Source organism: Thermococcus sp. LS1, from assembly GCF_012027395.1.
Classification (GTDB): domain Archaea; phylum Methanobacteriota_B; class Thermococci; order Thermococcales; family Thermococcaceae; genus Thermococcus.
This window is the reverse complement of sequence record NZ_SNUJ01000003.1, coordinates 51723-246154: the sequence shown is the minus strand read 5'-3', so window position 1 is coordinate 246154 and position 194432 is coordinate 51723. Positions and strand designations below refer to the sequence as shown.

The window sequence follows — 194432 nt, the reverse complement described above, 5'->3', positions numbered from 1 at the left end:
AAACCGGCCAAGGACTACTCATCCTCGAGGCAATGAAAATGGAAAACGAAATCCCAGCACCAAAAGACGGAGTAGTAAAGAAAATCCTCATCAAAGAAGGCCAAACCGTCGACACCGGACAACCACTCATAGAACTCGGGTGATGGATAATGGCCGGACTGGAGCAGGCAATAATCGAATTCATCGAGAGCATGGGTCTCTTCCATCTCAGCCTCGGGAACGTGATAATGATACTCGTCGGTCTGACGCTCGTCTATCTCGCCATCAGATATGAGATGGAGCCTCTGCTCCTCCTTCCGATAGGCATAAGCGCCGTCATCGTCAACCTGCCGCTCACGGGCATAGCCGACGAGCCGCACGGACTGTTCTACCTTATCCACCACTACCTCATAAGCACGGAGATAGTGCCGTTGCTGATATTCTTCGGACTGGGAGCGATGACCGACTTCGGACCGATGATAGCAGACCCCAAGACGGCCCTGCTCGGCGCTGCCGCTCAGATAGGTGTCTTCGTTGCTATGCTGAGCGCAGTGCTGCTCGGCTTCACCCTGCCGGAGGCGGCTTCGATAGGCATCATCGGCGGTGCCGATGGGCCGACGACTATATACCTCACCACTAAGCTGGCTCCACACATTCTCGGAGCGACCGCTGTGGCAGCTTACTCTTACATGAGCCTCGTCCCGCTCATCCAGCCGCCTATCATCAAAGCCATGACCAGCAAGAACGAAAGGAGGATCAGAATGGAACAGCTCAGGCCCGTCTCCAAGAGGGAGAAGATAATGTTCCCCATCATCACCGCCATCGTCATCAGCCTCCTCGTTCCGAGCGCCGGGCCGCTCATTGGAATGCTCATGATAGGAAATCTCTTCAGGGAGAGCGGCGTCGTTGAGAGGCTGAGCAAAGCTGCTCAGGAGGAGCTAATGAACATCGTTACCATCTTCCTTGGACTCGGCGTCGGTTCGACTATGCGCGCTGAGAGCTTCCTCACCGTCCAGACACTCATGATACTTGGCCTTGGTGTCGTCGCCTTCGCCTCTGCAACCGCTGGAGGAGTGCTCCTCGGAAAGCTCATGATGAAGCTCAGCGGCGGCAAGATAAACCCGATGATTGGAGCGGCCGGAGTTTCGGCAGTTCCGATGAGCGCCAGGGTTGTCCAGCGCTTAGCGAGCGAGGAAGACCCGGGGAACTTCATACTTATGCATGCAATGGGTCCTAACGTCGCCGGAGTTATAGGAACTGCCGTCGTCGCTGGAGTTCTTCTCTCCGTCCTCGGCTGACCTTTTCTTCAAATTTTTGACGAGCCTAATGAAAACCTTAAATAGGAGAAGGACGCTTTAACCTAAAGCGGTGGTGAAGAAAATGCGCGTAAAAACTTTGATGACCCCCGACCCAGTGGTTATAGAGCTTCCGGCGACGAGGGAATACGCCCTCGACCTGTTTAGGAAGCACAAGGTAAGGTCATTCCCCGTCATCAACAAGAATACGAAGGCCCTCGTTGGAATAATAAGCATAAAGAGGGTTCTGCTCCATCCTGATGAGGAACAGCTGGCGATGCTAGTAAAGAGGGACGTGCCGACGGTCAAACCTAACGACGATCTAAAGAAGGCCGTCAGATTAATGCTCGAGATGGACTACAGGCGTGTTATAGTTGTGGACAACGAGAATCGCGTGCTTGGAATACTCACTGTCGGCGACATCGTGAGGCGCTACCTGTCAAAGAACGAGAAGCTGAAAAACGTTACGATAGAGAAATACTACCAGAAGAACGTCGGCGTTGTCTGGCGTGGAACGCCGCTCAAGGCCGCTTTGAAGGCCCTTCTCCTCTGCAACGCGATGGCCATCCCTGTCATAGACGACAACGGCAACCTCGTCGGAATGGTCGACGAGACCGACCTCCTCAAGGACAGTGAAGTGATAAGGGTCATGAAGAGCACCGCTCTGGCTGCCTCCAGCGAGGAGGACTGGATACTTGAAAGCAACCCAATTCTGCTCTTCGAGAAAGCCGAGCTCCAACTGCCCAAGAAACCCGTTGAGGACATAATGAACCGCGAGCTCGTAGTCGCGACGCCGCACATGAGTGTCTACGACGTGGCCCAGAAGATGGTCCAGTACCACATCGAGCAGCTGCCCGTCATAAGGGGCGAGGGCGAGCTCGTCGGCATCGTCAGGGACATGGACATCATAAAGGTCATCCTCAACAAGTGAGCTCTTCTCTTTTCCCAACATTTTAGCGGGTGTTTCTATGGAGGTAAAGCTCTCCCTCTTCGGCTTCGGAAACGTTGGTAGGGCCGTGGCGAGGGTTCTTCTCGAAAAAGAGGCCTTCTTCAAAGAGCGGTACGGCCTGAGCTTTAAGGCGGTGAGCATAGCCGACACGAGCGGAGTTGTATGGCTTCCAGAGGGAATAGACCTGAGGGAAGCACTCACCGTGAAGGAGACCTTCGGAAAGCTCTCGGCATGGACCAACGACTACGAGGTTTACAACTTCACACCGGGTGAAGCCGTTCAGGAGATAGACGCAGACATCGTGGTAGACGTCACCAATGATAAGAACGCCCACGAGTGGCATCTAACTGCCCTCAAAGATGGAAAGGCCGTCGTAACCAGCAACAAGCCTCCCCTGGCTTTCCACTACGCAGAACTGATGAGAGAGGCCGAGAAAAGAAGCCTTCCCTACCTCTTCGAGGCCACCGTCATGGCAGGAACGCCGATAATAACGCTCCTCCGCGAGGGTCTGAGGGGGGACACCGTAGAGAGAATCGAAGCAGTCCTCAACGCGACAACCACCTTCATCCTGAGCGAGATGGAAAGGGGCCTGGACTTCGAGGAGGCTCTGAAGAAGGCGCAGAGGCTCGGCATAGCGGAGCGCGACCCGAGCGGCGACATACTCGGCACAGATGCAGGATATAAGGCGACCATTCTCCACTGCCTCGTCTTTGAGCCGATAACGTTCGATAAGGCGAGCATTAGGGGCATCGTCGAGGTAACGCCCGGAGAGATTGAGAGGGCAAAAGCAAAGGGCAAAACGATAAGGCTAATCGCGACGGTGGAGAGAGGAAAAGTCGTCGTAGAGCCTAAAGAAATCCCGAAGAACAGTCCGCTCGCAGTTGAAAGCCACGAGAACGCGGCAGTGATAAAAACCGACCTCCTCGGCGAGCTTGTGATTAAGGGTGCTGGCGCGGGGCTGAAGGAAACCGCCAGCGGAGTGGTGAGTGATATCGTTATGGCGGCGCTGATGATGCGCTGAACTACCCAAACCTTTTTTAGTCCTACCGGAAGCCTAACTCCGGTGAGCCCATGGAGCACGTGATAGCGCTCCACCAGGTCTACGGCGAGCTGATATTCAGAGGCCTAAAGACGGTAGAGCTGAGGAAGAGCAGGGCTTTTGGCGAGGGGGACATCGTTTTCCTCTACATAGCGCGCGGAAACCCCTACGAGCTGAGGGACACGCTAAGGAGGCTCGGCCTTCACGAGGAGCAGACGCTGACCAAGAGGGGAACCATCGCCGGTGGCTTCGAGGTTGGAGAAGTCATTAAGGCTGATCTTGAGACGCTCTGGGAGATGACGAAGGATACGAGCGGTTTAACCCTCGTTCACGGTGAGAACGGGAAGAAATGGCTTGGACAATACATCAAGGACTACGGCTACGCCTTCACCATAGAAAGACCCTTCCTTTTCAAGGAGCCGATGAGCAGGGAGGAGATGAAGGAGCGCTACGGAATCCACGTGGAGGGCATAATTCATCTGTCGAGAAAAACAAGGAAGCCCTGGGTAAGGGCTTTGATAGAAGACCTCCTCGCGAGGGAGGCAGTCTATCTTTAATCGGAGTCCTTCTTTTCTTCCATCTCCTTCTCTGGGTCAACGATGACGTACGGCCCAAGGCTGAGGCTCTCGATTTCCTCCTGCGTTAAGAGCCTGCTCCTGACCTTCTCGCCTATCAGTGCGCTGTTGCCGAGGGGATCCATGATTTTAACTGTGAGCGGCTTTTTGCCTTCTCTGACGTCCTCGATGTACTGGAGTATCTCATCAACCCTCTTGACAGCTTCCTCGTCACCCTCCTGCTTCCTGAAGTCCCTAGCCATGAGGAGGGTCTCTCTGACCCTTTCAAGCACTCCCTCGACGTTGCTGACAAAGCCTTCCGCGGCCGGACCGGGCTCTATCTTGACTCCTATCTCGTCGAGCTCTATGGTTCCGCTCTTGCTCCTGACGACGCGCGTGAAGAGATCCTTCTCCTCCTCCACCTTCACAGTGTAGAGCTTTGGCGGTCTATCCTCGAGTATCATGACGTCGGCATTTCTATAGCCGCAGCGCTCGCAGATTATCGTGGACTCCATGACCTTGCCGAAGTAGGGTATCTCGTGAACGTACTGCAGAGCCTTGAGCGTGCCCTTGCCGCCGCAGATAGGACAGTCACCGAGGCGAATCTCCTGAATCTCTCCCTCTCTCTCACTCATCTCGCACCACCGAAGAATAGAACCCCTAAGCCCTTTATAAAATCATGGTATGGGAAAAAGAAAACCCCGTCACTTGGCTATCTTTATGTCCGCAGGGGTTAAAATCAGCTTTATTTCGTGCTTGCAGATTTTAGCGGCCTGACCGCCGAGGGCACTCACCATGCCCTTTATCTGCTCTGCGACCTTCTCAAGAACCTCCGGCTTGACCTCGAGCGGAGTGAGGTCGACTAAAACGATGTTGCCGTTCTGGAGCTCCTCTGAAATCCTCTCAAGGTCGGCGTAGCTGGTGACGACGATCTTCTTGAGGTACCTGACCTGGGGCTTGACTAGCTCCTTAGCAAGGACATCTTCCTCAAGGGGTACGACATCAATGTCACGCCTTGGAGCAGCAACCTCCTTCTTAATAGCAGAGAGTGGCTTCTTCTTGACCTTTTCGTCCTTCTTTTTGAGGCTATCAAACAATCCCATAACCTGTTCCCCCCAGTTAATCGTAAGGCTGGATTAATTTGGGCATTGGTGTTTATATCTCTTTCTGAAACTCGCCTGACCCCCTCTTGCCGCAGGCGATAGAGGCCAAAGCTACAAGGGAAAACTTTCACAAGGAAAAAGTAATCTAAACTAAGAGAAAATCTTTTCAGGAGATATTAGACAACAAGTTTTTTATTATAGCACTAGGTTTGATTTACTATTTATTACAGAAAAATTTATAAAATAATCAATGTTATTGTACCCCGGTGGTGATATAGTTCATTAACAAGACAGGTGATTATTATGACATTTAAAGACCCCCCTTTGCAAAAAATCCTAAAGAGCACTGAATTCATGAAGCAGGCTGCATTTTTCACCTCCCTCTGCGTTGGCAGGTTCTTTTTCCCGCACTCGGAAATAGATGGGGCATTTTCCAGCCAGTTTTACCAGTTGCTTACAGCCTATTTCATCATAACACTCGGGATAGTTTTCAGTTATGAGCTCCTCCATGACTTATTCCCAGCCAGGAGAGACGAATTTTCGAGGGCAACTCAAAAGGAGAAATGGGAACTGAGGCTGTTAATATCAGGCTACTTTGCATTTCTCTTGGCAACCCCTCGGGATGAAAAACTGACGCTCATAATTGCGTGGATATTCGGGATAATGTCCGCATACATATTCACAAAGATTAGGATGAGGGAATTCCAGTAGGCAAAAGTAAGCACCAACGGGCACCAAAGGACAAAAGAAAAAGGCTCACTCGGCCCCAACGGCCTCGAGAACCTTCTCCCTTATCTCTGCAGCCTTCTTGAGGGCGAGGTCTATGGCGTACATGACCTCTTCGAGCTTAAAGCTTCCGCCCTCGCTCTTCTGGACGGAGGATATCATGCCGTTCTCGTCGGTGGTGATGGTTATCCTGCCATCCATGACGCGCTCCTCGTCGAAGTTCGGGTCAACGAGGATGTTCTGCCCTATCTTGGCGAGGGTTACTGGAATCGGTATCTTGCTGACGGGCAGGGGCTCGTACTCGTCGAGTATCTGCACCTCGCCGCTCTCCTCGTCGTAGACCACCTTCGGCATCTTGGCGCTCATGAGCGCGGCGATAGCGCCTATTCCACTGGCGTCGAGCAGGTTACCGTCATGGTCAAGGACGTGCACATCAATGAAGACGACGCGGACGAGCTTGCCGGGAACTATGACGAGCTTCTCCAGCTCAACCGCTTCGCTCTCCCTTATGCCCCTGTCAACAACACGCGCAAGCTCGATGGCCCTCTCGTCCGGTGGTCCAGGCTCAAAGCTCGGTGAAGCAAGTGGGACGAGCTCGACGTTGGTGGTTATTACTCCCTTCTCTGGAAGGTCGGGGAAGGGCTCGCCCATGTCAATCTTGATTCCGACGAGAACCTGGGTGTTTCCGAGCTTTACCCACGCCGAGCCCTCGGCCTTTTCGATGACGTTGACCTTGATCTCCAGATCGCGGTAGTCCTCCAGCGAGCGACCGTCAACGCGCTTGCCCTCCTTGAGGAGAGCGAGGATGTGGTCGCGCATTATGCTGGCCATAACTTCCATCTCACTCACCTCCACCGACCTCCTCTGCTATTTTTAGATACTTCTCCTTCAGCGCCTCACGCTGCTTCTGGTAGACGGCCTTTGCACCCTTTATGGCGAGCCTCACAGCCTCGATGAACTCGTCTCTGGTGAGGTATCCATCCATCTGGAGGAGTGTAATGTCGTTCTTGAGAGGCATTATGGCAACTGGAACGTCCGCCTCGCCGTAGTTGTCCTCCTCCTTGTTGAGGTCGAGAACGATTTCGCCCTCTATCTTTCCGGCGGCGCATGCAGCCACAAGGTCCCTCATGGGTATTCCTGCATCCGCCAGAGCTAGCGAAGCGGCGGTAATTCCTGCAACCCTCGTTCCAGCGTCAGCCTGGAGAACCTCGATAAATATGTCTATAGCGGTCCTCGGGAACATCTCGAGTATCAGTGCCGGCTCAAGCGCACCCCTGATGACCTTACTTATCTCAACGCTCCTCCTGTCCGGACCGGGCTTCTTCCTCTCCTCCACGCTGAAGGGCGCCATGTTGTAGCGGACGCGGAGGATTGCCCTGTCAGGCCTCTGGAGGTGCTTGGGATGAATCTCCCTCGGACCGTAGACGGCAGCCAAAACCTTGTTCTTACCCCACTCAACGTAGGCAGAACCATCGGCGTTCTTCAGCACGCCGACCTCCATCTTAATCGGCCTGAGTTCGTACTTCTTTCTACCGTCTATTCTCCTTCCGTTCTCATCTATGAGCTTTAAATCCTCTGGCTTGCCCATCATTCTCCTTCACCCTCTCCAGCGGTTGGCTCTTCAATCTGGGGTATCTCCTCAATAACTCCCTGCTCCTTGAGTTCCTGAAGCCTGCTCATGAGGAGCTCCTTCACCCTGTCGGTGAGTCCCTGTGTGTGGCTCTCCCTGTCAACCTTGAGAATCGCTTCGATGGCGAGTTTCTCGAGCTCCTCCTTCTTTCCGCTGACCCAGACCCAGCCGTTCTGGCCAACAATTATCCTCGTGCCGGTCAGCTTCTTGATGAGGTTTATCATCGAACCGCCCTTTCCTATGAGCCTAGGCACCTTGGAGGGCGTTATCTTTACTATCTGACCTCCCCTAAGCGGCCCACCCTTGAAGGGCATTCCCTTGGTGGTCAGGTCTATCTGGTTGATCTCGTTGTAGGCTTTTATCTTGGCGTAGATTATGTCGCCTATGTCAAATATCTTTCTCAAGTCGGTCTTTAGGATGTCAATGCGCTCCTCAACGGCGTCCTGAACGCGCAGATTCGCCTGATAAGGCGCGCCGATGTCAACCGTCCAGTTGGAGAACTTGACGTCCACTATCTTCCCTATGACGTTGTCGCCGACCTCTGGTATGTAGGGGCCCTCGAGGGGGATAACCCTTATAGCGTCTCCCCTGATCTCCACGAGTCCTACAACCGTCGAGTAAATCCTGTTCCCTTCCCTGAAGGTTCCTCTTCCACTCTTAAACGGCCCCTGGGCAAGCAGAGTCCCAGGGACAACCAGTTCCCTATTTTTTACAAAAATCCGCCTCATAGTCCCTTCCTCTCTATCAGTTTAGTTATCGCGTTGCCCTTCGTAAGGGCGTTAAGCTTCTCATAAAACTCCTCCTCGACACCGCCGGGTATCTCGATGAGGAACATCCAAGAGCCGTCGCTGGCCCACTCCTCGCGCTTTATGTTGCCGAACTTCCTGACCTCACCGTAGGCCCTGCCCACGTAGTCACCGGGTATCTTAACCGCAATGACCTTCATCTCCATCTTTAGCGGCAGGATGGGCCTTATCGCCTTGATGATGCTGGGAACCTGAGCCTCTGCATCCTTGAAGAGGTCAACGTGGACACCTGCCTCCTCCATCGCCCTGAGGATTCTGTCAACCGGATGAGGGTAGCCGGTTCTCGGGTCAACCGCGTGCCTGTGAATGATAGTGGCAATATAGCGCCTCTTCTCTTCGAGCATTTGCCTCCTCTGCTCAGCGGTAAGCTGGACATCTCCCTTGCGAAGGATTATCTTAGCGACCTCGTAGGGGTCGCTCGTGCCGAATATTTTCTCCATCTCGTGCTCGCTGGCTTTATCGCCCTTGTGGGCGTCCTTAAAAACGTAAGGGGTAGCAAGAATCTCCTCTATCGGGACGTCCTTGCCCTCCTTGAAGTCCCTGGCTAGATAGGGGTCAACGAGTATCTCAAAGGTCTCGCCGTGGGTCTTAAGACGGGCGATGACTGCCTTATCGACGCTTATCGGCATCGCCCGTCACCTCAGTAGTTGCTGTCGAGCTCTGAATAATCCTCTTCCTTCTCCTCGACTTCTTCCTCCTTGACCTCCTCGAGGATCTCGTCGAGGTACTTAGCGACCTCTTCCTTGTCCATTTTCTTCCAGCGCTTGTCCTTCATGGTTATGTAAGCCACCTCTATGCTCTCCGGGCTCGGCTCTTCGAGGGTCTTTGCCAGGGCGAGGATGGCCAGCTTTATCGCGCCTTCCATGTCAAGGTCGTCGCTGTAGTGCTCCTCGAATATGGCCATGGCAATGTTCCTGCCGCTGCCTATCGCCACTGCTTTCCACTCAAAGTACGCCCCACTCGGGTCGGTCTCGTAGAGCTCGGGCTCCTCGTTAACGCCCGCCATGAGCAGGGCTGCACCGAAGGGCCTCACACCGCCGTACTGGGTGTGGGCCTGCTTGAGGTCACAGATCTTCTTCACCAGAACGGTGAGTGGAACGGGTTCTCCGTAAGTTAGACGATACACTTGGGCCTCCAGGCGGGCCCTGTCAACGAGAACACGGGCGTCGGCAATTATACCGCTTGGAGCGGCAGCTATATGGTCATCTATCTGGAATATCTTCTCGTAGCTGCTCGGCTCTATGAGCTTGCTGGTTATCCTCTTCTCGACGGCGAGAACAACACCTTCCTTCCACTTAACTCCTACAGCGGTAGCACCGCGCTTCACTGCCTCCCTCGCGTAGTTCACCTGGAAAAGCCTTCCATCAGGGCTGAAAACCGTAATAGCCCTGTCGTAACCTGCCTGCGGTGGCACAAACGCCATTTTACATCACCCCTATGGATTATCGCGATATCTCCTACTCTCTTTGGGATAATTCTCGGACGGCCTAATTAAGCTTTTCTATTTTTCCTCCAAACGCCAGCAGGGCCATCTTTCTGGCGGTTCTCTTTGCCATCTCCAGCGGCAGGAAAGCGAAGAGGAATATCACAACCGCCAGGACAAGGGAGGCGTTCCTGCCAAGGGGCTGGAATATCATGAGCGCGAAAGCGACTAGCATCATGACTAGGCCTAGGGCCAAAAACCTCTGGTACGTTCTCTTTAGGATTTCCATAGTTTCCTCCATCTCACCACCGAGGGGTTTTTATTACAAAGCGGTTTTAAGCCTTTGGTGTTGGGCATGAACTGTCCGTTCTGCAATCCAAGTGCTGAAGTCATCCTCTATGAAGACGGGCTGATCAGGATACTTATCGACTCATATCCAGCGAGCAGAGGCCATCTCCTTGTCGTTCCAAGAAGGCACGTGAAGCGCTGGGAAGACCTGAGGGAAGAAGAGAAGGCCGCGCTGGTCAGAGGCATAGACCTCGCGATGGAGAAGCTGAAGAAGGCGCTCAAGCCCGATGCGTTCAACATTGGCATTAACCTTGGGAGGGCGGCGGGGCAGACGGTTCCTCACCTTCACATGCACGTGATTCCAAGATGGGAGGGAGACTGCAGGCACCCACGTGGCGGCGTCAGAAAGGCGCTCCTCGATCTGGAAGACGAGAACTTGAACTTGAGAGAGCGATGGGAGAAGAACAGACTGAGTAGAGAGGAGATGGAGAAGCTCAGGGAAGCGTTTAACCGACCTCTCCATGCCCTGGAGGGTGAGACTTGAAGAAAAGTCAACTTTCCAGCTACTGTATTCCAAAAAGCAGGCTTTCATAGAAGTAATCACTTTGAGTGACAAAATTTTAAATCATTCGAAAAGCTTTTTTACTTTTTATACAAACTTAATTGCTTAAGCCCATCGTTGGGTGATGGCAATGAACAGAAGGGTATGTGCGTTACTATTGGACATATTGCTAATTCTTGGAGGACTTCCAACGGGAGCCTCAGTGAAAGAAACGCATCGCTACAGGGGGCGTTATCAACCCGTTCTTTGAAGGCTACCTGAAAGCATTGCCCAATGCAACGGAAGAAGAAAAGGAAGCACTGCTGACCCGTTGCTTCATCCGAACTGACACTGCTCTCAACAATCAAAAGGAGGGTTGAGTAAATGAAAAAAATCCCCATCCTGTTTTTACTCCTTCTTTTCCTCCCCTTAGCTTCAGCTGGAAAGGTTAACCTATTCAACTACCTGCCAAGCAATGAAACTGTAAAGTTAGTAACCTTCGAGTGTCACTCGAACTGTATGCCGGAAAAATGGTTTATGGTCGACAAACTAACCATCATAAAACCCTACAACGGAACTTCTGACGTCAAAATCACGATAACCGGAAACGAGAGCAGGCTGGAATTCATTCCGGCAAAAAACTTAACACCATTCTCAATCAGTGACATTAACTGGAGCAATTTGGAGAACGTCACAAAAACACGACAGCACACGACCCTTATGGAGCGGAATGGAAGGGAAGCTTCAACAGAATGAACGGGAAAATCTGGAGTAAAGGGATTAAACTTCAGTTCCACTGTAGCGACTGCGAGGTACACGGTTGTTTGCTGATTTTGGATATTAATTGCAGTACCAACGCAACAAACTGTAAAGTAATGTCACAGGTGCCACCAGACTGCGGAATGGACATGAGATACACCAAAACAACCACCACAACCACTCAAAAACCAGAAGACAAAGAAATCTGCGGACCAGCGTTGCTGATTGAACTCACACTCAATCCTCTGATCTTGAGAAGGAAAAAGCGTGATAGCTGAAAAAGCCGAACCCTTCATTTTTCCTACTCGACCGGATACTTCTCTTCGTTCTTCCTCAGCTTTCTTTTGACTGCCTCGTCGAGGTCTATTCCAAGCTCGTGGGCGAGGAGTGTAAGGTAGATTACGACATCCGCAATCTCGTCGGCTATCGCTTCCCTTTTGGCTGGGTTCTTAGCGAGTTCAAGAACCTCCTCGTCGGTCTCCCACTGGAAGTGCTCCAAAAGTTCGCCGAGCTCAACCGCTGCCGAGATGGCGAGGTTTTTGGGCGTGTGATACTTCGCCCAGCCTCGTGCATCACGGAAGGCCACAACCTTTCTCTCCAGCTCTCTGAAGTCCATGAAACCACCTCAGTAAACATGGGCATCGGTGTTTCTCAGCAACTCGAGCATCTTCAGGAACTCCATAAGTTCTTCCTTGGAGAAGTGCTCCTCTGCCTCATCTTCCGGGTCGAATTTGCTTAAGTATTCTCTGGCCTTCATTAGGTCATCAAGATCCTCCTGAAGCTCCAAAGCGCGCTGGGTGAACTCATAGCTCGTGTGCGGGCTCTCAAAGGCCCTGTTCTGGTTAGCTATTATGGCAATCTTAACGTTGGCTATCGTTTCGTCGAGCAGTTGGATGAGTTCTCCAATCTTCATTTCCATTCACGTTGAGACTTTCTCAGCCAGAATATTTAAACTTCTCCCGAAAGGTTTTTACGCAATAGCTGAGGAAATGTTTATGGTGAGACCTATGGACTTCGACCTCTTTATGGAGAGGTACGGGTACAAAATCCTGTTCGGCATCTTTGGAGTTGTGCTTCTTGTAATAATAGGTACCCTTCTGGCATCGTTCTACCTGCTCTTCAGGTACCTGGGATACTTTGCGGCAAGCCTAGTCATCGTGTTTCTGTTCGCTTACGCCTTCACGGTAAAGAGACGCGTCATAGACGCCCAAGCACAGGCTCACGCCAAGTACTTCTACGACGACAGGAGGAAGCGTTAGGGGGAGAAAGATGGATCTCGACCTGTTCATGGAGAAGTATGGATATAAGCTCCTGATGGTCTTCATGGCCTCCGTGGTCATCGGGATAATCGGAGCACCCGTGGTCTTGATGGCTATCGGTCTTAAGGCGGACATCACCTCAGTGGCCACTGTAATACTCCTCCTATTCCTGCTGGGTGCCGCTATCTTTGCCTTCTCAAGCGGCCGTCAGAGCATCAGCGATACATTCACTAGGACACCCAACAGGGCATTCTACGAAAAGGAGGAAAAAGGAGAAAAGTGACTTTCGAAAATTTTTCGATTTTTACCGGTACTTTTCTGAGCATAGAGTTTTAACCCTCGGCACAGATAGCCTATGGTGGTCATCGTGGAGACGGTTAAGGCTTATCCTTCTGATTTAGTCAAGTCCAAAGTCAAGAAACGTGAGAAAAAGCTCCTCATGGGCAATGAGGCGATAGCCTACGGTGCCCTTGAATCGGGCGTCGTCTTCGCAACTGGTTACCCAGGAACCCCCTCAACCGAGGTCATCGAGACAATTGCCCATCTCAAGCCAGAAGTCTTCGCCGAGTGGGCGCCCAACGAAAAGGTTGCCCTTGAAGAGGCGGCGGGTGTTGCCTACACCGGCCTGAGGGCACTCGTCACGATGAAATGTGTTGGTCTCAACGTTGCAGCCGATCCCCTTATGAGCCTCGCCTATTCCGGTGTTGAAGGTGGTCTTGTAATCCTCGTTGCGGATGATCCCGGCCCGCACACCAGCCAGACCGAGCAGGATGACAGATATTATGGAAAGCTCTCGCTTCTCCCAGTTCTTGAGCCCACTGACCCGCAGGAGGCCCACGATTTAATCATCTACGCCTACGAGCTGAGTGAGCGCTATAAGGTTCCTGTCATCTTCAGAACGACCACGAGGGTGAATCACACAACGGCTGACGTTGAAGTCGGTGAGTTCGTTGAGCTCAACCGCGAGCCGAAGTTCAAGAAGGACATAGAGCGCTATGTAAGGGCAAGCATGGATGGCAACAGGAAGAGGCATAAGTGGCTTAACGAAACGCTGAGAAAGATCGAGGAGGAGTTCAACTCGATGCCCTTCAACTGGGTCGAGGGAGAGGGAAGGATTGGAATAATCGTCGAAGGAGCACCCTACAACTACGTGAGGGAGGTTCTGCCCAAGCTCGACGGTGACTTCAAGGTTCTCAAGATCTCAACCCCTCACCCGCTCCCCAGGAAGCTGGTCGTTGACTTCCTCAAAACGGTTGACTTCGCAATAGTCATTGAGGACGGCGCTCCCTTCCTCGAGGAGGAGGTTAAAATAGCGGCCTATGAGGCCGGCCTGAACGTGCCAATCTACGGCAAGAGAACTGGTCATCTGCCCCTTGAGGGTGAATTGAACCCGAGCCTGGTCAGGAACGCCCTGCTGAATCTCCTCGGCAGGGGAGCTGAAGAGTACACCAAGCCCGAGGAGGTCGCTTACGCCGAGAGCCTTGCCCCGAAGAGGCCTCCAGTTATGTGCCCCGGCTGTCCTCACAGGGGCTCCTACAGGGCTGCCCTTGATGCCCTGAGAGACCTTAAGCTCGGCCGCTATTCGGTTCCCATACACGGTGACATAGGCTGCTACGCTCTATCGCTTCTCCCGCCGCTTGAGGCTATCTGGACCGAGTTCGTCATGGGCGCGAGCATAAGCCTCGCCAACGGCCAGAGCGTGGCAATGAAGAAGAAAATCATAGCGACGATCGGAGACTCTACCTTCTTCCACAATGGAATCCAGCCTTTGGTCGATGCAGTCTACAAGAACCTCGACGTTCTTGTGATGATACTCGACAACAGGACAACGGCAATGACCGGCCACCAGCCGCATCCAGGAACGGGGGGAAGCGAAACCGGCAGGAAGTTCAACGAGATTGACATCGAGGCGCTCGTCAAGGCTCTGGGCGTCAAGTACGTCAAGACTGTTGATCCCTACGACCTCAAGGCAACGAGAGAAGCGATAAAGGAAGCGATGCAGGTTGAAGGGCCGGCCGTGATAATAGCCAGACGGGAGTGTGTTATTCCGGTCATAAGGCGCGGGGAGATCGGCGAGATACCGCTCGTCGTCGAGGAGAGGTGCACCGGCTGCAAGGCGTGCATACTCCTGACGGGCTGTCCAGCTCTAGTCTACGACCCAGATACCAACAAGGTGAAAATCGACGAGCTCCTCTGTACCGGCTGTGGAGTCTGCAACCAGCTCTGTCCGTTCGACGCGATAAAGTTCCCGAGCGAGCTGGAAAAGAGCTAATACCACCCGTACTTCCAGCCACTTTTACTTTCTCTTCTCGCTTCTTCTACTTCATCCGAAACAATCGCGTTGAAAAGCCAGAGGTATATTAGCGTTAGGAAAAAGCCGATGAACGCTCCGGGCTGCTCGTCAATCTTGGCAAGAACCCATATTATCGCAAGCAGGGGGAGAGCCAGCTTAAATGCAGCTTTCCTTATGTGTCCCCAGTTCTCCGGTCCAAGGTAGTCAGGGCTTCCTGGTCTCGAGAACGGGTCGTGGATGAACCAGTAGAGCCCACTGGACATAATAGATGACCAAACCAGTGGGGAGAGTATCAAGGCTGTGTACATAGCGGGAGCAATCCAATAGACCAAGCTCTCACCCGTTGGGGATTGGTCATGAATCTATTAAGCTTTTCGGTCGTAAAAAAATTGCCTAAAAATTATAGTGAGTAAGGCTTTACTCCTTCCAGACCTCCAGAACCATAAACCTCCTCACGAGAGGATTCGGGTAGAGTTCCCAGCCGATACCGTCTGTATCCGCTTCAATCTCTCCGTAGAGACCACCTTCTCTCGGGTCGAGGCTTTCACCGCGTATCTTCCCGGAGAGTAGTTCAACTTTCATATACCTCGGCAGGCCGACCATAGCCCTGCCGTTCTCTCTCGCGTAGTCAATGGCCCACTTGGCGGTGTATATTCCTGAGAAAATCTCCGCTATCCTGACCGGGACACTCGACTTTCCGACGGCGAGAATTTCTATGCCCGTGTCTTCCCAGAATTTCTTCGCGAGGGGCTGAAGGTCCTTCCTCAGCTCGTGCCATACTGCCTTTCCTCTCTCGGTTATCGTCAGTGCATCGATGGTGACATCGTCGAGCTTTCTTACCTCTATCCCACCGAGTGTAGAGTCGAGGTGAATAACGTCGGGCTTGACTTTCTTTGCCAGCTTTACAGCAAGAAATGCCTCATCCTTCACGGCCTGTCTGCCGCTCATGTCGTAATTGAAGGGGTCAGCGTACTTGACTATGCTGAGCGTTGCTGTCCTGTATGGCTTCTCAACGAGAACCGCGACCGTCGCTATCAGGCCCAGGGGATTGTACTCCTCGTCCAGCAAAGCTCCTCCTGTGTCAGCAGCGACTATCCTCATGGCAACCACCGTTAAGCACCAATTACCAATATGCCACAGACGCCAAATAAGCTCTAGGTGGCGTGTTGAATGAGTCAACTGATGTGGTTTATGAAACTTTGGGTTCTTACTCCCTTAAAGCCTCCCCTTTAGGGCAGGGAGGGGGTCAGCCGTTAACCCTCACTGAGGAACCTCTCCCGTTCCTGAACATCTTCTATTCCCGACATTCCATTCTATGGGGGATGTTATAATGGTCACGCTCTACGCGAACGCCGGGCTGGCAAAAACTCTCGAAGGTGCGATAAGAGACTGCAGAATTCACAAAGGAAAGAGGGAAAAGGCTCTCTCGTCGAGGGTCAGCCGCTGAGCCTCATCACTTCTCAGAACTCGGCAAAGTCATCATCCCTCTGAGCCTTTCCACGTCCTCCCTTAAAGCGCTTACCGTTTCTTCATCAAAGCTCGTGATTCCAGAGTAGCGCTTTATGACCTCATGAACCTCGGGATACCTGCTCTCCAGCATTCCCATTAGTTCTCCAGCGGGCAGGAGCATGCCCGTGTCGCGGTAAACAAAATAGGCGCCTATCGCGTAGAGGGCATCCATATAGGAGTTGTAGGCCATATCAAAGCGTCTCTCGGACAGGTAATACTCAGCACGGCCCACGTAAGCTGAAATCTTCTCAATAAACTCCTTTTCCATTTCTCCCACCACGCAGAGTTTATAAGGACGGACTTAATAAATCTGTCGAGGGCTTATGAGGGCGGAGATAATCGCGTGGGCCGCAACGGTCTTGGTCATAATCTACATCGCCTGGGAAGTCGTCAGTCCGCTCATCACGCCAATATTCTTCGGCCTCGTTCTGGCTTACGCAGTCTATCCTATCCACAAGAGACTAATCCCAGAGCTCGGCGAGGCAAGGTCGGCCTTCCTGCTGACGGTCGGAATGGTGGGTCTTGGGGGCACCATAACGGCGGAACTTATAATGATCTCTGCCCAGGTTGCTGCATCGTTCTACTACAACGTCGTCGACTTCTTCAACTGGGTGCTGACCCAACCGCTTCCCTCAGAAGTTCTTGACTTCATCAGGAACTTCTCAGGAGAATTCATACCCAAACTTTCCGAGTATCTGTCCAAACAGGCCTTTTCACTCCCCATGTACATCCTACAGCTGCTCATCTTCCTCTTCACCTTCTACTACGCCCTGGCAAACTCAACGGGCATAATCGAGCAGATACAGCTTTCCCTCCCCGAGAAAAACCGGCACCTCGGCGAGGAGATACTCCAGAGCGTAAGCAAAACGCTGGGTGCCCTGGTTAGGGCGTGGCTCCTCCTCAACGTCGCCAAGGGAGTGCTCATGACCCTCGGCTTCATGATCTTCGGCGTTTCAGATATTTACACTGCCATAGTGGCAGGCTTTCTTACATTCCTCTTCAGCTTCGTGCCCCTCTTCGAAGGCTGGATGATATGGCTCATTGCCGCCGCTTACTTCGCTAAAGAGGGAATGTACCTCCATGCTGCCGGCATCTCGCTCTATGGGTTCTTCCTCGTCTCCCCGATGCCTGACTACACTATAAGGCCGCTGATAGTGGCCAAGGACACGGACCTCGATGAGACGCTCGTCTTCATCGGAATGGTTGGCGGCACGTGGGCAATGGGAATAAAAGGGCTGATAATAGGACCTATAGTCCTCAACCTTCTTCTGACGCTCCTAAAAGAATGGAAGAGAGTCATAGCGAGGAAAGGACCTTCACACCAGCTTGCTCCAGCTCCCTCAAAGCATTCTCCTCATCCTCAGGATTGATGCCCCTGACAGCATCGCGTAGGAGATAGGTCTCAAAGCCGTGCCTGATTGCGTCGAGGGCCGTGGCTTTAACGCAGTACTCCGTTGCCACACCGCAGACGTAAACGCGCTTTACACCCTTCTCCTTCAGGATTTCCGCCAGGTTGGTTCCTTCGAAGCCAGAATAGGCCTCCTTATCCGGCTCGGCCGCCTTCGAGATTACCACTGCATCCTCAGGAAGTTCAACAACGAACTCCGCACCGGGCGTGTTCTGAACGCAGTGCTTCGGCCACGGCCCACCCTGTTCCTTAAAGCTGATGTGGTCCTCAGGGTGCCAGTCCCTTGTGGCAACTATCAGAGCCCCGCGCTCCTTGAACTTTCTGATGTACTCATTCACTCTCGGGATGATTTTGTCACCATCCGGAACGGGCAGGGCCCCTCCAGGCATGAAATCCCTCTGCATGTCCACAACTATCAAGGCCTCCTCGGGCATCTCGCATCACCAATGAAAAGTTCGAAGAAAGGGTTAAAACGATTTATTGGACGCTTCCGTCCATTCAGAGCTCGAGCCTGTCCTTAAACTTCGACATGTCGACGCCCTTGTCGAGGCCGAAGAGATACGCCAGAACCTTTTCGTCAAGATCACCGTAGCGCTCGCGCATAGCTTTGATGCCCTCGAGAACCTCCTCCCGTTCCCAGCCGAGGGACTTCGCCACGTATCCAACCATCTCGTTGAAGAGGTCTTCACTGGCCTCTTCCTCTTCTAACAAGGCCTCGTTTACAACCAGCTTTCCTTCCCTCTCCTCAAGGAGGCCACTTTCGATGGATTTCTCTATGAGCTCCTTCGTGGCCTTAATGTCCATGAGCCTGAGGCTGAAGGCTATGATTCCAACGAGTTCACTCCTCGTGAACTCAACCGAGCCTTTATACTCAACAGCGCGCTTCAGCGGGTGCACACAATCACCTAACGTTTTTAGGGCGTTGGAATAGATAAACCTTTGCCCGTTAGAGGTTTAAACGGTAAAGGAAATTTAGAGTGGTGATGGCCGTGGAGCAGAGAACGCATATTCTAACCTCTAAGACCCTTGTGGGGAAGCCCGTTAAGATTGAAGAAGGCTATGCAGAGGTCGTTCTTCAGACGACGGACGAGATGAAGGTCGACGAGTACGGACTGGTTCATGGAGGCTTCACCTTCGGGCTTGCCGATTACGCGGCCATGCTCGCTGTAAACGAGCCGACCGTTGTTCTCGGAAAGGCCGAGGTGCGCTTTTTAAAACCGGTCAAAGCCGGCGAGAGACTCCTCGCTAAGGCCTCCCCGGTGGAGGATCTAGGCAAAAAGAAGCTCGTGAAAGCCGAAGTGTTCAACGAGAAGAACGAGAAGGTCTTTGAGGGAACCTTCCACTGCTACGTCCTTGAGAAGCACGTCCTCGAGTGACCAAAATTTTTTAAATCTAAATATCGAATTTCGATATCGGTGTTCGATATGAAATACCGCGACTTCCTGACTCTGCACGTCCTCCACCACGCAGAAAGGGAGCCAATAACCGGTTCTTTCATGATGGAAGAGCTCAAAAGACATGGCTATCACATCAGTCCGGGCACGATATACCCCCTTCTGCACGGCATGGAGGAAAGCGGGCTCCTAAAGAGCCGCTGGGAAGTAAGGGACGGAAGGCGCGTCAGGGTCTACGAGATAACTCCAGAGGGAAAGAAAACCCTCGAAGAGGGCAGGGAACGAGTTAGGGAGCTGTGCAGAGAACTACTGGAGGAGTGAAATATGGAGGAGAAGGAAAAGAAAATCTTCGGCGTTAGCTGGAACGTCTTCCTGCTTGGGATTGTCAGTTTCCTCAACGACATGAGCAGCGAGATGATAGCACCGGTAGTACCAACTTATCTGACTGAAATCCTGGGAATTAGCAAGGCCGTGAGCGGCTCGATAATGGGCCTCATCGAAAGCCTGAGCTCGCTGTTTAAAGTGTTCTTCGGCTACTTCAGCGACCGCTTTAGAAAAAGGAAGCTCTTCGTGGCCTTTGGCTACCTGTTCTCCACCATCGCCAAGGGGGCCCTTGCATTCGTCCACTCGTGGTGGGACTTTGTAACCCTAAGGGTTCTCGACAGGGTGGGCAAAGGAATAAGAACCGCACCAAGGGACGCGCTCATTGCCGAATCCAGTGAGAAGGGAAAGACGGGCAAGTCCTTTGGCTTTCACAGAATGATGGATACGCTTGGAGCTGTTGCCGGACCGCTGGCGGCGATAGCGATTCTGGAGCTGCTCAAAAGCCTGCCTCTGGAAACCGCCTACCGCTATCTCTTCCTGCTCTCAGCTATTCCAGGCTTAATCGGAGTCGTCATCGTCATACTGCTGGTCAAAGACAAAGGTGGCGAGGTAAAGAAGAAGGTAAAGGGCATCTCGGCGCTCAAATCCAGAAACCTGCGCCTCTTCCTCGTCGTGGTTGCCATCGGCGCCCTCGGCAGGTACAGCTACGCCTTCACACTCTGGAAGGCCGAGGAGCTCGGCTTCTCAGTCGTTCAGGGACTGGGCTTTTACGCGCTCTTCAACCTAATCTACGCCCTCTCAGCCTATCCCCTCGGAACCTACTCGGACACCTTCGGAAAGAAGAGGATGATAACCCTCGGCTTCGGAATAGCGGCTCTGGCATCGCTGGCCTTCGCATACGCGAGGGACTTCTACACACTCATAGCAGCCTTCGTGCTCTATGGCCTCTACATAGCCATCGAAGACACCATACCGAGGGCCTACATGGCTGACTTAGCGAAGGAATTCGAGAAGGGGACAATCATAGGTGCCTACCACACTGTCTTTGGTGTCTTTGTCTTTCCAGCTTCGGTGATAGCGGGCTGGCTGTGGCAGAACTATTCACTAACTTACTCGTTCACCTTCGCGGCGCTGATGAACGCGATAGCTATGGTTCTGATGGCGTTTGTGAGGGAGTAACCTCGTTTCATTTTTACTTTGCAGAAAAGCCGGGAGAAGAGAAAAACGGCAAAATCAAGCCCCAAGCTTCTCAAGCTCTTCCTTGCCGATGATGAGAGGCCTCTCAGCCTCTATAACGTAGCCCAGCTCCCAGAGGACTTCGCCTTTATTCATGGCCTTGGCGTAGCGCTCGGCCATCTCCTCGGCCTCTTCAAGTGAGTTAGCCTCGATTATCCTCCTGACGTACCACTTCCTGTCTCCAAAGCGAAGCTTGAACTCAGCCATGTACATGGGCATCACCGCAGGTATGTGGGAGACAAACTTTAAAACGTTCACCCCAATTATAGTCAGTGGTATAAAGCAACTTGGAGGAAAGAGTAATGAAGGGTCATGCCCTTTTTCTTGCCCTCCTGGCGATGCTGCTTATAACTCCACCAATCCTCACCACTTCAGAGAACCAAACGGCGTACCTTATGGTAGTTAGTACCCCAAAGGCCCACGTCTTCATCAACGGGAAGAACGTTGGCGAGACACCCCTCAACCTCACCATCACGCCGGGCAACTACACTATCCAGCTCTACAACCCCGACTACCTCGTCTATTCCCTGAACGTCTCCCTACGGGATGGAGAAAGAAAACTGATTAACGCCACGCTGAAGCACCCAACCTTCAAGCTCAGGATACTCACAAAGGAGAGGGGGCTGGAAGTCTATCTCGACGGAGAGCTTATCGGAGAGACGCCCCTCAACGAGACAGACGTTCCAGTAGGCATCTACAGCCTAACGATAAAGCGTGATGGGAAGACAATTTACAACACCACGATACGCGGGGAGAGAGGAGGATTCGTTACGATAAGCCTAGACCCAATAGAGCTGCCAGGGGAGACATCACTAGCAAAGAAGGAAACGAGAAATAACGAAGAAAACATCTGCGGTCCTAGCCTGTTGATACTGACAGCACTGACACCTGCACTCGCGAGAAAGCGCTAAGGCTCTATCGCCCTGTAAACGCCGCCTTCCTTGAGGGCCCCGAAGATCTTGCCCCCTTCCTTCGTGCGGAGCTCTACGAGGACCTTAGCGGGCTCGCGCTCAACTTCCCCCTCCACAACCCTTTTGCTTAGAACCTGGATAAAGGCATCCCCCAGCCTCTCGAACTCGAAGACGAGAACGTCATCCTCCCATCTGTGGCCGCGGTAAGAAACGCCGCCCATTCTAAAAGTAACCTCAACCTTAACCTTCATTCGGACTCCTCCAAAAACTTGTACCATAAAAACCTTCAGCTTTCACCTTTAAAAAGGTTGAGAAAGGGTCAAGAGCTCTTCTTCAGCTTGAGCACCTGCTTGGCGAACTCCTCAAGCACTTCCTTGCGCATACCCTCGAAGAACTTTATTGAGCCAGCGTAGCTGTGGCCACCGCCCTCGATGCCAGCGCTCGGGAGTGCCTCCTGGAGCTTGGGTATTATCTCGTTGAGGTCGAAGTTGTAGGCCGCCATGCCGTCTGAAGCCCTCACTACCGCGAAGTCCGGGCCGTAGGCCAAAGTGAGTATCGGGCTGTCCTCACCGTATTTCTCCTTGAAGTGGTCGTGGATCAGGCCGCTCAGCTTGCCGGGGCTCGGGTAGCTGAACTTCGGTGCGTAGAGCTCTATGTCTATGGTGTTGAACCTTATGCCGTTCGGCAGGACGACGCTCTTGACGTGCGGCAGTGAAGCCCTGAGGGCCTTCTCCTGCTTCTCCTTTACCTCGGGATAAATTGCGTCGATAAGCATTCTGTGCCTCTGCAGATTGCCCGTCAGGAGGAGTATCTCGTCGATTATGCCGTGTCCGTCCATAAACTTCCAGAAATAAGCTTCGTGGTCTATAACCTCGGCTATCTTCTTGAGATCCTCTTCGGTTAGACCCTTCGCCTTCTTGGCTATCTCGAGATACTGGTAAAACTCCGGTGCTTTACTCCTGTCGCCGGTTCCGGCTATGGCTGGCAGGTGCTTGATCTTGTCTTCTACGGCCGGATTAATGTAGCGTGCTATTTCAGTTGCGAGCATTCCGGCGGTCAGTTCGTAGTAGCCACGCTTGATGTGATGGGGGTTGACGTGAACGTCAACGTACTCATCGACGGTAGCTTTGTCCTCGCTTATCCACTCCCTCGGGTCATGATGGTCTATAACCACTATCGGAACGCCGTAGGCCTTGATGCGCTTGTAGGCTGGAATGTCCTCACTCGTTCCGCCGTTGTCCACTATGACGACGAGCGGTAATGGATCGCCGAACTTCTCGTGATCCTCGACCATGAAGATTATGTCCTTGAGGACATCCTCAAGCTCGTAGAACGGTGCCCTGCTCGGTCTGCGCTTGAAGAGCTTCCACCTTGCCCCCGGATCGGGCGAGACCTCCTCTATGAGTGGAACTATAGCGTATTCGAGTGCCAGACCAGAGGTGTAGCCGTCCGCATCCGCGTGGTGTCTCAGCAATATCGGTCTTCCCTCGTAGATGGCACGCCTTATCATGAAGGCGGCCTTCATTATCTTCGGCTTGAGCTTCTCCAGAACCTCGCTCTCCACGAGGAAGCCAACGTCCTCGGGCTGGGCCTTCCTGTCGAGTTGCTCTTCAATCTTCTTCTTTACCTCAGCCGCCTCCGGACCCCATAGGCGGGCCATGTCGCTGACTTCTATCTGTATCTCGCCGGAGTGGAAGGCTATCTTTCCGATTATCTCAACGATGTCGCCGACGTTTATGTTAGGATAGGCCCTAACGCCCGGTGCCTCAAAGGCGGCCGCCCAAGTTATGCCCGTTCCGTCGGTTATCGTGAAGACCGTTGGGCCGCCGGTGACCTGTATCTGAGTGACCCTACCGCGTATCCTCACGGTTTTTCCGGCCATGTCCTTCCTGAGTTCACCGATTGGAGTAACTGGAAGCTCTTTTCTAACGACGACCTCCTTGTAGTGCTTGAGAGCCGACTCTATGAGGTCAACCTCGCGCTTGTCGGGTCTAACATCGAGAACCTGGACGAGTATCTCCTGACCCGGAACGTAATCCCTGCCGCCAAGGAGGTCCTTCCTCTTGATAAGCCCTGTAACGTGCGGGTTAAGCTTCACAAAAACACCAAAGCGCTCCACCCTGTCTATGGTTCCCTTATATACATTGCCTATCTCAACGTCCTCATAGTCGCAGGTCTTGTCGAGGATATAGACCACCTTGTATTTCCTCATGCAGTCCGGACAGACCCAGGTAGTTTCCATACCGGGCTCCCAGGGCTCCTTCACCTTACCACAGATGTCGCAGGCGAGAACACGGCCAGTTCCGCCGCAGGTGGGGCAGGTGTCGTAAACCGGCACAACGCCCTTGCCGTGACACTCGGGACAGGGTATCTCGTCAACTTCATCCTCAACGCCGAAGTAGTCCAAGTTTCTGTAACCTTTAAGCTGCTTGTCGAGCTTGAAATCAGCCGGAACATAGCCCCAGCCGTTACAAACTGGACACTCCTTCTCGCCAACCTTGACTTTACCCGTTCCGTGACACTCAGGACAGTCTTTGACCACCATGGCTCACACTCTCCAGAAGTTCTCTCACTGAAGTCACCTTAGGCCGATGGGGACTTATAACCTTTTGTCTCCGCGTCCCGGAAGAAACCCCAGAAGACAAGCATAGAGATTGCGTAAAGGAATGCCGTTATAAGGAACGGCCAGGTGAGAGAGAAGTCGAAAAGCCTGCCACCTATGTACTGACCTATTCCGAAGGTGGCCGTCCAGGAGAGGTTGTTCAAGGCCATTACAGTCGAACGCTCCTCCTTGGAGAAGGAACTCATCATGAAGGAGTTCCATATGGGGTTGACTATGTTCATGAGAATAGTTCTAACGGTGTAGATGAAGGCCGCTACCATGAAAGTCGGCGAGAATGGCATCGCCGCTATCAGGAAACTGGCACTCCCGTTGAAAGAGACTATGGTCTTGACGCTGCCGAGCCTGTCCGCTATCATCGGGAGGATGAACATGCCAAGACCCATTATAAACTGCTGAAGGGCGAAGAGCCAGCCTATACTTTCCAGACTCGTGCCGAAGCGCTGGTTGAAGTAGAGGCCCATGTAGGGTATCGTAACGCCAGCACCGAGGCCGATGAGAGCGCTCGGAAGAGCAAAGCGGCCGATTCTCAGGAGCAGTTTCTTATTGATGTTGAGCCTCTTCTCCGTGTTTGCCAGAACGGACTTCACGAAGAGCACGAGGACGAATCTAATCGGGATTATAATGAGAACCAGCGCAAAGACCTCGCGGTAGCTTAAGTATCTTGGCAGGAAGCCAGCTAAAAGGAGGCCCACTGCGGAACCTATCGTCCCCATCGCGGAGGAGAGACTGAAGAGGTAGTGCCTCTTTTCGTCGCTAACTTCACCGCTCAGCAGGGCCATGTAGGAGGGGCCCTCAAAGGCGAGGCCTATCCCGATGAGCACACCACCCAGGGTGAGCATGACTATGGTCGGATATAGAACCTGAATGAGCCTGCCCAAGAACATCAGTGAGACTCCAAGAAGAACGGCCCTCTTGTAGCCTATTCTCGTGCCGAGAGGGCCCGAGAAGAGAAGAATGCTTGCCTGAGCCAGGGTAGAAAGGGAAAATACTATACCAATGCCCGTGTAGTCAAAGCCGAGGGATTTTAGATAGAACGGAAAGATGAACCAGGCCATATTGCCACCTAACCAGGATATGAAGGAGTAAACTACGAGCAACCATGCATCCCTGCTGAAGTCCCTATAATTCTGCAGCGACATGAACGTTTAGACGAGGGTTTGAGTATATAAACCTACCTCTCCTCCACCGAAAAATTTATTAACAAAAAAGGGCATTACTCACCGTTTAAATAAAAAACGCAGTCATCTTATGACTCAAATAAGAGGAGTAAAATTGGAAAACGGGATAAAATAAGCTTTCACATTTCTTCCATAAACTTCTCTACAGCGAGCCTCGTCTCTTCGTAGGTCTTTCCTGCAAGTATTATTACCTTGTACTGCGGGTTGTTCGGGTTGTCCAGCTCTTTTATCACGTATCCTTTCTGCTCTATCTCGGCCTTGATGGCATCCACGGTGTTCGTTCCATAGACCTGCTCGAGGAGTTCCCAGGCTTTGTTGCTGACCCAGCCACCTATGATTATAACGTTCTTGTCCGATGGAAGGCTCGTCAGGTCGGTATCCTCGATGATGAAGTCGTAAACATCGTCCGTAGCCTCGACTTTCGGGGCGATAACTGAGACGGTTCTCGTAACCGTGGCAACGCGGACGAAGCGGTAGCCCTCAACTCCAACTATCCCTCCGTTCTCGTCCCTCTGGAAGACCGCCGTAATCTCAAGACCCCAATCAGTTGGGAGCTTTAGGGCATCTCCAGGCCCTATGAACACCCTCGGAAAGCTCGCGAGGCTCTCGTTCACGTGGAGGTAGAGGGTGTAGAGCCCATTATCGGGGTCTATGTCCCAGATCCACTGGCCCTTATAGACATCGCCGTCCGAGTACTGCTTCACTTTCTCGTAGTACCAGTAGTCGTAGGTGACCATCTGAGCGTTGTTTATGCCAACGAAGAAGTCCGTGGGGGTGAAAAGGAAGACGTTCTTTGCTCCAGCTTCGAGAAGTTCGTTTATTCTTGCCGAGGGATACGTATCGTACTCCTCAAAGTCCTCGGCACCGTTGGTGTCGACATACATGATGTAGTACTTGTCCTCGCTCATTGTCTTGGTCTTGATGAGGCCGCTGGGGTAGGTCAGCTCGATGAGCATCTTGGAGACGTCGAGGTTTATGTCGAGCAGCTTTATCTTCCAGCCACCGACGACTATGGAATCGCCAAGCGAGCTGGATTCAGAGTCGACCTCCGCATACGCGTAGAAGTACATGGTGTCCCTCCCATCAACGGTCGCCGAGACAACCTTATAATCGCCGCCTATATCGAGGGGCGTTGTGTTCTCGTTGAAGATTATCTCCACGCTCCTGTCGAGGAACTCAGCCATCCCGTTAGTGGAGTTAAACCCAACGCGGGAGAAGTTAACCTGGACAACTACAGCGTGCCCCACGGGCACGTCGCTGACGTTCACTCCGACGTCAGGCATATCGATTTGATTAAGTTTGTATATCTGGTTTTCATCGGGAATAACCACACTGTGGTACTCAACGGGTACAGAAACGGTGGTAGTGTAAGTTCCCTGAGAAATCCCCTTGAGAACCAGAAAAGCTCCGAGTCTTGAGCCTGTTATTGCGTCTTCCCCTATGTGAAGGGGCACACCGTTAACTATCTTGGTGGTTGGTAGAACTATCACGGTATTGGCAGAATTAATGCCAGTAATCGCTGCATTAATCGGCGTAAGAAGCAAGCCCAGAATTGTCAGGCTCACAAACAGGGCCAAAGCCTTTTTCATCGTTTATCACCGAATTAAGGTGAATCTCAACCTTTATAACTTTTCCTGGGGAAAACCTTTCCGCGATGATGAGTGAATCCAATGCTGACGGGATGATGAACCCCGAACCTGAGCACTCACCAGCGGACGAAAGGGGAAAGGAAATGGAAGATAAGCTCGACGAGATATATACCAGCCTTGAGGAGCTTCGCAGGGAGGTTGAGGAAAAGAAGGCACCCGACAGGCTCGGGTGGGACGACATAGCCCAGGAGATCATCGGAGCGGTAACCTTCGCCCTTCCATTCCTCTTCACTGGCGAACTTTGGGAAATCGCCAAGGACATAACCGTGGAGCGCTCCCTGGTAATCCTCATCATGACCCTGGCCGTTGCGTATCTCTTCATTGCGAAGTCCCGGATAGGTAACCTCAAAAAGGAAGAGCTCTTCCACGTCCCAAAAAGACTTATCACGGTGACCCTGATAGCGTATCTGATTTCCGCCGGGCTGATATACCTCTACGGCATCAACGGGATAGCCGACTTTACAACGGAGCAGTACCTCAACGCGACCATACTTATAAGCACCTTTGCAGTCATCGGAGCGATAACTGTTGACATGGTGAAGTGAATGAAAATCATCACTGGAAAGAAGTTTGAAGCCTTTGCGGATGAGAACGCACTGATTTTCCCGGAGTATGGGAAGAATAGGAGAGAACTCATTGAGATTGCTGGATCGCTCACAGGCGAGGAGACCGTGGTAACAGCGAGCCTCGAGCTCATAGACCTGATACTCAGTAGGTTCAAGGGCGAGGGACATTTCCTTATCTACTCCGACACTGGAAAGACCCTAACAGTCAAGGAGGCCTATGAGCTGAGAAAATACCTTGACTTCGATCTCCGGGGTGGCTTTACCGGTGAACCCTCCCGGGCGAGTGTCCTTTTCGTCGAGGGCAAAACCGACGCGAAGTTCTTCAAGGCGGTCTTTAAGAAGCTGTACGAGTTCAAAGAGAGCAGGGAAGTCCCAGCGAATCTTAAGTTCATCGAGAGGGTCTTCGAGCGCGAAAACTTCGAGCTCCTGAGAAATGAGAACGGCTTCTTAGCGATAATCCCCAGTGAGGGAAACTCCGGAGTCATCCGAAACCTAGGCAACTTTATCAGAGCGATGGAAGTCTTTGAATTCAGTGTTGACAAAATAGGAGTTGCCATAGATGTTGATGACGACAGGAAGAGCGCGATGGCCTCGATAACCGGGAAGCTCTCCAGGTTCCATCCAGAAAAAACGGCCGCAGGTTTTAGGGTGGGGAAAACAGAGGTGATTCCCCTAATCATAGGCCTTCCCTTCGAGGACGAGCTAATCGAGTGGAAGAAGCCCACCGTTGAAGATTTAATGCTCCACCTCATCGCGCGGGAGGGACTTCTGGAGAGAATCAGACCGGCATTAAGGATCCTAAACGAGAGCCTGGGAAGGACTCTAAAGCCCAAAGAGGTCATGTATCTGGCCCTTTCGGCCTATGGACACTGGGGCAACCTGGAAGGCTTTTACGAGCTTTTTGTCATGCGCTCCCGCTTCAGAAACCTCAAGGCAGTCCTGAGAGAGGCGGGGCTTATGGAAGGGCTTTTTACTCTCTCGGGCAAGGACCGTTGAATTTTTATTCCCCCTCTCCCAACTCACCCCGGTGATACGCATGAAGCTCGCCTCATTCGATGTCTGGAACACCCTCCTAGACCTCAACGTCATGCTCGATGCTATGGCCGTTGAGCTGTCCAAGCTCATGGGGGTATGCATACTCGACGTAGTGGAGGGCATGATGTTCACAAGGGAGAGGATAAAGCGCATGAGGGCAGAAACGGCAGGTGACCCTCAGAGGGCCTTAGAGGAGAGCCAGGAACTTTTGGCAGAGCTCCTCGGAACGGATGTCGAGGTTGTAAGGAGGGCTGCCGCGAGGGCGGTTCTTAAGGTCGGTGATGAAATCGTTCTGCCGGGGGCAAAGGAAGCGCTTGAGAGCGTCAAGAGAAAGGGCCTGAAGGTCACCGTTACTGGCAACGTAATGTTCTGGCCGGGCTCTTACACAAGGCTTCTGCTTGAGCGCTTCGGACTGATGGAGTTCGTGGACAGGACCTTCTTTGCAGACGAGATCTTCGCTTACAAGCCAATGCCTGAGATGTTCGAGAAGCCGCTTAAAGCGTTCGGCGTTAAGCCAGGTGAGGCCATCCACATTGGCGACACCTATGCAGAAGACTTTGAGGGAGCGCTTAAAATGGGGATGTGGGCGGTCTGGATTAATCCCGAGGCCGAGGAAGTGAGGAGAATCCACGAGAGGGGCTTTGAGGTGCCGAGCGTTGAGGGGATTTTAGATGTGCTGGAGGAGTTGGGAGGTTAAATTGGCTTTTTTGACAGTCTTATCCACCAAATCAACGCATTTGGGTTGATACCGTGAAACATCACAGAAGTCAAAGAGCTGAAAGGACGGGGTGAAATGAAGAAAAGGCCATTCGGTTGAAATAATAGACAGGAAAACGAATCCCAGAACTCATTTCTTCGGCTTCAACCACGCCCCAAGGCCGACCTGCTTTGTCTTCTGGTATCTTAAATCCTCTTTCTTATATCCAAACGCCTCTAAAATCCTCATCACAGCCGGGAGAACCTGGTTCTCGATGTAGTAGTCAGCATCGTACTTGTGCTTCGTTGGGTCGAACTCGTCGAAGGGTATCGCCCTGTCGCCTATCCTTCCCGAGCCTTTAAGCACGATGTAGCTTATTATCGTGCCGGGACGGACTTTTATTCCCCTCGCCGCCAAACGCTTGGCTATCGCCACGTGCGGGCCCGTTGCTTTGTAGTCCTTCAGCTCGCGGGTTATCTGCTCGTGGATGACGAGCTTCTCGGGTGGGATTTCGTACTTGCTCAGCTTCTCGGTTATCTCCTTGACTATCTTAACGGCCTTCTCGACATTACCGTCCTTCAGGAGAGCCTCAAGAACCCTAGCCTGTGTTTCTTTAGCTATATCACTCCAATCACGCCTGACTATCTCTAGCCCGCGAGTTACGATCTTGCCCTCCTCGTCGATAACGGCGTACTTCTTTTTGGTGACGAAGAAGCCGCGCTTGTAGAATCCCTCGTACTCAAGCTCAAGTAATCCAGGCAGCTTGGCGTTTATGTATTTAAGGAACTCTTTAGCCTTCTTTTTGACAGTTTCAGCGTCCGCTCCCGGTATTGTCGCATAAAAGCCGTCCGTGTTGTGGACGAGTATTCCATTGGCAAAGAACCTGTGGGTGTCCTCGACCTCTATGTCGTAGACGTAGCCATTGTGGGGTATCTCCTCAACTTTCTTAATCTGCACGAGGTCAAAGTCGTACTTGAATGCCCTCTTTTTCATCATAGATTCCTTGAGATTTTCGACGAGCTTCCTCTGCTTCCTTTCGAGGATGAAGCCTATCCTCTCGGCGAAGGCCCTCTTGTCCTTGATGCGGATATGCTTTGAGTATGTGCCGCTGACCTTTCCGTTGTACTTGTTTGGATTGCTTTCCCTGAACATCGAGTTCGAAACCCCTACGAGCCAGAGGAGCTTTCTAACGTCCTCTAAGAGGACCCCGTTGACGGAGGTCAACCTTATCTCTGGAACGCCGCGCCTCAGGCTGACCGTTCCGTCGGCCGTAAACAGGCCCCTAAGAAAAGCCTCAATGTAATCGCGCGGGAGGTTGAACATAAAGCCAGGAATCCTCTTCTCCCCGTTCTCATCCTTAAAGTACCTAACCATGAACCCCGCCAGTCCTTTTGAGAGTATCGAGAGGTCGCCTTTCCTGCTCTTGTCATAGTAATTCGAGATTACTCCCATCTCTTTCAGCGGTTCGAGGACTTTCCGGGCTATTTCGTCCTGGTCGTTGCCGCAGGCGAGGCCAACGTAGTATCTGGCCCAGTTTGAAGAACCACCCCAGTTGCCGTCGCCGACGAGAAGCCCCACCAGCTCCCAGAACTTAACCGCAACCGGGTTTGGCTTTACGCTCTTGGCTAAGGCCTTCCTCGGCGTTATGAGAGACTTCACTGACTTTCCGAGTTCTTCCGGTTTCACCTCAACGAACCGCTCCTTTAACGGTCTGTTCGGCTTTACCTTGGAGGTGTTGAGGTAGCCGATAAGGGAGTGGTCTTCGGTAACTTCCAAGTGCCAGCTATTGGTAAGCCAAACGCGATAAACCTTCTTATCAGTTTTGTGCCTCATGATGTGGGGAACCTTCTTCCAGACTAGCCTCCCCCTGTTGTCAAGGGTCAGGGCTTCAACTCCATCAAGGGTACAGTACTCCTTCTCACCTATTCTGTAATCGACCCTTTCAAATAGATCCTCGATTCTGACGAACTCAACACGCCCCTTCCGCCGTATGATTATCTCGGTGTCCCCGGTGACGCTGTCAGCATACAGCACTTTAAAGCCATATTTCTCCTCAATTTCCCTTATCGTCATCTCAATGTATTCCCTGCCCCAGGCGGTAACGCTCTCAGCGCACTCCTTGCAGTACCACCTTGCCCTGGGATAGCCGTAGTACCCGTAATAGCTGTTGTGAGCGTATATCATTCCAAATCCTGCCAGGAAGTTTTCATTCTCCTCAACGCTTAGATCGTAGACGTAGCCGTTGTAGTCCTCAACTTCGACTTCTTCAACTCTGTCAAGCACGATGTCTCCCTCGAGAAGCCAGGAAATTCTCTTGGCCTTCTCCTGGTTAAGTTCGCCCCTCTTAATCTTCTCTCTAAGCTTTTTGGGGCTCACGTTTTTCTGAAACCTCTTTTCGAAGACGTCTTCGAGTATCTCCTTTGGAATTACGTGAGAGTAATAGGCGTTCTTCTTCTTGCTGTTGCCAAGGAACGATAGTTCTTCGTTAACTAGAACTCTGTACACCCCGCTCTCAAACCTTATCTTAACGGCCGAGATGCCAAGGGAGTTGAGGAGGATTATCAAACCGTTGACTAAGGTCTCGCTTTTTGTGGAAAGCCTAACCCTCTTGCTCGGATGGAGGTCGCCGTCCCCTATGAAGTACCCTTCTAAAAAGGCCCAGCGCACGTTTTCGGGGGATGTGAATATAACCTCAGGAACTCGTTTGTTCTCCGCCAGCGTACCACATAGGCTCTTCAAGAGCACGTAGGCCATTTTCTTGGGCATCTCCACGTAGTTCTTTCCGCGTCTCACCTTTCCGAAGAATTTCGATGCAAGCCTTTCCATGTCATCGAGAACCTTCTGGTCATTGTTGTAAAGCTTGACCGAATAGCTCCACCCGTTCTTCTGGTTCCTCTGCTTTCCTGCATAACCCTCGCTGACGTAATAACCGAGAAGCTTTGCAAGGTCTTCGTTGACTTCAATGAAAGGCTCCATCCTAAAGCCGTTGAGGGTTCCAATCTTCCACTCCCTAAGCTCTTCCTCCGGCATAAACTCTATCTTATCCCTGAGGTCGTTAAAGGCAACCAGGTATTCCCTCTTGTTGCCGTTGTACCTAACCTTTTCAGCAAGAACCTCGTAGAGCGCCCTGTATTTCCTTAAAGCTTTCTCATCAAGAACTTCGTAGCCGATTTTTTTGAGTCTGACATAGCCCAGCTTTTGGAGGTGTTCAAGGTATCTTCGGGCCGTTCTGGGTCTTTTCTCTCCCTCAAAAATCCAGCGGAGGGTTCTCAGCATGCCCCTAAAGAAGTTCTTGCGCCCCTTGGTGGGTATAGTTAAGACGACGTCGGCGGTTTCCTCCTCAGGAAGGTTGAGGAGAACCTCGGCAAGGTTTATCCTCTCATGCCTTTCCGGGAGGTTAATCCTCCTTGGAACTGCTATGAAGTCCCCAGGTTTTACTTTCCCGCCGGTAACTTCCACAAGTTCCCCATTTTTGACTGTGAAAAGACTGTGCCCCTCCGTGACCTTGATTTTCCTGCCGGAGGAGAGTTTTATGCTGTACACTTTTCCGCGATAGCGGTGCCGTATAAGGGCTCTGACGGGCCTTACCTCGGATATCTTTGTCTTTCTGTTGAAGGAAATGGCATTTATCCCCAAAACTTCGAGAACCTCGGTTTCATTGCTCTTTAGGGGGTTCCCCTCATCCATCGCATTATCAACAAAATCGCCGATTCTCGTCAGTTTGAGCCTTCCATCAATGAGCAAAGGAACCCATTCATCGGGTAGAATGCTATTCGCTAAGATTTTTATTGCCCGCTGCCTGTAGTCGAGGAGCTTCTTCTCCAGGGGATCTATCGTAGCCTTCATCTTCCTCTTTATCTTCTGCCTCTCTTCGAGCAGGTTCCCGAGAAGGCTCGGAATGAAGCCGGGGAAGTCCTTGCAGAACTTGTGACCGACCTGAGGGGCGACGTCATATTCCTTGCAGCCCTCTCTGTTGAGAGTATCCGGCGAGACGTTGTGGGTGATTATGATCGAGGGGTAAAGAGAGCGAAAATCTAAATACACAATATTGTCCCATAATCCCCGTTCTGGTTCCTTAACGTAGCCGCCGGCGTAACTGTTCCTTCTCCTCGCTAACTCCCCCTCGTCTGGCTTGTTGGGGGCAAGTTCGTTCCTCTCGTAGGCCTTCCGCAGGAGAAACCACTCCACGAGGTTGCCGGTGCTGGAACGCGACACGTCCCAGAGGCTCTGGCCTATCAGCCTCGAAAGCTGGGCCTCCATCGGGAAGAACTCTCTTCCGAGCTCATAGGTTGCCTTTGCATCTTCCATAGAGTAGCGCGCAACGCGCTCAAGCCCCTCGCCGCTCTCCCAGGCAAGGGTTATTTCCTCCGCGTATACCTTCTCCTTGGGTTTGCCAAAGACCGCCTCATAAACAACCTCAAGGGTGTAGGTCGGCAGGTTGATGGTACGCCTTATGACCGGATAGAGATCAAAATGAATCCTCCCCTTAACCTCCACGGCGAAGCGGTCGCCCATGCGGTGTATTTTCGGCTCGCTTCCGTCCCGCCCGAGGGTGAAGCTTATCCCAAGCTTCTCGCAGCGTTTTTTCAGGTAAGCAAAGTCGAAGTTGTCGCCGTTGTAGGTAATGAGAACATCAGGATCTTTCTCCTTAACAACCCTCAAAAAGCGCTTTATCATCTCTTTCTCGGTTGAGACGACGTCAACGTAGGGCAGGTCGATCTTTTTCCAGGTTATAACCCTCGCCTCGTTCTCATCCGCGTAGCTTATCATGAGTATGGGTCCGGTTCCGAACTCCTCACCCTCGTGGTAGAGCGTCTCGATGTCAAAGGCGAGCATCTTCAGTTCTTCATCGCCCTCCATGGGGACGAGGCCCTTGTCTATGAGATAGCGCTTGGCGAAGGGGATGTCATACTCATAGATGTCTACCACTGCGGGATGCTTCCTTATCTCATCCCTTATGGCCGGGACATCCTGCGGGTGCTCGAAGTAGAGCTTCCATACCTCAACCGGTCGGCCGAGGAACTTCTTCTTCACTTTCTCGGCACGCTTGACCTTGACGACGGTGTTATGTCTCTTCGCCGTTATCTTCTTCACTTCCTCGATGGCAGAATCGTCCTTGAGGAGTGCATAGATGTAAGGCTCGAAGTCTCTGTCGTATTCAATCTTGAACTCACCCTTCTCCTTCTTGAAGATCCTGATGACAGGCTTTCCGTCCTCTGTGATGTAGTCGACGTCAAGGATCATAACCAACACCTGTTGGATTATTGAATCCAGAACTAATAAACTTCGCCATCGAGGTTCATCAGAAAGAAAGGAGAAAAAGACCAACAATCAAGGATTCACAACCTTTGGAACAAGGGCACTGCACTTCTGCTGAAGCTCGGCATTGGCTTTCAAAAGCTCTTCGCTGGGATAGTTGCCGTTCTCTCGCCACTCTGTGGCAAAATTGTAAATCAGGTTTAACCCCTCGCGGACGGCAGAGATGTTGGCGGTTCCGTTTAGGAATGCATTTCGGGAAAGTTCTATGAATGTGATGCACCGGTCGTTTTTTGTCATATTAACTAACGTTTCATTGTCAGGAAAGTCCTCCGGAAAAATATACATCGCCGAACTTACAAGATTCGACTCCAATCTCGAAAGATCTGAGGCCAGCTCTATCATTGAAAGGTTAAAAGTCTCTGTGGAGTTCCGCTCTAGCGAATTGAACGCCTCCTGTGAATGAAATCGAACGTCGCTGAGGGTTAGCGAGGTCATCTGACGAATGCAGAGTCTCTCGTAGTCCCTCTGCCCCTCTATGAACCTTTGAGAACCATATTCACCTATTAAATAATACAAAGCTCCTCCAACAACAATTAACGCAAGGATTGTGATGATGAGTCTATTTACCTTGGGTTTCATATGTGCAGACCTCCTATTTGTGAATCTCAACAACAAAAAATGAAATCAAAGAGTTTCAGTTTCCTGTACACTAACTATGCCAAGCCCTAATTTCTAATTTAGTATTTATAAGACCAACGACTCTAAGAGCTTGGGTTCCTGTTACTTGGTAGTATACTGGAACCTTGAAAAATGCGCCGATTGTCCCGTAGCCGTTTCCTGAAACATGATCAATGTGTACGTACGCTTTTGTCCAATGTCCAGGCCTAGCCAAGGCGATATTACGGTAGGCAACACGTATTGAGTTCACTGGATCTGGAAAGTCATCAAAATCCGCACCGGGGTCAATATCCACGAAAAAGCGCAAGATGTTAATGGGGTTAACCATGTTGATTAGCAAATCCCAACCCAAGCTTATTTTGTTGAGAGGGGCTGTTTCTCCCGAATATGTGAATTTAGTGTCTATAATGTAATCCTCGGGAGAGCGTGGTACCCACAGACCCACCTCAATAGGATTGGTTCTGGGATCACCCCTATCCCCTAAAAACAGGGGAGTATTTTTGCTAATTCTTTTCCCATTTGAAATTTCTCCCTCGTCCAAAACAATAACTCTAATAAGATAATCTCCATAGTTCTTAATGGAAGTTGACCCATACAATTTTAACGCAACTTTAATGTAATAAGTAGTCTTCCACCTCCACCATCCTACAGAATATTGTTTTTCAACGATCTTTACAACGTCCCTTGAATACGTGGCCATTGGCAATATTCTGTCTGCATCCACTTTGGGCACTACGATTTGCCCAACCTGAATGGCAGGCAAAGTGATAGTCTTGACTTCTGGTTCTAGTGTCATCCAAAGCCACTCTTTGTTAGAAATCCCAGAGGAGGGGATATTCATATTGGACAGAGTCTCCACTAAAGTCTTACTGAATCCCATGAGAGCTATTATGCCCCCATGCCGCTCTCTTGCAAAAATCCAAACAGTACCGTTTTGATATACCACAGCTTCAAGACCAAGTACATCTTCGGAGCGACTCACGTTAAACAAAAACGCGTATCCCTCAAACTCGGTTGATTTAAATATTGAGAAATCCCAATCAACTGATACTTTTTTGTTGTCATATTCAATAGTTCCTCTAACCTTGTGTTCTGAAATATCAAAAACAAAACTTCCAATAGCATTGGAGAAATCCATTCCCGACTTTTGTTGGGGATTCGGATCATAAATGCCTTCGGTACTTACAACTTCCACAGAGTTTCCATAGAAAGCCTCTGCATTCACATTGCCGGTAGCACCAAGAATAAACAATCCCAGCAAAATTGCTAATAGGGATTTGTATTTCATATTGTTCACCTCCAATTCAATATTACAGTACAAATAGTACCATTTTCTTTTATAAGCATTTCTATTCATTTATTATTAGTAATTTTTTCAAGGATAAATTTTTTCCGAGTTTGGTTTCACAATGATAGCTTGCCAAAAGAAGCGAGAGTAAAAGAGTTGCATACTCATGCACTCACCACCACCTTTTTAAACTCCCAGTCAAAGCCCCGTCCATGGAGCTGTTTTACAGGGTGAGCTTTCAGGAAGTGGTGGCGGATGCTTTGATGCTCGTTGAGGAGCGCGAGCTGTCTTCGAAGCACGCCCTTGAGAGGGTCTTTAAGAAGGTCGCCGGTAACGACCGCGAGAAGGCGAGGGGACTGGCCCACGCCTACGTTTTCGAAATTGAGAAGTGGCGCGCTAAAATAGACTTCATAATCAATTCCGTGCTTAAAGGCTCAAAGGTCGAAGACCTCGACCCCTATCTGGCTAATCTTCTCCGCATAGGCACTTTTGAGATCCACTTCAGAAAGGTTCCGCCGGCGATAGCGACCGACTCTATAATCCGCATCGTCAAGGAGCACTTTGATTTTTCCCGCGCCAAGTTTGTTAACGCGCTGATGCACGAGATAGAGAAGTTCGACATCGAGAGGGCCCTAAAGAGGCTCAAAGAGAGGGACAGAATCGAGTGGCTCTCCGTCCGCTTCTCGCACCCTAGGTGGTATGTGGAGTACGCAGTCGAGCTCTTCGGCTACGATGAGGCCGTTCGCCTGCTCCTCAGCAACAACAAGGCGCAGCGCTACTATGTGAGGGCCAACACCCTCAAGACGGACGTTGATTCTCTGAGGGATTATCTCGAAGAGAACGGCGTGAGAACTGCCTTAACTCCCCTTCCCGACGTCCTCAAGATTCTTGAGTATAAAACGCCCGTAACAAGGCTCAACTGGTACAGACAAGGCAAGTTCGTAATTCAGGATTTGGCAAGTGCCTACGTCGCCCACGTTTTAGCTCCAGAGCCTGGGGAGAGGGTTCTCGACCTAGCGGCGGCACCGGGGAGCAAGACCTTCCACGCAGCGGCGCTGATGGAGAACAAAGGGGAGATTGTAGCGGTTGACTACTCCTACGACAGGCTCATGCGCATGAAGGAAAAGATGAAATTGCTCGGAATCAAAAACGTCAAGCTCGTCCACGCGGACGGCCAGAGCTTCAGGGATAAAGAGAAATTTGATAAAATAATCCTCGACGCCCCATGTTCAAGCTCAGGAACCTACAGGCAGTTTCCGGAAGTCAAGTGGCGCTTCGACGAGAAGAAGATAAAGCGCATCATAAACGTCCAGAGGAACATGTTGAGGAACGCCCATGAGAACCTGAGAGACGGCGGCGAGATGACGTATTCGACGTGCTCTATAAGGATTGACGAGGACGAGGAAAACGTTCTCTTCGCAATAAACCGGGTCGGGCTTGAGGTCACCAACTATCCCTTCAGCTGGGGCGATAGGGGCTTCCTTGAAATAGGGGAGAAAGTCTTCAGAGCATGGACGCACAGGCACGACTGCAACAGCTTCTTCATAGCAAAATTGAGAAAAGAACAGGGCTAAGAGTCCTAGATGGACTTTATAGCCTCTTGGAGCATGTGAACGGCGTCTCTCTCCGTTAGGTAGGCCCTTCTGACTAGGTGCATCTTCGGGAACGTGGGTATCCATTCCCAGGCGCGGAGCTTGATGTCGTTGAGATTGTCAGTGTGCCAAGCGTCCAGCATCATCTGGGTCGCATTCTGGTGCATCTCCATAGCTAATGCGAGCGTTTCATTGTCAACGCCTAGGGCAGATGCGTTGGTGTATACCTCATCGAACTCGTCATGGAAGTTGAGGAAGTACATCGTCCAGATACGCATTATGGCCATCATTCTGGTGTATATGAAAATGACAGGAACATCGAATTTGAGGTCGTCTACGAGCACTGCGGTGTCTACTACATCATCAGCCGCATCGCCCACTTCGAGGATGAGAGTTATCTGCTCCCCCTGATACTGGGAGACGTCCACACTGGCGGTATAGATTGGACTCATGTCCTCTAAGACAACACCGTCCTCACCGTTTATAGGAGTGAGATAGGGATTAATGGCAGTGATGTAGGGTATCGTGCCATTGGGAAGGGTAGCGACAATTTTCTTTGTCCCATCGGGAAAGACAACGTAAGCGTAGAAGAAGTCGTTGTAATCTGGGTAATCGTCAGTGACCATCCTCCACTTGAACGAGAGAACCTTTGCACCATACGGAACCTTCAGGGTTATCGCCAGTTTTGCAACGTCATAGATATCCTGACCTGTAGCAGGATGTCCCCCCGCTATGGAAACTCCCCCAACGCTCCCAACATCGTAGGTTCCATTCCCTGTTACCACGTACCTTGCATCTCCCGAGCTGAGAATCACATACGAGTCACCCTCAATCGGAAAGCCAAGGATTGGCTTTTTGGCGAGGAGAATCTGTTCCTCAACACCTGTAAACTGGGCACTAACGAACGAACCATGGAATTCAGAATTCAGGATAGCGATGGCTTCATCCGTAGCATCCCTAGCGACAACACTCCCATAAATGGCCGCAACAAAGTCCAGGGGGATAACACTCCCAACAATCAAAAGGATTGTAAAAAATATCATCATCTTTCTTGAACTAGACATAAACTCACCCATATCGATATTTGAAACACAATTATTTAAATGTTGTTAATAACCAAGAGAATCTTAAAATGAAAATTTAACTTATAGTGGCTTCCTTCTTACCGGCCCTCTCGGATACTCCTCCTCAAAAATCTCAGCAGTAAAATGGTAGACCTTCGTGTCCTCGTCGAGCCAGCAGTCGGGAGGTAATCCAGCCTTCCAGCAGGTCTGAGCTAAAAACTCCTCCTCATCCCAGCCCCACTCTATAGGCACCTGCGGAAGGAGTAGGCCTGAATGTATCCCCTTCTCGATTATCAGGCCATCCCGGCCCACCTTTATCTTCTTTGGCCTCTCCTCCGGCGGCCCTTCTATAAGCTCGGGCGGCGTCAGGACGCTGACCTCAATGACAATATCGTCCAGTTCGCTCTCCTTCACAGGCGGAAAGCGCGGGTCATCGACGGCAGCGTAGATGGCAGCCTTTATCGTGGCCTCAACTAGAGGGTAGATCGGCAGTGGAAAGCCTATGCAGCCCCTAAGAGACATCTGAGGCGGAACGTTATGACGGTTAAGGGTTACGAAAACCCCCATCTTTTCCCAGAGCTCGGGCGGCGTGTCCTCAGGCGGCTTTATCGTTCTGCCATTGCGGACGTACTCCTCTATGGCCCTCCTCGCGAGTCTGACGAGGAACTCTCCCCACTCATCCTTGATCCTGTACATTTCATCACCCCCAACCTATCTATGGGTGAATGGTTATTTATCTTTCCCGCAAAGTTTAAAAAATTGCCGAACTAAACTTAGCCAGGTGTCGAAGATGGTCATAGTGGAGTTTGTCATAGTCCCCCTCGGCGAGAGGAGCCTGAGCCGGTACGTAGCAGAGGTAGTAAAGCTTTTAGAGAAAAAGGGTGTTAAGTACCAACTGACACCGATGGCGACGATCATAGAGGTTCCGACCGTGAGTGAAGCTTTCACAATAATCGAGGAGGCCCACGAGCTCATGTTCAAGTTCGGCGCCGAGAGGGTTTCAACGACGGTAAGAATCGACGACAGGCGCGATAAGGCTGTCCACATGGAGGACAAGGTTAAATCAGTCCTCGAAAAGGTGAGGGGTGGTTGAGATTAAGGCCCTGATTTTAGCGATAGATAGGGATGACGATTTCGGCCAGAAGGCCGGCGTTGAAGGTCCCGTTATAGGGAGAGATGCCTGTATAGATGCCGCTTTAAAGCTCAGTCTGGCCGACCCCGAGGACAGCGATGCCAACGTTGTTTATGCGGCCGTCAAGCTCTACGATGAGCTGAAAGGGAGCGGGGAGTTCGATGAGGTGGAGGTTGCACTCATAACAGGCCACCCAAAGGTTGGCGTCAAGAGCGACCTCGAGCTGAGCAGGCAGCTCGACGAGGTTCTCCAGAGGTTCCCTGCCAATGGGGTTATCACAGTAACGGACGGCGCTGAGGACGAGCAGATATTCCCAATCATCACATCAAAGGTGCCCATAATAAGCTCTCACCGAGTCGTCGTGAAGCAGAGCGAGGGCATAGAGACGACATATTACATCATATACCGCTATTTGAGGGAGATACTGAGTGATCCAGAGGTCGCCAAGGTAGTCCTCGGTATACCGGGCATGATACTCCTGCTCTACGGCATAGCAAGGCTCATAGGTGTTTGGTATCCTGAGAGCGTCAAAATAGTCTCCGCCACGATAACGGGCACAATACTGCTCTTCATTGGAGGCTACTTCTTCACCAAGGGATTCCGCTTCAACTTCAGGGAGACCCTCGCGAAGCAGTTCATATTCGTCATCTCCATCGTGGCGGGTCTGCTCATCATAAGCGGGGGTGCCATAAACGCCTACCTGAGCCTTGAGGAGTACTCTAAGGAGCTCATAGGCGGCTGGCCTGGTACACCACTTCTAGCGACGCTCATTTACATAAACGCCCTGAGCTCGTCCCTAACACTCGGAATATCCGTTATGATAATGGGTAAAATTGTCCAGGCGTACCTGAGGAAGGACCACCACATCTGGTACTATATATCCACTCTCCTCATAATGCCCGCCCTCTGGGTAACAATAGACCTAACGACGAGGTATGCGATGGCCATACTGACGATTTCAGATATAGAGGTTTTCACCAAGTTACTGCTGGCCTTTGTGGACGTCGCCATAGCGGTTCTTGTTGGAATATACCTGAGAGGAAAAGTTAGGGGATGGGAGAGAATTGAAGCTGGAACAGGCACTTGAAGAGTATGAGAAGAGAAGGAAAAAGGCCGAGAAAGAGGCAGAAAAAGTTAGGAAGAAGTACAACAAGCGCCTTGAGAAGAAGGTCAAAGACATTCTGAAAAAGATAGACGCTTTGGAGAGAAAGGAAGTCCCCAGGAACGTGGACGAGAGGATCAAGAGAATAGTCACCGCCGAGAAAAAAAGCTACGTGGGTGCGCTCAGGAAGGCTTTGGAGAGCATCGAAACCATGGACGATCTCGGAAAGAGGCTTCCAGATCTAGCTAAACTCCACGTCGGACACGGAAAGTACCTGCTGCTAATATTCGAGAAGGACGTTTACGCAATCAATCGCCTTCTGAAGGAGCTCAACGAGGATTACTTGAGCTACTACGAAGAGCTCTCAAAGAAAGGTCTCATAGAGCTGAAAATCGGAGAGCTCATCGAGGGCGAAGATGAAACGAAGAAAAACCTCTCCCTCGCGGAAAAGGAAAAGGAAGAGCTTCAGAAAAAGGTCGAGGAGAAGAAGGCTGAACTTGAGGAATTCTACAGAGAGCATGGTCTTGATGAGCTTGAGAAAGGCATCAAAGAGCTGTCATCGAGAGTCAAGAGTGGAGAAATGGAAGTCCGCTCAAGGGCTTCAAAACTCCAGAAGCCGATAAAAAGAATGCGCCTTCACGAAGAGATAGCGTCCGAGTTCGTGAAGGACAGCTCCGTAGTATTGAAAAGGCCCGAGGAGTTCGTCTCACTTCTTCAGAAAATTTACCCACGACTAGAGGGCAAGCACAAAAAGACCGCCCAATGGCTAATAGAGAACCTTCTAGAGAAAACCAAGGCCATAAAAGACGACAGGAAAAAGCTGGTAGAACTCGAAAAGAAAAGGGATAAGATCATCAGCGATGCCGAAACCAAAAAGAAGGAAATCTGGGAGCTAGAAAGGTTAATCGAAGAGAAAGAGGCCGAAATAAAGAAGCTCAAGCGCCAGCTGGAGCACCTGGAGAAGGAGCTGAACAAGAGCCTCAGGAAGCTGGAGGAAATCTTGGGAGAGAAAATAGAACGGTAGCCTTATAAGTTAGGTTTCCCTAATTCTCTTTGGGTGGTGAGGATGTTCAAGGTGGACAGGCTGCGCTTTGGAACGGCCGGAATCCCGCTCTCAACGCCGAAGCGCTCAACAATAAACGGCATAATCCATGTGAGAAACCTTGGACTTGATGCCATGGAGCTTGAATTCGTCCGCGGGGTCAACCTCAAGCCCGAGCTGGCAAAGAAGATTAAATACGTCGCTAAAAAACACGATGTTCTCTTAACAGCCCACGCGCCCTACTATATCAACCTTAACGCGAGCGAGAAGGCCAAGGTTGAGGCCAGCAAGAAGCGCATCATCCAGAGTGCCGAGAGGCTCCACGACGCTGGTGGCTGGAGTGTCGTCTTCCATGCAGGTTACTACCTAAGGCAGCCGCCAGAGAGGGTCTACGAGCGCATAAAGAACGAGCTTAAAGATATCGAACGGGAGCTGGTAGATAGAGGCATTAAGGTATGGCTAAGACCAGAGCTCACAGGGAAACCAACGCAGTTCGGGGATTTAAAGGAGATAGTGAAGCTCAGCGAGGAACTAGAGACCGTTCTTCCAACCATAGACTTTGCTCACGCCCACGCAAGACACATCGGAAAGTGTAACACCACCGAAGAGTGGCGCGAGATGCTGAGTTTCATAGAAGACAGGCTCGGCAGAGAAGCTTTGGACAACATGCACATCCACATGAGCGGCATAAACTACGGGCCAAAGGGCGAGAAGAACCACCTACCTCTCCAGGAGAGCGACATGAAGTGGGAAGATCTGCTCAAAGTCCTCAAGGAGTTCAAAGTCAAGGGTGTCGTCATAAGCGAGAGTCCGAATATCGAAGAGGATGCAATCCTTATGAAGAAAAAGTACGAAGAAATCAAGATTTAGCCCTTTCAAGCCTTCCGTATCTCTCCATTATCTCAAGGACCTCTTCCTTTGGCAGTGCGTACCTCACGTGGCCGTTTCTCCCCTTCGTCGTTTTCGCCTGAAGGAGGGAGTTGATTATCGCTTCCTCGGTTGCCTCTGCCGCCCCAACGAAGAGCCGGCTTAAAGCGTCGTCAGGAAGGAAGCCTATTGCATGAGTCTCCTTTCCGCGCGGAACAGTCTGTGCCGTCGAGAATGCCAGAACGATATCGCCACTGCCGTTGTATGCGTAGCCGCCCGTTCTGGCGAGGCCTACCACTGCCCTCCTGGCGAGTCTTCCAAGCTGCCTCGACGTTAGCGGAGCATCCGTCGCGATAACCATCGATATGCTCCCGCCGAGCGAAAGACTCCTTCCGGGGTAATCCTTCAGCTCAAGCCCAACGGGAACGCCAGCGATGGTTAAGTCTTCCCTCTTGCCGAAATTGCTGAGAACCAGGGCAGCAACAGTGTATTCCTCGCTCCCTATCTCGACGATTCTCGATGATGATCCTATTCCGCCCTTGAACTCGAAGGCGCTCATTCCAGTGCCCGCTCCAACGGAGCCTTCCTCGAAGTCGAGCGAAGCCTTCTTGACGGCCTCGAAGACGTGCTCCTTCCTCACGGCGCGCTTCCGTATGTCGTTGAGGTACCAGTCATTGCACTCCATAACCACGGGACTCACAGAGAAGGCCTTGAGATTCTTTTCAGTCCAAAGGTCTATTAAAGCGTCTGCCACAGTGTAAACGCTCAGTGTGTTAGTCAAAGCTATGGGCGTCTCAATATAGCCGAGCTCCTCAACCTGAACGAAGCCTATTGGCTTTGAAAAGCCGTTCATAACAAAAGTACCTGCAAAGAGCTTCTCCTCGTAAGGGTTCTCGACCGGCGGTAAAAGAACGGTAACTCCCGTTCTGATGTCTTCACCTTCAATTATCGTCGCGTGACCGACCTTGACGCCTAGGTCAGCAATGGAATTCCTCTTTCCGTGAGCATAGCGGCCGATTCTTATTCCCAGCTCAGGGGCCTTCATGGTATCACCGAGGATAAATCGATGTGAGGGTTTAAATGGTTCTGCCAGAAATCCTGCAGAGGGTATGTCTTAAAGACATGAGATCATGATTCAGAAATTATCAGTAGTAAGGTTTTTACAATTTTCATAAACTTATTTATAATTTTAAGTAGTAAGATTTTTAAAATCAAATTTGTAAATTCTCGGTGGATAATTCCTTCGGAGGTGTTAACGTGAGGTGGAAGGCTTTAACGGCACTCCTCCTCGGGTTGTTAATCTTGGGCCTCACGGCAAGCGGTGCGGTGGCAACGGCCGACTTCGTGAACCAGACGGTGAATAAAACCCCAGAGCTCCCATCCGAGTTCAACCCCAAAAAGCCCGGGGATGAAGCCCAACCGGAGGGCGCGGGAAGCGTTATTGTTGAGGTTGGGGCTCGTGCATTTGGGATTGCAATACCCGGGTTAGGTGAGATAGTACTCATAGGAACCTTGGCAAAAATCCTGGCTGAGATTATAAAGTACATCCAAGAGAAACCAATTAGAGAGTTCGCCGCAGGATTCATGAACGAAATCCCAGCAAAGAAGGGAGACTATATCCAAGTAACAAGGATCAAAGATAACACGCTGGAAATTGGTTATGGATACGTCAAGAAAAAATGGTTTGGTCTCAAAAAGGAAACTGTAATCGTCGAGCACATTATAACTATTACAAAGGACGAAATAACTGCAGTAGACAACCTCTTTACGCCAAAGGAGTTCGGAGAACTGCTGGCGAAAGCATGGATGAACGGATGGGACGCGAACAAAGCGAAGAAACTTGCAGAAGATTTCGAGAAAGAATATCCCCATTTTGGAAACATACGGTTCAGAGGGGCAACATTGTCTTGTGGAGCTTTTGATGGTGGATGGGTCATACTTGACAAGGAAGGAGCTAAACACATCATTATACGGCACATACTCACAAACGTATACAGAACAAAGGACAAATTTAAGTATCTCTCAGCTCAAGATATCATAAGAGAAATAAAAGAAACCATACGAAATCCAGATTATATAAACTGCGGAAGCAAGATAAACGGAAATCAGAGAATAGTCCTCGTGAGGTATTCTCCAAAAATAGGGACAAAAATGGCGGTAGTGCTCGAAAAGGTGGGAAAAGGATGGTATAGAATAGTTACGGCATTTCCGGCATCTAAATACTAAGGAGGTGGTCCCGTGATTCATCTTTCTTTTTATTTTGTTAAGGATGGAAAGGGATTTCCTGTTTTAATAACCACTAAGGGCCCATTTTTCCTTACCAACAGACCCATTCCTATGAAGGAATTTGAAAACCGATTGAAGGAACTTATTTCCTCCAGAACAACTCCCACAAACGTCTTCGGGATGGAATTATCAAGGAGAGGAAAGTGTATTGAGGTCAAACTTCCAGATGGCACAAGCATTCAGGTGTCTGGAGAGGAGTTCACCAAGGACCTTCAGCATTCGTTAAAAAACTTGAGCTGCATTCTGCGGAAGAAGCCCGTAACTATGAACTACCTGAGATTCAAACTCATTCGCCCGATGGGGTTTTGGCGTGAAAATGAGAAAATGTACATAGACGAGTATGACATTGAAGTCTATGGCGATGTCTACATCTTGAACGCCACTGTTAACCTAAAGGAGTATTTGGACGAGTTGAAAGAGCTCAAAAAGTTCATTGAAAAGAGGAAGTTGCCAGAGGAGTGGAGGGTGGTATGGGACACCACAGGACCAAGTAATGGACTCGAAAACGAGCTATCAACCCTAAAGGTGTTAGCAAGAGACATTAATCCACCTTTTGTCCGATTTACCCTCGGCACTTATGATCCCCTTGAGGCAGTCTATGCTTCGAACCTCGGAGATAGTGTTTCACTATCCTTTGTCAACTGGGCTAAAATCACGGCTAAAGTTCCAAAGGAAGTCCTTTTAAAAGCCCTAGAGGAGGCTATCGAGGATGCGGAGAAAGAACTCCGGAGACTAAGGTCCAAGTCCCACTAAAGCCACCTGCCGAAAATCAGGAGGGGTGTGAGTTCGCACATACCTTAATAAAAATCAATCAAGTAAACCTCATCGAAAAGCAGAAAAGATACCTAAGAGCCCAACTCAAGCTTGAAATGACATAACAACTTTGTCCAAATCAAAACTTATAAGCCAACAAAACCGAGTTGTGAACATGAGGCTTTCGAAGCTCGTGCTGCTCGTTCCGCTGGCTTTCCTTGTGGCCTTCTTCTACATCCCCCTAATCAGCATAATAAAGACGGGATTGTGGGATAACGGCCCGACGCTCAAGTACATAGCCTCGGTTCTCTCAAACAACTATCACCGGCGTGTGATTCTCTTCACAATAGGCCAGGCAATAGCATCCACGCTCCTGACCTTAGCTTTGGGCCTTCCCGGAGCGTACATCTTTGCCAAGTACGATTTTCCCGGAAAAAGCCTGCTCAAAGCGGTCCTCACCGTCCCATTCGTCATGCCAAGCGTGATGGTAGCTTTGGGCTACATCCTGCTCTTCGGTAAGAGCGGCTTCATAACCCAGATTATCGGCCGCGATTTGGGGATAATATACTCCTGGAAGGCCATACTTCTCGCCCACGCCTTCTACAACTTCCCCATCGTCATCAGAATGGTTTCCTCCCTCTGGCAGCGTGTTAATCCCCACTACGAGGAGATGGCTATGGCTTTGGGTGCCCGAGACTGGAGGCTCTTCTGGAAGGTGACGCTCCCCCTGATTTCTCCCGCGATTTTCGCCTCGGCGATGCTCACCTTCGTCTTCTGCTTCCTCAGCTTCTCCATTCCGCTCATCCTCGGCGGCTACCAGTACGCGACCATAGAGGTGGACATCTTCACCTCGATAATGGTGCTCCTGGACTTCAAGACGGGTTCTGCTCTGGCGATAATCCAGATAACGCTCAGCATGCTCTTCATGTACCTCTACCTGAGGAGCCTCGACGCCTACGCTAGGCGTGAGGAGCAGAGAGTTCTCCAGAGGCCAAAGCGCTTTACGCGGAAAGACGTTTTCAGTCTTAAGGGACTCCTCATAGGGGCCTACTCGTTAGCCGTTCTGCTCTTCATCATAGCCCCGCTTTTAGCCGTCCTCTATGATTCCCTGCACTTCAACGACCAGTGGAGCCTCGAGTGGTACAGGAGGATATTCTCGACCGAATACAATCCCATGTTCGGTGCCACAACGCTCGACGCGATAAGGAACTCCCTAACCTTTGGATTTGCGACGGTCTTCCTCTCAGTGATAATCGCCCTTCCAGTCGCCTACGCGCTTCACCGCTGGAACTTCAAAGGAAAGCGGCTCTTCGACGTCCTCGTTATGCTCCCGCTGGCGAGTTCTGCCATAACCCTCGGTTTGGGATACATCAGGATCTTCCACGGCACGCCGCTCTACTACACCGCCTGGCTCATCATAGCTGCTCACACGATAATCGCCTATCCCTTCGTCCTGAGGGCAGTTTCGACTTCGCTGAAGAAGATAAGACCCAACCTATGGGAGGCCGCCCTGAGTCTCGGCGCGAAGGAATGGAAGGCCTTTCTCAGGGTGGAGCTGCCGCTTGCTCTGGGCGGCGTTATAGTGGGTGCCATCTTCGCCTTCGCGATAAGCATAGCCGAGCTTGGAGCGACCTACATGCTGGCAAGGCCAGAATACACCACTATGACAGTTGCAATATACCGCTTCCTCGGGGCGAGACAGTTCGGTTCTGCTTCGGCCCTTTCGGTTCTCCTGATGGCGATTTCAACCGCGAGCTTCCTGATCATAGAGAGGATAGGTGAGGAAGTATGGTGAGGGTTGAACTGAGAAACGTAGTTAGGGCATGGGAAGATTTCAGGCTTACTATCGAGTATCTGGAAGCCAGAGACGGCGAGTTTTTAACGCTCCTCGGTCCGAGCGGCTGCGGAAAGACGACGACGCTCAGGATAATAGCGGGCTTTGAGAAGCCCGATACCGGAGAGATACTTTTCGACGGGAAGGTCGTGAACGAGCTGCCGCCTTACGAGAGGGGCATAGGGATAGTCTTTCAGGACTACGCGCTCTTTCCCCACATGACGGTCTTCAAAAACGTCGCTTTCGGTCTGGAAATGAAGAGGCTCCCGAAGGCCGAGATTGAGAGAAAGGTAATATGGGCATTGGAGCTTGTTGGTTTGGAAGGCCTCGAAAACCGCTACCCGGAGCAGCTGAGCGGCGGCCAGCAGCAGAGGGTAGCCCTGGCCAGAGCCTTGGTAGTCGAACCAGATGTTCTCCTCCTCGATGAACCGCTCAGCAACCTTGACGCCAAGATAAGGGAGCGCCTGAGAGGAGAGATAAAGAGGATCCAGCGTGAGCTTGGGATAACAACCATCTACGTCACCCACGACCAGGAAGAGGCCATGGCGATAAGCGACAGGATAGCGGTGATGAACTTCGGCAGAGTCGAACAGGTTGGAAAGCCGCTGGAGCTTTACTACAGGCCCAAGACCGAGTTCGTGGCGCGCTTTCTGGGGCTGAGCAACATCCTTGAGCTGAAGGCCAAGGATGGGGAGGCCTGCATAGGCGGACTGTGCTTCGACGTTGAAAGGGATGGAAAGGTCCGGGTCTTTTTCAGGCCGGAGAGCGTTTACGTGAAGCCCGGGGAGATGGCGGAGGTAGTGGACTACGAGCTTCTGCCCGGGAGGATAAGGCTCAGGCTTAAAATCGGAGACGAGCTTATCCTGGCCGAGCGCTTCCTTGACGAGCTGCCGTTCAGTGTGGAGAACCTTCCGGAACGGGTTGATGTGGAAGTGAAAAGCTTTTCGGTGCTCGGGGACTGATTGGGCAACATCCCATTCAACTATATTAAAAGCTTCACCTTGTAGAGTAGAAAAAGATTAAATAGAAAGTGCCCAATCTATAATCGGTGAAATCCGTGAGGTGGGTATTCATTGGCCTCATTCTGGTCGTTCTCATCGCATCGCTGTTCGTCGTTCTGAACGAAGGTGATTCAGGCCCCGCCATGCTGCAGGAAAACGCCTCACGAAGGGATTATTTGCCAGTTGACTGCTCGCTCAAGGTACAATCCCAGCACCCCGAAAACGTTCACCCCGGCCAGTGGATAGGGCAGGACATCACTCAGATCACAAATAACTCGAAAATCAAGTTTCATGACGATTTTGTGATATACTCTTGGACAAACCGCACTACTGGAGAACCAAAGGGCTGGATCGCGTACTTTACCTACTGGCCAGAGAAGTTCGATATGAAACCAGCCTGCACCCTCGGGGGCTTTGCGACCTACATCACCGCCAACAGGAGCGGGGAAGGATACTACTGGCCAAGCCTTGGGAACGCAACCCTCGAAATACACCAGCGGATGTGTTCAATACGCCGAGTTAGCACGGAGCTTCCCGAGGGTCCTCGGTGGGAACTGCCGTCCGGAAACGTCTACTTTGCGATCCAGTACATCCCAACGGCGAACAGCACGTGGGAGATATCGGTGCTGACACCAACCAAGTTATGGACGGACTTCAAGGATTACCGCATCTTCGACGTGAAACCCGTGAAGCTAAGCGCAGACTGCACCTGTTCGATTGAGACAGTTATGAAAACTTTTGATGAGAAGCTCAGGGAAAAGGGATTCCGCGAAACGGAACTCTGGATGACGCCGAAAGAGAACGACTGCTTCAAGCCTCTTAGCGTTAAACTCTACCGCAAGGGGGATAAGTACCTCTACGTGGAATTCGCCCAAGTCAAAGGTATGGACTTGGTCAGAGTCCTCATGATAATGGGCAACGAGACGGTAGTAAAAGCCTACGCGGAAGCGTTTACCGCAGGAAGCGTTGAGCAGTAGCCACCAAAACCCCGGACATTTTATTTTTGATACCCTTTCTCCAATTTGTGAATCCGATCACCCCACTCGCTCAACGCTTGTTACTTTTGACATTTTTCTGTCAAAAAAAGCTTTAAAAAACTAAGTTATTAGCAAGAATCAGTTAACTTACGGGGGTGCGCTCATGGGCTGGTTCGAGAGGTACTTCGAGTTTGATAGGTACGGCACCGATATGAAAACTGAGGTTCTGGCGGGCGTTACGACTTTCATGACCATGGCCTACATTCTCTTCGTGAACCCGGCGATACTCAGCGATGCCATGGGTAAGGAAGCCTTCAACTCGCTCGTCGCAGTTACCGCTCTGGCGGCAGGATTTGCAACGATCCTCATGGGTCTCTATGCCAAGAAGCCCTTCGCTCTCGCTCCAGGAATGGGGCTGAACGCCTACTTCGCCTACAGCGTGGTTCTGGGCATGGGCTACGACTGGAAGGTGGCTTTAGCTGCCGTCTTCGTCGAGGGTCTCATCTTCATCGCGCTGAGCGTTACCAAGGTCAGGAGCGCCATAATCCACGCGATTCCGCTCAGCCAGAAGTACGCCGTTGGTGCTGGAATAGGCCTCTTCCTTACGCTCATAGGCCTCAACGACGTCGGACTTCTCACAGCTTTCGTCCAGGAGGGGGTGCTCAAATTCACAGGTCTGAACGCTACCGCACTGGCGAGCAAGCAGATCCTGCTGTTCTTCTTCGGCCTCTTCCTGACCGCAGTTCTTATTGCCCTCCGCATTAAGGGGGCTCTCCTCATCTCCATCATAACCACCAGCGTCCTCGGCTGGATTACCGGAGCCGCGCCATGGCCGGACCAGATTTTCTCAACCCCGGACATAAGCTACACCTTCATGAAGATGGACCTCCAGGGACTGCTCAACGTTGGAGCAATCGGTGTGGTCTTCGCGTTCTTCATGGTTGATTTCTTCGACACCCTCGGAACGGTGACCGGTCTGAGCGCCAAGGCTGGCTTCATAACCACAGACGGAAAGATACCCGATGCAGAAAAGGTCCTTCTCACTGATGCCGTCGGCACGACCGTCGGTGCGATCCTTGGAACCTCGACCGTTACCACCTACATCGAGAGTGCGGCGGGAATAGAAGAGGGCGGCAGAACTGGAATGACTGCCCTGATTACGGGCTTCCTGTTCTTGGCCATAGGTCTCTTCATAGCCCCATTGGCACAGGCAATACCGGCCTTTGCCACTGCTCCAGCGCTGGTCATAGTGGGTTACTACATGCTCAGCGCTATTAAGGAAGTCGACTTTACCGACCACACGGAAGCGATTCCAGCGTTCCTCGTGCTCATAACAATACCCTACACCTACTCCATAGCGGATGGAATAGGCATGGGCTTCATCAGCTATACTCTGATCAAGCTTTTCAGCGGCCGCGGAAAAGAAGTTCATCCGCTGATGTACGTCCTCGCCCTGGTGTTCATAGCCTACTTCGCATACCTCGGCGGAGTCATCTGAACCCGGATTTCTGCTTTTCTTTTTTAAATTTAATCAAGAGCAGGGCAAGGAAATCATTTTTTCTGATTCTCTGCCAGCTTCTCTTTGATGAACTGCTTGAGCACGTAGGGGCACTGCTCCTGGATGAACTGGGCGAACTCCCTTATCCTCTGCACGGTTATCTCGCTGACGTAGTGCTCGAACTGACAGGCGTCGTGCTCCGCTATCTCTGGAGGTATGCCAAGGATGTCGATGAAGAACTCCGTGAGAAGGAGGTGCTTTGAATAAGTCTGCTCAGCAATTTCGCGGCCTTTCTCGGTCAGAAGAATCCTGTCGTATTTCTCGTATTCGACTAAGCCCTTTTCGTTGAGCTTTTTAAGCGCATCGACGACGCTCGGCGGCTTTACGCGCATCATTTTAGCTATGTCCTTGACCCGGATGATACCCTTGTTCTTGTGGAGTATGTACATCGTCTCGAGATACTCCTCTTCCCTCTTGCTTATCTCCAACGGCCTCACCTGCCGTTAGGTTGCCCAAAAATGTTTAAGTAGTTTTCGCAACAAACTTCACGATAACAAGCTTTGCCTTCGCAAAGCCCGACCAAAGTTTTGACTGCTTAGCAAACTAACAGTGTGTACCCCCAAGTCCGCCCGTTGAAGTGGGATTTCACAGGAAAAATCCTGATTTTTAATCCGCTTTCTTTTTGACGCCCGTCAAGTCAGAAGCGACAGACAAGCTTTGATGAAACCGAAGTTCTCCGTGTGTTGGAGCTTCACTCCAACATTGTTTGGCAACAAGCTTTTGGGAAAAGCTTGACCAAAAGAGTCCCTTCTAAAGTTAATGGCAAGAAACAATGCGTGCATCCCAGGAGATGCTCCTTGAAAAATGGTTTGACTTCAAAAATAGTCAGTTACACAGTTTTACCTTTTATTATGGCGTCCTTCGGACGCCCTATGGAGAGTGAAACACTGTAAAACCAGCAATTGAAGAGTAAACCCACTCGAGAATCAAGCACGTCAGAATCGCACGCAATTTTTCCGTCAACGCTTCGTGGGAAGCAAAGCTTCCCGACGTGTTGAGACGCAAGTCTCAACATGCGAAGCAAAGGGTTGTTATGGCGGGCCGGACGGGATTCGAACCCGCGACCTCCGGCTTAGAAGGCCGGCGCCCTATCCTGCTAGGCTACGGGCCCTCGGGTTAGTGGTTAAGGGGCGCTCTTATAAAAGTTGCGGTGGGGAGAAAAGGGGAGAAGAACTCAGCGCCTCCTCCTGAGGAGGAGCGGCACTATGGCAAGGCCGACTATTAGGGCCGGTCCGCAGATGCCGGCGTTATCAGTTTCCCCGTTGGTTTCTGTGGTGGTCTTGCCGAGTATCTCGTCAGCGCTCTTGCCCTCGATCATGAGCTCGGTCCACTGCTTGAGCCAAGCCTCGTAGTTCTTCTCTATCTCGGCCGGGTCAACGGTGACGGGCTTGTCGACCTCAACCGCGTACTGGAAGACCTCGGGGAGCTGGACGTTCTTGTTGACTGGGTACATCCACTGGTTGACCGGAAGCTTCTCCTGGGCCTCCTCGCTGATAAGGAACTCTATGAACTTCTTGGCCAGCTCGGGGTGCTTGGCACCCTTGACTATTCCAGCACCCTCGATCTGGAGGTAGTTGCCCTCCTTGAAGGCGACCGCGCCGATGTTGGTGTTGTTCTCGTAGTAGACGGTTGCTGCCGGAGAGGTTGCGTAGCTGAGCACGAGCGGATACTCGCCCTTGGTGAAAGCTCCCCAGGCTGCGCTCCAGCCCTCGACGATCTGGACGTCGTTCTCCTTGAGCTTCTCCCAGTAGTAGAGCCAGTCGTCACCGTAAACGGCTATCGTCCACAGGAGGAAGGCCATTCCCGGCGAGCTGGTTCTCGGATCCTCGATGATGAGCTTGCCCTTCCACTCTGGCTTGGTGAGGTCTTCGAGGCTGGTCGGCGGGTTCTGAACCATGTCCTTGCGGTAGTTGATAGCTATGTATCCGTAGTCGTAGGGTGTGAGGTGGAAGGTCGGGTCAAACTTCTCGATTATCCAGTCTGGGATAACGTCGGCGTTCTCCGGCTTGTAGGGCTCAAGAACGCCCGCATCTATGGCCTTGGCGAGGTAGCTGTTGTCTATGCCGACGACGACGTCAGCCTGCGGGTTGTCCTTCTCGAGGATGAGCCTGTTGAGAACCTCTCCAGCATCGCCTATGAGAACGAGGTTGACCTTAACGCCGTACTTCTCCTCGAATATCGGAACTATCTCCTTCATCCACCACTCTATGCTGTCGTAGGAGTAAACCGTGAGCTCCTCCTGAGCCTTCACCGGCCTGGAAGCGCCGATGGTCCCAACGAGGAGCATCATGATGAACAGAGCGGCTAACCTTCTCATAGTTTCACCCCAATTAACTGGTTGTTGGTTTCAATAATGGGGTAATAGATGGACTAAATAAAGCTTTGCTTCCCAAAGTTGGGAAGATGTAAAAAGAGGAATCATCCCAAGAACTGGAAGTAAAGAAAGACCGAATATATCATAAGGAAGATGGCCCCCGTCGCGCGGCTTATTCTTCCCGTGAGGCGGAGCGCTAACGTGAGCAGGATCATGACGCCGATTGTGAGCGGCAGCGTTGACGAGAAGATTCCCGGATCGACGGTTATCGGCCTTATCACCGAGGCTATGCCGATGACCATGAGGACATCGAGTATGTTGGCGCCGATGATGTTGCCGACGCTGATGTTGGGAAGCTTCTTGAGCGTTGCCATGAGGGAGTTAGTGAGCTCCGGCAGAGAGGTGCCTATCGAGACTAGGGTGAGGCCTATCACGACCTCCGGAACCCCGAAAGCCCTCGCGAGAGTTACCGCGCTGTCGACGACCAGCCTCGCACCGATGACCACCACGAGACCGCTGCCGAGCATTATGAGGACATCCCTCTTAGGATTACCGCGCTCGGCGTTCATTTCCTCAATGGTCATGTGCTTCTTGTAGAGGTAGTAAAGGAAGCCAAAGTAGATGAGTATCAGGCTTGCGCCATCGAGCCTGCTTATCGTGCCGTCGTACATGAGGAGGCCCGCGTAGGCCGTGACGGCGACCATAAAGAGGGAGTTCTTCCAAGCCGTTTCCTCGACGGTGAGCGGAAGGATGAGAGAGGATACACCCAATATCAACGCGATGTTCGCCAGCGCGCTTCCGATGGCGTTTCCGAGGGCGATGCCGCTGTTTCCACCGTACGCTGCAAGGGCCGAAACTGTGACCTCTGGCAGGGTCGTCGCTATGCTTGCCAGAACGAGCGCTATGATGAACTCGCTCACCCCAAAGCCCTTGGCCACCCTAGAGGCAGCCTCAACGAAGAAATCGCTCCCCTTGATTAGAAGGGCGAGTCCCACGATGAACGTAACTATTTCAACTACCACTGCCCTCACCAGAGTAGGCTGGGAAGAGTCCTTAAAAGCTATTTGGCTCCGTAGCCCTCGTTCCCCTTGCCCTCCATTTTGATGACGTAGTCCGCAGCATTCTGGAGGGCCACCGAAAAGCCGGGCTCAACTCCAATAACTATCGTCTCCTTCCCCTTGCGCTTGGCCTCATTGATTATCGGCAGAAAATCCGCGTCGCGGGTCGCTAAGGCTATTACCTCGACGTCGGAGTTGTATATGAGCTCCATGGCCTCTATAGCTATTCTCACGTCGGTATCGCCGGCGACTATAATCGGCTCAAGCCCCTGGTTGACCACGGCCTCTATCAGCCCCTGGGGTGCGTACTGGTTGAGGACAACCTTTGCAACGCGGATTTTGCCGATCCTTTCCAGGGCCTCGACGATGTCCTCCAGCTTTATGCCGAACTCCTTCCTGAGGATGTTGGGCCCATCGATAATCAGGCCTATGCTCTTCTTGCTCTTTGGCTTCGGGGGCTTCTCCTCGACCTCCTTCTCACCGCGCTTAAGGACCTTGAAGAGAGTCTCCCTCATTCTCCCTCACCCTTGGGTGTCAGGATTATCGTGTAATCGGCGGCATGTTTAAGGGCCGCACTGAATCCGGGCTCTATGCCTATGACTATCGTCTCCTTGCCCTTCTCCTTTGCCTTGAGGATAACCGGCAGAAACTCCGCGTTTCTCGTCGCCAAAGCTATGACGTCGATGTTCGGGTTGTATATCTCCCTCATGGCCTCGACTGCGAGCTTTACTCCAGTCTCGCCGGAAACTACAACTGCCTCAAATCCCTGGTTGGAGACGGCCTCAATTAAACCCTGAGGAGCGTACTGGTTGAGTATGACTTTAGCAACCCTGAGGTCGCCGATGCCCTCCAGGGCTTCCACTATGTCCTCCAGTTTTACTCCGAACTCCTTTCGGAGAATGTTTGGACCGTCAATGAGCAGCGCTATCCTCTTGCCCCTGCTTATCTTCCGCCGCATCATTCCGATACTCCGCATTCCCTCCTTTGTTATCGATACTATCTTCTCCCAGTTGCTGCCTGACATAGCTGTCACCGCTGAGATTGTTCATCGCTCAAACTACTACTGTGATACCACCTTACCTACGGGATAATCCTATAAAAAGGTTGATTCTTTTCCTGGGAAAAATTTAAATTGATAGGAATAAAAACACCACTAGAAAGGGGCGTAACACGGTGAGAGAGATGAAACTTTTAGTCGTGAAGAAAGTCAAAAGCCCTGGAAAGGTTCCGCTTAAATGGAAACTTACAACGCTCCTTCTTGGGATCACAACTGCCTTAATGGCACTCTTTGCAGTTTACATCATCACGGGCAGCAATTTTGATGACAACGGAATAACCGGTGCCGTAGCGGGTATAAGTGCCGCCCAGCTCATAAGGCCAACGATAGAGAAGCTGAAAAAACACATATTCAAGACCTACGTTTCCCTAGTCTTCCTCAACACGCTCCTCGCGGCGCTCATAGTGAACCACTTCAACTTCCAGCCTGAGGGCACGCTCCAGTTCATGGGGGCCTTCATAGTGGTCTACATACCCCTCTCTGTCTTTGATTACAGCCTGATAAAGGCCGTCAGCAGAATATCGGAGAACAGACAGAACGGCGGGGCGGAATGAAAGAGAACAAGGAATAGCCAAGGACAAACAAAAGACTGAGAACCAGAGCCCGGTCACAGGAGCCGCTTGTAGTAGTACCAGAGCCCCCTGATTATGTCGCGCACCTCTATCATGGTGAAGGTCTCGGTCCTGTCAATGAGCTTGGCAGTCTCTTCCCAGCTGTGGGCCTGCAGGACGCGGTAGATGAGGAGCTTAATCTGGCGCTCGTCGAGGTAGGGCTTCATCCAGCCGTCGAGGAAGTAGAGCTTGACGATGGGCTTAACTGCATCGACGACGGTATCGTAGGTGAGCACCTTGCCCGTGAAGGCGTCGAGACGCTTCCTCTGGATGTCGGTCAGGTGTATGGGATAGTCAACAGCCTCTCCAAAGGGACTCTCAAAGAGCCAGCGGGCTATCTCTGGTTCGAGGTCGCGGTGGGTGTCGCCCAGCCACTCGGTGAGCCTTATGCGGAACTCGTCGTTGGCCTTCTTTATGAGCTTCTTGGCCTTCTCACTGAGGGGCTTAAGGACTATCGCCGTGAATTCACCGCTGACGGGGTTTCTGGCAGGGCTGAGGTGGACCACCGCAAAGCCGTTCCTAACCCAGAAGCGGACGAGCTCTTCGCTCGCTCCAAAGCCCGAACCTATCCAGTCGAGGCCCTTCTTTCTCGCCTCCTTTTCGAGCAACTCAAGGGCCTTGCTTCCAAGCCCCATGTCCATCGCATCTGGGTGAGTGGCGATTCTAACTATCCTGTAGCCTTTCAGCTTGGCGAACTCCTTCAAATAGTGGTGCTTGACCATCATGTCCGGGATTATGTTCCCACGGGGCTTGTAGCCCTTTGCCATCTTGTCTATAACCTTCTTCGGGATGTTGCCCTCTTTGGCTATCTGTATCGCCGTGACTATCTTTCCGTTCTTCAGGCGGAGAACGCGGGCCTCGTGGTGTGGGGCATCGGCAAGTAAAGCTACATCGCTCGGCCTGTTGCGGTAGTGGGCAAGGATGTAGATTCCAACGAAGTTCCTGAGGTCCTCCCTGTCGTTCTCGAACCAGTCGTCCAAGTCGGGCTCCTCGAAGTAAACCTCTTTCTTCTTTATCAGCTCGTAATCCTCGTCGGTAAGCTCGACTGGCTCGGCATCAAGGAGCAGAACGTCGAAGAGCCACTTCTCTATAGGATCGCCCTCGGCGTAACGTATCGGCTCATCCATGTGGAGCTCCTTGAATTCCCTCTTTTCGCGGGCTTTCTTGAGGAACTTGACTGAGAAGCCCCTACCTGCACCTTCATAGCCGTGAATCGTGGAGGAATAAACTACGCGCGGCTTGTTCAGGTACTTGTGGAGTATAGGCACGTGGATTCCAGCGGCCTCGTCGAGGATGTAGAGGTCGGCGCTCTTTCTGTAGCCTTCGGTCGGCGGATAATAGCGCAGGCCTATCTTCCTCGCGTAGAGCTCCTTTATCAGACCCTTCTCCTCAACGACGTGGGGCTTGAAGCCGAGTCTCTCAAGGGCCCTTTTGGCGAAGCGGAAGAGGCTCTGCACGTTCTCTGGCTCGGGAGCGGTGACTACTATCCTTGTGCGCTTCTTAAGTGCCAGGGCAAGACCTATCGCCGCTATTCCAACGGAGACGCTCTTACCCCTGCCCCTGTCGGCGGTGAGAACGACCATACCCTCGTTCTCAACGAGCTCTTCGAAAGCCTTCAGGACTTCAACCTGACCCTCAGTCAAGGCCATCTCGTAGAGCTCGCGCGGGAAGATAGTCTCCTCGGGAATATCAACGCCCTTTCTGCCCTTTATCTTGGCCTGGCTCTTGTTCCGTTTGGGCTTCTTCCTGGCCTTCCCGTTCTCGGTGATTATGTAGATGCCATCGTGCTCCGTGAACTTTCTGATTAGACGCCTGTTGAAGCGCTTCTTGACGTCGTCGATAGTATATGGAGGAGTAACGAGGCTCTTGTGGAAGCCCGTCCACATGTTCTTCCACTTCTCGAATGGGTGAGCCAGCACGAATATTAGGCCGCCTCCCCTGACCGTCTCGATTATCCTTCCGAGGTCGTTGGGGGAGTAGTCGTAGCTGAGGTCAAGAACGAGGAGGTCGTAGGTTCTTCCGAGTATGTCCCGGGTGTGCTTGAATGTAACGGCTTTAACGTTAACATTAGAACCGGCCAGAACGTCGAAGTGCTTTCTAAAAGACTCGTAGCGCTTCCTTCCGAAGGTTTCCTCTCCAAGGGCATCGGTGGCGTAGAGAACCTCGATTTTATCCTCGCTCTCGTCGCGGAGCCTCTTCTCCTTCAGCTCGTCGATTATCTCGCTTAGAACCTTTGCAGAGGCTCCCGCGAGGATTCCAGCCAGTTCAGCCTTCCTCAGGCTGTCTCCTTCGATGACAATCATTCTCCGGTGGAACTTCTCCAAAGCTTGAGCAAGGGCCGTCTCGGTGAGCTTGAGAACGGAATCCTTAACCTTCTCGCCCTTGGTGTAGTCTCTCACTTCCTTGTCAAAGCGGACCTTGACGGTCACGGCCGTCACCTCCCAGAGAAGAGAGGGTAGGAGGCTTAAAAAGGTTAGGAGGTTCAGAGAGTCTCTCGATAATCATCGAAACGCTAAGCTTTTATACGAAAAGAACTGAGTTGATTCGGTGATTCTGATGACCAAAGGATTGGATATTAAAGACCTCGGAAAGTTCAAGCTCGTCGGCAACATCGACGCTTTTGGCAGAAAGCTCGTCTTCCAGGTCACGGAGATAAGCGTTGAGAAGGACGACTACTTCTCAAGGCTCTACCTCTACGATGGCAGGAAAGTTAAGCCGTTCACGGCCGGAAAGAAGGACTCAAACCCGCGCTTTTCACCGAACGGAAAACTCATCGCATTCACCTCGAAGCGCGATAATGAGAGCAAGGAGGCAGAACTATACATAATCCCGACCGACGGCGGCGAGGCGAGGCTCCTAGCGAAGTTCAAGTATGGCATTAAGGCCCTCCGCTTTACAGAAGACGGCAGCTCAATAGCAGTTATAACGCCGATAAACATAGAGAAGAAGCCCAAAGATGACGTCCACGTCATCAAGGAGATTCCATACTGGTTCAACGGCGTCGGCTGGGTCTACGGGAGGAGGAGCGTTGTCTACCTCGTTGACATCGAGAGCGGCAGAAAGAAGCGCCTAACTCCCAAGGAACTCGACGTCGGGACGATACGTTTCCACAAAGGGAAGCTCTACTTCACCGCCCAGGAGGACAGGGAGAAGAACCCAAGGGTGAGCGACCTCTACGTCCTCGAAGGCAGGAAAGCAAGGAAGCTAACGCCCGGAAAGTGGAGCGTTCAGGACTTCATCCCGCTTGACGACGGGACGTTTATCCTCAAGGCCAACACCCTTGAAAGGGGCTTCGCCACGAACACGCACATCTATCATTACAATCCCGAGACGGGAGAGCTGAGAAAGCTCACAAAGGATCTCGACCGCGCCGCATATAACTCGCTCAACTGCGACGTTCGCGGACCCCAGAGGGCAGAGCTTGTCTTTAAGGACGGTTGGGTCTACTACGTCGCCACCGATGGCCCAAGGGCGAATCTCTTCAGGGTTAACCTCGAGGGGAAGATTGAGAAAGTCATCGGCGGTGACAGGAGCGTTGAGAGCTTCGCCATCGGTGATTACATAGCCTTCACCGCCCAGGATGCGGTAACTCCAACGGAGCTCTACATATTCAGGGACGGGAAGGAGAAGAAGCTAACCGACTTCAACGGCTGGATTAAGGACTACAAGCTCTCGAAGCCCGAGCACTTCAAAGTTAAGGCCAGTGACGGCGTTGAGATAGACGCATGGATAATGAAGCCCGTTGATTTTGAGCCTGGCAAAAAGTATCCAGCCGTGCTTGAAATCCACGGCGGACCAAAGACAGCTTACGGCTATTCCTTCATGCACGAGTTCCATGTTTTGACGACTAAGGGCTTCGTCGTGATCTTCAGCAACCCGAGGGGAAGCGACGGCTATGGTGAAGAGTTCGCGGACATTAGGGAACACTACGGAGAGCGCGATTATCAGGACATCATGGAGGTCGTTGACGAAGCCATAAAGCGCTTCGACTTCATCGATCCCGAGAGGATAGGTGTCACCGGCGGTTCCTACGGCGGCTTCATGACCAACTGGATAGTCGGCCACACAAATAGATTCAAGGCGGCAGTTACTCAGCGCTCCATCTCCAACTGGATGAGCTTCTTCGGAACGACGGACATCGGCTACTTCTTCGCCCCGGACCAGATAGGCGGCGACCCGTGGAATAACCTCGACGGCTACTGGGAGAAGAGCCCGCTGAAGTATGCTCCCAACGTTGAAACGCCGCTCCTCATAATCCACTCGATGGAGGACTACCGCTGCTGGCTCCCGGAGGCGCTCCAGTTCTTCACTGCGCTGAGGTACCTCGGCAAGACTGTGGAGCTCGCGATATTTCCGGGAGAGAACCACGACTTGAGCAGAGGTGGAAAGCCTAAGCACAGGGTTAGGAGGTTGGAGCTTATAGCAGGGTGGATGGAGAGGTGGCTTAAAGAGTAAGCTCTTCTCTCTCCTTTTCCTTGGTTGAAAACATAAAAACGAAAATCGACGAAGTAAATCGCACAGTATATAATCCAGCACTCTCCGCCTCTTCGATGTGCTCCGGATAGGCGTTCTTTATCTCTTACCGTCTACCGCCGTGGGGTTTTTAAAGCTCTGACTGAAATGAGAGCCCATGAGAGCATACATCCTGGCCTACCCAGAGAAGCGCTGGGAGAACTACACGATACCAGTAAACGACGAGCCTGTGGTAAAGCTTACTGAAAGGCGGCTTCTGATGAGCAAGCGCATAGATGATGTAATAACCATCGTGAGGAAAGACAAGCTGAAGCTCTATTCCCTTCACGTCTTAAACCCCCTGCCGGCCAAAGGAAGGAACAAGCTCGAAGCCCTTCTAAACGCCTTTCCATCCGGAGAGTCAATATTTCTCGCCGAGGGCAACATGCCCCTCATAATGCCCTTCCTGGTGAATTACCTGACTGGTCTCTTCTATGAGAACGAACCCGAAGCCCTAATTCCGGTCTGGCGCGACGGGACTGCGGAGATAACGCACGCCGTTTATGAATCCGATGCGCTGAAGGATGCTATAGAAGCTGCATTGGCAGAGGGTTACAAAAGCCTGAGTAGAATAACGGAGTTCCTCGACTATGAGCCCGTCTCTATCGAGGAGCTTGCCAAGAGAAACCCGAAGGTTACGTTGAGCTTCTTTAAGGTGAGAAACCAGTTCGACGTCCGCTTTGCAGAGGAGACGCTGAGGAAGCTCTGAGCCTCAGATTTGCTGGAAATTTTTCAAATTTTTGTAAAAATTCTTAAATAGTAGCAAGGACTATAATATAGTAGGGTGGGAGTCCCAAAAGCTCTTCTGCTCGGTTCGGACCATAAAGGAGAGATAATTATGAAAAAACTCTTAAGCGCAGCGATATCGCTGCTTATTCTGTTTAGTATGATGGGCGCCTTCGACCCAGGCATGGTTTCTGCAAAGCCCATTAGCGATTACAACGTACTGATCCTGAAAAGCGTCGATGCCTGGAATTCACCTGCAGTGGAGAACACGCTCACGGATATGGGGGTACCTTACGACGTTATGACCTCAGGAAAGCTGAAGAACAAAACTGCCCAAGAGCTAATAGAGACCTATGATATGATAATCATTGTCAGCGACCAGCCGCAGGCATTCTACGACGACCTCGGCACTCAGATGGACAAGCTCGAGGAGTATGTGAGGGCCGGAAGAACCCTCGAGATACATGCCGCCAACTGGGGATGGCACGGAGGGGTATGGACAACACCCCTACCCGGAGGAGCGGAGATAGTGCAGGGTTACTCAAGCTACGATTATCTGATAGCCAACGGCACGACGCTGGTGAGCAGCTACGCGAGCCACGGCTACTTCATCAACCTGCCAGCTAACGCGGAGATAATTACAGTTCAGGCACCCTCGGGAAACCCTGATTACAACAAACCGAGCACAGCGATCTATTCGCTGGGAAGCGGCAAGGTTTTCGTGACCGGACTGACTATAGAGTACAGCGTCGCAAGGAAAGGTCCGGAGTGGGAGGCATTCTTCAGGGAGATGCTCATGAACAACTTGGGCTACTCCCAATTTGTGCCAGTTGCTCCGGTTATTGTCATTAGAGGAATAGACTTCATGACATTCAACTTCTACTACTACATCCAGTACAAGCGGGCGCTTGAGAAGTTCAACACGATGTACATGGAGGCCGTGGCCGGAGGGATGGACAACGAAACGCTCGGGCTTGCTATGACTCAGAACGACACCGCAGCAGCTTACTATGCGAACGCAAGTAGATACGGTCCTGTTGTTGCAAACTTCCCCAGAGTTTACATCTTCATAGACTTAAGGAAGGCCGCACTGCACCAGAAGCAGGCAGTTGGAATATTAAAAGAAGCAATGGAAGATTGGTGATTTCTTTTCACCCTATTTCCACCGCTTTTCTGACCCTGTCTGCTATCACAACGGCAACAGCGGCTTTAACTGCATCCACTGGCAGGAATGGGGTGACGCCGAGGAGGAAGGCCTTTTCGAAGTCCCCTCCCATGAATAGGCCGAGCCTCAGCCAGCCAAGGAGGTATATAACCCCAACTCCCAGGATGGAGCCGATGAGCATTCCTCTTCTGCCAAGCCTTTCAGTGAACAGCCCGGCAAGATAGGCCGCTATGGGAAACGCTACTATGTAGCCACCAGTCGGGCCGTAGATGACCGTGAAGCCACCATGGAAGTTGGCGAACACCGGGAGACCAATTGCTCCCATGACAACGTAGACCAGCTGGCTCAGTAATCCGAGCCTCGCCCCGAGAACGAGGCCGCTGAGGAGGACAAATAGCACCTGTAACGTAATTGGTACAGGACCTATCGGAATGCTTATTTGAGCACCCACAGCCGTCAAAGCCGCGAAGAGTCCAGCGAAGGCAACCTCCCTGCCCCTCATGCTACCACCTTAAAAAGCTTTTAAACTTGAAACTTGAAAATTCCCCGATGATTGAAGTTAAAAATCTTTGGCATATCTACGAGAACGGAAAGGAAGCACTGAAGGGCATAGACTTCAAGATGGGCGAGGAGGTAGTGGCCCTAGTCGGCCCCAACGGCTCCGGAAAGACAACTCTGGCCAAACACCTGAACGGTCTGCTCAAGCCGACAAAAGGGGAAGTCATCGTTGACGGCATGAACACCTTGGAGCACACGGTCGCGGAGCTTTCACGCGTTGTAGGCTACGTCTTCCAGAATCCGGAGCACATGTTCTTCGAGGAAACCGTTTTTAAGGAGGTCGCCTTTGGACCAAAGAACCTCGGGCTGAGCGAGGAAGAGGTAGAGGAACGTGTGAGATGGGCTTTAAGGGCGGTTAACCTGGAGGGTTACGAGGAGAGAACGCCCTACTCTCTGAGCGGCGGTGAGAAGCAACGCCTGGCTATAGCCTGCGTTCTGGCGATGAAGCCGAAGTACCTCATCCTCGACGAGCCGACGACCGGTCTGGACGCGAGAAGCTCGGAGAGCGTCGTCAACGTGATAAGGAAGCTCAGGGGAGAGGGCCATGGAATTCTGCTCATAACCCACGACATGGAGCTCGTTCTTGAGCTTGCCGAGAGAGTGATGCTTCTTAATGATGGAAGGAAGGCTTTCGATGGTTCAGTAGAGGAGTTCTTCTCTCTTAACCTGCACGACTACGGCCTTGAAAAGCCTGAACTTCTAAGGATCAGCGAAAAGATTGGAGCAGGATTTGTGAGAAGTGTGAGCGAGCTGATAGAGGCTCTGGCAGGTGGTTCTCGATGATGTACTCGTTCTACGTCGAGCGCGACTCTTTCCTTCACCGCCTCGATCCGCGCGTTAAGATAATCGGCACGGTAGTAGGGATAGCTGTTATAATGCTCTTCAACGATCCCACCTTTCTCGTCCCGCTGTTCTTTGTTACCCTCCTCTACGGCCGCCTGCTGGGAAAGGTTGAGATAAAAGAACAGCTCCGTCTTCTGAAACCTCTCTTTCCTATAGTTATCATAACCATAATAGTCTGGCCGCTGATTTACAAGCCGCGGCTGGTGGGACTCCTCTTCGGTCTCTCATTTGCCTTCAGGCTGCTTACCTTCGGTTTGCTGACCTTCATCCTGCTCATGACGACCCAGCAGAGGGAGCTCATTCTGGGCTTCGTCAGGCTCGGCATGCCCTACGAGTTCGGGCTGACAATTTCAATAGCACTCCGCTACATCCCGACGCTGTACCTCCTCACGAGGAACATCATGGACGCCCAAATGGCACGCGGCTGGGAAATGGAGAAGGGCAACTTCATCGTCAGGACGAAGAGAATGACTGCCGTCCTGATTCCACTTCTGGTCGCTTCGCTCAAGACCGCCCACGAGCTGAGCATAGCCCTTGAGAGCCGCGCTCTGGGTGCGAGTAAGAAGAGAACGTCCCTCTACGACATCAAGATGAGTGGGAAAGACTACGCGGCAACTTTTGTCATCGTTCTCCTCTTCGCGCTGGCACTCTACGTTAGATACGGCCTTGGCCTCGGCCACGTGAGGATATACGGCTAAAGAAGGGGTTTGACGAGGGAATCAATCGGTATCGAGTGGTCACCGATGCTTGAGACAAACTCGGCTGGAGCCTTCAGAACCGTCATATTAAGCCTGTAGTGGCCGCGGTAGGAGTTTGTTCTCAGGACGGCGAGGGCTTCAAATATCTCCGGGAGGGTGTAGAGCTCGCGGAACTCACCGGATAGATCAAGTTCGTTCAGCTCAATCGTCGTATGGGTCAGTACGAGCATCAGACCCTTCCTATCGACGACCTTTCTTAGCTCCACAATATTCTCGGCCGTTCTGTTAAGGAGCGTTGGAAAGAGGGAAACGACCATGAGGGAGTTATCTTCAACGAGATTCAAAGCCTGAAGAAGCTCGTCCATTGAGTAGACGTTGCCGGTGTAGAGGTTCGAGACGTCCTCAACTAGGCGCTTGAGCACTTTAATCGAGAAGGAACTGCCGGGCCCAACATGGTAAACGGGCCCTTCAGACAGGGCATTCGCCACCAGGTGGTACAGAAAAACCGTGTTGGCAAGTTCGTCAGTGGAGATTACCCCGGCTAGGCTCCCCTCACTGAAAGATAGGGGGAACTCATCGAAGGGCTTCAGCTCTCTCGATTGGACCTCTGCCGGTTTGAAGAACATGGCCATCACATAATGTAGCGCGCTCGGGATATTTATACCTTTCCGAAAATAATGAAAGTCAGAGGATCATGCCAGGGCAACCAGACCAAGAAGCACGAGGAGCCCTACCACCACTACCTCTATTATCGCCGCCAGAATCCAGGCTAAAAACGCCCTGATCCAGTCGGTGTTGAAAATCGTCTTGATGACCCATACGTAGGCCAGGATAAATGCCACTACCGCGAGAAGGACATTCATGGGGGCTATCCAGATAAGCAGCACTACAACCACGGCGTACGCTATCGCTCCAACGATTCCGCCGCCAACTATTGCCAGCATCGCCTTAAGCGTTGAGGCCTCTTTTATCCCGACCAGATGGGCCGCTAGCGACAGAAAGAACCCTGCTATGAACAGGGAGAGCAGGAAACCGAGGAGAGACACGGCCCCAAGTCCATATATAAATCCATGCCCGTAAGGCATGTCACCACCTCCAGATTTGTTTTTCCTTGTCGAGACTTATTAATCTTCCCAAAAGACCTTTAAGCGCAGAAAGTTATTCCAGTACGGTGGGTAAAATGCTGGAGTCGCTGTGGAACTTCATCTACCAGTACTTCATCGAGCCGATGTACACGAGGAGCGGCTACAACCCCTACAACACCCTCGTATATGCCCTCCTCCTTGGCTTCGGAATCATATACTCATATAAGTATATAATCAAACCGCTCAAAATCAGGGTCGACGAGAGGCTCTTCTTGGCTGTCACGCCCATGGTAGTCTTCGGAGCAACCGTCAGGGCGCTGGTCGATGGGGGCGTTCTCCCCAAGAACCCGCTCATTCTAACGCCTGGAATATTCTTCACGGCCTTCGTCCTCATAGTCCCTGCCCTCGTTGCGGATGCCAAGCTGAAAACCTATCCAAAGATAACAGTCGCCTGGGGGAGCATTCTAGCTCTGTGGGCCAACTATCTGCTTATAACCAACGTCAAAAGCTGGGAACCCTATGAGCTGACCCTAATTCACACAGCGGTCAGCTTCCTCGCGGTTTTTGCCTTCTATCGCTGGAAACCCTTCGAGAGGCTCTACCGATTCACTTCTACGGATACAGGGAAGTCCACTGGCTGGAGAATATCCTAGTCACCCACCTGGGGGCCTACTTCTACTACCCGTGGATAACCTTCATCCTGGTCATCGTCTACTACGGCCTTAAATACCTCGTTCCCGATGAAGAGGAGCGGCGTTTCTGGTACTTGGCCATCTACATCCTCGGCCTCGGCCCGGCAATAAGGGATCCGGCCCAGCTGGTGCTGCAGATTGGGTGATTCGCAATTCTTCAATTTTTGCCAGTGATGCTTATATACCCTGAAGACGTAAATCCTGCGGTGGTGAAAATGCTAGACTTCCTGAAGTCCGAGGTCTTCATGTTTCCACTCGCGCTCATTGTGCTACTCCTCGGGGCGACGCTCTACGGGTTTGGGGCAAACTGGGGAAAGTACCTCTTCTGGGCCGGCGCCGGTGGGGTAGTCGTAATAGCTTTGAAGCTTTCGTCGAGACCATGGAAGCCCAAGCGCTTCGGCAGACTCGACGCAAATTACGTGGATAGCGAGACATTCAAGCTCAAGTGGGACAGGGATGAGACGAGGAGACAATGAGTCCAGAATGTGAAGCTACCTGCGGTGAGTCCGATCCTTCGGTTCGGTTCGATGGCCTCTGCCCAGGATTCTTCCCTCCTCAATCTCCCTCCTGAGAAGCTTTGCCTCGTTCTCCGTGCTCCTCACTCTGAAAACCCTTGCTATCCTCTCGATGGCTTCAAGCTTTCTGACTATGCCGTCAAGCCACGTGAAGACGTCGCCCGGATAAACGATGAGGCCGTAGACCTTCCTGAAGTGCTCTGCTATCTGGGTCGGGTGCTTACCGTTCCTCCTCAGCTCGATTATCAGGCTGCTAACGCGCTCCATGGCGTAGTCGGTGCAGTCGTCCTCAGGACACATAAAGAACTCCTGATAGATCGTGAAGAGCCTTTCAGCGGCGTTGGGGCTGAGCTCGGGGATGACCTTATCAAGCTCTTCCAGAATCGACGCGAAGCTCGGTGAGAAGACGTTCGCACTCAGCCTCCCCCTAACTGCACCCTCAAGCTCCCTCTGGAGCGTTCCGCTCAAATACAGGTTCTCGAAGGGGAGTAGCTTGACGGCTATCCACTGGGCAGGCTTCTTTCCGAGGTTGTCCCTTATGAAGGTTGCCTCCTTGGGCAGGAGGAAGCTCATGCTCACGGCCCTTCCGTAGGGGGTGACATCGACGAGGGAGCCCTTAAGGCGGACGAAGTCGTACTCCTCCAGCTTCTCCAGAACCTTCTCGGCACTCTGGTTGGCGCCGAGGCATTTACTTTGCACGTCCTCGATGACGTCGAGACGATTGAAGACGCAGGCGTGGGCGAGAACGTTGTCCTGTTCGAGCTCGTCGCTCCACTCAACGACGACGGGCTCAATTGGGGCGGTGAGCAGCTTGAACGCAATCTCATCCTCGGAGCTCTCCATCTGGGCCGAGTACTTCCTCCCAGGCTCTACGATTAGGTAAACCTTACCCTTTTCGTGGTAGAGCGGCCTTCCAGCGCGGCCGAGCATCTGGTGGAACTCCCTAACGCTCAGCCACTTGTTGCCCATGGCGAGGCTCTCAAAGATGACCTGTGAAGCGGGGAAGTCAACGCCTGCCCCAAGGGCGGCTGTGGTAACTACAACGTCGAGCATCTGAGCCTGAAACTCCATCTCGGTGAGCTTTCTCTGTCTGTAAGGTAAGCCGGAGTGGTAGGGCTTCGCCTTGAGCCCCTTACTCGTGAGGTAAGCGGCAAGCTCATGCGTCCTCTTGCGCGAGAACGTGAAGACTATGCTCTGACCCTTGTAGCCCTGCCGCGACTTTCTACTCGCCTCAGCACGGCAGAGATTCGCTATATGCCTCCACTTCTCGCTCTCGTTTCTGACAATGATTATGTGCCTTTCCAAATCGACGGACCTTTCGTCGTAGAGGACGAGCTTAAGCCCGAGCTCTTTGGCAAGCTCCTCGGGATTACCTATGGTGGCACTCAGGCCTATGAACTGAGCATTGGGATAGAGCTTCCTCAAGCGGGCTATCAGGCCATCAAGCCTCGGCCCGCGCTCTTCGTCGTCGAGGGTGTGTATCTCATCTATGACAATGGTTCCCACGTTGCCAATCTTTCTCCCCGCCCTCAGGAGGTAGTCAATTCCCTCGTAGGTTCCGACTATTATGTCGGCATCGATACCCGTATCTACAACTACAAGCTCGTCCTTCGTTTTAATCCTGCTCATGCCGACCCTTATCGCCACGCGGAGGCCGAGCTTGGAGTAGCGCCTCTTAAAATCTTCATACTTCTGATTGGCCAAGGCGACAAGAGGGACGAGGAAGAGCATCTTTCTACCTTCCATCGCCTTGGGAACGCCTGCCAACTCACCTATGAGCGTCTTGCCGCTGGCAGTTGCAGAGACCACGAGTAAGCTCTCTCCCTCTAAGAGCCCGTGCTTTATAGCCAAGCTCTGAACGGGAAGGAGCTCGCTAACGCCCTCTGACTTGAGAACGGATTTAAACTTCCCGGGGAGATTCAGCTCGTCCACTTTGAGCTTCTCAACCCTTACGTGCTTGGCCTTGAGCTCATCCCACTTGGTAACCTCCGGATGCCTCGTTGGGTCGAAGCGGGGGTCAAAGGCGTAGAGAACCTTGTCAAGATCCCTAAAGCGTTCGAGGAGCTTCTTCGCCTGGTCAAACATGGCCACGCTCTTGAACCTGAAACGGAGCTCCCTCTTCAGCTCGTCCTCGGCGCAGCGCTCGCAGATGTACTCGCTGTGGTATTTTATCCTGTTACCTTCGGTCAAAACGGTGATTTTACCCTCAAGGAGGCAGAGGCGGCAGAGTTCGGCCTTCTCAACCCTCTTGTTCTGGAGGCGCCTTTTGAAGTAGTCCTCCCACTCGTCGGCGTTTACTAAGACGATTCTGGCCTGGCGAAGAGCCTTCTCGATTTCCTTCGGGTTTCTGTACTGGCTTCCCTCCAGAACCTTGAAGAGCCTGCCGTCTCGCATGATGAAGCGGTAAATCTTATCCGCCTTGAGGTTCTTCATTGCTGAGAGCTTCTCGGGCTCGTTCTCGATGAAAAAAGCTTCGAGCTCGTTCTTCTTTCTTCCTGGTCTGATGACGAAGAGCATAGCAACCGCCTCGGCCAGTCGTCCACTCATCACGTCTCAGCGTCTTACCTACTCATCGGTCACCCAGCACTCCTTGAAGGTGTCGATGATGAGCGTTACCTCCACTCGTTCAAGGTTCTTCCCAAAGTGCTTTTTCAGCATTCCGGCAAACTCCTTAACCTCATCGGTATCGTGAAAGCTCGCCCTTATGAGTATTTGCTTCTCGCCACTCCTGCGGTATAGGGCTTGGACGTTCTCAAGCTTTGCTATTCTCCTGAGGATCACATCAACGTTCTGGTCATCTATCGAAAGTTTGAGTTCAAAAAGAACCTGAACGAACTCATCGAGGAAGGCAGGGTCAATTATGGCGGAATACCCCTTAATCGCGCCGAGCTTTTCTAATTTTTCCACCCGGTTCTTCACGCTCGCAGGGGATAGTTTAACCCTTCTCCCAAGTTCAGTGAGAGTTATCCTGCCCTCCTTCCTCAGAATTCTGAGGATCTCTTTGTCCTTCTCGTCTATCCCCGGCATGTCACTCACCAAAAGAAAAACGGAGTCAGCGGGTAATCTTTATCTCCCTCATGAGTTCGAGAGGCTCTGGATGCTTCTCGAAGTAGTCTCTGACCGGCTTGAGCAGCTCAATTAGGTACTCAGCCACCGCGTTCTTGAGGTCGAGCGGATGAAGCTTTCCTTCAGCGAAGTCCCGCTTGAGCTCCTCAAAGGTCATGTAGGTAACGTCGCCGCCGAACTTGGCCGGCCTGTGGATTGTGAACTCCGTCGGCTCCTCGCGGAAGATGATGTACTCAGCCCAGTCAAGAACGGGGTTGTACTTAACCTCCCTGGCCGGGCAGAAGGCCTTCCTGAGCTTCTGCTTGATCTCCTCGGGAGTGTCGTGGATGAAGACGGCCGAATAAGGCTTGCTCTTGCTCATCTTCATCTGGGTCTTGAGCTCCTTGTACTGCTCCTCGCTCTCTATCGGCCACACCGGCGGCTCCTGAAGGCCGAGCAGGAGGTGGTGGTGTAAAGCGACGGGCTTGAGCTTCTCGCCGTTGTGAAGGAGCGGGTGGTACTTGAGCTTCTGAGCGACTTCGATAGCTATGACATGAGCCTTCCTCTGATCCATTCCGGCGTGTGCTATGGTGACGCCCTGGTAGAAGATGTCAGCCACCTGCATAGCAGGGTAGATGAGCTTGGCAAAGTCTATGGCCTCTCCCATCTGGCGACCCATAATGGTTATGGAGCGCATCATTCTCGCTAGGGTAACGTTCTTGGAGATGTCTATGACTGTCTGCCAGTAGTCGCCCTTCTCGAGGATTTCACTCGCCAGCACGAATTCGACCTTATCCGGGTCGCCGCCCATGACCTTTATGCTCTGCTTCATACCCTCCTTGAAGTACGTCAGAGCAACTTTCTGGATGACCTCCAAATCGCCGCCGAGCTTGTCGTTGATCCAGCTGTGCCAGTCAGCAAGGAAAATCCTCGTCTTTATTCCCGCCTTCTGGAGGTCGGCTATCTTCGCTCCGGCCATGAGTCCGGTTCCAAGGTGAATGTAACCGCTTATTTCAAAGCCGATGTAGTGCTGCATCGGGACACCTACCTCGAGGAGGTGCCTGAGGTTCTCCTCAGTCAAAAGTTCCTCTGTGGGCTTTTTACTTATCAGCTCTATTTTCCTCTCTATGTCCATGCTCACCACCTAAAGCCAGAATGACCAAAGCCTTTAAGGACTTTACGGAAGTTTTTCAGCCCTGTTAAAGTTCCGATTCATAAGATTTATAACTCTCGACGCTGTATAAACGACGGTAATACCATGAGGAAGGCTGCAATAATACTTGCGGTGTTTGTTTTCTTTGGTGTTTTTGGATTTGCCATGGCCAGTGCTACAACCATTGGCGTCGACCTCTCCCACGGTGAAAGCGACAAGGGTCTCGCTGTTTTGACCGACAAGGACGGCAACGTCCTCGCAGAGGGAATGATCAAGACTATCAGCGACGTTAACTGGGTCTACATTGGTGACCCGGCTATGGCCGACACCCTTGGAATTCAGAACGTCGGTGACAAGATAACCTATGACGCCATCAAGGATGTCGACTTCCTCATCCTCGGACAGCCGAGCCAGGCCTTCAGCCCGGACGAGATACAGGCCCTCGTCCAGTGGTGGAACGACGGCAACAGGATTCTCTGGGTGGCTGCGGACTCTGACTACGGTGACGGTCCGAACAGGATTGACTTCGCCGATACGGTTCTCGATGCCATCGGTGCCAACCTCAGAGTTGACCAGGCTTCAGTTGAAGACGCTACCAGCAACGCTGGAGCTGGCTACCGTGTCATTGGTCTTGTTAACCCTGATCCGGACACCCCTGAGAAGGACATGATAACCAAGGACCTCGCCAACGGCGGAAAGGTCCTCTTCCACGGCCCGGGCGTCGTTGCCTACGTTGACGACAGCGGCAACTGGAAGCCGCTTCCAGTCGGCGGTGGAATCGAGAATATCTACGTTATAGTCACCAGCAGCGATGATGGTCAGATCGTTGAGAACACCGACCCAGCAGCCAATGCCTACACCGCCGGTGACACCGGCAAGTTCCCACTCATGGCGGTTCAGCTCTTCCCGGACAAGAAGAACGTCCTCATAGTCAGCGGTGAGACCCCCTACGGCGGCTATGAGCCGATGTGGGCCCCAGAGTACCACGACGTCAAGCTTGACGGCCCGCAGTTTGTCACCAACTTCATCCACTGGGCCATAACTGTCCAGCAAAACCTTGGCCAGGAGACTGCAACGGAGAGTGAGGGAACCAGCAGCACCTGCGGTCCTGCTGCTCTGGTCGGCCTTGCCCTCATACCGCTTGCCCTCTACAGGAGGAGGAAGTGAATTTTTCTTCCCTTTCCTTTGTCGTTTGAACCATTAATTTTTTATTGAGTTTTCCCAACTCCAACTGATTGGCATAACCAGGTGATAAACCATGAAGAAGCTGGCGTCAATAGGCCTTATCCTGCTTCTTGCCCTTAGTATCGTAGCCAGCGGATGCATCAGCAGCAATGGTGGGGAAACAGGAACCACCGGCGAGGGTATAACCCTTGTTATCATCACGAGGCACGATGCGACGATCCAATACATGGTGAAGCAGGCGTTCCTCCAGAGCGATATAGCCAAGGAGTACCACATCACTGACCTCAAGTTCATCAAGGTGCCCGAGAGCCTCTGGCCAAGCTACATCCAGAAAGGCGCAGATGTCGGATGGGGCGGAGGACCAACGCTCTTCGATGACCTCTATAAGGCCAACTATCTCGCTCCGATAACTGACGAGAAGATCCTTAACCTCCTTGGAAACCCAATACCAACTGAACTGGCAGGAATGCCTATGATCAGAAAGGACGACAACGGCAACGTCTACTGGATAGCCGCGGCCCTCTCGTCCTTTGGTTTCACTGTCAACAAGAAGCAGCTCGAGAAGTGGAACCTCAAAATGCCCGAGAAGTGGGAGGATGTCGCCAGTGAGGACTGGGCTCTCAACCCGCCGCAGTACGGCATAGCCGACCCGACGAGGAGCACCTCCAACACGAGGATATACCAGATCATCCTCCAGGCCTTCGGCTGGGACGAGGGCTGGCGCATCATGACCCTCATAGCGGCCAACTCCAAGGTCTACATGGCCAGTGACGCCGTTAGGGACGCAGTCATTAACGGCGAGATAGCAGCCGGAAACACCATCGACTTCTACGGTTACACCGCCATGCAGCAGAACCCCGACTGTGTCTACATCGTCCCGAAGGGAGAGAGCATCATCAACGGCGACCCAATAGCACTCCTCAAGAACGCCCAGCACCCCGAGGCGGCTCAGGCCTTCATCTACTGGGTCCTCACCGAAGGTCAGGCCATCTGGATGAGTCCAGACATCAACAGGCTTCCAATCAACCCGCAGATCTTTGATATGAAGGTAACCGACGTTTACGCCAAGATCATATTCAAGGGCCAGAACGCTGGCAAGACCTACGGTGAGGCTAGACCTGCCCTCAAGAAGGCCTATGAGGATGCCATTCATGCTGAGGGAATACCCTTCGACGACAAGAGGGCCCTTGAAACCATAAGCGCTCTCCAGTACTACTTCAAGGCCACCCTTGTTGACCCGAACCAGCAACTCCACAATGCGTGGGTTGCCATAGTCACCGCCTACAAGAACGGAAAGATAACCGAGGAGCAGTTCAAGCAGCTCAAGGATGAACTCACTGCACCGATACAGTTCAAAGACCCAGAGACAGGCAAGATAGTTACCTTCACCGAGGAGTACGCTAAAAGCATAAACGACAGGATAGTCAAAGACAGAAACTTCCAGGACCAGCTCGTACAGGAGTGGCGCCAGGCCGCCATGGACAAGTACAACAAGGTGCTCCAGGATCTCCAGAAGATTACCGGCTGACTTTGACATTTTTCTGAGAATTTTCTTCTTTTCTCTTGTCAGTTTTCTATGGATTCGGGTCAACAAGTTTTTGGAAATATTTAAATAGAACCCACGAAGACCAAATCAGAAGCGATAACTGGGATGGGTAGAAACAGAACAGGAGGTCGATAACCAATGAAGGTTAGCAAATGGAGCGAGAGGCTCTTTGGAACGCCGATATTTGACCCAGTTGTTACCGCGTCGTTCTTGTTTCCGCTCTTATATCTGATAGCGTTTCTCATAATTCCAGTGCTGGCAATGCTCGCAGTAGCCTTCGAGTACAACGGCCAGTTCTCCTTCCACTGGTTCACGAGCATACTGACGTCAAATTACTACATCAGCTTCCGCCCAGAGGGAACCTTCGTGGAGCTCATAACTATGCCCAACGGCGAGCAGATATATTACGTCCAGGGCATTGACTTTGGAGTGATCCTGAACTCAATAATAGTCTCACTAAGCGTCATGATCCTCACGACAATTCTTGGAACAATATTCGCCTTCGTGATGGCGCGCTACGACTTTCCTGGCAAGAACATTGTTAGAATCCTGCTCTTCGTCCCGCTGCTCGTCACACCCTTCGTCAACGTCTTCATAGTCAAGAAGATGTTCCTCCCCAACGGCCTTATCAACTGGCTGTTCTACGACATGCTACACATCTTCCCGCACAGAATCGTCATAGACGGCCTAGTCGGCGTTATAGTTGCACAGACGATGACCTACTATCCGATAGTCTACCTCAACGCCTACGCAAGCTTCATCAACATCGACCCGACCCTCGAAGAGCAGGCTGAGAACCTCGGAAGCGGTGGGTTCCACCTCTTCAGGACGGTTACCTTCCCCCTGGCCCTGCCCGGAATAGCGGCGGGAGCGACCCTTGTCGGTATATTCAGCCTCGAGGACCTGGCCGCACCGATAGTCTTCCAGGGCAATCCACTCGCCAGGAAGCTCATGTCTTTCCAGATTTACAGCGCCTTCACCAGCGGATTCAACGTCGGAAGTCCCCAGCTGGCTGCCCTTGCGCTCATAATGCTCACCATAGCCATCCTCATGTTCCTTGGAATAAGGAAGTACGTGAGCATGAGGCAGTACGCCATGCTCAGTAAGGGTGGAAGGTGGAAGCCCCGTGTTGCAAAGCCCAAGCCCTGGCAGGCGGCCCTCATATACCTCGTCGTCATGCCCGCCCTCCTGATATCAATATTCCCCCAGGCCGGTGTGATCCTTCTTGCCTTCAGCGAGCGCTGGGCGGGGACTTGGCCAGAGGGGTTCACCCTCCAGCACATTCAGAGTATAATCACCCAGCCTGACATCGAAAGGGTCATCATGAACAGCGTCATGTACTCCACCGCGGCCATAGTCGTCATAATCCTACTCTCGCTGACTGCTTCCTACGCCTCCAGCAGGTTCAAGAAGAGCAAGCTGGGACCGGTTCTCGACAGCCTCGCCACGATTCCGATAGCAGTTCCAGGTATCGTCATAGCTATGAGCTATTTCTTCTTCTTCGCCAAAGTGTTCCCGGATACGCCGCTCGACCCCACCAACCTGCTCGGCTTCAACCCGGCGATGGTGCTTATACTGGCCTACTCCATTAGGCGTCTGCCCTTCGCGGCACGCTCTATCTCCGCAGGAATCCAGCAGGTGCATGTGTCCCTTGAGGAGGCTGCCCTCAACCTTGGCGCCAGCAGGTGGAAGGCCCTCACAGGGATACTGATCCCACTGATACTCCTGAACCTCCTCGGAGGAGCGATGCTCAGCTTCGTCTACTGTATGAGCGAGACCAGCGTCGGTATTACCCTCGGTTCCATCAACCCGGACTACTATCCGATAACGGCCAGAATGGTCGAGCTGATGACGAGCGCCGTTGGAAGCGCCAACCTCGCGGCTGCCCTGGGTGTCTTCCTCATGACTGTTCAGATAATAGCCATAGTACTGGCCAACCTGATAACCAAGCAGAAGTACTCATTCATCGGTCTAACCTGAGGTGGTTGAGATGGTTGATGTTAAGCTAGAGAACATTGTTAAAACCTTCGGAGAAACCGTGGCTCTCAAGGGAATAAACCTCCACATCAAGGCAGGGGAGCTCTTTACCCTGCTTGGACCGAGCGGCTGTGGAAAGTCCACAACGCTGAGAATAATAGCCGGTCTGGACTTTCCGGACAGCGGAACGATATATTTCGGCGATGAGGAGGTCACATACCTCCCGTCCAGCAAGAGGGGGGCCGTGCTGGTCTTCCAGAACTACGCCCTCTGGCCACACATGACCGTCTTCGACAACGTTGCCTACGGACTGAAGCTCAAGAAGCTCCCCAAGGAGGAGATACGGAAGAGGGTTGAGTGGGCACTGGAACTCGTCAAGCTGAAGGGCTACGAGGACCGCTACCCGACCCAGCTTTCGGGCGGCCAGCAGCAGCGTGTCGCAATCGCTAGGGCCTTGGTAGTCGAGCCGAAGGTCCTCCTCCTCGACGAGCCACTCAGCAACCTCGACGCCAAGCTCCGTCTCGAGATGCGCTCGGAGATAAGGCGCATACAGCGCGAGCTGGGAATAACCGTCATCTACGTCACCCACGACCAGGAGGAGGCAATGGCAATAAGCGACAGGATTGCCGTCATGAACGTCGGAACTGTCGAGCAGGTCGGAACTCCCAAGGAGATATACGAGAGCCCTAGGACAGAGTTCGTTGCCAGCTTTATGGGCAAGACCAACGTCATCCCGGCTAAAGTCGTCGAGAGGAACGGAGACAGGGTCACCGTCGAGTTCGAGGGCATAAGGCTCGATGGCCTCTACTACACCGAGAAGAGCGACAAGGTCGTTATCGTCATAAGACCCGAGAGGATAAAGCTCAAGCCCATCGAGAACGCGGTCTCATTCACCGGAACAGTGGACCTCATCGAGTACTACGGCTTCTTCGTCGAGGTCGTCGGCCTCTTCGGGGAGACGAGGATTATCTCCAGAACAATCAGCGACAAGGAAGTTGCCCACCTCAGGCCGCTCCAAGAGGTCACCTTCTACGTTGACAGGGACGACATAATCGTTCTTCCAAAGCAGCAGCTTTAAATTCCCTTTTTCTCCATTTCCCCTTTGGTGGCACGGATGCTCGAACTCTTCAACGAGGGACAGGTTTACGAGGTTCTCCTGGTTACGCACTCCAATGCCACTCCTGTAGGCGTGGTCAGAAAAGGGGGAATCCTCAACTTCAAGCTCTTTGGTGGGAGAAGTGCTGAGGAGCTGAAAACCCATCCATATGCCTCGATTCAGGTAACGAACGACGTCGAGCTCTTGGTTAAGCTCGGACTGAACATTCCTGTGGAAGTTGAGTTTATGGATAGAAAGCCGTATCGCTGGATTAAAGGTCTTCCAGGGGTTTATGGGGAGGTTACGCTCGTGGAGGAAATTCATGAGGATGAGCTCGGAAAGACCACCGTTCTCAGATGCTTCCTCAGACCAGATGGTGTTATAGAAGGTTCTCTTCCTCCCAGACCCATAAGCCGTGCCGATTACCTCCTCCTTGAAATGGCTGTTGACCTAACGAGGCTCTTCGTTGCCACGAGGAGCCTGAAGGTTGAAGCCGCAAGGAAACTCTACGAGAGGATATGGTTAAACTACCATATGTACAAACGCTTCGGCGGAAATTCCGAAATTGCCGAGAAGATGATGGGATGGGCAGTCTCGTCGCTCAGATGGAACCCCTGAGCCCCAAAACGCTGTATTAGAAAGGGAAAACTTATAATTTAGTTTTCCTATGAATGTTTTGGTGATACCATGCTGGGCAAAAGAATAATAGCCCTGTTGATGGCTCTTTTCACCTTAGCAGCAATTCCAACGACAAACGTTTGGGCAGCAACACCCACCGGCCTGGCCCCTGGAGACGTTCTTGTAAAGCCTCTCCCCGGAGTCCCAGCTATTGGCTTTCCAGGGGACACCATTGAAATCTACCCCGTCGAAGGAGTTACAATCCAGAGCCTCCAGATAATCTCAATTCTACACGGGCCTTACGACCTGCAGATACTGGGCACAGAGAGCGGAGTAGTTAAGGCCAGAATACCTGAGGATGCTGCTCCAGATGTCTACTTCCTCGTTGTCAAGAGCGACAAAGGTGAGGTGACCATACCCAACGGCGTATGGGTCATGAAGGAGGCCCCAACAGTTCTCAGAATAGCCCAGGGAAGTGACTTCCACGTCACGAGCGGTTCAAAGATGGGTTTCGTCTGCGGCGACTACTTCCAGAAGAGCATCACCGAGATACTCAAGTACTGCCAGAACCCAATACCGATGCACAGCTACACCGCTACCGACAGCTTCATGACGTACTACGCAATGGTGGGCTCGAATGGAGAGAACATTGTGAACATTATCCTCGCTACAGGTGACGATGTCGACACCAACGGAGACAGGGCCGGTTATGAGATGCTCGACCAGGCCATAACCTACGCCACAGCTGCTGGAACGCCCTTCATAAGCGTAAAGGGCAACCACGACCACCCGCCGACCTACTACCTCCAGTACGTCGGTCCACGGTACTTCTACGAGGTCATCGGAGACTTCATAATCATCGGCCTCGACAGCCGTGGCGAGGAGAGGCACCCCGAAATGGAGCAGCTTCAGTGGATGGAGCAGGTCCTCAAGGAGCACCCGGACAAGATACCGATAGTCCTCGTCCACCACCCGTTCTGGTACATAAGCAGATACGAAGGAGGAGTCGTTGAGAACCTCACTGCCTTCGACGACAACGACTGGCAGCAGATAAAGAAGCTCGCCAGCTGGGACTGGGTTGGAAGGAACGGCGAGTACGAGGACATAGCAAGGTACTTCCTCCAGCTCGTTGAGAAGTACAACGTCAGGCTCATCCTCAGCGGACACATACACAAGGACAAGCCCGTCCTCTACATCGATAAGGACGGCAACGAGCACTGGTTCTATGCCCTTACCACCACCGGTGCCCCAGACAAGACCAGCAACCCGCCGAGCCAGACTGACATAAACAGAGGATACACCAAGCCTTCATGGTATGTTCACAGGTAATCTACGTCTACTCAGACGGAAAGGTTGAGTTCCCGCTTGTGGACGACCTATTCGCCGAGGACAAGATCATCTCCCTCCCAATTCCGCAGAAGTTCATCGTCTTCAGGCAGAATGGTGAAGAGGGAACCGCCGTCAAGTTCATCAACGAGCTCGGCCAGAGCGTCAGCGGACCGATAGTCCTTGAGATTCCCGCCGGTGCCAAGGTCGACCCGCAGGCCACCAACATAACCTACACCGTTCTCGGCGAGAGAGAAATAGGCGGAGCCTACTACATGCTCCTCAACGTTACCGTCCCGGAGGGAGTCAGCCAGATAACGGTCGTCAAGGAAGCCGACACCAAAGCTCCCGAGGTGAGCATAGGCTACCTCTCACCAAGCAAGCCCAAGCCAGGACAGGCATTCAAGGTCTACATCAGTGCCAACGACAACGTCGGAATTAAGGACATGAAGGTGCAGATTATTGTCGATGGAAAAGTAGTCGCAGAGTATCCAGCGTTCTCAATGAAGCCATCCGAGGTCAAGGCGACATACTTCACCGAAATTCCGGGTGTTGACTCCGAAAGCTTCACCATCAAGGTTATAGCCACAGACTTCTATGGCAATACTGGAGAAACTGAGTACACCTACTCGAGCACCGGCACGACTACAACCACTACCACCCCCAGTTCCACCGGAAGCACCTGCGGCCCGGCCGCACTTGTTGGTCTGGCGCTTGTTCCACTCCTCCTCAGGAGGAGGAAGTGAGTTTCCTTCTTTTTCCCTTTACATTACCTGACGTTATTCTGTGAGCCTTTCCAAGGGGAAGAGTTTTTAAACCATCCCCTGAACCCCACCATGGTGGTGAAGGTGAAGTTCAAGGGTAAGGCCTTCGGCAACATCGTGAGAATTGAATTTGAAATTCTCACCCTCGGCGAGCTTAAAATAGACGACCTGCGAGACTTTGATATCGATTCAATTAAGATAGAACTCAAGCCAACATCATCAGGTATAAAGGTCATAGGCATATGGGAAGGTACAGTTGATGAAGCCGGCGAGGGGATAAAGAAGGCTCTCGAGGAGAGCTACAAGCTCCGGGAGAGAATTCTTAACAGGATAAAGAGCAAGACTGAAGCCATAAGGAGCACCATGCGTCAGCTCGGCTTCAAAGAGGAGGTAGAAGGCTACGGCAGTGTCATCAGATTCATAAAGAAGGTCGGTTCCTACGAGATAGTCGTCGTTGCTTCAACCACTGACGACATGGTTCGCGTTGAAGTCTACGGGAACGACAAGAAGATAATAAGCCCGGAGATAGAGAGCATATTCGAGGACGTTGAGGTCGAGGAGCTCGAGATATACGACTTGGAGGACACTAAGGAAGATAGGCTCGTTATAAACCTGGAGATACCCAAGAACGAGGAGAAGCCAGAAAGGAAAATAGTGGAAGCCATCAGGATGATAGAGAACATGTTGATGGCCTGATCACTTGTACCTGCTCTCCAGCTGAATCTGCTTTAGCTTTGCTGTTATTCCCTTTATTGGCGCCGTGTCCTCACTGATTATTCTCCCCGTTCTGGTGTCGATTCTCGCGTAGTAGAACCGGTCTTTTCCTGAGAGCTTGATGTTGATGTAGCCCCTGTCCTTGTAGTGGGTCACCCTCTCGGTCTTTGGCTCTTTTTCACCGTAAACTTTTCTGACGTGGTTGTGATACATTGCCTCTATTGCCATCTCCGTGAAGCGGACGTCCTGGCTGAGGACCTCCCCAGTAGCCCTATGGAGCACGAGCTTTCCTACCTTCGTCCCACCAGTGAACTCAACCTCCCAGTGCTCACGGAGTTTGATACCCTTAATGGCAGCCTCGGGATCTACCTCCCTGACCTTTTCCCCCGCTATATTTTCGGCGAGCTCCCTTTTGAGCACCCTGTCTATCTCTTCGATGAGTTTTCCGTCCTTACTGACCCGTATCTTCACCTCATGTCTGTCGTTCTCAGCGGTTATGGTGTATTCAGCTTCTGCCTCTTCAACGGCTGTTATCCCGAACTCCGGGTACTTCTCCGCCACTATCTCCTTTGCCCGCTCCGGCGTTATCTCGACGATGTAGTCGAGAACATCACCCGTCGCACCGTCAACTTTCACGACGGCCTTCCCATCGCCACTTTCAAGGATCAGCTCAAGGTACTTGTGTTCCAGCACCCAGTAGGATTTAAGTTCGAGGTTCCCTAGGGGGAAGTTGTTCTCTATGACCTCCCTGGCATTCTTGTAGGCTTCCTCCGGTGAAGGCAGCCTTCTTACTTCAGTGTAGCTCCCTCTCGTAAGGTCAACCTCAACGACGGCTATGCCGTCTCCAAGGAGGATGTTAGCCACGGCAACCTTCTTACCCTTCTCCAGGTTCAGAACCTCCCCGTCAGGGTATGCCCTTCTCAGAAGTTCATCGAGAGCCTCGTCGTTCATCAAAACCTCCACACCAAGCGGCTTGCCTGTGTAGCCGTTGAACGAGACTTCGAATGAAAACCTCTCGGTCCATCCGGTGATCTTTACCTTTCCTTTGTCCCTCTTCAGGTCAAGCTCGACGGTCTTTTCTCCGGTCTGTTCACTGATTATTCCCCTCGCCTTCTCAAGGAAGTATTCATCGGAGAGCGGAGTTATGTGAAACTCGATCTCATTGTTCTCGAGGTTTACCACGGCCTTCGCGGTGTTTTCACCGACTTTAAGTTCGAGTTCTGCCATTTTGGGTATGTAGACCTTCTTCCTCTCGTGGATTACTATCTTCCCTTCCGGGACGTCCAGCTCCCGCGAGGCCCTTGATTTGAGTACGAGCACCGCCTCGCTGGGGCTTATGGGAACCTCTATTTCTCTCTCGGTAGCCCGTATTATGGAGCGGTCGTCGAGAAGTGCTTTGGTTACTGGAACGCGGAGCTTCTTGTGTGAGGTTGCCCTCAGGACAATGTTCTCCGGCGAGAAGACAACGGCCTTATCCTTATCCCCTCCCTCCTCAACGGACCAGGAGAATATGTATGCACTCGAGAGGGTAACCGAGAGGGACCGGAGCTCAATCTCACCGGCCTTTATCGGATACATGGAAGAGGCGAAGGAAGCTACCCTCTTCATGAGTCCCTCTGCGGAGAAGTCATAGAGCAGCGGAGCGTCGAGCTCAAACTCCTTGAGAGGGCTCTCTTTTTTCTGCCCCCTCTTTTGGGCCGCGGCCATCTCAACGAGCTCGGCCGGAGGTTCTATGGAGTAGTTGTGGAAAAGGGAAACAAGTTTCTCCCCATCCCAGGGGATTATCCTTCCCCGGTACTCCCGGGATATGAGAACCTTGGCATCCTTCGTGAAGCCGGTCGTCGAGATTAAGATTCCCTTGTCGGCCTTGTACTTGTCAGCCAGATCTGCAAAAACGTTAACGTCACGGGAAGCGGCCAATCCCTTACGATGGACTGCTATGACGAGCTTCTCGGTTCCAGAGATGGGGTCATCACGTATGGCCACGATGTCGATTCCCCAGTCTTTCCTGCTTGCGACCTTCTCGTAGTTCCTGAAGCCCATTCTCTTCAGTAGCTCAATGACGTTCTCGATAAGAGTTTCTTCCGGTGTGAGCCTTATTAGATCAAGGGTCCACGCCATCATTCTCACCCATAAGCGAAAATCTGTCACTAAAATCATTTGGGGGTCATTTTATAAATTTCTTTCCCCCGGAATTCGTTATCACTGTAGGTGTTCAAAATAAGGTTTTTAACAGGATAACTTTAACATCTCTGCGGTGATGAAATGTTCAGGCTCACAGACTTCACCTATCACGGCAAAACCATCTTTCTGAGGGCCGACCTCAACTCACCGGTCAAAGATGGGATGATAATCAGCGACGCTCGCTTTCGGGCTGTTCTGCCGACGATCCGGCACCTCCTGGACGAAGGCGCGAAGCTCGTCATCGGAACCCACCAGAGCAAGCCATACAAAGGTGACTATATCACCACGGAGCAGCACGCCGAAATCCTGAGCAATCTCCTCGGCCAGGAGGTTGAGTACGTCGAGGATATCTTTGGAAAGTATGCGAGAGAGAGAATAAAGGCGCTAAAGCCGGGCGAGGCGATAATCCTCGAAAACCTGCGCTTCGCTGCCGAGGATGTCAAATACAAGTCCCTGGAGGAGTGTGAGAGAACTCACTTCGTGAGAAAGCTTGCTCCGCTCTTAGATTACGTCGTTAACGATGCTTTCGCAGCCGCTCACAGAAGTCAGCCATCCCTTGTAGGATTCGCCCGGTTGAAGCCGATGATAATGGGCTTTCTTATGGCGAAGGAAGTTGAAGCCCTCAGCAGGGCATATGAGACAGACGAAAAGCCGAGGATTTACGTCCTCGGTGGGGCCAAAGTTGACGACTCCCTCCGCGTGGCCGAGAACGTCCTCAGAAATGGAAGGGCAGACCTAATCCTCACGGGTGGATTGGTCGGCCACGTCTTTACGCTCGCCAAGGGCTTCCACCTCGGCGATGCCAACCTCGAGTTCATGACTAAGAAGGGCCTTCTGGAGCTGGTCGATTGGGCAGAGAAGATACTCGACGAGTTCTATCCCTACGTGAGGACTCCAGTAGATTTTGCGGTCGATTACAAGGGCGAGCGGGTTGAGGTTGATCTCCTCAGCGACGAGAAGTGGCTCTTCGACGAGTATCCTATACTCGATATTGGCTCGAGAACCGTGGAAAAGTACCGTGAGGTTCTCATGAAGGCAAAGGTGATAGTCGCCAACGGGCCGATGGGCGTCTTTGAGCAGGAGGAGTTCGCCGTCGGAACGGTCGGGGTCTTCAGGGCGATTGGAAAGAGCCCGGCTTTCTCGGTTGTCGGCGGTGGGCACTCAATAGCCAGCATCTACCAGTACAATATAACCGGCATAAGCCACGTGTCGACGGGCGGAGGGGCTATGCTGAGCTTCTTCGCCGGCGAGAAGCTTCCGGTTCTGGAGGCGTTCAGGATAAGCTACGAGAGGTTTAAGGACAAAATAGAAAGAAAAGCTCAGTAGTTCCTCAGAACACCAAAGACTACTGCCATCCACCAGACCTCAAAGAATGCGAAGCCAAGGGTTACCGTGCCTGTGACGAGCCATGCCACGAAGATGGAGTAAGCCATGAGCGTCACAGCGACGTGAAGTTTCAGGAACGTCCCGTTCGCTTCCCTATCCAGCTTCATCCAGCCAGTCAGAGGAGGGAGCCGGTCAAAAAGCCCCGATCAGGACACAGATGGGCTGTTGAAGAAGATGAGGGGAATAAAAATAAGGCCCGCGAGGGCCACGCAGAGCATAGTAAGCTACTGCTTCTTCATCCCCCACCACTTCAGTCTATCGTCGCCTTCCTGAACTCGAGCGCCGCTATTGCTGCGAAGAGCGCGGCCAGACCAGCGAGCACGAGCCAGTCCGTCGCCAGCGAAAAGGTCGGCTTGACTCCGGCCAGATAATACCTCGAGCCGTCCACCGCGTAGGTCAGCGGGTTGACCTTCGAGAGCCACTGCATCCATTCAGGCATGGTGCTTATCGGATAGAACGCTCCGCTTAGGAAGGTCATCGGGAGCATTATCATGGTCACTATCATCTGGAAGCCTTCCATGCTGGTCATCTTGAGCGCTATTGCAACTCCCATTGCCGCTATCGCTATTCCGACGAGGAAACTGAGGCCAAGGGCTGGAAGCACTCCCGAGACGTTGAGGTCCGCTAAGGTGAAGCTGAGTGCGAGTATTATGACGCCCTGTATCATGGCCATTATCGCGCCGCCGGTGATCCTGCCGAGTATTGCTTCAGTCCTGCTCGCTGGAGCCACGAGTATCTCCTTGAGGAAGCCGAACTGCTTATCCCAGATGAGTGTTATCCCCTGCATAAAGCTCATGTTGAAGACCGTCATTGCAACTATTCCAGGTACCATGAAAGTCATGTAGTCAACGCCGCCGAATATCATGCTTGCGCCAGGGAAGTTGAAAGCGCCAGCCCAACCCTTGCCGAAGAATATCAGCCAGATAAGCGGATTTAAGAGGGAGCCTATAACCCTTGCTTTCGAGCGGATGAACCGCTTCATCTCACGGTATATCATAGTGGTAAAGACCCTCATGTTCTCACCTCCTCATCCTCGCGCGCATGACCATTTTCATCGCGTTGCTTTCGCCGCCCTCATCGCGTATCTCCCTTCCGGTCAAGTGCAGGAAGACGTCGTTCAGCGTTGGTCTATGGTAGGTAACTTCCAGAATCTTAACGCCGCTCTCTCTGGCAAGTTCGAAGAGCCTCGGCAGTGCCTCGGCCGCATTCTCAACATCAAGCCTGACCCTTCCGTCTGGCAAAAGCTTGCAGCCCTTGATGAAGTCTGCCTTTATGCACTTGAGGTTCTCTTTTGGACTCTCCAGCTTGAGGTAAATGATGTCGTTGCCTACGAGTTTCTTCAGTTCCTCTGCCGTGCCTTCGGCGATTATCTTGCCGTGATCCATAATGGCTATTCTATCTGCCAGCTGCTCCGCCTCGTCCATGTAGTGAGTTGTGAGGAATATCGTCATGTTGTGCTCCTCTTTCATAGCCTTGATGTACTCCCAGATGTGGGCCCTCGTCTGAGGGTCTAAGCCGATGGTTGGTTCATCGAGGAACAGCACCTCGGGCTCGTGGAGGAGCGAGCGCGCTATTTCAAGCCTCCTCTGCATTCCACCCGAGAAGAACTTAACCGGCCTGTCTTTAAACTCCCAGAGTTCGACAAACTTTAGGAGCATCTCTATCTTCTTCTTGAGCTCGTTTCCACCCAGACCGTAAATCCTGCCGTGGATGAGCATGTTTTCATAGGCGGTCAGTTCTCTGTCAAAGCTCGGGTCCTGGAAGACTATGCCTATTTTCTTCCTGACCTCCATCGGCTCCTTAACGACGTCGTGGCCGGCCACAATAGCTTTTCCTGACGTTGGCTTGAGCAGTGTTGTCAACACGTGAACCGTCGTCGTCTTTCCGGCACCGTTTGGCCCAAGGAAGGCGAATATTTCCCCCCTCTTCACCTTGAACGAAATACCCTTGACGGCCTCGAAGTCGCCGTATTTTTTCACGAGGTTCTCAACCTCAATTGCGTACATAAATCACACCTCCAACCCGTTGTTCTTTCTAAACCGCTCAACATGCTCCTTCCTAAAGACAAACTTCAGGTTGTACTTCCCCTTAAACGGTAGCCGCAGCGTGTTGTACACGAGCGTTAAAACTGGATGTCTGACCGGAGTATCCCCCGGCCTCAGTGCGCCCGTTGGGCAGGCCTCAACGCACAGCTGACAGTTTCTACATAGTTCCGGATTCGCCATAACAGGCCTGAGGCGGACCTTCTCTTTCACACCAAAGAGCGAAACCTTCATGGGTTTGACTTCCCATATCTTCTCTCCATAGGGACAGGCCGTTATGCACTCTTCGCCCCCACCGCAAAGGGGGTAGTATATCACGAGAGGGGCACTGCTCTCCATCTCCCGGTAGTACTCTCTCCAGTCCCGAACGCTCTCACTCATCAATCTCACCCAGGAGTACAAGTCTTATCCTCTTGGCGCAGTCCTGGAAGAGCTCCCTCAGCTTGGCCCTCTGCTCTTCGCTGAGGTCTTCAATATTCCGAAAGAGCTCCCTGAAGGCGGTTCTTAGTTCATCTCCTCCAAGCTCAAGAAAAGCCCTGTACGCCCGCATCCGGGTCTTTATCTCCGCGAGCTCTTCTTCGTGCTCCCCCAGATATGCCAGACCCTTCTCGGTTATCACGTAGCTCTTTTTGTCCCTCATTCCCGTCTCTGCCACCTCTATGAGGCCGTTCCTCTTTAGTGAGGAGAGTATAGGGTAAACGGTCCCTGCGCTGAGTTTTATGCCGTATCGCTCCTCCAGTTCTGTCATTATTCCATAACCGTGTTTCGGCTCCTTCAGCAGGTCAAGGATCAGTATCTTCATGTAGCCCCTGAAATTGGGTCTTTCCACATGCATCACCCAACATATCGAACGATATATCGTTTAAAAAGATTTTGGTTCGGAATCCTTATTACATTTTTCTTTTTCGAGCCTCGCCTTTTGAGGGGATGCAGAGATTCTAAAACCGGCCTTTAAGCAGGAAAGCGTTACTCTTTTAAAGCCTCAAAACCATACCATACTTTGTGATGAAGCGTTCAGTGACAGTCAAACTCCAACCTTCAAAAGCTCAAGAGCAAATCCTCTTTCAGTTAGCCGACTTAGGAACAAAAGCCTGGAACGAAGTAAACTACCATCGCAGGCAACTCTTCTTCCAGAAAAAGCCCGTGGACTTTAACAGCACGGAGAAAACCGTTTATGAGAAATACAAGCGGGAAATTGGCTCAGCAACAGTCCAGCAAATAGCGAGGAAAAACGCGGAAGCTTGGAGGAGCTTTTTCTCTCTCGCCAAAAAGAGGAAGAGCAAAGAACTCCCAACGTGGCTCAAGCCAAGACCACCAAACTACCTCAAGGAGGGTGGAAAGAGAAAGCCTCTCATCGTCCTCAGAAACGACCAATACCGGATTGAGGGGAATAAATTAATCCTCAAAGGCCTCGGAGAGTTCAAACGCGTGGAAATTCAATTCAAGGGCAGAATTCACTTGAAGGGAAAGCAAGGCCGGTTAGAAATAACTTACGACCCCGTGAAGCGGAAGTGGTATGCCCATATTAGCTTCACTGTTAACCAAAAACTCTCGAAGGACGGCTGGATTGATGTTCCAAGAACTCCGAAAGGAAACCTCTCAGCAGGGATAGATTTAGGAGTAAACAACTTGATGGCGGTTTACGTTGAGAACGGTGAGAGCTTTTTGGTAAATGGTCGGCCGTTAAAGTCCATCGCCTTCTACTGGCAGAGGAAAATTGCCGATTATCAGTCGAAAATCAACAATTCTGGACAGAAAACGAGCAGAAAATTTAGGAGAATGCATCAAAAGGCAAAACTCCAAGCGAGATACTTCATTAACACGGCGGTAAGGCAAACGGTGGAGAAACTCTACCGATTAGGAGTTTCTAAAATTGTCGTTGGCTATCCCAAGGGCATCAGCAGAAACTCTGAAAAGGGGAGAAAGCGGAATTTCCTCCTCTCTCACGTTTGGCGGTTCAATACCATGATAAAACGCCTTAAAGAGGTGGCAGAAGAGTATGGTATTAAGGTTGAGGTAGTTGATGAGGCTTTCACTTCTCAAACTTGCCCCGTCTGTGGGAAGCCTCACGAAGGGGCTCGTTTTGTTAGGGGTTTGTTTGAGTGTCCCACGACGGGGCTTGTCTTTAACGCGGACTTAGTTGGAGCGTTTAACATTTTGAAAAAAGTTGTGAAAACGATAACCCCAAACTTGGGTGGCCTCCGCGCCCAAGGGAGGGGTAATGGGGGGAAGGCCCTCCCCGAGGGGCTAAAAAGTCCACCCTTGTTAGGCTTTAATGAAGCCCCTCAAACCTCCCCCGCCTTAGCAAGGGGTTGAGCCAAACCTTAGCCCCTCAGGGCGAGGAGGAGGTCAGTCGTGAGGTAAAAGCATCCAAGGGTGGGAATATGAGGCTTGTCCTGAAGCCCCTTTTCGAGGCAGAACTTCCGGCCGGATTCGAGGAGATAGTACGGGAAAAGCTAGCCGGGAAAGAGGTAAGAACCGGCGAGGAAGTCGAGATAGACCTGCTCGGAAAGCCTCTCCGCTTCAAAGTTCTGCTAGCGGAGCCCTCACCGATGAAGGTCGCGAGGAGCACGAGGGTGGAGTTCTCGACGGGAGAAGTTAAGATCATCAACTTCGAGTTCGATGAACCTGTGAAAGACATCATTCCATTCGAGAAGGGCTTCGTCGTGGTGTTTTCCAATAAGGTTCTAATCCTGAACCATAATGGGCAAAAGATTTATAGCGATGAGTTCGAGGAACTCAACAAAGTTAGCGTTTCCAAAGAGACGGTGGTGATAGTGCATGGCAAAAACAAACTCAGGCTCGTTAAGCCTTGATGGCTTCACTTTCCAGGAGAGCTGGGAGGAGAAGAAAAAGAGGGCGGAAAAAATAGTCGAAATCCTGATGAAGACCCATCCGAGGGAGAAGCTTCTCATCGGCGACCCCTACAGGACGTTAATCCACTGCATAATCTCCCAGCGCATGCGTGACGAGGTCACCTACAAGGTCTGGGAAAAACTGTTTGAGAAGTACGGAGACATCGAAACCATCGCGAGAACGCCGGTAGAGGAAATGCAGGCCTTTCTGAAGGAGAACGGCGTCGGCCTCTGGAAAACAAAGGGCGAATGGATAGTGAAAGCCTCGAGGATAATCCTGGATAAGTACGGCGGAAAGGTTCCGGACGATATTCACGAACTCATGAAACTGCCGGGAATAGGCAGAAAGTGCGCCAACATTGTCTTGGCTTACGGCTTCGGGAGACAGGCGATACCGGTTGATACCCATGTAAACAGGATAAGCAAGCGCCTGGGCCTGGCTCCTCCGAGGGTTCAGCCAGAGAGAGTCGAGAAGTACCTAAGAGAGCTCATCCCAAGGGAGAAGTGGATATACGTGAACCACGCCATGGTTGACCACGGAAAGACTATATGTAGCCCAATAAGGCCGAAGTGTGAAAAATGTCCCCTGCGGGAGCTCTGTCCCTACGCAAAGGGGCTCGTCAGGGCTGAGGATATACGGTAGTTTCGTTTCCAACTCTCACCACTATTTTTGAGGTCGGCCTGGGAAGGTCGTAAATCTCGAACTTCACGGGAAGTCTGAGAACCACCTTGTCCCTTCTGGACGTAAAAAAGCCCGTTCTCACAAGGTACTCAACGCGAACCTCAAAGAGGACGCTTCCCTCGCAGGTGGAGCCGTTCTGGAGCAGGATGAAGCTTGGGGTAAGATAGAGCCGGACCCTCTCGCCCCAGAGGGTTTTAACGGCCCTGAACTCGGCGCACTCGCTGAAGTCCCCTCCTGCGTAGCAACCGGGCCCTCCCTCAAACTCCTGAGGGGCGATGACTGGATCAGGGTCAGAAAAATCGGGCCAGATTTCGTCGGCCCAGCCGTCACCAATGAGCGTGGCTCTGACGGAGATGTGCTCTATTGAAACCGTGTAGTTTGGAAGCAGCAGCCGCATCCTGAAGGGGCCCCTAATCCAGCACTGGCCGGAGGTGGCCCACAGTGCTCTAGGGACATACCTGATTCGTAGGTTAAAGGAGCCGTTCCACTCCCTCTCGACAAAGCCCAGGCCCCTCCAGTCATCGGCGAGACTTGAGAGGTTTGAGCCGTTTGATATTATGTCCTCTCCCCTTAGCCAGACAACATGGACATCTCCAGAGGACACCAGCGTCTTCTCGTGGAGCCAGATAACCGAGTAAGCCGCCAAGAGGAAAACCACGACGATAATGGCTAGAGTCTTGAACTTCATGGAAATCATCGAAAGCAGAACCACTCTGAAGAATAAAAAGTTTTCGAAAGTAAGAAGTTACTCCTCCTCTTCCACTTCTTCCCCGGCGAGCTTCCTGAGCTTGTCCAAGTCCGAGCCAACGGCTATTAACACGTCACCCTCCTTTATAATGTCATCTCTGCCGGGATTGTAGATGTAGCGAGTTCCACGCTTTATGGCAAGAATCCTCGTTCCAATCTTGCTCGGGAGCTTAAGCTGTTTCAGGGTCTTGCCGTGTAGAATGGAGCCTTTCCTTACGGTAACTCTCCCCAGCTCCTCCTCAGTGTCCTCCATTATCTTCTTGATTATCGGGTGGGGCTCGACGTCTCTAAGGATAAGGTCGGAGATCTTGTAAGCAGCATCCGAAATCTGCTCGTTTATCTCAGCCATGTCTATGACGCTGAGGAGCTTTAACGGGTCATCCTCATTCTTGGCCAGCATCAGGGCCAGCTTCTTGACTTTCAGGGTAAGCTCATCCATGCGCTCCTCGAGGAGGTAAACCTCCTCCGCTATATCCTCGCTCTTGTACATGACCGATGAGAAGGCGAGGTCAACCATGAGCGACGAGAGGTCTTTCATCTCTATAAGGCAGTTCCTAATCTCTTCGAGTTCATTCATTGCCCATCACCTTTATGTTGCCCCTTGCTATCTCTTTGAGGTACTCAATTGAGGTGTTAGTGCCCCTTCCTATGAGTATGTCGCCTGGGAATATCTTGAAGTCTCCGTCGGGGTCGAATATCCAGCGCTTTCCGCGTCTGACGGCGATTATCCACACGCCGGTGTTCGTCGCGAGGTCGAGCTCTTCCAGCGTCTTGCCGACAAGGAGAGAATCCGCCGAGACGTAGATTTTGCCTATTATCTCCTCGCTGCCGAGGATGGCCTCGGTGATAACTGGGTGAAGCTCAACTCCCTCAAGAACCATCTTCGCCAAGTCCGCTGCTGCGTTGGACATGTCATCGATAGCATGTGCCATGTGAAGTATTGACGTTATCTGCTCCGCCTCCCTCGGGCTTCTGGCGGCAAGAACGGCATGCACCATCAGGTGGTAGTTGAGCAGGTCAAGGTACTCCTCAAGCTCGAGAACCTCCTCTGCAATCTCTTCCTCCCCGAAGAGAACGGAGGAGTAGGCGAGGTCAACCATCAGCTCAGCGGTGTTCTTCATCTCAACGAAGATGTCCTTAACATTCTTGGGAACATCGATTTCGTCCCACTCTTCCACCCGGCTCTCACCGATAGGGGAATTGAGGGGGATCTTATTTAGTTTTCGCCCGCGAAAAGTTTAATACCACCAGAGGTCAACGTTTAGGGGGTGAAGGGCGTGGAGAGTGATACCAGTGATGGCTCAGGAGCTCGGGGAAAAGGTGAGGCAGGCTTACAGGGTCTCACTGCCCTCGTTAGTCGTCTCTCTGATAATTGGCTTCTTTGGAGGCACCTTCCTCGGTAAGTACTTGGAGAAGATTAGCCGCGATTATCCCGGTCTGCTCGTCATTCTGCCGGGCATGATGGGTCTCCGCGGCAACGTTTTTGGCTCGATGGCCTCGCGCTTCTCCACGATGCTCTACCTCGGTGACCTTGAGCCCTCGCTCAGGGAAAAGAAGGTTCTCAAGAACATTGTCATAGCGATGCTCCTCTCTCTAATCCCTGTAACTATTCTCTGGGCAATAGGTGTCATTCAGGGGATAAGGTACCACGCCCTCCAGATTCTCCTCATCGTTGTGAGCTCGACCATACTCGTCTCTCTTATCCTCGGCTACTTTACGGCTTTCGTCACCATATTCGCCTTCAGGAAGGAGGTTGACCCCGACAGCATGGCCGCCCCGCTCGTTGCCTCGATGGGTGACCTGCTCACCATTCCAGCATTGATAGCTTTCATACTCCTCCTCGAGACCTCGAAGGAGACCTTCTGGGGAAGCAACCTCGCCCTAATTTTGCTCTTCCTCGTCCTGCTGGCAATCTCCCGTGTGAGAAAGGCCGAGATAGTAGAATTCAAGGAGCTCTTCACGATAATAACAGCTTTAGCCCTGCTCTCGCTCATCTCGGGCTTCACACTCCAAAGGTTCAGCGGGCTGATAGGGGCTTCTGTAATCCTCGGCTTCGCCTATCCTTCAATCCTCAGCTCCTTTGGAAACTACGGCTCAATAATAGCGGCGAAAACCTCAACCGCACTCCACCTCGGTGAGATTGACGGCTACCTCTCCAAGGAGCCCTTCATGGAGATACTCGCACTTTTCCTCACAACGCCAATCGTTGGGACTCTGATAAACGTCTTTGGTGCTGGGATAGCCTATTTCATCGCGGGAGCCGAGCCAAGAATAGTTTACGAGCTGACCCTCAGCTATCCATTTATGGCACTTTTAATAATGCTCTACTCGTACACAATCTCCTACTTCCTCTTCCAGAAGAACATCGATCCAGACAACGTGGCGATACCGCTCATTTCGAACAACAGCGACATATTCGGCACGATATATGTCGTGGTAATAGCGAAGCTTATGGTGGGTGGTTGAGTTGCTCGGCCTATCCATGACGGCATTTTCGGGAAAGAGCATAAAGGACTTCGAGGAATGGGCCGGAAAAGCACAAAAGCTTGGCTTTGACTTCATAGAACTCCTGAGCGAGTGGCCGCACTATTTGACGAGAGCGAGCTACAGGGACTTCGCAGAGATCGTTGAGAGCTACGGGATGAAGATAACCGTCCACGCTCCCTTCAGCGACATCAACATCGGCGCGTTCAACGAAAAGATACGGAGAGCCGCACTGGAGGTTCTGCGCGAGACAATAGAGGTCGCCGCTGAGATGAACGCCCTAGTGGTCACCATCCACCCCGGCCACTGCTCTCCACTCAGCGTAAAGCACAGGGAGAAATACCTTGAGATACATAGGAAATCGCTCAGAAAGATTGCCGCATGGAGTGGAGAGTTTGGCATAAAGGTCGGCCTCGAAAACATGCCACGCTTTCCCATTCTGGACGCCCAGAGCTGCGAAAGACTCGCAGAGCTGGTGGCGGACATTGATATTGGAATTACCCTCGATGTCGGCCATCTAAACACCACGACAAGGAACTTTGACCGCTTCATCCAGCTTCTTGGGAGCAGAATCGTGCACCTTCACCTCCACGACAACCGCGGCGATAAGGACGAGCATCTCCCGTTAGGAGAGGGAACCGTTCCCTGGGCTCAGGTCGTCCCCAAACTTCCAACGGCAACGTGGTCCCTTGAGGTGGGGAACATAGAATCAGCGAGAAAAAGCCTCGAATTTCTGAAAAACCTGCACCGATGAACCTTTTAATTCATTAAAGCCCGTTTTTGGTAGACACAAGGCTTTTATACATTTAAAATGAAAGGAAAAAGGGAAGTTATTTCTTTCGGAGGGATGTACAATGGAGGCAAAGATAGTGGAGGAAATGAGGCCCTTCTTTGACCCGAAGGCGGTCGCTATCATCGGCGCAACTAACAAGAAAGGTAAGGTTGGAAACGTCATCTTTGAGAACTTCAGGATGAACAAGGAACGCGGTATCTTCAAGGGCAACATCTACCCGGTGAACCCGAAGCTCGACGAGATAGACGGTTACAAGGTCTACAAGAGCGTTGAGGAGCTCCCAGATGACACTGATTTAGCAGTCATCTCGATTCCGGCCCCGTTCGTTCCGGACACGATGAGACAGATAGCAAAGAAGGGCATAAAAGCAGTAATCATCATCACCGGTGGTTTCGGTGAGCTCGGCGAGGAAGGAAAGAAGCTCGAGCGCGAAATTCTTGAAATAGCCAGAGAGAACGGCATAAGGATCATCGGTCCGAACTGTGTTGGTGTTTACGTGCCGGATACCGGTGTTGACACGGTTTTCCTGCCTGAGAACAAAATGGACAGACCCAAGAGCGGACCAATTGCCTTCGTCAGCCAGAGCGGTGCTTTCGCGGCAGCCATGCTCGACTGGGCGGCCATGGCGGACATAGGCATAGGCAAGATGGTCAGCTACGGCAACAAGCTCGACGTCGACGATGCGGACCTCATGGATTACTTTATCCACGACGATAGCATAAACGTCGTCACCTTCTACATCGAGGGCGTGAAGGACGGAAGGAAGTTCATGAAAGCCGCCAAGAGGATAACCAAGGTCAAGCCAGTCATAGCCCTCAAAAGCGGAAGAACCGAGTACGGAGCCAGGGCAGCTTCATCTCACACCGGTTCCCTTGCTGGAGCGGACACTATCTACGACGCAGTCTTCAAGCAGACGGGTGTAATCCGTGCTGAGGACTTCGAGCACATGTTCGACCTTGCGAAGGCCTTCGCGGCTCTGAAGGACAAACTTCCGAAGGGTGACAGGATAGGAATCATCACCGACGGCGGTGGAGCCGGAGTTATGGCGAGCGATGCCGTTGCCAAGTTCGGCCTTAGGATGGCCGAGCTGAGCGAGGAAACACTCAAGTTCCTCAAGGAGAACTTTCCGCCGCACGCCGTCGCTGGCAACCCGACCGACGTTGTCGGCGACACCGACGCCGAGAGGTATAGGATCGCTATAGAGGGCTTCGTCAATGACCCGAACGTCGATGCTATACTTGTCATCGTGCTCTTCCAGGTGCCGCTCCTCGAGGAGGAGAAGATAATTGACATCCTTGCGGGGTACCAGAAGAAGAGCGACAAGCCCATCGTTGCCGTTGCCATGGGTGGTAAGAAGACTGATTACTACGCTAGAATCCTCGAGGAGAAGGGAGTCCCGGTCTATCCAACCCCCGAGAGGGGAGTAAGGGCCTTGGCAGGCCTTGTCAAATATGCTGAACACCTGAGGAGGGGCGACTGAGCCCCTCATTCACTTTCCCGGTGGTGGTATCATGAAGGAGGAAGCCCTTAAAGTTATCGAAGAGGTTTTGAAGTCCGGGAGGACTGCACTCGTTGAATACGAGGCTAAACAGGTCCTCAAGGCCTACGGCCTTCCCGTTCCAGAGGAGAAGCTTGCCAAGACCCTCGACGAGGCACTCAAGTACGCTGAGGAGATTGGCTATCCAGTTGCCATGAAGCTGATGTCTCCGCAGATACTCCACAAGAGTGACGCGAAGGTCGTTCTCCTTAACATAAAGACCCCAGAGGAGCTCAAGGAGAAGTGGGAGCTCATCCACGAGAACGCAAGGAAGTACAGGCCAGATGCTGAGATACTCGGCGTCCTTATCGCTCCGATGCTCAAGCCCGGAAGGGAGATCATTATAGGCGTTACCGAGGACCCGCAGTTCGGCCACGCCATAATGTTTGGCCTTGGTGGAATCTTCGTCGAGGTTCTCAAGGACGTCACCTTCAGGCTGGTGCCGATTACCGAAAATGACGCCAGGAAGATGATCAGGGAAATCAAGAGCTACCCGATTCTTGCCGGAGCGCGCGGAGAAGAACCAGCCGACATCGATGCAATAGTTGACCTCCTCCTCAAGGTCAGCCAGCTCGTGGATGAGCTCAGGGACTACATCAAGGAAATGGACCTTAACCCCGTCTTCGTCTACGAGCAGGGCAAAGGTGCCGTGATAGTTGACGCCAGGATAATCCTGAAGTAATTTTCTTTTCTTCCATTTACTTCGCTCAGTCCTCAGTGTCGGGAGTGGCCCTTCTAAACAACAACTGCAGAGAGACACGCAAATGGGTCTTCTCTTCATCCCAAAAGATCGCTTTTCAGGTTGCCAAGTAGTCCAGTAGTGCACTGGCATCAATGGAGAGCTTCCTTCCGTAGTCTTCCAACCGCAGTGACTTTAAAGTCCTGAGCGTGAGCTTTCCATTCTCAAATCCGAGCTCGAACACCCTGCTGGCCAGCTCCCTGATGTCCTCTAGGGTGCTTTCAGTGAGCATATCCCTGTTGATAAATGTCACGTTTATCCTGTCCTCTGCCCCGAGAGAGGATGCAACAGTCATGCGGCACACTGTGGAGGCCGGGAGCTCTGATTTGATAGCTATCAGCTTTTCGAGACCCAGCGTCACGATTAGCTTTAAACCGGGTACCTCTTTCAGTGCTTTTTCATATTCCATGTGCCATACAGGAGTAGCTTTGAGGATACTGATCCTATTGATGACTTTTCCCGTCGAAAGGGATCCTCCAAACTTCACGACCGGCACATCTTTGGCCCAGCTCGTGTCAACTCCCATGGTAGCCAGGTGGGAAAGCAGAACGTGAAACTGGTCGAAGATGTCATTGATAACAACTTGTATTTTCCTCTCCCGCCCGATACGAATGGGAAGTGACACTGCAAGATGGAGAGGTATGAGAGGGGTGTACTCTACGACTATGAGTTCCCCCGGTTTGATGCTTTTAAAAGCTTCGAGTACATCATTAATAGCCCGTTCCACGGCCACATTAATCACCCCCTGCCGCGATGAGATACTCCCTGAGATCCCAAGGATCAACACGAACTTCGGCACCGTATTCATCGAAGTAAACTGACTTCACGATCCTCACGAGGAGCTTGCCGTTTTCAATCCTTGTTCTCAGAACACGGGTTGCAGTTTCCTCCACCTCACTCAGTACGGGCCTCGTGATTCTCTTTCTGTTTAGGAATACAACACCAATAGTGTTCTGGTGGCCGACCAGCGGCTTTATGAGGCCGGTGATAAACTCCTCCCTTTTCACGGGATCGCTTTCCAGCCGCTGCAAAAGCTCAGTAGCACCCACAACGAGGCGTATGGTAGAGTTACCTTCAGTTTTTTCACATATTTTCTGCAGGAGCTCTGTATACTGCCTCTTAAGAATCGAGATCTCATTTATCTCTTCTATCTTTTTGAAAACATTGCCGACATTTATCAATCCTCCCACCTTCACTACAAACACATCATCAATGAGGCTTGTATCTATGTCCTCAAGATCCAGCTTAGTTTTCATGACATGAAGCCCATCTAGGGTATCAACTATAAAAATAGGGACTGCCTTGAGCTTGGCATATCTTAGGATCATTTGAAGGATTAGGTGAACAGGATCCTCTGAGGTGTACTCCACGAGAACTAGCTCTCCGGGTCGAATCATGTCCGCATATTCAAAAAGTGTTTTCTCAAAATTCTTGCTCATAAGTGGTCCCCCCATAACATTATCATCATTACTACAAAGTTGGCAGCAGTTGTTAAAAAAAGTTTTGTAACTGCACAACTGGACCACAGAAAGTTAGAGGTTAAAAATCAATCAAAACCTTATATGTCCTCCTTTCTTGCAACATCCTGGACATAACCAAGTATGTCATGCAGTATGAAAAAGCTCACCGCGGCATCAACGACAGACCATATGTTGCCCGCTATCAGGAACAGCAACGCGAAGAAGAACTCTATTGCAGCGTAGATAAGGGCGATTTTTATGGCAGTCCGGTTCTCCCGCGTGAGGCCGTATGCGAGAGCCATGCTCAGCAGGCCGAAGGCCAGGTAAAATACTGAACCAAAGGAGTAAGCATAATACAGAAGCAGAAAGCCGTTAAGGAAAAGAAGATAGGTGGCGAGGGTTAACCTTTTCATGTAATCCCCAGGTAACCCTCAAATATCTCTACGTATTTAAACCCATCGTCCGGGAAGATTAGGACGTAGGTTTTCTCACCAAATTCGCTGGAGACTTTTTCGTACGCTTTGACCACTGCTCCAGAGCTGAGTCCTATCAAGAGACCGTCTCTGCGTGCCACGCTGAGGGCACCCTCAATGGCTTCGTTCCGGGTTATCTCCACGACCCTGTCTATGTCCACCTGGAAGTACCACTTGGGCTTTGTTTCAAGGCGCTTTATGCCGGGGATCTTCTCACCCTTCGCCGGGACGACGCCCACAACGGTTGTATCGTAGCGCTCCTTGAAGTACTTTGCCAGACCTGCTATGTGGCCCGAAGTACCTATGCCTGCTATCACAACGTCGGGCTTTTTACCTATGCTTTTCAGCTGCTCGTCTATCTCCCTGGCGGTAAAGCGGTAGTGGGCCTCGAAGTTGTCGTCGTTCTCGAACTGGTTGAGGTTAGCCGCTCCAGCCTTCTTTGCTTCTTCGACGACGTACTGAACCATAGTGGGGTCTATGGTCTCGAAGTTAGTCATGACAACATCCGCACCAAGTACTCTGAGCAGAACCTGGGTGGCCTTTGGTGTCGGCTTTGGCAGGTATGCCCTGAACTCTATTCCCAGAACGTTGCTGAGCGCCGCCAGAGAAATCCCGACGTTGCCGGAAGTTGCCTCAAAAAGCTTCCTCGTGCCGTTGATGTCCCCGCGCTCGATGGCCTTCATAAGCATGTTAAAAACGGCCCTGTCCTTAATGCTCCTGCTGAAGGGGTTAAAGAACTCTAACTTGGCAAAATACATCCCCCCTCTCGGTGGAAAGCCTAACAAGGGGGGTCGGCTTGTACTTTTCGAACAGCTCCAGTGTGTTGTTAAACACGTTCATTTGCCATCACCATAAAAGGCTCCGGCAAAGACCTTAAAAGCTTTCCTTAAACGAACAGTTATACACAAAATTGGGTACTAAATCGGTTTGTTCACCAGTACTCCTTTGATATAATTTGAACGTTGTATTATCAAACATGTTTCCATGTAATTTAACGTGGGTTTAATTTATATATTTCAAAGACGAAAGTGTTATATACAGCTTTGAGTAATTACATTTAACAGCCTTGTTGGGGAAGGGGCGAATGCGGAAGTTGATAATTGTCCAAGAGCACGTTAAAAAAGTCCATCCAGTTAGAGCTGACGTGGACTTGAAGTGGTTCATAGCCTACTATCAGCAAGCAGCTGAACTGACGTTTACGGAAGTAGTCCAAATCGACATGAGAATGAGAGAATAGACATAGATCCCAGAATTTTGTAGTCTGTACTCGGGGAGAGTATGGGAGCCAATGTGGATGGGACTGGGTAATAAGGTGGTAAATGGTGGAGTGTCATGAAGAACGACAAAAGATTTTGGCAGGATTTTTAATTTTTGTTTTCGCTGTTTCTTTGTTTATCATTCAAAAAGATGACTCGTCTCCTCCTAATGAGGGTGAAGGATTACATTTACAAAATAAGTCCAGCATCTCAATAAGTGTCAACGAAACAGGCGATAATAAGACACTTGTTCCGATAGCAACTGATGAAGTTAATTTTGAGGGAGAGACTACTGGTTTCATTCAATGTTTACCGGTAATCCAAGTTAAATCTCAGTACTACCAGAGCGGACTTGAGCATCTCGTGAACTTCACCCTCTTCCTTAACGGAACGCTGAAGGCGAACGTGACCTTAGAAGGTGTGGAAGGAAATTATTTCTGCGTTCCCGAGGGGGTAGTCGTATATTCATACTACCCGGGAGAACGGAGAAGCTCCGTGGCGCTGTTTGACTACAACTTAACCCTCATATGGAAGGAAAAATACCGGGCCTTCCCGGAAATGTACCACAATGGGAGCATAATCCTCGTGGATTCGTGCATTTACTTTGTGAACACCTCTGACGGGAACGTAAGCAGGAAGATATGCCCTGACGTCAGGGAACCATACATCTCACACATAAGGATTCTGGGTGAGACGGTGTACTATACAGTGGGCTACTATGACATTGATCTGTGGAAAACGAGGGCGCTGATATACCTCGTGAGGGCCGAGGAGGTGAAAAAGAGTGAAATCGCCACGATTGAAGGGCACCCCCTCGGTGTTAGACTGCTGATTGACGCCAACGATGAATATGTGGCGGTGGCTTACTACCTTCGGGACGAGCTCAGGAACGAGAAGAACGGCGTTTGCGTGTTCACAGCAGAGCGCTTAAGGAAAATCGCCTGTAAGGAATTTGAAAACGGCGAAAGGCCTGTGAACATCAAACTCGAAGAAAACATCGTGTACGTACAAACAACTAAGGGAGTGAAAGCGTATATGATACTCAGCTTGGGGTAATCTAATACGAAAAATGGGTTGGTAGCAAGGTGATGGACTGTGAACAAAAAGAAAAAGGCAATAATCCTGGGTTTCATCCTCCTGCTCCTGTTTTATTTCTCTCCCAAAGGCTTACTTATTCCCACAGACGCAGAGAGAGCAAATTTTGATAGCAGTGCTTCAGGATTTATACAATGTCCACCAGACCTTCAAGTGAAAGCGGAATACTATCAATACAGGCTCGATCACCTTGTGAACTTCACGCTTTCTTTTGGGGAGAATAAGAAAGCAAATATAACCCTCAGAGGATTTTTGGGGGAACACTTCTTTTGCATTCCCGAAGGGATTTTTGTTTATTCGTATTACCTTGGTGATCCCTCGGCAGGGATTAATGCGGCATTATTTGATTACAACCTACCCCTTAAATGGTGGCGGCACTTCTCCGGCTTTCCAGATCAGTACGTACGAAACAGTCTTGTGTTCGTGAGGTCTGACCCGTACGGCTCAAACTCTTGCATTTATTTCGTAAATCCTTCAACGGGGAGTACGGATAAAAAGTATTGCCTGGATGTCCCTAAAGCTCACATTTCACACGTTAAAATTGTTGATAACAGGGTATATGTTACGTTGGGGTACTACAGTGTTGGAACCCTCTCCGGAGAGACAAAAGCATTTCTGTATCTCATAGAAGGAGGCAATTTGAGGAGAAAAGAAGTTGCTACTATCGAAGGTCATCCCCTCGGAGTTAAATTGCCGTTGGATACCAACGGAAAATATGTAGCTGTCGCATACTACCTTCACGACGAAATTGGAAACGAAAAAAACGGGGTCTGTGTTTTCACTGCAGGCAGGCTGATTAAAATCGCGTGCACGGAATTTGAAGACGGTGAGAGACCACTAAAAGTCAAACTCGAAGGAAACATCGTTTACGTCCAGACAACAAAGGGGGTGAAAGCTTACAAGATACTCAGCCCGTGGTGACCAGTGGTGTGTCCGAGGATGCCCGTATAAGGAACTGCACCAGCATCCTCGATGTGGGCTTGAGAGAATCTCATGCGAGGAATGAGATGCTTCAAAGCACCCCTTCCCTCACGAGTTTCTCCCTTATCTTCTCGAACTCTCCAAGGGAGCCGCGCACCACCGGATACTTCGGCACGAATGGACAGGGCTCTTCAGGTTCTATGCTTATTTCGAACGTGCCTATCTCCTTTGCTATTTTGACTATCTCCTCCTTGTCGAGGCCGATGAGGGGCCTCAAAATAGGCAGATCACTCGCCTGACTTATTATCAGCAGGTTGTCGAGGGTCTGCGATGCCACTTGCCCGAGAGAGTCGCCCGTAACTATAGCCTTTGCTCCGATTTCATGCCCAACCCTGCAGGCCTTCCTCAGCATCGTGTATTTGCAGAAAAGACACGTCCACTTGGCCTTTCCAATCTCGACCAGCTTGGAAAAGATCGGCGCCTGTTCCTCGTAAGCATCAACGATTACGGGCTCGTTGAGCTTCCCGTACTTACTCAGAATCTCGCAGAGCTCCAGAACTTTTGACTCCTTCTTATCGCTCTGCTTGAAGTGGACCGGCGTTATCTCCATGCCCTTTCTGAGCATGAGGTATATCGCCACTGGAGAATCAATGCCCGAGCTGAGCAGTGCAACGGCCTTCATATCCAAGGGCAGGAAAAAAGGATATATGAAGTTTTCCGCAACTTAGAGTTCCAAACCCTTGAGCTGAAGGAGGCCGATGTAGATGAACCAGGCCAGTATCATGGCTGCACCTATAAGCTCGGGGATGGCAAGGCCCTTGAAAACGCGAGCTTTCACCATGTAGAGCATCACCACAAAAGTAACAACCGAAAGAATTGCCCAGAGCATCCCGACGGAAAGGCCAGAACGAGCGAGCTTGAGCCCTATGAGGACTATATCGGCTAGCGCCAAAACATAGAAGAGAATTGCTGAAGGAGTATGTAGGGGATATTCCTCAGGAAAGATGCCAACAAGGAAAAGCGAGACCATGGCGATGGGCATGAGATAAGAGAGACCGTTCTTGAAGGCTCCGAGCGAGGCTATGAAGCCCAAAACTGCAAACAGCATAAGAAAGCCGTTGAAGTAGTAGTTCACGGGATTCCGTACTGACCCCATGTCGCTGAGGGCGTTGTCGGTGAATGAAAACCAGGGGTTATGGTAAATGACAACGATCAGCCCAATAAGAAATACGAGTGGTAGGAGGAGGGAGATGTATGCCGGGAGTTTTGTCGACTCCATAACATCACCTCAACATGCCCTATTTTTCGGTTCTTCGCCGAAGACGGCCTTGTAGAGCTTTCTGAACTCCTCCCAGGAACCCCTTATCACTGGATGCCTTGGTATAAAGGGAATCTCGTCCTCAGGGAGAGTGGACAGCTCAAAGGTGCCTATCTCCTTTGCTATTTTGACGATTTCCTCCTTGTCCATGCCTATGAGCGGGCGGTAAATCGGCAGATCGCTCGCCTGGCTGACGATGTACATGTTCTCCAGGGTTTGAGAGGCTACCTGGCCGAGGGAGTCACCCATCACGATGCCCTTTGCCCCAAAGTCCCTCGCGATTCTATCGGCGTGGCGAACCATCATGAACTTGCAGAAGACGCAGGTGTAGTTCTCCTTTTTGAGCTCCTTGAGCTTCTGAAGAATTCTTTCGCGCTCTTTAGGTTTAACCACAATCAGCTCGCCCTTGCCGCCGTAGCCGTACTTCTTGAGCTGGTTCCATATCTTCCTGACCTTTTCGAGGGTCTTCTCGCCCATGTAGATGTGCACCGGGATTACCTCCACACCGCGCTTCATCATGAGGAAAGCGGCAACCGGTGAATCAATGCCGCCGCTGAGCAGAGCCACGACCTTGCCCTGAGTGCCGATGGGAAGGCCACCCCAGGCTTTGACCTTGTCCACGAAGATGTAGGCCTTGCCCTCCATCAGCTCAACGCCAACTTCTATGTCATACTCGTGGAGATTCACCTCGCTCTCTTCGTTCTCGAGGATGTACTCGCCGACCTTCGCCTGGATCTCCGGACTCTTCAGAGGGAACTCCTTGGTTATGCGCCTCGCGGTTACCCTAAAGCGAGGTTTTTCTAATCCAAGTCCCCTCTTCTTTCTGCGGAACAGCTTGCGGGCCGTCCTGTTGATCTTCTCCATTTCTGCGTCGATCTCCATCGCCGGGGAAAGCGAGACTATGCCGAAGACCCGCTTAAGAACCTCAACGGCCTCTTCAGCCCTGTTTGTCTTTACAAGAACCCTCCCGTGCTTTGCTTCTACCTTCTTGAACTCTACTTCCTCACTCACCAGGGCCTCACGGATGTTGTTCATGAGGATGTTCTCGAACCATCTCCTCGTCTGCCTCGACTTCGTGCCTATCTCACCGTAGCGGACTATAACGACGTTGAACATGAATATCACCCCACCATATGCGGGAACTTGATCACAATCTCGACGTACTTTTGAATGACGACATAGAGGACGATCGAGATGAGATATGAGGAAAGGAGTATCAGCTCGTTCATCTCGAAAATGTGGGCCGCTATCTCCTTCGCCCTCGGCGTGGCGTCAACTATGGCGCCCATGTACTTCCTCTTGAGCCAGTGGTTTATCTGAATGGCCAGAACGAGGAGCAGAACCCCAGTTAACCCCCACATCTTTCCAAGAGCAAGCATCAGGAATAGCGTCGAAGCCACTATTATCCAGCCGCCGATGACACCGAGGAGTATGACGAACTCTATCATCCTTTCACCAAAAGGAATTGAGGGAGGGAGAATAAAAACGTTTAGATGAAGCGAGTGACCTGTTCGAGGGTCTTCCTCCGCTTCCGTGGTGCTGCTTTTTCCAGCGGATAGCCAACAGGTATGACGCCGACGAGATAGTAGTTCTCATCGAGGCCAGCCAGCGTTCTGACCTGTTCCTCGATGCCCCTGAAGTTCGTAACACCTACGTAAACAGTACCGAGGCCTAACTCAACTGCTTTGAGCATTAAATTCTGTATCGCCATTGCCGCGCTCTCCACGCTCCAGAGAAGCTCGGGCTCATCGAACTCTTCACCTTTAAGGAAGCGGACACGTTTGTCGATGAAAACTGCTATGTAAACCGGCGCCCTGTACATTCCCCCCTCGTACATCTTCTTTCTAAGCTTCTCTATCTTCTCTTCCGAGAGATTCACCGCCCGATAGTACTCCTCCATCCCGCGTGCTATCAGGTGGTAAATCCTCTCCCGTGCTTCCTCACTCCTGAAAACAACGAAAAGCCAGTTCTCGAGGCTGCTGGCGGTAGGTGCCCTCACTGCCGCTTCGATGAGCGCCTTGATGGCATCCTCCGGAACATCCCTCCCCTCAAAATACCTCACAGAAGTCCTCTTGAGTATTGCCTCGCCGAGCTCCACAGTATCACCCGGTGAAACGTTAGTGGGAAGGTTAATCAGTCTTTCCAAAACCAAAGGTTTAAGAGAGCCCTTGAGTAATCCCCCCTAAGGTGAAAGCATGTACGGATGGAGAGGCAGGCTCGGTCTTATCGTTCCCTCTTCGAACACCACGATGGAGATGGAGCTTCACTCGGCCATCCCCGAGGGGGTCTCGCTGCACACCGCGAGGGTTCCGCTCAGGAACGTCACCGAGGAAGAGCTCATCAAGATGAACGCTTTAGCGGTGGAGAGCGCCAAGCTCCTCCGCGATGCAGGGGTTGAGCTGATTCTCTACGGCTGCACGAGCGGTTCATTCATTGGCGGCAAGGACTTCGAGAAGGAGCTCGAGGCAAAGATAGAGAACGAAGTAAACGTTCCGGTGGTGAGCACGAGCACGGCCGTCGTCGAGGCCCTGAAGATGCTCGACGCCCAGTCGATACTCGTGATAACTCCTTACACCGACGAGATAAACGAACGCGAGAAGGAGTTCCTCGAGGCCAACGACTTCGAGGTTCTCGACATCAGGGGTCTCGGCATAGAGGACAACACCAAGATAGGGAAGCTCGAGCCCTACGAGGCCTACCGCTTAGCTAAGGCCACCTTCGTGGACGAGGCTGATGCAATCTTCATAAGCTGCACCAACCTGAGAACGTTCGAGATCATCGAGCCTCTGGAGGAAGACCTTGGTGTCCCAGTAGTCACCAGCAACCAGGCTTCTCTCTGGCTGGCACTCAGAGAGATGGACGTCATGGAGAAGATTCCCTGGCTTGGAAGACTCTTCACGCAGTTTTGATTCACCCTACGTTGTTACCTCTGGTTCTAATTTTATTCTCAATAGTTAAAAGTTTAAAAAAATACAAAAGTCAACTAAGACGCCTAATTATAACCCCATACATATAGAACATAGACGAGCTGTCAATAGTGTACTCAATATCGATGTTCTCCCGTTGAAGGTTAGACCTCACATCATTCAAAATTTTCTCTAGTTCTGAGATTGTATAGGCTTTTGACACATGTTTCTCTCCGCTAAATGCATCAGTACAGATGGCAATGTGTCTCTGGCCTCCAATATCTACAAATTCAATTATGTCTCCTGCTGCACGGTACATCCTTGCTCTTTCCAAATCTATAAGTTCATCCTTTTTGTAAACCGTAAAGAATAAGCCACCACCAGGGAGAACTGCATGCTTTAGTATATCGATTAGGAATTCTCGTTCTTTACACTTCCAATTGCTACCACTAAGCGAACACTGCCATCCAACTAAATTTGAAACAGCCAAAACTATGTGGAAGTCCAAGGATTTTTTAAGTGCATGTCGGATAGAATGAAGATGTCCGCTTTCATCTATGCCTACAAAAGCATTACGTATAAACACTCTAACACGCTCATCTTCAAATCGCTTCTGAACCTCATTATGGATGTCCTTATTTTGTTCTATTCCAACAATTTTCTTTATAGTGTACCTGAGATCACTATTTAGTAGTAACGCTATAACTCTACCAGGCCCAGTACCAATCTCAAGAACATGTAAAGGAGTGCCCCCATGTAACCCCATAGCGATTTCCCTACATGCCTTAAGAATTGCTTGATTTTCCTCTGCCATGATGCGATACCAAATCTTCTTTGCAGTTAGCTCAGTTTTCCAAATGTCCCGGTTACTTCCAACTTTCTCTTCTGCGCTTTGGAGGCATTTTAGACACCTATTTCCATAAATATCGTCTATGGAAATCAATTGGAGAGAGTTTAATATGCCTTGTATTTTGGACCTATCTTCGGTCCGTATTTTCTTAGATCTTTCTTTTATCAGCGAATAATTGAGCAGATAATGAACAAAAAGGTCTAAAATTGTTAAATGTTATATACCCTCCCATAGGGGTATTATTTTCATCTAGATCCAAGTACATTGTGAATACATTTCCTTTCTCAGTTATTATTACCCCAAAATCTTGAGGTCGAGCAGGAGTAGGCCTTTCATTAGCATTTAATTTCAATACTAGTACAGAGATATTACCTTGAACTTGAGAAGAAAGAGCTTCACTAAGAACTCCATTGCTACCGGGACTATAGAGAAAAATTCTTTCAAAAAAGACTTTGGGATCGATTTTTTTAAGAAGATCATTAACGTCGATTTCTTTAAATGAAGGATGAGTTACATGTTCAAGAGCACGCCTAATTGTCTTTTCCACGATTTCTTGTGCATTCTTAGCATAAGTAGGTTGGCTTAATTCCTTAATTCTTTCAAATTGTCGCTTTTGATATATTTGCATTTCGGGATTTAGCCAGAATTTTGGATCAATTCTACTAGTAGCTCTAATAAAAATAACTTTGTCCTCATCTTGAGTAAGAAGATCTGTCCAGAATTGATAGAACTCTTCAACTGTCAATGTGACTCGAGAATTGTTTAAAAGATCGGAGAGGTATTTTTCTTGGATAAATGATCTTAGATTGGAAGGAAGGGTTTTGATTCGTCCCCGAAATATTCTCAAATCGTCACTAATAGAGTTTAGTTTTTCTATATCCTCCACAACCTGATTCAAGGCTTTTTTAATATCGCTAGGTTCTAAATCCTCTAAAGGTTGAGATATATAGATCCCATAAGCTTTTAACCAATTTATTACTGCTGTTAAAAGATGTTTAAACTTCTCTCTTTGGTGATAGGCTTCAAGCACTCTGTCAATTATCATTGCTACAGTCAAAATAGCTCCCACAGCACCGATAATGCCTAGGATCAATTCCAGTTGCATACTTCCCACCCCTATAGATGTAAGTACAGATACTAGTTAGAATATAATGCTCACAATAACTATTAAGTTTTTCTACCAACATGAAATTTGTTGTGGTTTTAAAAACTTAGTTGTAGTTAACGACAGACAATGGACTCGGCTCGCTGTTCTAGCTCCGAAACTCTTTTAAGAATCCGTGCACATTTTCTAAATGTTAGTCACTGAGGGTGATACATATGGAGCTCCTCCACAAGGCTAGGGAACTTTCGATATACACCGCGTACAACACGAACGTCGACGCGATAGTCTTTCTCAAGGGAGAGACAGTCCAGAAACTGATAGACGAATTTGGCGCAGCAGCCGTGAGGAGAAGGATGGAGGAGTACCCAAGGGAGATAAACGAGCCCATAGACTTCGTTGCGAGACTGGTTCATGCGCTTAAAACGGGCAAGCCGATGGCTGTGCCTTTGGTTAATGAGGAGCTCCACGAGTGGTTTGATTCCCACTTCAAATACGACGTCGAGAGGATGGGAGGTCAGGCGGGCATAATAGCGAACCTCCTGGCGAACCTCGACTTCAGGCGCGTTATAGTTTACACCCCCCATCTGGCCAAAAAGCAGGCCAAGATGTTTGTTGATAAACCCAATCTCTTCTATCCCGTTGTCGAAGACGGAAAGCTGACCTTCAAGCACCCGCGCGAGGCCTACCGCGAGGGCGACCCGATAAAGGTCAACAGGATATTCGAGTTCCGCGCAGGGACTACCTTCAAGCTCGGAAGCGAAACGATAACGGTTCCTTTCTCAGGCAGGTTTATCGTTTCGGCCAGATTCGAAAGCATAAAGATCCATACTGAATCCGAGCTGAGACCTTTCCTTCCCGAGATAGGGAACGAGGTTGATGGGGCAATCCTTTCGGGCTACCAGGGGATAAAGCTCCGCTATTCCGACGGGAAGGATGCGAACTACTACCTCAAGAAGGCCAAAGATGATATCATACTCCTCAAGAGGAAGAAGGACGTCAAGGTCCACTTGGAGTTTGCTTCAATCCAGAACCGCGAGCTGAGGAAGAAAGTCATCTACAACCTCTTCCCACTCGTCGACAGCGTAGGTATGGACGAGTCAGAGATAGCCCACATCCTGAACGCTCTGGGATACTCAAAACTCTCGGACAGGATATTCACCTACAACCGCATCGAGGACACCGTTTTGGGCGGAAAGATACTCATTGACGAGATGAACCTCGAGGTCCTCCAGATTCATACGATCTATTACATCATGTACGTTACCCATGCTGACAATCCCTTGAGCGAGGATGAGCTCATGCAGAGTCTCGAGCTGGCCACGACTTTAGCGGCAGCGAGGGCTTCTCTGGGGAACATCAAATCGCCCGAGGACTTCAAGGTTGGCCTCAAAGTTCCCTACAACGAGCGCGGTGAATACGTCAAGCTCCGCTTCGAAGAAGCCAAGAGGAAGCTGAGGACAAGGGAGTACAAGGTCGTCATAATCCCGACAAGGCTCGTCAAGAACCCGGTTTCAACGGTTGGCCTTGGGGACACGATTTCAGCCGGAGCCTTCACGAGCTACCTTGCCCTGCTGAAAGAGAAAGGAGAACTCTGAAGTATTTTAGACCTTGTTCCATTTTGGTACTGTAAGGTGTACCAAAACCTTATAAGATTTGGTACAGTATACCATACCATGAATTCGGAAGACGTCAAGCGCTATATCAGGCTATTCCACGAGAGAGAACTGCCCGAGGTGAAAGGAAGGGAGCTAAAACCGCGGTTGTATCCCGGCAAAGCGAGTGCAATAATTGGGCCAAGGCGCTCTGGAAAGACGTATCTCCTCTACTCCATTATTGGAGCGGATCGAGAAAGGTATGTTTATCTCAACTTCGAAAACCCCCTTCTCTTTGGCATAACTGGAAGAGATTTCCCACAGATCGTTGATTCGTACTTTGACCTCTATCCAGAAAACATTAAGAGCGAAATCTTCTTTCTCTTAGACGAGATTCAGAACGTTCTGGACTGGGAAATAGGTGTTAGATACCTCCTTGACGAAGGGTTCAAGGTATCTGTTACCGGTTCGTCCTCCAAGCTCCTGTCAAGAGAGGTGGCTACCCAGCTTCGGGGCCGAGCGGTTTCCTACATCCTGCTCCCCCTGTCATTTAGGGAATTTCTGGAGTTCAAAGGAGTAAAGTTCAGTAAGTCCGACCTCTACGGGAGAAAGATTCACAAGGTCAAAAAACTCCTCCTTGAGTACCTTCGATTTGGTGCCTTCCCTGAGGTCGCACTCCTCGATGATAGGGTGAGAATCCTCGAGGAGTATCTGTCCGTTATGATAACCAAAGACATTATCGAGCGGCACGGCATAAGGAATGTTGCCCTTGTGGAAAGCATTGTCAAGCTCCTCCTCGCGAGCTACTCCAAGTACACCTCCTACAGCTCGATTCACAGGTTCTTGAGATCCGAGTTTGGTGTCTCCAAGACTACGGTTTTTGAGTATCTAAAAGCGCTTGAAGATTCTTTCTTTGTCTTCTTCCTGCCTAGATATACCCGCTCCGAAAAAGAGTCCCAAAGGGCTCCGAAAAAAGTCTACCTTGTGGACACTGGACTGGCCCTCTTCTCGAGAAAGGATACTGCAAGGGACATGGAAAACGTGGTTTTTTTGGAACTCTTAAGAAGAAAGCACTACCAGAACCCTCTGCTTAACGTTTACTACTATGGTGGCTCTGGAGAGAAAGAAGTTGATTTCCTCGTAACCAAATCGGGGAGAGTTACTGAGCTGATTCAGGTAACACAGACTCTCTCGGAAAGCTTTGAAAGAGAAGTGAACGCTATAGTAAAGGCAGGAAAAACTTTCCGGTGCAGAAACCTCACCATAGTAACCCTGGAAGAAGAAGACACGATCAACAGAGACGGATTCAGGATCAAAGTCGTGCCGCTCTGGAAATTTCTTTTGAACTTCTAAGCCTATGGCCCTACCTGACCCTCCATCAGCCCCTCTATCAGCCTCGCCTTTTCCTGTGCCTTTCTGAGGTGCTCCACTGTAACTTTCGTGTAAATCTGGGTCGTTGACAGGTTTGAGTGGCCGAGCAGTTCCTGAATAGCCCTTATATCAACGCCGTTTTCGAGCATGTGGGTGGCAAAGCTGTGGCGGAGCATATGGGGTGTAACCCGAATTCTAGCCCTGTCGCCGTATTTTTTAAGGAGGTACCAGACAGTCTTCGGAGAGAGCTTATCCTTCCTCTCCCGCCTGTCTTCCACAATAAGGTACTCGCTGTCGTCATCTCTTGTTTCAAGGTAGGCCTCAATCTCCTCCAGCAGAAAGGCAGGAATCGGTACAACGCGATCCTTGGCACCCTTTCCGCCGCGAACGATTATAAGGGAGCGTTCGAAGTCGACGTCGGACTTTTTCAAGTTGCATAGCTCGCTGACGCGAAGACCTGCGCCGTAGAGGAGGAGAAAAATGAGTCTGTCGCGCTTCCTCGTCGGCGGGATAACGGAGAGAAGTTTCCTGACCTCCTCCCTCGTCAGGCTCTTGGGGAGGCTCTTGGGCACCTTTGGCGGCTTGAGCTTTTCAGCCTCTTCGTCATAGCCCTCGAAGCGGAAGTAGGAGCGCAGGGCCTGGACTACGAGGTTCAGGCTTTTGTTGGAGTAGCCTTCGCGCCTGAGCTTTGCAAGAAAACGAAGGGCGGAGCGGGCTTTAAGCTCCCCGCCCCATTCCAGATAGCGCCTCACGTAGTAGGAGTACATCCTAATGGTGTTCGGGCTCTTGCCCTCCAGATCAAGGTAGGTCTCGTACTCCTCAATTATCTCGTTGAGGGCTTCCATTTCACAGCCCCTTCAGGAGGCCTTCGATGTCGTCGGGCTTTATTTCTGCGTCAGCGACAACTTCCGGCTCTTTGGGGGGTTCAGGCGGTTTTGGCGGCTCCTTCTTCGGCGGCTCCGGTGGCTTTGGAGGTTCCTCCCTTATGATAAGGCTGAGGTAGACCGTCTTGAGGAGCTCATCGACGAGTCCCTTGTCCTCGGCGAAGATGTAGCCCTGGCCGACTATGACTTTACCCGCCAGTCCGAGCTTCTCAACGGCATTGCCTATGTATGCCTCATCCGGAACCGGCTCGGCCGGGAAGAGGGACTTCCAGGCCTCCTCGATGCGGTAGATGTTCTTGGTGTTCTCGAGAAGAGCTTTAAGCCCTTCGTTCTCCTCCCTCAGTCTGTCGTTCTCAGCCTTGAGTTCCTCGCAGGCGCTAGTGATCTTTTCGTGCTCCTCGCGGAGCCTCCGGTACTCCTCGGCAAGACCATCGTAGCGGCCTTTGAGATCAAGGAGCTGGTTCCTCAGAGCCATGTACTCAGGGAGTATCTGCAGGCTCTTCAAACCAGCCCTGACGAGGGTGTTCTTGAGTTCCTTCCTGACGAGCTCGACATCTACGTGCTCGAGATCGTGGCCGAGGGGGAGCTTCATCCTCTCGACGTGGCCGACCATCTCGCTCAGCTCATTGAAAAGCCTCTCGGCAAGGTCCCTTCCAACGCGGTCGGCGTCAGTGGCTATGATAAGCAGGTCGGCCCCAGCTGCGGCGCTCTTTGCAATCTCAACGTTGGTCGTCGGGATTATGGCGGAAATCGTTATGTTGTACTCACTTCCCAAAGCCAGACCTTGAAGAGCTTTACTTACCACTTCAACGTCGCTCGCACCTTCAACCAAAATTCTAACATCGACTATGGCCATTCCCATCACCTCGCGGGGTCGTTACCCCTTTGAAAATAGGGTGGGGTCTTTAAAAATCCTCCCTCAGCTCAACCTCAAGGCTCGGCCTTTCGAGGATCACCCTGCCGTCTGGAAGAAGTGAAATGCTCAGCGCGTGGATTTCAACGCCGGCGTTCTTGGCTTCACTCAGAAGGCGTGCTATCCTAGGGTCGCCCTTCTCATATGGCCTGAACTTCTCAACACCCGGCATCGCGCCAATGAAGAAAATCATTGCCTTCCTCCCGGCCTTTTGGAGCTCTATCAGCTCTTTTATGTGCTTCTGCCCCCTCAGGGTAGGACAGTCCGGATACATAGCATATTCTCCCCTCTTCCCACCTCTCAGAACCGCGCTCTTCATCTCAGCGTAAATCTCTCCGCCTGGACACTCAAAGAGGTAATCCAAGCGGGACTTCCCAACGGTTACCTCCTTCTTCTTTATCCTGCAGTCTTTAAGCCATGGAACCAAGCCAAGCTCCACCGCCTTCTCAAAGGCTTTGGCCTGAGTCCTCGTGTCTATAACCGCACCCTTCCCGTGAAGGTCTTCAAAGGCAACCAGAACAAAGTCTGTCTTTCCCCCACTCTTGGGAACGCAGAAGGCCTTCCTCCCAGGAATCATGAACTCTTCCAAGCGGCCGGTGTTTGTAACTAGGGCTTTTCTCTTTTCCCCGTCAACCTCGACCAGTGCCACGAAGCGGTTGAGCCTTTTGATGAATGTACATGGTACAACATTAAGCCTGAGGAGTATTCTGGCCATATTTATATTTTGGTTTTCAAAACTTTTAAATTGATGTATGCATACTCTTTCATAGGTGTTAGAGATGGAAATTGAGTACATCGATCTAATCAAACAATGGCGAAATATTTACAGGTCTGAGGTTAAAGAAAAGCCCTCTCAACTTCAGAGAAATGAGCTGACGCCACAGAATTACTTCCAAGTTAGAAGACCTTTTTTTGCAAAGCTTTTTCCAGAGGATCCAGAATACGTAAGAACTTTCAGGATGATTTCTTATGGTATGATGGAATATAGTCCATCTCTAAGAAGTCTCATTTTGAGGGGTGCGGGATTAAAGCTCGCTAAAAGACTTGTAGAAAGTGGGGAAGTCAAAAGTCTAGATGACCTACCTAAAGTGTTCTTAAATCAGAAGATAGGGCTTCTTGATATCTTGGAAGAGTCTTTTAATAGGATAAAGCTAAATATCTATGAGTGTATGAGTTGTTACCATGCTGTCCCTATAGGGAGAACTTTATGCGATTTTGAAGCAGGCCTGATCCAAGGTATCATAGAAGAGCTAGTAGGCAGAAACATTACAAGAGAGATATACTGTCAGGGACTTGGCTACTCTTTCTGTGGCTTTGAGGTAGTATTTGAGTGATGGTTATGGGAGTTATAGTTGTACAATCATCAGGAAGGTGTGATGCAACCTGTGCAAACTGCATTTGGAGAGAGAGGTTAAGTGGAGTAATGCTCCCTGGGGATGTTCTCCCTAGAATAGCCTCTCTTTTAGATGGGTTCAAATTCGATGAAGGAATATTGATGTGCCCTAACCCATTTCTTCATCCAAAAATAAGGATTATCTACGATGAGCTGAGAGACATATCAAAAAGGGTGACCGTTTTTATACCCTTAACTGCCAGTCTTTCCAACCTCAGAGTAGATGTACTTGCCGATATGGACATGGTTTCTATAATTGTCCCTCCCACGATAGATATTAAAAGAGGGGATACTCTCATTAGAGCCCTTGAATCAAGAGGTATTGATCACATTGAGGCTTATTTGGTGTTTAACTCGAGCTCGGATCCAGGGGAAATCCTTAGGAAAATCGGGGAATGCATGAAGCGAGGATTAAGAATAACCGTTGGACCATCCCTTTTCAGCCCTCCATCCGGAGATATGTTCATTGAATCAATAAGCGCTAGAAAAGATGTCGAACTTGGCCTGCATTATGGAAGGAAATATCTTTATTCTGCTATGAAAGTGTTCCTAAATGATTATCCCATTACTCTGCTTATGTCCCCTATGGATCCATGCAGGCATCTTTATGTTAATCCATATGGCATTATATCAAAGTGTCCAAACTCAAATTTTTCAGTAAGCTACCGAGAGATGACTAGAGAAGTGCTTCGGAAGATATTCTTTTCCCCATGTCCCGACAATAAGAATCCGAATTTTGTACCAAAAGTTGAAATATCCTTTGTTACGCCATCAGGCATAAAAATTCCTGGAGATATTATGGAACTCCTTGAACTTATTTCTCAGACCAGATCATTTAGGGCGGCATGTAAGATTATGGGGGTTTCCCCATCAACATACTGGGAAAGGATCAGGGATATTGAGGAAAAACTCGGGAGAAGATTGATTGTCTCCGTTAAGGGAGGTCGAAAAAAAGGAATAACTGTACTTACTGGAGTTGCCTTGGATCTCCTGAAAGAATACCAACGGATCCGAGAGAGAGTTTTACTGTCTCTAAATGAAAGGTCCTAATACGGTAAATCGAATAATTTCTTGCGTTTTTATACGGATCGCCGAACACGATTCCATCTTAAAATCTTTTTGTTTACATTATACGAGGTGATCAACAATGCCAACTTTTTCCGGTTCCAACATGGAGAAGCTTACAATTTACATAAATCCAGAGAAATGCACGGGGTGCAGGGCCTGCGAAATTGCCTGTGCAGTTGAACATTCAATGAGCAAAAACCTCTTCGGTGCAATTTTTGAAAAACCAACCCCAAAACCCCGACTCCAAGTTGTTGTCGCCGACTTCTTTAATGTTCCAATGAGATGCCAGCACTGTGAGGACGCTCCCTGTATGGAGGCCTGCCCGACAGGAGCTATCTCCAGAACCAAAGAAGGCTTTGTTGTCCTTAACGCCAACAAGTGCATAGGCTGTCTCATGTGTGTGATGGCCTGTCCATTTGGCCATCCCAAGTTCGAGCCCGAATACAAGGCTGTGATAAAGTGCGACAGTTGTGTGGATAGGGTCAGAGAAGGCAAAGAGCCAGCATGTGTTGAGGCCTGTCCAACTAGAGCCCTGAAGTTCGGGACTCTCGGCGAAATACTGGAAGAGGTTAGAAAGGAGAAGGCAGAGAGTCTCATATCTGGGCTGAAATCGCAGGGAATGGTCTACATGAAGCCCGTCTCCGAGTCAAAGAAGAAAGAGGATCTTGTTAGACCTATGGATCTGTATCTTGCCTATTCAAATGTGGTGTGGTATTGAGGTGGTGAAAATGGCCGGAAAGAAGGTTCCCTCAAAGCAAGTCTCCATAACTCCGGGTGTTGGAAAGCTTATTGAGAAAGCCGAGGACGATAGAGTCAAGACTGCCTGGCACAGATTTTTGGAGCAGCAGCCTCAGTGTGGGTTTGGTCTCCTAGGTGTCTGCTGTAAGAACTGTACAATGGGGCCATGTAGAATCGATCCGTTTGGAGTTGGCCCAACTAAGGGAGTTTGTGGTGCAGATGCAGACACAATAGTGGCAAGGAACATTGTAAGAATGATAGCCGCTGGTGCTGCTGGTCACAGTGATCATTCAAGAGATGTGGTTCATGTGTTCAAGGGTGTTGCCGAGGGGAAGTTCAGGGATTACAAACTAACAGATGTTGAAAAGCTCAAAGAGCTGGCTAAGATTCTGGGTGTCGAAACAGAGGGCAAGAGTGAAAATGAAATTGCATTGGAAGTCGCCCACATTCTTGAGATGGAGTTCGGAAAACAAGATGAGGAGCCAGTAAGATTACTTGCAGCAACAGCACCAAAGAAGAGGATTAAGATCTGGGAGAAGCTAGGAGTCTTACCAAGAGCAATCGATAGAGAAATCTGTTTGAGCATGCACAGAACCCACATAGGCTGTGATGCAGACCCTGCAAGCCTTCTACTGCATGGTGTGAGGACTGCCTTGGCAGATGGCTGGTGCGGCTCAATGATGGCCACCTATCTGAGCGACATTCTCTTCGGAACACCGAAGCCGATAAAGTCGCTGGCGAACCTGGGAGTCTTGAAGGAAGACATGGTTAACATAATTGTTCACGGCCACAACCCGATTCTCTCTATGAAAATAGCAGAGGTTGCCCAGAGTGAAGAGATGCAGAAGCTGGCAGAGCAGTACGGAGCAAAGGGAATTAACGTTGCTGGAATGTGCTGTACCGGAAACGAAGTTCTCTCAAGAATGGGAGTCCAGGTCGCTGGAAACTTCCTGATGCAAGAGCTGGCGATTATAACTGGTGCAGTTGAGGCCGTGATAGTCGACTACCAGTGCCTAATGCCCTCATTAGTTGATGTCGCTTCGTGTTACCACACTAAGATAATAACTACTGAGCCAAAGGCTCGCATTCCGGGAGCAATACACGTCGAATTTGACCCGGAGAAAGCGGACGAGATCGCCAAAGAGATCATCAAGATTGCAATTGAGAACTATAAGAACAGAGTTCCGGCAAAGGTCTACATTCCAGAGCACAAGATGGAATTGGTTGCTGGATTTAGCGTTGAGGCAATACTTGAAGCCCTTGGTGGAACATTGGAGCCCCTCATAAAAGCCCTCAAGGACGGAACAATAAAGGGAATCGTCGGAATCGTTGGATGTAACAATCCAAGGGTCAAGCAGAACTACGGTCACGTCACCTTGGCCAAGGAGCTCATCAAGAGGGACATCCTGGTTGTTGGAACTGGTTGCTGGGGAATTGCTGCAGCAATGCATGGATTACTGACCCCCGAAGCAGCTGAAATGGCCGGTCCAGGGCTGAAGGCAGTATGCGAAGCGCTTGGAATTCCACCATGCCTGCACATGGGAAGCTGTGTTGACTGTTCAAGAATCCTGCTGGTCTTGAGTGCCCTCGCCAATGCTCTGAATGTTGACATTTCAGACTTGCCAGTTGCTGGCTCTGCTCCAGAATGGATGAGTGAGAAGGCAGTGGCAATAGGAACCTACTTCGTTGCAAGCGGCGTCTTCACACACTTGGGAGTTATCCCACCAGTCCTTGGAAGCCAGAAGGTTACCAAACTCCTCACAGATGACATCGAGGATCTCCTTGGAGGAAAGTTCTACGTTGAGACAGATCCAGTGAAAGCAGCAGAAACAATATACAACGTGATAATTGAGAAGAGGAAGAAACTTGGATGGCCCGTCTGATAGTTTCTATTATTTTAACTTTGAATTTTGTACATTAAACGTACAAACATTGCCGGAGGTGCCAACAATGAAAATACTAGTAGCTGGAAAAGGAGGGGTTGGCAAGACAACAACAACAGCATTACTCGCCCATATAATCGCCGACAAAGGCTACAATGTACTGACCCTTGATACAGACTCCGTTCCAAACCTTGCTCAAAGCCTTGGTGTCCCATATGATGAGGCATTAGATATCGTTCCACTCTCGCGGAACGAGGAGCTTGCCCAAGAGAGAACGGGAGCAAAACCTGGTTCCGGTTGGGGGGTACTGTTCTCCCTCACACCGAAAGTTGACGACTTAGTGGACATGTACGGAATAAGGATAAAACCAAATCTAAGTCTCGTCGTGGTCGGGAGTACAGAGCAGCCAAAGGAAGGTTGTCTGTGCCCGTCGATAGCACTCGCCAAAGCATTCCTGAATCATGTCCTTCTAAGAGAAAAGGACATTGTAATAGTTGATAGTGAAGCCGGTGCAGAGGTGTTCGGTAGAGGTCTAGCGGAAAAATTCGATGTTATGCTTTGTGTTGCGGAACCAACACTTAAATCGCTCACCATAGCCAAGAAACTTCTCAAAATGGGTGAGGAACTCAACATTTCGAACTTAATGCTCATAATTAACAAAGTACACGATTCCATGGAAGCCGCTAAGCTTTACTCACGTGTTTTCTCTGACTATCTAGTTCCCTATCACCTGGTGCATTTTGACACGTCCGTAATTAAAGCTGACAATGAAGGTCTGGGTGTCGATTCCATACCAATGGATTCTAGGATTTACCGTGATGTTGAATCTCTTGCAAATAAACTTCTGAGCATGAAAAAACGCTCAAAGGTGGTATGAATGTGTGAGTCAAAAGCCGTTGTTGTGGAAAATGGAAAGGAAGAAATCATAATGGAGGACGTGGCGTTTTTGTATTTTAAGGAAGGAAAGCCAGTGATAAGAGACATTCTCGGTAGGGAGATGCTACTCGAAGACTATGAACTGGACAGCATTGATTTTCTGAGGCACATCATGAGGTTTAAACTCAGGGGGTGATTCTATGGAGGTAATTTTTCTTTTTATTGTCATTATTCTGTCAGTTGCATCTTTCATTGGGGTCTTTTCGAGGAGCGCAATTTTAACGAAGTTAGTAAATGCCCTCTCCGCTCTCGGCTCATTGACAATAGCCTATGCTGGGATTATGGGTCTCAAAGAGAGCGTTGAATTAAACATCACTCTGTTACATCTGAAATCGGATTCCATTATCAATGCGTTCTCAACTCTAACACTCAAAGTCGACCCCCTGTCAGGCTTTTTCATGATAATACTCGGAATTCTGGGCTTCTGTACATCGGTTTATGGTATTGCATACTTAGACATGTATAAAGGAGACAAGAGACTATATGCCTTCAACTATCCCCTCTTCCTGCTCTTCATGTTCCTTGTTCTCGTCTCATGGAATCTCCTGTGGTTTGTTGTGTTTTGGGAACTGATGACTCTCTTCTCCCAGTTCCTGGTAGCGTTTGAAAGGAACGAGAAGACTCTCATTGCGACCCTCAAGTACTTCTGCATGACTAAAGCCGCAGCAGACTTTATGCTGATAGCCATAGTATTAGTACTCATAACAATCTCTGGCGGAGGTGATTACGATATCCTCTCGTCCCAGCTCGTAAACTATTTCCGCTCTCATCCTCTGGAGATGTATCTTGTAAGTGCTGGATTCATGATCGGACTTGGTGTCAAGGCCGCCCTTGTGCCGTTCCACGTATGGCTTCCAGACGCATACGTGGAGGCACCAAGTAACGTCTCGTCATTGCTCAGTGGGGCCATGGAAAAAATGCCAGTGTATATGATGTTCCGCTTTTTCCTGAGTTTCACCCCACTAACCCCTAATATTGGTCTACTCATAGCACTGTTCGGAACATTAACCCTGTTTTTTGGCACGATGTACGCACTAAAGCAAACAGACTCAAAGCGCCTACTGTCCTACCATAGTGTCGGCCAGATAGGTTACGTTGTCTTTGCCCTTGGGGCAGGGATATATCTCCTCTCCAAGGGGTACACCACATTCGGAGCTCTTGCCCTTATGGCATCCCTATTCCACGCTCTCAACCATGCATTCTTCAAGGGACTGCTCTTCCTAACAGCAGGCTCGATCCTTTATAGAACTGGAAGCAGGGATTTGGACCACTTGGGAGGACTAGCTAGATTTATGCCGATAACGGCATTTGCCGCACTGATAGGTTCTCTTTCCATAGCTGGGATGCCACCATTCAACGGCTTTGTTAGCAAGTGGATGATATACGTTTCAACACTTCCGACTCCGACTCTCGTTTCCCTGTTTGGGGCCCTAGCACTATTCATAAGCGCTGTAACAACCGCATCTTTCGTTAAGTACTTCACTTCCATCTTTGTAAGACCGCCTGCCAAGGAGATAACGGTCAAAGAAGTCCCAGTATCAATGTGGGCGTCCCAGTTGATTCTTGCAGTTCTTTGTGTAATTTTTGGTGTTTATCCAGCATTGCCACTGGAAGCAATCTCAAAAGCGGTTGACTCAGTAGGCGTGACCACTCCATCAATCACGGTCTTTCCCGGTCTCATAGTGTCCGACGGTATTGGAAACATAGCTCCTCTGGCTCTCCTGGTATTCTCCGGAGCTCTGACCGCAGTGTTACTAGCCATTTTCCCATACAAAATCAGTCTTCCAGTGTGGACAACTGGCACGAGAAAGTCCCTGGCCATGAGGCTTCCAGCGAGCTCATACTATGCCTCCTTTGAGGAAGAATTCGAGGATGTTTATAGCTGGGGAGAATGGTGTGTATGTACCACGAAAAGACTATGGGACGCCACAAAAGCCGTCTTGTCCAGCTTTGAGGAAGCATCCTTCGACTTGGACAAGATGATGACTGGAGCTTGGCTAATGCTCCTTATACTCCTTACAATACTCGGGGGTGTTCTGTTATGAATGCAGTTTATGCTGCCCTCAATCTAATCTTCATAGTACTCTTTGCTCCGTTATTAGACGGAATCGAGAGGAAAGTCAAAGCAAGACTTCAGTCAAGACAAGGGCCGCCGTTAATCCAGACGTGGCTTGATTTATTAAAGCTCTTCAGAAGGCCAAACGTCAGGCCTAGGGAGTCCGTAAGGTGGCTGTTCGAACCAGCACCAGCAATAGCGCTTGTATCTGTATTGGCGGCGTCCTTGTTCATCCCATCACTACTTCCTGGCTCTTTAGACACATGGGGGGATATAATCGCCTTCATATACCTCTCAACGCTCTCAGCCGTCGCCATAGCCCTCGGAGCGTTCTCAACTGGAAGTGCATATGCCCAAATAGGGTCCCACAGAGAAGTTTCAATCATAATGGCAGAGGAATTCTCCTTGGCTTTTATAGTGGCCGCACTCGCAGCATCCAGTGGGGGTCTCTCGTTCTCGCGACTTTTCCCCCTCCAACTAAAAGTATCTACCATAACAGGTGCTCTGGCATTCGCAGTTATGGCATACGTCGCGGGAGCCAGAATCCCATTTGACGTCGCTGAAGCCGAACCAGAGATAGTCGAAGGTCCCTTTATAGAGTTCAGCGGGAAAGGCCTGGGAATGTTAAAGCTCTCAATCTACGTGAAACGGCTACTTCTCACCACGATACTCCTGAACTTCTTCCTGCCCCAAGATGGCACAGTGAGAGTACTAGTCTACGTCATTGGACTAGTCATCATATCAGTTGTTTACGCGTCAATTGAAGCCCACTATGGAAGATTCAGGACTAAAGACGCCGCCAGATTCCTCAAGCGTTTTGCAATAGTTGGAATCCTAAGTTGGATTTTGGGAGTGGTGGGGTGGTAAATTATGGTATTTGATATCCTCAAAGGATGTAAAATACTGGAGCACAATGATAAGATGACAGTCGCCGAGGTCGGCGCCAGCAATATACGGGAGATTGCAAGGGCGTTATTCGAGAGGGGTTATTACTACTCTAGTGGCATGGGAGTAGACGAACGGCCCATAAACGGGAGGTTTGCAATGTACCACATATTCAACTGCGATACAGAGGGAAGATATGTGGTTCTCAAGATAACATCCCCCGAAGGGAGCCCTGAGATACCGTCAATAACCCCTGTTATCAAGGGTGCTGAATGGTCAGAGAGAGAAGCCATGGACATGCTCGGCATAGTTTTCAGTGGACATCCAAAGCCCGAAAGGCTTATTCTACCGGACGATTGGCCAGAAGGAGTCCATCCCCTGAGAAAAGACTTTCCTTACAACAAAAAGCTTCCACCGTCAAAACCCATAGAAAAAGAAAGGGAGCACAAAAAAGACGTCATGGAGATACCCCTAGGACCATATCATCCCTCCCTTCACGAACCAGAGTATTTTGAGCTCTATGTTAAAGGAGACAAAGTCGTAGATGCGGAATACAGGGGATTTCACATCCACAGGGGAATGGAGAAGCTTGCTGAATCACGAATGACAATAAACCAAATCCCATTCCTCGCGGAGAGGATATGTGGAATCTGTGGTTGCACCCATTCCGCCGCATACTGTCAGGCAGTTGAGGATGCTGCTGGCATCTACGTTCCGGAGAGAGCACAGTACATAAGGACAATAATGCTTGAGGTAGAGAGAATTCACAGCCACCTCCTTTGGTTCGGGGTTGTATGCCATCTTCTCGGCTTTGACAGCGGTTTCATGCACATCTGGAGGGCCAGAGAATACATAATGGACATAGCAGAGCTCATAACCGGCAACAGAAAGACCTACGGAATAAATATTGTCGGAGGAGTAAGAAGAGACATCACGGAGGATAAAAAGGAAAAAACGCTGAAACTTCTGGACATGGTTGAAAAAGAGAGCAGGGAAGTACTTGATAACATCGCTGAGATGAAGGAGCTCAGAGAAAGGATGGAGGGTGTCGGAGTTCTACCGAAGAAAGAGGCCAGAGAGATAGGTGTGGTCGGTCCCATGGCCAGGAGCTCCGGGATTGACACTGATATAAGGCGAGACCATCCCTACGCGGCTTACAAGGACTTGGACTTCAAAGTCCCGGTTTACAAAGAAGGGGACGTTTTTGCAAGGTTCCTCGTAAGATACGAAGAAATTTTTGAGAGCTTCAATATGATAAGACAGGCCCTGGAAAATATGCCGCCAGGAGAACTGATAAATGACGAATATGAGATTCCTCCATTCAAACTCGGTATCGGAGTCACTGAAGCTCCACGTGGGGAGAACATCCACGCCGTGATAACATGGGGAGAGAACATGATTTACCGCTGGCATCCAAGAGCTGCAACCTATAACAACCTCCCGGCAGTTCCTATAATGCTCAGAGGGAATGACGTTGCAGATGCTCCCCTAATAATAGCCAGCATAGATCCATGCTTCTCCTGTACAGACCACGTTTCAATAATTGATTCTGAAAGCGGGAAGATTCTGTGGAGGGGGCCGCTTAAGGAGGGCGTGAGGAGGGTCTGAAATGGGGAGGCTGAAACTACTGGGCAAGGCCATTTCCATAGGTAGTGTCACAGAAAAATATCCTTTCGCTCCGATTGACGTTCCAGATGATTACAGAGGAAAACCAGTTATCAACGAGGAAACATGCATAGGTTGCGGTGCCTGCGCTAACGCCTGCCCTCCCCAAGCAATTAGAGTTTTCACAGACGAGGCTAGGGGCATCAGAGTCGTCCATCTTTTCCTTGGGAGATGTATATTCTGTGGTCGTTGCCAAGACGTATGTCCCGTGGGTGCGATAAAGCTAACCACACAATTCGAACTTGCTACACCAGATCATGACGAACTGCACCAGATTGTGGAACTACAGATGGCCCGCTGCAGTGAGTGCGGAAAGTCCTTCGACACATATAGGCATCTGATAGCTTCTCTCGAAAAAATACACCCTTGGGAAAGAAAGAATCTCCTTCTGTGCCCTGAGTGTAGAGCGAAAAAAACGTCTGAGTGGAGGGTGTGGGGGTGAGATCCATGGTAAAAAATAGTCTATGGGTTTTTCATCTCAACTCCGGCTCATGTAACGGCTGTGATATAGAGATCCTAAATATCTTTGCACCACGAAACGATGTTGAAAGACTCGGGATAAAGCTCGTTGGCTCTCCCAGACATGCAGACGCCATAGCATTTACCGGACCAATTACGAGGGAGTGTCTGCCAAAGGTTATTGACGCTCTGAAAGCGGTTCCGGAGCCAAAAGTGGTTCTGGCCATAGGGGCGTGCGCCTGTGGAGGGGGCATATGGTATGATACTTACTCCGTAATAGGTGGTGTTAAAGAGCTCTACAGGATTCTAAAAGAAGAATACAACATGGAGCCTCCCGCGACGGTTTTTATACCTGGCTGTCCCCCAAAGCCAGAGGCCATAATCTACGGTGTGGCTGTTGCTAGTGGGATGCTAGAGTCAAAACAGAAGAAGACTGTCTATATCGAGCCGGAGGAATCTGTGGCAAATGAGAAGCTGATGATCGCCGAGCTCATAAGTGAAGCAGAAAAGACGAGGCACTTTATGCCGGGAATTGTCATCAGGGGGGTTGAGGATGAGCCTTGAGGGCACATTCATTATCTTCATGAAGTTCATTATTCCGCTTTACCTGCTTGCATTTGTGATTTATGCAATTAGAGCTTTCAGAGGTCCAACAATACCTGACATAATACTAGCAATAGACTGCATGAGCTTCGATATCGCAGCATTCATGGCCATTCTGGCAGTCTACTTCAAAAGCGTCTTTCTGATTAGTGGTGCTATAACTCTAGCATTGTGGGCTTATCTTCTGGACATCTACATAGCCAAATACCTCGTGAGTAGAGAGGTGGGAGCATGAGTGAGGTGCTGTTCTACCTCGGAGCCATCATGATAGCTATCGGCGGCATCTGCGACCTGTTTGGAGCCATAGGCCTACTCCGCTTCCCCAACTTCTACATCAGGCTACACGCTGCAACAGTTGGAACTATTGGGGGTGCAGTAGTGCCGTTATTCGGTGTCGGGTTTTTAGCATTGGGTAGCAATTTCCTTCCCCACAAGTATGCTATAGCAGGAGCTAGTTTCGTCACAGGGATAATAGTGCTTCTGGCAGCGCCTGCCGGTGCCCATGTCTTAGCGTACGCCGCTCACAAAGCTAAGCTCGTCCAATGGAACCCCAAGTGCGACCACTTAACAGAGGTGAAGAAGCATGATTGAAGTGCACTTACTAATGCTGGCAATTACAACAATCATCGGATTAATATTCTCATACTTGGCAATTATTGAAAAAGACCTGCTTAGAGCCATTGGCTTTTCGGCAGTCCAGGCAATTGCCTATGCAATCGCATTTTACATCCTAATGGCACCAGACATTGTCCTGGCCTACGTTGCTATAGCGGTTGGAATATATTCAGCACTCCTGGTTTTCGTTGTGAGTAAAACAGGGAGATACGAGGTGGTGTAAATGAAAAAGCTAATCCCACTTGTAATCATACTTGTGGCAATATTGGGATTGGCTTATTATATTGCTCCAAAACTCCCCCAGCAAACTGATGTAAGACCTCTAGGTGAGTTTTACCTCCAGAATAGTTATTTCGGGGACTACTCGGCTAAAAGTCCAGAGGTCGTCACCTCAATCTTGTGGGACTATCGTGGTGTTGATACACTCTTTGAGACTGCGGTATTCTTCCTTGCGATTATTGGAAGCCTAACTCTCTTTAGGCTAAATAAAAGACAGGAAAAGGCAGCAAAGCAGAAGACAGAGGAATTCACAGGAGGTCTTACCATAGTAGTCAAATCAGTTACGAAAATTATTGTCGTCATGATCCTTGCGGTTTCGGCATCTATTGCCTTGCACGGTCACTTGACACCGGGTGGTGGCTTTCAGGGCGGCTCTGCTCTCGCGGTCGCTCCGCTCCTTATAATAGCAGCATACTCAAAATATACCCTAGAAGAAAATGGCTTGGACAAGACGAGGGCATTAATTCTGCGTTCTATTGGACTCCTGGGAATAGCGTTAGTGGCGTTAGTTCCACTCCTTAGCGGAGGCTTCATCATGCAGAACCAACCAGTATTTCCCGCAGAGATCAACGGCCAGCTCATTGGCGGTTCGCTGATTTACTACAACTTCTTCGAATTTCTAGCAGTTGGAGCAGGCTTCACTGCAGTATTCCTCCTACTAGCAATCCCAGAAAGCATATTTAAGCGCTTTTTACGGGGGGATGTGGATGAGTAGTGCGGTTCCCTTTATATTATCAATCATAATACTATCACTCATCGCGACAATCATGATCGGCCTGTATGGTATCGTGGGGAGGCCCAACCTAGTCAAAAAACTCATCGCACTAACAATTTTGGGAGATACTACAAACCTGCTTGTTGTTTTACTTGGATATCGCTCAATTTATCCTGTAATGCCGCCAATATTGCCCGACTTAAGCAAGGAGACACTAAGTCAGTTCATCAGCACAGCAGTTGACCCTCTACCACAGGCCCTAGTGATTACTGCGGTGGTTATTGGAATGGCCGTTAACGTTCTCCTAGCCTTTGCAATAATCCAGATTTACCGTTTATACGGGACTGTTGACACGAGAGAGCTTCAACAGGAGCTACTTGGGGGTGGTGAACGATGAAAGGTGTGGTCCCCACTGCAACGCTGACATTCATCACATACCTCATATTTACGGGGTCTGCAAGTCCATTTGACTTAGTTACTGGGATAATCGTAGCCATTAGTGTCGGATTGCTTATTGGGAGATACTTAGTCCAGAATGATACAAAAGCCATGAACCCTACCAGATGGCTATGGACTGTGATATATTTCATTTGGTACATGCTCGTGGCCGAGACTAAGTCCCACGTTGACGTTATGGTGAGAACGATTACAGGAAAGTACGAGCCAGGGATTGTCAAAGTACCAATTGGAGTAAAAACAGACTATGCAAAGACACTAGTCGCAAATTCAATTACCAACACTCCAGGAACAGTAGTTGTAGATCTAGATGATAAGTACATGTATGTGAACTGGATTAACGTAACTACGGAGGATCCTGAACAGGTTAAGGGAGAAATTTCTGCAGACTTTGAAAAGTTTGCGAAGAGGATATTCGAGTGAGGTGATGAAAATGGACGTTGTCGGCATTACTCCAGTCATTCCTGTAATCTTCGCATTCGCACTACCTTTATTCTCAATCATAATCAAAGGAAACAGAAAGATAATCCAGGCTTACGTCCTAATAGGGACTGGCTTGGCTTTAGTTAGCACTTTCAAACTCTTCCAGAAAACCTACGCCTCGGACAGGCCATTAGTCTACACTTTCGGAGGATGGAGTGCACCAGTTGGTGTAATCTACGAAGTCGACAAGCTAAGCGCCTTAATTGCCTTGGTGACCGCTGGACTTATGTTCCTGATCTCAATTTACTCGTATAGATACCTAGAACACGAAAATGGTCTGGAGTGGTATTATACGCTCTATCTGGGCCTGGAGGCCGGACTATTGGGAGTCCTGTTGACCGGGGATGCATTCAATCTTTTCGTCATGATAGAAGTTACGAGTATTGCAGCCTATGCCCTGGTGATGTTCTATCGCGATAGAGGCGATTCAGTGTACGCTGGCCTCAAATACGCCCTAATAGGTGCCGTAGGAACCACAATGTACTTCCTCGCGCTTGGAATAATTTATGGTGCCTTTGGCACGGTGAATCTTGCCGATTTGACAGCAAAAGTCCACGGTTTAAACTTTCCGGTTACTAATTCACCAGTCAGCAATATTGTGATAGCTTCAGGTGTTGCTTTGGCGTTGGCTACTTGGGCGTTCTTGATTAAGTCTGCCATAGTCCCGAACCACTTCTGGCTCCCAGAAGCACACCCAGCAGCACCAAGCCCAATCTCAGCCATACTCTCAGGACTAGTCGTCAACGTCGGCGTCTACTCACTCATCAGATTCCTCTACACAGTCTACGGGGGTACACTAATTCCAGAATTGGCCCGCATAGTCGGCGTATTGAGTAACATCGTCGTTGTCCTTGGTGCAGTATCATCCCTTTTCGGCGCTGCAATGATGACAGTCCAGAAGGACGTTAAGAGACTCATTGCTTATTCAACAATAATGCACATGGGTTATCTATTCATGGCGGTTGGACTTGGCACTCAACTAGGACTACAGGCCGCGTTGTTCCACCTGGTCAACCATGCCATTGCCAAAGCTCTGCTGTTCCTAGCGGCAGGAGCTTTTATTCACGCCATTGGTTCAAGGAACGTGGATGATCTGGCTGGCTTGGGTAAAAAGATGCCAGTTGCGACGTTCAGCCTTGCAATAGCTACATTAAGCCTCGTAGGTGTTCCACCATTAAACGTGTTCTTCAGCAAGCTGCTACTCTTCAATGCTTTAATGGAGAAGGACCTTGGTCTAGCGTTAATCTTAGTGATAAGTTCTGTAATTGCGCTGGTAGCTTATGTAAGGGTGTTCTACATTATTTGGCTGGGCAAACCAAGGAAGGATATAAAGATCAAAGAGCATGCCAGCATGAGCTTAGTTTGTTTGGTATTGGCAGTAATCTGTATTATAGTCGGACTGGCAACCCCAATTATTGTGGACAGCCTCATAAACCCAGCAGCGACACAGGCGATGGACTATAACAGCTACATAAATGCAGTATTAGATCTTGCCTTAAAGACTATCCGTTAATCACACTCTACTTCTACTCTTTTATCTGTTAACAGCGCTTAAATGGGCACATGACTATCAATGGGTTGTTACTACACCTAAAACCTTAAATATCTCCCGCCCGAGCATTTAGATGGAAATCTTAACGAAAGAGGTGATGGGAATGGTTGACTACGAGCTACTCAAAAAGATTGTTGAGGCTCCTGGTGTTTCTGGATATGAGTTTTTGGGCGTTAGGGACGTTGTCATTGAGGCCTTCAAGCCCTACGTCGATGAGATAAAGGTCGATAAGCTCGGAAACGTCATAGCCCACAAGAAAGGCTCTGGGCCAAAGGTCATGCTCGCGGCTCACATGGATCAGATAGGCCTTATGGTCACCCACATCGAGAAGAATGGATTCCTCCGCGTTGCCCCGGTTGGCGGTGTTGATCCGAGGACGCTCATAGCCCAGCGCTTCAAGGTCTGGATTGGAAAGGATGAGTTTATCTACGGCGTCGGTGGCTCAGTTCCGCCGCACATCCAGAAGCCCGAGGAGAGGACCAAGGCCCCGACCTGGGAGCAGGTCTTCATCGACATAGGCGCCGAGAGCAAAGAGGAAGCCGAGGAGATGGGAGTTAAGATCGGTACCATAATCACCTGGGACGGAAGGCTTGAGAGACTTGGCAAGCACAGACTCGTCAGCATAGCCTTTGACGACAGGATTGCTGTCTACACCCTTGTCAAGGCCGCCCAGGAGCTCGGCGAGACCGATGCGGACATATACTTCGTGGCCACCGTCCAGGAGGAGGTCGGCCTCCGCGGTGCAAAGGTTTCAGCCTTTGGCATTGACCCTGACTACGGCTTCGCCATTGACGTCACCATTGCCGCTGACGTTCCTGGAACACCGGAGCACAAGCAGGTTACCCAGCTCGGCAAGGGAACTGCCATAAAGATCATGGACCGCTCAGTCATCTGCCACCCGACCATCGTCAGGTGGATGGAGGAGCTCGCCAAGAAGTACGAGATACCCTACCAGTGGGACATCCTCCTCGGTGGAGGAACCGACGCCGGAGCTATACACCTCAACAAGGCTGGCGTCCCGACGGGAGCGATAAGCGTTCCGGCGAGATACATCCACTCCAACACGGAAGTTGTGGACGGACGCGACGTTGATGCGGGAGTTAAGCTTATGGTCAAGGTTCTCGAGCACATCACCGAGCTCGAGATCTGACCGTTTCTTCCGTTTTCTTCTTCACATTCTAACGCCAACTTTAAAAACCGGTCAGAGCATCTCTTAGAGGGACAATGTACAAGGGTGCTCGGCATGGAGTCAAAGACGGCAAGGGTGCCCTTCTCAGGAGGATGGGAAGCTCTAATAAGCGTCGCGGTGAATCCTGAGGAGCTCTTCCCAACGTTTCCATACCGTGCAGAGGTTACTAAGGCAGAAGAAAGGCTTATTGCGAAACTCTCCATTAAGAGCTTCCTCTGGAAGTTCGAGTTCGAGGGAGCCCTTGAGCTGGCCTTCAACGAACCCCACGTTACCTACGTAATAAAAGGTCGGAAGGGTCTTTTAATCCTGTCATTCATGGCAGACGATGGGAATCTGCTGGCTAGAGCTTCTGCCGACATTCCTGGCGAGAAGTTGCTCGGAAAGAAGCTCAGGCTAATCGCCGAGGGCTCCGGTAAGACCCTCGCCAGAATGGCGGAGAGCCACCACATCATTGCCCCGCTCGTCTTCGGTTCTGCGCGGGAGTTCATCCTCAAGGAGTTTAGAGCCCCACTGCTTGCCCATTTGCTCCGCTACGTGATGCTAAAAACAGGGAGGAGGTCATTCAGAATGATTGGGGAGGCAGGGGATAGTAGGTTTGTCGCGGAAGTTCTCAGAGGAGTCATTGAAAAGGTAGAGTACGAGACGGCGTCGGGAAGCTCTATAATAGAGGTCGGAAAGAACATTCTGGACGTGTCAGAGGACGATTTTACTGGAATGGAGCTGGCCGGAAGATATATGGTTAAAATTGAGGAGCACGGACAGTAAACGATCTCAGAGAACCTCATTCATCATTCATGGGATTCTCGTTCAGGAGTTCCTGAGAGCTGTCTTCTGGCATCTCGTTGGTGATAGTTGGGGTTCCAGAAGTTCCTTCCGTGGAAACGCTCCCCTCGGAAAGCTCATTTTCAAACTTCCTCCATTCATACCAGAAGAAGAGTGCACCCATGCCAATGCCCACCAGGAGGAAGGGCCACTTCGAGGGGAGAGGTAGCCCACGGTGCCAGTTGTAGAGCAGGTAGTTCTGGTAGAAGAACAGATAGCTCAGCCAGGCTACGATCAACGCCTCTATGGTGTATTCAATGAGCCTCTTGTCCCTTTCTTCCATTCCTCCCACCTGGGGAAAAGTTAAAAGCGAGCCGTTAAAACTCTTTCCCATGAGCGAATACTTCCCCTACGAGAGCCTCAGACCCCACCAGCGAGAGTTCATAGAGCTCGTTGACGAGGCCGTTAAAAACGGTGAAAACGCTATAATCGAGGCCCCAACGGGCTTTGGAAAGACTGTAAGCGTTTTAGCTGGAATTCTGCCGTACGCCATCGAAATGGGCTACAAGGTTCTTTATCTGGCGAGAACCCACAGACAAATGGACCGCGTTATAGAGGAGCTGAAGGCGATAAACAGGAAAACGCCCGTTTCCGGCGTTGAGCTAAGGAGCAGGAAGGATCTGTGCCTTCACAGCTATCTGACCCAGTTTACAACCGACGCTTACAACGCCATGGTCGTCTGCAAAAACCTGAAAAAGCTCGGCAAGTGCCCCTTCTATGAGAACGAGAAGAAGAAAAAGACCGAGTTCGATGAGCTGGTCAAGTTTTTCCTTCAGGAGCCAAGCCATCCGATGGAGATACTCGACTACGCCCAAACGCTGGAGCTCTGCCCTTACGACCTGACGAGAAGAATAGCGGAAAAGGCCAACGTCATAGTCGCGAGCTACCTCTACCTTCTCAGCCCAACGATAAGGGAGAACTTCCTCAGCTCACTCGACATCGATTATTCTGATCTAATCGTCGTCTTCGATGAGGCCCACAACCTTCCTGACCAGGCTATTTCCGCCCTGAGCGACAGGCTGAGCATCCACACCGTCAACAGGGCGATAAAGGAGGCCGACGAGTACAGAGAGCACGAGATAGCAAACTTTCTGAGCATCTTCGGAAAGGGGCTTGAAATGCTCTATGAGGAGAAGCTGAGAGAAAGGGACGTTCACGAGGTACCGATTCAGCCGGAGCTTGTCTTCGCCCATGTCATGGATATACTTAACCTCGACGGCCGCTATTTAGTCAAGACCCTCAACGAGATGGTGGCGGTTGGAGACTCAATAAGGGAGGACAGGATAGAGAAGGGCAAGCCACCGCGCTCCTACATCGGCCGCGTTGGGGAGTTCCTCCTCTTCTGGCTCTCGCTCATAGGCAGGGAAGATTACCTCTTTCTGATGAGCAGGGACAAAGGCCTCAGCCTTGAGCTCGTGGCGTTGGATCCTTCAAAGGCGCTGAGCTTCGTAAAGAACGTCCAGTCAGCAATATTCATGTCGGGAACGCTCACACCTCTCGAAGCCTTCCGCGACGTTATGGGCATCGAAAACGCCAAGCTGAAGAAGTTCCCACGCATGGTGAAGCGCGAAAACGCTCAGGTTTTGGTTGCAAAGGATGTTTCAACGCGTGGTGAGGAGCGCTCGATGGAAGTCTATAAGCGGATGGTTGACTACATCGTCGAAGCAGTTAAGCTTATCCCAAAGAACGTCGGTGTCTTTACCGCATCATATGAGGTTCTGCAGGGGTTGCTCTCGGCAAACCTGGAGGTTCGCCTCGAAGAGACGGGGAAAGCAATATTCATAGAGAAACAGGGCGCTACATCTCAGGAGAACGATTTGCTCGTTGCCAAGTTCAAAGCTCACGCGAGAGGTAAAGGAGCTGTCCTGCTGGGTGTTATGGGTGGGAGAAACAGCGAAGGACAGGACTACAGCGGTGACGAGATGAACGGGGTCATTTTAGTTGGTATCCCCTACGCGAGGCCGACGCCAAGGGTTCAGGCCCAGATAAGGTATTTCGAGAGGAAGTTCCCGGGCAAAGGTAGATACTACGGTTATTACCTGCCGGCCCACAGAAAGCTCGTCCAAGCGGCAGGAAGGGTTCACCGCTCGGCGGAGGAGAAGGGGTCAATAATCGTCCTCGACTACCGCCTGCTGTGGAAGGGCATAAAGAAGGACCTACCAGACTGGATGCGGGAAACAATGAGACCCGTTGATCTGGGGAGGATGAGGCTGTATTTGAGGCGGTTCTGGAGTTAGAATGAGTTCATTTTTGGAAATCTCACCCCGCTAATATATTTATTGCCGTAATAAAATTAGAATCTCGACTGAAATTCAGGAGTTCTCACGAAAAGATTAAAAACTTTGAAGTTGAGGGAATAATGAAGACTAAGCCCTTTGAGTGGTGGCCCCGGTAGACCCTCATGAAGCCGGGGACGCACCGTGAGAAGGGCTTATGATCGCCCTTTTATAATATCCCCTTTTTGCGGAGCGCTTTTTTAAGGGCCCTCAGGTTAGGAGTTTGTTCGTAAATCTCACGGCTGATATATGCGATGTTGTCAGTCAAAAGAACAACGTGACGGAACTCCCACCTTTTCTTGGCAATACTCTCTCTGAAAACGTTTTTCCTGCTTTGATATTCTCACAACTTTTTTGATAGCACGACGTCATCGATTATCAAAACCCTTGCATCGCGTTCAAACTTGGCCATTTGCTCATGCAAGTCGCCAAAATAAGGAGTTACCTCTACGTAGTCCAACAGAGATTTAATAGACGCAAACCTCTGAGGAAACTTTGAGACATAATTTCTTTTCTCCTGCTTTTTAAGCTCGGATATGTGTCTAAGCCAGCCAGATTTTCTCCTAAGTTCCCCGAGGTTTTCGTATTTTATAACCACCAGGGCATAGATCGTTCTTTTCTCTTTGCTCCTGCCCACTGAAACTATCAGCGTTTTCATTCAACCACCAGCCCCATTATCGATGGGGGTTTCTTTGGGTTTCTGAGAGTTCTTTATGGCTTACAGTTGTAAACCTCGACTTTTTTTACTTTTTGCCCTCAAGTTGGAGCCATTGTCCTCACGACAAGCGAAACCCCTAAATATTCCGACGCCCTACTCCTATGGGTGGTGTCGCGTTGCAGGGCAACGTAAACCTTGATGCTCTTTTGGAGAAGATGAAAGCGGAGCTGGAGCGGGCGAAGAGATTCAATCCATTGAAATTCGACAAGACCACTGAGGAATGTCTAAACAAAGCAAAGGAAGTAGCTGATGAGAGAGAGACTATGGAATGAAATAACTTGGCGAGAAAAGGAGATTAAGTGGAGAAAAGAAAAACTAAAAGAACACGATAAAGTCATTAGAACCCACTATGATATACTTTTAGTGACGTTTCTTTTGACATCAATTTCGTTTATGGCTGCATCGGAAAGAAAAGACACTATCGGGGCTATCCTGTTTATGATAGGGATGTTTAGTGCCATGGGTATGATATATGCAATAGCAATAATAGTTATTGGGCATTTTCGTCTCAAAAAATCAATAAAAGACGAAATCAATGAATTAAAAAAGGAAAAAGAAAAACTGGAGAAGAGATATTGGGAAACATCAATTGAGGAACTCGCAAGGAAAAAATTTGGCGACGCTTTCTTAGAAAAGTGCAGAAAAAAGTTCAGAGAATACTCCTCGAAAAACAATGGCGATTGGAAAATACTATCTGCTCTTTCTCCACAACTCGAACAAGCATTGATCTCCTTATCAGAAGGGGACTTCATAACCGCCAAAGATGAATTCGACAAAGCGGGAGAAGAACTCAAGGTCATTGTAGGTGAGATATACGACCCCTTCAAAGAGTACAAGGCCGGCGGAATCTTCCGAGACGTTCTTAAACTTGAAAAAGACGAGATACCATGCATAGCTCAAGAGTTAGAAGCGAATTTTAATAAGAAAAGTACCCCTCGTGGTATCTCCGCCTTAAAATTCGCCTCGAACGTCTGCCACGTCCTGCACTATGGGGATATGGAAGAGGCCAGGGAATTACTAAACGATGCCCAGGAAAGGCTAAGGCTCATGAGAGAAGAGAAATGGGACTACTCCTGCGGTGATATCAAATTCTTCCAGTACCTCTTCGAGTTCCACTACTTCCTCCTCAAAGCCGTTGTTGAGGCTTACGAGGCTGAAGTCGGTGCAGTTGCAAGGGCAACCCAAGAGCAGGCGGAGCGCTTCGCCGCAGCCAAGCCTGTTGAAGTTCCCGAAACGGTCGAGAAGGTTACCGTTTCAGCCGAAGAACCCGAAAAGGAGCTTTACAGGGGTGAAGTCCGCTTCAAGATGGGTGCGATGAGTCAGGAGCGCGTCGGCATGCTGGTGGTAACCAACAAGCGCTTGAAGCTTACTGGGAAATATAGGTTGAAGGGTTACGTTGCTACCGTGGCGATAAAAGCCGCTCTAAGGGCGGCTGGAATTGGAGAAGTTTACGAGGATATTCCATTGAAGGACATAAACTGGCTTGAGCTGAAAAAGGCTTTACTGGGTGGTTATTACCTTGAATTCCGCGCGAAGGGCAAGAAATACACCCTCTACACCGACGCAGCCCAACACATCTACAACCTACTAAAACAATACACGAACGCCTGATTTCTCCTTTCTTTTGGGAGAGCCTATGGACTCGCACGCCCTCTTTCCGCCAACGCTGAAGCTTTTGGAAAAAGCTTCACCAAAAGCTCGTAGCTCTTCTCCAAGTTGCACTTTGAAGAGCGGGTTTTAAACCCAAGGCCAATGCTTCAAGTGAGAACTATTTTGTGAGTTCCTTTGAGGAAAGTTTAGCTCGAAAAAGACGCCCGTAGGGCGTCGAAAGAAAGTAAACCCATAGCAAAGGAGCATTTTAGAGCAAGTTCTCCATGTTAAACGCTCCAGCACTGAGGAAACCACTTAGAAACTGGCACTTCAGGAAGGAGCTACGAACCTTGGTCAAACTTCGCGCAGGCGAAGTTTGTTAGAATGGTGCGGGGGCGGGGATTTGAACCCCGGAACCCCTACGGGACGGGACCCTCAATCCCGCGCCTTTGACCAGGCTCGGCAACCCCCGCGTTGCCAAAGTATAACGCTCGGAGAGGCTTTATAAATTTTGTGGTCTGTGAAGAGAACACATTCCAACGTAGCGTCATTTCAGTATCCATTTGAATTCCCTTTCGAGTATCGCGATGTGCTTCTTCTCCAAGGTTTCAGGATCAACGATCAATACAATACCAGCGCCCTTTTCAAGGAGGACATCCTTAAGGGACATGAGAAATTTGATTGTTGATTCAAATCCGTTCTGGAGTATGAGGTAATTGAGTCCATCGAAAATAACGAAAGTGTCATTATCAGCACTCTCTATTATGGTGTGCAGAAGGGGAGCGAGCCTTGTGGGGGATATCGCCTTTGGATGGTCTACGTTCGTTATCCAGATGTAAGGAACACCAAGGGGCTCGTAGATTTGGGGCCTTCTCGTTACGGCAAATATCTTCTTTCCCAATAGGAGCCTCAGAAGGCCCTGGGGAGATGTGGGCTTAACGAGATACGCTCCACTCGGGAGTCCTGGCTCTCCATCGAGAATGACTCTGGGTTTCACGCGCATTACTATCTGTCTTTTAACTCCAACCGCCGAGAGAGCTATTATCCCCATACCTATGGCCACTATAACGTCGTCCAGTATCTTCAGGAGCTCCAGCGGAAAAACATTATTGAGAACATTTATCAGATACCCAGACCAGAAAATTAGCACACCAAAAAATATTCCCCTGACTACCGAGACCCCTAAAAATTCTCTCAGCACCCCTCTAAGGGTGACCAGCAAATAAACTGCCCCCGTGAGGGAAACGAGGGCAACTATTTCAGCCGCGAGTTCAACGTGTTCGTAGGTTATCATATTTTCTACGTATAACAGTGGGTTTATATTCTTTTCTCAAGCGTAACACCTGGCCCCTCCCACTCCAGACCAAAAAATTTATAAAGCCACCTCCCGTCTATGGTTTCGGGTTGAGGGCCGGTAGCTCAGCATGGTTAGAGCGCGGGACTCTTAATCCCGTGGTCGGGGGTTCGAATCCCCCCCGGCCCGCCAAATCGCGGTTCTTCTCGACGCGTTCGGGTCTTGAAGGAGCGCGTTTGAGCAGTTGAAAAGGAGTTAAGAAAAATGAGTTTTGAAAGCTTAGGCTTATCTGAGGCGACATTAGTTGCCGTTAGAAGGAAGGGCTTCTCACAGCCCACCGACATCCAGAGGGAGGTCATTCCGCGTCTTTTGTCTGGCGATGCAGATATAATCGGGCAGTCCCAGACCGGAACCGGGAAGACGGCCGCTTTTGCCTTGCCCATAATCGAGGCAATTGATGAGAAGGAAAAGAGCGTCCAGGCGATTATCCTGACGCCCACGAGGGAGCTCGCCCTTCAGGTGGCAGACGAGATAAAGAGCCTCCGCGGGAGGAAGAGGGTTTACGTCTACGCAGTCTACGGTGGCCAGCCGATTGGTCCGCAGATAAGGGCCCTTGAGAGAGGTACTCACGTCGTCGTTGGCACCCCCGGAAGGGTTCTCGACCACATAAGGCGCGGGACCCTTGATCTGAGCGGGGTGAAGTTCTTCATCCTCGACGAGGCCGACAGGATGCTTGACATGGGCTTCATAGACGACATAGAGGCAATCTTCAGGGAAACACCGAGGAAGAAGCGCGTGCTGATGTTCTCGGCAACGATGCCACGCGAGATTTTAAGGCTGGCGAGGCGCTATATGAACGATTATGAGGTAATTAAAGTCAGCAGCGACGAGCTTGTTCCGGAGATGGTGGAGCAGGAGTACATTGAAGTCGTTCCTGCCAGAAAGTTCTCGACTCTCAAGAAAATCCTAAGCGACGACTTCTACGGGATAGTCTTCTGCGCGACGAAGAGGGAAACGCGGGAGCTGAGCGAGAAGCTCAGGAGGCAGGGCTACAGCGCCGAAGCCCTCAACGGAGACATGAGTCAGGCGGCCAGAGAAAGGACATTCTGGCGCTTCAAGACCAAGAGGATAAGGATTCTCGTAGCGACTGATGTTGCCGCGAGGGGCCTCGACGTCCAGGACATAAGCCACATAGTGAACTACTCCCTGCCCATGACGGCCGAAGACTACGTCCACAGGATAGGCAGAACCGGCAGGATGGGCAAGAAGGGCAAGGCGGTCACCTTCATCATGCCCGGTGAGTTCAAGAGGCTCCGCTACATAGCAAGCGTCGCGGGTGTTGATATCCAGAAGTCTGAGCTCAGCGAGGAGATACCTAGGGAGTACCGCGAGAGGTACGAGCGCGAGGAGAGACCACGGGGATACAGGAAAAACGGAAGAAGAAACTACTCCCGCGGCTATTCGAGGCGCTACTGACGCTGGCCGAGGTAAAGGGTGACAACGAGGTCGTTGCCCTCAATCCCCACTTCTATCCACGCTGAATCACTTTTCTCAAAGTATTCCACAAGCTCGGAATCCGATGTCATCCTTTCGAGGAGCCACTTCACATACTGCTCGTAGAATATGGGATGATAGTAATCGGCCAGGTTGTAGAAGGTTGCGCTCCACATCCAGCCGGCCTTGTAACCCTCCGGAAGCTTGCCCTCGGAGATGAGCGAGAGGGAATCATCGGCGCCAATTCCAAAATCCTGGGCAAGTAGGTTCAGCATACCATAAGCCAGAGCCTTTGCGTCGTTCTCCGTCATGGTGTAGTCCTGCATGAGGAAGTCTTTTCCACTTAAGATCCCGAGGGTCTTCACTTCAGCAAGGTTCTCTCCTGGCATTATCTCGTAGAGCGTTGCGTTGATTATTATGCTTCCCTGCCTCTTCCAGTAGCGATAGTAGGAGCCGAGATCCATCGGGGGCAGATGCTGGTCGATGACGAAGAACCAGCCCTCTATCCTTACAAGTGCCGCCGCATGGCCGAGGTCGGTAAGGTTTATTGCCATTGTGTAAACAGGGGAGTAGTTCATGGCCAAGAGCAGGGCGTCGGTGAGAACGGTGTAGTCAGTGCATATACCCTTTCCCCTCATAATCGTCTCATAGGGAGTCTGTATCGTGTTGTTCCGTCCCTCAACAACTTCCTGTCTTCCGTCGGGATAAATGATAACCTTGGCAAAAGGCTCTTTGGCTTTTTCTCGGTCATAGATTATCCACTGATCCTCCCAGTCAAGGACGTTCCAGGCACTCTGAACTAAATTTTCGCCTTCAAGCTTCTCCGCGAGTGGAGAGATAACCTCAAGCTCCGGCCTGCTCAGCATGCAGGGAAGGGCGTCCTTGAGTATGTAGCGCCAGAGGATTCCCGAGCAGTTCAACTGGGCATCCTGACTTGGCAGGAGAACGGTTAAGTTGCCCCACTGAACTTCGGGATTCGTCCACGTCGCAGGTGTTGTTGTAGCTGTAGTAGTGGTCGGAGCGGGCGTGCTCCAGGTAGAAGTTGTTGGGGAATATGTGGAAGATGGCGAGGTTTCAGTCTGCTGAACTACAGTAATGCACCCTGAGACGAACACCATGAGCGCGATTACCAGCGCGAGGACTGCCCTTCTCATCATGACATAAAATCGTCAGTGAAAGTTAAAAAGGAAACCTTTACGGAGCAACCTCTGCGCCAGTAAACTTTGCAGGCAAAGTTTGATCAAAGTTTTCTAACTGCAAGAAGGCGAAGTTTGTTAGAGTGTGGTGCCGGGGCGGGGCTTTGAACCCCGGACCTCTCGGTTTCTCAGGCTCCCCCGAAGGGGAGCAGCCCTATGAGCCGAGCGCTCTGACCAGGCTAAGCTACCCCGGCACAAGCGCCCGGGTTATACCTTTCGGGGGGTATTTTTAAATCTTTCGTTCATCAGGCATAGCTGTAGGTCATTGCCATGAGCTTTTTCTTGAGCTTCTTGCCATAGTGGAGGCCAAGAAGGATGCCCGTTATGAGGCCTCCCAGGTGGGCGTAGGCGTTCACTCCTGGGAAGAGACTGTTGATGAGGAAGAGGACGAAAGCGTTTGCAAGGGCTTTTACGATATCACCCCCGATTATCCCGGCGGTCATTATCAGGAGACCTACCATTCCAAATAGAGCACCGCTCGCTCCAGCACTTACGGAGTTGAGCGGGAGGAGGAAGAGCGTGACCAAGTTACCGACGAGACCAGCGGTTAGGTAAGTAAAGACGAGAACCCTGCCGCCGAAAAGGCGTTCCAGCTGACTGCCGAGCATAAGGAGGAAGTACATGTTGAAGACTATGTGAAGTATTCCCACGTGAACGAACATGGCGGTGAAGAGCTGCCACCAGGCACCGTTAAGGACTGCATAGTTCCACTGGCCGATTCTGGCGAGAACCTCGATGCTGATGTCTACAGGGTTACCGCTCAGTACGGCCTCGAAAATGTAAACGGCAACATTGATCGCGAAGAGTGCCGTTGTGACCTTCCCGTACTTCATCATAAAGCCTTCAAGATCCATTGGTAAGCTCCCCCAAGATGAGATCAAGCAGGTAGCGGTCGTTCACGGCTATTATGTTGGTCTTCTCCGTGGCGCTGAGGTCGAGCCTAAGCTCGTTTCCCTTCTCATCCGTCACTATTGCGCCGGCTTCCCTCGCGATTATAACTCCCGCCGCTATGTCCGTCGGGCGGACGTAGTTCCTTATGTCGAGAACGCCGTCGAGAGCTCCCTTAGCGAGGTAAGTCAGCTCAACTGCTATAGCTCCAAGGACACGGACGCGCTTTACCTTTTTGATCAGCCCGGAGTATTCTCCCCTCGTGTAGAAGCTTAGCGCTTCCTTTCCACGTTCCGGCTTTCTAACGTGTATTCTCTCTCCGTTCATGAAGGCGCCGTTTCCGGGGATACCCTCATAGAAATGTTTGGTAACGAACTCGTATATCGCGCCATAAACAGGTTTTCTGCCCCCAAAGACCGCGAAGCTGAAGGCAAATATTGGTATTCCTGCAGCGAAGTTGTAGGAGCCGTCTATGGGATCGACGACAACCGTATAGTCGCTCCCGTTGTCTACGAGTCCAATCTCCTCGCTTACGATGTTGACGCCGAGGGGCTGCAGTCTGCTCAGGACGATGTCCTCGGCCACTTTGTCAACGTACTTGGTGACGTCGCCGCTCACGTTCGTTCCAATAGTTTCCCCAGCCTTCGGAGTTCCGAAGAGGGGCATGACAACCTTCTCAACTTCCTTGGCCATCTCGATGGCCACTTCGTTCCAGGAAATCTCACCAAGTTTCTCCATACGTATCACCCCATTAGGGTTATCAGCAAATTCCTCGTCCCAGGCCCAAAGCCAAGTATGAACATTGCGAGCTTGACGAAGTTTATCAGCTCCGGATCTTCATCCTTCATCTCCCTATCGAGTATCCAGACTATGGGGAGCAGTATGAGGAGCTTCTCGGGATAAATCACCGCGGGAGTGCCAAAGAGCTCCATGAGTTTCCTGGCTAAAACGTGCTGCTCCCAGAAACCGAAGAACTGAATTCCCACGAAGGTTGTGGTCGCGTCGTAGAAGTGGGTGTAAAAGAGAAGCGAGTTGTCTCCCACAAGCTTGGCCTTTTTCGAGAGCACCCATACGAAGGCTTCCGCGGCGATGAGAATTGGCACGAAGTACTTGAAGACCTCCCACCTGAAGTCGACCTGGTCTAGGTTTATCAGCAGTATAAAGACTAGTCCACCGAGGAGGACGTATCCGAAATCGCGATAGAGCGGGTAGAACTTCTCCCCTGGCCCAACGTGCCGCCAGACGACGTAGAGGGAAGCGAGGGCAAAGGCCGCAATGACGAAGTAGCCGCCTGGACTGACTGTCAGGTAAGTCCTTGGGAGGATTCCCACATCTGTCATCGCCCTCATGAGCGGGCCGAGGATTATGTATGGAATCAACGCCTTGAAAAAGCGCTCGTCTATTTTTATCCCCATTCTCTTCAGGAGCCTGTACAGCAGGAGGACGGCTATTCCAAGGATTACTGCATAAACGAATGTGTTGACGATGTTGTAGCCCTCGTTGTTGATTATAGGCTCGATGAAGTACCTGTAAAAGAACTCGTAGAGACCCATTCGACCACCATAGACGGTTGTTCCGATAGCCTTAAAGCTTTTCCCACCATAGTTCCTACGGACGGTGATGGGAATGCATTTAATGCAGCTGCCGAGGGAAGTGTTGCTGGGCGAGAACCTCAAGGGAGAAGTCGTTAACGTTGCAAAGAGGCTGAGCCTTGGCGAGAGGGCTCTCATACTCTATGGTCCAAAGACTAAGGAGATCGCCGGGAAGGACGTCGAGAAAAACCTAAAGGAGGCCTTTGAGGTTAGTTCACTCATCGTAAGAGAGGCCACAATGGGCGAGGTTGAGAGAACGCTGGATAAAATAAGGGACGAAAACGTTAACTGGCTCATTGCCGTCGGCGGTGGAAGTATAATAGACGTCGCCAAGCTCGCATCCTTCAAGGCAGGTGTCCCGTTCATCAGCTTTCCAACGACAGCTTCCCACGATGGAATAGCAAGCGCTAACGCCTCGATAAGGGATTCGGGAGCGAAGACCTCCATCAAAGCCATTCCCCCGATAGCAGTCATAGCCGACGTCCAAGTCATCAAAACCGCCCCGTACCGCTATTTAGCGGCCGGCGTCGGAGACATGATCTCGAACTTTACCGCTGTAAAAGACTGGCAGCTGGCCCACAGAATAAGGGGCGAGTACTACAGCGAGTATGCCGCCTCTCTAAGTCTGATGAGCGCCAAGATGGTGATAAAAAACGCCGACATAATAAGGCTTGGCAACGAGGAGAGCGTGAGGAAGGTTATAAAGGGCTTGATCTCGAGCGGCGTTGCGATGAGCATAGCCGGTTCCTCACGGCCGGCGAGTGGTGCCGAGCATCTATTCAGCCACGCGCTCGACATGATAGCGCCGAAGCCGGCTCTACACGGCGAGCAGTGCGGCGTAGGAACCATAATAATGGCCTACCTTCACGGCCTCAAGTGGGAGAAAATTAGGGAAACCTTAAAGAAGGTGGGGGCGCCAACTAACGCATACGAGTTGGGAATTGACCCCGAGTATATCATCGAAGCGCTCACGATTGCCCATACCATAAGGCCCGAGCGCTACACGATACTCGGAAAAGAGGGTCTTACCAGAGAGGCGGCCGAGAAAGCCGCTAAAATCACTGGAGTCATCTGACGATCATCACTCACGGAGGTGTTTGGAATGGCAATAATCACGTTAGTTGGAGAAAAGCTGGCAAGGCCTGGGGTTGAATTCATATATTACGGCCCAGCAGAACCGTGCAGGACCTGTAAGCTCGCCGGGGTCTGCGTTGGAAATCTAGAGCCTGGAAGGCGCTACAAGATTCTGCGCGTGAGGAGCATGCCCTCGCACTCCTGCCCGCTCCACGAGGGCAAGGTCAGGGTCGTTGAAGTAGTGGAGCCCTCCATCGAGATAGCCATCGAGCCAAGGCTGGCCATAACGGGTTCTGTGATAAAGCTGAGCTTCGTGAACTGCAGCGACCCGGAGAAACGCGACCTGTTCCGCCCGGAGGGGCTCTTCGAGGGCGACAGCGTCAAAATCATAGAAATCCTCGGCGATGTGGAGTGCGACGGGAAAACCTACAAACTCGTCAAAGTAATGAGGAAAAAGGAGTGACACCCTCTTCTATTCTTTTTGTACTTCTGCAAACGCTATCAGCTCTTCTCCCCCTGCTTTGATCCTGTACGCCCTGAGCTCTCCATCAAGAAAGGCTTTTATCGCCGTCATTGTCTTCTCGCGCCTCCTTAAAAGTTCATGTGCTTCTTCGACACTCACCGCTTTGAACCTCAGCCTCTCACCAGGTCTGCTCTGAGCTACCAGCGGAACTTCAACCCGAGCAACCACCCCTATCTTTGCGTAGCCACCAGTGGTTTGGGCATCGGCCATCATGATTATCGGCTTCCCGTTTGCCGGAACCTGAATTGAGCCGATTGGAACGGCGTCCGTTACGATGTCGGCTCCTTTCTCCGAGTGCTCTATCGCCGGTCCGTCGAGGCGGTAGCCCATCCTGTCGGATTCGGGTGTAACTGTGTAGGCCTCGCTCGTGAAGGTTTCTATCCCGTGCTCGGTAAAGTGGTCGAGGTTCGGCCCGAGGATTACGCGGATAACTTTTTCCTTTGCCGAATAATCGGGCCTCAGCTCCCGGGGAAGAACTCTACCTTCCTTACCCGTTAGAATGGCGTATCCGAGCGTTAACTTATCACCTGCCTTTAAGGGCCTACCAAGGCCCGCCCGCGTATAGGTCGAGCAGCTGCCGAGGAGCCTTTCGCACTTTATCCCTCCAGCGAAGGCGATATAGCCGTATAGACCGCTCTTCAGCATTCCAACTTCCAGAACGTCACCGCGCTTTGCCCAGTAACTCCTCCAGGGTTCTATGGGGACGCCGTTGAGCCTGATCTCAACGTCTCCAGCTACCGCGAAAACTGCAGAAGCGTTGAAGCGGATGGTCGGGCCTGCGAGGAGGAACTCAAGAACCGGGGCGTTGTCAGGGTTACCAACTATGTAGTTGGCTAACCTCGCGCTCACTTCGTCCATGACACCGCTCACTGGGACGCCAAGCTTTCTGTAGCCGGTTCTGCCAAGATCCTGGACGGTTAGGACTGATGGAACCTTAAAAAGTTCGATCACGAGACCACTCCCCCCATATGCGGATTCTCATTAGAAATTATTAGAGTTTCTATTTCATCCTGGATAATCTAGATACCCCAGTACACATCTTTGGAAAATAAGTACGAGATTAAATTCAACTATTAAGGAGTTATAATATTCCACGATTTATTTTGGTATTGATATAATAATAGTTGGATAATTGGTTATACATTCCACGGAAATGTATATAAAGTACTATTTTATAATTGATTTGATGCTACGCTCCATATTATAGGCTCCCCATTATCACTGTTTAATCTCCAGCCACTACGGAAAATGTAAGGCACTAAAACATAGTACGGGGGGCCTACAGTGGGGGGAATGAGAATGGACCGGAGCACTCTAGCTTCGATATTGGCCTTTTTGGCCGCTGTTAGTATGCTTAGTACCTTCAACCCAACGATAGCTGCTGTAGAGCCTCAATGGACATACGACGTCTATGGAACACTCTGGGAAGTTGGCGTTTCTGGAGACGGGAATTATGTTGTCGCAGGAGACACCTGGTACTATGTGTATGGATTCGACGGTAACGGCAATCTGATGTGGGAATATGAAACCGATGGAACCATCTACGGTGTTGCCATTACTGAGGATGGCAGGTACTCTGTAGCAGCTTCAGATGATGGAAAAGTGTACTTTTTTGACCAAAGAACAGGAGATGTTCTCTGGACACACGATTTCTTAAGCCCAGTACTCGATGCATATATAAGTCTTAACGGTAGATACGTTGTTGCAGGGCTTTCAAATGGGGATGTATATCTTCTCGACTCCAACGGGAACGTTCTATGGAGCTATTCGACTGGGGATGGAGTAATGTCTGTGGCACTATCGAGGGATGGTTACTACGTTGGAGTAGCCTCTGCGGACGGATATATCTATCTTCTTAACAAGTACGGTGATCTTCTATGGAAAGAATCATTAACAGGAATGCCCGAGAGCATTGCAATAAGTCCTGAAGGAGATTATATTGCCGTTGGAGATGGCTACTACTATGTATATCTCTTTGATAAGGATGGAGATCTCCTCTGGAAATACGAAACAGGAGATGATATCTGGGGAATTTCTGTCTCTTCATACGGAAAATACATAACAGCCGGCGCAGACAAGATTTATGTATTCAGCAAGGATGGCTCGGTTGTATGGACCTACGACACAGGAGACCTCGTTAGAGGTATTTCAGTTAGCCCCAATGGCAATTATATAGTCGCTGGAGACGACAATGAGAGAGTTTACTACTTTTATCTTCCAGAATCAGCCCTTACAAGGGGCACAACAACTATTTTAGGCCACCAGGTAACAATTGAAGAAACCGTCTCAAGCACAGAGAAGAGCAGCGTTACAACTAACGAGACTGCAAGTGTGGAATACCAGGCTTCAACAATAATACAGAAGATAACAGTTAACATTAATGGACGGCAGCAGCCGGGCTATCTTATTCAGCATAATGTTTCAATCCTTAGTGTTCGGGGAAATCCGGTTGCTTTTAGAACAATAATTTCAGTGGATAAAAACTTAGCCTACAGCACAGATGATATGATCATTCCCTCAAATGCGATAATCCTTCAGAGAGATCCCGTTATAGCACTGGATATAAAAGATCCTCAGTCTGGAGACAATGCCCAGTACGACGTTATAGTGCTTACTCAAGCCTCTGAGTCAGAGTTTGTACAGGGAATTCAAATTGAACATCAGGTTATAGTTCAGCAAAACTCTCCAACCCAAGATACTGAATCTGATAAGGGCTCTACTTGTGGTCCTGCGGGCATAATGTTCTTCATTATAATTCCAGCAATATTGCTGAGAAGACGGTGAAGGACTGATGAGTCCTAAAAAGATTGTTACTTCATTTTTTCTTTTATTCTTATTATTCTTACAGGCATTTGATTTTACAATGGATGTACTCGATGGATTTAATATAAGCATTAATCTCCCTCCTCTACTGGAAAATCTCGCTCTTTTTGCAACCCTTTTTCTCTCATTCCTGCTGTTCCAGGAGTTTCTAGTTGTAGAGTTCAATCTCAACAAGCCAACTACTTATACCATCATAGCGATTTTTTTCCTATCGAACATTAATATAATGTTGAAGCTCATGGTGTCTGAGAAGAATTTAATGACGTACAAAATCCTGCTTAATGCTATTCCGATATTCCTGATCTTCATAATCCTTCCGATTGTTTCATATCTCCATTCAAAAAGCGTGAAAAAGGCTATTATGCTGGTGATATTCTCTGTGGTTGCTGTTTATCCAGTTTCACAGCTGTATCCTCTTGTGATGGATAAGTTTGTTGCGTTGGTGGCTACTATATACCTAGCATACTCCATATTAACATCAATGGGCAAGAGGGGTCTCAACATCAAAGAATTACTCGGAAAAGCACTGGACTTTGATGAGATTATCATTAAATACCTCCTAATAAAACCGTCATCTAGAGTTAATAAGTTCTTTTTCTATGTATATGCCCTGATAACATTCTACATGCTTTCAGATTTTGTTTTATATATTCTACCATCAACGACAAACCTTTGGGAAAATACTGAGTACCTAACCTACATAGGAGTGCCATTAAGTCACGTCCATCTGACACCCCTACTAACATTCTCACTGATTGCATACGTACTGCTCATAATATTTCCGCTTATTAGTATAATAATGGATGGAAAGCAACGTTTTCTTAACTATCTCGGAACTATCTCGGCCATAATTTTTTTGGCATTTCCTTCAGTCACCCTTTCTCCCCTGATAATCAGCAACGGGTATGGTGTTCTCATGAACATATGGACTATCCATGAGAAGTTCGGATTTTATTACATAATATTGGTTATCGGTATATTGGCCATATTTTTTGTTCACTTCAAGCGTGAGTTATCTCCCAAATTCTATTCGAACATGATCCAACTTGTATCATCTGCAATTATGATACCATACCTCTTTGTTTATTCCTATTCCATTGCAACCCATATGTTAACATGGTATGTTCACTCACCATACTTTATTTTTGCACTCCTTTTCTTTGCTTTTCTGTTATATTCGATGTTAATGATACCATACTATATAATCAAGCAGCTAAAAGACACTAGTCATGATATTCGCGTTCAACTAATGGTTTTTTACATCGTAATCTCCTTTCTTATTCACACACCTTCCGTGTATTCTACCTTATTTTTCGTCTTGTACACAATCTTCTTCTTATTTTCAAGTTCTGATCTTTGGATTGTATTTGACAAACTAACTTTTACTTTGTACGTCCTCGCAATTCTCGTGTTTAAAGAATACTTACTCTATGCGCTTCTCCTGTTGTGGGTTGTTTATCTCGGAAAATACTTACGTCATAAGTTACTTGGGGCTAACTTTGACATGATAACCAAGAGCTCACTGTTCCGGGGTGCCTTTCTCATTGGAGTGTTTGTTATACTTGGCAATTTTATTGGTGAGATTATACCCTTCGAGAAAACACTACCAGGCTTCATTCTTCTGTTCCTGTTTAGTGGTGCTGAAGAAATCTTGATGAAAGGAATAATCTATACTAAAACCCCAGGCTTTCTTGATGACAAGCTTTTAATAAGTACCTTGTTCCTTCTAACCCATTTATTAAATCCTGTAATTTTACTGACGTATCTTCCAGTTTTCTTCCTGTATTCATTTTATCTGTTCATGTATCAGTTTTTGAGTATACAGCTTTACGATGAGACTAACTCAATTCCATACCTTATGGCCATTCACTTCCTCGTAAATCTAGGAATATTAGTCATCTGATTTTCATCTAACATTTCCAAAAATACCTCTTCTTCAATCGGCACAAACTTCACGTAGTCGCCAGGCTGGAGAAGCGTTGGTGGGTCTTTCCGTGGATCAAAAAGCTTCAGAGGAGTTCTGCCGATGAGCCGCCAGCCGCCGGGGCTTTCGAGGGGATATATGCCTGTCTGCTTTCCAGCTATACCTACGCTTCCGGCGGGAACTTTCAGCCTCGGTTTTTCCAAGCGGGGGGTGGCTATTCTCTCGTCCATTCCACCCAGGTAGGCAAAGCCCGGAGTGAAGCCGAGCATGTAGACCCTGTATAGAGGCTTCGAGTGAATCTCGATGACATCATCCACGCTGAGGCCGTTGTATTGAGCGACGAACTCGATGTCGGGCCCGAAGTCACCACCGTAAACCGTTGGAATCTCGACTATTCTCGACTTTTCCTCATCAGGCTCAGCGGAGAGGAAAGGTTTCACTGCCTCGACGACCTCGGTATAGCTCACCATGAGCGGGTCGTAGTAGACGTAAACAGTTGAGTATGTTGGGACTACCTCGACGAGCCACTGAGGACTGGCTTCTTCGATGGCTCTCGCCACGGCGTGGACCTTTCTGTTTATCCCCTCATCTATGGCCTCGCCGAAGGAAATAACGAGCGCTGAGTCGCCAGCTGGTTTAAACTCGACCATGCTCTCACCTTATGAACTCACCCATCGGTACTACCTTGACGCCTTCCTCTTCGAGGACGCGCCTGATATAAGCTGTTATCTCCACAGCCTTCGGGTTGTCCCCGTGGACGCAGATTGTGTCGGCTCTGAGCTCAACCCATTCCCCGTTGATGGCCTTAACGCCGCCGTCCTTCACCATAGAGATAACGCGCTCGGCTATGAGCTCTTTGTCGTGTATCACCGCCCCCGGCTTCCCCCTTGGAACAAGCGTGCCGTCTGGGTTGTAGGCCCTGTCTGCGAAAACCTCGTGCGCAACCTTTAGTCCCATCTCCTCAGCTATTTCGGCCGCCCTTGAACCCGAGAGAGTTACGAAGATCAGCCCTTTGTCGAAGTCCACTATTCCCTCCATGACCGCCCTAGCGAGTTCCTCGTCCTTCACGAGGGCGTTGTAAAGGGCACCGTGCGGCTTGACGTGCTGGAGTTCCATTCCTTCAGCCTTTGTGAAGGCGTAAAGCGCGCCGATCTGGTACAGGATATAGTTCCTGGCCTCCTCGGGGGTAAGCTTCATGTACCTCCTCCCAAAGCCCATGAGGTCTGGATAACCCGGATGGGCACCGACGGCGATGCCCTTCTCCTTCGCAAGTCTGACGGTCTTCCTCATGACGATTGGGTCTCCAGCGTGCCAGCCGGTGGCAACGTTGGCGCTGGTTATGTGGTTCATGACCTCCTCGTCGAGGCCGAGTTTGTAGCGGCCGAAGCTCTCACCCAGGTCCGAGTTAAGGTCGACCCTCATTTCCATCACCGGGTTCATTTCGACAGAAATCTAAAAAAGGGTTTCTCCGAGTTTTGACCATGAAGGTTCAGGTCATCGATGCCGCGATATTCATCCAGGGGATTGACGTCGAAGGTGTAACCACTCCGAAGGTCGTTGAGGAGGTCAAAGACCCCGAGTCGAGGCTCTTCTTGGAGGGCCTGATTAACGCGGGGAAGGTTAGGGTGCTGATGCCCTCGCGCGAGAGCATCGAGGCAGTTAGGGAAGCGGCCAAAAGAACCGGCGAGCTAGGGGAGCTGAGCGAGGCAGATATGGAAATCCTCGCCTTAGCTTACGAGCTCAAGGCTATCCTATTCACCGACGACTACAACCTGCAGAACATCGCCAAAACGCTTGGCATCGAGTTCAAAACGCTCAAAAGAGGCATAAAGCGCGTTATAAGATGGAACTACATCTGCATCGGCTGCGGGAGGAAGTTCACAAGTGAGCCTCCTGACGGAATCTGCCCAGACTGCGGAAGCCCCGTGAGGCTCATTCCAAGAAAGCGCCCGAGGAGGCGTCGGCGCTCATAGGGTATATCATCGGTTCTCCTCATCCCGTCTTGGACTCGTCACCCGCCTCCCCGGGCGGCGTCAGGGCCAGTCCTCGTCATCACTAAGCTCGGTGCAATTCGCTGTCATCATCCGCGGTCGTTCATTGGAGGTAGTAAGATATAAGCTTTCTCAGCTCGAGGTTGCGTTCTGGCTTGAGCCTCAAAAAGCGCTTGAGCTGGTTGTTCTCGGCGATAAGGCCGGATAGCTCGATTGCCAGGATTTTGTTGTCCTCGCTCACGCCGTAAGCCTTGAAGCGCAGCGGAGCGTACTCCTTCTCCAGCTCCCACACCTTTTCCTCAAGCTCCTCAACCTTCTTCTCAAGCTCCTCAAGCTCCCCGCTCGGCTCCTTAAACTCACCAAGGAGAGCGATTTCAATTACCCTCTCCGGCGGGACAGAATACCTCTCGCTCAGCCCCTCAATCTCACTCCAGAGCTCCTCACCAAGCTCGATTTCGATTTTGCCGAAGCCCTTCTCGGGTTTAATGACGAGCTTCACCTCGCTCACACTCCATAAACGAATCGTTCACGATTTGTGAACTTTCTCCAGTTCTTTCTTTTTCTCTTCAAGCTTCTCCCTCAGTTCCTCGTTTTCCTTCCTCAGCCTGTCCCTCTCGGCCATCATGAGCTCTTTGTCCTTCAAAGCCTTCTCGTAAAACTCTCTCAGCTCCTCAAGCTCGCTCTCCATCTCGTGGAGCTTCTCCTCCAGCGCTTTAACTTTCTCCCCCAAAATCTCTTCGCGCTCGGCTTTCAACGTTTTCTCAACTTTTGGAAGGTGTTCTTTGATAAGGGCTTCAAGGTCTTTGCCCTTCAGAGATTTGAACTTCTCACGGGGCAAGACTATCTGGAGTCCATTCATTTTCTCTTCCGCTCCATCTCAGTTTTCCTATCATAGCAGAGGACATAGAATGCCAGAAGGCTCTTCCACTTTCCGTAAGGCTCAATGAGCTCGCGGACGTCTTTCTCTTTGACTTCTTTCACGTTCTTCCCAAAAATCTTCGCTATCCCCCTTCTCAGCCCTAGGTCGCCAGCGGGATAAACGTTCTTCCTCAAACCGTAGAGGAGAAACAGCTCGGCGCTCCATCTCCCGATTCCTCGGAACTTCGTGAGGTATTTAATGGCGTCCTTCTCGCTCCAGTCCCACAACTCGAGGTTCAGCTTGCCATTGAGGTAGAGCTCCGTGAGGGACTTTATGTATCCCGCGCGGTAGCCGAGTTTTGCCCTCTTGAGCTCCTCCTCACTCAGCGACGTTATCTTTTCAGCGCTCGGGAAGGCGTAAAGGTCGCCAATCCTTTTGCCGGCCATTTCGACGAGGTTCCTTATCGTCCTCTGGGCGAACTCAAAGTTAATCTGCTGCTGCGCTACTACCTCAACAAGGGCCTGGTAAGGGCTCGGGGCGGCAGGAACTGTGAGGCCGTAGAACTCATCGATAAGAAAAGCGAATCTTGAATCGACTATTTCGTTGTAAAAGGAGTCCAAGTCGGTACCAAGACCAAGGACGAATTTCAGCTTTTTCTCTGCTTCCTTCCTTTCCTGCCTACCCCATTCATCGGGGAATATGAAGCTCTCTCCGTCGAAGCCAGCCAGACCGTTCTCGAAGGCCTGCCAGAAGATTCCGTCGAACTTCCACGTGCCGTTCTTTACCATCTCATGGGTCGTTTTCTTCAGGTCAATCCCAGCCATCGGTCAAGCTTAACAGGGTTCTCCTTTATATCCTTTAGCGTCGAGACATAAAGACGCCTACCATCGGTGGAGCGTTTGATCTCGAGTTTTCCGGATTCCTCCAGAAAGCGCATCGCCTCCTTTATATCCTCTGCGCGAACGTTGAAAGCTTCCTTCAGAAACTCCCAGTACGGTTCATAATGAGCGTATTTAGCCGCCTCACGGACAAGTTTCCAGGCTCTCCCTACCTTTTCCTCACCCTTCGAGACTCGATAAAGTTTAACGAGCGTTTTCAGGCTCATGGTTGGGATTTGGCTCCCAACCTATAAATCACTTTTGGAAGACAGGCAAAAGATTTAAACCATGCAGTAGTATTAATAACAGGCGATAGGTATGAAGCTAAAGATTGCCCTGATCGTGCTCATTTTGTTCGTCACGTTCCTCCCCAGTGCGCATGCTCAGGGCAACACGGTTTATGTTGCCAAAATAGACGGCATGATAACCGGCTACACCGTAGATCAGTTCGATAGGTACATCAGCGAGGCAGAGAAGGCCAATGCATCGGCGATCATCATCGAGCTCAACACCCCCGGAGGAAGGGCCGACGCAATGCAGGAGATAGTGATGAGGATACAGAACGCCAAGGTTCCAGTTATAATCTACGTCTATCCCTCAGGGGGAATGGCCGCTTCCGCGGGAACGTATATAGCCCTGGGCTCTCACTTGATAGCCATGGCTCCCGGAACCGTCATTGGGGCCTGCAGGCCAATACTCGGCTACGGTGCAAACGGCAGCATAGTAGAGGCACCCCCCAAGATAGTCAACTTCTACATAGCGTACCTGCGCGAGCTGGCCGAGATGAGCGGAAGGAACGCCACCCTTGCAGAACAGTTCATCACTGAAGACAGAAGCGTCACCTCACAAGAGGCTCTTGAATACGGCGTTATCGAAGTCGTAGCGACCGATGTCAACGACCTCCTCCAGAAGGCCGATGGGATGGAGACCAAGATTCCGGTCAAAGGGAAGGGAAAAGTCGTTCTCAACTTCAAAGATGCGCGCGTTGTTTACCTGCAGCCATCTTTCAAGGACACTGTCGTTAAGTACATAACCGACCCCACTATAGCCTATATCCTTCTCAATCTTGGCTTTATAGGAATAATCTTTGGCTTCCTAACTCCAGGATGGCACGTGCCGGAGACCGCTGGGGCCATAATGCTCGTCCTTGGCTTGATAGGCCTCGGATACTTCGGCTACAGCAGTGCAGGGCTTCTTCTGATAGCCCTCGCGATGATATTCTTCATAGCCGAGGCCCTGACGCCAACCTTCGGCCTTTTCACTGTGGCAGGGACTATTACATTCATCCTCGGAGGGATAATGCTCTTTGGAAGCGGTGGAGGTGAGTACTTGGTGAGCGGAGCCATTTACGAAATGTTGAGGATAGTTATCATCGTCATGGCAATACTAATGGGGCTATTTTTCGCCTTCGGAGCAGCGGCCGCAGTGAGGGCCCATAGGAGGAAACCAGAATCAGGAAAGGAGGAGCTAGTTGGAGCCGAAGGAAAAGTCATCCAGGAGCTCAACCCCGAAGGCATGATCAGGGTTCACGGAGAGCTTTGGAAGGCCCTCAGCAAAGACGGAAGCAGGATTCCAGCAGGGGAGAAGGTCAGGATCGTTGAAATCAAAGGACTCACTCTTATAGTGGAGAAGGAGGGAGATTGAGATGGTGGCAATTAGCACAATGGTTTTGGGTATTGTTTTGTTGTTTGTTTTGATTATTGTGGCCTCCGCCATAAAGATAGTCAAGGAGTACGAAAGGGCCGTTATCTTCAGGCTTGGTAGGATAGTCGGAGCAAGAGGCCCAGGTCTGTTCTTCATCATACCAATATTCGAAAAAGCTGTTATAGTGGACCTCAGAACGCGCGTCCTCGACGTTCCGGTTCAGGAGACCATAACCAAGGACAACGTCCCGGTCAGGGTCAACGCGGTCGTCTACTTCCGAGTCATTGATCCGATCAAGGCCGTCACTCAAGTCCGCAACTACATAATGGCCACCAGCCAGATTGCTCAGACGACGCTGAGGAGCGTGATCGGCCAGGCCCACCTCGACGAGCTCCTCAGTGAGAGGGATAAGCTCAACATTCAGCTCCAAAAGATCATCGACGAGGCAACTGATCCGTGGGGAATAAAGGTCAGCACCGTCGAGATCAAGGATGTCGAACTGCCGAGTGGAATGCAGAGGGCCATGGCAAGGCAGGCAGAAGCCGAGAGGGAGAGGAGAGCAAGAATCCTTCTGGCAGAGGCCGAGAGGCAGGCCGCCGAGAAGCTTAGAGAAGCTGCCGAGATAATCTCCGAACATCCGATGGCACTCCAGCTCAGGACGCTCCAGACGATAAGCGACGTCTCCAGTGACAAGAGCAACATAATAGTACTAACGTTGCCAATGGAGATGCTCAAGCTCTTCAGGAGCTTGGCCGACACGGCAGATGTTGCCAGGATAAAACTCGAAAAAGAAGCTGAGAAAGAGTAAGTAGTGAATAGCTTTTCTTCTATCTTTTCTTTTCCCGGGTTGGACGAACCGCAAAAAATAAAAGTATTGCCAGCATACTTCATACACGCAAAACCGTGGTCCGTATAAAATCGAAACCCAGAAGGGCTTTATAGGAAGGGCGGTTACCGCTCATACTGGGGGTGTCAACTTTGGAAGGCCGTTCAATTGTTTTTGCATCTGGAAAAGGTGGAACAGGTAAAACAACGACGGTTGCAAACCTGGGTGTCGCACTGGCCCAGTTTGGAAAGGAAGTTATTCTGCTGGACGCTGACATCACAATGGCCAACCTGAGCCTCGTCCTTGGCATGGAGGACATTCCAATAACACTCCACGATGTCCTCGCAGGAGAGGCAGATCTCAAGGATGCAATCTACGAGGGTCCCGCCGGCGTCAAGGTCATCCCGGGTGGTCTCAGTCTTGAGAAAATAAAAAAGGCCAAGCCTGAGAGACTCAGGCAACTAATCAGAGAAATCGGCCAGATGGCAGATTTCGTTCTCATCGATGCTCCTGCTGGTCTCGAGATGACGTCAGTTACTGCCCTTCTCATAGGTAAGGAGCTTATAATCGTTACCAACCCGGAGATTTCAGCCATTACTGACTCTCTCAAGACTAAACTCATCGCAGAGAAGCTAGGAACTCTCCCGCTCGGTGCCATCCTCAACAGAGTCACCAACGAGAAGACCGAGCTCACCCAGGAAGAAATCGAGGCCATCCTTGAGGTTCCGGTTCTGGCGATGATTCCTGAGGATCCTGAGGTCAAGCGCGCCAGTGCCTATGGTGTTCCACTCGTCATCAAGAACCCAACCAGCCCAGCTGCGATAGCCATCAAGCAGCTTGCGGCAAAGCTCGCAGGTATCAGGTGGCAGGCCCCCGAGCCCGAGAGCCCGATCAAGAGAGTGTTCAAAGCACTGTTCGGAGGGAAGAGATGATGACCAGTGCCCTCCTCTATGGAATAGTTATCATCCTCATAGTGCTCAACATCGTGCTGCTGATGCTCTACTATTCCGCCAAAAGCAACCCATACTATGTCGTTTACGACGAAGAAACCAAGAATGCCCTTAAGAGGCGTGTCACCAGCCTCAAGGAGGACCTCGAGAGCGAGTTGATCGATTTTGACATCGAGGAATGGGAGAAGACCCTCGAAGAATCCATAGACGAAGAAGTCAGGAACCTCTGAGCTTTTCTAATCCTTTTGTTATTAAACATTTCTGTGGCGTTAAATTTTAAAAGCCCCCTTCTACTAATCCTACAGTGGAGGTGGGGCGCTATGAAGGTCAGGCTCGGCTATCCGGATAGGATAGTCGAGGTCGATGATAAAGCCGTCCATGTCTTTAATGGCAAACTAGTAAGCGCCCCACTGAGTGAGGTCGTGAACTACTATCTCAAAGGAGAGGGTCTTCTGCCCCCTGCAGTTAGAGCCGTGGTGCCAGACATAATTAGGGTGCTTCTGAGCACTGGAGAGCTCCATGGAGAGTTCCAGCCTGCCGTCGAATACGGCCAAGGACTCAGCGGCTGACCTTCTTTTACATTTGTCTGCCTAGCTCTATGGACGGCTGGGCGCATTTTAACAGTCTTTCAGTCGAAAACATTTAAGTACTCTTTTGCGCAATATTGGGAACTCGTGAGTAGATGGAGGGATGAACATGAAAGCGAAGGTTAGGATACTGGACATGTACAGCGGAAGGTATTCGGTGTTTATCAATGAGAAAGAAGCGAAGAAAGCAAAGCTCCACCCGGATGACCTCGTTAAACTTGAGGCAGGAAAGAAAACTGTCTATGGCAGCGTCGTCATAAGCAACCTCGTGAAGGAAGGTGAAATCGGAATCAGCAAGGACATACTCCAGCTCCACAGCTTCTCCGAGGGCGAGGTCGTCACGGTACTGCCCAGCGGGACCCCGGAGAGCGTCCGCTACATAAAGAAGAAGATGAAGGGCGAGAAGCTGAGGAAGGTCGAGATTGAGGCAATAGTCAAGGACATCGTCGATAGGAAGTTGCGCGACATAGAAATAAGCTCCTTTGTCACCTCGCTCGAGATAAACGGCCTCGACATGGACGAGATAGCAGCCCTGACCATAGCCATGGCAGAGACCGGTGACATGCTCGACATAGACAGAAAACCCATTATGGACGTCCACAGCATCGGCGGCGTCCCAGGAAACAAAACCAACATCCTGGTTGTCCCGATAGTTGCAGCGGCAGGCCTTACTATACCAAAGACATCTTCGAGGGCCATCACCAGTGCCGCAGGAACGGCCGATGTTGTCGAGGTCTTTGCAGAGGTCAGCTTCAGTCTAGACGAGATAAAGAGAATAGTCGAAAAAATAGGTGCTTGTATGGTCTGGGGAGGCGCGCTCAACCTCGCTCCAGCAGATGATATTACCATTAAAGCCGAGCGCGCGCTGAGCATCGATCCGGTCGGTCTCATGCTGGCGAGCATAATGTCAAAGAAATACGCTATGGGTAGCCAGTACGTCCTTATAGACATCCCGACCGGAAAGGGTGTCAAAGTAGAGACCGTTGACGAAGCCCGCGCACTGGCAAGGGACTTCATAGAGCTTGGAAAGAGGCTCGGCCAGTACGTTGAGGTCGCGATAACCTACGGTGGCCAGCCGATAGGCCACACCGTCGGTCCTGCCCTCGAGGCCAGGGAGGCGCTTCAGGCACTGATGAGCGGAACCGGCCCTGGAAGCCTCATAGAGAAGGCCACGGGCCTGGCTGGAATCCTCCTCGAGATGGGCGGCGTTGCTCCATCAGGAATGGGTAAGAAAATGGCGCGTGAGATACTTGAGAGCGGAAAGGCCTACCAAAAGATGCGCGAAATCATAGAGGAGCAGGGCGGAAACCCGGACATCAAGCCAGAGGAAATACCAATAGGTGACAAGACCTATACCTTCACCGCGCCGACGAGCGGCTACATCACCGGAATAGACAACAAGGCAATAACAGGTATAGCGAGAGCTGCCGGAGCACCGGAGGACAAGGGCGCCGGAATAGAGCTCTACGTCAAGGTTGGCGAGAAGGTCAAGGAAGGCGACCCACTCTTCACTATACACGCCGAGAGCGAGGCCAGACTCGACCAGGCGATAGTCTTCGCCAGAAGAGCGGAGCCGATAAGGATCGAGGGAATGGTGCTCCAGCGAATCGGCAACATCTGAAGTTGAGAATTTTCGTTTTCTTGTCTTATTCTCTTCATCTTGATATTTCCAAGTGTTCAGGACATCTTTTGAGAAGTTGCGCCAGGAAATGCAGCCAATCCTTTAAAAGTTACAACAAGACCCTGGGAGGATGCAGCAGAAGCAGGAATAAGCCTCAATCCCTCCTTCTGTGTCGCTCGTACCAGCCCCACTCCTTCTTTGGACCGAATGCCCTCACGCCCTTCTGGACAAGGGTTATCCTGAGCTCCTTGGCCATCTCGTGAGTTATCTCTCCGCGCTTCTCCATCCAGTTGATGATCTCGAGCGCCTCGTCGTCTGTCTCACATCTCCTCAGGAAGTCTATGATAGTTGGGTTGTAGCCGGAGAAGTCCCTGAGCTCATCTTCCTCGGCTATAGCTTTAGCCTCATCCGTTCTGTAAGCGTCTATCGGGACGCCCTCCCCCTCAAGCTCTCTCGCCAAAGCCGGAAAGCGTTCTTCAAACTCTTCTTTATCGTATTCCTGCCAGGCAAACTCGTCTATAGGGCGCTTCTTCTTTTTCTCATCCATGCATCACACCTGAGGGAACTATGAGTCAAGGGTTTATAAACTCTAAGTGGAATCCCTGTCCATGAGGGGTTCGTATTTTCTGGTCATCAAACTCGCGGAGGATAAAAGGGTAGCCACCAAAGGGCGGGAGTTCTTCCTGAGGAGAGGCTACTACGTTTACGTTGGCTCTGCCATGAACTCCCTCGAAAAGCGAGTGGAGAGACATTTCAGGAAGGAGAAGAAGTTTCACTGGCACATCGACTTTCTCCTAAATGAGGCCAAGCTTCTGAGAGCATACCTGATACCGAGTGAGAAGAGACTTGAGGAGAAATTATCACTGGAGACCGCGAAGTACGGCGAGCCCATTGAGGGCTTCGGCGCCGGAGACGTCAGAGTGAGTACCAACTTGTACCGCTTTGAAAAAGAGCCAGACAGTGTGCTCATCGAAATCCTCGAAAGGCTCGGCCTCGAGTGGAAAAGGGTTAAAAGCAGGGAAGAGATTATGGAATTCGGTGAGAGAAAATGAAGGTCAAAATTGGGAAGGTAGAATCTTACATCCACGAAAAGCTCGAAAAGGAAAAGCTTCACTTCGTTCTTCTTGACCCAGACGATTTTGCGGACAAAGTATGGGAGGCTGGAGAGATAGCCCGGATGAGTGAAGAGGCCGGCGTTGATGCAATAATGGTGGGTGGCTCGACCGGAGCCGAAGGAGAAGTCCTTGACAACGTCGTGAAGGCGATAAAGGAGAGCTCAAACCTTCCGGTTATACTCTTTCCGGGCTCTCATGGTGGAATAAGCAAGTATGCCGATGCGATATTCTTCATGAGTCTGCTTAATTCGACCAATCCGTTCTTCATAACCGGTGCTCAGGCTTTGGGTGCGTTCCAGGTCAAGCGCTACGGAGTAGAGCCGATACCAATGGCATACCTCATAATAGAGCCCGGAGAAACCGTCGGCTGGGTCGGCGATGCAAAGCCCATTCCTCGGCACAAACCAAAGATAGCAGCAGCTTATGCCCTGGCTGGCCAGTACCTCGGAATGCGCCTCGTTTACCTTGAGGCCGGAAGCGGCGCTCCGCAGCCGGTTCCTCCCGAGATGATAGCCCTCGTGAAAAAGGTAATCGATGTTCCCCTCATCGTCGGCGGCGGCATAAGGAGCGAGGAACAAGCAAAGACCGCTGTGAAAGCTGGGGCAGATATAATTGTCACGGGAACGGCAATCGAGAAGGCGGGCTCTCTGGAAGAGGCCAAAAACAGACTGGAGAGCATAATAAGAGGGGTCAAGGGGTAAAATTAAGCTTCGGAGAGCACTTTGAAAGTTATGGTTCCCTTTTTGATTATCTTTCTGAGCTCCGCGAGAAGCCTGAGAGCGTCATCCTCGACTATCTCCATTTTAATTTCACTTATACCATCTGCGTCAGGCGGGAAGAAGTGTATGTCCCGAATCTTGCCCCTAATCTTCTCATACAGACGACCCAGAATTTTCCCCCTGCCCTCATAGGGCAATTTTATGTCAAGTTCAACGATTTGCATACTCATCACCACTTTATTTTATGAAAAAAGGCCTATATAACCTTTCTCATGAGTATGGATTATCGAATCCCATCAGGAATATTCTCAGAGGTTATGAAAAGCCACCGGAAAACTTTTCTTTTATCGTTTCGATTTTTATTTTGGTGGTGCCCATGCGTGCTTTTATCTCCCTTGACCTAGAAGGTCTGCCTTACATAGTCAGCAGGGAGCACCTTTTCGTAAAGGGGGCTCTCTACTCTGAGGCCAGGAGAATAGCAACCGAGATAGTCAAAGTAACGGCCGAAGCACTTCACGAGAACGGTTTCGATGAAATTATTGTTGCCGATAGCCATGGACCAATGGTGAACATCCTCCCGGAGGAGATGCCCGAGTTCGTTGAGCTTGTCCGCGGCTTTCCGAGACCGCTCAGCATGGTGGCCTTCGCCAAAGACAGCGACGCTGCGCTCTTCCTTGGCTATCACGCCAAGGCCGGAACGGCTTATGCAACCTTTGACCACACATACAGCGGGGCTTCAATAGACAGGCTGGAAATCAATGGCGTTGAGGTCAGCGAGTTCCTTTTGAATGCCTACCTCCTGGGAAGCTGGAATGTCCCGGTAATCCTCGTAGGCGGAGACAAAAAGCTCATAGAGGACGACGTGAGGAAGTTCACACCCTGGGTGGAGGGGGTTGTTTTTAAGGAGTCGCCCTCACGCTACTCTGCCAAGAGCCCGAGCATGGTGAAGCTGAAGAATGAGCTCAGGGAAGGTGTTGCCAGAGCCGTTGAGAGGCTCAAGAATGGCAAGGCAAAGCCGCTCAAGACAGAAGAGCCGGTTCACGTTAAAGTCCGCTTCCTGAGGAGCGACATGGCAGATACCGCCGAGCTTCTTCCGTTCATCAAGAGACTGGACGGAAAGACTGTTGAGTTCAAGGCAAAGACTGTTGAAGAAGCGTACAGGGTGTTTGAGCTCCTTACCCTTGCCTCCGCGGGTGTAAGCGCAATAGTCACGAGGTAAAGCTTAAGTTTCTGGATGGCTAACACTATAACGCCCCCGGGAAACCGCGGGGAGGAGAGCGCCTCGGCGAGCTGTGACCTCCCTTCGCTCCCCGGGGGCACATCACCAATATACATTCAAAGCTGATATCCTTTTATATCGTGCAAGCGTAAATTCAGTGGTGACCAGTGTGCAGAGAAACATGCCCTGGTTATAGGGATTATGATAGGCTTCGTACTTGGAACAGTCTTCTCATATTCGGGTGAGGATTCAGCCAATCAACTTCCGGAAATGCGGGTATGTCCAATAGTAGACTACGAGATCCTCGAAGGATACACTATTCCGTTGGGCAGGGAAATCTCAAATGAAACGGATGTTACCAGAACCCTTGAGAGAGCGTATATAGAGCAGAAGAGCCCAAACTACCCCCTAGAAATTTTGAAAGAGCTCTACCGGGCTAAAAAACCAAACGCGGAACTTTTTGGAATATCATTCGTTTTCAAAAACAACACCCTGGAATACGGGAAGTACGGCCTGAGGAATGGCACCACTGAGGGAGACTTTACATTCGAGCCATTTACGGAAGATGAGAGCCAGAGAATAGACGGAGTGGGCCTCATAACAAAGAGATGGGCCGTGATTTTCCTCAGCATCTATGATACAGAAGGAGCAAACAGCGTAGAGGCCATAACCGTGGAAGTCCCGATCGAATGGAAGCGAGTGTATTACAGCGGAAGCGGGAAGATTGCAGTAACTTCACCCAACTATGTAAAAGTGGAGCTTCCAGAGAACCGGCGGATCAACTACCTCGTACTGGCCTTTCTGACCAACGGAAAGCTCCGGGACATGGGGGACATTCCCAAGATTACCGTAAGGGTGAATGAAATGGACTCAGTGCTTTCCAAGCCTCACTCCTCTTCCACGTAAGGAGCGGTTATCACCTTTCTTATCTCCCTCGCCTTTTTCGGGCCGATGCCTTCAACTTCCTGAAGCTCCTCTTCCGTGGCGGTGAAAACCCTCTCGACGTTGCCGAAGTGCTTGAGGAGCCTCTTCGCCAGGGTGGCCGAGACGTTGGGCAGTCCCTCGACTATCAACCGCTGCCTTTCGGCAAGAGTTAGGGCCTTCTTCTCGCTCCTCAGTCTTACCTCCTTCTTCCTCTCCTCCTGCTCGCGCTTGGCCATGAGGTATATGAACTGGGCCGTCTCTTCCGGTCCAGAGGAGAAGAGTATCGGCACGCCCCAGTCCAAAGTGACAGCCGCTATGGCACCCCTAATCGCGTTGGGATGGACGTTTCTTATACCGTAGAGCTGCCCCTCGATGATTATCACGGGCTTCTCGTAGGCCCTCTTCAACCTCTCCACCTGGTCGAAGAGCCTTCCATCGATTATGGACTGTATGAAGTCGTTGGCGCTCTTGCGCTCTATTCCGACCTCCTCGCTCACCACATAATCAGCAACGTCAAGCGTTTTTACCTCGACCTCGGCGCCGAGCTCCCTGAGATGCTTCGGCACGCCGCTCCTCAGCTCACGGTTGTCAACGTAAACGACTACGCCCTTTGGCTTTTTGACAAAGACAGGCTTTATCGGGAGCTTCTCGTAGATCTCCTCCTTCGAGGGCTCGGCCTTTTCACGTTTTTCTACTTTCTCCTCAGAGGGCTTCTCAGCCTCCTCAATTCCCTCGGCTTTTTCTTCAGCTAGCTTCTTCTTGGGCTTGAGAAAAGCATCGAGGGAAGTGATCTTACCCCTCTTCATATCCTCCCTCTCCTTCATCTCGACCTCAAGCTCACGGGCTATCTTCCTAATCGCCTCAAACATTCCCTTTTCCTTCCGCCTGGAGCTCCAGTAGTATGCCTCGTCGCGCGTTCCCTTCGCCATAAGAATAACGACCCTACCCGGCCTGTGCCTTCCAGTCCGTCCACGTCTCTGGATGCTTCTGATGGCGGAAGGCACGGGCTCGTAGAAGATTACCAGGTCGACTTCAGGGACATCAAGGCCTTCCTCACCAACGCTTGTGGCAACCAGAACGCTGAACTCTCTCCTCGAAAAGCGCTCTAACGTCTCTTTCTGCTGTTTCTGACTCATGCCCCGGTCGTTGCTCCTGCTGGCCTGACCAATGAAGCGCTCCGCGCTGACACCCATCGCTCGAAGCTCCTCGACTATCTTCTTTCCGGTGTCGCGGTAGTTGGTAAAGACGATTATCTTGGAGTTCGGCTTTTTCTCCAGCTGAGCCTTAACGAGTTCCTTAAGCTTCTCCATCTTTGGATGGTCTATCCCAAGCTCCTTCGCTTGGACGAGGAGGTATATCACTTTCCTCATACGAGGATCTTCCATCAGCTCTCTGCTCGACTTCGTCCGTTTGTCCTCGCGAAGCTTTTTGAGATAAGCACGGAGGGCAGTCAGTCCCTGCGTCTCAAGGAGCTCAATCGCGTGCTGGAGCTTGACTGCTTTAGCCTGGTACATCCTCAGCCTTCCAATCTCGTAGTTGCCCCTCGCGACCTCCGGGTTGATTTTTGAGCCCGCCTGGAGAACTTCCTTCTTTGAGATGTCTGGCGAGTATGAACTCACAAGCTTAAACTGAGCGAGGGGCTTGAGGCTCTCCTTGAGCATCTCCCTCAGGAGGGAGCGGACCTCCTTGTAGATGCCTGGAAGGTCGACCTTGACCCACTCAAAGGCTATCCTCTGGACGTAGGGCTTCACATCCGGCGAGCTCTCGGTTCTTATCTCGATGCGCTCTATCCCGAGGTTATTGATTATTTCCCTTATCCTCACCTCGTCGCTTCCCGGGGAGGCCGTAAGGCCAAGAACAAGCGGATGTTTAGCAGTCTTGAGGTACTCCCTTGCGATGAAGACGTAGGAGTAGTTGCCCACCGCCCTGTGGGCCTCGTCGAAGACGAGAAGTACGACGTCCTCAAGGGAGATCCTGCCTGTTAAAATGTCATTCTCTATCGTTTGAGGCGTGGCAGTTATTATCACGCTTTTCTCCCAGGTTTCCTGCCTTGTTTTAGGTGAGAGCTCCCCTGTCAGGACGTTTATTTTCTCCGGAGGAATGTCAAAGAGCTTTTTGAAGCTCTCCGCATGCTGTAAAGCCAAAGGCTTTGTAGGGGCGAGCATTAAAACTTTACCGCCGTATTTTTGAAGCCTGTAGTCGGCGATAAGCATCGCGATGAGCGTCTTTCCTAATCCGGTTGGCAGAACAACAAGGCAGTTACGCTCCTTGCACCTCGCGTAGATGACCTCCTGGTAAACGCGCGGCTGGATTAAGTCCCTGCGAAGATACATACTCCTATCTCCTCAACGAAGTTTATAAATTCTAGGACGAACTGAGGTCATGCTACTCACGAGACACGCCAAGGAGAGACTCGTCAAAAGACTCGCTAAAAGAAGAAAGCTCGAAAGGGTTTATTCGGCACTTTGGGAGTTTTTGGAGCGCTCGAAAAGGATAGACGTGAACGATAAGGTCGTGATATTCACTGACGGGCGAAAGAGCCTCGTCTGTGTTAGGCTCGAGTGCGAGAGGCTCCCCCTGGAGGAAATAAGGCACCGTGTCGAAAAGATAGAACGTCCTTACGAGTGTGTCTTTCTCGATGGCAAGCTCGTGAGGGAAACACTCCCGAGAAAGTTCCTCGAGCTAATTCCAGAGGGTGAATACTGCTTCTACATCAACCGAGAGAAGAGGAGCCTTTACATAGGCAGCGAAGGGCCGCTTTTGGCAATAACCTTGAGGCCGGCGAAGAGGGAAGAGAGAGAAAGCTAAGCATTTTCCCCGACGGGCACTATGTATATCTCCCCGAAGGGTTCCTCTTGAATCAGCTCCACCTTGCCCATGTTGGAGAGAAAGAGAAGGTAGAGGAAGGTTCTGGCAACTATTTTTGGACTGGGGTCAAAGACCAGGTCCCAGAACCTTATCGGCTCCCTGGTCTCGCTGTAGAGCTTCCTGACTATCTCGTGGAGCCTGTTGACGTGCTTCTCAATGTCAACTCTGAAGTCATCGACGACGAATATCTCCTCCTCTATCTCGACCTTCTTCTTTTTCCGCGGCTTCCTCTTCTCGGCTTCCTCAAGGGCGTCCATGAGGGCATCCAACAGGTCATCAAAGGTGTAGTAACGCTCCACCCTCCTGAGCGGAGGTGCCAGAGGCTCGACCTCGACGCGGATGCGCTCCTCGTGCTTCTCTTCCTCCTCTTTCTCGTCCGCGTACAGCAAAGCTTCACTCTTCATCCTGACGAGAATTGAAGCAGCTAAGATGGCCCTCGCGGAAACGCGGAGGTCGAGCTCCTTCATCTCCCTGAGCCTTTCTATGTACTTTTCTGTAAGGTCGACTATATCGATGTTCCATGGATCCACCTTTCCCATCTGGACGAGCTGAAGGAGTATATCGACGGGAGTGATTTCCTCTTCCCTGCGGGATTCCATGGTTCTCACCCGCTTAGATGGCCGAACATCTCGGCGTGCTCGGCCTCGCTCTTCTTCCTTGCCTCCTCGAGTATCTTCATGGCCTTCTCAAGGCTGAGCGCGACGACCCTGGAAACACCGTTCCTCATGGAGACACCTATTATCTTCTCTGCGTTGGCCATCATGACGTCTCTGAGAGTTATGACAATGAACTGGCTGTTCTCTGAGGCCTCTTTTATCAAGTCAGCAACGCGCTTAACGTTTGCATCGTCAAGATGGGCGTCTATCTCATCGAAGAGGTAGAAGGGCGCTGGCTTGTAGCGCTGGATTGCAAAGACGAACGCTAAAGCGGTTAAGGCCTTCTCGCCACCGCTCATGGCTTCAATCCTCTTGACGTCCTTGCCGGCTGGCTTGGCTTCTATCTCCAGTCCACCTGCGAAGGGGTCATCGGGATTTTCGAGGATTAGCCTCGCGCTTCCACCCGGTGAGAGCTTGGCGAAGAGCTCGGAGAAGTTCTTGGCGATCTCGTTGAGGGTCTGCATGAAGACGTTCCTCTTCTGGCCTTCTATCTCCTCGATGAACTCCTCTATGCTCTCCTTCTCGGCGACGACCTGCTCGCGCTTGCTCTTCAGCTCAAGATAACGCCTCTCGACGACCTCAAAATCCTCGATGGCCTTCATGTTAACCGGCTCGAGGGAGCGTATTTCCTCCTCCATGCGCTCTATCTCTTCCTTCAGTGCCTCGAGCTCCAGCGGTATCTCCTTGATAGACTTGATGAGCTTGGCGTCGTGGTGCTTGAGCTCCGCCTGCTTCTCCTTGAGGGTAGCCTCGTACTGAGCGAGGCGTATCTTCAGCGTGTTGGCCTCTATCCTGAGGTTCTGGAGCTTGTTCGTGAGCTCTTCCTTCTCGGCGCGGAGCTCAACTATCTCGTTCCTGAGCGTCTCCCTTCTCTCGCGGAGCTCCTTGAGCTCGTCCTTAACGTTCTCCTCTGCTTTCTTGAGCTCCTCGAGATCCTTCTCAAACTCCTCAATGGCCTTCTCATTTTCGACTATGTTGCTCTTAAGGGCGCTTATCCTGTTGATTAAGCCCTCAATCTCCTCCTCCAGGTCAGCTTTCCTCGGGAGGAGCTCTTCGTTTATCCTTATCTCAAGGTTCTCCAGCTTGCTCTCGACCTTGCTGAGCTCTTCTCTGAGGGCGCTTATCTCGTGCTCGACCTCTCTTATCTTCTGGTTGAGCTCTCTGGCCTCCGGGTTCTCCAGTGCCTTCTTGAGCTTCTCCTTCTTCTTCTCGAGCCTCTCTATCCTTCCGCGGAGCTTTGCCATCTCACCCTTCGTATCGTGGATCTTCTTTTCGAGCGCCTCGATGAGCTTCTCGCTCTCCTCAATTTCCTCTTTCAGAGCTTTGTCCTCCGCTAAAAGTCTGTCCATCTCGCGCTGGATGACCTGGAGATCCTTGCTCAGGTCGCTCTTCCTCATTCTCAGCTCAAAGATCTCGTTCTGGAGGCCTTTAATCTCAAGCTTGAGAGCGTTGATTGCAGACTCGAGGGCTTCCCTTTCCCTCTCGAGGGCTTCGACCTTTCTCCTCAGCTCGTCGGTGTTGATTGAGAGCTTGCCCCTCGGTCTGTAGTGGCCGCCCGTAATCGCTCCGCTCCTCTCAAGGAGTTCGCCCCCAAGGGTCACCATCCTGACCTTTCCGATGCCAACTGCCCTCGCCTCGTCCATGTCGCTCACTATGAGTGTGTCTCCGAGGGCGTAGGCAACGGCGTTCTTGAAGCGCGGATCGTACTGAACGACGTCCATCGCAGGGATACCCAGCGAGGGCCTCTCCTTCATGGAGCGCGGCTTTATCTTGTTGAGCGGGAGGAATGTTAATCTTCCGAGCTTTTTCTCCTTGAGAAGCTTGATCGCCTTCTCAGCAACCTTATCATCTTCAACAACAACGTTGTCGTAGTTGCCGCCAAGGGCGACCTCCACGGCCAGCGCGTAGTTTTCGTCCCTAACACTTATCAGCTCACCCAGAGACCCGTAGAGGCCGGGTATGTTCTGAGATTTCAGGAACTCTATTGCCCTGTTGCCTCTCACTTCCCTCTGGGCTTCAGCCTTTATCAGCTCCTCCCTGGCCTTAACGAGTTCACTCGAAACCTTGTTCAGCTTCTTCGTCTTCTCTCCGAGTTCCTTCTCGGCTTTCCTCAGGCGAGCCTCGGCCTTTGCCATCTTACCATCTATCTCACCAAGTTCGGAGCGCTTGCTTTCCAGGGAGTTCTTCGCTTCCTCGATCTTGGATTTGAGGGCAACCCTCTTTGCATTGTGCTGGGCTATCTTGGCCTTGAGGCGCTCTATCTCCTCCTCAAACTTCCTCACATCGCCCTCTTTCATGTAGAGTTCCTTCTTGGCCTCCTCCAGCTCGTCGACGACTCTGTCGAAGTCCTGCTTGGCTATCGCAAAGTCTCTGTCTATCTCTCCCAGCTTGATGACAAGCTCGTTCTTGACGACTTCCTTCTCCTTTATCTCAGCCTTGAGCTTCTCCCGTCTCTTGCTCCAGCGCTGGATCGCGCTTTTGCTCTTCTCTATCTCCTCTGAAACCTTCTTGAGTTCCTCCTTGGCCTTAGCAAGGCGGCGCTGGCTGTCCTCTATCTCCTTCTGAGCGAGCTCAATGTTCTTCCTTGCCATCTCTATCTTCGACTGAACCTCGCTTATCTTTCTGGTGACCTCCAGGATGCCATCCTCGCTCTTCTCCTCCAGCTCCCTCTCGACCGTGTTAAGCTCCCTCTCCCTCGCTATTATCTCCTTGGCTATCTCCTTGAGGCGCTCCTCTATAGCCGCCATCTCGGCCTCTATACCCTTGTCGCGGACGGTGCTTTCTTCGATAAGATTCTCGATCTTTCTAATTTCTCCAAGAAGGAGCGTAACCTTAGCCTTCTCAACACGCTCCTTTAGGTCGAGGTACCTCAAGGCGTCGTTCCTCTCCTTTTCAAGTTTGTCGAGCTGGGCTTTTACCTCCCTTATGAGCAGGTCAACGCGCGCGAGGTTCTCCTCCGCCTGTTTAAGCTCCTTCAAAGCCTTCTCCTTCTTTGCATCGTATTCCGCTATGCCCGATATTTCGTCAATGATCATCCTCCTCTCAGTGGGGCTCATCTTGATGAACTTGGTGATGTCCCCCTGAAGAACTAAATTGTAGCCCTCCGGAGAGATCATGGCTGCACTTAGTACGTCGAGGATGTCGCTTCTGCTCGTCCTCTTGCCGTTGAGCCAGTAAGTGCTCCTGCCATCGGGATAGACGCGGCGCTTGATAACGACCTCATCCTCATCTATCGGGAAGCCCCTGTCCTCGTTGTTGAAGTACATCGCAACCTCTGCGTATTTAGCGGGAGGTTCAGTCTTTGTACCAGCGAATATGAGGTCGCTTATCCTCGTTGCACGCATGGCTTTTGCGGATAGACCACCGAGAACGAAGAGAACGGCGTCACCGATGTTGCTCTTTCCAGAACCGTTGGCACCTACTATTGCTGTGAATCCCTTAGAAAGCGGAACAACGACTTTTCGGTTACCGTAGGATTTGAAACCTTTCATTTCAATCTTCTCGATGTACGGCATGCCCTACACCTAAACTGGAGAATGACGAAGAAGGTTATATAACTTTACTTTTTTCTTCCGAAAGCCTCGCCCTTTAGGGCGGGGATGCAATAATCGAAAATTCGGTCATAAAACAGAAACTCTTTTAAACTCCTGCAACGTAATAGAGCCTCGGAGAGGCCACAGGGAATACCCGATGAGACGAGGGGTTTATTGTGTCCCACCAACCATTGGTGGGAGGACGCCGTAAGGCGTTCCTTCAACGCCGCCTTTGGGCAGTCTAAAACTCTAAAAGGTGGCCTCTAAGCGATAACCCCGATCCCGCTCGGGCGGGTAGGGGTAATGGGGGCGAGACCGTCCCTGGGGGCTGAACCGAAACTGGCAACGGGAGTAGGAGATGAGCCCCCGAACCAATGAACCTCCTTGATAGGTTGGGGTTATGACTCCCGAGAAGAACCCGCACCCATCAAGGCAGGGAGGAGGTCAGCTACTCGACAATCCTCTTGAGGATGTTGAGAACCCTGTCGTCCAAACCATCACCAACGGTCACATAGAAGTCCGAATTCATGAGAAGAGCTATATCACGCAGCTTGCTAACAAAGCGGAGGGTTGGTTCAACACCATTCTCAATTATGAGATACTCAACAGCATCGAGAACAACATCTGCCTCCTCCTGCTGAAGATGCTCCCAGACCGTCTGTTCGATCACATGAAGCCTCGAGGGATGAACCGCATTGGGATGGGACACCTTGGCGAGCCATATCTGGTGGACGTTGTGTCCTTGGATTTCAAAGGGGGGCCTCCGGGTTATGAGTATTTTTTTACGATTCGCGTCTTTTATGAGTATATCATTAAGCCGTCGATAATCCATTATTCTTGACCCGATTCGTAGGGGCCTCCCCTTTAGTAACATAACCACCACTTCACGCAGATTACTTGATACATCAGGATTAAGGCATGACCAACGCAAGTTCGGTATGCCCTATATAAATGTTACTGTGAGTCGGATAAAAAATTTCACAACAAGTCATTTGGTTCAGCTAACTCCTGGAAAAATAACAAAAGATTGGAAATTCTTGAATCCTATGCCTAATCAATCTCCCTTTCTCTCACAGAGTTCGAGCAAAACGCCCGTTACAGCCTTTGGATGTATGAATGCGATTTTCGCACCACCTGCACCGATTCTGGGCTGTTCGTCGATCAGTCTGTAACCCGCTTCCTTCAGCTTTGCAAGGTGCTCCTCTATGTTTTCAACGCCGAGTGCTATGTGGTGTATGCCTTCACTACGCTTGGCAATGAACTTGGCTATTGGGGAGTCCTCGGCCGTTGGCTCCAGAAGCTCGATCCTGCTCTCGCCGACGTGGATTATCGCAGTTCTAACCTTCTGATCCGGCACTTCTTCAATCTCCTCGACCTTGAGGCCGAAACCTTCCCAGATCTTTATGGCCTCTTCAAGGTTCTTCACTGCAATACCAACGTGGTCAATTTTCTTTATCATACCCTCACCCCCAGAGTTTTTTCAAGAACCAAATCCGCGGCAGAGTACGGGTCTATCTCCCGCTTCACAATTTTATCTATCAGGCCCGAAACCTCTTCCTCGTCGAGCCGCTCACTTATCATCTTCGCTATTCTGCCAGAGATTATAGTCTTAACCTCTTCTTCGGCACGGAACTTCCTCTTGCGCTCTATTTCGCCGCTCCTTTCGAGGAACTCATGGTGATCTTTTATTGCCTTCCAGAGGTCTCTTATGCCTCTCATTGTCGTCGCCACGGTCTCGACTATCGGCGGCCTCCAGCCGCGCTTCTCCCAGCGCTCCTTCTCGAGGTCGAGCATCAGATTAAGTTCGAAGTAAGTGGCATCTGCCCCCTCTTTGTCGGCCTTGTTTATAACGAAAACGTCCGCTATCTCCATAAGGCCAGCCTTAATCGCCTGTATGTCGTCGCCCAGACCTGGGACCGTAACGAGAACGACCGTATCAGCAGTTTTGACGATGTCAATCTCTATCTGGCCTACGCCAACCGTCTCAACGAAAATAACGTCGCAGCCGTAAGCATCGAGCACCTTTATCGCGTCACTCGTGGCCTTGGCCAGTCCACCTAGGGAGCCGCGTGTGGCCATGCTCCTGATGAAAACGCCCGGGTCGGTTGAGTGCCTCTGCATCCTTATCCTGTCGCCGAGCAGAGCGCCGCCGGTGAAAGGTGAGGTTGGATCAATGGCTATGACGCCGACAACTTTGCCTTCCTCCCTCGCGACCCTGATCAGCTTGTCGAGAAGAGTCGATTTTCCAGCTCCGGGAGGGCCGGTGATACCGACGATATAAGCATTGCCCGTGTAAGGGTAGATCTTTTTGATTACTTCTCTAGCTTTCTCCTCGTCGTTTTCCACGAGGGTTATCAGCCTAGCCGTGGCGCGCTTATCGCCCTGGAGCATGCGTTCGATCAGGTCGTCTATCATCGTCACCACTCGGACAAATTATCCAGAAAGAAATTATAAAGGTTGGCTTAGCTCGAGAACTTCTTGAGCTTAGGAACATTCTCGTCGATGAACTTTATGATTTCACTTATTGGACTGCCGGGGCCAAAGACCTTGGCAACGCCCATCTTTTCAAGTTCCTCTGCGTCGTCGGGCGGAATTATTCCACCGGCAATGACAAGAACGTCCTCGTTCACCTTCAGACCCCTCTCTTCGAGGAGCTTGAGTATCTTTGGGATGAGAACCATGTGAGCTCCGGACAGAATGCTTATGCCCAGAACATCGACGTCTTCCTGGATGACGCTCTCCACTATCTGCTCGGGTGTCTGCCTTATTCCAGTGTAGATGACCTCAAAACCAGCATCGCGTAAAGCCCTCGCAACGACCTTAGCTCCCCTATCGTGACCGTCAAGTCCTGGCTTTGCAACGAGAACTCTAACCCTGGAGCGCTCGACCATTTCCACCACCGGGAAGATTTTGTTTCAGGCGGTATTTAAAGGTTGTCAAAACTCAAGGTTGAGCTTTACGTTGGATATTTTGTCCAGAAGGTTTTTAATCGCCTTTCCTTAGGTTGAAACATGATGGACCTTCACACCCACACCACGTACTCCGACGGAACCGGAAGCATTCCCGAAAACATAGCCGCGGCCGAACAGAAAGGGCTGAGACTCCTCGGGATAAGCGACCATATTCACTACCTCACCACAAAGAGCCTCAACCGATACGTCAGAGAGATACGCCAGTGGAGCGAAAGTGCCGAGCTCGTCGTTTTAGCCGGGGTGGAGGCCAATATAATGCACGGGGGAGTCGATATAACCACGGACATAGCCAAGAAGCTCGACTACGTCATAGCAAGCGTTCATCTGTGGGTGGAGACGCCAGAGGAACACGTCGAACTTGTTAAACTCGCCCTCCAAGACGAGAACGTTGACGTAATCGGCCACTTTGGGGCGAGCTTCCCCTACACAGGCTATCCAAGCGAGGAGGGCCTGAGGGAGATACTAGAACTGGCCGAAGCGAATGGAAAGGCCTTCGAGATAAGCTCACGTTATAAAGTTCCCGAACTGGACTTTATCAGGAAGTGCATAAAAAGAGGTATAAAGCTCACATTCGCCAGCGACGCTCACTGGCCGAGGAGTGTCGGAAACGTAAGCTGGAGCGAGAAGGTCTTCAGGAAGGCTGGAGGAAGAAAAGAAGACCTTCTCTTCTCGGAGCTTTTATAAAACCTTAAAGCCGAGCTCCCTAAGTTTCATAATTATCTCAATCGGGAAGCCGACAACGTTGTAGTAGTCACCCTTGATCCATTCCACCAGAAGGCCTCCCTTCCCCTGTATGCCGTAGGCGCCAGCTTTATCCATGGGCTCGCCAGTTCTTATGTACGCCCATATCAGCTCGTCGCTCAGCTCCCTGAACTTGACTTCCGTGATGACGGCACCCGAGACCTCTTCTCCCTCGTAGATTATGCAGTAGCCGGTCGTGACGCAGTGAACCCTGCCGCTGAGGAGCTTCAGCATCCTGTAGGCCTCTTCCTCGCTTCCCGGCTTGCCGAGGATATGGCCATCGATGGAGACGACGGTGTCGGCACCGATGACAGTCCCGCCGACGCGGTTGTAAACTTCCCTTGCTTTCCTCCTAGCGAGCTCAAGGGCGTAAGCTCTCGGCTCGGTCAGGGAGCACTCCTCGCTCGCGTTGCTCGGAACTACCTTGAAGTCCTTAATGAACCTGCCAAGTATTTCCCTTCTCCTCGGACTTGCTGAGGCCAGCACTAACATGGTTGGGCCTTCGGAAAAGGGTTAAAAAAGCTTCCGAGAACTAAAGCTGGCGATGACGACAATTTCGCTAGCTGAAGTCGCGCTCCACGCGGCAGGATGATGAGTACCCTCGCAGCTGAGCCATCATGCAGTTTCTTTCCGGCATCCAGCCCATTTTTCAATGCTAGAAACCACCAGATAGACGAAGGCAAGGATCCAGAGAGCACTTCCAATTATCAGGGCCCTTGGGCCGACTATGAATGCGAAGAGATAAGCAAAGAACCCTCCGATCGCCAGAGCCTAAAAGATCTTATCTTTCCAAACCATCACCTTCACATCCCTGCTCTTCAAACTTTTTCAGGCTGGATTCAAGCTCGGCAACCTTTGATTCCAGGCGCTCAACCTTCATCGTAAGCACAAGCAACAGAAAGACCAAAACAATAAGAGCAGTAGCGAAGAGAAAGGCTGCATCGCCCCTTTCCTCTGGCTGAACCCAGAGTATCAACGCAAGCGATGTCAGCACCGCAAAGAGCACGGAGAGATCCCTTATGAGCCTCATTTCAGCCATCCCCCTCAATCTTTCTTCTCAGCGCTTCCACCTCGCGGCGAATACTTTTGACCTGTGAATTCAGGCCCTCAATCTGGCTCCCAATCTCCATGATGACCCAGCCAACCGTAGCGAACAGCAGAACCATCATCAGGACTGGGAACCATCCCATGGGATACACCATAATGAGGATCGAGACAACGATTATCGCAAACCCCACGGTGGAAATACTAGCCATCTATCACCCCTCCGGAGCGTTTAAGGGCATCCAGTTCACTCCTAAGGGATTCTAGCTTCTCGTTGAACTCCCGCCGCATCTCCCCCATCTTCCACACGACGAGGCCAAGGGCAATGACCACAGAGCCGACGATCCAACTGCCCGCAAACAGGAGCAGAAAGCCCAAACCGGTAATCACTGCACCTGCAACCTCCATGCCGTCCCAATTTTCTCCCATTCACTCACCTCTCCGCCCTTCAAGCTTTTCACGCACTTCTTCGAGCTCCTTCTTCATGGCATTAACTTCGCCGCTCAGTTCGGAGACCTTCACAAGGAGAACCACAATGAGGATTAAGGGGAGCAGCCCCAAAAAGAGCTTCATGATCTCAGGTCCGCCAGGGATGAATGGCATTGCTATGAGCATGATGAACAACACTGCACCGATGGTTGCCAAAACATCAGCCGCACCCACTAATTACCACCATATAAAAGAAGAAAACAAACCATAAAAAGTTTTCGAAGTCGGCGAGGTCAGGCCGAGGCCCATATCGGAATGCCCGCATCGAGGAGCCTCTTCAGCTCCTTCCCTATCGGCGTGCTCTTGCTTACCTTGACGAGGCCCTTCTTGCTCGGCGTTGCAGTGAAGACATACTGCTCGCCGCCGTAGAACTTGAGCGGCTTCTTAGCATAGTCTGGCGAAACGCGGAGCACTATCGTTTTCTTTTTCTCCTCGACATCGACGGGTATCCTCTCCTTCGGCTTTGCCGCTTCCCTCTCGGCAAAGCTCTTGACGTCGATGCTTATCCCTATGCGCTTTTCAAGCTCGGTGATGCGCTTGCCCTTCTTCCCTATGATTGCAGGAATGTCGAACTCGTCGGCATAAATAACCGCCTTGTGCGGGCTGACTATCTCAACCTCGGCGTAGACATCCGGCAGGAACTTCTTTATCTCCTGCTTGAGCCTCTTCTCCGCAAGCCTCAGCGCCGGTGCTTTCTCCTCCTTCTTTACTGAAACAACGCTTATCTCCTCACCGTAGGTGTATATCTCGTACTCAAGCTCGCCCGTCTCAAAGTCGCGAACCTCGATGACAGGCCTGGCCAAGTCCTCTTCTTTCATACCGCTTGGCACCTTAACGAGGTACTCCAGTGTCAGGACCTTGGCGACCTTTCCTGCCTTGATGAAAATCACGGTGTCGACTATCTGGGGTATCATTCCCAGCTCGACCCTTCCGATGAACCTCTGGATCGCATCGATGGGCTTGGTAGCATGCACGACACCAACCATTCCGACGCCTGCAAGTCTCAGATCAGCGTATATTTTGAAGTCGCTGGTCTTTCTCATCTCGTCGAATATCGTGTAGTCTGGCCTGACGAGGAGGAGTATGTCTCCCGTCTTTTCCATTCTACCGGCCAAAGCCGTGTACTGGGTTATCTCGTCGCTCACCTGCAGATCCCTCGGCTTCTCCATTGTTTTCACTATCTTGCCCATGGAGGCGTAGTACTCAGCCAAAGCCTGTGCGAAGGTTGTCTTTCCTTCTCCCGGCGCACCTGCTATGAGTATTCCCTCCGCCTTATCCACAAGCCTCTCCAGGAGCTTCTCGCTCAGATCGTAGTCCTCTATACTCAGCTTTGTGACGGGTCTAACGGCAGTTATCTCAATCCTGTCTGCAAAGGGCGGCTTGGCAATAACTATACGGTAGTTTCTGAGCTGGACGACGGTCGCTCCTGGCTCGTCGAGTTCTATAAAGGATTCTGGATCACGCCTCGCGCGCTCGACTATGTCATCGGCAATCTCTTCGAGCTCTTCGTCGGTCAGAATCTCGTCACGAACGGGAACGAGCTTCCACTCTCCCGGCCTTCCCTTCTTTGCCATCGGCCTTAAGCCAGCTTTCAGGTGAACGCTCATCGTCGTCTCGTCAAAGAAGTCCTCCAAGCGGTGCCTGACTTCTTTCTTGGCCGTCAGGTAAATCACGTCTATACCCTTGGCGATGGCTATGTCCCTCTGCACCTGGTCACCGGTTATTAGAGTGGCGCTCAGCGTCTGGGCAACCTCCCTGACCATGTGGTCTATTTCTCCAGCCTTCGCCCTACTTATCTGCCAGAGCTCGGGCCGCTCGCCGTAGAACTCGAGGAGTATCTTTCCTTTATCGGACATCTCACGGAGCTTCTTGAGCTCCTCAAGCCCTACATGGCCTATAGCCTTGCCCTCGTTGGCTTGGTGCTCTATCTCGGCAATGACTGCCTCAGGGATAACGACCTTAACTTTGTCTTCAAGCGTTGATAGGAACTGCGTAAGGCGGCCATCAACTATAACACTCGTATCAGCAACGAACACTCTCATTTCTCTCACCTCAGAAGTCCCGGAAACTCTCATCCGTTTATAAGACTTCCCTAACCGGTGTTTTGACTAAAGGTTCATAAAGGTTTAGCCGAAAATAGGATGGGTGGGATAATGGGCAGGCTGATATCCATCGCCTCTGGCAAGGGAGGCACGGGAAAGACCACAACAACGGCTAATCTTTCAATAGCCCTCGGAAAAATGGGCTATCACGTTTGTGCCGTTGATGCTGACCTGACGATGGCGAACCTGAGCCTCGTCATGGGAATAGATGACGCGTACACAACCCTTCACGACGTCCTCGCTGGAAGAGCAACCATAAACGAGGCCATCTACGCAACGGCATACGAGAACGTCCACCTCGTCCCTGCATCGATAGACTGGGAGCACGTCATAAGGGCCGATCCCAGGAAGCTTCCGGACACGATAAGGAAGCTGAAGGACAAGTTCGACTACATCATAATAGACTCCCCAGCGGGACTTCAGATGGACGCGATGAACGCCATGTTGAGCGGTGAGGAAGTTCTCCTCGTTACGAACCCAGAGATATCGTGTGTTACGGACACCATGAAGGTAGGAATGGTTCTCAAAAAAGCCGGCTTGGCAATTCTCGGATTCGTGCTCAACCGCTACGGAAGGAGCGATAACGATATTCCTCCCGACGTCGCGGAGGAGGTCATGGAGATACCTCTCCTGGCTGTTATTCCGGAGGATCCAGCCGTCAGAGAAGCAACCCTCGAAGGAGTTCCCGTCGTTGAGTACAAGCCCAACTCCGAGGGGGCTAAGGCATACATGGAGCTTGCGGAGAGAGTAGCGAGGATATCCGGCCTCAAGGCTAGGGTGATGAGGAAGTGATACTGACCTTCGTGGGCACTGCTGGAAGCGGAAAAACGACCCTAACCGGGGAGTTCGGGAGGTATCTGGAGGAAAACGGATACAACGTCGCCTACGTGAACCTCGATACGGGAGTCAGGTGGCTCCCTTACAAACCTGATTTAGACGTTAGGGACGAAGTAACCGCATGGGAGATAATGGAGGAGGGTTACGGGCCCAATGGGGCCATAGTTGAGAGCTACGACAGGCTTCTCCCAAAAGTTGGGAGCTACGTCGATTGGATTCTCAGGCTTGATACGGGGAACGACTACGTCCTCCTCGACACGCCTGGCCAGATGGAGACCTTCCTCTTCCACGAATTCGGAGTCAGGCTTATGGAGAACCTTCCCGAGCCCCTCACAGTTTACCTCTTCAGTCCAGACATTCTAAGAAAGCCCCACGACTTCTGCTTCGTGAGGTTCTTCGGTCTCATGATCGATTTGCGCCTCGGCACAACAACAGTTCCAGTTCTCAGCAAAATCGATATCGTTGAGAACATAGATGAATACAGGAAATACCTCGATGACATCGAGTATCTGAGGGCCAGACTTAAGCTTGACCCGTCGATGCAGGGGCTTCTGGCCCACAAGATGTGCTCGGTCCTCCCAGAGCTCGCCTCGCCGACGAGGGTTGTTTACATCTCAGCCAAAACGCGCGAAGGCTTCGATGAGCTCGAAACCCTAGCCTACGAGCACTACTGCACCTGCGGAGACCTGACATAGTTCACCGGCCCTTCGATTTTATGAGCATTCTTTCAGCCAGTGCCTGCCATTTTGAAAACTCTTTCAAGGAATAAGGGGGAAGCCTTTTGGCATTGTGTCTTAAAGTTCATTGGGTGAGAGCATGTGTCTTGTAGCGGGAGGAATCGGCGCTAACCTTAAGGAACACTTTACAATGATGATTCTTGCGGGAAAGCACAGGGGAGAGGACTCTTTTGGTGTGTGGACTGATGGGGGCGTGCTCAAATCGGAGGACTTTTCGAGGCTTGACGAAATTCCTGACGGAAGAATCGGCCTCCTCCAGTGCAGGCTGGCCATGACCGGTTCCCTCGGTTACACCCAGCCATTCTACAACGATTTGGTGCTCGTCCATAACGGTGAGATATACAACCACAACCACATGAGGAATTACCTCGAGGGCAGGGGCGTCTCCTTCGAGAGCGACGTTGACAGCGAGGTGATCCTAAGGCTCCTCGAATATCTCCTGGAGAGGGGCCTTAACGTTGAGACAGCTGTTAAAAAGGCCATGAGCATGCTGGTAGGGGACTACGCGGTTGCCTTCAGTGATGGCAGGAGGATATACCTCTTCCGCGACCCTGTTGGTGTGAGGCCGCTCTACTATTCACCGAACGGCTTCTTCGCCTCGGAGAAGAAAGTGCTATGGGCAATTGGTGAGCAGGCAATTCCAGTTCAGCCGGGAGAGTTGGTCCTCCTCTCGCGCGAGGGGTTTCAAAGGAGAAGGCTCTTCAGCGTACTGGAACTAAAAAGGACGGTCTTTTCCGGAGAGAGAGCAAAGCTCTCGCTAATGAGGACGCTGACCCATGCTGTGCGGGTCAGGGTTGGGAAGAGGACGGGGGTTCTCTTCTCTGGCGGGCTGGATAGCTCGCTGATAGCTCTGATTGCATCGAGGTACTCGAATGTCGTCCTCTACACCGCAGGAGCCGAGGGGAGTCAGGACCTCGAATGGGCCAGGAAGGTCAGCGAAGAGCTTGACCTTCCGCTCAGGGAGTATGTTTTTGATCTGGATGACGTCAGGGAGGCCGTTCCGAAAGTTGCATTTGCCATAGAGGAACCAAATGCTATGAATCTGGCAATAGGCATTCCGCTCTACTTCGCCACCAAGCTCGCCCACGAAGATGGCTGCAAGCTTCTTCTAAGCGGCCAGGGAGCCGACGAGCTCTTCGGCGGCTACGCAAAATACCTCGAGAGGCCGGAACTCATGGAGAGCGATCTGCTTGAAATAGGCGAAAAGAACCTTGCCAGGGACGATAAGATAGCGATGCTGAACTCTGTGGAAGGAAGGGTTCCCTTCCTTGATCTGGCGGTGATTTCAACCGCCCTCAACACGCCCCTCGAGGCCAAGATAAGGAATGGCATCAGAAAAGCAGTCCTCAGGGAAGCCGCCGTGGAGCTCGGCCTTCCAAAGTGGATAGCTGAGAGAGACAAAAAGGCCGCTCAGTATGGCAGCGGTGCCCAGAAGCTCCTCGAGAAGCTCGCCAGGAGTGAAGGGATGGCCCTCAGAGAGTACGCCCAAAGAGCCTTTAACGAGGCATTTAAACGCGGATAAACGTTGTTAAACGTCCTTTAATCTTCCAGGACACGGGGGAGCTTTTTTTAACTTTCCCCTCCCTCTTCTCGCAAACACGGGCAAACGGTTTCGTGAAAAACGCTTAAATATGGCTCTTTCGAAACTAAAACCAGGTGAAAAGCCGTGATACTGCGAAAAGGCCTCGCACTGCTCATTGGAATCCTGTTCATCATAAGCCCCATCACGAGGGTCCATGCCGCAGGGGTAAATATAAAGCTCGTAATCATCGTGAGCGACAACGAGGCTGATAGGGCGATAGCAGAGAACGTGGCAGAAATCCTGGGTGCCCAGGTAGTCGTTAGCCCCTGGGGAACCTATGACCCGGCTGCGAGTGCAGAGATACTGACGATAAACCCCGATAGGATAATAATCATCGGCGGATCCGTCGCCGTACCCGAGGAATACACTCAGGACTTTGAGGAGTTTGGGATACCCTATGAGCGCTGGTACGGCGAGACGAGGTACGAGACGAACCTGGCAGTTATAAAGATGCTCAAGGAGGAGTTCCCCGAGGCGTTTAGCCAAATAACTTCAGTGGTCATTGTTAACGGGCGCGATGTTCTTGCCATAGAGAACTATCAGAGCATGAGGGAATACTTCCCAAATGAGTTTGAAGGCATCCCCATTCTAATCCTCACAGATGAAGGAAAAATCCAGACCACGCTGGACGTCCTGAACGAGTTCAACAGGATTACCGAGGTCAGATACATGGCCACCTACGCAAGTTCGTTCAGCAGAACTCCCCTGTTCCCTATTAACAAGGAAACAATTGACCTCTGGCTTAAAAAGCGCTTCGGGACAGATTACTTCTCCTCCGAGAGTATGTCCATGCCTTCCACTACAAGAACGTACCAGGTTCTAGTTGATGTGCAGAACAAGACCCACCGTGCCGAGACGCTCTTAGATGGTCTTGAAATCCCAGATGCTAGGAAGAAGCTCGACGATGCCAAGAAGCTGATGACCCTCGCGTGGGAGGCATACAATGAGGGAGATTATACCAAGGCCTACGAGCTGGCAATGATGGCCAACTTCAACGCGGACTTCGTTATCTCCCGCGCATACAGGGAGATGAACACCATCTATCAGGGCTCTGCCAAGCTTCAAATGACCAGGGAGCTGTTCCGGCTGCAGGTAATGGTGGAAGTCCTCAAGAAGAAGGGCTATAACGTTAGCAACCTCGAGGCTTTGTTGAGCCAGGCAAGGGAAGCCTTGGATAGAGGGGACTACTCAGCACTCCTCAATGACCTGATTCCGCAGATAAAGAACGAGATAGCCCAGCTGACAGTGAAGAGGCCGATCCCAGGAATGCCTGAAGGACGGGACAGAGGAAGACCATAAGGCTTTTTAACGCCTCTTCTCCATTTTTCCCGGTCAAAATGAGGATTCTAATGGTAGGACACTACCCTCCCCACGGCGGTGGCGTTGCAAACCACCTTGACAACCTCGTAAGGGAGCTTAGAAAGCGCCACGAGGTTCACGTCCTTACCTATGGCCCAATTAAACCGAGGGAGAACGAGAAAGAATTCATCCATCAGGTTAGGGTTCCACCGGTTTACGGCATTAGGGGGACGAGCTTTGCCCTTCTTGGGGCAAAGGAGATAGTCAGACTCCATCGCGAGTTCGGTTTTGATTTGGTGCACGCTCACTTCGTGGGGACAACGAGCTACGCCGGCGTTCTGGCCAAGGAGAGAACTGACCTGCCTCTTGTTGTCACCGCCCACGGAAGCGATTTAGAACACACCGCGAAGCTCACCCTTGGAAGATTTTACGTCAAAAGAACGCTTGCGACGGCAGACGCTATAATAGCTGTCAGCCACTGGCTCGCAAAGAAGGCGATTTCCCTGGGAGCGGGCAGGGTTAAGGTTATCCCCAACGGCGTCAAGTCTCTCTCGGAAAAGCAGGGTCAAAGGCGCTACATCACGTTTATTGGAACCTTGAGAGATTACAAGAGCCCGGAAACGTTTATCGAACTGGCCAGGGTTTTTCCCGATAGGGAGTTCCTCGTGGTGGGCGATGGCCCCCTCAGGGGAAAACTCGAGAGGAAAGCGCCGGAGAACGTTAGGTTTTTGGGTTACCGCCGCGATGTGGATAGAATCCTCTCAGAAAGCCTCCTTCTTGTGCTGCCCTCAAAGAGGGAAGGCTTCGGCCTTGTAATCCTTGAAGCCAACAGCCTCGGCGTTCCGACTGTTGGGAGAAGGGTGAGCGCTATCCCCGAGCTAATAAGGGAAAGGAAAAACGGGCTGACGTTCAAAAGCTTCGAGGATCTGGTAAAAGCCGTCGAGTCAATCCTCGAACCGAAGGTCAACATGAAGGCCGGAAGGACTGGAAGGAGGATAGCCAGCCTCTACTCCTGGGAGGCCGTGGCAAGGGAGGTTGAAAAGGTTTACCTCGAGGCCATTGGGCAACGTTTTTAACGGCCTTTTCTCGGTGAACGTTGGGTGAGAGGATGACAGTAGTAATCAATATGCGAGACGGTATGGATGATAGGAAGATAAAGATCGCTGCGAGGTTCATACTCGAGGGCAAGCTCGTCGCCTTCCCAACGGAGACTGTTTACGGCCTCGGTGCGGATGCACTGAACGAGGAAGCTGTAAGGAGAATATTCAAGGCCAAGGGAAGGCCAGCGGACAACCCGCTGATAGTTCACATCGCAGACTTCGATGACCTCAAAAAGCTCGCGAGGGAAATACCGGACGAGGCAAGACTCCTAGCCGAAAAGTTCTGGCCAGGCCCCCTAACGGTAGTTCTCCCCAAAAAGGAGGAGGTACCAACGGTCACTACCGGCGGCCTAGACACCGTGGCGGTTAGAATGCCCGCCCACCCGATAGCCCTCGCACTCATAAGGGCCAGCACGCCGATAGCGGCCCCATCAGCCAATATAAGCGGAAAGCCAAGTCCAACCCTGGCCGAGCACGTCATAGATGATTTCTACGGAAAAATCGAGTGCATAATCGACGGAGGCGAGACAAAAATAGGCGTGGAATCCACCGTCATCGACCTGAGCAGTGAGAAACCGACTCTCCTGAGGCCCGGGGGTCTGCCGCTCGAGGAGATAGAAAAGGTCATTGGAGAAGTAGAGATACATCCCGCGGTCAGGGGCAAGCTCGTCGATGTCGCCCGCTCTCCAGGGATGAAGTATAAGCACTACTCGCCGAATGCGCAGGTCATTGTCGTTGAAGGGCCTAGAGAGAACGTCAGGAAAAAGATAGAAGAGCTCGTTAATGAGTACAGGAAAAAAGGACTGCGGGTTGGAGTTATGGCCACAGAACAATACGACGCAGATGAGTTCTTCCATCTTGGAACGAGCGAGGAGGAGGTTGCCAGGAACCTGTTCAGGGCCCTAAGGGAGCTCGACAAGAGGGGAGTTGACATCATAATCGCCGAAGGAATCGAGGAGAGAGGTTTGGGCTTTGCGGTGATGAACAGACTAAGAAAGGCAGCAGGGTACAGAATAGTATGGGCATAGACAACGCTTAAATATTGAAACCATTAAATTTAGCCAACGAAACCCTGACTTGAATCATGTGGGGTGGGAAATTTGACAACCAACATAGGGCTAGAAGGGCCAGAAGAGCTTGAACAGCTCGCTTTCAAGAGAATCAACGATGGGAAGCTTAAAGAGGGGCTTAAATTGGTTCTTCGCGCTGCAAAAGGTTATGAAGAGGAGGGGAAAAAGGAGGATGCTGCGAGACTTTACAAATACTTGGGATATGTTCTGCTTGAGAAAACTAAATTGATTGAGAAGGCCCGTCCCTCCCTTTTGAAGAGCGCCTACCTCTACATTGACCTCATCGAAGAGGAGATAACCCGACCGGAGGTTAACCTGGACATCCTTGATGAGTACTGCTCCAACGTTCTCGAGATCTTTCTGACGCTAAACGATGAAAGAAACCTGATGAAATACGCCGAAGAGTTTGCGGCAATATATGAGGACCTCGGCAACTCGTATCGGGACAATAACGATATCCCTATTGCTATCCGAGCCTACGAATCCGCCTACAGGTACTACAAGATAATCGACAACATTGAATCATACAAGAAGATCGCGGAGATACTGATAACCCTCTATGGACAGATCGCAGAGGAGAAGCTCGAAAAAGGAGACTTAAAGGGTGCTGCAGAGGCTTTCTACCGCCTCGCCAGCTTCATCAGGTCGATATTCGGCTACGATATACACTTCATTGAGATGATGGACACGGCAGCTAAGAACTTTGAGAAGGCCAGCAAGGTGGCCTATTCCAACGGTGACCTTGATAGAACCACCAACTGTCTCGTCAAGGCACAGTACGCATATCTGCTTGCCAAGAACTTCAACAGGGCCAAGCTGATAGGAATAAACACCGTCAGAATGCTCTACCAGATAATAAGCTCCCACCGCGCCAATGGCAACTATGACATGGCCGCCGAAAAGCTTGTGGAGATGGCGGAAGCTCTGATAGGAATTGGCAAAATCAAGGAGGCCATGGAAGCATACAAGAGCGCCCTTGAAACCAGGAGCGATCTGAAGTTCAGGGTCAGGGTCCGCCTGGCTATCCTCAAACAGTTCGTGGCGTCAAAGGGAGATGAAGATCTCCTGGAGGACATCGATACCATTGAGTACTACACCAATAAGAAGAACTACCTGAAAGCCCTTGAGCTGGCCGAAAAAGTACTCCTGAAAAGGGATGAGCTCAAAGAGGTCACAAACATACTCCACGAGGCAGAGGGAATATATCGTTAAGAAAAGAAAGGTCAGGACTTGACCTCTACCCTCGGAAGCGGTATGTGGTAGGGCAGGCGCATCTCCTTCGCGAGGAGCATTATTATCGGGGAGACTTCCTTGGTTATGAAGTTGACGATCTCGGCAAAGGTTACCGGGTCCATTTTCTTTTCATCTTCCCACAGATTGAGTATCTCATCCATCTTGTCCTTCTGGGGCGGAACGTACAGAATGATTCCCTCGATTACACCCTGAGCGACCTTGGGGTTGTAGTCAATCTCATACCTGAAGAGAACCTCAATACCGTTCATCTTTCCGGTAGGAGTGCGTATCTCACCCAGGCGCATTTCCTTAATCTTCGGCGAGAGCCTAACCTCAATCTGGCCCCCAGGGACGCCGATGGCCTTCTTCTCCATCTCGACCTTGGTTATGTTGAATCCAAGCACTGGCATTTCTTTCACCACCCCAAAGTGGTTTCGACTATATAAAACGCTATCGGTAGACCTTTAAACGTTCCGGTCGAGCTTAGTTCAATGCCGAGGGAAAAAGTGGTTAAGATTTGGGACGAGAGGGAAGTGGCTTATCCACCAAAGCGCTGGCGCTACCTTTGGGAAAAGCGGGAGAAAGCTCTGAAAATAATGGAGCGTCTGGAGCAGTTCGACCCGCAGCTCTACGGTAGCGTGGCTAGGGGAGATGTTAGACGAGACAGCGACATTGACATCTTCATCCCGTACAAGGTGCCGAGCTATTTGATAGAGCTCGCCCTTGAGGGCCTGGTAAGCAGGAGAAAGATTGTTATGGCAACGCCGTGGCATCTCATCAAGGGCGTCATCGAGATAGATGAGGAAACGACGGTAACTTTTCCGCTCATAGAACCGAGGGATAGGGAGCTGGAGTTCTATAAGTGGGGTGGCGCGATAGACATCTGGGGTGTGAAGACCAAGCAGAGAGTTCCCGGGGTAAACAAGAAGCTCATTCTTATAGTCCCAACCGAGAAAGGCCACATCGAGCGCGAGGTCGTCGGGAGGGAGAGTGAGGTGGCAAAAATCCTCGGAGTTAGCATCGACATAGTAACCGAGCGCGTTCACGTTCTGACTAGGAGGGACGCGATAGGAAGGACGGGCATTTACCTCAACGAAGAGGTGCCCGATTGGATGACCTTCGAGGAGGCGCTGAAGCTCATAGCGGACCGTGACCCGAACGTCAGGAGAAAGGTGAGGGAAGCAGGTGGGATTTAAAAGAAAAGGAATCACTCAAGCCCCTGGCAACACTTCTCCTTCATGTGTGCCGGGAGGATCTCCTTGAATCCGGTGTACTTCCAGAGGACCTTTGGAAGCTTGACGACGCCCTCCTCAGTCTGGTGGTTTTCGAGGATAGCAACGATAGCCCTCGAGGTGGCTATCGCCGTTGAGTTGAGCGTGTGGACGAACTTGGGCTTCTCGTGAGTCTTGTCGCGGTAGCGGATGTTGAGCCTTCTCGCCTGCCACTCAGTACAGTTGCTCGCCGAAACGACCTCCCTGAACTTACCCTGGCCGGCCATCCATGCTTCTATGTCGTACTTTTTGGCAGCGACGTAGCCGAGGTCGCCGGTACAGATGTTGACGACGCGGTAGGGGATTTCAAGCTCCTGGAAAATCTCCTCAGCGTTCTGAATTAGCTTCTCGTGCCACTCCCAGCTCTCTTCAGGCCGCGAATAGACGAACTGCTCAACCTTGTGGAACTGGTGCACCCTGAATATTCCCTTAGTGTCCTTTCCGGCGGTTCCAGCCTCCTTTCTGAAGCACGGGCTAACACCAACGTAGAGGAGCGGGAGGTCCTTTCCTTCGATTATCTCGTTGGCATGCATTCCAGCGAGCGGGTGCTCAGCCGTTGGGATGAGGTAGAGATCCTCACCTTCGACCTTGTAGATGACGTCCTCGAAGTCGCCGAAGCTGGTGACACCCTCCTCGACGTAGCGGCGCACCATGTAGGGCGGTATGACTGGGATGAAGCCCTTTTCGATGAGTTTATCCAGGGCAAACCTTATGAGGGCGAGGTCAAGGATGACCAGCTCGTTGAGGAGGTAGTAAAACCTCGAACCGCTAACCTTTGCGGCTCTCTCAAGGTCGGCCCCGCGGAGAAGCTCAAGCATGTCGACGTGGAGCCTTGGCCTCCAGTCAATAACCTCATAGTCCATCTTCCCGAGGCTCTGCTCCTTGAACGTCTCAAGGAAGCCCTCCCAAACTCTGGCCTTACCCCAGAACCTTATCGGCACGTTCTCGCTGTCATCTTTGCCGATCGGAACGCTCTCGTGGGTGATGTTCGGCAGGCGCCAGAGGTAGTAGTCGATCTTCGTTCTCAGCTCCTCAACTTCCTTCTCAAGGGTCTCAATCTGCTTCACAATCTCGTTGCTCTTTGCAAGGAGATCGTCTATCGGCTCGCCAGCCTTCTTACGCTTTCCTATCTGCACAGCGAGCTGGTTGCGCTCTTTCCTAAGCTGATTGATCTTCCGTAGGTTCTCGCGCCACTTTTTGTCGAGTTCAAGGATTTCGTCGATCCATTTTATCTTCTCAATTTCCCCGCGCTTTATGAGGTCGCCCTTAACTAGATCAGGGTTTTCACGGATGAGCTTTATGTCCAACATAGCATTCCACCTGGGGAAAGAAGGTGGAAGAGTTTAAAAAAGGTTTTGATGCAGGCATTGGCGTTGCGACAAGTCTCAGCCAAAGAACGTTACTTCAACCTCCTCTCCAGCATCAAGTATCTCGACGTTCTCCGGAACCTCTATGAAGCCATCAGCGTCGATGAAGCTCGTAACGGCTCCGCTGCCCTTGAGTATTGGAACTGCCTTTTCGCCCTCGATCCTGACTGGAAGGAACTGCCTCCTGCCCTTGACCGAGAAGACCTTGTGGGCAAGCCTCTTCTTGACCTTCCTGACCTCACTCTCCCTGCCAAGGAGCTTCCTGAGGAGCGGGGCGACGAGAAGGGTGAAGTTCGTTAGACAGCTCGTGGGATAACCAGGAAGGCCGAAGATGGGCTTCCCGTCTATGAGGCCTATTATTGTCGGCTTACCTGGCTGTATCGCTATGCCGTGGATTTTCACCTCGCCGAGCTCCTCGATTATCGAGCTGGTGAGGTCTCTTATCCCTCCACTTGCGCCGCCGCTGAGGATTACCATGTTGCAGCACTCAAGGCCTTTGAGTATCAGCTCCCTCAGGCTTTCACGGTCGTCCCTTGCTATTCCTAGGAAGATGGCCTCACCGCCGAGCTCCCTTACAGCGTCAGCGATGGCCCTCCCGTTGATGTCGTATATCTGACCGTATTTAAGCTCCGTTCCTGGAAGAACGACCTCGTTGCCAGTGCTTATCACAGCAACCTTTGGCTTTCTGAAGACTCTGACCTTCGAGAAGCCGACCGCCGAGAGAAGCGCCGTATTCTTGAACGTCAGTTTAGTCCCGCGCTTGAGCAGGGGTTTTCCCTTCGGGATGTCTGCCCCTGCCTTCATGACACCCAAGCTTGGATAGGCCGGCTTGTAGATAACCACATCGTCACCTTCCCTGTCCACATCCTCGAACTGTATCACCGCATCTGCACCCTTCGGCAACGGTGCGCCTGTGGATATGTAGACGCTCTCACCGGGCTTGAGCTCTATCGTTGGCGTGTCACCGGCGTTTATCTCACCGATAACCTTCAGCCTCACCGGTTCGCTCTCGCTCGCCATGAAGGTGTCCTCGGCCCTAACGGCGTAGCCATCGACGGTTGCCCTGTCAAATGGCGGGACATCTATTGGAGAGACAATGTCCTCAGCGAGAACCCTGCCGAGAGCCTCTTCGAGGGAAACTTCCTCAATCTCTGGCTTCAGCGGAAATGAGTCTATAACCTTGAGAGCCTCTTCGAGCGGAACCACCTTCAGGAACGCCATTATATCACCCGGAGAAGAGACGTTGATTTTCTATAAATGGGTTGCGTAAGTGGGAGTGTTTACCCCTCTTCTTCACTTTCGAAATCCTTAAATTATTATCCTGGCAAAGATTATCCTGGTGAAGATAATGTTTGTAAACCGAAAGGATGAGTTGACGCTACTCGACAAATTATACCGCTCCGGGAAGAAGGAAGTCCTAATCCTCTATGGGCGCAGGAGGGTAGGAAAGACGGAGCTCGTGAAGAGGTTCATTGAGGACAAACCGGCCATCTATTTCCTCGCCGACAGGGACGGCCTGAAGGCCAACGCGAGGAGGTTCTACCTTGAGACCGCGGAAAAACTCGGCCTGCCCGCGGTGGAGGTGGACGACTTCAGAAAGGCCTTCGAGCTGATAAAGCTCAAGGCCCCGGAAAGGCTCCTCGTTGTCATAGACGAGTTCTCTTATCTACTGCTCACGGACAAAAACACACCGGCCGTTTTCCAGCACGTCGTTGACGAAATCCTAGACGACCGCTTCTTCCTGATACTCACCGGTTCCCTCGTTGGCCTGATGGAGGGCCTAATGAGCTACAACAACCCACTCTATGGTAGAAGAACAGCACAGCTTAAGCTAAAGCCCCTTGGCTTCTTCCACGTCGCCGAGTACTTCCCGGGGAAGCCTCTGGAAACGGTCGTACGGATTTACTCCGTGACGGGCGGAGTTCCAATGTACTTCCGCCTCTTCAGGGGCGAAGACTTCGAGAAGGAACTGATGGAGACGGCCTTTTCGCCGACTTCAATCCTCTACGAGGAGCCGGAGTTCATACTGAGGGAAGAACTCGGGGAGGTGCACAGATACTACCTCATCCTCGAGGCCCTCGCGAACGGGAGGCACAGGGTCAGCGAGATTGCCCAGTACGCTGGAATTGAGGCCAAGGACATGCCCAAGTACCTGCGGACGCTGATTTCCCTCGACCTGGTGAGAAGGGAGGTGCCCGTAACGGAGAGCGAGAGGAGCAGGAAGGCCCGCTACTACCTGAACGACAACTTCCTCAACTTCTGGTTCCGCTTTGTGAAGCCCAACCGCGGAAAGATAGAGATTGGCGCCTTCGAGATGGACTGGAAGGCCTTTAACACCTACGTTGGGAGAGTGTTTGAGGAGGTGGCGAGGGAGTTCTTGATCGAGCTGAACAAAGCGGGAAGGCTTCCCTTCAGGTTCACGAAGGTTGGAAAGTGGTGGCATAGAGGGGAGGAGATTGATTTGGTCGCTTTGAACGAGCGGGAGAGGAGGGCTTTGTTTGCTGAAGTCAAGTGGAAGGAGCTGAGCGAGAGGGAGGCGAGGGGAGTTTTGGGGGAATTGGAGAGGAAAAGCGAGCTTGTTGGACTGGAAGGGTGGGAACACTACTATGGGCTGATATCGAAGGAAATCCGGAATAAAAAGGCATTAAAAGACGAGAGCTGGGTGGTTTGGGATTTGGAGGACTTCGAAAGGCTTATCTCTTCTGGAAGCGAAGTTTGAGGGGTGGTGTCCTTGTCGCTCTTGCCCTTAACTGGGATGTTCATATTCGGCGGGAAGAAAGAAAAGAAAAGGGAAAAGAGCTACGAGGAAATTCTGAAGGAAGCAGAAGAACGGTTTGGAGTACCTGCGGACACAGTAAAAGAACTTGCCCACATATACGTATCTAATGCAGGACTCCCGAGGCTGGTACGCCACGCACATCCGGAAAAAGATCTGGAGCACGTCATGAAGATAACAGGGTCCGTGGACCGGGGGGATAATATATATATCCTCAATCCGAGACGCAAAGTGGCACGAAAAAGCGATGGGAGTTAAGGATCCGCGAGCAGTCAAGTTTGTCCTCCTTCACCCGTTTATCGCGTTGATATTATCCCACCACAGCTCTGCGGAAACCAGCACAATAGGAAAGGCGGTTAGCGATGCGCTGAACGTGTTCTACGGACAAATGGGAAAGACATATGAGGATGCGAAGAAAGAGCAGGACAAGCTGATAGATTACATCACTACAATGGCAGAATTTAACCACCTCCCGATAGTGAAGGAGAAACTAAGAGAGCAGCTGAGGCAAGGTCTTCCAAAGGCCTTTAAAATCGTGGATAAACTTCTCCCAGACAATAGCAAAGAGCACGCAATACTGCTTGATAGCGCATTTAGATACCATGTGAAAGATCCGTTGGTGCTCCTCAAACAGGCAGGCATCGATATTGAGCCAGAACTTGAAGAGTTCCGGCAGTTCTTGGCAGAGATCAGCGGGAAGAAGCCACCTGCACCGAAGTTCAAGGAGGTTCAGAGGGAAGTGGAGGGGCCAAAAGCCCTCTCCGATGATGTAAAGCTTGAAGTCCTCTCCATCCTTCAGGCCCTTGAGTTCTCGGACTACTCCGAGGGAGCGGGAGAAAAGGCCATTAAAAAGCTCTCCGAGAGGGTTACCGAGCTCTCTAAAGAAGAGCCAAGTAAAGAACTTCTACTCAAAATCGGCCTCTACGCCTACGCGCTCGAGATTATAAAAGCCAACCGATGGGAGAAGATTGAAAAACTCAGGGAACTCTAAGGCTCACCATTCATCTTCCTCTTCCCAGTCTTCCTCCTCCCACTCTTCTTCCCAGTCCTCGTCGAACTCGTCCTCCTCGAGCTCCCACTCTTCCTCTTCCAGGAACTCCTCTTCCTCAAACTCCTCGACCTTCTTCTTTTTCTTTGGAGGCTGCATCCCAATCCCCATCCCTACTTGCCAATAATGGCTTATAAACTTTTTTCTGTGGATTTGAAGCCTTTCGTAGCCAAAATTGTGGATTGGAACGGTTAGAAAGGTTTTTAATTGGAAAGATTTACTAACGACCATGAGGGTAGCCATCGTAACGAGCGATGCTCGCGTTTACTATCTGGCAACAAAGGTGCTGAAGGAATACAGGATAGCCTTCCACAGCATCCGCGTGGGGGATAAGATCCCGTTCGATGTGGAGGTTGTCCTGACGAGTGAGAGAGATTACGATAAAATAGACTTTCCAGTCAAGATAATCGTGAGGAACGAGAACTTCATAGATGAGCTCCTCGCGAAGCTTGAGGGAAGGGAGAGGTTTAAGAGGGTTTACATTGCCATAGACCCGGGCGAGAGACCCGGCCTGAGCGTCGTTGCCGACAACCGCGTGATAGAGGTTCACCACCTCAAAAACCCGCGCGACGTGGAGATAATCCTTGAACTGCTTGAGAAGTACCCGTCTGCTAAAATCAAAATTGGACACGGGGCAAAGAGGCAGAGGATACTCATGCTCAAAGCCCTCGCTGACCTGCTCGGCTACGATTATCCCGTCATCGTCGTGAACGAGTCCCGGACCACTCCAAAGGTCGGGGGCATAGACGTCTCACAGGTTCAGGACATAGTCGCGGCCATAAACATTGGCCTGCGGGAAGGCAGGGAAGTGCCGATAGGAGAGCTCATTGAGGTCAAGGAGCCAACCAAGAGGGAGATAGAAGACATAAAGAGGAGGAGCCGTGAGCTGAGCGGAAACATCACGATCTCCTCGAAGCTCGCCCGCGAGGTCGCCATTGGTAATCTGACCCTGGAGGAGGCAATTGAAAAGCAGAGGAGGAGGTCAAGATGATTTTCGGTAAGGATGAGGAGAGGTATGAGAAGATAAAGCTTCGCGTTGCCGAGGCGCTCAAGAGGGACGTGGGAAGGGGGATAGTGAGGTTCGACAGAAAGTACCAGCGCCAGCTTGGGGTTGAGCCAGGCGACATAGTTGAGCTGATAGGAGAGCGCTCGACCGCTGCAATAGTGGCGAACCCCCACCCGGACGACAGGAACCTCGACATCATAAGGATGGATGGCTACATAAGGAGAAACGCAGGGGTTAGCATAGGTGACTACGTCACGGTCGCAAGGGCGGAGGTAAAGGAGGCAAAAAAGGTCGTCCTCGCACCAGCGCAGAAAGGTGTGTTCATCCAGATACCCGGGGACATGGTCAAGCAGAACCTCCTCGGAAGGCCCGTCGTTAAGGGAGACCTGATAGTTGCAAGCGGTAGGAGTGAGGCCAGCTACTACGGCGGTTCGCCTTTCGACGAGCTCCTAAGGGGCCTTTTTGAGGCCATGCCCCTCGGCTTCGGCGAGCTCAAGTTCGTTGTCGTCAGCACGAATCCGAAGGGCATAGTCCAGATAACCTACAACACCGAGGTCGAGGTTCTCCCGCAGGCGGTCGAGGTGCGCGAGGAGACGATTCCAGAGGTCACATACGAGGACATCGGCGGTCTGAGTGACGCGATTCAGAAAATACGTGAGATGGTGGAGCTTCCGCTCAAGCATCCCGAACTCTTCGAGCGCCTTGGAATTGAGCCACCAAAGGGTGTGCTGCTCTACGGTCCGCCGGGTACTGGAAAAACGCTCCTTGCTAAGGCCGTCGCCAACGAGGCCAACGCCCACTTCATAGCCATCAATGGGCCAGAGATAATGAGCAAGTTCTACGGCGAGAGTGAAGAGCGCTTGAGGGAGATATTCAAGGATGCCGAGGAAAACGCACCGTCAATCATATTCATAGACGAGATAGATGCAATAGCCCCCAAGCGTGAAGAAGTCGTCGGGGAAGTCGAGAAGCGCGTCGTCAGCCAGCTGCTGACTTTGATGGACGGCCTTAAGGGCAGGGGCAAGGTCATAGTCATTGCTGCTACCAACAGGCCTGATGCTCTCGACCCTGCTCTAAGGAGGCCCGGACGCTTCGACAGGGAGATCGAGGTCGGTGTGCCGGACAAAAAGGGCAGGAAAGAGATACTCCAGATACATACCAGAGGAATGCCCCTCGAGCCGGACTACGACAAAGCCACCGTCCTCAAGGTTCTGAGGGAGCTCCTGAGGAAGGAGACCTTCGAGGAGGAGCGGCTAAAGAGACTCATCGAAAGGGTTGAGGGGGCAAAGAGCGAGGAAGAAATCAAGAAGGTACTGAAGAGCGAGAGCGAAATCTATCCAGAGGTCAGGATGAGGCTCATAGACAGAATGCTTGAGGAGATAGCCGAGAAGACGCACGGCTTCGTCGGTGCCGACTTAGCTGCCCTCGCAAGGGAAGCCGCGATGGTCGTCCTCAGGAGGCTCATCAACGAGGGCAAGATAAGCCCGGAGCAGGAGAGGATTCCTCCAGAGGTTCTCCAGGAGCTCCGCGTTAAGAAGGCGGACTTCCACGAGGCTCTGAAGATGGTTGATCCCTCGGCACTGAGGGAAGTCCTCATCGAGATGCCCAACGTCCACTGGGAGGACATTGGAGGCCTTGATGAGGTCAAGCAGGAGCTCAGGGAGGCTGTCGAGTGGCCGCTGAAGTACCCGAAGGCCTTCCAGAGGCTTGGTATAGACCCGCCAAGGGGAGTTCTTCTCTACGGTCCTCCGGGAACCGGTAAGACGCTATTAGCCAAGGCAGTGGCCACGGAGAGCGAGGCCAATTTCATAGGCATACGCGGGCCAGAGGTTCTCTCCAAGTGGGTTGGCGAAAGCGAAAAGCGCATAAGGGAGATATTCCGCAAGGCCAGGCAGGCTGCTCCGACGGTGATATTCATCGACGAGATAGACGCCATAGCACCGGCAAGGGGCAGTGACATGAACCGCGTCACTGACAGGCTCATTAACCAGCTCCTGACAGAGATGGACGGAATAGAAAAGAACAGCGGTGTCGTCGTCATAGCAGCGACCAACAGGCCTGACATACTAGATCCAGCCCTGCTCAGGCCCGGAAGGTTCGACAGGCTGATACTCGTTCCAGCACCGGACGAAAAGGCCAGACTGGAAATACTCAAAGTGCACACGAGACGCGTTCCACTTGCTAAGGATGTCAACCTCCGGGAACTCGCGAAGAAGACGGAAGGCTACAGCGGTGCCGACCTGGAGGCCCTCGTGAGGGAAGCGGCACTGATAGCGATGCGCAGGACTATATCAAAGCTTCCGACGGAGCTCATCGAGGAGGAGAGTGAGGAGTTCCTCGAGCAGCTGAGAGTTTCAAAGAAGGACTTCGAGGAGGCCCTCAAGAAGGTCAGGCCGAGCATAACGCCATACATGATAGAGTACTACAAGAACTTCGAAGAGAACAGAAAGTCCAAGGCCGAGAAGACTAGCAGGGGGCCGGACTATTACACCTTCTAATTTTCTTTACCATTTTGGAAAAAGTTTTATACGTTGGTGCCCAAGGTCTTACACGATTAAACCGAGGGGTGGCGAAAATGGCCAAGATAATGGCTTCCAAGCTTAGGGATGTCGAGCTGATAACCGACACCGGAATAAGGCTCGGCTGGGTTTACGACCTCAGCTTCGATGAGGAAACCGGCGATATTCTCGTTATCGTGGCCGAGCCCGATGAGGATCTCGACACAAGCGAATTCGTTACCGATCACGAGGGGCTTCTTCTCATTCCGATAAGCGCCGTTAAGAGCATTGGAGAGGTTATCATCATAGACTCTGGCAAGCTCGCCGTCAAGTCCAAGCTCAGGAGGATAGGTCCCATAAAGAAGACCGAGCCCCAGGAAGAGCCCGGGGAGTGATTCCCTTCCCTTTTAATATCCATCGTAGAGCCTTTCCGCCAGAAACCTAGGAAGGCCAGCCTCCAGTATCTTTCTCGCCGCTTCCTGGACGTCGTATTCAACGCGGTGGAATTCAACGTTTTCTGGAGGATCTTTTTCCGTGTTTATGAGCGCGTAGCTTGCCCGCCAGTCACCGTCGCGCGGCTGACCGACACCGCCGGGGTTGATTATCCTCCTGTTCCCGATTTCCTTCAGCATCGGTACGTGGGTGTGGCCGACGAGCAGGTCCTCCTGCTTAACGTAGCTCAGAACGGCCCTAAACTCGCTATCGGGGAGCCAGGGGAACAGGTACTCATCCAGCGGTGCCCTCGGCGAGCCGTGAATTAGGAGGTAGCTCCTGCCGGCCTCGTCGGTGAAAATCTGCCTTACAGGCAATTTTCTTAGAAACTCAAGGTTCTCAACGGTCATAACGTGCTGGTGCCACCTGACGGCCTGTCTCGCGTAGGGGTTGAAGCCCCATTCGGCGCCGAAAGCGATAGCGTTGTCGTGGTTTCCACGGACGCAGAGAAGCTTCCTCTTTTCCATCTCCCGCCTGATGAAGTCAACAACCTCGTTGGGGGAAGCGCCATAGCCGACAAGGTCTCCCATGCAGAGGATTACGTCGGCGTCCTTGATGTAATCCCACACAGCCTGAAGGGCCTCCCAGTTGGAGTGAATGTCTGAGATTAGGGCGATGAGCACGAAGTCACCTCCCATCCAGGTGGGAAAGACACCTTTAAGCCACTGCCACAGCATGTTTCCACGTTATAGCCATCGTAGAGCACGAGCCATGTGAACTGGAAGCCTTTT

210 protein-coding genes, 4 tRNA genes and 1 pseudogene (1 of these 215 only partly in view) are annotated in these 194432 nt (G+C 51.0%); 116 read left to right on the top strand and 99 right to left on the bottom strand.

The window, feature by feature from the left end:
* The 5 genes from E3E26_RS09255 to E3E26_RS09235 all read left to right on the top strand — a co-directional run.
* Nucleotides 1-143 (top strand): biotin/lipoyl-containing protein (locus E3E26_RS09255; RefSeq protein WP_167901012.1); only part of this gene is annotated, 143 nt, incomplete at its 5' end.
* A 6-nt stretch (nt 144-149) separates the two neighbouring features.
* Nucleotides 150-1277, top strand: a complete 1128-nt coding sequence (locus E3E26_RS09250) for a sodium ion-translocating decarboxylase subunit beta (protein ID WP_167901011.1) — start codon at nt 150-152, stop codon at nt 1275-1277.
* Between the two features lie 82 nt (nt 1278-1359).
* Nucleotides 1360-2205 carry a CBS domain-containing protein gene (locus E3E26_RS09245; protein ID WP_167901064.1) on the top strand — a complete coding sequence of 282 codons (846 nt, stop codon included), beginning with the start codon at nt 1360-1362 and terminating at the stop codon, nt 2203-2205.
* Nucleotides 2206-2242: 37 nt separating this feature from the next.
* Nucleotides 2243-3244 carry a homoserine dehydrogenase gene (locus E3E26_RS09240; RefSeq protein WP_167901010.1) on the top strand — a complete coding sequence of 334 codons (1002 nt, stop codon included), beginning with the start codon at nt 2243-2245 and terminating at the stop codon, nt 3242-3244.
* A gap of 50 nt (nt 3245-3294) precedes the next feature.
* Nucleotides 3295-3819 (top strand): ASCH domain-containing protein, encoded by a 525-nt coding sequence (locus E3E26_RS09235; RefSeq protein WP_167901009.1) that lies wholly within the window; start codon nt 3295-3297, stop codon nt 3817-3819.
* Here the strand turns inward: E3E26_RS09235 and E3E26_RS09230 are convergent.
* Together E3E26_RS09230 and E3E26_RS09225 are read right to left on the bottom strand one after the other, a co-directional pair.
* Nucleotides 3816-4451 (bottom strand): ZPR1 zinc finger domain-containing protein, encoded by a 636-nt coding sequence (locus tag E3E26_RS09230; RefSeq protein WP_167901008.1) that lies wholly within the window; start codon nt 4449-4451, stop codon nt 3816-3818. The two genes, E3E26_RS09235 and E3E26_RS09230, sit on opposite strands and share 4 nt — an antisense overlap.
* 69 nt (nt 4452-4520) lie before the next feature.
* The gene (locus E3E26_RS09225) at nt 4521-4919 is read right to left on the bottom strand and encodes a cell division protein SepF (protein ID WP_167901007.1); all 399 of its coding nucleotides are present in this window, start codon (nt 4917-4919) and stop codon (nt 4521-4523) included.
* A 303-nt stretch (nt 4920-5222) separates the two neighbouring features.
* Here E3E26_RS09225 and E3E26_RS09220 point away from each other — a divergent pair, with 303 nt between their 5' ends.
* A complete protein-coding gene (locus E3E26_RS09220) occupies nt 5223-5630 on the top strand; it encodes a hypothetical protein (RefSeq protein WP_167901006.1) in 408 nt (135 codons plus the stop codon).
* Between the two features lie 45 nt (nt 5631-5675).
* Here the strand turns inward: E3E26_RS09220 and rrp42 are convergent, their stop codons facing one another.
* From rrp42 to E3E26_RS09190, 6 genes are all read right to left on the bottom strand, one after another.
* On the bottom strand, nt 5676-6485 hold the full coding sequence (gene rrp42 / locus E3E26_RS09215) for an exosome complex protein Rrp42 (RefSeq protein WP_167901005.1): 810 nt from the start codon (nt 6483-6485) through the stop codon (nt 5676-5678).
* A 1-nt stretch (nt 6486) separates the two neighbouring features.
* Nucleotides 6487-7236: an exosome complex exonuclease Rrp41 gene (gene rrp41 / locus E3E26_RS09210; RefSeq protein ID WP_167901004.1), complete on the bottom strand. Its 750-nt coding sequence runs from the start codon at nt 7234-7236 to the stop codon at nt 6487-6489.
* Nucleotides 7233-8003 (bottom strand): exosome complex RNA-binding protein Rrp4, encoded by a 771-nt coding sequence (rrp4, locus tag E3E26_RS09205; RefSeq protein WP_167901003.1) that lies wholly within the window; start codon nt 8001-8003, stop codon nt 7233-7235. Before rrp4 ends, rrp41 begins: the two co-directional genes overlap by 4 nt.
* Nucleotides 8000-8710 carry a ribosome assembly factor SBDS gene (locus E3E26_RS09200; protein WP_167901002.1) on the bottom strand — a complete coding sequence of 237 codons (711 nt, stop codon included), beginning with the start codon at nt 8708-8710 and terminating at the stop codon, nt 8000-8002. The genes rrp4 and E3E26_RS09200 overlap by 4 nt, the downstream gene beginning before the upstream one ends.
* An 11-nt stretch (nt 8711-8721) precedes the next feature.
* On the bottom strand, nt 8722-9504 hold the full coding sequence (gene psmA, locus E3E26_RS09195; protein ID WP_167901001.1) for an archaeal proteasome endopeptidase complex subunit alpha: 783 nt from the start codon (nt 9502-9504) through the stop codon (nt 8722-8724).
* Nucleotides 9505-9568: 64 nt separating this feature from the next.
* Nucleotides 9569-9805 (bottom strand): hypothetical protein, encoded by a 237-nt coding sequence (locus E3E26_RS09190; protein WP_167901000.1) that lies wholly within the window; start codon nt 9803-9805, stop codon nt 9569-9571.
* 54 nt (nt 9806-9859) lie between these two features.
* Between E3E26_RS09190 and E3E26_RS09185 the strand changes: the two genes are divergently transcribed.
* From E3E26_RS09185 to E3E26_RS11400, 3 genes are all read left to right on the top strand, one after another.
* The gene (locus E3E26_RS09185; protein ID WP_167901063.1) at nt 9860-10336 is read left to right on the top strand and encodes an HIT family protein; all 477 of its coding nucleotides are present in this window, start codon (nt 9860-9862) and stop codon (nt 10334-10336) included.
* Nucleotides 10337-10717: 381 nt separating this feature from the next.
* The gene (locus E3E26_RS09180) at nt 10718-11089 is read left to right on the top strand and encodes a hypothetical protein (protein WP_167900999.1); all 372 of its coding nucleotides are present in this window, start codon (nt 10718-10720) and stop codon (nt 11087-11089) included.
* The gene (locus E3E26_RS11400; RefSeq protein ID WP_167900998.1) at nt 11086-11370 is read left to right on the top strand and encodes a CGP-CTERM sorting domain-containing protein; all 285 of its coding nucleotides are present in this window, start codon (nt 11086-11088) and stop codon (nt 11368-11370) included. Before E3E26_RS09180 ends, E3E26_RS11400 begins: the two co-directional genes overlap by 4 nt.
* A 23-nt stretch (nt 11371-11393) precedes the next feature.
* Here E3E26_RS11400 and E3E26_RS09170 read toward each other — a convergent pair whose 3' ends face one another.
* Nucleotides 11394-11708, bottom strand: a complete 315-nt coding sequence (locus E3E26_RS09170) for a nucleotide pyrophosphohydrolase (protein ID WP_167900997.1) — start codon at nt 11706-11708, stop codon at nt 11394-11396.
* Between the two features lie 9 nt (nt 11709-11717).
* Entirely contained in the window at nt 11718-12005 is a 288-nt protein-coding gene (locus tag E3E26_RS09165; protein WP_167901062.1) for a hypothetical protein, read from the bottom strand.
* A gap of 76 nt (nt 12006-12081) precedes the next feature.
* Here E3E26_RS09165 and E3E26_RS09160 point away from each other — a divergent pair, with 76 nt between their 5' ends.
* The 3 genes from E3E26_RS09160 to iorA all read left to right on the top strand — a co-directional run bounded on the left by E3E26_RS09160 (nt 12082) and on the right by iorA (nt 14623).
* Nucleotides 12082-12351, top strand: a complete 270-nt coding sequence (locus tag E3E26_RS09160; protein ID WP_370520111.1) for a hypothetical protein — start codon at nt 12082-12084, stop codon at nt 12349-12351.
* Nucleotides 12352-12361: 10 nt separating this feature from the next.
* The gene (locus E3E26_RS09155) at nt 12362-12634 is read left to right on the top strand and encodes a hypothetical protein (protein ID WP_167900996.1); all 273 of its coding nucleotides are present in this window, start codon (nt 12362-12364) and stop codon (nt 12632-12634) included.
* Nucleotides 12635-12706: 72 nt separating this feature from the next.
* Nucleotides 12707-14623 carry an indolepyruvate ferredoxin oxidoreductase subunit alpha gene (iorA, locus tag E3E26_RS09150; protein WP_206204385.1) on the top strand — a complete coding sequence of 639 codons (1917 nt, stop codon included), beginning with the start codon at nt 12707-12709 and terminating at the stop codon, nt 14621-14623.
* Here the strand turns inward: iorA and E3E26_RS09145 are convergent.
* From E3E26_RS09145 to E3E26_RS11395, 3 genes are all read right to left on the bottom strand, one after another.
* On the bottom strand, nt 14620-14907 hold the full coding sequence (locus E3E26_RS09145; protein ID WP_167900995.1) for a hypothetical protein: 288 nt from the start codon (nt 14905-14907) through the stop codon (nt 14620-14622). The genes iorA and E3E26_RS09145 overlap by 4 nt on opposite strands.
* Before the next feature lie 154 nt (nt 14908-15061).
* On the bottom strand, nt 15062-15745 hold the full coding sequence (locus E3E26_RS09140; RefSeq protein WP_167901059.1) for a DUF4152 family protein: 684 nt from the start codon (nt 15743-15745) through the stop codon (nt 15062-15064).
* A gap of 352 nt (nt 15746-16097) precedes the next feature.
* Nucleotides 16098-16421 carry a hypothetical protein gene (locus tag E3E26_RS11395; protein WP_167900994.1) on the bottom strand — a complete coding sequence of 108 codons (324 nt, stop codon included), beginning with the start codon at nt 16419-16421 and terminating at the stop codon, nt 16098-16100.
* A gap of 55 nt (nt 16422-16476) precedes the next feature.
* Between E3E26_RS11395 and E3E26_RS09130 the strand changes: the two genes are divergently transcribed.
* A complete protein-coding gene (locus tag E3E26_RS09130; protein WP_167900993.1) occupies nt 16477-17523 on the top strand; it encodes an AI-2E family transporter in 1047 nt (348 codons plus the stop codon).
* Here the strand turns inward: E3E26_RS09130 and E3E26_RS09125 are convergent.
* Nucleotides 17450-17995, bottom strand: a complete 546-nt coding sequence (locus E3E26_RS09125; protein ID WP_167900992.1) for a nicotinamidase — start codon at nt 17993-17995, stop codon at nt 17450-17452. The genes E3E26_RS09130 and E3E26_RS09125 overlap by 74 nt on opposite strands.
* A gap of 64 nt (nt 17996-18059) precedes the next feature.
* Entirely contained in the window at nt 18060-18458 is a 399-nt protein-coding gene (locus E3E26_RS09120) for a DUF2240 family protein (protein WP_167900991.1), read from the bottom strand.
* A 92-nt stretch (nt 18459-18550) separates the two neighbouring features.
* On the opposite strand from E3E26_RS09120, the gene E3E26_RS09115 reads away from it, so the two are divergent.
* The 3 genes from E3E26_RS09115 to E3E26_RS09105 are packed head-to-tail and all read left to right on the top strand — an operon-like array spanning nt 18551 to nt 20458.
* A complete protein-coding gene (locus tag E3E26_RS09115) occupies nt 18551-18937 on the top strand; it encodes a PaaI family thioesterase (RefSeq protein WP_167901058.1) in 387 nt (128 codons plus the stop codon).
* A 48-nt stretch (nt 18938-18985) separates the two neighbouring features.
* A complete protein-coding gene (locus E3E26_RS09110; RefSeq protein WP_167901057.1) occupies nt 18986-19276 on the top strand; it encodes a PadR family transcriptional regulator in 291 nt (96 codons plus the stop codon).
* 3 nt (nt 19277-19279) lie between these two features.
* Complete coding sequence (locus E3E26_RS09105) at nt 19280-20458, top strand: MFS transporter (RefSeq protein ID WP_167900990.1); 1179 nt, start codon at nt 19280-19282, stop codon at nt 20456-20458.
* A 54-nt stretch (nt 20459-20512) separates the two neighbouring features.
* Here E3E26_RS09105 and E3E26_RS09100 read toward each other — a convergent pair whose 3' ends face one another.
* On the bottom strand, nt 20513-20728 hold the full coding sequence (locus E3E26_RS09100) for a hypothetical protein (protein ID WP_167901056.1): 216 nt from the start codon (nt 20726-20728) through the stop codon (nt 20513-20515).
* A gap of 182 nt (nt 20729-20910) precedes the next feature.
* Between E3E26_RS09100 and E3E26_RS09095 the strand changes: the two genes are divergently transcribed.
* A complete protein-coding gene (locus E3E26_RS09095; RefSeq protein ID WP_167900989.1) occupies nt 20911-21426 on the top strand; it encodes a PEGA domain-containing protein in 516 nt (171 codons plus the stop codon).
* Here the strand turns inward: E3E26_RS09095 and E3E26_RS09090 are convergent.
* From E3E26_RS09090 to E3E26_RS09075, 4 genes are all read right to left on the bottom strand, one after another.
* On the bottom strand, nt 21423-21677 hold the full coding sequence (locus E3E26_RS09090; RefSeq protein WP_167900988.1) for a hypothetical protein: 255 nt from the start codon (nt 21675-21677) through the stop codon (nt 21423-21425). The two genes, E3E26_RS09095 and E3E26_RS09090, sit on opposite strands and share 4 nt — an antisense overlap.
* 68 nt (nt 21678-21745) lie before the next feature.
* Nucleotides 21746-23971: a DHH family phosphoesterase gene (locus E3E26_RS09085; RefSeq protein ID WP_167900987.1), complete on the bottom strand. Its 2226-nt coding sequence runs from the start codon at nt 23969-23971 to the stop codon at nt 21746-21748.
* Between the two features lie 38 nt (nt 23972-24009).
* Complete coding sequence (locus tag E3E26_RS09080) at nt 24010-25188, bottom strand: MFS transporter (RefSeq protein ID WP_167900986.1); 1179 nt, start codon at nt 25186-25188, stop codon at nt 24010-24012.
* 158 nt (nt 25189-25346) lie between these two features.
* Nucleotides 25347-26816: an S-layer protein gene (locus tag E3E26_RS09075; RefSeq protein WP_167900985.1), complete on the bottom strand. Its 1470-nt coding sequence runs from the start codon at nt 26814-26816 to the stop codon at nt 25347-25349.
* 65 nt (nt 26817-26881) lie between these two features.
* On the opposite strand from E3E26_RS09075, the gene E3E26_RS09070 reads away from it, so the two are divergent.
* Genes E3E26_RS09070 through E3E26_RS09060 form a run of 3 tightly spaced genes read left to right on the top strand, consistent with a single transcriptional unit; the run spans nt 26882 to nt 29174 of the window.
* Nucleotides 26882-27421, top strand: coding sequence for a DUF2391 family protein (locus E3E26_RS09070; RefSeq protein WP_167900984.1), 540 nt, complete (start codon nt 26882-26884; stop codon nt 27419-27421).
* Nucleotides 27422-28438: a DUF3226 domain-containing protein gene (locus E3E26_RS09065; protein WP_167900983.1), complete on the top strand. Its 1017-nt coding sequence runs from the start codon at nt 27422-27424 to the stop codon at nt 28436-28438.
* A 40-nt stretch (nt 28439-28478) separates the two neighbouring features.
* On the top strand, nt 28479-29174 hold the full coding sequence (locus E3E26_RS09060) for an HAD family hydrolase (protein ID WP_167901055.1): 696 nt from the start codon (nt 28479-28481) through the stop codon (nt 29172-29174).
* Between the two features lie 150 nt (nt 29175-29324).
* Here E3E26_RS09060 and E3E26_RS11390 read toward each other — a convergent pair whose 3' ends face one another.
* The 3 genes from E3E26_RS11390 to E3E26_RS09045 form a co-directional block, all read right to left on the bottom strand.
* On the bottom strand, nt 29325-34418 hold the full coding sequence (locus tag E3E26_RS11390) for a DNA polymerase domain-containing protein (protein ID WP_167901054.1): 5094 nt from the start codon (nt 34416-34418) through the stop codon (nt 29325-29327).
* A gap of 87 nt (nt 34419-34505) precedes the next feature.
* A complete protein-coding gene (locus E3E26_RS09050; protein WP_167894492.1) occupies nt 34506-35072 on the bottom strand; it encodes a hypothetical protein in 567 nt (188 codons plus the stop codon).
* 70 nt (nt 35073-35142) lie between these two features.
* The gene (locus tag E3E26_RS09045) at nt 35143-36399 is read right to left on the bottom strand and encodes a hypothetical protein (RefSeq protein ID WP_167900982.1); all 1257 of its coding nucleotides are present in this window, start codon (nt 36397-36399) and stop codon (nt 35143-35145) included.
* Nucleotides 36400-36611: 212 nt separating this feature from the next.
* On the opposite strand from E3E26_RS09045, the gene E3E26_RS09040 reads away from it, so the two are divergent.
* The gene (locus E3E26_RS09040; protein WP_167900981.1) at nt 36612-37973 is read left to right on the top strand and encodes an RsmB/NOP family class I SAM-dependent RNA methyltransferase; all 1362 of its coding nucleotides are present in this window, start codon (nt 36612-36614) and stop codon (nt 37971-37973) included.
* A 5-nt stretch (nt 37974-37978) separates the two neighbouring features.
* On the opposite strand, the gene E3E26_RS09035 is transcribed toward E3E26_RS09040, so the two are convergent.
* Together E3E26_RS09035 and E3E26_RS09030 are read right to left on the bottom strand one after the other, a co-directional pair.
* Nucleotides 37979-39055 (bottom strand): hypothetical protein, encoded by a 1077-nt coding sequence (locus E3E26_RS09035; protein ID WP_167900980.1) that lies wholly within the window; start codon nt 39053-39055, stop codon nt 37979-37981.
* A gap of 81 nt (nt 39056-39136) precedes the next feature.
* Nucleotides 39137-39751, bottom strand: coding sequence for a TIGR00296 family protein (locus tag E3E26_RS09030; protein ID WP_167900979.1), 615 nt, complete (start codon nt 39749-39751; stop codon nt 39137-39139).
* A gap of 94 nt (nt 39752-39845) precedes the next feature.
* On the opposite strand from E3E26_RS09030, the gene E3E26_RS09025 reads away from it, so the two are divergent.
* Genes E3E26_RS09025 through E3E26_RS09010 form a run of 4 tightly spaced genes read left to right on the top strand, consistent with a single transcriptional unit; the run spans nt 39846 to nt 43201 of the window.
* Nucleotides 39846-40148, top strand: a complete 303-nt coding sequence (locus tag E3E26_RS09025; RefSeq protein WP_167901052.1) for an MTH1187 family thiamine-binding protein — start codon at nt 39846-39848, stop codon at nt 40146-40148.
* Entirely contained in the window at nt 40141-41274 is a 1134-nt protein-coding gene (locus E3E26_RS09020) for a DUF373 family protein (RefSeq protein ID WP_370520110.1), read from the top strand. Before E3E26_RS09025 ends, E3E26_RS09020 begins: the two co-directional genes overlap by 8 nt.
* Nucleotides 41252-42313 carry a hypothetical protein gene (locus tag E3E26_RS09015; RefSeq protein WP_167900978.1) on the top strand — a complete coding sequence of 354 codons (1062 nt, stop codon included), beginning with the start codon at nt 41252-41254 and terminating at the stop codon, nt 42311-42313. Before E3E26_RS09020 ends, E3E26_RS09015 begins: the two co-directional genes overlap by 23 nt.
* 42 nt (nt 42314-42355) lie before the next feature.
* Complete coding sequence (locus tag E3E26_RS09010) at nt 42356-43201, top strand: deoxyribonuclease IV (RefSeq protein WP_167901051.1); 846 nt, start codon at nt 42356-42358, stop codon at nt 43199-43201.
* On the opposite strand, the gene E3E26_RS09005 is transcribed toward E3E26_RS09010, so the two are convergent.
* A complete protein-coding gene (locus E3E26_RS09005) occupies nt 43191-44243 on the bottom strand; it encodes a P1 family peptidase (protein ID WP_167900977.1) in 1053 nt (350 codons plus the stop codon). The genes E3E26_RS09010 and E3E26_RS09005 overlap by 11 nt on opposite strands.
* Before the next feature lie 212 nt (nt 44244-44455).
* Between E3E26_RS09005 and E3E26_RS09000 the strand changes: the two genes are divergently transcribed.
* From E3E26_RS09000 to E3E26_RS08975, 6 genes are all read left to right on the top strand, one after another.
* Nucleotides 44456-45424, top strand: a complete 969-nt coding sequence (locus tag E3E26_RS09000) for a hypothetical protein (RefSeq protein ID WP_167900976.1) — start codon at nt 44456-44458, stop codon at nt 45422-45424.
* Between the two features lie 12 nt (nt 45425-45436).
* Nucleotides 45437-46237 (top strand): hypothetical protein, encoded by an 801-nt coding sequence (locus E3E26_RS08995; protein ID WP_167900975.1) that lies wholly within the window; start codon nt 45437-45439, stop codon nt 46235-46237.
* A gap of 175 nt (nt 46238-46412) precedes the next feature.
* On the top strand, nt 46413-48032 hold the full coding sequence (locus tag E3E26_RS08990) for an iron ABC transporter permease (RefSeq protein WP_167900974.1): 1620 nt from the start codon (nt 46413-46415) through the stop codon (nt 48030-48032).
* Nucleotides 48026-49033: an ABC transporter ATP-binding protein gene (locus E3E26_RS08985; protein ID WP_167900973.1), complete on the top strand. Its 1008-nt coding sequence runs from the start codon at nt 48026-48028 to the stop codon at nt 49031-49033. Before E3E26_RS08990 ends, E3E26_RS08985 begins: the two co-directional genes overlap by 7 nt.
* An 86-nt stretch (nt 49034-49119) precedes the next feature.
* Entirely contained in the window at nt 49120-50049 is a 930-nt protein-coding gene (locus E3E26_RS08980) for a hypothetical protein (RefSeq protein ID WP_206204383.1), read from the top strand.
* 163 nt (nt 50050-50212) lie between these two features.
* The gene (locus tag E3E26_RS08975; RefSeq protein ID WP_167900972.1) at nt 50213-51547 is read left to right on the top strand and encodes an NCS2 family permease; all 1335 of its coding nucleotides are present in this window, start codon (nt 50213-50215) and stop codon (nt 51545-51547) included.
* Between the two features lie 53 nt (nt 51548-51600).
* On the opposite strand, the gene E3E26_RS08970 is transcribed toward E3E26_RS08975, so the two are convergent.
* The 6 genes from E3E26_RS08970 to E3E26_RS08945 all read right to left on the bottom strand — a co-directional run bounded on the left by E3E26_RS08970 (nt 51601) and on the right by E3E26_RS08945 (nt 56003).
* Nucleotides 51601-52035 carry a metal-dependent transcriptional regulator gene (locus E3E26_RS08970; RefSeq protein WP_167901049.1) on the bottom strand — a complete coding sequence of 145 codons (435 nt, stop codon included), beginning with the start codon at nt 52033-52035 and terminating at the stop codon, nt 51601-51603.
* Between the two features lie 606 nt (nt 52036-52641).
* Nucleotides 52642-52718 (bottom strand) — tRNA-Arg (locus tag E3E26_RS08965).
* A 63-nt stretch (nt 52719-52781) separates the two neighbouring features.
* The gene (locus E3E26_RS08960; RefSeq protein ID WP_167900971.1) at nt 52782-53924 is read right to left on the bottom strand and encodes a thiamine ABC transporter substrate-binding protein; all 1143 of its coding nucleotides are present in this window, start codon (nt 53922-53924) and stop codon (nt 52782-52784) included.
* 101 nt (nt 53925-54025) lie between these two features.
* Nucleotides 54026-54943, bottom strand: a complete 918-nt coding sequence (locus tag E3E26_RS08955) for a calcium/sodium antiporter (protein WP_167901048.1) — start codon at nt 54941-54943, stop codon at nt 54026-54028.
* A 38-nt stretch (nt 54944-54981) separates the two neighbouring features.
* Nucleotides 54982-55494 carry a TIGR00288 family NYN domain-containing protein gene (locus E3E26_RS08950; protein WP_167900970.1) on the bottom strand — a complete coding sequence of 171 codons (513 nt, stop codon included), beginning with the start codon at nt 55492-55494 and terminating at the stop codon, nt 54982-54984.
* Nucleotides 55491-56003, bottom strand: coding sequence for a TIGR00288 family NYN domain-containing protein (locus E3E26_RS08945; protein ID WP_167900969.1), 513 nt, complete (start codon nt 56001-56003; stop codon nt 55491-55493). The genes E3E26_RS08950 and E3E26_RS08945 overlap by 4 nt, the downstream gene beginning before the upstream one ends.
* 149 nt (nt 56004-56152) lie before the next feature.
* Here E3E26_RS08945 and E3E26_RS08940 point away from each other — a divergent pair, with 149 nt between their 5' ends.
* Complete coding sequence (locus tag E3E26_RS08940; RefSeq protein WP_167900968.1) at nt 56153-56590, top strand: hypothetical protein; 438 nt, start codon at nt 56153-56155, stop codon at nt 56588-56590.
* 53 nt (nt 56591-56643) lie between these two features.
* Here the strand turns inward: E3E26_RS08940 and E3E26_RS08935 are convergent, their stop codons facing one another.
* On the bottom strand, nt 56644-59076 hold the full coding sequence (locus E3E26_RS08935) for a tRNA(Met) cytidine acetyltransferase TmcA (RefSeq protein WP_167900967.1): 2433 nt from the start codon (nt 59074-59076) through the stop codon (nt 56644-56646).
* A gap of 127 nt (nt 59077-59203) precedes the next feature.
* On the opposite strand from E3E26_RS08935, the gene E3E26_RS08930 reads away from it, so the two are divergent.
* The 3 genes from E3E26_RS08930 (at nt 59204) to E3E26_RS08920 (ending at nt 63029) form a co-directional block, all read left to right on the top strand.
* Complete coding sequence (locus E3E26_RS08930) at nt 59204-61102, top strand: S9 family peptidase (protein ID WP_167901047.1); 1899 nt, start codon at nt 59204-59206, stop codon at nt 61100-61102.
* A 175-nt stretch (nt 61103-61277) separates the two neighbouring features.
* Nucleotides 61278-61868 (top strand): molybdenum cofactor guanylyltransferase, encoded by a 591-nt coding sequence (locus E3E26_RS08925; RefSeq protein WP_167900966.1) that lies wholly within the window; start codon nt 61278-61280, stop codon nt 61866-61868.
* 129 nt (nt 61869-61997) lie between these two features.
* Entirely contained in the window at nt 61998-63029 is a 1032-nt protein-coding gene (locus E3E26_RS08920) for a pyrolysin (protein WP_167900965.1), read from the top strand.
* 7 nt (nt 63030-63036) lie between these two features.
* Here E3E26_RS08920 and E3E26_RS08915 read toward each other — a convergent pair whose 3' ends face one another.
* Nucleotides 63037-63552 (bottom strand): biotin transporter BioY, encoded by a 516-nt coding sequence (locus tag E3E26_RS08915; protein WP_167900964.1) that lies wholly within the window; start codon nt 63550-63552, stop codon nt 63037-63039.
* 47 nt (nt 63553-63599) lie between these two features.
* On the opposite strand from E3E26_RS08915, the gene E3E26_RS08910 reads away from it, so the two are divergent.
* Nucleotides 63600-64391 (top strand): energy-coupling factor ABC transporter ATP-binding protein, encoded by a 792-nt coding sequence (locus E3E26_RS08910; RefSeq protein ID WP_167900963.1) that lies wholly within the window; start codon nt 63600-63602, stop codon nt 64389-64391.
* Nucleotides 64388-65149, top strand: a complete 762-nt coding sequence (locus E3E26_RS08905) for an energy-coupling factor transporter transmembrane protein EcfT (protein WP_167900962.1) — start codon at nt 64388-64390, stop codon at nt 65147-65149. The genes E3E26_RS08910 and E3E26_RS08905 overlap by 4 nt, the downstream gene beginning before the upstream one ends.
* Here E3E26_RS08905 and E3E26_RS08900 read toward each other — a convergent pair.
* Together E3E26_RS08900 and E3E26_RS08895 are read right to left on the bottom strand one after the other, a co-directional pair.
* Nucleotides 65146-65781, bottom strand: coding sequence for a hypothetical protein (locus E3E26_RS08900; protein WP_240911703.1), 636 nt, complete (start codon nt 65779-65781; stop codon nt 65146-65148). The genes E3E26_RS08905 and E3E26_RS08900 overlap by 4 nt on opposite strands.
* 60 nt (nt 65782-65841) lie before the next feature.
* Nucleotides 65842-66234, bottom strand: a complete 393-nt coding sequence (locus tag E3E26_RS08895; protein WP_167900961.1) for a hypothetical protein — start codon at nt 66232-66234, stop codon at nt 65842-65844.
* Nucleotides 66235-66329: 95 nt separating this feature from the next.
* On the opposite strand from E3E26_RS08895, the pseudogene E3E26_RS08890 reads away from it, so the two are divergent.
* Both E3E26_RS08890 and E3E26_RS08885 read left to right on the top strand, forming a co-directional pair.
* A pseudogene (locus E3E26_RS08890) lies at nt 66330-67072 on the top strand (DUF63 family protein).
* 63 nt (nt 67073-67135) lie between these two features.
* On the top strand, nt 67136-67402 hold the full coding sequence (locus tag E3E26_RS08885) for a hypothetical protein (protein WP_167900960.1): 267 nt from the start codon (nt 67136-67138) through the stop codon (nt 67400-67402).
* Nucleotides 67403-67417: 15 nt separating this feature from the next.
* On the opposite strand, the gene E3E26_RS08880 is transcribed toward E3E26_RS08885, so the two are convergent.
* Genes E3E26_RS08880 through E3E26_RS08870 form a run of 3 tightly spaced genes read right to left on the bottom strand, consistent with a single transcriptional unit; the run spans nt 67418 to nt 71621 of the window.
* Complete coding sequence (locus tag E3E26_RS08880; protein ID WP_167901045.1) at nt 67418-69958, bottom strand: DEAD/DEAH box helicase; 2541 nt, start codon at nt 69956-69958, stop codon at nt 67418-67420.
* 48 nt (nt 69959-70006) lie between these two features.
* Complete coding sequence (locus tag E3E26_RS08875; protein WP_167900959.1) at nt 70007-70468, bottom strand: Lrp/AsnC family transcriptional regulator; 462 nt, start codon at nt 70466-70468, stop codon at nt 70007-70009.
* 25 nt (nt 70469-70493) lie between these two features.
* A complete protein-coding gene (locus E3E26_RS08870; RefSeq protein WP_167901044.1) occupies nt 70494-71621 on the bottom strand; it encodes a tyrosine--tRNA ligase in 1128 nt (375 codons plus the stop codon).
* Nucleotides 71622-71744: 123 nt separating this feature from the next.
* Here E3E26_RS08870 and E3E26_RS08865 point away from each other — a divergent pair, with 123 nt between their 5' ends.
* From E3E26_RS08865 to E3E26_RS08835, 8 genes are all read left to right on the top strand, one after another.
* Nucleotides 71745-72806, top strand: coding sequence for a CGP-CTERM sorting domain-containing protein (locus E3E26_RS08865; protein ID WP_167900958.1), 1062 nt, complete (start codon nt 71745-71747; stop codon nt 72804-72806).
* Between the two features lie 91 nt (nt 72807-72897).
* The gene (locus E3E26_RS08860) at nt 72898-74352 is read left to right on the top strand and encodes an ABC transporter substrate-binding protein (protein ID WP_167900957.1); all 1455 of its coding nucleotides are present in this window, start codon (nt 72898-72900) and stop codon (nt 74350-74352) included.
* A 156-nt stretch (nt 74353-74508) separates the two neighbouring features.
* On the top strand, nt 74509-76350 hold the full coding sequence (locus E3E26_RS08855; protein ID WP_167900956.1) for an iron ABC transporter permease: 1842 nt from the start codon (nt 74509-74511) through the stop codon (nt 76348-76350).
* Nucleotides 76351-76360: 10 nt separating this feature from the next.
* Complete coding sequence (locus E3E26_RS08850) at nt 76361-77425, top strand: ABC transporter ATP-binding protein (RefSeq protein WP_167900955.1); 1065 nt, start codon at nt 76361-76363, stop codon at nt 77423-77425.
* A gap of 36 nt (nt 77426-77461) precedes the next feature.
* Nucleotides 77462-78061, top strand: coding sequence for a DUF447 domain-containing protein (locus E3E26_RS08845; protein WP_167901043.1), 600 nt, complete (start codon nt 77462-77464; stop codon nt 78059-78061).
* A 69-nt stretch (nt 78062-78130) separates the two neighbouring features.
* Nucleotides 78131-79390: a metallophosphoesterase gene (locus E3E26_RS11385; protein WP_370520109.1), complete on the top strand. Its 1260-nt coding sequence runs from the start codon at nt 78131-78133 to the stop codon at nt 79388-79390.
* Nucleotides 79372-80133: a CGP-CTERM sorting domain-containing protein gene (locus tag E3E26_RS11380; protein WP_370520108.1), complete on the top strand. Its 762-nt coding sequence runs from the start codon at nt 79372-79374 to the stop codon at nt 80131-80133. Before E3E26_RS11385 ends, E3E26_RS11380 begins: the two co-directional genes overlap by 19 nt.
* Before the next feature lie 90 nt (nt 80134-80223).
* Complete coding sequence (locus E3E26_RS08835) at nt 80224-80847, top strand: hypothetical protein (protein WP_167900954.1); 624 nt, start codon at nt 80224-80226, stop codon at nt 80845-80847.
* Here the strand turns inward: E3E26_RS08835 and E3E26_RS08830 are convergent, their stop codons facing one another.
* The gene (locus E3E26_RS08830) at nt 80848-82986 is read right to left on the bottom strand and encodes a restriction endonuclease (RefSeq protein WP_167900953.1); all 2139 of its coding nucleotides are present in this window, start codon (nt 82984-82986) and stop codon (nt 80848-80850) included.
* Between the two features lie 144 nt (nt 82987-83130).
* Here E3E26_RS08830 and E3E26_RS08825 point away from each other — a divergent pair, with 144 nt between their 5' ends.
* Nucleotides 83131-84375: a phosphoglycerate kinase gene (locus tag E3E26_RS08825; protein ID WP_167900952.1), complete on the top strand. Its 1245-nt coding sequence runs from the start codon at nt 83131-83133 to the stop codon at nt 84373-84375.
* Here E3E26_RS08825 and E3E26_RS11190 read toward each other — a convergent pair.
* The 5 genes from E3E26_RS11190 to E3E26_RS08800 form a co-directional block, all read right to left on the bottom strand.
* Nucleotides 84369-84542: a hypothetical protein gene (locus tag E3E26_RS11190; RefSeq protein ID WP_240911702.1), complete on the bottom strand. Its 174-nt coding sequence runs from the start codon at nt 84540-84542 to the stop codon at nt 84369-84371. The two genes, E3E26_RS08825 and E3E26_RS11190, sit on opposite strands and share 7 nt — an antisense overlap.
* Nucleotides 84543-84685: 143 nt before the next feature.
* Complete coding sequence (locus E3E26_RS08815; RefSeq protein WP_167900951.1) at nt 84686-85450, bottom strand: ABC transporter permease; 765 nt, start codon at nt 85448-85450, stop codon at nt 84686-84688.
* A gap of 4 nt (nt 85451-85454) precedes the next feature.
* On the bottom strand, nt 85455-86441 hold the full coding sequence (locus tag E3E26_RS08810; protein ID WP_167900950.1) for an ATP-binding cassette domain-containing protein: 987 nt from the start codon (nt 86439-86441) through the stop codon (nt 85455-85457).
* Nucleotides 86442-86444: 3 nt separating this feature from the next.
* Nucleotides 86445-86858 carry a ferredoxin family protein gene (locus E3E26_RS08805; RefSeq protein ID WP_167900949.1) on the bottom strand — a complete coding sequence of 138 codons (414 nt, stop codon included), beginning with the start codon at nt 86856-86858 and terminating at the stop codon, nt 86445-86447.
* Entirely contained in the window at nt 86851-87306 is a 456-nt protein-coding gene (locus E3E26_RS08800) for a PadR family transcriptional regulator (protein ID WP_167901042.1), read from the bottom strand. Before E3E26_RS08800 ends, E3E26_RS08805 begins: the two co-directional genes overlap by 8 nt.
* A gap of 176 nt (nt 87307-87482) precedes the next feature.
* Between E3E26_RS08800 and E3E26_RS08795 the strand changes: the two genes are divergently transcribed.
* The 3 genes from E3E26_RS08795 (at nt 87483) to nth (ending at nt 89975) form a co-directional block, all read left to right on the top strand.
* The gene (locus E3E26_RS08795; RefSeq protein WP_167900948.1) at nt 87483-88793 is read left to right on the top strand and encodes an RNA-guided endonuclease TnpB family protein; all 1311 of its coding nucleotides are present in this window, start codon (nt 87483-87485) and stop codon (nt 88791-88793) included.
* A gap of 68 nt (nt 88794-88861) precedes the next feature.
* Nucleotides 88862-89293, top strand: coding sequence for an ATPase (locus E3E26_RS08790; protein WP_167900947.1), 432 nt, complete (start codon nt 88862-88864; stop codon nt 89291-89293).
* Nucleotides 89259-89975, top strand: coding sequence for an endonuclease III (nth, locus tag E3E26_RS08785; protein WP_167900946.1), 717 nt, complete (start codon nt 89259-89261; stop codon nt 89973-89975). Before E3E26_RS08790 ends, nth begins: the two co-directional genes overlap by 35 nt.
* On the opposite strand, the gene E3E26_RS08780 is transcribed toward nth, so the two are convergent.
* Genes E3E26_RS08780 through E3E26_RS08770 form a run of 3 tightly spaced genes read right to left on the bottom strand, consistent with a single transcriptional unit; the run spans nt 89953 to nt 91939 of the window.
* On the bottom strand, nt 89953-90711 hold the full coding sequence (locus E3E26_RS08780) for a hypothetical protein (RefSeq protein WP_167900945.1): 759 nt from the start codon (nt 90709-90711) through the stop codon (nt 89953-89955). The two genes, nth and E3E26_RS08780, sit on opposite strands and share 23 nt — an antisense overlap.
* A 48-nt stretch (nt 90712-90759) precedes the next feature.
* Nucleotides 90760-91338 (bottom strand): potassium channel family protein, encoded by a 579-nt coding sequence (locus E3E26_RS08775; protein WP_167900944.1) that lies wholly within the window; start codon nt 91336-91338, stop codon nt 90760-90762.
* Nucleotides 91331-91939, bottom strand: coding sequence for a potassium channel family protein (locus tag E3E26_RS08770; protein WP_167900943.1), 609 nt, complete (start codon nt 91937-91939; stop codon nt 91331-91333). Before E3E26_RS08770 ends, E3E26_RS08775 begins: the two co-directional genes overlap by 8 nt.
* A gap of 106 nt (nt 91940-92045) precedes the next feature.
* On the opposite strand from E3E26_RS08770, the gene E3E26_RS08765 reads away from it, so the two are divergent.
* The 4 genes from E3E26_RS08765 to E3E26_RS08750 all read left to right on the top strand — a co-directional run bounded on the left by E3E26_RS08765 (nt 92046) and on the right by E3E26_RS08750 (nt 96257).
* The gene (locus tag E3E26_RS08765; protein WP_370520107.1) at nt 92046-93227 is read left to right on the top strand and encodes a magnesium transporter; all 1182 of its coding nucleotides are present in this window, start codon (nt 92046-92048) and stop codon (nt 93225-93227) included.
* A 1-nt stretch (nt 93228) separates the two neighbouring features.
* Entirely contained in the window at nt 93229-93999 is a 771-nt protein-coding gene (locus tag E3E26_RS08760) for a sugar phosphate isomerase/epimerase (protein WP_240911700.1), read from the top strand.
* Between the two features lie 100 nt (nt 94000-94099).
* A complete protein-coding gene (locus E3E26_RS08755; RefSeq protein ID WP_167900942.1) occupies nt 94100-95518 on the top strand; it encodes an acetate--CoA ligase family protein in 1419 nt (472 codons plus the stop codon).
* Between the two features lie 31 nt (nt 95519-95549).
* The gene (locus E3E26_RS08750) at nt 95550-96257 is read left to right on the top strand and encodes an acetate--CoA ligase family protein (protein WP_167900941.1); all 708 of its coding nucleotides are present in this window, start codon (nt 95550-95552) and stop codon (nt 96255-96257) included.
* Nucleotides 96258-96372: 115 nt separating this feature from the next.
* On the opposite strand, the gene E3E26_RS08745 is transcribed toward E3E26_RS08750, so the two are convergent.
* The 4 genes from E3E26_RS08745 to E3E26_RS08730 all read right to left on the bottom strand — a co-directional run bounded on the left by E3E26_RS08745 (nt 96373) and on the right by E3E26_RS08730 (nt 99005).
* On the bottom strand, nt 96373-97047 hold the full coding sequence (locus E3E26_RS08745; protein ID WP_167900940.1) for a DUF257 family protein: 675 nt from the start codon (nt 97045-97047) through the stop codon (nt 96373-96375).
* A 1-nt stretch (nt 97048) separates the two neighbouring features.
* Nucleotides 97049-97753, bottom strand: coding sequence for a DUF257 family protein (locus E3E26_RS08740; protein ID WP_167900939.1), 705 nt, complete (start codon nt 97751-97753; stop codon nt 97049-97051).
* Between the two features lie 119 nt (nt 97754-97872).
* On the bottom strand, nt 97873-98187 hold the full coding sequence (locus tag E3E26_RS08735) for a hypothetical protein (protein WP_167900938.1): 315 nt from the start codon (nt 98185-98187) through the stop codon (nt 97873-97875).
* Nucleotides 98184-99005 carry a cysteine synthase family protein gene (locus tag E3E26_RS08730; RefSeq protein WP_167900937.1) on the bottom strand — a complete coding sequence of 274 codons (822 nt, stop codon included), beginning with the start codon at nt 99003-99005 and terminating at the stop codon, nt 98184-98186. The genes E3E26_RS08735 and E3E26_RS08730 overlap by 4 nt, the downstream gene beginning before the upstream one ends.
* Nucleotides 99006-99569: 564 nt before the next feature.
* On the opposite strand from E3E26_RS08730, the gene E3E26_RS08725 reads away from it, so the two are divergent.
* Together E3E26_RS08725 and E3E26_RS08720 are read left to right on the top strand one after the other, a co-directional pair.
* On the top strand, nt 99570-100559 hold the full coding sequence (locus tag E3E26_RS08725) for a hypothetical protein (RefSeq protein WP_167900936.1): 990 nt from the start codon (nt 99570-99572) through the stop codon (nt 100557-100559).
* 39 nt (nt 100560-100598) lie between these two features.
* A complete protein-coding gene (locus tag E3E26_RS08720; RefSeq protein WP_167900935.1) occupies nt 100599-101519 on the top strand; it encodes a hypothetical protein in 921 nt (306 codons plus the stop codon).
* 91 nt (nt 101520-101610) lie between these two features.
* On the opposite strand, the gene E3E26_RS08715 is transcribed toward E3E26_RS08720, so the two are convergent.
* Genes E3E26_RS08715 through E3E26_RS08695 form a run of 5 tightly spaced genes read right to left on the bottom strand, consistent with a single transcriptional unit; the run spans nt 101611 to nt 104935 of the window.
* Nucleotides 101611-102201, bottom strand: coding sequence for a 7-cyano-7-deazaguanine synthase (locus E3E26_RS08715; protein WP_167900934.1), 591 nt, complete (start codon nt 102199-102201; stop codon nt 101611-101613).
* Between the two features lie 42 nt (nt 102202-102243).
* Nucleotides 102244-102798: a DUF998 domain-containing protein gene (locus E3E26_RS08710; RefSeq protein ID WP_167900933.1), complete on the bottom strand. Its 555-nt coding sequence runs from the start codon at nt 102796-102798 to the stop codon at nt 102244-102246.
* 9 nt (nt 102799-102807) lie between these two features.
* Entirely contained in the window at nt 102808-103953 is a 1146-nt protein-coding gene (gene thiI, locus E3E26_RS08705) for a tRNA uracil 4-sulfurtransferase ThiI (protein WP_167900932.1), read from the bottom strand.
* Between the two features lie 5 nt (nt 103954-103958).
* Nucleotides 103959-104285 carry a hypothetical protein gene (locus E3E26_RS08700; RefSeq protein WP_167900931.1) on the bottom strand — a complete coding sequence of 109 codons (327 nt, stop codon included), beginning with the start codon at nt 104283-104285 and terminating at the stop codon, nt 103959-103961.
* A 41-nt stretch (nt 104286-104326) separates the two neighbouring features.
* Nucleotides 104327-104935 carry a nitroreductase family protein gene (locus tag E3E26_RS08695; protein ID WP_167900930.1) on the bottom strand — a complete coding sequence of 203 codons (609 nt, stop codon included), beginning with the start codon at nt 104933-104935 and terminating at the stop codon, nt 104327-104329.
* Nucleotides 104936-105032: 97 nt separating this feature from the next.
* Between E3E26_RS08695 and E3E26_RS08690 the strand changes: the two genes are divergently transcribed.
* The gene (locus E3E26_RS08690; protein WP_167900929.1) at nt 105033-105746 is read left to right on the top strand and encodes an aspartate/glutamate racemase family protein; all 714 of its coding nucleotides are present in this window, start codon (nt 105033-105035) and stop codon (nt 105744-105746) included.
* 70 nt (nt 105747-105816) lie between these two features.
* Here the strand turns inward: E3E26_RS08690 and E3E26_RS08685 are convergent, their stop codons facing one another.
* Together E3E26_RS08685 and E3E26_RS08680 are read right to left on the bottom strand one after the other, a co-directional pair.
* Nucleotides 105817-106557 (bottom strand): class I SAM-dependent methyltransferase, encoded by a 741-nt coding sequence (locus E3E26_RS08685; protein WP_167900928.1) that lies wholly within the window; start codon nt 106555-106557, stop codon nt 105817-105819.
* Between the two features lie 184 nt (nt 106558-106741).
* Entirely contained in the window at nt 106742-107698 is a 957-nt protein-coding gene (locus E3E26_RS08680) for a hypothetical protein (RefSeq protein ID WP_167900927.1), read from the bottom strand.
* A 215-nt stretch (nt 107699-107913) separates the two neighbouring features.
* Here E3E26_RS08680 and pfkC point away from each other — a divergent pair, with 215 nt between their 5' ends.
* Together pfkC and E3E26_RS08670 are read left to right on the top strand one after the other, a co-directional pair.
* The gene (gene pfkC, locus E3E26_RS08675; protein WP_206204382.1) at nt 107914-109293 is read left to right on the top strand and encodes an ADP-specific phosphofructokinase; all 1380 of its coding nucleotides are present in this window, start codon (nt 107914-107916) and stop codon (nt 109291-109293) included.
* A gap of 138 nt (nt 109294-109431) precedes the next feature.
* Nucleotides 109432-110643, top strand: a complete 1212-nt coding sequence (locus tag E3E26_RS08670; protein ID WP_370520106.1) for an ATP-binding protein — start codon at nt 109432-109434, stop codon at nt 110641-110643.
* Between the two features lie 2 nt (nt 110644-110645).
* Here the strand turns inward: E3E26_RS08670 and xerA are convergent, their stop codons facing one another.
* Genes xerA through sfsA form a run of 3 tightly spaced genes read right to left on the bottom strand, consistent with a single transcriptional unit; the run spans nt 110646 to nt 113173 of the window.
* Nucleotides 110646-111506 (bottom strand): site-specific tyrosine recombinase/integron integrase, encoded by an 861-nt coding sequence (xerA, locus tag E3E26_RS08665; protein ID WP_167900926.1) that lies wholly within the window; start codon nt 111504-111506, stop codon nt 110646-110648.
* A gap of 1 nt (nt 111507) precedes the next feature.
* Nucleotides 111508-112401, bottom strand: a complete 894-nt coding sequence (locus tag E3E26_RS08660) for a toprim domain-containing protein (RefSeq protein WP_167901037.1) — start codon at nt 112399-112401, stop codon at nt 111508-111510.
* A gap of 49 nt (nt 112402-112450) precedes the next feature.
* The gene (gene sfsA, locus E3E26_RS08655; RefSeq protein ID WP_167900925.1) at nt 112451-113173 is read right to left on the bottom strand and encodes a DNA/RNA nuclease SfsA; all 723 of its coding nucleotides are present in this window, start codon (nt 113171-113173) and stop codon (nt 112451-112453) included.
* Nucleotides 113174-113237: 64 nt separating this feature from the next.
* Between sfsA and E3E26_RS08650 the strand changes: the two genes are divergently transcribed.
* From E3E26_RS08650 to E3E26_RS08555, 20 genes are all read left to right on the top strand, one after another.
* Nucleotides 113238-113792: a V4R domain-containing protein gene (locus tag E3E26_RS08650; RefSeq protein ID WP_240911708.1), complete on the top strand. Its 555-nt coding sequence runs from the start codon at nt 113238-113240 to the stop codon at nt 113790-113792.
* The gene (locus tag E3E26_RS08645; protein ID WP_240911698.1) at nt 113792-114901 is read left to right on the top strand and encodes a winged helix-turn-helix domain-containing protein; all 1110 of its coding nucleotides are present in this window, start codon (nt 113792-113794) and stop codon (nt 114899-114901) included. Before E3E26_RS08650 ends, E3E26_RS08645 begins: the two co-directional genes overlap by 1 nt.
* 97 nt (nt 114902-114998) lie before the next feature.
* Nucleotides 114999-115637 carry a 4Fe-4S dicluster domain-containing protein gene (locus E3E26_RS08640; protein ID WP_167900923.1) on the top strand — a complete coding sequence of 213 codons (639 nt, stop codon included), beginning with the start codon at nt 114999-115001 and terminating at the stop codon, nt 115635-115637.
* A 10-nt stretch (nt 115638-115647) separates the two neighbouring features.
* Nucleotides 115648-117540 (top strand): anaerobic carbon-monoxide dehydrogenase catalytic subunit, encoded by a 1893-nt coding sequence (gene cooS / locus E3E26_RS08635; RefSeq protein ID WP_167900922.1) that lies wholly within the window; start codon nt 115648-115650, stop codon nt 117538-117540.
* 67 nt (nt 117541-117607) lie between these two features.
* Nucleotides 117608-118417 (top strand): P-loop NTPase, encoded by an 810-nt coding sequence (locus E3E26_RS08630; RefSeq protein WP_167900921.1) that lies wholly within the window; start codon nt 117608-117610, stop codon nt 118415-118417.
* Nucleotides 118418-118612, top strand: coding sequence for a CooT family nickel-binding protein (locus E3E26_RS08625; RefSeq protein WP_167900920.1), 195 nt, complete (start codon nt 118418-118420; stop codon nt 118610-118612).
* Nucleotides 118613-118616: 4 nt separating this feature from the next.
* Nucleotides 118617-120521: a proton-conducting transporter membrane subunit gene (locus E3E26_RS08620; RefSeq protein WP_167900919.1), complete on the top strand. Its 1905-nt coding sequence runs from the start codon at nt 118617-118619 to the stop codon at nt 120519-120521.
* The gene (locus E3E26_RS08615; protein WP_167729768.1) at nt 120518-121399 is read left to right on the top strand and encodes a respiratory chain complex I subunit 1 family protein; all 882 of its coding nucleotides are present in this window, start codon (nt 120518-120520) and stop codon (nt 121397-121399) included. Before E3E26_RS08620 ends, E3E26_RS08615 begins: the two co-directional genes overlap by 4 nt.
* Before the next feature lie 3 nt (nt 121400-121402).
* Nucleotides 121403-123025 carry an NADH-quinone oxidoreductase subunit C gene (locus tag E3E26_RS08610; RefSeq protein ID WP_167900918.1) on the top strand — a complete coding sequence of 541 codons (1623 nt, stop codon included), beginning with the start codon at nt 121403-121405 and terminating at the stop codon, nt 123023-123025.
* Between the two features lies 1 nt (nt 123026).
* A complete protein-coding gene (locus E3E26_RS08605; protein WP_167900917.1) occupies nt 123027-123524 on the top strand; it encodes a 4Fe-4S dicluster domain-containing protein in 498 nt (165 codons plus the stop codon).
* A gap of 5 nt (nt 123525-123529) precedes the next feature.
* The gene (locus E3E26_RS08600) at nt 123530-124105 is read left to right on the top strand and encodes an NADH-quinone oxidoreductase subunit B family protein (protein WP_167901035.1); all 576 of its coding nucleotides are present in this window, start codon (nt 123530-123532) and stop codon (nt 124103-124105) included.
* Nucleotides 124095-124379, top strand: coding sequence for a monovalent cation/H+ antiporter complex subunit F (locus E3E26_RS08595; protein ID WP_167900916.1), 285 nt, complete (start codon nt 124095-124097; stop codon nt 124377-124379). Before E3E26_RS08600 ends, E3E26_RS08595 begins: the two co-directional genes overlap by 11 nt.
* A complete protein-coding gene (mnhG, locus tag E3E26_RS08590; RefSeq protein ID WP_167900915.1) occupies nt 124376-124735 on the top strand; it encodes a monovalent cation/H(+) antiporter subunit G in 360 nt (119 codons plus the stop codon). The genes E3E26_RS08595 and mnhG overlap by 4 nt, the downstream gene beginning before the upstream one ends.
* Nucleotides 124728-124982: a hydrogenase subunit MbhD domain-containing protein gene (locus tag E3E26_RS08585; RefSeq protein WP_012571987.1), complete on the top strand. Its 255-nt coding sequence runs from the start codon at nt 124728-124730 to the stop codon at nt 124980-124982. The genes mnhG and E3E26_RS08585 overlap by 8 nt, the downstream gene beginning before the upstream one ends.
* The gene (locus E3E26_RS08580) at nt 124983-125753 is read left to right on the top strand and encodes an MnhB domain-containing protein (protein WP_167900914.1); all 771 of its coding nucleotides are present in this window, start codon (nt 124983-124985) and stop codon (nt 125751-125753) included.
* Nucleotides 125746-126150, top strand: a complete 405-nt coding sequence (locus tag E3E26_RS08575) for a Na+/H+ antiporter subunit C (protein ID WP_012571989.1) — start codon at nt 125746-125748, stop codon at nt 126148-126150. The genes E3E26_RS08580 and E3E26_RS08575 overlap by 8 nt, the downstream gene beginning before the upstream one ends.
* On the top strand, nt 126147-126632 hold the full coding sequence (locus E3E26_RS08570; RefSeq protein ID WP_167712199.1) for a Na+/H+ antiporter subunit E: 486 nt from the start codon (nt 126147-126149) through the stop codon (nt 126630-126632). Before E3E26_RS08575 ends, E3E26_RS08570 begins: the two co-directional genes overlap by 4 nt.
* 10 nt (nt 126633-126642) lie before the next feature.
* The gene (locus E3E26_RS08565) at nt 126643-128205 is read left to right on the top strand and encodes a proton-conducting transporter membrane subunit (protein WP_167901034.1); all 1563 of its coding nucleotides are present in this window, start codon (nt 126643-126645) and stop codon (nt 128203-128205) included.
* A 142-nt stretch (nt 128206-128347) separates the two neighbouring features.
* Nucleotides 128348-129394, top strand: a complete 1047-nt coding sequence (locus E3E26_RS08560; RefSeq protein ID WP_167901033.1) for a M42 family metallopeptidase — start codon at nt 128348-128350, stop codon at nt 129392-129394.
* A 93-nt stretch (nt 129395-129487) separates the two neighbouring features.
* On the top strand, nt 129488-130198 hold the full coding sequence (locus tag E3E26_RS08555) for a hypothetical protein (RefSeq protein WP_167900913.1): 711 nt from the start codon (nt 129488-129490) through the stop codon (nt 130196-130198).
* Nucleotides 130199-130214: 16 nt separating this feature from the next.
* Here the strand turns inward: E3E26_RS08555 and E3E26_RS11090 are convergent, their stop codons facing one another.
* The gene (locus E3E26_RS11090; protein WP_240911707.1) at nt 130215-130538 is read right to left on the bottom strand and encodes a hypothetical protein; all 324 of its coding nucleotides are present in this window, start codon (nt 130536-130538) and stop codon (nt 130215-130217) included.
* 49 nt (nt 130539-130587) lie between these two features.
* Here E3E26_RS11090 and E3E26_RS08545 point away from each other — a divergent pair, with 49 nt between their 5' ends.
* Complete coding sequence (locus E3E26_RS08545) at nt 130588-132492, top strand: helicase C-terminal domain-containing protein (RefSeq protein ID WP_167900912.1); 1905 nt, start codon at nt 130588-130590, stop codon at nt 132490-132492.
* A 382-nt stretch (nt 132493-132874) separates the two neighbouring features.
* Here E3E26_RS08545 and E3E26_RS08540 read toward each other — a convergent pair whose 3' ends face one another.
* A complete protein-coding gene (locus E3E26_RS08540; RefSeq protein ID WP_167900911.1) occupies nt 132875-133189 on the bottom strand; it encodes a hypothetical protein in 315 nt (104 codons plus the stop codon).
* Nucleotides 133190-133350: 161 nt separating this feature from the next.
* Here E3E26_RS08540 and E3E26_RS08535 point away from each other — a divergent pair, with 161 nt between their 5' ends.
* Complete coding sequence (locus E3E26_RS08535) at nt 133351-133521, top strand: hypothetical protein (protein WP_167900910.1); 171 nt, start codon at nt 133351-133353, stop codon at nt 133519-133521.
* Entirely contained in the window at nt 133499-134860 is a 1362-nt protein-coding gene (locus tag E3E26_RS08530) for a hypothetical protein (RefSeq protein WP_167900909.1), read from the top strand. Before E3E26_RS08535 ends, E3E26_RS08530 begins: the two co-directional genes overlap by 23 nt.
* A 364-nt stretch (nt 134861-135224) precedes the next feature.
* Here the strand turns inward: E3E26_RS08530 and E3E26_RS08525 are convergent.
* Nucleotides 135225-135312 (bottom strand) — tRNA-Leu (locus E3E26_RS08525).
* A 74-nt stretch (nt 135313-135386) separates the two neighbouring features.
* Nucleotides 135387-136133 carry a DUF835 domain-containing protein gene (locus E3E26_RS08520; protein WP_167900908.1) on the bottom strand — a complete coding sequence of 249 codons (747 nt, stop codon included), beginning with the start codon at nt 136131-136133 and terminating at the stop codon, nt 135387-135389.
* A gap of 114 nt (nt 136134-136247) precedes the next feature.
* Between E3E26_RS08520 and E3E26_RS08515 the strand changes: the two genes are divergently transcribed.
* Nucleotides 136248-136325, top strand: a tRNA-Lys gene (locus E3E26_RS08515).
* A gap of 72 nt (nt 136326-136397) precedes the next feature.
* Entirely contained in the window at nt 136398-137609 is a 1212-nt protein-coding gene (locus E3E26_RS08510; protein WP_167900907.1) for a DEAD/DEAH box helicase, read from the top strand.
* On the opposite strand, the gene E3E26_RS08505 is transcribed toward E3E26_RS08510, so the two are convergent.
* From E3E26_RS08505 to E3E26_RS08485, 5 genes are all read right to left on the bottom strand, one after another.
* Nucleotides 137603-138781 carry a transglutaminase-like domain-containing protein gene (locus tag E3E26_RS08505; protein WP_240911697.1) on the bottom strand — a complete coding sequence of 393 codons (1179 nt, stop codon included), beginning with the start codon at nt 138779-138781 and terminating at the stop codon, nt 137603-137605. The two genes, E3E26_RS08510 and E3E26_RS08505, sit on opposite strands and share 7 nt — an antisense overlap.
* A 128-nt stretch (nt 138782-138909) precedes the next feature.
* Nucleotides 138910-139017: transfer RNA gene (locus tag E3E26_RS08500), tRNA-Met, on the bottom strand.
* A gap of 51 nt (nt 139018-139068) precedes the next feature.
* Nucleotides 139069-139677 carry a rhomboid family intramembrane serine protease gene (locus E3E26_RS08495; protein ID WP_167900905.1) on the bottom strand — a complete coding sequence of 203 codons (609 nt, stop codon included), beginning with the start codon at nt 139675-139677 and terminating at the stop codon, nt 139069-139071.
* On the bottom strand, nt 139667-140449 hold the full coding sequence (locus E3E26_RS08490; protein WP_167900904.1) for a bifunctional fructose-bisphosphatase/inositol-phosphate phosphatase: 783 nt from the start codon (nt 140447-140449) through the stop codon (nt 139667-139669). Before E3E26_RS08490 ends, E3E26_RS08495 begins: the two co-directional genes overlap by 11 nt.
* Before the next feature lie 5 nt (nt 140450-140454).
* Nucleotides 140455-141264, bottom strand: a complete 810-nt coding sequence (locus E3E26_RS08485) for a DUF63 family protein (RefSeq protein ID WP_167900903.1) — start codon at nt 141262-141264, stop codon at nt 140455-140457.
* A 73-nt stretch (nt 141265-141337) separates the two neighbouring features.
* Between E3E26_RS08485 and E3E26_RS08480 the strand changes: the two genes are divergently transcribed.
* Together E3E26_RS08480 and E3E26_RS08475 are read left to right on the top strand one after the other, a co-directional pair.
* The gene (locus E3E26_RS08480; protein WP_167901032.1) at nt 141338-142378 is read left to right on the top strand and encodes an NAD(P)-dependent glycerol-1-phosphate dehydrogenase; all 1041 of its coding nucleotides are present in this window, start codon (nt 141338-141340) and stop codon (nt 142376-142378) included.
* A gap of 27 nt (nt 142379-142405) precedes the next feature.
* Nucleotides 142406-142840: a UPF0179 family protein gene (locus tag E3E26_RS08475; RefSeq protein WP_167900902.1), complete on the top strand. Its 435-nt coding sequence runs from the start codon at nt 142406-142408 to the stop codon at nt 142838-142840.
* A gap of 9 nt (nt 142841-142849) precedes the next feature.
* Here the strand turns inward: E3E26_RS08475 and E3E26_RS08470 are convergent, their stop codons facing one another.
* Complete coding sequence (locus E3E26_RS08470) at nt 142850-143851, bottom strand: biotin-dependent carboxyltransferase family protein (RefSeq protein WP_167900901.1); 1002 nt, start codon at nt 143849-143851, stop codon at nt 142850-142852.
* A 342-nt stretch (nt 143852-144193) separates the two neighbouring features.
* Here E3E26_RS08470 and E3E26_RS08465 point away from each other — a divergent pair, with 342 nt between their 5' ends.
* Together E3E26_RS08465 and E3E26_RS08460 are read left to right on the top strand one after the other, a co-directional pair.
* Nucleotides 144194-145684, top strand: coding sequence for a WD40 repeat domain-containing protein (locus tag E3E26_RS08465; RefSeq protein ID WP_240911706.1), 1491 nt, complete (start codon nt 144194-144196; stop codon nt 145682-145684).
* 7 nt (nt 145685-145691) lie between these two features.
* Complete coding sequence (locus E3E26_RS08460; RefSeq protein WP_167900899.1) at nt 145692-147626, top strand: hypothetical protein; 1935 nt, start codon at nt 145692-145694, stop codon at nt 147624-147626.
* Here E3E26_RS08460 and pxpB read toward each other — a convergent pair.
* A complete protein-coding gene (pxpB, locus tag E3E26_RS08455; RefSeq protein WP_167900898.1) occupies nt 147590-148297 on the bottom strand; it encodes a 5-oxoprolinase subunit PxpB in 708 nt (235 codons plus the stop codon). The genes E3E26_RS08460 and pxpB overlap by 37 nt on opposite strands.
* A gap of 4 nt (nt 148298-148301) precedes the next feature.
* On the bottom strand, nt 148302-149069 hold the full coding sequence (locus E3E26_RS08450) for a LamB/YcsF family protein (RefSeq protein ID WP_167901031.1): 768 nt from the start codon (nt 149067-149069) through the stop codon (nt 148302-148304).
* A gap of 59 nt (nt 149070-149128) precedes the next feature.
* Here E3E26_RS08450 and E3E26_RS08445 point away from each other — a divergent pair, with 59 nt between their 5' ends.
* Nucleotides 149129-149620 (top strand): type II toxin-antitoxin system VapC family toxin, encoded by a 492-nt coding sequence (locus tag E3E26_RS08445; RefSeq protein WP_167900897.1) that lies wholly within the window; start codon nt 149129-149131, stop codon nt 149618-149620.
* Between the two features lie 121 nt (nt 149621-149741).
* Here the strand turns inward: E3E26_RS08445 and E3E26_RS08440 are convergent, their stop codons facing one another.
* Genes E3E26_RS08440 through E3E26_RS08425 form a run of 4 tightly spaced genes read right to left on the bottom strand, consistent with a single transcriptional unit; the run spans nt 149742 to nt 151602 of the window.
* On the bottom strand, nt 149742-150137 hold the full coding sequence (locus E3E26_RS08440) for a hypothetical protein (protein ID WP_167901030.1): 396 nt from the start codon (nt 150135-150137) through the stop codon (nt 149742-149744).
* 27 nt (nt 150138-150164) lie between these two features.
* The gene (locus E3E26_RS08435; protein WP_167900896.1) at nt 150165-150497 is read right to left on the bottom strand and encodes a hypothetical protein; all 333 of its coding nucleotides are present in this window, start codon (nt 150495-150497) and stop codon (nt 150165-150167) included.
* Nucleotides 150494-151321, bottom strand: coding sequence for a DNA-3-methyladenine glycosylase (locus E3E26_RS08430; RefSeq protein ID WP_167900895.1), 828 nt, complete (start codon nt 151319-151321; stop codon nt 150494-150496). Before E3E26_RS08430 ends, E3E26_RS08435 begins: the two co-directional genes overlap by 4 nt.
* Nucleotides 151303-151602, bottom strand: a complete 300-nt coding sequence (locus tag E3E26_RS08425; protein ID WP_167900894.1) for a hypothetical protein — start codon at nt 151600-151602, stop codon at nt 151303-151305. Before E3E26_RS08425 ends, E3E26_RS08430 begins: the two co-directional genes overlap by 19 nt.
* A 91-nt stretch (nt 151603-151693) precedes the next feature.
* On the opposite strand from E3E26_RS08425, the gene E3E26_RS08420 reads away from it, so the two are divergent.
* The 6 genes from E3E26_RS08420 to E3E26_RS08395 all read left to right on the top strand — a co-directional run bounded on the left by E3E26_RS08420 (nt 151694) and on the right by E3E26_RS08395 (nt 157003).
* Complete coding sequence (locus E3E26_RS08420; RefSeq protein ID WP_167900893.1) at nt 151694-153019, top strand: nodulation protein NfeD; 1326 nt, start codon at nt 151694-151696, stop codon at nt 153017-153019.
* A 1-nt stretch (nt 153020) separates the two neighbouring features.
* The gene (locus tag E3E26_RS08415) at nt 153021-153827 is read left to right on the top strand and encodes a slipin family protein (RefSeq protein WP_167900892.1); all 807 of its coding nucleotides are present in this window, start codon (nt 153021-153023) and stop codon (nt 153825-153827) included.
* Between the two features lie 170 nt (nt 153828-153997).
* Nucleotides 153998-154777, top strand: coding sequence for a cell division ATPase MinD (gene minD, locus E3E26_RS08410; protein WP_167729742.1), 780 nt, complete (start codon nt 153998-154000; stop codon nt 154775-154777).
* Nucleotides 154774-155025, top strand: coding sequence for a hypothetical protein (locus tag E3E26_RS08405; protein WP_167900891.1), 252 nt, complete (start codon nt 154774-154776; stop codon nt 155023-155025). The genes minD (E3E26_RS08410) and E3E26_RS08405 overlap by 4 nt, the downstream gene beginning before the upstream one ends.
* Before the next feature lie 90 nt (nt 155026-155115).
* Nucleotides 155116-155364, top strand: a complete 249-nt coding sequence (locus tag E3E26_RS08400) for a hypothetical protein (RefSeq protein WP_167900890.1) — start codon at nt 155116-155118, stop codon at nt 155362-155364.
* A 127-nt stretch (nt 155365-155491) separates the two neighbouring features.
* The gene (locus E3E26_RS08395; protein ID WP_167901029.1) at nt 155492-157003 is read left to right on the top strand and encodes an AMP phosphorylase; all 1512 of its coding nucleotides are present in this window, start codon (nt 155492-155494) and stop codon (nt 157001-157003) included.
* A 154-nt stretch (nt 157004-157157) separates the two neighbouring features.
* Here E3E26_RS08395 and E3E26_RS08390 read toward each other — a convergent pair whose 3' ends face one another.
* The gene (locus E3E26_RS08390; RefSeq protein ID WP_167900889.1) at nt 157158-157550 is read right to left on the bottom strand and encodes a DUF2095 family protein; all 393 of its coding nucleotides are present in this window, start codon (nt 157548-157550) and stop codon (nt 157158-157160) included.
* Nucleotides 157551-157611: 61 nt separating this feature from the next.
* Between E3E26_RS08390 and E3E26_RS08385 the strand changes: the two genes are divergently transcribed.
* On the top strand, nt 157612-158055 hold the full coding sequence (locus E3E26_RS08385; protein ID WP_167900888.1) for a DUF123 domain-containing protein: 444 nt from the start codon (nt 157612-157614) through the stop codon (nt 158053-158055).
* The gene (locus E3E26_RS08380) at nt 158052-158819 is read left to right on the top strand and encodes a geranylgeranylglyceryl/heptaprenylglyceryl phosphate synthase (RefSeq protein ID WP_167900887.1); all 768 of its coding nucleotides are present in this window, start codon (nt 158052-158054) and stop codon (nt 158817-158819) included. The genes E3E26_RS08385 and E3E26_RS08380 overlap by 4 nt, the downstream gene beginning before the upstream one ends.
* Nucleotides 158820-158821: 2 nt before the next feature.
* Here the strand turns inward: E3E26_RS08380 and E3E26_RS08375 are convergent, their stop codons facing one another.
* A complete protein-coding gene (locus tag E3E26_RS08375; protein WP_167901028.1) occupies nt 158822-159061 on the bottom strand; it encodes a hypothetical protein in 240 nt (79 codons plus the stop codon).
* Nucleotides 159062-159213: 152 nt separating this feature from the next.
* Between E3E26_RS08375 and E3E26_RS08370 the strand changes: the two genes are divergently transcribed.
* Together E3E26_RS08370 and E3E26_RS08365 are read left to right on the top strand one after the other, a co-directional pair.
* Nucleotides 159214-160056, top strand: coding sequence for a M55 family metallopeptidase (locus tag E3E26_RS08370; RefSeq protein WP_167901027.1), 843 nt, complete (start codon nt 159214-159216; stop codon nt 160054-160056).
* Nucleotides 160057-160257: 201 nt separating this feature from the next.
* The gene (locus E3E26_RS08365; protein WP_167900886.1) at nt 160258-160962 is read left to right on the top strand and encodes a hypothetical protein; all 705 of its coding nucleotides are present in this window, start codon (nt 160258-160260) and stop codon (nt 160960-160962) included.
* Here the strand turns inward: E3E26_RS08365 and E3E26_RS08360 are convergent.
* Nucleotides 160944-163313, bottom strand: a complete 2370-nt coding sequence (locus tag E3E26_RS08360) for a DEAD/DEAH box helicase (protein WP_167900885.1) — start codon at nt 163311-163313, stop codon at nt 160944-160946. The genes E3E26_RS08365 and E3E26_RS08360 overlap by 19 nt on opposite strands.
* A gap of 49 nt (nt 163314-163362) precedes the next feature.
* Between E3E26_RS08360 and E3E26_RS08355 the strand changes: the two genes are divergently transcribed.
* Nucleotides 163363-163788 carry a hypothetical protein gene (locus tag E3E26_RS08355; RefSeq protein ID WP_167900884.1) on the top strand — a complete coding sequence of 142 codons (426 nt, stop codon included), beginning with the start codon at nt 163363-163365 and terminating at the stop codon, nt 163786-163788.
* Here the strand turns inward: E3E26_RS08355 and E3E26_RS08350 are convergent.
* The 6 genes from E3E26_RS08350 to E3E26_RS08325 all read right to left on the bottom strand — a co-directional run bounded on the left by E3E26_RS08350 (nt 163785) and on the right by E3E26_RS08325 (nt 170928).
* The gene (locus tag E3E26_RS08350; protein ID WP_167900883.1) at nt 163785-164447 is read right to left on the bottom strand and encodes a ScpA family protein; all 663 of its coding nucleotides are present in this window, start codon (nt 164445-164447) and stop codon (nt 163785-163787) included. The two genes, E3E26_RS08355 and E3E26_RS08350, sit on opposite strands and share 4 nt — an antisense overlap.
* 5 nt (nt 164448-164452) lie before the next feature.
* Complete coding sequence (gene smc / locus E3E26_RS08345; protein WP_167900882.1) at nt 164453-168019, bottom strand: chromosome segregation protein SMC; 3567 nt, start codon at nt 168017-168019, stop codon at nt 164453-164455.
* A gap of 466 nt (nt 168020-168485) precedes the next feature.
* A complete protein-coding gene (locus E3E26_RS08340; RefSeq protein WP_167900881.1) occupies nt 168486-168869 on the bottom strand; it encodes a DUF835 domain-containing protein in 384 nt (127 codons plus the stop codon).
* Between the two features lie 222 nt (nt 168870-169091).
* On the bottom strand, nt 169092-169496 hold the full coding sequence (gene mce / locus E3E26_RS08335) for a methylmalonyl-CoA epimerase (protein WP_167900880.1): 405 nt from the start codon (nt 169494-169496) through the stop codon (nt 169092-169094).
* On the bottom strand, nt 169493-170452 hold the full coding sequence (gene meaB, locus E3E26_RS08330; RefSeq protein WP_167901026.1) for a methylmalonyl Co-A mutase-associated GTPase MeaB: 960 nt from the start codon (nt 170450-170452) through the stop codon (nt 169493-169495). The genes mce and meaB overlap by 4 nt, the downstream gene beginning before the upstream one ends.
* Before the next feature lie 47 nt (nt 170453-170499).
* The gene (locus E3E26_RS08325) at nt 170500-170928 is read right to left on the bottom strand and encodes a cobalamin B12-binding domain-containing protein (RefSeq protein ID WP_167901025.1); all 429 of its coding nucleotides are present in this window, start codon (nt 170926-170928) and stop codon (nt 170500-170502) included.
* 123 nt (nt 170929-171051) lie between these two features.
* On the opposite strand from E3E26_RS08325, the gene E3E26_RS08320 reads away from it, so the two are divergent.
* On the top strand, nt 171052-171693 hold the full coding sequence (locus tag E3E26_RS08320) for a PHP domain-containing protein (protein ID WP_304940785.1): 642 nt from the start codon (nt 171052-171054) through the stop codon (nt 171691-171693).
* Here the strand turns inward: E3E26_RS08320 and E3E26_RS08315 are convergent.
* From E3E26_RS08315 to E3E26_RS08290, 6 genes are all read right to left on the bottom strand, one after another.
* Nucleotides 171688-172242, bottom strand: coding sequence for a Maf-like protein (locus E3E26_RS08315; RefSeq protein WP_167900878.1), 555 nt, complete (start codon nt 172240-172242; stop codon nt 171688-171690). The two genes, E3E26_RS08320 and E3E26_RS08315, sit on opposite strands and share 6 nt — an antisense overlap.
* Before the next feature lie 289 nt (nt 172243-172531).
* The gene (locus E3E26_RS08310) at nt 172532-172789 is read right to left on the bottom strand and encodes a hypothetical protein (protein ID WP_167900877.1); all 258 of its coding nucleotides are present in this window, start codon (nt 172787-172789) and stop codon (nt 172532-172534) included.
* The gene (locus E3E26_RS08305) at nt 172782-173006 is read right to left on the bottom strand and encodes an FHIPEP family type III secretion protein (RefSeq protein ID WP_167900876.1); all 225 of its coding nucleotides are present in this window, start codon (nt 173004-173006) and stop codon (nt 172782-172784) included. Before E3E26_RS08305 ends, E3E26_RS08310 begins: the two co-directional genes overlap by 8 nt.
* Nucleotides 172999-173223 carry a hypothetical protein gene (locus tag E3E26_RS08300; RefSeq protein WP_167900875.1) on the bottom strand — a complete coding sequence of 75 codons (225 nt, stop codon included), beginning with the start codon at nt 173221-173223 and terminating at the stop codon, nt 172999-173001. The genes E3E26_RS08305 and E3E26_RS08300 overlap by 8 nt, the downstream gene beginning before the upstream one ends.
* Nucleotides 173224-173457, bottom strand: a complete 234-nt coding sequence (locus E3E26_RS08295) for a hypothetical protein (protein ID WP_167900874.1) — start codon at nt 173455-173457, stop codon at nt 173224-173226.
* Between the two features lie 59 nt (nt 173458-173516).
* A complete protein-coding gene (locus tag E3E26_RS08290; protein WP_167900873.1) occupies nt 173517-175325 on the bottom strand; it encodes a PINc/VapC family ATPase in 1809 nt (602 codons plus the stop codon).
* A gap of 111 nt (nt 175326-175436) precedes the next feature.
* Here E3E26_RS08290 and minD (E3E26_RS08285) point away from each other — a divergent pair, with 111 nt between their 5' ends.
* The 7 genes from minD (E3E26_RS08285) (at nt 175437) to E3E26_RS08255 (ending at nt 183222) form a co-directional block, all read left to right on the top strand.
* Nucleotides 175437-176177: a cell division ATPase MinD gene (gene minD / locus E3E26_RS08285; protein ID WP_167901024.1), complete on the top strand. Its 741-nt coding sequence runs from the start codon at nt 175437-175439 to the stop codon at nt 176175-176177.
* Entirely contained in the window at nt 176174-176917 is a 744-nt protein-coding gene (locus E3E26_RS08280; RefSeq protein WP_167900872.1) for an ATP/GTP-binding protein, read from the top strand. The genes minD (E3E26_RS08285) and E3E26_RS08280 overlap by 4 nt, the downstream gene beginning before the upstream one ends.
* A gap of 121 nt (nt 176918-177038) precedes the next feature.
* A complete protein-coding gene (asnB, locus tag E3E26_RS08275; RefSeq protein ID WP_167900871.1) occupies nt 177039-178481 on the top strand; it encodes an asparagine synthase (glutamine-hydrolyzing) in 1443 nt (480 codons plus the stop codon).
* Between the two features lie 144 nt (nt 178482-178625).
* Nucleotides 178626-179840, top strand: a complete 1215-nt coding sequence (locus E3E26_RS08270; protein WP_167900870.1) for a hypothetical protein — start codon at nt 178626-178628, stop codon at nt 179838-179840.
* Nucleotides 179841-179878: 38 nt separating this feature from the next.
* Nucleotides 179879-180916: a glycosyltransferase family 4 protein gene (locus E3E26_RS08265; protein WP_167900869.1), complete on the top strand. Its 1038-nt coding sequence runs from the start codon at nt 179879-179881 to the stop codon at nt 180914-180916.
* A 32-nt stretch (nt 180917-180948) separates the two neighbouring features.
* The gene (locus E3E26_RS08260; protein WP_167901023.1) at nt 180949-181968 is read left to right on the top strand and encodes an L-threonylcarbamoyladenylate synthase; all 1020 of its coding nucleotides are present in this window, start codon (nt 180949-180951) and stop codon (nt 181966-181968) included.
* A 72-nt stretch (nt 181969-182040) separates the two neighbouring features.
* Nucleotides 182041-183222 carry a hypothetical protein gene (locus E3E26_RS08255; RefSeq protein WP_167900868.1) on the top strand — a complete coding sequence of 394 codons (1182 nt, stop codon included), beginning with the start codon at nt 182041-182043 and terminating at the stop codon, nt 183220-183222.
* 11 nt (nt 183223-183233) lie between these two features.
* On the opposite strand, the gene E3E26_RS08250 is transcribed toward E3E26_RS08255, so the two are convergent.
* Nucleotides 183234-183653: a hypothetical protein gene (locus E3E26_RS08250; RefSeq protein WP_167901022.1), complete on the bottom strand. Its 420-nt coding sequence runs from the start codon at nt 183651-183653 to the stop codon at nt 183234-183236.
* Between the two features lie 81 nt (nt 183654-183734).
* Here E3E26_RS08250 and E3E26_RS08245 point away from each other — a divergent pair, with 81 nt between their 5' ends.
* Nucleotides 183735-184439 (top strand): nucleotidyltransferase domain-containing protein, encoded by a 705-nt coding sequence (locus E3E26_RS08245; RefSeq protein WP_167900867.1) that lies wholly within the window; start codon nt 183735-183737, stop codon nt 184437-184439.
* A gap of 11 nt (nt 184440-184450) precedes the next feature.
* On the opposite strand, the gene serS is transcribed toward E3E26_RS08245, so the two are convergent.
* On the bottom strand, nt 184451-185824 hold the full coding sequence (gene serS / locus E3E26_RS08240; protein ID WP_167900866.1) for a serine--tRNA ligase: 1374 nt from the start codon (nt 185822-185824) through the stop codon (nt 184451-184453).
* Nucleotides 185825-185899: 75 nt separating this feature from the next.
* Nucleotides 185900-187102 (bottom strand): gephyrin-like molybdotransferase Glp, encoded by a 1203-nt coding sequence (gene glp, locus E3E26_RS08235; protein ID WP_167900865.1) that lies wholly within the window; start codon nt 187100-187102, stop codon nt 185900-185902.
* Between the two features lie 127 nt (nt 187103-187229).
* Between glp and E3E26_RS08230 the strand changes: the two genes are divergently transcribed.
* From E3E26_RS08230 to E3E26_RS08220, 3 genes are read left to right on the top strand one after another with little or no spacing between them, the layout of a single operon-like run.
* On the top strand, nt 187230-188600 hold the full coding sequence (locus E3E26_RS08230) for an ATP-binding protein (protein WP_167901021.1): 1371 nt from the start codon (nt 187230-187232) through the stop codon (nt 188598-188600).
* Nucleotides 188601-188606: 6 nt separating this feature from the next.
* Entirely contained in the window at nt 188607-188915 is a 309-nt protein-coding gene (locus E3E26_RS08225; RefSeq protein ID WP_167900864.1) for a hypothetical protein, read from the top strand.
* Nucleotides 188905-189648: a hypothetical protein gene (locus E3E26_RS08220; protein WP_167900863.1), complete on the top strand. Its 744-nt coding sequence runs from the start codon at nt 188905-188907 to the stop codon at nt 189646-189648. The genes E3E26_RS08225 and E3E26_RS08220 overlap by 11 nt, the downstream gene beginning before the upstream one ends.
* A 3-nt stretch (nt 189649-189651) precedes the next feature.
* On the opposite strand, the gene E3E26_RS08215 is transcribed toward E3E26_RS08220, so the two are convergent.
* Nucleotides 189652-189816, bottom strand: coding sequence for a hypothetical protein (locus tag E3E26_RS08215; protein ID WP_167900807.1), 165 nt, complete (start codon nt 189814-189816; stop codon nt 189652-189654).
* A 118-nt stretch (nt 189817-189934) separates the two neighbouring features.
* Here E3E26_RS08215 and E3E26_RS08210 point away from each other — a divergent pair, with 118 nt between their 5' ends.
* The 3 genes from E3E26_RS08210 (at nt 189935) to E3E26_RS08200 (ending at nt 193604) form a co-directional block, all read left to right on the top strand.
* Nucleotides 189935-190696 (top strand): hypothetical protein, encoded by a 762-nt coding sequence (locus tag E3E26_RS08210; RefSeq protein WP_167900862.1) that lies wholly within the window; start codon nt 189935-189937, stop codon nt 190694-190696.
* Nucleotides 190693-193209, top strand: coding sequence for a CDC48 family AAA ATPase (locus E3E26_RS08205; RefSeq protein WP_167900861.1), 2517 nt, complete (start codon nt 190693-190695; stop codon nt 193207-193209). Before E3E26_RS08210 ends, E3E26_RS08205 begins: the two co-directional genes overlap by 4 nt.
* A 77-nt stretch (nt 193210-193286) precedes the next feature.
* A complete protein-coding gene (locus tag E3E26_RS08200) occupies nt 193287-193604 on the top strand; it encodes a PRC-barrel domain-containing protein (RefSeq protein ID WP_167900860.1) in 318 nt (105 codons plus the stop codon).
* 12 nt (nt 193605-193616) lie between these two features.
* Here E3E26_RS08200 and E3E26_RS08195 read toward each other — a convergent pair whose 3' ends face one another.
* Both E3E26_RS08195 and E3E26_RS08190 read right to left on the bottom strand, forming a co-directional pair.
* Complete coding sequence (locus E3E26_RS08195) at nt 193617-194324, bottom strand: metallophosphoesterase family protein (RefSeq protein ID WP_167900859.1); 708 nt, start codon at nt 194322-194324, stop codon at nt 193617-193619.
* On the bottom strand, nt 194309-194432 hold the final stretch of the coding sequence (locus E3E26_RS08190; protein ID WP_167900858.1) for a hypothetical protein. The gene runs 734 nt beyond the window's last position; 124 of the gene's 858 nt are visible here — the last part of the coding sequence; its start codon lies off the right edge, out of view — the gene reads right to left on this strand; the stop codon is at nt 194309-194311. Before E3E26_RS08190 ends, E3E26_RS08195 begins: the two co-directional genes overlap by 16 nt.

What these genes read in the sequence shown, in the direction of transcription:
- pfkC (WP_206204382.1), top strand. Translation starts at nt 107,914, where the DNA reads ATGGAGCTCCTCCACAAGGCTAGGGAACTTTCGATATACACCGCGTAC.
- E3E26_RS08380 (WP_167900887.1), top strand. Translation starts at nt 158,052, where the DNA reads ATGAAGGTCAAAATTGGGAAGGTAGAATCTTACATCCACGAAAAGCTC.
- E3E26_RS08565 (WP_167901034.1), top strand. Translation starts at nt 126,643, where the DNA reads ATGGACGTTGTCGGCATTACTCCAGTCATTCCTGTAATCTTCGCATTC.
- E3E26_RS08685 (WP_167900928.1), bottom strand. Translation starts at nt 106,557, where the DNA reads ATGGCAGAGGAAAATCAAGCAATTCTTAAGGCATGTAGGGAAATCGCT.
- E3E26_RS08630 (WP_167900921.1), top strand. Translation starts at nt 117,608, where the DNA reads ATGAAAATACTAGTAGCTGGAAAAGGAGGGGTTGGCAAGACAACAACA.
- rrp41 (WP_167901004.1), bottom strand. Translation starts at nt 7,236, where the DNA reads ATGATGGGCAAGCCAGAGGATTTAAAGCTCATAGATGAGAACGGAAGG.
- E3E26_RS09170 (WP_167900997.1), bottom strand. Translation starts at nt 11,708, where the DNA reads ATGGACTTCAGAGAGCTGGAGAGAAAGGTTGTGGCCTTCCGTGATGCA.
- E3E26_RS08650 (WP_240911708.1), top strand. Translation starts at nt 113,238, where the DNA reads ATGGAAATTGAGTACATCGATCTAATCAAACAATGGCGAAATATTTAC.
- E3E26_RS08365 (WP_167900886.1), top strand. Translation starts at nt 160,258, where the DNA reads ATGATAGGCTTCGTACTTGGAACAGTCTTCTCATATTCGGGTGAGGAT.
- E3E26_RS08290 (WP_167900873.1), bottom strand. Translation starts at nt 175,325, where the DNA reads ATGAGAGTGTTCGTTGCTGATACGAGTGTTATAGTTGATGGCCGCCTT.
- E3E26_RS08320 (WP_304940785.1), top strand. Translation starts at nt 171,052, where the DNA reads ATGGACCTTCACACCCACACCACGTACTCCGACGGAACCGGAAGCATT.
- E3E26_RS08865 (WP_167900958.1), top strand. Translation starts at nt 71,745, where the DNA reads ATGAGGAAGGCTGCAATAATACTTGCGGTGTTTGTTTTCTTTGGTGTT.
- E3E26_RS08220 (WP_167900863.1), top strand. Translation starts at nt 188,905, where the DNA reads ATGGGAGTTAAGGATCCGCGAGCAGTCAAGTTTGTCCTCCTTCACCCG.
- E3E26_RS08300 (WP_167900875.1), bottom strand. Translation starts at nt 173,223, where the DNA reads ATGGGAGAAAATTGGGACGGCATGGAGGTTGCAGGTGCAGTGATTACC.
- E3E26_RS08615 (WP_167729768.1), top strand. Translation starts at nt 120,518, where the DNA reads ATGAATGCAGTTTATGCTGCCCTCAATCTAATCTTCATAGTACTCTTT.
- E3E26_RS08855 (WP_167900956.1), top strand. Translation starts at nt 74,509, where the DNA reads ATGAAGGTTAGCAAATGGAGCGAGAGGCTCTTTGGAACGCCGATATTT.
- E3E26_RS08560 (WP_167901033.1), top strand. Translation starts at nt 128,348, where the DNA reads ATGGTTGACTACGAGCTACTCAAAAAGATTGTTGAGGCTCCTGGTGTT.
- E3E26_RS08990 (WP_167900974.1), top strand. Translation starts at nt 46,413, where the DNA reads ATGAGGCTTTCGAAGCTCGTGCTGCTCGTTCCGCTGGCTTTCCTTGTG.
- E3E26_RS08415 (WP_167900892.1), top strand. Translation starts at nt 153,021, where the DNA reads ATGGTGGCAATTAGCACAATGGTTTTGGGTATTGTTTTGTTGTTTGTT.
- E3E26_RS08620 (WP_167900919.1), top strand. Translation starts at nt 118,617, where the DNA reads ATGGAGGTAATTTTTCTTTTTATTGTCATTATTCTGTCAGTTGCATCT.
- E3E26_RS08260 (WP_167901023.1), top strand. Translation starts at nt 180,949, where the DNA reads ATGACAGTAGTAATCAATATGCGAGACGGTATGGATGATAGGAAGATA.
- E3E26_RS08505 (WP_240911697.1), bottom strand. Translation starts at nt 138,781, where the DNA reads ATGAGAAGGGCAGTCCTCGCGCTGGTAATCGCGCTCATGGTGTTCGTC.
- E3E26_RS09025 (WP_167901052.1), top strand. Translation starts at nt 39,846, where the DNA reads ATGGTCATAGTGGAGTTTGTCATAGTCCCCCTCGGCGAGAGGAGCCTG.
- E3E26_RS08750 (WP_167900941.1), top strand. Translation starts at nt 95,550, where the DNA reads ATGAAGGAGGAAGCCCTTAAAGTTATCGAAGAGGTTTTGAAGTCCGGG.
- E3E26_RS09095 (WP_167900989.1), top strand. Translation starts at nt 20,911, where the DNA reads ATGGTAGTTAGTACCCCAAAGGCCCACGTCTTCATCAACGGGAAGAAC.
- E3E26_RS08200 (WP_167900860.1), top strand. Translation starts at nt 193,287, where the DNA reads ATGGCCAAGATAATGGCTTCCAAGCTTAGGGATGTCGAGCTGATAACC.
- E3E26_RS08780 (WP_167900945.1), bottom strand. Translation starts at nt 90,711, where the DNA reads ATGATTTCCATGAAGTTCAAGACTCTAGCCATTATCGTCGTGGTTTTC.
- E3E26_RS08945 (WP_167900969.1), bottom strand. Translation starts at nt 56,003, where the DNA reads ATGTCAGGCAGCAACTGGGAGAAGATAGTATCGATAACAAAGGAGGGA.
- E3E26_RS09080 (WP_167900986.1), bottom strand. Translation starts at nt 25,188, where the DNA reads ATGTCGCTGCAGAATTATAGGGACTTCAGCAGGGATGCATGGTTGCTC.
- E3E26_RS08310 (WP_167900877.1), bottom strand. Translation starts at nt 172,789, where the DNA reads ATGGCTGAAATGAGGCTCATAAGGGATCTCTCCGTGCTCTTTGCGGTG.
- E3E26_RS08375 (WP_167901028.1), bottom strand. Translation starts at nt 159,061, where the DNA reads ATGCAAATCGTTGAACTTGACATAAAATTGCCCTATGAGGGCAGGGGG.
- asnB (WP_167900871.1), top strand. Translation starts at nt 177,039, where the DNA reads ATGTGTCTTGTAGCGGGAGGAATCGGCGCTAACCTTAAGGAACACTTT.
- E3E26_RS09250 (WP_167901011.1), top strand. Translation starts at nt 150, where the DNA reads ATGGCCGGACTGGAGCAGGCAATAATCGAATTCATCGAGAGCATGGGT.
- E3E26_RS09090 (WP_167900988.1), bottom strand. Translation starts at nt 21,677, where the DNA reads ATGAAGGTTAAGGTTGAGGTTACTTTTAGAATGGGCGGCGTTTCTTAC.
- E3E26_RS08340 (WP_167900881.1), bottom strand. Translation starts at nt 168,869, where the DNA reads ATGGATTATCGACGGCTTAATGATATACTCATAAAAGACGCGAATCGT.
- smc (WP_167900882.1), bottom strand. Translation starts at nt 168,019, where the DNA reads ATGCCGTACATCGAGAAGATTGAAATGAAAGGTTTCAAATCCTACGGT.
- E3E26_RS08245 (WP_167900867.1), top strand. Translation starts at nt 183,735, where the DNA reads ATGCCGAGGGAAAAAGTGGTTAAGATTTGGGACGAGAGGGAAGTGGCT.
- E3E26_RS09005 (WP_167900977.1), bottom strand. Translation starts at nt 44,243, where the DNA reads ATGAAGGCCCCTGAGCTGGGAATAAGAATCGGCCGCTATGCTCACGGA.
- E3E26_RS08835 (WP_167900954.1), top strand. Translation starts at nt 80,224, where the DNA reads ATGGTGGTGAAGGTGAAGTTCAAGGGTAAGGCCTTCGGCAACATCGTG.
- E3E26_RS08645 (WP_240911698.1), top strand. Translation starts at nt 113,792, where the DNA reads ATGGTTATGGGAGTTATAGTTGTACAATCATCAGGAAGGTGTGATGCA.
- E3E26_RS08735 (WP_167900938.1), bottom strand. Translation starts at nt 98,187, where the DNA reads ATGAAAAGGTTAACCCTCGCCACCTATCTTCTTTTCCTTAACGGCTTT.
- E3E26_RS08875 (WP_167900959.1), bottom strand. Translation starts at nt 70,468, where the DNA reads ATGCCGGGGATAGACGAGAAGGACAAAGAGATCCTCAGAATTCTGAGG.
- E3E26_RS08795 (WP_167900948.1), top strand. Translation starts at nt 87,483, where the DNA reads ATGAAGCGTTCAGTGACAGTCAAACTCCAACCTTCAAAAGCTCAAGAG.
- E3E26_RS08850 (WP_167900955.1), top strand. Translation starts at nt 76,361, where the DNA reads ATGGTTGATGTTAAGCTAGAGAACATTGTTAAAACCTTCGGAGAAACC.
- E3E26_RS09160 (WP_370520111.1), top strand. Translation starts at nt 12,082, where the DNA reads ATGTTTATGGTGAGACCTATGGACTTCGACCTCTTTATGGAGAGGTAC.
- E3E26_RS08435 (WP_167900896.1), bottom strand. Translation starts at nt 150,497, where the DNA reads ATGAATGGACTCCAGATAGTCTTGCCCCGTGAGAAGTTCAAATCTCTG.
- E3E26_RS08690 (WP_167900929.1), top strand. Translation starts at nt 105,033, where the DNA reads ATGTACGGATGGAGAGGCAGGCTCGGTCTTATCGTTCCCTCTTCGAAC.
- E3E26_RS08425 (WP_167900894.1), bottom strand. Translation starts at nt 151,602, where the DNA reads ATGAGCCTGAAAACGCTCGTTAAACTTTATCGAGTCTCGAAGGGTGAG.
- E3E26_RS08445 (WP_167900897.1), top strand. Translation starts at nt 149,129, where the DNA reads ATGAAGGTTCAGGTCATCGATGCCGCGATATTCATCCAGGGGATTGAC.
- E3E26_RS08815 (WP_167900951.1), bottom strand. Translation starts at nt 85,450, where the DNA reads ATGAGGGTCTTTACCACTATGATATACCGTGAGATGAAGCGGTTCATC.
- E3E26_RS08405 (WP_167900891.1), top strand. Translation starts at nt 154,774, where the DNA reads ATGATGACCAGTGCCCTCCTCTATGGAATAGTTATCATCCTCATAGTG.
- E3E26_RS08910 (WP_167900963.1), top strand. Translation starts at nt 63,600, where the DNA reads ATGATTGAAGTTAAAAATCTTTGGCATATCTACGAGAACGGAAAGGAA.
- E3E26_RS08390 (WP_167900889.1), bottom strand. Translation starts at nt 157,550, where the DNA reads ATGGATGAGAAAAAGAAGAAGCGCCCTATAGACGAGTTTGCCTGGCAG.
- mce (WP_167900880.1), bottom strand. Translation starts at nt 169,496, where the DNA reads ATGATAAAGAAAATTGACCACGTTGGTATTGCAGTGAAGAACCTTGAA.
- E3E26_RS08535 (WP_167900910.1), top strand. Translation starts at nt 133,351, where the DNA reads ATGGGTGGTGTCGCGTTGCAGGGCAACGTAAACCTTGATGCTCTTTTG.
- E3E26_RS08555 (WP_167900913.1), top strand. Translation starts at nt 129,488, where the DNA reads ATGGAGTCAAAGACGGCAAGGGTGCCCTTCTCAGGAGGATGGGAAGCT.
- E3E26_RS08950 (WP_167900970.1), bottom strand. Translation starts at nt 55,494, where the DNA reads ATGAGGGAGACTCTCTTCAAGGTCCTTAAGCGCGGTGAGAAGGAGGTC.
- E3E26_RS08570 (WP_167712199.1), top strand. Translation starts at nt 126,147, where the DNA reads ATGAAAGGTGTGGTCCCCACTGCAACGCTGACATTCATCACATACCTC.
- E3E26_RS09140 (WP_167901059.1), bottom strand. Translation starts at nt 15,745, where the DNA reads ATGAGGATAGTCGCTGCTGACACAGGAGGAGCTTTGCTGGACGAGGAG.
- E3E26_RS08460 (WP_167900899.1), top strand. Translation starts at nt 145,692, where the DNA reads ATGAGTCCTAAAAAGATTGTTACTTCATTTTTTCTTTTATTCTTATTA.
- E3E26_RS09220 (WP_167901006.1), top strand. Translation starts at nt 5,223, where the DNA reads ATGACATTTAAAGACCCCCCTTTGCAAAAAATCCTAAAGAGCACTGAA.
- E3E26_RS09010 (WP_167901051.1), top strand. Translation starts at nt 42,356, where the DNA reads ATGTTCAAGGTGGACAGGCTGCGCTTTGGAACGGCCGGAATCCCGCTC.
- E3E26_RS08585 (WP_012571987.1), top strand. Translation starts at nt 124,728, where the DNA reads ATGATTGAAGTGCACTTACTAATGCTGGCAATTACAACAATCATCGGA.
- E3E26_RS08755 (WP_167900942.1), top strand. Translation starts at nt 94,100, where the DNA reads ATGGAGGCAAAGATAGTGGAGGAAATGAGGCCCTTCTTTGACCCGAAG.
- E3E26_RS08450 (WP_167901031.1), bottom strand. Translation starts at nt 149,069, where the DNA reads ATGAGGGTCGACCTTAACTCGGACCTGGGTGAGAGCTTCGGCCGCTAC.
- E3E26_RS08510 (WP_167900907.1), top strand. Translation starts at nt 136,398, where the DNA reads ATGAGTTTTGAAAGCTTAGGCTTATCTGAGGCGACATTAGTTGCCGTT.
- E3E26_RS08420 (WP_167900893.1), top strand. Translation starts at nt 151,694, where the DNA reads ATGAAGCTAAAGATTGCCCTGATCGTGCTCATTTTGTTCGTCACGTTC.
- E3E26_RS08870 (WP_167901044.1), bottom strand. Translation starts at nt 71,621, where the DNA reads ATGGACATAGAGAGGAAAATAGAGCTGATAAGTAAAAAGCCCACAGAG.
- nth (WP_167900946.1), top strand. Translation starts at nt 89,259, where the DNA reads ATGGCAAAAACAAACTCAGGCTCGTTAAGCCTTGATGGCTTCACTTTC.
- thiI (WP_167900932.1), bottom strand. Translation starts at nt 103,953, where the DNA reads ATGTTCAACGTCGTTATAGTCCGCTACGGTGAGATAGGCACGAAGTCG.
- E3E26_RS08205 (WP_167900861.1), top strand. Translation starts at nt 190,693, where the DNA reads ATGATTTTCGGTAAGGATGAGGAGAGGTATGAGAAGATAAAGCTTCGC.
- E3E26_RS09200 (WP_167901002.1), bottom strand. Translation starts at nt 8,710, where the DNA reads ATGCCGATAAGCGTCGATAAGGCAGTCATCGCCCGTCTTAAGACCCAC.
- E3E26_RS09180 (WP_167900999.1), top strand. Translation starts at nt 10,718, where the DNA reads ATGAAAAAAATCCCCATCCTGTTTTTACTCCTTCTTTTCCTCCCCTTA.
- E3E26_RS09105 (WP_167900990.1), top strand. Translation starts at nt 19,280, where the DNA reads ATGGAGGAGAAGGAAAAGAAAATCTTCGGCGTTAGCTGGAACGTCTTC.
- E3E26_RS08845 (WP_167901043.1), top strand. Translation starts at nt 77,462, where the DNA reads ATGCTCGAACTCTTCAACGAGGGACAGGTTTACGAGGTTCTCCTGGTT.
- serS (WP_167900866.1), bottom strand. Translation starts at nt 185,824, where the DNA reads ATGTTGGACATAAAGCTCATCCGTGAAAACCCTGATCTAGTTAAGGGC.
- E3E26_RS08580 (WP_167900914.1), top strand. Translation starts at nt 124,983, where the DNA reads ATGAAAAAGCTAATCCCACTTGTAATCATACTTGTGGCAATATTGGGA.
- E3E26_RS09185 (WP_167901063.1), top strand. Translation starts at nt 9,860, where the DNA reads ATGAACTGTCCGTTCTGCAATCCAAGTGCTGAAGTCATCCTCTATGAA.
- E3E26_RS09030 (WP_167900979.1), bottom strand. Translation starts at nt 39,751, where the DNA reads ATGTACAGGATCAAGGATGAGTGGGGAGAGTTCCTCGTCAGACTCGCG.
- E3E26_RS08915 (WP_167900964.1), bottom strand. Translation starts at nt 63,552, where the DNA reads ATGAGGGGCAGGGAGGTTGCCTTCGCTGGACTCTTCGCGGCTTTGACG.
- E3E26_RS09190 (WP_167901000.1), bottom strand. Translation starts at nt 9,805, where the DNA reads ATGGAGGAAACTATGGAAATCCTAAAGAGAACGTACCAGAGGTTTTTG.
- E3E26_RS08315 (WP_167900878.1), bottom strand. Translation starts at nt 172,242, where the DNA reads ATGTTAGTGCTGGCCTCAGCAAGTCCGAGGAGAAGGGAAATACTTGGC.
- E3E26_RS08485 (WP_167900903.1), bottom strand. Translation starts at nt 141,264, where the DNA reads ATGGGTCTCTACGAGTTCTTTTACAGGTACTTCATCGAGCCTATAATC.
- E3E26_RS11385 (WP_370520109.1), top strand. Translation starts at nt 78,131, where the DNA reads ATGCTGGGCAAAAGAATAATAGCCCTGTTGATGGCTCTTTTCACCTTA.
- E3E26_RS08920 (WP_167900965.1), top strand. Translation starts at nt 61,998, where the DNA reads ATGAAAAAACTCTTAAGCGCAGCGATATCGCTGCTTATTCTGTTTAGT.
- E3E26_RS08545 (WP_167900912.1), top strand. Translation starts at nt 130,588, where the DNA reads ATGAGCGAATACTTCCCCTACGAGAGCCTCAGACCCCACCAGCGAGAG.
- E3E26_RS08475 (WP_167900902.1), top strand. Translation starts at nt 142,406, where the DNA reads ATGGCAATAATCACGTTAGTTGGAGAAAAGCTGGCAAGGCCTGGGGTT.
- E3E26_RS08530 (WP_167900909.1), top strand. Translation starts at nt 133,499, where the DNA reads ATGAGAGAGAGACTATGGAATGAAATAACTTGGCGAGAAAAGGAGATT.
- E3E26_RS08540 (WP_167900911.1), bottom strand. Translation starts at nt 133,189, where the DNA reads ATGAAAACGCTGATAGTTTCAGTGGGCAGGAGCAAAGAGAAAAGAACG.
- E3E26_RS08825 (WP_167900952.1), top strand. Translation starts at nt 83,131, where the DNA reads ATGTTCAGGCTCACAGACTTCACCTATCACGGCAAAACCATCTTTCTG.
- E3E26_RS09050 (WP_167894492.1), bottom strand. Translation starts at nt 35,072, where the DNA reads ATGAAACCCAAGGTAAATAGACTCATCATCACAATCCTTGCGTTAATT.
- meaB (WP_167901026.1), bottom strand. Translation starts at nt 170,452, where the DNA reads ATGATAGACGACCTGATCGAACGCATGCTCCAGGGCGATAAGCGCGCC.
- E3E26_RS08395 (WP_167901029.1), top strand. Translation starts at nt 155,492, where the DNA reads ATGAAAGCGAAGGTTAGGATACTGGACATGTACAGCGGAAGGTATTCG.
- E3E26_RS09245 (WP_167901064.1), top strand. Translation starts at nt 1,360, where the DNA reads ATGCGCGTAAAAACTTTGATGACCCCCGACCCAGTGGTTATAGAGCTT.
- E3E26_RS08385 (WP_167900888.1), top strand. Translation starts at nt 157,612, where the DNA reads ATGAGGGGTTCGTATTTTCTGGTCATCAAACTCGCGGAGGATAAAAGG.
- E3E26_RS08640 (WP_167900923.1), top strand. Translation starts at nt 114,999, where the DNA reads ATGCCAACTTTTTCCGGTTCCAACATGGAGAAGCTTACAATTTACATA.
- cooS (WP_167900922.1), top strand. Translation starts at nt 115,648, where the DNA reads ATGGCCGGAAAGAAGGTTCCCTCAAAGCAAGTCTCCATAACTCCGGGT.
- E3E26_RS09100 (WP_167901056.1), bottom strand. Translation starts at nt 20,728, where the DNA reads ATGTACATGGCTGAGTTCAAGCTTCGCTTTGGAGACAGGAAGTGGTAC.
- E3E26_RS11395 (WP_167900994.1), bottom strand. Translation starts at nt 16,421, where the DNA reads ATGGAAAAGGAGTTTATTGAGAAGATTTCAGCTTACGTGGGCCGTGCT.
- glp (WP_167900865.1), bottom strand. Translation starts at nt 187,102, where the DNA reads ATGGCGTTCCTGAAGGTGGTTCCGCTCGAAGAGGCTCTCAAGGTTATA.
- E3E26_RS08575 (WP_012571989.1), top strand. Translation starts at nt 125,746, where the DNA reads ATGAGTAGTGCGGTTCCCTTTATATTATCAATCATAATACTATCACTC.
- E3E26_RS08790 (WP_167900947.1), top strand. Translation starts at nt 88,862, where the DNA reads ATGAGGCTTGTCCTGAAGCCCCTTTTCGAGGCAGAACTTCCGGCCGGA.
- E3E26_RS09240 (WP_167901010.1), top strand. Translation starts at nt 2,243, where the DNA reads ATGGAGGTAAAGCTCTCCCTCTTCGGCTTCGGAAACGTTGGTAGGGCC.
- E3E26_RS09165 (WP_167901062.1), bottom strand. Translation starts at nt 12,005, where the DNA reads ATGAAGATTGGAGAACTCATCCAACTGCTCGACGAAACGATAGCCAAC.
- E3E26_RS08975 (WP_167900972.1), top strand. Translation starts at nt 50,213, where the DNA reads ATGGGCTGGTTCGAGAGGTACTTCGAGTTTGATAGGTACGGCACCGAT.
- E3E26_RS08325 (WP_167901025.1), bottom strand. Translation starts at nt 170,928, where the DNA reads ATGGTCGAGCGCTCCAGGGTTAGAGTTCTCGTTGCAAAGCCAGGACTT.
- E3E26_RS09065 (WP_167900983.1), top strand. Translation starts at nt 27,422, where the DNA reads ATGAAAATCATCACTGGAAAGAAGTTTGAAGCCTTTGCGGATGAGAAC.
- E3E26_RS11090 (WP_240911707.1), bottom strand. Translation starts at nt 130,538, where the DNA reads ATGGAAGAAAGGGACAAGAGGCTCATTGAATACACCATAGAGGCGTTG.
- E3E26_RS08490 (WP_167900904.1), bottom strand. Translation starts at nt 140,449, where the DNA reads ATGGAGAAACTTGGTGAGATTTCCTGGAACGAAGTGGCCATCGAGATG.
- E3E26_RS11400 (WP_167900998.1), top strand. Translation starts at nt 11,086, where the DNA reads ATGAACGGGAAAATCTGGAGTAAAGGGATTAAACTTCAGTTCCACTGT.
- E3E26_RS08805 (WP_167900949.1), bottom strand. Translation starts at nt 86,858, where the DNA reads ATGAGTGAGAGCGTTCGGGACTGGAGAGAGTACTACCGGGAGATGGAG.
- E3E26_RS11380 (WP_370520108.1), top strand. Translation starts at nt 79,372, where the DNA reads ATGGTATGTTCACAGGTAATCTACGTCTACTCAGACGGAAAGGTTGAG.
- E3E26_RS08810 (WP_167900950.1), bottom strand. Translation starts at nt 86,441, where the DNA reads ATGTACGCAATTGAGGTTGAGAACCTCGTGAAAAAATACGGCGACTTC.
- E3E26_RS09125 (WP_167900992.1), bottom strand. Translation starts at nt 17,995, where the DNA reads ATGCCCGAGGAGGCCTTGATAGTTGTGGACATGCAGAGGGATTTCATG.
- E3E26_RS09035 (WP_167900980.1), bottom strand. Translation starts at nt 39,055, where the DNA reads ATGTCTAGTTCAAGAAAGATGATGATATTTTTTACAATCCTTTTGATT.
- E3E26_RS08860 (WP_167900957.1), top strand. Translation starts at nt 72,898, where the DNA reads ATGAAGAAGCTGGCGTCAATAGGCCTTATCCTGCTTCTTGCCCTTAGT.
- E3E26_RS08250 (WP_167901022.1), bottom strand. Translation starts at nt 183,653, where the DNA reads ATGCCAGTGCTTGGATTCAACATAACCAAGGTCGAGATGGAGAAGAAG.
- mnhG (WP_167900915.1), top strand. Translation starts at nt 124,376, where the DNA reads ATGAGTGAGGTGCTGTTCTACCTCGGAGCCATCATGATAGCTATCGGC.
- E3E26_RS08350 (WP_167900883.1), bottom strand. Translation starts at nt 164,447, where the DNA reads ATGGAATCCCGCAGGGAAGAGGAAATCACTCCCGTCGATATACTCCTT.
- E3E26_RS08480 (WP_167901032.1), top strand. Translation starts at nt 141,338, where the DNA reads ATGCATTTAATGCAGCTGCCGAGGGAAGTGTTGCTGGGCGAGAACCTC.
- E3E26_RS08740 (WP_167900939.1), bottom strand. Translation starts at nt 97,753, where the DNA reads ATGAGCAAGAATTTTGAGAAAACACTTTTTGAATATGCGGACATGATT.
- E3E26_RS08830 (WP_167900953.1), bottom strand. Translation starts at nt 82,986, where the DNA reads ATGGCGTGGACCCTTGATCTAATAAGGCTCACACCGGAAGAAACTCTT.
- iorA (WP_206204385.1), top strand. Translation starts at nt 12,707, where the DNA reads ATGGTGGTCATCGTGGAGACGGTTAAGGCTTATCCTTCTGATTTAGTC.
- E3E26_RS08360 (WP_167900885.1), bottom strand. Translation starts at nt 163,313, where the DNA reads ATGTATCTTCGCAGGGACTTAATCCAGCCGCGCGTTTACCAGGAGGTC.
- E3E26_RS08895 (WP_167900961.1), bottom strand. Translation starts at nt 66,234, where the DNA reads ATGCCTTACGGGCATGGATTTATATATGGACTTGGGGCCGTGTCTCTC.
- E3E26_RS08465 (WP_240911706.1), top strand. Translation starts at nt 144,194, where the DNA reads ATGAGAATGGACCGGAGCACTCTAGCTTCGATATTGGCCTTTTTGGCC.
- psmA (WP_167901001.1), bottom strand. Translation starts at nt 9,504, where the DNA reads ATGGCGTTTGTGCCACCGCAGGCAGGTTACGACAGGGCTATTACGGTT.
- rrp42 (WP_167901005.1), bottom strand. Translation starts at nt 6,485, where the DNA reads ATGGAAGTTATGGCCAGCATAATGCGCGACCACATCCTCGCTCTCCTC.
- E3E26_RS08905 (WP_167900962.1), top strand. Translation starts at nt 64,388, where the DNA reads ATGATGTACTCGTTCTACGTCGAGCGCGACTCTTTCCTTCACCGCCTC.
- E3E26_RS08960 (WP_167900971.1), bottom strand. Translation starts at nt 53,924, where the DNA reads ATGAGAAGGTTAGCCGCTCTGTTCATCATGATGCTCCTCGTTGGGACC.
- E3E26_RS11390 (WP_167901054.1), bottom strand. Translation starts at nt 34,418, where the DNA reads ATGATCCTTGACGTCGACTACATCACAGAGGACGGAAAGCCTGTCATC.
- E3E26_RS08730 (WP_167900937.1), bottom strand. Translation starts at nt 99,005, where the DNA reads ATGTATTTTGCCAAGTTAGAGTTCTTTAACCCCTTCAGCAGGAGCATT.
- E3E26_RS08710 (WP_167900933.1), bottom strand. Translation starts at nt 102,798, where the DNA reads ATGGAGTCGACAAAACTCCCGGCATACATCTCCCTCCTCCTACCACTC.
- E3E26_RS08680 (WP_167900927.1), bottom strand. Translation starts at nt 107,698, where the DNA reads ATGCAACTGGAATTGATCCTAGGCATTATCGGTGCTGTGGGAGCTATT.
- E3E26_RS08495 (WP_167900905.1), bottom strand. Translation starts at nt 139,677, where the DNA reads ATGGATCTTGAAGGCTTTATGATGAAGTACGGGAAGGTCACAACGGCA.
- sfsA (WP_167900925.1), bottom strand. Translation starts at nt 113,173, where the DNA reads ATGGCCAGAATACTCCTCAGGCTTAATGTTGTACCATGTACATTCATC.
- minD (WP_167901024.1), top strand. Translation starts at nt 175,437, where the DNA reads ATGGGCAGGCTGATATCCATCGCCTCTGGCAAGGGAGGCACGGGAAAG.
- E3E26_RS08305 (WP_167900876.1), bottom strand. Translation starts at nt 173,006, where the DNA reads ATGGCTAGTATTTCCACCGTGGGGTTTGCGATAATCGTTGTCTCGATC.
- E3E26_RS09060 (WP_167901055.1), top strand. Translation starts at nt 28,479, where the DNA reads ATGAAGCTCGCCTCATTCGATGTCTGGAACACCCTCCTAGACCTCAAC.
- E3E26_RS09130 (WP_167900993.1), top strand. Translation starts at nt 16,477, where the DNA reads ATGAGGGCGGAGATAATCGCGTGGGCCGCAACGGTCTTGGTCATAATC.
- pxpB (WP_167900898.1), bottom strand. Translation starts at nt 148,297, where the DNA reads ATGGTCGAGTTTAAACCAGCTGGCGACTCAGCGCTCGTTATTTCCTTC.
- E3E26_RS08370 (WP_167901027.1), top strand. Translation starts at nt 159,214, where the DNA reads ATGCGTGCTTTTATCTCCCTTGACCTAGAAGGTCTGCCTTACATAGTC.
- E3E26_RS08985 (WP_167900973.1), top strand. Translation starts at nt 48,026, where the DNA reads ATGGTGAGGGTTGAACTGAGAAACGTAGTTAGGGCATGGGAAGATTTC.
- E3E26_RS08430 (WP_167900895.1), bottom strand. Translation starts at nt 151,321, where the DNA reads ATGGCTGGGATTGACCTGAAGAAAACGACCCATGAGATGGTAAAGAAC.
- E3E26_RS09225 (WP_167901007.1), bottom strand. Translation starts at nt 4,919, where the DNA reads ATGGGATTGTTTGATAGCCTCAAAAAGAAGGACGAAAAGGTCAAGAAG.
- E3E26_RS11190 (WP_240911702.1), bottom strand. Translation starts at nt 84,542, where the DNA reads ATGAAGCTGGATAGGGAAGCGAACGGGACGTTCCTGAAACTTCACGTC.
- E3E26_RS08930 (WP_167901047.1), top strand. Translation starts at nt 59,204, where the DNA reads ATGACCAAAGGATTGGATATTAAAGACCTCGGAAAGTTCAAGCTCGTC.
- E3E26_RS08700 (WP_167900931.1), bottom strand. Translation starts at nt 104,285, where the DNA reads ATGATAGAGTTCGTCATACTCCTCGGTGTCATCGGCGGCTGGATAATA.
- E3E26_RS08625 (WP_167900920.1), top strand. Translation starts at nt 118,418, where the DNA reads ATGTGTGAGTCAAAAGCCGTTGTTGTGGAAAATGGAAAGGAAGAAATC.
- E3E26_RS08265 (WP_167900869.1), top strand. Translation starts at nt 179,879, where the DNA reads ATGAGGATTCTAATGGTAGGACACTACCCTCCCCACGGCGGTGGCGTT.
- E3E26_RS08880 (WP_167901045.1), bottom strand. Translation starts at nt 69,958, where the DNA reads ATGCTCTTCGTCATCAGACCAGGAAGAAAGAAGAACGAGCTCGAAGCT.
- E3E26_RS08230 (WP_167901021.1), top strand. Translation starts at nt 187,230, where the DNA reads ATGTTTGTAAACCGAAAGGATGAGTTGACGCTACTCGACAAATTATAC.
- E3E26_RS09230 (WP_167901008.1), bottom strand. Translation starts at nt 4,451, where the DNA reads ATGAGTGAGAGAGAGGGAGAGATTCAGGAGATTCGCCTCGGTGACTGT.
- E3E26_RS09155 (WP_167900996.1), top strand. Translation starts at nt 12,362, where the DNA reads ATGGATCTCGACCTGTTCATGGAGAAGTATGGATATAAGCTCCTGATG.
- E3E26_RS09045 (WP_167900982.1), bottom strand. Translation starts at nt 36,399, where the DNA reads ATGAAATACAAATCCCTATTAGCAATTTTGCTGGGATTGTTTATTCTT.
- E3E26_RS08210 (WP_167900862.1), top strand. Translation starts at nt 189,935, where the DNA reads ATGAGGGTAGCCATCGTAACGAGCGATGCTCGCGTTTACTATCTGGCA.
- E3E26_RS08925 (WP_167900966.1), top strand. Translation starts at nt 61,278, where the DNA reads ATGAGAGCATACATCCTGGCCTACCCAGAGAAGCGCTGGGAGAACTAC.
- E3E26_RS08900 (WP_240911703.1), bottom strand. Translation starts at nt 65,781, where the DNA reads ATGGCCATGTTCTTCAAACCGGCAGAGGTCCAATCGAGAGAGCTGAAG.
- E3E26_RS09085 (WP_167900987.1), bottom strand. Translation starts at nt 23,971, where the DNA reads ATGGTGGTCAAAGACTGTCCTGAGTGTCACGGAACGGGTAAAGTCAAG.
- xerA (WP_167900926.1), bottom strand. Translation starts at nt 111,506, where the DNA reads ATGGAAGCCCTCAACGAGATAATTGAGGAGTACGAGACCTACCTTGAT.
- rrp4 (WP_167901003.1), bottom strand. Translation starts at nt 8,003, where the DNA reads ATGAGGCGGATTTTTGTAAAAAATAGGGAACTGGTTGTCCCTGGGACT.
- E3E26_RS09075 (WP_167900985.1), bottom strand. Translation starts at nt 26,816, where the DNA reads ATGAAAAAGGCTTTGGCCCTGTTTGTGAGCCTGACAATTCTGGGCTTG.
- E3E26_RS08520 (WP_167900908.1), bottom strand. Translation starts at nt 136,133, where the DNA reads ATGATAACCTACGAACACGTTGAACTCGCGGCTGAAATAGTTGCCCTC.
- E3E26_RS08600 (WP_167901035.1), top strand. Translation starts at nt 123,530, where the DNA reads ATGGTAAAAAATAGTCTATGGGTTTTTCATCTCAACTCCGGCTCATGT.
- E3E26_RS08775 (WP_167900944.1), bottom strand. Translation starts at nt 91,338, where the DNA reads ATGAATGAACTCGAAGAGATTAGGAACTGCCTTATAGAGATGAAAGAC.
- E3E26_RS09040 (WP_167900981.1), top strand. Translation starts at nt 36,612, where the DNA reads ATGGAGCTGTTTTACAGGGTGAGCTTTCAGGAAGTGGTGGCGGATGCT.
- E3E26_RS08610 (WP_167900918.1), top strand. Translation starts at nt 121,403, where the DNA reads ATGGTATTTGATATCCTCAAAGGATGTAAAATACTGGAGCACAATGAT.
- E3E26_RS08660 (WP_167901037.1), bottom strand. Translation starts at nt 112,401, where the DNA reads ATGGCCATAGTCGATGTTAGAATTTTGGTTGAAGGTGCGAGCGACGTT.
- E3E26_RS09110 (WP_167901057.1), top strand. Translation starts at nt 18,986, where the DNA reads ATGAAATACCGCGACTTCCTGACTCTGCACGTCCTCCACCACGCAGAA.
- E3E26_RS08400 (WP_167900890.1), top strand. Translation starts at nt 155,116, where the DNA reads ATGAAGGTCAGGCTCGGCTATCCGGATAGGATAGTCGAGGTCGATGAT.
- E3E26_RS09235 (WP_167901009.1), top strand. Translation starts at nt 3,295, where the DNA reads ATGGAGCACGTGATAGCGCTCCACCAGGTCTACGGCGAGCTGATATTC.
- E3E26_RS08355 (WP_167900884.1), top strand. Translation starts at nt 163,363, where the DNA reads ATGCTACTCACGAGACACGCCAAGGAGAGACTCGTCAAAAGACTCGCT.
- E3E26_RS08595 (WP_167900916.1), top strand. Translation starts at nt 124,095, where the DNA reads ATGAGCCTTGAGGGCACATTCATTATCTTCATGAAGTTCATTATTCCG.
- E3E26_RS08715 (WP_167900934.1), bottom strand. Translation starts at nt 102,201, where the DNA reads ATGAAGGCCGTTGCACTGCTCAGCTCGGGCATTGATTCTCCAGTGGCG.
- E3E26_RS08605 (WP_167900917.1), top strand. Translation starts at nt 123,027, where the DNA reads ATGGGGAGGCTGAAACTACTGGGCAAGGCCATTTCCATAGGTAGTGTC.
- E3E26_RS09145 (WP_167900995.1), bottom strand. Translation starts at nt 14,907, where the DNA reads ATGTCCAGTGGGCTCTACTGGTTCATCCACGACCCGTTCTCGAGACCA.
- E3E26_RS08215 (WP_167900807.1), bottom strand. Translation starts at nt 189,816, where the DNA reads ATGGGGATTGGGATGCAGCCTCCAAAGAAAAAGAAGAAGGTCGAGGAG.
- E3E26_RS09070 (WP_167900984.1), top strand. Translation starts at nt 26,882, where the DNA reads ATGATGAGTGAATCCAATGCTGACGGGATGATGAACCCCGAACCTGAG.